The sequence below is a fragment of the Marinomonas sp. ef1 genome (assembly GCF_002806845.1).
Lineage (GTDB): Bacteria > Pseudomonadota > Gammaproteobacteria > Pseudomonadales > Marinomonadaceae > Marinomonas > Marinomonas polaris.
Map to the genome: position 1 here is coordinate 115,344 of NZ_NHTT01000005.1, position 204,594 is coordinate 319,937.

At 41.9% G+C, this 204,594-nt stretch carries 182 protein-coding genes, 7 tRNA genes and 2 pseudogenes (1 of these 191 cut by a window edge); 63 read left to right on the plus strand and 128 right to left on the minus strand.

Going from position 1 to position 204,594, the window contains the following annotated elements:
* A protein-coding gene (locus CCS02_RS08510) for an NAD(P)H-hydrate dehydratase (protein WP_100636343.1) crosses the window boundary here: on the minus strand, positions 1-1,192 show its 5' portion. The gene continues 359 nt to the left of window position 1, outside the view; 1,192 of the gene's 1,551 nt are visible here — the first part of the coding sequence; its start codon is at positions 1,190-1,192; the stop codon falls past the left edge of the window.
* A 227-nt stretch (positions 1,193-1,419) separates the two neighbouring features.
* Between CCS02_RS08510 and CCS02_RS08515 the strand changes: the two genes are divergently transcribed.
* The gene (locus CCS02_RS08515; RefSeq protein ID WP_100636344.1) at positions 1,420-1,836 is read left to right on the plus strand and encodes a VF530 family DNA-binding protein; all 417 of its coding nucleotides are present in this window, start codon (positions 1,420-1,422) and stop codon (positions 1,834-1,836) included.
* Between the two features lie 6 nt (positions 1,837-1,842).
* Here CCS02_RS08515 and CCS02_RS08520 read toward each other — a convergent pair whose 3' ends face one another.
* Positions 1,843-2,793, minus strand: coding sequence for a LysR family transcriptional regulator (locus CCS02_RS08520; RefSeq protein WP_100636345.1), 951 nt, complete (start codon positions 2,791-2,793; stop codon positions 1,843-1,845).
* Between the two features lie 111 nt (positions 2,794-2,904).
* Between CCS02_RS08520 and CCS02_RS08525 the strand changes: the two genes are divergently transcribed.
* Both CCS02_RS08525 and CCS02_RS08530 read left to right on the plus strand, forming a co-directional pair.
* The gene (locus CCS02_RS08525; protein WP_100636346.1) at positions 2,905-3,675 is read left to right on the plus strand and encodes a class II aldolase/adducin family protein; all 771 of its coding nucleotides are present in this window, start codon (positions 2,905-2,907) and stop codon (positions 3,673-3,675) included.
* A 148-nt stretch (positions 3,676-3,823) separates the two neighbouring features.
* Positions 3,824-6,100, plus strand: a complete 2,277-nt coding sequence (locus CCS02_RS08530) for a copper amine oxidase (protein WP_100636347.1) — start codon at positions 3,824-3,826, stop codon at positions 6,098-6,100.
* A gap of 293 nt (positions 6,101-6,393) precedes the next feature.
* Here the strand turns inward: CCS02_RS08530 and CCS02_RS08535 are convergent, their stop codons facing one another.
* From CCS02_RS08535 to paaF, 16 genes are all read right to left on the minus strand, one after another.
* Positions 6,394-7,224 (minus strand): helix-turn-helix domain-containing protein, encoded by an 831-nt coding sequence (locus CCS02_RS08535; protein WP_157807981.1) that lies wholly within the window; start codon positions 7,222-7,224, stop codon positions 6,394-6,396.
* Positions 7,225-7,328: 104 nt separating this feature from the next.
* Complete coding sequence (locus CCS02_RS08540; RefSeq protein WP_072838257.1) at positions 7,329-8,357, minus strand: TRAP transporter substrate-binding protein; 1,029 nt, start codon at positions 8,355-8,357, stop codon at positions 7,329-7,331.
* Positions 8,358-8,502: 145 nt separating this feature from the next.
* The gene (locus CCS02_RS08545; protein ID WP_100636349.1) at positions 8,503-9,831 is read right to left on the minus strand and encodes a TRAP transporter large permease; all 1,329 of its coding nucleotides are present in this window, start codon (positions 9,829-9,831) and stop codon (positions 8,503-8,505) included.
* Position 9,832: 1 nt separating this feature from the next.
* Positions 9,833-10,366 (minus strand): TRAP transporter small permease, encoded by a 534-nt coding sequence (locus CCS02_RS08550; protein WP_072838259.1) that lies wholly within the window; start codon positions 10,364-10,366, stop codon positions 9,833-9,835.
* An 85-nt stretch (positions 10,367-10,451) separates the two neighbouring features.
* Positions 10,452-12,521 carry a phenylacetic acid degradation bifunctional protein PaaZ gene (gene paaZ / locus CCS02_RS08555; protein WP_100636350.1) on the minus strand — a complete coding sequence of 690 codons (2,070 nt, stop codon included), beginning with the start codon at positions 12,519-12,521 and terminating at the stop codon, positions 10,452-10,454.
* Between the two features lie 126 nt (positions 12,522-12,647).
* Positions 12,648-13,721, minus strand: coding sequence for a 1,2-phenylacetyl-CoA epoxidase subunit PaaE (gene paaE / locus CCS02_RS08560; protein ID WP_100636351.1), 1,074 nt, complete (start codon positions 13,719-13,721; stop codon positions 12,648-12,650).
* Between the two features lie 36 nt (positions 13,722-13,757).
* Positions 13,758-14,291: a 1,2-phenylacetyl-CoA epoxidase subunit PaaD gene (paaD, locus tag CCS02_RS08565; protein WP_100636352.1), complete on the minus strand. Its 534-nt coding sequence runs from the start codon at positions 14,289-14,291 to the stop codon at positions 13,758-13,760.
* Complete coding sequence (gene paaC / locus CCS02_RS08570; protein WP_100636405.1) at positions 14,278-15,039, minus strand: 1,2-phenylacetyl-CoA epoxidase subunit PaaC; 762 nt, start codon at positions 15,037-15,039, stop codon at positions 14,278-14,280. The genes paaD and paaC overlap by 14 nt, the downstream gene beginning before the upstream one ends.
* Positions 15,040-15,046: 7 nt before the next feature.
* Positions 15,047-15,328 (minus strand): 1,2-phenylacetyl-CoA epoxidase subunit PaaB, encoded by a 282-nt coding sequence (gene paaB / locus CCS02_RS08575; protein ID WP_072838264.1) that lies wholly within the window; start codon positions 15,326-15,328, stop codon positions 15,047-15,049.
* Positions 15,329-15,348: 20 nt separating this feature from the next.
* A complete protein-coding gene (paaA, locus tag CCS02_RS08580) occupies positions 15,349-16,341 on the minus strand; it encodes a 1,2-phenylacetyl-CoA epoxidase subunit PaaA (protein ID WP_072838265.1) in 993 nt (330 codons plus the stop codon).
* A gap of 178 nt (positions 16,342-16,519) precedes the next feature.
* Positions 16,520-17,839: a phenylacetate--CoA ligase PaaK gene (gene paaK, locus CCS02_RS08585; RefSeq protein WP_072838266.1), complete on the minus strand. Its 1,320-nt coding sequence runs from the start codon at positions 17,837-17,839 to the stop codon at positions 16,520-16,522.
* 271 nt (positions 17,840-18,110) lie between these two features.
* On the minus strand, positions 18,111-19,325 hold the full coding sequence (gene pcaF / locus CCS02_RS08590) for a 3-oxoadipyl-CoA thiolase (protein ID WP_100186947.1): 1,215 nt from the start codon (positions 19,323-19,325) through the stop codon (positions 18,111-18,113).
* On the minus strand, positions 19,318-19,782 hold the full coding sequence (gene paaI, locus CCS02_RS08595; protein WP_100186948.1) for a hydroxyphenylacetyl-CoA thioesterase PaaI: 465 nt from the start codon (positions 19,780-19,782) through the stop codon (positions 19,318-19,320). The genes pcaF and paaI overlap by 8 nt, the downstream gene beginning before the upstream one ends.
* Positions 19,772-21,310 carry a 3-hydroxyacyl-CoA dehydrogenase PaaH gene (gene paaH, locus CCS02_RS08600; protein ID WP_100636353.1) on the minus strand — a complete coding sequence of 513 codons (1,539 nt, stop codon included), beginning with the start codon at positions 21,308-21,310 and terminating at the stop codon, positions 19,772-19,774. The genes paaI and paaH overlap by 11 nt, the downstream gene beginning before the upstream one ends.
* A 2-nt stretch (positions 21,311-21,312) precedes the next feature.
* Complete coding sequence (gene paaG / locus CCS02_RS08605; protein ID WP_100636354.1) at positions 21,313-22,104, minus strand: 2-(1,2-epoxy-1,2-dihydrophenyl)acetyl-CoA isomerase PaaG; 792 nt, start codon at positions 22,102-22,104, stop codon at positions 21,313-21,315.
* A gap of 42 nt (positions 22,105-22,146) precedes the next feature.
* Positions 22,147-22,932 carry a 2,3-dehydroadipyl-CoA hydratase PaaF gene (paaF, locus tag CCS02_RS08610; RefSeq protein WP_100636406.1) on the minus strand — a complete coding sequence of 262 codons (786 nt, stop codon included), beginning with the start codon at positions 22,930-22,932 and terminating at the stop codon, positions 22,147-22,149.
* 357 nt (positions 22,933-23,289) lie between these two features.
* On the opposite strand from paaF, the gene CCS02_RS08615 reads away from it, so the two are divergent.
* On the plus strand, positions 23,290-23,877 hold the full coding sequence (locus CCS02_RS08615; RefSeq protein WP_012070783.1) for a phenylacetic acid degradation protein PaaY: 588 nt from the start codon (positions 23,290-23,292) through the stop codon (positions 23,875-23,877).
* A gap of 115 nt (positions 23,878-23,992) precedes the next feature.
* Positions 23,993-24,916, plus strand: a complete 924-nt coding sequence (paaX, locus tag CCS02_RS08620; RefSeq protein ID WP_100636355.1) for a phenylacetic acid degradation operon negative regulatory protein PaaX — start codon at positions 23,993-23,995, stop codon at positions 24,914-24,916.
* 131 nt (positions 24,917-25,047) lie between these two features.
* Here paaX and CCS02_RS08625 read toward each other — a convergent pair whose 3' ends face one another.
* The 19 genes from CCS02_RS08625 to CCS02_RS08715 form a co-directional block, all read right to left on the minus strand.
* Entirely contained in the window at positions 25,048-26,070 is a 1,023-nt protein-coding gene (locus tag CCS02_RS08625; protein ID WP_157807982.1) for a LacI family DNA-binding transcriptional regulator, read from the minus strand.
* 41 nt (positions 26,071-26,111) lie between these two features.
* A complete protein-coding gene (locus CCS02_RS08630; RefSeq protein WP_100636357.1) occupies positions 26,112-27,401 on the minus strand; it encodes a D-tagatose-bisphosphate aldolase, class II, non-catalytic subunit in 1,290 nt (429 codons plus the stop codon).
* Positions 27,402-28,358, minus strand: coding sequence for a sugar kinase (locus CCS02_RS08635; RefSeq protein WP_157807983.1), 957 nt, complete (start codon positions 28,356-28,358; stop codon positions 27,402-27,404).
* Between the two features lie 171 nt (positions 28,359-28,529).
* Complete coding sequence (locus CCS02_RS08640; protein WP_072838281.1) at positions 28,530-29,471, minus strand: ABC transporter permease; 942 nt, start codon at positions 29,469-29,471, stop codon at positions 28,530-28,532.
* On the minus strand, positions 29,464-30,966 hold the full coding sequence (locus CCS02_RS08645) for a sugar ABC transporter ATP-binding protein (protein ID WP_100636359.1): 1,503 nt from the start codon (positions 30,964-30,966) through the stop codon (positions 29,464-29,466). The genes CCS02_RS08640 and CCS02_RS08645 overlap by 8 nt, the downstream gene beginning before the upstream one ends.
* Positions 30,967-31,023: 57 nt before the next feature.
* Complete coding sequence (locus CCS02_RS08650; protein ID WP_100636360.1) at positions 31,024-31,908, minus strand: substrate-binding domain-containing protein; 885 nt, start codon at positions 31,906-31,908, stop codon at positions 31,024-31,026.
* A 426-nt stretch (positions 31,909-32,334) separates the two neighbouring features.
* Entirely contained in the window at positions 32,335-33,171 is an 837-nt protein-coding gene (locus tag CCS02_RS08655; protein ID WP_198515349.1) for an inositol monophosphatase family protein, read from the minus strand.
* Positions 33,172-33,203: 32 nt separating this feature from the next.
* A complete protein-coding gene (gene derI / locus CCS02_RS08660) occupies positions 33,204-33,665 on the minus strand; it encodes a D-erythrulose-4-phosphate isomerase (RefSeq protein ID WP_072838284.1) in 462 nt (153 codons plus the stop codon).
* A gap of 16 nt (positions 33,666-33,681) precedes the next feature.
* Positions 33,682-34,464: a triose-phosphate isomerase gene (locus CCS02_RS08665; protein WP_100636361.1), complete on the minus strand. Its 783-nt coding sequence runs from the start codon at positions 34,462-34,464 to the stop codon at positions 33,682-33,684.
* Positions 34,461-35,237: a DeoR/GlpR family DNA-binding transcription regulator gene (locus tag CCS02_RS08670; RefSeq protein WP_072838286.1), complete on the minus strand. Its 777-nt coding sequence runs from the start codon at positions 35,235-35,237 to the stop codon at positions 34,461-34,463. Before CCS02_RS08670 ends, CCS02_RS08665 begins: the two co-directional genes overlap by 4 nt.
* 373 nt (positions 35,238-35,610) lie before the next feature.
* The gene (locus CCS02_RS08675) at positions 35,611-36,369 is read right to left on the minus strand and encodes a DeoR/GlpR family DNA-binding transcription regulator (protein ID WP_072838295.1); all 759 of its coding nucleotides are present in this window, start codon (positions 36,367-36,369) and stop codon (positions 35,611-35,613) included.
* 30 nt (positions 36,370-36,399) lie between these two features.
* The gene (locus CCS02_RS08680) at positions 36,400-37,668 is read right to left on the minus strand and encodes a TRAP transporter large permease (protein WP_072838296.1); all 1,269 of its coding nucleotides are present in this window, start codon (positions 37,666-37,668) and stop codon (positions 36,400-36,402) included.
* Between the two features lie 2 nt (positions 37,669-37,670).
* Entirely contained in the window at positions 37,671-38,189 is a 519-nt protein-coding gene (locus CCS02_RS08685) for a TRAP transporter small permease (protein WP_232728848.1), read from the minus strand.
* A 54-nt stretch (positions 38,190-38,243) separates the two neighbouring features.
* Positions 38,244-39,224: a DctP family TRAP transporter solute-binding subunit gene (locus CCS02_RS08690; protein WP_072838298.1), complete on the minus strand. Its 981-nt coding sequence runs from the start codon at positions 39,222-39,224 to the stop codon at positions 38,244-38,246.
* A 57-nt stretch (positions 39,225-39,281) separates the two neighbouring features.
* A complete protein-coding gene (locus CCS02_RS08695; protein WP_100636363.1) occupies positions 39,282-40,118 on the minus strand; it encodes a phosphogluconate dehydrogenase C-terminal domain-containing protein in 837 nt (278 codons plus the stop codon).
* A gap of 13 nt (positions 40,119-40,131) precedes the next feature.
* Positions 40,132-41,358, minus strand: a complete 1,227-nt coding sequence (locus CCS02_RS08700; RefSeq protein ID WP_100636364.1) for a ribulose-bisphosphate carboxylase large subunit family protein — start codon at positions 41,356-41,358, stop codon at positions 40,132-40,134.
* The gene (locus tag CCS02_RS08705) at positions 41,359-42,672 is read right to left on the minus strand and encodes a four-carbon acid sugar kinase family protein (RefSeq protein ID WP_100636365.1); all 1,314 of its coding nucleotides are present in this window, start codon (positions 42,670-42,672) and stop codon (positions 41,359-41,361) included. It abuts the gene before it with no gap.
* Between the two features lie 491 nt (positions 42,673-43,163).
* On the minus strand, positions 43,164-44,417 hold the full coding sequence (locus CCS02_RS08710; RefSeq protein ID WP_100636366.1) for a 2-oxo acid dehydrogenase subunit E2: 1,254 nt from the start codon (positions 44,415-44,417) through the stop codon (positions 43,164-43,166).
* Between the two features lie 10 nt (positions 44,418-44,427).
* Positions 44,428-46,533, minus strand: a complete 2,106-nt coding sequence (locus CCS02_RS08715) for an alpha-ketoacid dehydrogenase subunit alpha/beta (protein WP_100636367.1) — start codon at positions 46,531-46,533, stop codon at positions 44,428-44,430.
* Positions 46,534-46,692: 159 nt separating this feature from the next.
* On the opposite strand from CCS02_RS08715, the gene CCS02_RS08720 reads away from it, so the two are divergent.
* Complete coding sequence (locus CCS02_RS08720) at positions 46,693-47,175, plus strand: Lrp/AsnC family transcriptional regulator (protein WP_072838303.1); 483 nt, start codon at positions 46,693-46,695, stop codon at positions 47,173-47,175.
* Positions 47,176-47,235: 60 nt separating this feature from the next.
* Here CCS02_RS08720 and mdoH read toward each other — a convergent pair whose 3' ends face one another.
* On the minus strand, positions 47,236-49,386 hold the full coding sequence (gene mdoH, locus CCS02_RS08725; RefSeq protein ID WP_100186953.1) for a glucans biosynthesis glucosyltransferase MdoH: 2,151 nt from the start codon (positions 49,384-49,386) through the stop codon (positions 47,236-47,238).
* Positions 49,387-49,388: 2 nt separating this feature from the next.
* A complete protein-coding gene (locus CCS02_RS08730; protein ID WP_232617104.1) occupies positions 49,389-50,996 on the minus strand; it encodes a glucan biosynthesis protein G in 1,608 nt (535 codons plus the stop codon).
* A gap of 282 nt (positions 50,997-51,278) precedes the next feature.
* On the opposite strand from CCS02_RS08730, the gene CCS02_RS08735 reads away from it, so the two are divergent.
* The gene (locus tag CCS02_RS08735; RefSeq protein WP_100186954.1) at positions 51,279-52,049 is read left to right on the plus strand and encodes a zinc-dependent peptidase; all 771 of its coding nucleotides are present in this window, start codon (positions 51,279-51,281) and stop codon (positions 52,047-52,049) included.
* Between the two features lie 5 nt (positions 52,050-52,054).
* Here CCS02_RS08735 and CCS02_RS08740 read toward each other — a convergent pair whose 3' ends face one another.
* Positions 52,055-52,978 carry a LysR family transcriptional regulator gene (locus CCS02_RS08740; RefSeq protein WP_100186955.1) on the minus strand — a complete coding sequence of 308 codons (924 nt, stop codon included), beginning with the start codon at positions 52,976-52,978 and terminating at the stop codon, positions 52,055-52,057.
* A gap of 137 nt (positions 52,979-53,115) precedes the next feature.
* Between CCS02_RS08740 and CCS02_RS08745 the strand changes: the two genes are divergently transcribed.
* From CCS02_RS08745 to CCS02_RS08765, 5 genes are all read left to right on the plus strand, one after another.
* Complete coding sequence (locus tag CCS02_RS08745) at positions 53,116-55,032, plus strand: FAD-binding monooxygenase (RefSeq protein WP_100636368.1); 1,917 nt, start codon at positions 53,116-53,118, stop codon at positions 55,030-55,032.
* A gap of 281 nt (positions 55,033-55,313) precedes the next feature.
* Positions 55,314-56,234: a helix-turn-helix domain-containing protein gene (locus CCS02_RS08750; protein WP_100186957.1), complete on the plus strand. Its 921-nt coding sequence runs from the start codon at positions 55,314-55,316 to the stop codon at positions 56,232-56,234.
* Positions 56,235-56,353: 119 nt separating this feature from the next.
* Positions 56,354-57,745 carry an aldehyde dehydrogenase family protein gene (locus CCS02_RS08755; protein ID WP_100186958.1) on the plus strand — a complete coding sequence of 464 codons (1,392 nt, stop codon included), beginning with the start codon at positions 56,354-56,356 and terminating at the stop codon, positions 57,743-57,745.
* 159 nt (positions 57,746-57,904) lie between these two features.
* Positions 57,905-59,500, plus strand: a complete 1,596-nt coding sequence (locus CCS02_RS08760) for a GMC family oxidoreductase (protein ID WP_100187062.1) — start codon at positions 57,905-57,907, stop codon at positions 59,498-59,500.
* Between the two features lie 265 nt (positions 59,501-59,765).
* A complete protein-coding gene (locus tag CCS02_RS08765; protein ID WP_100186959.1) occupies positions 59,766-60,551 on the plus strand; it encodes a cyclase family protein in 786 nt (261 codons plus the stop codon).
* A 105-nt stretch (positions 60,552-60,656) separates the two neighbouring features.
* Here the strand turns inward: CCS02_RS08765 and CCS02_RS08770 are convergent, their stop codons facing one another.
* The 3 genes from CCS02_RS08770 to CCS02_RS08780 all read right to left on the minus strand — a co-directional run bounded on the left by CCS02_RS08770 (position 60,657) and on the right by CCS02_RS08780 (position 63,664).
* Positions 60,657-61,949 (minus strand): NAD(P)/FAD-dependent oxidoreductase, encoded by a 1,293-nt coding sequence (locus CCS02_RS08770; RefSeq protein ID WP_100186960.1) that lies wholly within the window; start codon positions 61,947-61,949, stop codon positions 60,657-60,659.
* A 60-nt stretch (positions 61,950-62,009) separates the two neighbouring features.
* The gene (locus CCS02_RS08775; protein WP_100186961.1) at positions 62,010-62,432 is read right to left on the minus strand and encodes a RidA family protein; all 423 of its coding nucleotides are present in this window, start codon (positions 62,430-62,432) and stop codon (positions 62,010-62,012) included.
* Positions 62,433-62,524: 92 nt separating this feature from the next.
* Entirely contained in the window at positions 62,525-63,664 is a 1,140-nt protein-coding gene (locus tag CCS02_RS08780; RefSeq protein WP_100636369.1) for a tyramine oxidase subunit B, read from the minus strand.
* Between the two features lie 623 nt (positions 63,665-64,287).
* On the opposite strand from CCS02_RS08780, the gene CCS02_RS08785 reads away from it, so the two are divergent.
* Complete coding sequence (locus CCS02_RS08785; RefSeq protein ID WP_100186963.1) at positions 64,288-65,058, plus strand: class II aldolase/adducin family protein; 771 nt, start codon at positions 64,288-64,290, stop codon at positions 65,056-65,058.
* Between the two features lie 273 nt (positions 65,059-65,331).
* Positions 65,332-66,321 (plus strand): 2-dehydropantoate 2-reductase, encoded by a 990-nt coding sequence (locus CCS02_RS08790; RefSeq protein ID WP_100636370.1) that lies wholly within the window; start codon positions 65,332-65,334, stop codon positions 66,319-66,321.
* Between the two features lie 113 nt (positions 66,322-66,434).
* On the opposite strand, the gene CCS02_RS08795 is transcribed toward CCS02_RS08790, so the two are convergent.
* The 7 genes from CCS02_RS08795 to hpaE form a co-directional block, all read right to left on the minus strand.
* On the minus strand, positions 66,435-67,463 hold the full coding sequence (locus CCS02_RS08795; RefSeq protein ID WP_100186965.1) for a TRAP transporter substrate-binding protein: 1,029 nt from the start codon (positions 67,461-67,463) through the stop codon (positions 66,435-66,437).
* Between the two features lie 85 nt (positions 67,464-67,548).
* Positions 67,549-68,877 (minus strand): TRAP transporter large permease, encoded by a 1,329-nt coding sequence (locus tag CCS02_RS08800; protein WP_072838316.1) that lies wholly within the window; start codon positions 68,875-68,877, stop codon positions 67,549-67,551.
* 1 nt (position 68,878) lies between these two features.
* Complete coding sequence (locus CCS02_RS08805) at positions 68,879-69,412, minus strand: TRAP transporter small permease (protein WP_072838317.1); 534 nt, start codon at positions 69,410-69,412, stop codon at positions 68,879-68,881.
* Between the two features lie 121 nt (positions 69,413-69,533).
* Complete coding sequence (locus CCS02_RS08810; protein ID WP_100186966.1) at positions 69,534-69,995, minus strand: DUF3237 domain-containing protein; 462 nt, start codon at positions 69,993-69,995, stop codon at positions 69,534-69,536.
* Positions 69,996-70,017: 22 nt separating this feature from the next.
* On the minus strand, positions 70,018-70,947 hold the full coding sequence (hpaD, locus tag CCS02_RS08815) for a 3,4-dihydroxyphenylacetate 2,3-dioxygenase (RefSeq protein ID WP_072838319.1): 930 nt from the start codon (positions 70,945-70,947) through the stop codon (positions 70,018-70,020).
* A 27-nt stretch (positions 70,948-70,974) separates the two neighbouring features.
* The gene (locus tag CCS02_RS08820) at positions 70,975-71,355 is read right to left on the minus strand and encodes a 5-carboxymethyl-2-hydroxymuconate Delta-isomerase (protein ID WP_072838320.1); all 381 of its coding nucleotides are present in this window, start codon (positions 71,353-71,355) and stop codon (positions 70,975-70,977) included.
* A gap of 50 nt (positions 71,356-71,405) precedes the next feature.
* The gene (hpaE, locus tag CCS02_RS08825; RefSeq protein ID WP_072838321.1) at positions 71,406-72,869 is read right to left on the minus strand and encodes a 5-carboxymethyl-2-hydroxymuconate semialdehyde dehydrogenase; all 1,464 of its coding nucleotides are present in this window, start codon (positions 72,867-72,869) and stop codon (positions 71,406-71,408) included.
* Positions 72,870-73,121: 252 nt separating this feature from the next.
* Between hpaE and CCS02_RS08830 the strand changes: the two genes are divergently transcribed.
* The 8 genes from CCS02_RS08830 (at position 73,122) to CCS02_RS08865 (ending at position 80,095) form a co-directional block, all read left to right on the plus strand.
* Positions 73,122-73,877 (plus strand): helix-turn-helix domain-containing protein, encoded by a 756-nt coding sequence (locus CCS02_RS08830; RefSeq protein ID WP_072838322.1) that lies wholly within the window; start codon positions 73,122-73,124, stop codon positions 73,875-73,877.
* A 92-nt stretch (positions 73,878-73,969) separates the two neighbouring features.
* Positions 73,970-74,707 (plus strand): fumarylacetoacetate hydrolase family protein, encoded by a 738-nt coding sequence (locus tag CCS02_RS08835; RefSeq protein ID WP_100186967.1) that lies wholly within the window; start codon positions 73,970-73,972, stop codon positions 74,705-74,707.
* A 9-nt stretch (positions 74,708-74,716) separates the two neighbouring features.
* Positions 74,717-75,484 carry a fumarylacetoacetate hydrolase family protein gene (locus CCS02_RS08840; protein WP_100186968.1) on the plus strand — a complete coding sequence of 256 codons (768 nt, stop codon included), beginning with the start codon at positions 74,717-74,719 and terminating at the stop codon, positions 75,482-75,484.
* Between the two features lie 9 nt (positions 75,485-75,493).
* Positions 75,494-76,297: a 2-oxo-hept-4-ene-1,7-dioate hydratase gene (hpaH, locus tag CCS02_RS08845; protein WP_072838324.1), complete on the plus strand. Its 804-nt coding sequence runs from the start codon at positions 75,494-75,496 to the stop codon at positions 76,295-76,297.
* A gap of 9 nt (positions 76,298-76,306) precedes the next feature.
* Positions 76,307-77,113 carry a 4-hydroxy-2-oxoheptanedioate aldolase gene (gene hpaI / locus CCS02_RS08850; RefSeq protein WP_100186969.1) on the plus strand — a complete coding sequence of 269 codons (807 nt, stop codon included), beginning with the start codon at positions 76,307-76,309 and terminating at the stop codon, positions 77,111-77,113.
* 166 nt (positions 77,114-77,279) lie between these two features.
* On the plus strand, positions 77,280-78,185 hold the full coding sequence (locus CCS02_RS08855) for a helix-turn-helix domain-containing protein (RefSeq protein WP_100186970.1): 906 nt from the start codon (positions 77,280-77,282) through the stop codon (positions 78,183-78,185).
* A 246-nt stretch (positions 78,186-78,431) separates the two neighbouring features.
* The gene (locus tag CCS02_RS08860; protein ID WP_100186971.1) at positions 78,432-78,854 is read left to right on the plus strand and encodes a GlcG/HbpS family heme-binding protein; all 423 of its coding nucleotides are present in this window, start codon (positions 78,432-78,434) and stop codon (positions 78,852-78,854) included.
* A gap of 56 nt (positions 78,855-78,910) precedes the next feature.
* Positions 78,911-80,095: a multidrug effflux MFS transporter gene (locus CCS02_RS08865; RefSeq protein WP_100186972.1), complete on the plus strand. Its 1,185-nt coding sequence runs from the start codon at positions 78,911-78,913 to the stop codon at positions 80,093-80,095.
* 220 nt (positions 80,096-80,315) lie between these two features.
* Here the strand turns inward: CCS02_RS08865 and CCS02_RS08870 are convergent, their stop codons facing one another.
* The 5 genes from CCS02_RS08870 to CCS02_RS08890 are packed head-to-tail and all read right to left on the minus strand — an operon-like array spanning position 80,316 to position 85,263.
* Positions 80,316-81,800 (minus strand): tripartite tricarboxylate transporter permease, encoded by a 1,485-nt coding sequence (locus CCS02_RS08870; protein ID WP_100186973.1) that lies wholly within the window; start codon positions 81,798-81,800, stop codon positions 80,316-80,318.
* A 9-nt stretch (positions 81,801-81,809) separates the two neighbouring features.
* A complete protein-coding gene (locus tag CCS02_RS08875) occupies positions 81,810-82,337 on the minus strand; it encodes a tripartite tricarboxylate transporter TctB family protein (protein WP_100186974.1) in 528 nt (175 codons plus the stop codon).
* The gene (locus CCS02_RS08880; protein ID WP_100186975.1) at positions 82,327-82,839 is read right to left on the minus strand and encodes a universal stress protein; all 513 of its coding nucleotides are present in this window, start codon (positions 82,837-82,839) and stop codon (positions 82,327-82,329) included. The genes CCS02_RS08875 and CCS02_RS08880 overlap by 11 nt, the downstream gene beginning before the upstream one ends.
* Before the next feature lie 56 nt (positions 82,840-82,895).
* On the minus strand, positions 82,896-84,254 hold the full coding sequence (locus CCS02_RS08885; RefSeq protein ID WP_100186976.1) for an aldehyde dehydrogenase family protein: 1,359 nt from the start codon (positions 84,252-84,254) through the stop codon (positions 82,896-82,898).
* 52 nt (positions 84,255-84,306) lie between these two features.
* On the minus strand, positions 84,307-85,263 hold the full coding sequence (locus CCS02_RS08890; RefSeq protein ID WP_100186977.1) for a tripartite tricarboxylate transporter substrate binding protein: 957 nt from the start codon (positions 85,261-85,263) through the stop codon (positions 84,307-84,309).
* 359 nt (positions 85,264-85,622) lie between these two features.
* Between CCS02_RS08890 and CCS02_RS08895 the strand changes: the two genes are divergently transcribed.
* The 3 genes from CCS02_RS08895 (at position 85,623) to hpaR (ending at position 88,655) form a co-directional block, all read left to right on the plus strand.
* Complete coding sequence (locus CCS02_RS08895) at positions 85,623-86,792, plus strand: p-hydroxyphenylacetate 3-hydroxylase oxygenase component (protein WP_100186978.1); 1,170 nt, start codon at positions 85,623-85,625, stop codon at positions 86,790-86,792.
* Positions 86,793-86,881: 89 nt separating this feature from the next.
* Positions 86,882-87,796: a p-hydroxyphenylacetate 3-hydroxylase reductase component gene (locus tag CCS02_RS08900; protein ID WP_100186979.1), complete on the plus strand. Its 915-nt coding sequence runs from the start codon at positions 86,882-86,884 to the stop codon at positions 87,794-87,796.
* A 436-nt stretch (positions 87,797-88,232) separates the two neighbouring features.
* The gene (gene hpaR, locus CCS02_RS08905; protein ID WP_072838336.1) at positions 88,233-88,655 is read left to right on the plus strand and encodes a homoprotocatechuate degradation operon regulator HpaR; all 423 of its coding nucleotides are present in this window, start codon (positions 88,233-88,235) and stop codon (positions 88,653-88,655) included.
* Between the two features lie 23 nt (positions 88,656-88,678).
* Here the strand turns inward: hpaR and CCS02_RS08910 are convergent, their stop codons facing one another.
* Positions 88,679-89,629 (minus strand): helix-turn-helix domain-containing protein, encoded by a 951-nt coding sequence (locus CCS02_RS08910; protein ID WP_100636371.1) that lies wholly within the window; start codon positions 89,627-89,629, stop codon positions 88,679-88,681.
* Between the two features lie 240 nt (positions 89,630-89,869).
* On the opposite strand from CCS02_RS08910, the gene CCS02_RS08915 reads away from it, so the two are divergent.
* Together CCS02_RS08915 and CCS02_RS08920 are read left to right on the plus strand one after the other, a co-directional pair.
* Positions 89,870-91,456, plus strand: coding sequence for a GMC family oxidoreductase (locus CCS02_RS08915; RefSeq protein WP_100186981.1), 1,587 nt, complete (start codon positions 89,870-89,872; stop codon positions 91,454-91,456).
* A gap of 27 nt (positions 91,457-91,483) precedes the next feature.
* Entirely contained in the window at positions 91,484-92,707 is a 1,224-nt protein-coding gene (locus CCS02_RS08920) for an MFS transporter (protein WP_100636372.1), read from the plus strand.
* Between the two features lie 86 nt (positions 92,708-92,793).
* On the opposite strand, the gene CCS02_RS08925 is transcribed toward CCS02_RS08920, so the two are convergent.
* Positions 92,794-93,801, minus strand: coding sequence for an MsnO8 family LLM class oxidoreductase (locus CCS02_RS08925; RefSeq protein WP_100186983.1), 1,008 nt, complete (start codon positions 93,799-93,801; stop codon positions 92,794-92,796).
* 132 nt (positions 93,802-93,933) lie between these two features.
* On the opposite strand from CCS02_RS08925, the gene CCS02_RS08930 reads away from it, so the two are divergent.
* Complete coding sequence (locus CCS02_RS08930; protein WP_198432071.1) at positions 93,934-95,376, plus strand: NAD-dependent succinate-semialdehyde dehydrogenase; 1,443 nt, start codon at positions 93,934-93,936, stop codon at positions 95,374-95,376.
* 265 nt (positions 95,377-95,641) lie between these two features.
* Here CCS02_RS08930 and CCS02_RS08935 read toward each other — a convergent pair whose 3' ends face one another.
* The 15 genes from CCS02_RS08935 to CCS02_RS09010 form a co-directional block, all read right to left on the minus strand.
* Entirely contained in the window at positions 95,642-96,388 is a 747-nt protein-coding gene (locus tag CCS02_RS08935; protein WP_100186984.1) for an SDR family NAD(P)-dependent oxidoreductase, read from the minus strand.
* Positions 96,385-97,353, minus strand: a complete 969-nt coding sequence (locus tag CCS02_RS08940) for an NAD-dependent epimerase/dehydratase family protein (RefSeq protein WP_100186985.1) — start codon at positions 97,351-97,353, stop codon at positions 96,385-96,387. Before CCS02_RS08940 ends, CCS02_RS08935 begins: the two co-directional genes overlap by 4 nt.
* A gap of 14 nt (positions 97,354-97,367) precedes the next feature.
* Positions 97,368-98,351: a fumarylacetoacetate hydrolase family protein gene (locus CCS02_RS08945; RefSeq protein ID WP_100186986.1), complete on the minus strand. Its 984-nt coding sequence runs from the start codon at positions 98,349-98,351 to the stop codon at positions 97,368-97,370.
* Between the two features lie 11 nt (positions 98,352-98,362).
* Positions 98,363-98,941, minus strand: a complete 579-nt coding sequence (locus CCS02_RS08950; RefSeq protein WP_100186987.1) for a cupin domain-containing protein — start codon at positions 98,939-98,941, stop codon at positions 98,363-98,365.
* Positions 98,942-99,030: 89 nt separating this feature from the next.
* Entirely contained in the window at positions 99,031-100,161 is a 1,131-nt protein-coding gene (locus CCS02_RS08955; RefSeq protein WP_100186988.1) for an FAD-dependent oxidoreductase, read from the minus strand.
* 32 nt (positions 100,162-100,193) lie between these two features.
* Positions 100,194-100,556, minus strand: a complete 363-nt coding sequence (locus CCS02_RS08960; RefSeq protein WP_100186989.1) for a Rieske (2Fe-2S) protein — start codon at positions 100,554-100,556, stop codon at positions 100,194-100,196.
* The gene (locus CCS02_RS08965) at positions 100,556-102,955 is read right to left on the minus strand and encodes an efflux RND transporter permease subunit (RefSeq protein WP_100636373.1); all 2,400 of its coding nucleotides are present in this window, start codon (positions 102,953-102,955) and stop codon (positions 100,556-100,558) included. The genes CCS02_RS08960 and CCS02_RS08965 overlap by 1 nt, the downstream gene beginning before the upstream one ends.
* Positions 102,952-104,037 (minus strand): WD40/YVTN/BNR-like repeat-containing protein, encoded by a 1,086-nt coding sequence (locus tag CCS02_RS08970; RefSeq protein WP_100636374.1) that lies wholly within the window; start codon positions 104,035-104,037, stop codon positions 102,952-102,954. Before CCS02_RS08970 ends, CCS02_RS08965 begins: the two co-directional genes overlap by 4 nt.
* Positions 104,038-104,045: 8 nt before the next feature.
* Positions 104,046-105,209, minus strand: a complete 1,164-nt coding sequence (locus CCS02_RS08975; RefSeq protein ID WP_100636375.1) for an MFS transporter — start codon at positions 105,207-105,209, stop codon at positions 104,046-104,048.
* 237 nt (positions 105,210-105,446) lie between these two features.
* On the minus strand, positions 105,447-106,400 hold the full coding sequence (locus CCS02_RS08985; RefSeq protein ID WP_100636377.1) for a VOC family protein: 954 nt from the start codon (positions 106,398-106,400) through the stop codon (positions 105,447-105,449).
* Positions 106,401-106,420: 20 nt separating this feature from the next.
* A complete protein-coding gene (locus tag CCS02_RS08990) occupies positions 106,421-107,578 on the minus strand; it encodes an alpha/beta hydrolase family protein (protein WP_100636378.1) in 1,158 nt (385 codons plus the stop codon).
* Between the two features lie 170 nt (positions 107,579-107,748).
* Entirely contained in the window at positions 107,749-109,110 is a 1,362-nt protein-coding gene (locus tag CCS02_RS08995) for a DUF1329 domain-containing protein (protein WP_100636379.1), read from the minus strand.
* A gap of 17 nt (positions 109,111-109,127) precedes the next feature.
* Positions 109,128-110,738 (minus strand): DUF1302 domain-containing protein, encoded by a 1,611-nt coding sequence (locus CCS02_RS09000; protein ID WP_100636380.1) that lies wholly within the window; start codon positions 110,736-110,738, stop codon positions 109,128-109,130.
* Between the two features lie 412 nt (positions 110,739-111,150).
* Entirely contained in the window at positions 111,151-111,552 is a 402-nt protein-coding gene (locus CCS02_RS09005) for a MoaF N-terminal domain-containing protein (RefSeq protein ID WP_157807984.1), read from the minus strand.
* Between the two features lie 460 nt (positions 111,553-112,012).
* Positions 112,013-112,924, minus strand: coding sequence for a LysR family transcriptional regulator (locus CCS02_RS09010; RefSeq protein WP_100186999.1), 912 nt, complete (start codon positions 112,922-112,924; stop codon positions 112,013-112,015).
* Positions 112,925-113,080: 156 nt separating this feature from the next.
* Here CCS02_RS09010 and CCS02_RS09015 point away from each other — a divergent pair, with 156 nt between their 5' ends.
* The 10 genes from CCS02_RS09015 to CCS02_RS09060 all read left to right on the plus strand — a co-directional run bounded on the left by CCS02_RS09015 (position 113,081) and on the right by CCS02_RS09060 (position 124,167).
* Positions 113,081-114,187, plus strand: a complete 1,107-nt coding sequence (locus CCS02_RS09015) for a hypothetical protein (RefSeq protein ID WP_100187000.1) — start codon at positions 113,081-113,083, stop codon at positions 114,185-114,187.
* 56 nt (positions 114,188-114,243) lie between these two features.
* Positions 114,244-115,449 (plus strand): MFS transporter, encoded by a 1,206-nt coding sequence (locus CCS02_RS09020; RefSeq protein WP_100187001.1) that lies wholly within the window; start codon positions 114,244-114,246, stop codon positions 115,447-115,449.
* 76 nt (positions 115,450-115,525) lie between these two features.
* Positions 115,526-116,986: a carotenoid oxygenase family protein gene (locus CCS02_RS09025; RefSeq protein WP_100187002.1), complete on the plus strand. Its 1,461-nt coding sequence runs from the start codon at positions 115,526-115,528 to the stop codon at positions 116,984-116,986.
* A 69-nt stretch (positions 116,987-117,055) separates the two neighbouring features.
* A complete protein-coding gene (locus tag CCS02_RS09030) occupies positions 117,056-117,715 on the plus strand; it encodes a glutathione S-transferase family protein (RefSeq protein WP_100636382.1) in 660 nt (219 codons plus the stop codon).
* 46 nt (positions 117,716-117,761) lie between these two features.
* Positions 117,762-118,202, plus strand: a complete 441-nt coding sequence (locus tag CCS02_RS09035; RefSeq protein WP_100636383.1) for a GlcG/HbpS family heme-binding protein — start codon at positions 117,762-117,764, stop codon at positions 118,200-118,202.
* Positions 118,203-118,219: 17 nt separating this feature from the next.
* Positions 118,220-119,665, plus strand: coding sequence for an aldehyde dehydrogenase (locus CCS02_RS09040; RefSeq protein WP_100636384.1), 1,446 nt, complete (start codon positions 118,220-118,222; stop codon positions 119,663-119,665).
* Between the two features lie 91 nt (positions 119,666-119,756).
* Positions 119,757-121,313 carry a bifunctional 3-(3-hydroxy-phenyl)propionate/3-hydroxycinnamic acid hydroxylase gene (locus tag CCS02_RS09045; RefSeq protein ID WP_100636385.1) on the plus strand — a complete coding sequence of 519 codons (1,557 nt, stop codon included), beginning with the start codon at positions 119,757-119,759 and terminating at the stop codon, positions 121,311-121,313.
* Entirely contained in the window at positions 121,310-122,221 is a 912-nt protein-coding gene (locus CCS02_RS09050) for a VOC family protein (RefSeq protein WP_100187007.1), read from the plus strand. Before CCS02_RS09045 ends, CCS02_RS09050 begins: the two co-directional genes overlap by 4 nt.
* A gap of 1 nt (position 122,222) precedes the next feature.
* Positions 122,223-123,053 (plus strand): fumarylacetoacetate hydrolase family protein, encoded by an 831-nt coding sequence (locus tag CCS02_RS09055; RefSeq protein WP_100187008.1) that lies wholly within the window; start codon positions 122,223-122,225, stop codon positions 123,051-123,053.
* Positions 123,054-123,249: 196 nt separating this feature from the next.
* Positions 123,250-124,167: a LysR family transcriptional regulator gene (locus CCS02_RS09060; RefSeq protein ID WP_100187009.1), complete on the plus strand. Its 918-nt coding sequence runs from the start codon at positions 123,250-123,252 to the stop codon at positions 124,165-124,167.
* A 186-nt stretch (positions 124,168-124,353) separates the two neighbouring features.
* Here the strand turns inward: CCS02_RS09060 and CCS02_RS09065 are convergent, their stop codons facing one another.
* From CCS02_RS09065 to CCS02_RS09085, 5 genes are all read right to left on the minus strand, one after another.
* Positions 124,354-125,133 carry a cyclase family protein gene (locus tag CCS02_RS09065; protein ID WP_100636386.1) on the minus strand — a complete coding sequence of 260 codons (780 nt, stop codon included), beginning with the start codon at positions 125,131-125,133 and terminating at the stop codon, positions 124,354-124,356.
* 7 nt (positions 125,134-125,140) lie between these two features.
* Entirely contained in the window at positions 125,141-126,301 is a 1,161-nt protein-coding gene (locus tag CCS02_RS09070) for an alpha/beta hydrolase family protein (RefSeq protein WP_100187011.1), read from the minus strand.
* Positions 126,302-126,722: 421 nt separating this feature from the next.
* Positions 126,723-127,961 carry an anaerobic sulfatase maturase gene (locus CCS02_RS09075; RefSeq protein WP_100187012.1) on the minus strand — a complete coding sequence of 413 codons (1,239 nt, stop codon included), beginning with the start codon at positions 127,959-127,961 and terminating at the stop codon, positions 126,723-126,725.
* A 22-nt stretch (positions 127,962-127,983) separates the two neighbouring features.
* The gene (locus tag CCS02_RS09080) at positions 127,984-129,819 is read right to left on the minus strand and encodes an arylsulfatase (RefSeq protein ID WP_100187013.1); all 1,836 of its coding nucleotides are present in this window, start codon (positions 129,817-129,819) and stop codon (positions 127,984-127,986) included.
* A gap of 250 nt (positions 129,820-130,069) precedes the next feature.
* Positions 130,070-130,342, minus strand: coding sequence for a hypothetical protein (locus CCS02_RS09085; RefSeq protein ID WP_100187014.1), 273 nt, complete (start codon positions 130,340-130,342; stop codon positions 130,070-130,072).
* Positions 130,343-130,482: 140 nt separating this feature from the next.
* On the opposite strand from CCS02_RS09085, the gene CCS02_RS09090 reads away from it, so the two are divergent.
* Positions 130,483-130,944, plus strand: a complete 462-nt coding sequence (locus CCS02_RS09090; protein ID WP_100636387.1) for an acyl-CoA thioesterase — start codon at positions 130,483-130,485, stop codon at positions 130,942-130,944.
* A 142-nt stretch (positions 130,945-131,086) separates the two neighbouring features.
* Here the strand turns inward: CCS02_RS09090 and CCS02_RS09095 are convergent, their stop codons facing one another.
* The 5 genes from CCS02_RS09095 to CCS02_RS09110 all read right to left on the minus strand — a co-directional run bounded on the left by CCS02_RS09095 (position 131,087) and on the right by CCS02_RS09110 (position 135,034).
* Positions 131,087-132,007 carry a LysR family transcriptional regulator gene (locus CCS02_RS09095; RefSeq protein ID WP_072838361.1) on the minus strand — a complete coding sequence of 307 codons (921 nt, stop codon included), beginning with the start codon at positions 132,005-132,007 and terminating at the stop codon, positions 131,087-131,089.
* 274 nt (positions 132,008-132,281) lie between these two features.
* Complete coding sequence (locus CCS02_RS09100) at positions 132,282-132,620, minus strand: RidA family protein (protein ID WP_100636388.1); 339 nt, start codon at positions 132,618-132,620, stop codon at positions 132,282-132,284.
* Between the two features lie 25 nt (positions 132,621-132,645).
* Complete coding sequence (locus CCS02_RS22250) at positions 132,646-133,293, minus strand: NAD(P)/FAD-dependent oxidoreductase (protein ID WP_198515350.1); 648 nt, start codon at positions 133,291-133,293, stop codon at positions 132,646-132,648.
* On the minus strand, positions 133,286-133,936 hold the full coding sequence (locus tag CCS02_RS22255; protein WP_198515351.1) for an NAD(P)/FAD-dependent oxidoreductase: 651 nt from the start codon (positions 133,934-133,936) through the stop codon (positions 133,286-133,288). The genes CCS02_RS22250 and CCS02_RS22255 overlap by 8 nt, the downstream gene beginning before the upstream one ends.
* Before the next feature lie 63 nt (positions 133,937-133,999).
* Positions 134,000-135,034 (minus strand): histone deacetylase family protein, encoded by a 1,035-nt coding sequence (locus CCS02_RS09110; protein ID WP_072838364.1) that lies wholly within the window; start codon positions 135,032-135,034, stop codon positions 134,000-134,002.
* 304 nt (positions 135,035-135,338) lie between these two features.
* On the opposite strand from CCS02_RS09110, the pseudogene CCS02_RS09115 reads away from it, so the two are divergent.
* The 6 genes and pseudogenes from CCS02_RS09115 to CCS02_RS09140 all read left to right on the plus strand — a co-directional run bounded on the left by CCS02_RS09115 (position 135,339) and on the right by CCS02_RS09140 (position 141,272).
* Positions 135,339-136,606 (plus strand): annotated as a pseudogene (locus CCS02_RS09115) (aminotransferase family protein).
* 162 nt (positions 136,607-136,768) lie between these two features.
* Positions 136,769-137,572 (plus strand): transporter substrate-binding domain-containing protein, encoded by an 804-nt coding sequence (locus CCS02_RS09120; RefSeq protein ID WP_072838366.1) that lies wholly within the window; start codon positions 136,769-136,771, stop codon positions 137,570-137,572.
* 115 nt (positions 137,573-137,687) lie between these two features.
* On the plus strand, positions 137,688-138,344 hold the full coding sequence (locus tag CCS02_RS09125; protein WP_072838367.1) for an amino acid ABC transporter permease: 657 nt from the start codon (positions 137,688-137,690) through the stop codon (positions 138,342-138,344).
* A gap of 12 nt (positions 138,345-138,356) precedes the next feature.
* Positions 138,357-139,010: an amino acid ABC transporter permease gene (locus CCS02_RS09130; RefSeq protein WP_100187017.1), complete on the plus strand. Its 654-nt coding sequence runs from the start codon at positions 138,357-138,359 to the stop codon at positions 139,008-139,010.
* Positions 139,011-139,045: 35 nt separating this feature from the next.
* Positions 139,046-139,825 (plus strand): amino acid ABC transporter ATP-binding protein, encoded by a 780-nt coding sequence (locus CCS02_RS09135; protein ID WP_072838369.1) that lies wholly within the window; start codon positions 139,046-139,048, stop codon positions 139,823-139,825.
* A 421-nt stretch (positions 139,826-140,246) separates the two neighbouring features.
* On the plus strand, positions 140,247-141,272 hold the full coding sequence (locus CCS02_RS09140) for a histone deacetylase family protein (RefSeq protein WP_100636389.1): 1,026 nt from the start codon (positions 140,247-140,249) through the stop codon (positions 141,270-141,272).
* A gap of 305 nt (positions 141,273-141,577) precedes the next feature.
* Here CCS02_RS09140 and CCS02_RS09145 read toward each other — a convergent pair whose 3' ends face one another.
* Positions 141,578-144,157, minus strand: coding sequence for an EAL domain-containing protein (locus tag CCS02_RS09145; protein WP_100636390.1), 2,580 nt, complete (start codon positions 144,155-144,157; stop codon positions 141,578-141,580).
* A 1,552-nt stretch (positions 144,158-145,709) separates the two neighbouring features.
* On the opposite strand from CCS02_RS09145, the gene CCS02_RS09150 reads away from it, so the two are divergent.
* On the plus strand, positions 145,710-146,624 hold the full coding sequence (locus CCS02_RS09150) for a LysR substrate-binding domain-containing protein (protein WP_100187020.1): 915 nt from the start codon (positions 145,710-145,712) through the stop codon (positions 146,622-146,624).
* 18 nt (positions 146,625-146,642) lie between these two features.
* On the opposite strand, the pseudogene CCS02_RS09155 reads toward CCS02_RS09150, so the two are convergent.
* The 7 genes and pseudogenes from CCS02_RS09155 to CCS02_RS09185 form a co-directional block, all read right to left on the minus strand.
* A pseudogene (locus CCS02_RS09155) lies at positions 146,643-146,987 on the minus strand (NAD(P)/FAD-dependent oxidoreductase); the annotation flags it as partial.
* A 33-nt stretch (positions 146,988-147,020) separates the two neighbouring features.
* Entirely contained in the window at positions 147,021-147,950 is a 930-nt protein-coding gene (locus CCS02_RS09160; protein ID WP_100187021.1) for an electron transfer flavoprotein subunit alpha/FixB family protein, read from the minus strand.
* A 10-nt stretch (positions 147,951-147,960) separates the two neighbouring features.
* The gene (locus CCS02_RS09165) at positions 147,961-148,710 is read right to left on the minus strand and encodes an electron transfer flavoprotein subunit beta/FixA family protein (protein ID WP_100187022.1); all 750 of its coding nucleotides are present in this window, start codon (positions 148,708-148,710) and stop codon (positions 147,961-147,963) included.
* 31 nt (positions 148,711-148,741) lie between these two features.
* Positions 148,742-150,133, minus strand: coding sequence for an FAD-binding oxidoreductase (locus tag CCS02_RS09170; RefSeq protein ID WP_100636391.1), 1,392 nt, complete (start codon positions 150,131-150,133; stop codon positions 148,742-148,744).
* A gap of 132 nt (positions 150,134-150,265) precedes the next feature.
* The gene (locus tag CCS02_RS09175) at positions 150,266-151,738 is read right to left on the minus strand and encodes a tripartite tricarboxylate transporter permease (protein WP_100187024.1); all 1,473 of its coding nucleotides are present in this window, start codon (positions 151,736-151,738) and stop codon (positions 150,266-150,268) included.
* 32 nt (positions 151,739-151,770) lie between these two features.
* Positions 151,771-152,262 (minus strand): tripartite tricarboxylate transporter TctB family protein, encoded by a 492-nt coding sequence (locus CCS02_RS09180; protein WP_100187025.1) that lies wholly within the window; start codon positions 152,260-152,262, stop codon positions 151,771-151,773.
* 74 nt (positions 152,263-152,336) lie between these two features.
* Entirely contained in the window at positions 152,337-153,323 is a 987-nt protein-coding gene (locus tag CCS02_RS09185; protein WP_012070843.1) for a Bug family tripartite tricarboxylate transporter substrate binding protein, read from the minus strand.
* A 443-nt stretch (positions 153,324-153,766) separates the two neighbouring features.
* Here CCS02_RS09185 and hglS point away from each other — a divergent pair, with 443 nt between their 5' ends.
* The 3 genes from hglS (at position 153,767) to CCS02_RS09200 (ending at position 157,750) form a co-directional block, all read left to right on the plus strand.
* Positions 153,767-155,173: a 2-oxoadipate dioxygenase/decarboxylase HglS gene (gene hglS / locus CCS02_RS09190; RefSeq protein ID WP_100636392.1), complete on the plus strand. Its 1,407-nt coding sequence runs from the start codon at positions 153,767-153,769 to the stop codon at positions 155,171-155,173.
* 992 nt (positions 155,174-156,165) lie between these two features.
* The gene (locus CCS02_RS09195) at positions 156,166-156,513 is read left to right on the plus strand and encodes a helix-turn-helix transcriptional regulator (RefSeq protein WP_100636408.1); all 348 of its coding nucleotides are present in this window, start codon (positions 156,166-156,168) and stop codon (positions 156,511-156,513) included.
* Entirely contained in the window at positions 156,497-157,750 is a 1,254-nt protein-coding gene (locus tag CCS02_RS09200) for a type II toxin-antitoxin system HipA family toxin (protein WP_100636393.1), read from the plus strand. Before CCS02_RS09195 ends, CCS02_RS09200 begins: the two co-directional genes overlap by 17 nt.
* Before the next feature lie 39 nt (positions 157,751-157,789).
* Here CCS02_RS09200 and CCS02_RS09205 read toward each other — a convergent pair whose 3' ends face one another.
* From CCS02_RS09205 to CCS02_RS09235, 7 genes are all read right to left on the minus strand, one after another.
* Positions 157,790-158,503 carry an HAD family hydrolase gene (locus CCS02_RS09205; protein WP_100187028.1) on the minus strand — a complete coding sequence of 238 codons (714 nt, stop codon included), beginning with the start codon at positions 158,501-158,503 and terminating at the stop codon, positions 157,790-157,792.
* Between the two features lie 2 nt (positions 158,504-158,505).
* Positions 158,506-160,140, minus strand: coding sequence for an FGGY-family carbohydrate kinase (locus tag CCS02_RS09210; protein WP_198515354.1), 1,635 nt, complete (start codon positions 160,138-160,140; stop codon positions 158,506-158,508).
* Positions 160,141-160,872, minus strand: a complete 732-nt coding sequence (locus tag CCS02_RS09215; RefSeq protein WP_100187029.1) for an SDR family oxidoreductase — start codon at positions 160,870-160,872, stop codon at positions 160,141-160,143.
* Between the two features lie 24 nt (positions 160,873-160,896).
* A complete protein-coding gene (locus CCS02_RS09220; protein WP_100187030.1) occupies positions 160,897-162,156 on the minus strand; it encodes a sugar ABC transporter permease in 1,260 nt (419 codons plus the stop codon).
* Complete coding sequence (locus CCS02_RS09225) at positions 162,153-162,971, minus strand: ATP-binding cassette domain-containing protein (RefSeq protein ID WP_100187031.1); 819 nt, start codon at positions 162,969-162,971, stop codon at positions 162,153-162,155. The genes CCS02_RS09220 and CCS02_RS09225 overlap by 4 nt, the downstream gene beginning before the upstream one ends.
* 81 nt (positions 162,972-163,052) lie before the next feature.
* A complete protein-coding gene (locus CCS02_RS09230; protein ID WP_100187032.1) occupies positions 163,053-164,108 on the minus strand; it encodes an ABC transporter substrate-binding protein in 1,056 nt (351 codons plus the stop codon).
* 340 nt (positions 164,109-164,448) lie between these two features.
* On the minus strand, positions 164,449-165,468 hold the full coding sequence (locus CCS02_RS09235; protein WP_100187033.1) for a LacI family DNA-binding transcriptional regulator: 1,020 nt from the start codon (positions 165,466-165,468) through the stop codon (positions 164,449-164,451).
* 685 nt (positions 165,469-166,153) lie between these two features.
* Between CCS02_RS09235 and CCS02_RS22535 the strand changes: the two genes are divergently transcribed.
* Complete coding sequence (locus CCS02_RS22535) at positions 166,154-166,264, plus strand: helix-turn-helix domain-containing protein (protein WP_442919209.1); 111 nt, start codon at positions 166,154-166,156, stop codon at positions 166,262-166,264.
* 24 nt (positions 166,265-166,288) lie between these two features.
* A complete protein-coding gene (locus tag CCS02_RS09245; RefSeq protein WP_100187035.1) occupies positions 166,289-166,474 on the plus strand; it encodes a hypothetical protein in 186 nt (61 codons plus the stop codon).
* 198 nt (positions 166,475-166,672) lie between these two features.
* On the opposite strand, the gene CCS02_RS09250 is transcribed toward CCS02_RS09245, so the two are convergent.
* The 3 genes from CCS02_RS09250 to uvrB all read right to left on the minus strand — a co-directional run bounded on the left by CCS02_RS09250 (position 166,673) and on the right by uvrB (position 169,067).
* A tRNA-Val gene (locus CCS02_RS09250) sits at positions 166,673-166,749 on the minus strand.
* An 82-nt stretch (positions 166,750-166,831) separates the two neighbouring features.
* Entirely contained in the window at positions 166,832-167,020 is a 189-nt protein-coding gene (locus tag CCS02_RS09255; RefSeq protein WP_072841210.1) for a hypothetical protein, read from the minus strand.
* A 19-nt stretch (positions 167,021-167,039) separates the two neighbouring features.
* Entirely contained in the window at positions 167,040-169,067 is a 2,028-nt protein-coding gene (gene uvrB / locus CCS02_RS09260) for an excinuclease ABC subunit UvrB (protein ID WP_072841209.1), read from the minus strand.
* Positions 169,068-169,353: 286 nt separating this feature from the next.
* Here uvrB and CCS02_RS09265 point away from each other — a divergent pair, with 286 nt between their 5' ends.
* Positions 169,354-171,078 (plus strand): SulP family inorganic anion transporter, encoded by a 1,725-nt coding sequence (locus CCS02_RS09265; protein WP_100187036.1) that lies wholly within the window; start codon positions 169,354-169,356, stop codon positions 171,076-171,078.
* Between the two features lie 29 nt (positions 171,079-171,107).
* Here the strand turns inward: CCS02_RS09265 and CCS02_RS09270 are convergent, their stop codons facing one another.
* The 5 genes from CCS02_RS09270 to ihfB form a co-directional block, all read right to left on the minus strand.
* Complete coding sequence (locus tag CCS02_RS09270) at positions 171,108-171,422, minus strand: ComEA family DNA-binding protein (protein ID WP_100187037.1); 315 nt, start codon at positions 171,420-171,422, stop codon at positions 171,108-171,110.
* 147 nt (positions 171,423-171,569) lie between these two features.
* The gene (gene pyrF, locus CCS02_RS09275) at positions 171,570-172,277 is read right to left on the minus strand and encodes an orotidine-5'-phosphate decarboxylase (protein WP_100187038.1); all 708 of its coding nucleotides are present in this window, start codon (positions 172,275-172,277) and stop codon (positions 171,570-171,572) included.
* Positions 172,278-172,336: 59 nt separating this feature from the next.
* Entirely contained in the window at positions 172,337-173,515 is a 1,179-nt protein-coding gene (lapB, locus tag CCS02_RS09280; protein WP_072841205.1) for a lipopolysaccharide assembly protein LapB, read from the minus strand.
* A gap of 5 nt (positions 173,516-173,520) precedes the next feature.
* The gene (locus CCS02_RS09285) at positions 173,521-173,844 is read right to left on the minus strand and encodes a lipopolysaccharide assembly protein LapA domain-containing protein (protein WP_072841204.1); all 324 of its coding nucleotides are present in this window, start codon (positions 173,842-173,844) and stop codon (positions 173,521-173,523) included.
* Positions 173,845-173,918: 74 nt separating this feature from the next.
* Entirely contained in the window at positions 173,919-174,227 is a 309-nt protein-coding gene (gene ihfB, locus CCS02_RS09290) for an integration host factor subunit beta (RefSeq protein WP_072841203.1), read from the minus strand.
* 208 nt (positions 174,228-174,435) lie between these two features.
* Between ihfB and ppa the strand changes: the two genes are divergently transcribed.
* Positions 174,436-174,966 (plus strand): inorganic diphosphatase, encoded by a 531-nt coding sequence (gene ppa, locus CCS02_RS09295; protein WP_072841202.1) that lies wholly within the window; start codon positions 174,436-174,438, stop codon positions 174,964-174,966.
* Between the two features lie 134 nt (positions 174,967-175,100).
* Here ppa and trxB read toward each other — a convergent pair whose 3' ends face one another.
* On the minus strand, positions 175,101-176,054 hold the full coding sequence (trxB, locus tag CCS02_RS09300; RefSeq protein WP_072841201.1) for a thioredoxin-disulfide reductase: 954 nt from the start codon (positions 176,052-176,054) through the stop codon (positions 175,101-175,103).
* Positions 176,055-176,181: 127 nt separating this feature from the next.
* Positions 176,182-176,970, minus strand: a complete 789-nt coding sequence (locus CCS02_RS09305) for a HesA/MoeB/ThiF family protein (RefSeq protein WP_100187039.1) — start codon at positions 176,968-176,970, stop codon at positions 176,182-176,184.
* Positions 176,971-177,057: 87 nt separating this feature from the next.
* Here CCS02_RS09305 and CCS02_RS09310 point away from each other — a divergent pair, with 87 nt between their 5' ends.
* Complete coding sequence (locus CCS02_RS09310) at positions 177,058-178,356, plus strand: inosine/guanosine kinase (protein ID WP_100187040.1); 1,299 nt, start codon at positions 177,058-177,060, stop codon at positions 178,354-178,356.
* Positions 178,357-178,471: 115 nt separating this feature from the next.
* Here the strand turns inward: CCS02_RS09310 and CCS02_RS09315 are convergent, their stop codons facing one another.
* The 10 genes from CCS02_RS09315 to CCS02_RS09360 form a co-directional block, all read right to left on the minus strand.
* The gene (locus tag CCS02_RS09315; protein ID WP_012070905.1) at positions 178,472-178,981 is read right to left on the minus strand and encodes a chemotaxis protein CheW; all 510 of its coding nucleotides are present in this window, start codon (positions 178,979-178,981) and stop codon (positions 178,472-178,474) included.
* Between the two features lie 105 nt (positions 178,982-179,086).
* Positions 179,087-179,956, minus strand: coding sequence for a Tim44 domain-containing protein (locus CCS02_RS09320; RefSeq protein ID WP_072841198.1), 870 nt, complete (start codon positions 179,954-179,956; stop codon positions 179,087-179,089).
* A gap of 11 nt (positions 179,957-179,967) precedes the next feature.
* Entirely contained in the window at positions 179,968-180,975 is a 1,008-nt protein-coding gene (locus CCS02_RS09325) for a tryptophan--tRNA ligase (RefSeq protein ID WP_072841197.1), read from the minus strand.
* Positions 180,976-181,152: 177 nt separating this feature from the next.
* Positions 181,153-183,087, minus strand: coding sequence for an exodeoxyribonuclease V subunit alpha (recD, locus tag CCS02_RS09330; protein ID WP_100636394.1), 1,935 nt, complete (start codon positions 183,085-183,087; stop codon positions 181,153-181,155).
* On the minus strand, positions 183,074-186,832 hold the full coding sequence (recB, locus tag CCS02_RS09335; protein WP_100636395.1) for an exodeoxyribonuclease V subunit beta: 3,759 nt from the start codon (positions 186,830-186,832) through the stop codon (positions 183,074-183,076). Before recB ends, recD begins: the two co-directional genes overlap by 14 nt.
* On the minus strand, positions 186,829-190,242 hold the full coding sequence (gene recC, locus CCS02_RS09340) for an exodeoxyribonuclease V subunit gamma (RefSeq protein ID WP_100636396.1): 3,414 nt from the start codon (positions 190,240-190,242) through the stop codon (positions 186,829-186,831). Before recC ends, recB begins: the two co-directional genes overlap by 4 nt.
* A gap of 274 nt (positions 190,243-190,516) precedes the next feature.
* On the minus strand, positions 190,517-190,819 hold the full coding sequence (locus CCS02_RS09345; protein ID WP_100636397.1) for a type II toxin-antitoxin system RelE/ParE family toxin: 303 nt from the start codon (positions 190,817-190,819) through the stop codon (positions 190,517-190,519).
* Entirely contained in the window at positions 190,819-191,052 is a 234-nt protein-coding gene (locus CCS02_RS09350; RefSeq protein WP_072841193.1) for a type II toxin-antitoxin system ParD family antitoxin, read from the minus strand. Before CCS02_RS09350 ends, CCS02_RS09345 begins: the two co-directional genes overlap by 1 nt.
* A 241-nt stretch (positions 191,053-191,293) precedes the next feature.
* Positions 191,294-191,369 (minus strand) — tRNA-Ala (locus tag CCS02_RS09355).
* Between the two features lie 74 nt (positions 191,370-191,443).
* Positions 191,444-191,519 (minus strand) — tRNA-Ala (locus tag CCS02_RS09360).
* Between the two features lie 190 nt (positions 191,520-191,709).
* On the opposite strand from CCS02_RS09360, the gene CCS02_RS09365 reads away from it, so the two are divergent.
* Both CCS02_RS09365 and CCS02_RS09370 read left to right on the plus strand, forming a co-directional pair.
* Entirely contained in the window at positions 191,710-192,936 is a 1,227-nt protein-coding gene (locus tag CCS02_RS09365) for an EAL and HDOD domain-containing protein (protein WP_072841192.1), read from the plus strand.
* Positions 192,937-193,011: 75 nt separating this feature from the next.
* Positions 193,012-193,096 (plus strand) — tRNA-Leu (locus CCS02_RS09370).
* A 180-nt stretch (positions 193,097-193,276) separates the two neighbouring features.
* Here CCS02_RS09370 and CCS02_RS09375 read toward each other — a convergent pair.
* Complete coding sequence (locus CCS02_RS09375) at positions 193,277-193,708, minus strand: acyl-CoA thioesterase (RefSeq protein WP_072841191.1); 432 nt, start codon at positions 193,706-193,708, stop codon at positions 193,277-193,279.
* Between the two features lie 127 nt (positions 193,709-193,835).
* Positions 193,836-194,273 carry a hypothetical protein gene (locus CCS02_RS09380; protein WP_100636398.1) on the minus strand — a complete coding sequence of 146 codons (438 nt, stop codon included), beginning with the start codon at positions 194,271-194,273 and terminating at the stop codon, positions 193,836-193,838.
* A 195-nt stretch (positions 194,274-194,468) separates the two neighbouring features.
* Here CCS02_RS09380 and CCS02_RS09385 point away from each other — a divergent pair, with 195 nt between their 5' ends.
* Positions 194,469-194,666, plus strand: coding sequence for a CPXCG motif-containing cysteine-rich protein (locus CCS02_RS09385; RefSeq protein WP_072841189.1), 198 nt, complete (start codon positions 194,469-194,471; stop codon positions 194,664-194,666).
* Between the two features lie 259 nt (positions 194,667-194,925).
* On the opposite strand, the gene CCS02_RS09390 is transcribed toward CCS02_RS09385, so the two are convergent.
* From CCS02_RS09390 to CCS02_RS09435, 9 genes are all read right to left on the minus strand, one after another.
* The gene (locus CCS02_RS09390; RefSeq protein ID WP_100636399.1) at positions 194,926-195,687 is read right to left on the minus strand and encodes a phosphoribosyltransferase; all 762 of its coding nucleotides are present in this window, start codon (positions 195,685-195,687) and stop codon (positions 194,926-194,928) included.
* Between the two features lie 435 nt (positions 195,688-196,122).
* A tRNA-Leu gene (locus CCS02_RS09400) sits at positions 196,123-196,209 on the minus strand.
* 11 nt (positions 196,210-196,220) lie between these two features.
* Positions 196,221-196,294, minus strand: a tRNA-Cys gene (locus CCS02_RS09405).
* A 23-nt stretch (positions 196,295-196,317) separates the two neighbouring features.
* Positions 196,318-196,392, minus strand: a tRNA-Gly gene (locus tag CCS02_RS09410).
* 96 nt (positions 196,393-196,488) lie between these two features.
* Positions 196,489-197,049, minus strand: coding sequence for a CDP-diacylglycerol--glycerol-3-phosphate 3-phosphatidyltransferase (gene pgsA, locus CCS02_RS09415; RefSeq protein ID WP_012070917.1), 561 nt, complete (start codon positions 197,047-197,049; stop codon positions 196,489-196,491).
* 45 nt (positions 197,050-197,094) lie between these two features.
* A complete protein-coding gene (uvrC, locus tag CCS02_RS09420) occupies positions 197,095-198,918 on the minus strand; it encodes an excinuclease ABC subunit UvrC (RefSeq protein WP_100636401.1) in 1,824 nt (607 codons plus the stop codon).
* An 18-nt stretch (positions 198,919-198,936) separates the two neighbouring features.
* Positions 198,937-199,578 (minus strand): response regulator, encoded by a 642-nt coding sequence (locus CCS02_RS09425; RefSeq protein WP_100187052.1) that lies wholly within the window; start codon positions 199,576-199,578, stop codon positions 198,937-198,939.
* Between the two features lie 121 nt (positions 199,579-199,699).
* Complete coding sequence (locus tag CCS02_RS09430; RefSeq protein WP_232617106.1) at positions 199,700-200,569, minus strand: replication protein P; 870 nt, start codon at positions 200,567-200,569, stop codon at positions 199,700-199,702.
* Positions 200,478-201,284 carry a DnaT-like ssDNA-binding domain-containing protein gene (locus CCS02_RS09435; RefSeq protein ID WP_100187054.1) on the minus strand — a complete coding sequence of 269 codons (807 nt, stop codon included), beginning with the start codon at positions 201,282-201,284 and terminating at the stop codon, positions 200,478-200,480. Before CCS02_RS09435 ends, CCS02_RS09430 begins: the two co-directional genes overlap by 92 nt.
* A 337-nt stretch (positions 201,285-201,621) precedes the next feature.
* Here CCS02_RS09435 and hpf point away from each other — a divergent pair, with 337 nt between their 5' ends.
* The 6 genes from hpf to CCS02_RS09465 all read left to right on the plus strand — a co-directional run bounded on the left by hpf (position 201,622) and on the right by CCS02_RS09465 (position 204,207).
* Entirely contained in the window at positions 201,622-201,939 is a 318-nt protein-coding gene (gene hpf, locus CCS02_RS09440; protein WP_100187055.1) for a ribosome hibernation-promoting factor, HPF/YfiA family, read from the plus strand.
* Positions 201,940-202,104: 165 nt separating this feature from the next.
* Positions 202,105-202,758 carry a Bax inhibitor-1/YccA family protein gene (locus CCS02_RS09445; RefSeq protein WP_100187056.1) on the plus strand — a complete coding sequence of 218 codons (654 nt, stop codon included), beginning with the start codon at positions 202,105-202,107 and terminating at the stop codon, positions 202,756-202,758.
* An 88-nt stretch (positions 202,759-202,846) separates the two neighbouring features.
* Entirely contained in the window at positions 202,847-203,239 is a 393-nt protein-coding gene (tusD, locus tag CCS02_RS09450; RefSeq protein ID WP_100187057.1) for a sulfurtransferase complex subunit TusD, read from the plus strand.
* A 4-nt stretch (positions 203,240-203,243) separates the two neighbouring features.
* Positions 203,244-203,591 carry a DsrE family protein gene (locus tag CCS02_RS09455; protein ID WP_100187058.1) on the plus strand — a complete coding sequence of 116 codons (348 nt, stop codon included), beginning with the start codon at positions 203,244-203,246 and terminating at the stop codon, positions 203,589-203,591.
* 2 nt (positions 203,592-203,593) lie between these two features.
* Positions 203,594-203,881, plus strand: coding sequence for a DsrH/TusB family sulfur metabolism protein (locus tag CCS02_RS09460; protein WP_072840971.1), 288 nt, complete (start codon positions 203,594-203,596; stop codon positions 203,879-203,881).
* Positions 203,882-203,886: 5 nt separating this feature from the next.
* Complete coding sequence (locus CCS02_RS09465; RefSeq protein WP_100187059.1) at positions 203,887-204,207, plus strand: TusE/DsrC/DsvC family sulfur relay protein; 321 nt, start codon at positions 203,887-203,889, stop codon at positions 204,205-204,207.
* The last annotated feature ends 387 nt before the right edge of the window (positions 204,208-204,594 follow it).

Below are 204,594 nucleotides of genomic sequence, written 5' to 3' on the forward strand. Positions count from 1 at the left end.
TAATTTCAGGGCTTTTATTAATCTTAGGAAATAACCGAGCAAACTCCCCTTCATGGGGCGTCATTACACAAGGGCCATTAATGGCATCAAAAAGCGTTTGTGGGTCATTGGCAAAAGCACTGAGTGCATCGGCATCCAACACAGTCGCACGACCGGTAATAAGCGCAGCAAGAACAATTTTGCGTGTCCGAATACTTTCGAAGCCTGCTAAACCAGCGCCCGGCCCCACCGCAATAGCATTATGACGCGGGTCTAATAACAATTCTTCAAAATCTTCCGCCTCTTGGCTCTGTTCTAACTTAGCCACCATCACACCAGTCAATGCCGTCGCATACACAGCCCACGCTTTAATTGGTGCTGCTAACGTGACTAAACCAGCGCCGATTCGCATAGCACCACGAGCAGTTAAACGACTCGCACCAGTGATGCTTTCACCACCAAACACCACCGCATGGCCACGATGAAATTTGTGCCCATCCAATCGTAGCAAAGGATAATCTCGATACCAAAGCTCTGGGCTATTTTCCCATGTTTGAAGGTTTAACTCGTCCAGCACCGTTACAGGAATACCGATATCAGCAACGACAAGTTCACCGCATAAACCTCGACCTGGAAACAATAAATGCCCTGGCTTTTTACGAAAGAAAGTCACGGTTAACTCTGCATGAGCGACTTTGCCAAGCGCAGCGCCCGTGGTGCCATCAACACCACTGGGGACATCTACCGCACAAATTGGTATCTCACGCTCAATCATGGCATCAACCATGTCGCGAGCTTTGCCTTCTAAAGAACGAGTCAAACCCGCACCAAACATGGCGTCGATAACCAGATCTGTTTGATCTAATAAATCGACCGAATACTCTTCAACTTCACCTTGCCAAGCATGAAAAAAACACGCAGCTTCTGGTGATAATTTTTCTACCGAACCCATAAATGCTAACCGCACAGGCCAGCCAGCAGCTTGCAAAAGTTTGGCGACAACAAATCCATCGCCGCCATTATTTCCCGGCCCACAAAGCACTAATACCGAACATGTAGACCAGCGCTCCAGCACAGCATCGGCTACCGCTTTTCCAGCTGCGGCCATCAGATCCATAGCGGGTACGCCAGCCACCACAGCGGATTTATCCGCCATACCCATTTCGCTTGCTGTTAAAAGTAATTGAGGATATTGCTTATGCATGTGAGCCATTGACTTCCACCTATTAATAACTGAACACATGATATCAGCCGATGTTAACCGCTACCTCATGAGATCTCGTTTACTCTAAACCCATCAGTAAGGCTCATCAAAATTATAATATATAGCGCATTTGAACAGCAGCTGAAACTAGGCTTTACTATATTGTCTAAGCCGTCACAGGTATGATGGCACATTCTTAACCTTTTAAACTTTTCGACTTATTACCGGACACTTTTATGAACGACGAGATCAACTACACAAACAATCCTCTACACGGTCTGGGGTTACAAGAATTGCTCACCCAGATAGTTGATCACTATGGTTTTGAGATTCTTTACGCCTATCTAAACATCAACTGCTTCAAGACTAACCCGAGCATTGAATCCAGTGTTAAATTCCTCAAGAAAACCGAGTGGGCACGGGAAAAAGTTGAAATTTTCTACCTTTATAAATTTAAAAACCTGCCACGAGTGTCATCTGAGCAATTTGAATTGCCACCTAGAAAGCGGATTATTCCAGAAGGCCAAACACCCCGCGAACCAGCAGAATTGAGTTTCGAAGATGCTGAACGCGTTAGAGAAAAACAGGCCCTGAAAGCCGCTGAACATGGCAAGACAAAAAGGTATGGCAAAGGCAAACCTGATAGATATTAGTAAGCATCAGCTGGTTAGCAACTCCCCTTGCCAGCGTCCTGACTCCCACTCGGCTTTTGTGACTTCCTTTATAAGAGGAATTACCGCATTTAATAAAGCCGTTTGTGGGCGATCTGCAGCAGTTGACACACAAACATCTCGCCATAACGTCGGCTCCACAATTTCTATTGCCTGTATCTGATTAGCCTGCTGTAAATGATAAAAAGCGGATGTGGGCGACAGCAATACCCCATGCCCATCCACCACATAGCGCAGTGTCGTCATTAATTGACCAAACGCAGCTTTATGAGGCAACTTAATACCCGTTTTCTCCTCATATTGATTCAAAACATATCCCAGCGAATCACGAGGGCCTGTGACAATCACTTCATGGTGGGACAGCTCTGAAAATGTAATCGTTTTTGCTCCACTCAGTTTTTTATATGATGCCACTTTGGGATCACAACCAACTGCAAGAAAAAGCTTTTCTCGAAACAGCTTTATTTGACGTATTTGACTTATATCTGACCCATCAGGCGATGAAATAGCTATATCTATTTCCCCTGATTGCAGTTGATTGGATAAGTTGTAAGACAGCCCAGCATGAAGATCTAACGTAATTTTAGGATAACGTTGCTCGACTAGTGCCAATAATGGCACCGAAATAATATTGCCAATTGGCTGTGTCATTCCAATTGATAAAACACCCGAGGGTTCATGTTCAAACTGATGCACATCGCATTTTGCTTGTTCCATTTGACGCATAATCGATTCTGCATGGGCGAGAAAAATCTGCCCACTCTGCGTCAACACCACACCACGAAAGCTACGATCAAATAAATTAGTACCAAGTTCATGCTCTAAGTTTTCAAGCTGCAAACTAATACTAGGTTGGGCAACATCTAATGCTCTTGCCGCTGCTGCGATGCTATTAAGCTCGGCTGTTTTTAGGAAAAAGGTGAGCTGCTTACTATTCATAATTATTATGGATACATAAAAAGTATTGAGCTATACCATATTTATTTTTGTTTTTTATAGCCAGTTTTTTATTTAGCCTATCAACAAAATAACAACACAAAGAGAGAAGTCATGTCTTCAACAAAGCGATATTTTGAAAAACCTAGTCGATTTAGTGATGCAGAATGGCAAGCTAGACTTGACCTAGCCGCCATGTATCGAATCTTTGCCTACCTAAAATGGGATGAATCCATTTATAACCATATTTCATTGCGCGTACCTAGCGAAGATGCACACTATTTGATTAACCCTTTTGGTTTACATTACAGCGAGGTCACCGCATCCAATTTGGTTAAGGTCGACCTAAAAGGCAATATCGTTGGTCATTCAGATTGGCCGATTAACCCTGCTGGCTTTACCTTTCACAGCGCTATTCATGACAAAGTAGAAGGCGCACATTGCGTTATGCACGTCCATACTACGCCTACTTTAGCTGTTTGCTGTTTAGAAGAAGGGATTTCTTACAGCAATTTCTACTCGGCGCAAATTTACAACAAAGTGGCTTACCATGACTTCGAAGGCATAACACTACACATGGATGAAGGCCAGCGCATTCTTGACAGTGCAGATGGCAAACCTATTTTAATGCTAAGAAACCACGGCCCTGTCGTCATGGGCGCAACATTAGCTCAAGCGTTTGCTCTAATGTGGTTAGTCAATCGAGCTTGCGAAGTACAAATGGCGACCATGTCGATGGGGAAAGTAAGAGAAATCCCTGAAGAAATCTGCAAAAAATGCACTGCGGACTCTCTACCATTAGACCCCAAATACGGTGCTGGTGAAGATGTATTTGCCGCGATGAAACGTATTATTGAAAAACAGGATCCTTCCTATAAACAGTAAATACCATTCCCACAACTAGTCTTATTATTTGATGTGCCAGTAAATTTAATAAATATCGATAGCGTTCCGTTTTTTACAATACTCATTTACATAATTCTCTTTGAATGAAGGGGGTTACAAATCTTGTAAAAACACACTGGAGCAATCGATGAATAATAAGAAAAATACTATCGTAGCCGCAGCAGTTGCGGCTCTTTCTCTCATTACTAGTAATACTGTAATGGCCCATGGAGGATCCCCCAACTATATAAAAATAGAGGACTCTCTCAAAAATTCTGGCGCCTCTTTTTTCTACGACAAAACAGCAAAAGAAGTGCATATTGCATTAGAAAAAGTGCATGCCTGTATTAAAGTTGGTGCAATGGAAGCCGAAGTAAATGGCAAAAAAATCCACCTTGATGCTCCTATCAAACTTGAGCATGGTAATCTTTTAGTAGAGAGTGGATTTGCTAATGATCTCTTTGAAGAATATGTTCCTCAAACTATTTCTATCAGTGATGCCAAACACCCTTTAGATCCCTTATCTCAAGCAGAAATCACCTTAACTCAGCAAACCGTCCAAGCTTCTAAATACTTCCGCAGCAATCTACGCTTTACTGAAATAAAATTAGCAGAGCCTGAAAAAAACAAAGTGTGGGCGTGGTCATTTGGACAGAAGGAAGACTTTCAGCGTCTGGCGAACTTTACGATTTTAGATGGTAAACAAGTCATTGAAGGCACCATCAATTTAGAAACAAAAATTGTCACTCGCTGGCAGCCAATCAAAGATGTTCACGGAATGGTGATCTTGGACGACTTTGTCGCTGCCCAAGAAATTATTGAAGGCAGTAAAGAGTATGCTGATGCACTTAAAAAACGAGGTATCAGTAATGTTAAGGAAGTCGTTGCAACACCTTTAACCGTCGGCTTTTTTGATGGGGAAGATGGGCTAAAAGAAGACGATCGCCTATTAAAAATAGTTTCTTATTTAGACATTGGTGATGGCAATTTTTGGGCCCATCCTATTGAAGGCCTAGTTGCTGTTGTTAACCTCGAAACCAAATCCATTGAAAAAATTGAAGACAGCGGCGTCATACCTGTTCCAATGAAGCCAAACCCTTATGATGGACGAGATCATAAAAATAAGGCATCCGTAAAACCAATTGCCATTTCAGAACCTAAAGGTACTAATTACAAAATTTCTGGCAACACTATCCATTGGCAAAACTGGGATTTCCACCTAAAACTTGATCCACGTGTTGGCCCTGTTCTCTCTACGATGACGTACAACGACCAAGGCACCAAACGTAAAATCATGTACGAAGGCTCCCTTGGCGGAATGATTGTCCCCTACGGTGACCCTGATATTGGTTGGTATTTTAAAGCGTACCTAGATTCAGGCGATTACGGTATGGGAGGACTTACTTCTCCTCTTGAGTTGGGTACTGACGTTCCACCTAATGCCAAATTATTACCAGCAACCTTAGCTGATAACAGCGGTGCACCTTATACGATCCCTAATGCCATCGCGATATTCGAGCGCTATGCTGGTCCAGAATACAAACATAATGAAATGCTAGGAAGCGGAGCAGGAAATCAAAGCCGTGCGCGCAGAGAGCTTGTGGTTCGCTGGGTAAGTACCATCGGCAACTACGACTACATGTTTGATTGGGTATTGCTAGCAAATGGTACGATCAAACTAGACGTTGGTGCATCGGGTATTGAAGCCGTGAAAGGTGTGAAAACCAAAACCATGCACGATGCTACCGCTAAAGATGACACTCGTTACGGCACTCTGATTGATCACAATATTGTGGGCACTACACACCAGCACATCTATAACTTCCGTTTAGATCTAGATGTTGACGGTGAGAAAAACTCCTTGGTAGAGCTTAACCCTGCGGTTGAAAAAAACACTTCTGGAGGTCCACGTAAAAGCGTTATGGTCGTGAATCAGCATACCGTGAAAGACGAGCAAGAAGCGTCTCAAAAGTTTGATCCATCCACTATTCGCTTGATGAGCAATCCAAACAAAGAAAACCGTATGGGCAACCCTGTTTCCTACCAAATCATTCCATTTGCTGGGGGAACTCATCCTATCGCCAAAGGTGCTCTCTTTAGCAAGGATGAATGGATATTCAAACGCGTAAATTTTATGGATAAGCAAATTTGGGTCACCAATTACAAACCTGAAGAACGTTTCCCAGAAGGTACTTACCCTAACCGTGCTAAAACAGATACCGGTCTGAAGGTGTTCATTGAAGACAATGAGTCTATTGAAAATAAAGATAACGTATTATGGATAACAACAGGGGCGACACACGTTGCTCGTGCAGAAGAGTGGCCAATAATGCCAACAGAGTACGTGCATGCCATGCTCAAACCATGGAACTTCTTTGATCAAACACCAACACTTAATCTGCCAGCAAAAACAATGGAAAAATAGAAATATATCAAAGTAGGGGCGAATAAGAGCGATTTAACAGCTTGTTTGCCTTTTCCTTCTTGATATTTGAGCAATGTTAAAAAAGTGACAGCTGAAATCACAAAGCTGATGGAGCGTAGAACTATATAAACTCACCATTCAAACTAACGTTCAAGTAGGATGTATTAAGTCATCTAGGTAAAGAGCTGGGGTTAGTAAAAAAGAATCATTATTATCTAGCGATCTTTTCTTGATGAGTCACTAGGAAAGGTATTGGCTGTTTGATACTCAGCCAATACCCTACTAATAAATAACTACTTAATAAGGTCAGAAGCATCGTTTCTAGTAAGATTAATATCAAGCATTTTCTCCAAAAAACAACTTGGCGTCATCTGAGTAAAAAATTTAAAATCTTTAATTAAATGAGAATCATCATAGTATGAAAAACCCATAAAATCTGTGTGATTATTTTTTTGAAAACTTTCACCATATAAAACATCACTAATAATATTTTGAAAGCGAACAATGCGACTATATTGCTTTGGCGACATACCAATACTTTTATTGAACTTCTTTCTAAGCAATCGCTCACTTATCCCTATATCATTTGAAATATCTGTAATTCTCTTTGTTCCGTGGCTGTTTATAATTTTATCTATACAATAATCAATCAAATCTACTTTGTAGCCATCTAGCGCACCAGATTCTTTCAGCCAATTTTCTAAAATTTTAATGCGAGAAGAAAAGCTAACAGCCAACGTTAAATCATCTAATAAACATGAATCGTCTTTAATAACCGCGCCCAATGGAATACCAAGACTTATTATTTCAGCATAAGGTATAAAAGATAATCTTCGGCTAACAGAAGTTGAAATACGAATGCCACAGTACATTTTTTCTTGCTGATAATTAATAGTCGTTGGTGTAATGACAGATCCCCAAAGGATGGCAGATTGGCACCCATCATCACAACAAAACTGAAAATCAGCACAACCGTCTGCAATAACAATAGTTTCGTTAAAAACAGAAGTGCTAAATTGATAGTAAAGAACTGAAATATTGGAGTAATGAACAATACGTTCATTATAATTATTAAAGTCTAGTGCAAAACAATATTGAGCAGGAATCGAATGGTGGGCTTTCATATAAACCTCTTTTTTTAATAGTAGACTCCTTTCTAATGTAGAATAAAAAGCCATTATCAATTTTGATAATGGCTTTTTGATATCATCCGCAAAACATCTAGGTATTACTGACTCAATTCACTTACATTTTTTCTAAAGTAAGCAAGTGCTGCTTTTGCATCCACTTTACGATCAGATACAGAGTCAATCCACGCCTGATCTATTCCCTCTTCTAATTTGTCCATATCTTTTACGATAGCATCATCTTTAGAAAGATAGACCACGTTCACACCGTTCGCTTTTGCCTCCAAGATGCCGTCTTGATCTTCTTTACCCCAAGCTGCGCCAGCGAGTCTTGAAAGCTTTTCACCTGATACACTCATGATAGCGTCTTGGTCTTTTTTGCTAAGACTGTCTAGCGTATCTGGGTTCATCACAATACTAAATGCGGTGGTATAAAGCCCTTTAGGGAACAAAATAAGGTCAGTCGTCACTTCATTTAATCGCAAGGTCTTTTGCTGCGAAGCCGGTAAAAATGTGCCATCTACCACACCTTGCTGCATCATTTCATAAGATTTAGGTGCAGGAGCAGAAACGGGTGTCACTTCTAAACGTTCAGCAAGAGTATTCACCAAACCACCACCAATACGCATTTTTTTACCTTTCAAATCGTCTAACGATTTGACTGGAAAGTTGGTATTCAACTGACCTGGACCATGTACAAACAAGGCAAGCAATTCAAGACCTCTGAATTCTTGGTCTGCTTTGAAGAATTTTTCATAGGTATGCCACAGCGCCACAGAACCAACTTCTGCATCGGTTATTTCACCTGGGATTTCAGCCACACTGGCTAACTTAAATCGACCTGGCAAATAAGCGTTAACACTAAAACCTACATCATATACACCATCTTCTACGGCATCGAAAATCGTTTTAGGATCACCGGTATAGTTTTCGATAACCACTTCAACACGGCCCTCAGTCGCCTTTTCAACCCACTGCTTCCAAGTTGGCCAAACAATTGAGTTTTGCGAACTAGTTGGCGGTAACCAAGTAGCAACATGTAAAGTCGTCTCTGCAGCTGAAGCCAGTCCGGATGCTAAAATTGATGTACCGCAAACTGCCCAAAGTAGATTTTTTTTAACACTAATCATATTTATTATTCCTATAGTTTATGATTTACATTGATAAAAAATTAGCTCTCTCATAACAATGACTTTATATAAAATCAGTAAAAAACTCATAATTATGTAAAGTCAAAAACACCCTAACCATCAATAAAACACATTTTAAAAATCATTAGTCATATAAAAAATTAGGCAAAAACATCGATACTGGAACGATAAACACAATGATCAAAAGTCGAACAATATCCACACACCAAAACGGTGTAACACCTTTAAAAATAGTGCCCGCTTTTACATCTTTTAATACCGCACTTAATACAAAGACATTCATCCCGACCGGCGGGGTTATTAAGCTAATCTCCGTCACGACGACAACAACAATGCCAAACCAAACAAGGTCGAAGCCCAAGCTAGACACAAGAGGATAAAAAACCGGCACTGTCAGTAGCAACATGGAAAGACTTTCGAACACCATTCCGAGAATGATATAAATGGCGAGGATAACCATAATCACCAGCATAGGACTTAATTCCAAGGCCGTGACAAAACTCAATAAGGCGTCAGGCAAACCAGCTCGGGTAATAAAGTCCGAAAAGATAAACGCCCCGATCACAACACAAAACAACATGGCAGACGTTCGCGCTGTATCCACTAAGGTCTCAACGATTCCTCCAAAGCTCAGACTATGCCGAGCCAAACCAATAATTAGTGCTCCACCCGCACCAATTCCTGCCGCTTCAGTCGGTGTAAATACACCTAAATAAATACCGCCCATCACAATAGTGAAAAGCAATAAAACGCCCCAAATACTCTTTAGAGCAACCATTCGTTCTTTAAAACCCATTCGCTCCCCAGCAGGGCCCGCCTTAGGGTTTCGCCATACAACGTAACGAACAGCACACATATAAAGAAAAATGCCCAACATGCCAGGAATAAAGCCAGCCGCAAATAACTCACGAATACTGGTTTGTGTTAGCAAGCCATAAATAACCAGAATAACGCTAGGAGGAATCAAGATGCCCAGTGTTCCACCTGCGGCGATAGATGCCGTTGCCAGACTATCCGCATAACCAAACTTACGCATTGGTGGCATAGCCACTTTTGCCATGGTTGCAGAAGTAGCCAAACTAGAACCACAGATAGCCGAAAAGCCACCACAAGCTAAGACTGTCGACATAGCCAGTCCGCCTTTTCGATGCCCTAAAAAAGCATAAGAGGCGTTATATAATTCCTGAGATAAACCAGAACGAGTCACTAAATTCCCCATCAGAATGAACAAGGGAATCACTGATAAATTGTAGTCTTGTACTGTACCTATCACCCGACTGGACGCCAGTGTCAGCGCTGAAGTCCAACGAAAAGACAGTACATTATCAAAACTTAGACCCTGCAAAATAGCAAAACCTAAAAAGCCAACCACTCCCATTGCAAAAGCGATCGGCATACGAATGATCAGAATTAAAAACAACAGAACGGCAAAGCCGATTAATACAACTGACATGCTACTCTCCAAACTGCTGTGATTCGTTATTGCCTTTCAGTACGCGATACGCACCGTAAGTCAACATACAAGCTGCCGTGATCCAGCTCATAATGGCGATATATTCGGTTAAATATCCAGTTGGTATTTTTAAATATTCGCTAACTTCTCCACGACGCAGAGAGCGCTCAGCCAGTTCATAAATACGAATGGCTAAGAAATAAAACGAAGAAGAGATAATAAATACTGAAAATATTCCAAGAACTTTAACGATACGACTGCCTAAAATATGATCCAGCAAATCCACAACCACATGACTACCACGCCATGTAATCAACGGCATTTGAGCAAAAACCATAATAGCCAAGCCCATTTGAGTCAGTTCAAAGGCACCATTAATAGAATTATTAAATAGATAACGGCCCACCACATCCACACAAGTAAGTGCCATCAACAAAAACAAAACCGTTGCAGAAATCCCTTCTAATACCAAACCAACCCAGCGATAGAGGTTTGGTTCTGGGTAATTTTTATCAATCCAGTCTCTTATCGACATAACAACTCCTAAATTCTTTTATTGTTTTAAACTAGGTAAAATGCGCAAGACTTGAAAAAGGGAGAATAACTCCCCCTTGTAATAATCAATCAAATTGCTTTTTAACTAAAGTTAAAATGTCGTAACTGGCAACTAATTCATCATGCTGGTTAGTGACTTGAACGTCCCAAACCACCACGCCCTGAGGCTCGCCTTTCGGACTTAACTTGCCTTGGTCAATTTTGCGTTTGCAGGTTAAACGCGCGCGAATGGTGTCGCCAATTGGAACTGGAGTGATAAAGCGCAAGGTATCCAAGCCATAATTTGCCAATACCGGACCTTCTCCAGGAGAAACAAATAAACCCGCGGCTGCCGATAAAACAAAATAGCCATGGGCAATACGCTGCTCGAACTGAGAATCGCGTGCGGCTATATCGTCGAAGTGCATATAGAAATGATCTCCGGACAAACAACCAAAGTTCACTATGTCGGTTTCCGTAACAGTACGTCGATGAGTAAGCAAAGACTCTCCAATGCGAAGATCTTCGAAATAACGACGGAATGGATGCACATCACTTTCATAGGTTTCGCCACCACGAACATATTCTCCGGTGACCGCCGACAACATCGTTGGAGAACCCTGAATAGCAGCACGTTGCATATAGTGTTTAACACCACGTATACCGCCTAATTCTTCACCACCACCAGCGCGTCCTGGACCACCATGCTTTAACATTGGCAGCGGAGAGCCATGTCCGGTAGATTCTTTTGAGGATGCTTCGTTCAAGATATGCACTCGGCCGTGCCATGCGGCTAAAGCAGGCACCACTTTTCTTGCAATCTCAGGGTCTTGAGTCACTAAAGTTGTTACCAAAGATCCCTTACCACGAGCTGCAAGCGCGATAGCATGGTCGATATCTTTATAAGGCATTAAAGTACTGATTGGACCGAACGCTTCTATGTCATGCGCTCCGCCTTCTGCATCTGGATCATTACTCAGCAGCAAGGTAGGTTGCACAAAAGCGCCTTTTTCAGAGCCTTTACCTAAAAGCTCAAAACTGTCTTCATGCCCATAAACTACGCTACTGCTTTTTAGCAGCTCTTCAAGCTGCCCTAAGACATCCTCTTTCTGTTCAAAAGAGGCCAATGCCCCCATGCGAACGGTATCTAAATGCGGATCGCCGATTGACACTTTAGCAAGGCGTGCACTTAAGTGTTCCGAAACTGCTTCTACTTGATTTTCAGGAATCAATACTCGACGAATAGCGGTACATTTCTGCCCTGCTTTCACTGTCATTTCCCGTGCGACTTCTTTAATGAAAAGCTCAAATTCTGGACTATCGACAGAGACATCTGGCGCTAGGATAGCGCAGTTCAATGAATCTGCTTCGGCATTAAAAGGAATAGAGTTATTGATGATATTTGGTGTGACTTTTAATTTGGCTGCGGTACTCGCAGAGCCCGTAAAAGTCACCACATCTTGACCATCCAAACGATCTAATAAGTCGCCAGTACGTCCAATGATTAACTGCAAACTGCCTTCTGGCAATAAACCAGACTCTTGCATCAAACGCACACAAGCCTCAGTCAAATAAGAGGTAGACGTCGCAGGCTTAACAATACAAGGCATGCCCGCCAAAAAGTTAGCTGCGAATTTTTCTAACATGCCCCAAATTGGGAAGTTAAACGCATTGATATGTACGGCAACACCTTGGCGAGGCACCAAAATATGCGTACCAAAAAACTGCCCATCACGACCCAAAGGAAAGGCATCATCTTCGTGAATCAGGTTGCCGGATGGCAACTCACGTCGGCCTACGCTCGCGTACGCAAATAAAGTACCTGCACCACCTTCTATGTCTACCCAACTGTCATTGCGAGTCGCTCCAGTCAACAGAGAAATGGCGTATAACGACTCTTTATATTCGAGTAAATGTTTGCCTAAGTCGCGTAAACAAGACGCGCGACTTTGAAAGTCCATTGCCATTAAAGAAGCACGACCTTTGGTGCGGGCAAATTCCAGTGAACGGCCAAAATCAATGGTTTCAGCGTGTGTGTGATAAATCGTTTCACCGTTGACAGGGCTAGCTAACGCTTGTCCAGCTTGATTACCTAACCACTCCCCAGCAATAAAGCTTTGTAGAACTGGGCTTTGTAAAATATGGCTTTGGCTCATAGTGCTCTCCATCAGTGGCATAAAGCCACCGTCATCTTTGTTGTTTTTATGATGTATCGATCGTATTTTTTATGCTTTAACTTTCTTTATGCTTTCTTTCATGATCAGGCGAGTGATCAAGCAGAATTAGACTTGGTCAAAATCCAATACAACCTTCTTCGACACAGGGTAAGACTGACAAGAAAGCACATAACCCGCTTCCACTTCGTAGTCTTCAAGACCAATACTGATGTCCATGTCCACTTCGCCTTCAACGACCTTGCATTTACAGGTAGAACACACGCCTGCTCGACACGAAAACGGCAGATCTGCACCATGCTCGTTACCCGCATTAAGCAAGTTTTCAGTATTCTGTTTCAGGTCAAAGCTCATTGCATGACCATCACGAATGACGGTAATTTCCGACATATCTGCATTGGCAGCAGCTTGTGCACGCTGCTCTCGTTTGCGCTCATTACCTGCCGCGGCAAACAGTTCAAAATGGATGTTTTCTTCTGGTGTACCAGACTCTTTTAATATGTCTCTAACCGTTTCCGTCATGGATTGAGGCCCGCAAATAAACGCCCCTGCCAATGTCTTCACATTCACCCAACGTTCAAACAAAGCGCGACATTTCTCTTCATCAATATGACCGTTGTACAAATCGATATCTTGCTGTTCACGACTCAAGACGAAAATCAGATTCAAACGATCCATATAAGTGTTTTTTAGATCGGCAAGTTGATCTCGGAACATGGTGGAAGAAGTAGAACGATTACCATATAAAAGCGTGACTTTACTGTACGGCTCAGTGGCTAAAGTCGTTTTTGCAATAGACAGAATTGGGGTAATCCCACTGCCTGCGGCAACCAATAAATAGTCACCATGACGGGAAGGATCAAGTTCTGAATAAAAGTGCCCTAGCGGTGGCATTACCTCAAGAACATCACCAACCTTAATCGAATCATTAGCAAAGGTAGAAAAAAGCCCATCAGGCACACGCTTTATTGCGACTCGCATTTCATTGTCTTGAACGCCACTGCAAATAGAATAAGAACGACGTACTTCTTGGCCATCAATTTGAGTACGCAGTGTCAAAAATTGACCTTGTTTGAATTGATAGCTCTGCGCTAAATCCTCTGGGATATCAAAAGCGAGCGAAATAGAATCACGAGTTTCACGACGTAAATCTGAAACGGTAAGTGAGTGAAATTGATTCATCTGTGTCTCCACGGCCACGTTATTTTTATCTATGGCTCAAATGCATTTAAAATAATCAAACGGTTCTAAACAGGACTTACACCGATACAAGGATTTGCAGGCTGTCGAGCCGAATTCACTTAATTGCTCAGTGTCTTCACTACCACAATTTGGACATTCAACTTGTGTAATTCCCGACAACAAAGAGCGCTTGCTTGAGCTACCAACTGGAGGCGCAATCCCGTAGGCTTTAAGGCGACTTCGACCCTGTTCGGTAATCCAATCGGTTGTCCAAGCTGGATCTAAACGCTGCGATACTTTAGGGTGTGAAAAACCTGCATCTTGCAGCGCATCACGTATCGACGTTTCGATATATTCTGTCGCAGGACAACCTGAATACGTTGGTGTCACCACTACATAAAGATGTCCATCCGCCCAACTGACGTCTCGAACAATACCAAGATCCATCACACTCACCACAGGTACTTCAGGGTCCATGACGTCTTCCAGCACGCTATATGCTTGCTGGATATCGGCCTCGCCCCCTGAACGACCTTGTTGGTCGGTGGTAATTAACTCACCAGCTTGCATCGGGATAAGCTCGTTGTAAGAACTGCATTTCTGCCAATAAAGTCCCCAAATGTTCTGAATGCATACCTGTTCGAGCACTCAAATAGAAAGTACTTGGCGCATCAGGAACCGTTAACGTCGCTTTAGCGAATACTTCGTTTACTGTCGCCAGCCATTGTTCCGGCAATTCGGTAAGCGCCGGAATATGTCCTGATTCAGACAGAGCCAATTCAGCGTCATTTTTTTCAACCAGTTCAAAGGTAAAACGCCAAACGATATCTACTGCTTTTTCCATGCGTTGATGGCTTTCTTCGGTACCGTCACCTAAACGTTCAACCCATTGAGATGAGCGACGCAAATGGTAAGTCACTTCTTTTAAAGACTTCGCTGCAATCGCCGCAATACGTTCATCCTTTGCACCTTTTAGCATCGTAAGCAGGTGAAACTGCCAAGCGTCATAGAAAAACTGCTTCGTCATAGTGACGGCAAAATCGCCATTAGGCTGTTCTACCAATAGCAAATTACGAAACGCACGCTCATCACGGCGAAATGCTAACGTATCGGCATCTGTACCATCGTTAATTCGCTCGGCGGCGTATTCATACCAATTGCGAGCCTGACCGACTAAGTCAAGACCGACGTTCATCATGCCCATTTCTTCTTCAAGAGCTGGAGCACGACCTGTCCACTCACAAAGGCGCTGAGCATGAATCAAGGCACTGTCGCCAAGACGCAATAAGAATTCGGTTAATTCATCGTATTTAGTCATAACCACCTCACATATGCCCTACTTCATCAGGCAGCTCATAAAAGCTGGCATGACGATAGACTTTGTCTTCTGATGGATCGAATAAAGGCTCTTTCTCATCACTCGCGGTTGCTGTGATTGATGCAGATGGCACAACCCAAATACTCACGCCTTCATTTCGACGCGTGTAAAGGTCTCTGGCATTTTCGATGGCCATTTCGGCATCCACTGCATGAACACTGCCAACATGCTTGTGATTTAGGCCGTGTTTACTACGGATAAATACTTCAAAAAGTGTCCATTCAGACATGGGAGATACCTCAAAATTAGTTAGGCAGCAGCCTGTTGTTTTTGTTTTTTGTTTGCATGGGCTACCGCCGCTTCACGTACCCAAGCTCCATCTTGAATCGCATTTCGACGCGTTTCCAAACGCTCTCGATTACAAGGGCCATTGCCTTTGAGAACCTCGTAGAATTCTTCCCACTGAATCTCACCAAAGTCGTAGTGACCACGTTCTTCATTCCATTTCAAATCAGGGTCTGGAACTGTGCAGCCTAATAGCTCTAGCTGCGGAATGGTTTGGTCAATAAAGCGTTGACGCAATTCGTCATTGGTATGGCGTTTGATTTTCCATGCCATAGATTGAGCCGAGTTAGGAGACTCTGCATCACTTGGGCCAAACATCATCAATGACGGCCACCACAAGCGATTGATGGCATCCTGCACCATGTCTTTTTGTGCTTGGATGCCATGGCGCATCATGTGCAAAAGAATTTCGTAGCCTTGGCGTTGATGAAAGCTTTCTTCTTTACAGACTCGGATCATGGCGCGGGAATAAGGACCGTAAGAGGTACGCTGAAGGGGTACCTGATTGACAATCGCAGCACCATCAACCAACCAACCAACAGCGCCCATATCGGCCCAATTAAGTGTTGGGTAGTTAAAGATACTCGAATACTTAGCACGGCCGGAATGAAGCTTTTCAATCTCTTCATCGCGATCGGCACCGAGCGTTTCCATCGCGCTATACAGATACAAACCATGGCCCGCTTCATCCTGAATTTTGGCCATAAGTTGCAACTTACGTTTCAAGGTTGGCGCGCGGGTCACCCAATTACCTTCTGGCAACATACCCACAATTTCAGAATGAGCATGCTGGGAAATTTGACGGATCAAGGTTTTGCGATAGTTATCTGGCATCCAGTTTTTAGCCTCGATTTTAATCTCGGCATCAATTTTTTCCTGAAATGCCCTTTCTTCTGGCCCCATTTCAGCTAGGGATTTTATTGCTTTCGTCCCTGTTTCAACCTGTTGTGCGTACATGAGAACATCTCCAATATCGTAGAAATAAGTCAGCTTCTTTATAAAAGAATAGACTAATGATACATAAATTCAAGTTAATTTTTAATTTTATGTATCATTTAATATTCTAATTTTTTGGCAACAGAAAATCCTAGCCCCTTAAAACAAGAGGCTACTCTTTATCAAATAGAAAGATTAATTAAACGGAAATTCGTTCGTCGTAGACGTGTTTAGCCTTGCCCTCTGAACGAGCTATGCTGCCTATTTCTCTGAGCTTAACGTTAATGCTGATCCCTATAGACGACTTCACATGATGACGCAATTCATTAATGGCACCATTGATTTTTTGCTCATCAAAACCAGCACAATCAGGACGCAGCTCAACATGCACATCCATACTATCCATATTACCTTTGCGATACAGATGTATTTCATAGTTTTCTGAAAAGTGATTTACTTTAATTACTTCTTCTTCAATCTGCGTTGGGAAAACGTTCACACCGCGAATAATCATCATGTCGTCGCTACGGCCAGTAATTTTATCGATGCGGCGCATACGGCGAGCGGTTCCCGGTAATAATCGAGTTAAATCCCGCGTACGGTAACGAATCATTGGCAAGGCTTCTTTACTTAGGCTGGTAAACACCAACTCTCCCATCTCACCATCTGGCAGCACATCACCAGTATTCGGATCGACAATTTCAGGATAGAAGTGATCTTCCCATACCGTAGGTCCATCCTGACTTTCTGCGCATTCCATCGCCACACCAGGCCCCATGATTTCAGACAAACCATAAATATCCATGGCACGAATACCTGCTCGCTCTTCTACTGAGCGACGTAATTCTTGTGTCCACGGCTCTGCACCAAAAATACCTAAACGCAACTTAAGCCCAAGCGGATCGATGCCTTGTTTTTCCATTTCATCTAACAAATTCAACATATAGGATGGCGTCACCATAATAATGTCAGGCTGAAAATCTTGAATCAGACGCACTTGCTTTTCAGTTTGCCCACCAGACATTGGAATAACCGTACAACCAAGACGTTCGGCGCCATAATGTGCACCCAAGCCGCCAGTAAACAGGCCGTAACCATAAGCATTATGTAGCATATCGCCTTTGCGCCCGCCCGCAGCACGGATCGAACGAGCCACGATGTTGGCCCAATTATCGATATCATTTTGGGTGTATCCAACGACCGTTGGCTTACCGGTCGTTCCACTTGATGCATGAAGGCGAACCACTTGATTCATCGGTGTCGCAAACATACCGTACGGATAGTTATCTCGTAGGTCCGATTTTGTAGTGAAAGGAAGTTTGGCAAGATCGTCCAACGTTTTAATATCATCTGGGTGCAACCCTAACTGATCAAAACGCTGCTTATACATAGGAACATTGCTATAAGCGTGATTGACTGTCCACTGCAAACGCTCTAATTGATGAGCTCGCAACTCATCAATACTGGCTGTTTCCATTGGGTCAAGTTGATCTGGATTAAACCGACTACGAATATCCATTGCTGCGCTCTCTCTTTTATTATTTTTAGAATTTAGTATTCATGGCTGTATTATTTTTTGGTAACACAACCTTATTATTTTGACTGCTAGGTAAATTGAAACCGTTTTACGACTACAACGCGACGCATGACGCCCCACAACGTCACGACAGCCCACGACGTTACGAGCGAAGCCAAGACAAGGCAAAAACAGACGAAAAAGCAGAGTTTATGGGTTATAAATGAGCATTTTGAGTCTGTTTTTAACACAGTATTGGCGAGCACAGTAGTCGTTAATCAAGTCGCTCAATCACCATTGCTATACCCTGACCCACACCAATACACATAGTGCACAAGGCATACCGCTTATTCTTAATTTCCAATTCATTTAACGCGGTGGTAATCAATCGTGCACCACTCATCCCTAATGGATGACCTAATGCAATGGCACCGCCATTTGGGTTAACTCGAGCATCGTCATCTGCTAAACCAAGCTCGCGCAATACCGCCAAACCTTGTGACGCAAAGGCTTCATTTAATTCAATAACATCCATATCCTCTAAGGTAAGACCCACTTGCTCAAGTACCTTTTTAGACGCTGGAGCAGGACCAATTCCCATAATACGCGGCTCAACACCTGCCGCCGCCATACCCAATACTCGCCCACGCGCTTTTAAACCATATGTCGCTGCAGCTTCTTCGCTTGCCAACAACAAGGCACAAGCGCCGTCGTTAACGCCAGACGCATTACCTGCTGTAACCGATCCTTTGCCATCGCGACGAAAAGGCGTAGCAAGATTCGACAACGTTTCCAAACTGGTGTCTGCACGAGGATGTTCATCCTGACTAACCACGACTGGATCGCCTTTACGTTGCGGAATCACAACTGGGATAATCTCTTTCGATAGACGTCCATTTTCTTGAGCAACAGCGGTTTTCTGCTGGCTACGCAAAGCGAATAGATCTTGATCTGCGCGGGAAATATTAAACTCTTCCGCCACATTTTCAGCGGTTTCGGGCATAGAATGTACGCCAAACTGATCTGCCATCAGTTTATTCACAAAACGCCAGCCGATCGTCGTGTCATACATATCCGCTTGGCGGGAAAAAGCCTGATCTGCTTTTCCCAATACGAATGGCGCTCGTGACATAGACTCAACACCACCCGCAATCATCAACCCCGCTTCACCAGCACGAATAGTTCTAGCTGCCAAGCCAACCGCATCCATACCAGAACCACACAAACGATTGATCGTCGAACCTGGCACACTATGAGGAAGCCCTGATAACAAAGAAGACATTCGAGCCACATTGCGATTATCTTCACCCGCTTGGTTCGCACAGCCATACAAGACATCATCTACTTTTGACCAATCAACCGTCGGGTTTCGATCCATTAGAGATTTAATTGGAATAGCACCCAAATCGTCTGCCCTGACTTTAGAAAGCGCGCCACCGTAACGTCCAATCGGCGTACGGATAGCATCAATAATAAGAGCATCAGTCATTTACGTTCTCCTGTGAAAGTATCTCGCCTTTAACGCGGTAAGATTTGCCGTGAAATATAGCGATCAATTGATCTTGTTGGTTATGAATCTCTACGTCGTAGTTTCCCGTACGTCCACCACGACTTTTCTCACGGCAACTTGCGGTCAGCACATCACCTTGATAAGCAGGTGCGACGTAATCAATAGAACAACCAAGCGCAACAGTCGGTTGGTTGTAGGTATTACAGGCAAACGCAAAAGCCGAATCGGCCAAGGTAAACATATAGCCGCCGTGGCAAGTTTTATGCCCTTGCAACATAAAGTCTTGCACTGTCATGCGAACTTGCGACTGACCCGGCGCAGAAAATAGCAACTCAATACCTAAATGCTGAGTGGCGACATCTCGCTCATACAAAGCTTGCGCGCAACGCTCAGCAAGCTGCACTTTCATCTGTTCTTCAGTAAAGTTATTGGACATGAAAGCTTCCTTCTAACATAGCGATACGACGAATTAACAAAGAAGGACGGTAACGGTCCTCACCATATGACAGCTGCAAGTTACGCAACACCATTTCCACATCAGCAACGCCAATAGAATCAGCCCACGCTAATGGACCTTTTGGGTAGTTCAGGCCAAAACACATGGCCGTATCGACACCTTCTGCCGTTGCGACGCCCTGCAAAACCGCATCAGCGGCCTCGTTCGCCAACATAGCGACCGTTCGCATCACAACCAAGGCCGGCGAATCCGCTACTTCACTTACCTTAATGCTAAGCAGATCAAGACACTGAACAACGTCATTAAACGCAGCTTCGGATGTCGATGCCGAACGACTCAATGCAAGATGAGCTGCACTCTGATAATCCAGCGCCAAGTCCACCAAAACAAGATCGCTTAACAGCTCATCTTTAGCGCGCTCACACGCCATACGTCCGTCGGTTAACGCCAGCAAGGCTCTGCCAATTTTTAGATAGCCTTTCGCCAATCCAGATACTTGTGTTACTTGAACACCAGCCTGAGACAAACGCTCAACCAATCCGGCTAGATGACCAACATCTTCAGATACTTCACACTTGATAGTATTCACATCACTAGAGGATAAGACAGAGACGACTTGAGCCTCAGGCTTTTCGGCACCCTCTTGATAAGAATAAAAACCTTGGCCGGTTTTCCGCCCTAAAAAGCCAGCATCTACTAAGTCTTTTTGAATCAAAGAAGGCTGAAAGCGAAAATCGCCATAATAAGCATCGAATACAGAACAGGTAACCGCATAATTCACGTCGTGACCAATCATGTCCGTCAGCTCGAACGCCCCCATTCGGAAGCCACCCGCCCCTTTCAACAAAGTATCCAAGGTCACACAATCCGCAACCTGCTCTTGTCTTAAACGAAAACTCTCAGCGTAAAAAGGACGTGCTACTCGATTAACAATAAAACCCGGAGTAGAAGCGGCATAAACAGGCTTTTTCCCCCAATTCAACGCGGTTTCATAAACACAGGTCGCCACATCAGAATCGGTTGCCAAACCAGACACCACTTCAACCAACTTCATAATCGGAGCCGGATTAAAGAAATGCATGCCAACCATACGTGCTGGATATTTCATTCCAGCCGCTAAACGAGTAACAGAAATAGAAGAGGTATTACTGGCTAAAATGCAGTCTGCGGCGCAAACCGATTCTAACGTATCAAAAATGACTTTCTTGACGTCGATGTTTTCAACGATGGCTTCCACTACCAACCCAGCATCAGACAAATCATCCAGCGAGTTTGCCACTGACAAGCGAGCTAATATTTGTTGCACTTGCTCAGAAGTAAACTTGTTGCGCTCTACCAATTTAGCCATCTGCTTCGCCATTGCATCGATAGCAGTTTGAGCAACACCTTCTCGATTGTCATAAAGCTTAACTTGATGACCCGCTTGGGCAGCTACCTGAGCAATCCCAGCTCCCATTGCGCCAGCACCAATCACCCCAACAACCGCACTTTGCTTCAAGGCTAGCATGATTATTCTCCCTTAAATTCTGGAGTACGTTTCTCCATAAAGGCTTTTACGCCTTCACGGTAATCCTGCGTCTGACCCGCCATTCGCTGTAAATCACGCTCAACATCTAGTTGAGTATTAAAATCGTGATCAAAACTTTGATTGAGTGCACGCTTAACAAAAGACAAACCTTTGGTTGGTTGAGTTGCCAGACGACGCGCCAACGACATCGCCTCTTCGCGCAAACTTTCATCGTCTACGACTTTATAAATCATCCCCCACTCTAGCGCTTTTTCCGCCATAAGTGGTTCTCCTAACAAGGCCAACTCTTTGGCTCTTGCCATACCGATCAAGCGTGGTAAAAACCAGGTTCCACCTGAGTCAGGTATTAAACCGATCTTACAAAAAGCCTGAATAAATTTGGCAGAACGCGCCGCAATAACCAGGTCGCACGCCAAAGGAATATTCGCCCCAGCACCTGCCGCCACACCATTAACAGCACATATCACTGGCATCGGAAAAGCCTGTAACTGTTTAATCAGTGGATTGTAAAAACGTTCTATTGAAATACCCAGATCAGGTGACGCGGCATTAGGATCAACATTACGATCAGACAAATCTTGCCCAGCACAGAAACCTCGCCCCTCAGCCGTTAAAACCAGCGCCCTAACCTGTTTATCTTTTAGAGCGGACTTTAGTGCTTGCTGTACTTCAAGGTGCATGACTTCATTAAAGCTATTAAGCGCCTTGGGGCGATTTAAGCTCAGTAATGCCACACCAGAATCAACCGAATATAGAATGTGTTCGAAGCTCATTTACTATTGCCTCTCTAAAAATTGAAAAATAACGCCAGAAAATTAGCGACCAGAAAAGTTGGGCTGACGTTTTTCTTTAAACGCCATAATCCCTTCTTTCCTATCTTCAGTACCTGCCAGCACAGTAAAAGCATGGCGTTCAAAACGCAGGCCTGTTGCTAAGTCAGTATCCATGCCTTTTAGAATGGATTCTTTTGCTAAGCGCACAGCAAGACTGCCTTTACTCGCAATGACTTTCGCCAAAGCCAAAGCTCTGGTAACAGTAAGTTCAGGTTGGGTTATTTCACTGATGAGACCAGCATCTTTTGCCTGCTGGGCATTGATAGGTTGACCGGTAAGCACCATTTGCATGGTGAGAGATTTACCAACAGCGCGTAACAGACGTTGGGTTCCGCCTGCTCCAGGCATGATACCTAGATTGATTTCAGGTTGACCAAATTGCGCATCACGACCAGCAATAAGAATATCCGCATGCATGGCCAACTCGCAACCGCCACCCAAACAGTAACCATTAATGGCTGCAATAACGGGTTTAGAGAAACGCGTTATACGCTGCCAATATTGCTGACGCGGATCATTCAGCATACCAACGAGATCACGTTCTGCCATCTCATTAATATCCGCTCCAGCGGCAAAAGCCTTCGAACTGCCAGTCAGCACCAAGACTCGAATATCACTCGATGCTTCAACGCCATCCATGACATCGCATAATTCCGCCAATAACTCTGTGGTTAGAGCGTTCAGTGCTTCGGGACGGTTCAACTGCACCAACTGAACCCCATCTTCGACCTGATGCACTACCAATGATTGGTAATTTTTAATTGTCATTTGATTCAAACACTCGATCTTATTGTTATTAGTTCGTTCCACTAAACACGCCACAGCAAGCTTAGTAGCACTTCTTTTAATATAAAGATGAATCATAATTAGATACAAAACAAGATAGAATTTATTTTTTTTTGTATCCTTTTAACTTACGACTCAACCGACAATCTAAAAATAGACAAAAAAATATAATAAATTCATACAGATAGTGACATTAAAAAGATTTTCGCATTCGATAAAACAAAAATAAATCTTGATAATTTTCGATTTTCACGTAAAAAAACGAAAGAATTTAAAACATATCGACACAAAATAATCTAAAATTGAAGAAATAAAGAACCAAATAAAAAAGGAAAAAACATGCCTTACTACAAAATTGATGGTGTCACCCCAGTGGTACATCCAAGCGCATACGTACACCCAACCGCGACGCTGATTGGCGACGTCATCATTGGAGAAGGCTGTTATGTTGGTCCAGGAGCCTGTTTAAGAGGGGATTTTGGGCGCATTACTATGGAAGAAGAGTCAAACATCCAAGACAACTGTGTTGTCCATGGCTTTTCCGACAGCCATACCATCATTCGCAAACATGGACACATTGGTCATGGTGCTGTTTTACATGGCTGTGTTGTTGGAGAAGATGCTCTGATTGGTATGAACAGCGTTGTCATGGATTACGCTGAAATCGGCGAAGGTTCAATCATTGCTGCATCCTCATTTATAAAGAATCGCTTTACTTGTCCACCTAGATCTCTGGTGATGGGCTCGCCAGGAAAAATCGTTCGATCCGTCACAGATGACGAATTAAAATGGAAGCAAACAGGCACACGAGAATACATAGAACTCTCGAAAAGATGCCTCACCTCTATGGTTGAATGCATTCCACTCAATGTCATAGAAGAAGATAGACCAACACTGCAAAGTCGGTCACATCAGCCAAAAGGCTAGTACATTCCATGTTGCAATGCACTTAGTCTACCCTTTTAAGACTATTCCACTTTACTAAGCCGGACAGGTTTAAGAGAATGACCTCTGGCTTAACTCACTGGATCACCAGTCACCAATGAACAGAATTAATACTTTAGATACTTTAATCACTCGTTTTCAACAGCAAAAACCCATTCGAGCATCATCTCTCGTCATCACTTTATACGGTGATACGATTGAACCTCATGGCGGAACCGTTTGGCTAGGCAGTTTAATCAAGCTGCTTGAACCAATGGGCATCAACGAACGATTAATGAGAACCACCATCTTTCGTTTGACTCAGGATGGCTGGCTGACCAGTGACAAGGTGGGAAGAAAAAGTTACTACAGCTTAACAGGTTCTGGTCGACGTAAGTTTGAACAAGCTTTCCGACGCGTGTACAGCGCCAACCAAACCGTATGGGATGGTTCTTGGTGTTTAATCATGACACAACAATTGTCTGCCGAGGAAAGAAAGCAGCTACTAGACGATCTCAACTGGCAAGGTTTTGGCGTACTAACTGGTCAGCTTATTGGTAGTCCAAACACCAATCTAAGTGACATAAATACCGTCTTAGCCTCATCTGGTTTACAAAGCAAAGTCATTATATTTAAAACACATCAACAAGAAGAGCTAGCAGGAAGACAGATTCGAATGCTAGTAAGAGACTGTTGGGAACTCGATAAACTTGGCGCTCACTACCAAGAATTCATCAACCTGTTTCGCCCTGTATGGCAAGAACTGGATGAAAAAGACAATCTCGACCCTGAATCCTGCTTCCTGACTCGCACTCTGTTAATCCATGAATACAGAAAGCTCTTGCTGCGAGATCCTCAGCTACCTGAAGAGCTCCTACCGGGAGACTGGGAAGGCAGAGCCGCAAGACAGCTATGTCGAAACATTTACCGCAAAGTCACCCCAGCTGCAGAACACTGGCTAGGGAAAAACCTAGAATCCGCAGATGGGCCACTTCCAGAAGCTTCACAAGCTTTTTATCAAAGATTTGGCGGATTGAACTAGTCATACAAGCTAACGCACGACGCTTTTGATCTAGGCAACAAGCTTTATAAATCATATGTAGTTTCTTCAAGAAGTCTCTATGAGTTATAAAGCTTATTTCACCACACAATGAACTCAAACCATATAGAAGATCAAGCAGACTCTCTAATAATCAATCGACCGTCCAGCTTGATATGACTCTCTATTTCATCTGAAATGATACCTATTAAGCTCATAATCATATCAATAGCACATTTACCTATGTTTTCTACATCCTGTTCAACCGTCGTTAATGGTGGACAAGTAAATTTACTCAAAGGCTGATTATCATGGCCTGATATTGAAATACTCAAGGAATTTTGATCCTTAAATGTTATCAAACCTTCTGAAAACATTGCTGAAATAACCCCAAATGCCACCCGATCATTGGCACATATAATGGCATCACCATCCAATTGATTAGATCTAATCATGCGTAAAGCTTCTTCTCGCGCCCACTCTTCAAAATCCCAGCGCAAACTTTGCCCAACAGGAAGGACGATAGGCGACTCATCACTTGCTTTCATCGTGTCGAGGTACACGTCCAAACGTTCCTGAGCATTACTATTTACATTCGGCATAGGGAAAAAAGCGGGATGTCGCCCCGCCCCAAGCATGTAATCTGTAATAAGACCAATTGTTTGCCTATTGTTATTTCTGACGCTGTAATTGGCTCCTTCAAAAACAGCATCAATAAACACCAAAGGCAACTCCATCTGGATTCTATGAAGCTTTTTTTCAACTTGTCGAATCCCGGATGGCGCATAGCAAATTCCAGCCACTTTCACCGAAAGAAAGTTTTCAATAGCCTTCGACTCAAGAGCAGGATCACCATAAGAACACTCAATCATCACTGAGTAGCCATAAACCAACGCGTTCATGGCAATCGAGCGTACAATAGAGGCATAAAAAGGATCCCCTAAAGAAGGAATTAACACCCCTATTATCTTCGAATCTTTACGCATTAAGCGCGACGCTAAAAGATTTGGACGGTAATCCACTTCTTTTAGCATTGCCTCAATTTTCATTCTTGATCGAGGACTAACGGCATCTTTTTTTTCAAAATATTTAGAGGCCGTAGGACGAGATACTCCAGCTAGCGCAGCAAACTCTTCCATTGTATTAACTTTTTTCAATCAAAAGTCCTCTCATAAAATAATACCCACAAAAACAACAACTAGATTACTGAAAATTGATTACATGCCTGAGCATACATTTTTATCTCAGAACGAATTCGTTCCCGCAAAAAAACGGCAGGATCATTAATTATCTCACCTTTTCTTAATGCAACATATTGCGCAGACATATACTGGCTAATCAGTGGGTACGGAGCAGGAGATGTCGTCAAGTTCTGAATCAACACCTTCAAGCTTGCCTCAATATCAGTGTGATTCCAGTAGTATCGAGAGCGATCACTAAAACTAAACTTGCGAGCAAACATTTTATCTTGCTCATTCCCATGATAGTAACCTTCCCAATACTTAGGATTATTTACCATGGTTTGCTCCAACACTTCTCGAATATTGGAGCGTTTTTCAGGTTCAATCCATTCATCTTCAATATAACTTAAGGCAAATACCGCTTCGCGAAATGCGAATGTTAATCCCGGACCCACTTTTAGAATCGCAAAATGATCTCTTACTAGATGGCTCAAACAAGATTGCGATTGATAATCCGTTGAATGAGCTTCAAAAACCATTCCGGAAAACTGATGAATAACAGACTTTAATTCTTTTGCTTTTACTGGGTCATATTCAATTACACTTGAGTGATCAAATTCCACTCCTGGCTGCACTACAACACCAATCACTCGATCAAAAGCATCGTCAATACCAAGATTAGAGAAAAGCACGCGGTGAGTATGAATGGTATCGGCCAAATCTATAGTAGAGGTCACCTGAAGTTCTTCTAAATCCTCTTGGGCACCGCCAGGAACAGGAACCTCGGTACCTATTACGTAATAAGGTTTCTGTTGCGCTAAAGAGACACGTTCAGCAGCCTGACACATAATAGCGGCACGCTTAGCAATCGTTTCCGACGACAACGGTACCTCATCATCAGCACAAGACATACTTGCATCTAAATGAATTTTAGTAAAACCAGCTTTAACATAGGCCTCTACAAGCACCATTGCCTTTTCCATAGCATCAGCTGAAGAAAGATGCTTCCAGGGATTTGGGCCCAAATGGTCTCCGCCAAGAATAAGCTGATTAGTATCATAATCAACGGACTTAGCAACCTCAGCAATATAAGCTTGAAAGTCAGCAGGGGTCATATTGGTATAACCACCATCTTGATTTACCTGATTACAAGTCGCCTCAATCAATAGTGGAGAATTATTTTCTTTCGCCTCTAACATAGCAGCTTCTAAAACAAAACGATTTGCTGAGCATACGGAATAAATACCTATCTGCTCACCTGAGCGATTTAGCTCGACGATATTTTTTAGTATTTCTGTTGAAGACATTTATATTTCCTCTAAAGATTCAGTGAAAGTATCGATAAACTTATTAAGCTCTTCTTCTGATGATGCTCCCTCCATTGGCCCCCAATGAGATACAGCCATGGCTCCACTTGCATTAGCAAGCCCAAGAGATTTTTCTGGTGAATAACCCAGTTCACGACATGCAATATAAGTAGCTCCGAAAGTATCTCCGGCACCAGTCGCATCAATTTCTTCAACAGAAAAAGATGGCATAAAGAAATAGTCATTATGACTATAAAAAGCACAACCATCAGATCCTTGTTTTAATACGATTTCACTAACACCCAATTCAAGTGCCGATTCGACCGCATCCTCTAAAATTTGTTTATTAGTTAGAGCAAATAGCTCTTCACCACTAGGCAAAAATATATCTGTTTTGGCTAAAACTTCTTTAAAAAATGCAAACAAGGCTGAATCACCCAACAATTCTTTACGTACATTAGGATCGAAAGATATTTTCCCACCATTATTTTTTACGATTTCAATCGCTGCTCGCATCATATGTATTACATCATGCGAAAAAATAGACGACCCCATAACATGTAAAACAGCACAAGTAGAAAGACGCTCTTTCGCAATATCAGTTAACTCAAAAGCAGCAGAGGCACTATGACGAATATTAAAAATAAAATCTCGGTTACCATTACTTTGATACCTAACAAATGCTGTTCCTGTTGGAAGCTCACTATTAACTCCAATTAGACTGGTATTAACACCATTATCTATAAGTCGCTTTAAACAAACCTTACCAAAATCATCATCTCCAACACTGCCAATTATCGAAGCTGGAACTTTCATTTTAGCTACTTGATTGATAAAAATAGCAGGTGCACCACTAGGATAAGGTCCAAGAAACTCACCAGCTTCAATGAATAACTGGTTCGTTTTTTTAGCCATTATTTCAACAAGAATTTCACCAAGAGTGATTACTTCTTTCATTACTTTACCTATGCAGGGATACATTACCGATAATATAAAACAGCAATATAAATTCTTTAAATTATAAAATATTCAAGGATGGTTATATTTTTAGAAATCTCTATTAGGTCTGTAGAAAAATATGACCATAAAAAATAATCATCATTTATAAAACCTAACCAAATAGTAATACTAAGCAGCTTTTCTCTTATTTTTATAAACATCGATGCCTACAGCGATCAATATCACGACACCTTTAACAATAAGAGAAACAAAGAAATCGACATTCATTAGGCTCATAACATTACTAAGCACAGCGATAATCAAAGCGCCAATTAAAGTGCCAATAATTGTTCCCCTACCACCGGTAAGAGAAGTTCCGCCGAGCACACAAGCTGCAATAGCATCTAGCTCCATACCATTTGCGGCTGTTGGCTGTGCAGAAAACATTCTTGAGGCCAACATAACACCACCCACACCAGCCATTAATCCTGTGATCATATATGAGTAAATAGTGGTTTTAGATACGTTGATACCTGAATAAGCGGCAGCTTCTGGATTACCACCGACAATATAAACTCGACGCCCAAAAGTTGTCTTTGATAAGACAAAATGATTCAGAGCTATCATCGACAACAAAATAATAATGGGAAAAGGGATACCAAAAAGGTAACCGTTAAAAATGTATTCAAAAGGAGCATTATCATAAAGAGAGACGGCTTGACCATCACTGGTTAACATTGCGACGCCACGCCAAATTCCCATAAAGCTCATGGTGACAATAAAAGGGTGAACACCTAACCAGGTGGTGATAAACCCGTTCGAAAAGCCACAAAAGACAGCGACTAAAAGCGCTATTGGAAGCATCAGGCCAAAAGGTAAACCATTTGTTAGCCCTATTACTAAAACCAGTCCAGTTAGTGCCACAATAGAACCAACTGATAAATCAATTCCTGCAAGTAAAATTGCATATGTCATACCAAAGGCAACAATAGCAACAATCGATGTTTGTAAAATAATATTTGTAACGTTATTTACTGACCAAAAATATTCGGATAAAAAAGAAGAAACCAAGCATAAAATTAATAACCCACCTAGTATTCCAGCATATTCGCGAAAAAAACTTTTAATCATTTGAATCAACTCCCGTTGCATAAACCATTACTTTATCCTGAGTTAACCCTTTCGTTTTAAACTCTTTAACCAATTTTTTTTCTCTCATAACAAATAATCGATCACTCATATTCATCACCTCAGGTAACTCAGATGAAACCAAAATAACAGCCGTTCCTTTTTCCGTCAGCTCGCGAATAATGCTATAGATTTCATATTTAGCACCAACATCTACACCACGGGTAGGCTCATCTAAGATCAAAATATCAGGTTGTCTTTCAAGCCACTTAGCTAGTACGATTTTTTGCTGATTCCCGCCACTCAGCGACCCCACACTTTGGTGTCTATTCTGTACTCGAATATTCATCCGCTTAATACTGTCTTCGGTTTGACTAACTTCTGCTTGCTCGTTAAGCAGACCACGAATTGCTATTCGTTCAAAACTCGCCAAATTACAGTTAATATGCACACTGTGATCTAGCACTAAGCCTTCTTCTTTCCGGTTCTCAGTAACAAATGCAATACCGTTTTCGATCGCTATAATGGGGGTTTCTATTGCTACTTTTTTACCTTTAATAATGATTTCACCTTCATATGGCAACATGCCAAATAAAGCATTCATCACATCTGATCGTCCTGCACCAACTAAACCAAAAAAACCGACCACTTCACCAGCATGAAGATCAAAGCTAACATTATGAAAGGCATTAGGATTAGTCAGAGATTTAACACTCAAGACGAGGTCACCAATTTCTGAAGTTGATTCATTTTTTGATGGATAAATATCATTCATCTCTCGACCCACCATCATAGTAATAAGGGGGTCAATTGATGTCTCTGCTTTATCTACTGTGTCTATATATTGCCCATCTCGCATAACGGTTATGTCATCAGAAATACGCATAATTTCAGCCATCTTATGGCTGACGTAAATAATGGCTTTATTTTCAGATTTCAGTTCGGAAATTATATTAAATAGAATTTCGACTTCAGAGTCAGATAATGAAGAAGTAGGCTCATCAAAAATAACAACATCAGACGGGTAACTTAAGCCTTTGGCAATTTCTACCAGCTGGCGCTGCGCCATTGACAAAGAACCCACTTTTATTTCTGCCGATATTGGTATGTGATATTTATTAAGAATTCCTTTAGCATCGGAAATAATTTTTTTAGAATCGATCACGCCAAAACGATGAGGCTCGTTATTTGCAAATATATTTTCTGCAACTGTGAGGTTATTACACAAAGAAAGCTCTTGAAAAATAATAGCTATACCATTGTCTCGAGAATCTCTAGGTGATTTAAACTCAACATTTTTACCATTGCGTAAAATACTGCCAAATGTAGGTGGATGAACGCCCGCCAGCATCTTAAGAGTGGTAGATTTACCACAACCATTTTCACCTAAAATAGTATGCACTTTTCCAGCTCGAAACCTTATGGATAGCCCATCTACAGCCTTGTTGTCGCCAAAATGCTTACACAACCCGACTGTTTCTAGTAATACTTTCGACATCAATAGCTCCAGAACAAAAAATAGGGCCTACATCAGCCCTATTTCTATCGCCGTTAATTACTTACCTGTATACAGCACAGGGACAATCGGATATTCAGACTTAACTTCTTTGCCATTCAAATAATCTGCAACGACTTTCATTGCCGTTTTACCCATAGCATCAGCATCTTGTTTCACAACACCGATAATATGATCATTTTCTTCGACAGCTTTAATGCCCTCTGGCATACCATCAAATCCAATAACAACCGCTTTGGATTTTTGTTTAGTAACCGCAAGACCAGCACCAATCATCATGTCATCACCAAACGCAAAGATCAGATCCGTATCAGGATTTGCTTGCAGCATGTTAATAGTTGATGTCATAGACTCTTCACGAGTTTTGCCTGGTTGAACCGCAACGATTTTGATATCAGTATCTGCTACAGCATCACGAAAACCTTGCAATCTGGCTTCTACGGAAGAAATACCAGGATAAGACAACATAACAACCTGCCCTTTTCCACCCAGCTGTTTCACTGCCAACTTACCTGCAACGACACCGCCACCGTAATTATCCGTCGCGATATGCGATACAATCTTGCTATTTTCAGCACCGATATCAACAGTAATGACAGGGATATTTGCACGTTCAGCTTTTTTCAGCGGCCCACGAATCCCCTTAGAGTCCACCGGAGATATGACAATGGCATCTACGTTTTTAGTAATGCAGTCCTCTATATCGTTAATTTGCTTAGCAAGATCTTGGTTTGCCACAGAAACTTTTAAGTTGATATGTTGCAACTTAGCACCTTCTTTGAGGCCATTACCTAAAGCGATATAAAACGGATGGGATTGAGTCAAAAGAGAAGCACAAACAACAGGCTCATCTTTCGCATAAAGATTGAAAGAAGCGGAAGCAATAGCGACAGCAATTGCAGTAAAACGTTTAAGGTTTTTCATTTTGATTTTCCTGTACATTTATTTTTATAAGTATTACGCCAACACAAACCAACTATTAATTATTAATAGTAGATATATGAAGAAAATTACCCCTTATATTTACTCGAGTCAATATTTTTTTTACTCGCGTACAAAAATGAAAAAGTTATCCTCTCCTACATAGCCACCCTAAAGGCATTGTGGGTCGATTCAACTTTTGCTTGTAATGTCTACATAATTGCATTCTATCTAAGACTCGCTACTGCAATGTCAAAGGTTAAGTAGCTGTGATAATTATTGGGGGAACTAGAAGGCAGGTAGTTGGAATGATGCTGACATCATTGAAAGATAACCCTAGATTGGAATTAGATATTAAAAAAACTCACTCCACTCTCAAGGAGCAGAATGAGTCAAAGCATTACAAGTATTGACCCTGTTTTACTCTTACTACATCACGTCGATAGACTGAAAATCTTTCATGATACGGTCTTGAATCGCCTCTGTTCGCCCAGCAACAATCACGCCTTTACGAACAGTAGGTTTATAAGAACTTCCATCAAGCATACAGACATAGCCACCCGACTCCTGATAGGCAAGAATTCCTGCGGCATGATCCCACACTTTTGGTTTAGGGCTAATAAAGAAATCAACACCGTTCTGCACCATTGTTCGATATTCATGGCAACAACAACGCAGATTGGAAGAACGGGCATAATTAACTTGCTGAATAGCAACACGCTCGCGCACAGCACTGTCCTCAAACAAAAAAGGCGAAAAAAATCCAACCAACTTAGAGTCAACAGGCTGATTACTTAACATTAAGCGTCGTGGCAATTGGTCCGGTCGAACAAACCAAGAGCCTTCACCTAAACTCGTTTCAATCCAATCGTCATTTAATGGGTCATACAACAAGCCATAAACGGTTTCACCTTGATAGATAGCTGCAATTAATACACCAAAGGTTGATAAGCCATGAGCGAAATTCCATGTCCCATCAATAGGATCAATGATAACAACCAGTTCGTTCGTATCAATTTGATCTAATAATGACTCATCTTCCGAAACCGCTTCTTCACCAATGATGACAGCGTGAGGCAACAGCGTTTGAAAGCGCTGTGTTAATGCTTTTTCAGAGGCAACATCCGCTTCAGTAACAAGGTCATCAAAACTTGTTTTGAACGACACAGCACCATCCGAGAGCCTTCTAAACCTAGGCAAAATTTCTGCCTTGGCAACGTCCCGAACAATTTCTATCATCTCTGATTTTTGCTTACGTGTTAACACAACACCTCCATTTTACAATCTAAACCTATGAATTACGGGCGAGCATGATATTTTTCATCAATAGAGTTTATTGCTTTAACATTATCTGCCGAGCGACCATTTTCATCGAATACTTGAACCAAAAACGCATCGGCAATGGACTTCGCTAACTCTTGCCCAATTACACGTGCACCCATAGTAATAATTTGTGCATTGTTAGAAAGTGCGGCGCGCTCTGCAGAATAAGTGTCATGAGTGAGAGCAGCTCGAATACCCGGCACTTTACTTGCTGCAATACACACTCCAATTCCTGTACCACAGCATAAAATGGCACGATCGTATTTTCCTTCTAAAACTGCATTAGCGACACGATCAGACAAATTGGCATAAAACGGCTCAACTTCTCCAGAGTCAGTTCGAGAAACCTCCTCTACATCGTAACGATCTTTAAGATGGTCAGCTAAAATTTTTGCTAGCCCTTCGCCAGCACTATCTCCAGCAATTGCAATTCTCATGATGCTATCCTCGGCTTTATATTTGCGTTTGAACGGCTGCGGCACATTTATTTAAAATATCGATATATCCACTAACACTCCAAGCGGATCGACCAATAAATAAACCATCAATGTGTTCGCAGGCTATAAGTTCTTCACAGTTATTAGGGTTCACCGAGCCGCCATATAAACAAGGCACTTTGCGTCCCAATACTTTTTTGGAAACATCCAGAATTTCAGCTTGTCTTGCGTCGGCATACTCAGCAGAAGCTGGAATCCCTCGCTCACCTATTGCCCAAACAGGCTCATAAGCAAACAAAATAGGCGCATCTTTCTGGTCATCACTCAGAAATTGCAACGCACCTCGCACTTCTTTTGCTAAGACATGAGCTGCCTGACCACTTTCTTTATCTGCCAATGTTTCGCCAACACAGATAAGCGGAATTAAACCATGACGAATAGCAGACTCGACCTTACGGCCAACAGTCTCATTGGTTTCACCAAAATACTCTCGTCGTTCTGAGTGACCCAGTTCAACGATATCAAGGTGACAGTCATTCAGCATTAGAGGAGACACTTCTCCTGTCCAAGCTCCATGTTCTGCCCAATGCATATTTTGGGCCCCTACTTTTACGGATGTATCACGAAGTATTTCTTTTACTTCACGTACACATGTAAATGCAGGGATAACAAATCTCTGAATATGGGCATCTGCATTAGCATCATCAACCTGTAAAGCGACTGAAAACGCTTGTGCCTCTGCCAGTGTCTTATTCATTTTCCAACTTGTACCAACCCAAAATTGCTTTTTATCCGTCATGTATTTTCCAGTGGTCTCGCAATAGTTAACTGAATGCCAGCGTCCACCAACTGCTGTTGGACGTTTGGCTCTGGAACTTGGTCGGTGATGACCCAGTCAAAATCATCAAGATTTGCCAGTACATGAAGTGCAACACGATCAAAGCGTGTGTGATTAACCAACAAGCAAGTCTTAACCGCCGCATTAATCATGGCTTTTTTTACTCTAATCACATCAGCATCCATATGAAACACTTGGTTTCCAGATACCGCAGGACTCGATAAAAAAGCAAGATCCGCTCGCAAACTAGTTAAATTTTGCTCTGCCAACACGCCGAAGTAACCATTAAACTTAGAAGAATACATTCCACCAAGTGCAATAAGATCAATCCCCTTTTCAAACTTTAATGCCTCCAAAATGGAAGCATTATTGGTAATAACTGTCAGTGGCTTTTTACGAGGAAGCATGCTCCCCAGCATTGCAGCCATAGATCCATCGTTGACCATCACTGTCATCCCAGGCTCAACTAGCTCCAATGCTTCTAACGCCATAAGTTCTTTACCTTCACTACCCTGACGTTCACGCAGTCTAAAATCACTTTCGAATTGCATGCCCGCTTCAATAGTCGCACCGCCTCGCACTTTACGCAGCAAGCCGCCGGCTTCAAGTTCGTCTAAATCACGGTGAATTGTCATCTTCGAAACAGCAAAACGTTTCGCTAACTCCTCTAGATCAACAACACCATTTTCGACAAGAAGATCGATAATTTGCTGTCTACGTTCATCACGCTTCATAAACACTCACTTCGATAGCAAACCTCTTGAGTATGTTATAAACCCAAAAATAACATTTTAAAAGTTATATTTAACAAAAATATTTTTATTTTGTTAAGATTAATGTTATTTAAGACACAAAACCAAGAAATTCCAGATTGAAATCACAAAAAAACGTGAAAACAGCCAGTTTTCACGCAACTTAGTGAGTAGAATAACATTTATAAAATCGAATTTAGATAGGAAACCATCAAAATAACAGGGGAAACTGCGTGAAACATGATTAGTAGATGTTAAAAATCACATTTTTTTGTTTAGTACTGATATTTCCTCTGAGTATCTAGGAAATACCAGTGTTGTATTTTTTGACATATTCAAATATATGAATAAAACATCACAAAATATGCAATTTACCATTAAAACTCATCAGCTTTTCTCTGGCCTCTTGGCTGAGTTCACTGTCTGTATATATTTCTGAAAACTGATCAAGTTCTGCCACTTTAAACAAAGAAAAGCTATTATATTTACTACTATCAGCCACTAGAATACTTTCTTCAGCACACTTCATCATATCGGCTTTAAGCGCTGTTTTTGCTTCTTTTGGCGTAGTTACACCATGCTCAAAGCTCCAAAAGTTACTACTTATAAAAGCAATATCCGTATGAATAGACTGAAGTAGCCTTCTTGCATGCTCTCCAACGCAAGACTGGCTGGCATTATCAATCTCCCCACCAAACATGGTTACTTCAATCTGTTTGAATTCACTTAAAAACAGCGCAATTCTTAAATCAGGGGTGATAACCCTAAGAGGAAGATGTGTGATATTTTTCGCAATTTCCATTGTCGTCGTGCCGGCATCTAAAATAATAGAATTCCCAGACTCAACTCGCTCAGCTGCTGCTTTAGATATCCTTTCCTTTTCAGCCTTAAATAATTGGTTTTTTTCTTGAACAGAAAGCTGTGTCGCAACAAAATTATTTAAAGTGACACCACCATGAGTCCTTCTAACAACACCCTGATTTTCTAGATCGATTAAATCTCTCCTTACTGTTGCAGGAGAAACATTTAGAGTCTGAACAAGCTCATCAACAGTCGTTAAATTAGTATCTTTTAAGTAATCAACTATATCTTTATAGCGGTGCTGTTTTTTCATCAACTTTGGTCACCCTAGTTAAGTAAATAATCACGAATTCACCCAAAATAGTGTAATCGAAGGAAATATTGTAATAAGAACCAAGCAGCAGAGCAAAGTTCCTAAAGGCACCAACGTCGCTAATATGACTTTTTCAACCTGGATTTCAGCCACTTGGCTCGCAGCAAACAAGGTTACCCCAAGTGGAGGGGTAAACATACCTATGGCCAAGTTTACAACCATCACCACACCAAAATGAACAGGATCAATACCATAAATAATAGCAATGGGGGCAAGTATAGGTGCAAGTAGTAAAATCGAAGCAGATGTTTCAACAAACATACCAACAACTAAAAGCAACAAATTAACCGCTAAGAAAAACTGTAACTTAGTCGAAAAGTTATCCGTAGCAAAAGTAGAAAGTAGCTGAGGCAAATCGGACCGACTCACAAGAAAACTTAACAATGAAGCTGCCGCAATAATTAGCATCACAGAAGACGTTGATACCACAGAACCTTTAAGTATCCTTGGTATATCTTTAAACGAGATTTCTTTATAGACAAAAACGCCCAGTATCAGACCATAAATAACAGCGATAGCTGAAGCTTCAGTTGGAGTGAAAACACCACCATAAATTCCACCAAGAATCATGGTAGGCATTAGCAAAGCCAGTAAGGCATCTTTTGATGAAGCAAGTAAACTCTGTTGATCATTTGCATCATTTTTGCCATGTCCAGTCACAATACACCAAACAATAACCATGATAATAAGAGCGACGCCCATAAGCAGCCCTGGGCCTATTGCAGCAAGAAAGAGCTTACCTATGGATGTATTGGTACTAACACCATACATAATTAATGGCACAGATGGAGGAATAACAATTCCCAAATTCGCAGAAGACGCCTGAATCGCCGTCGCCATAGGTTTAGGATAACCATGTGCTATCATCGCTGGAAGCAAGATCGCTCCGACAGCATATGCTGTCGCAACACTCGACCCAGACACGGCAGCAAAAATCATACTGGTGATAACACAAGAAATCGCTAAACCACCCTGAAGGTTACCCACAAGAGATTTTGCAAAAGTTACCAAACGTTTTGAAACGCCCCCTTGCCCCATAATATTTCCGGCTAAGATAAATAAAGGAACAGCCATTAATGGAAAGCTATCTAGACCAATAAACATTCGCTGTGGAATGATTATTAATGGGAGGTTACTGAAAAAATAAAGCCCTACTGCTGACGCAATAACAATAGCGACGGCAATAGGTACAGACAAAGAAATGAATGTAAGTAATAACGAAACAATGGCTGTTGGCATGACTAGACCTCTGCGGTTTTAGTTATTTTAAGATCGGCAGGTTCAGATTTATTTTCGACATTTAATATATGCCATTCAAGTAAGGACGGAATGCTTAGAACAGCGCCAATAGGGATACTGATATAAAGCCAAAACGCTGAAATATTTAACATAGCGACATTCTGATTTTTTACCCTTACCGCAATATCCCAGCCATACCATATCAACACACCAAAAAAAATCAGCACAATGATGGTAACCGCTCGTTTTACCCATAAACCAAAGATATCTGGCAGTACTTCCACAAAAAAAGTAATACTGATCATACTTCCACGGCTAAATACACAGCTCATAGAAATATAAACCATCCATACCATCATCACCCTAGCCGAGATTTCAGACCAAGCTGATGGAGCACCAAATACAAACCGAGTGATGACTTGATAAAACACTAATAAAGCCATGAGCCCCATAAGAACCGCAGAAACATTTAAAGCAGAATTATTAAGGAATCGACTAAATTTAATAATGAATTTTGCCATTTTCGTATCCTCAAATAAGAAGGCTGATACTTTCATACCAGCCTTCTTAACCTATTATTTCATGCTTTTTATTTCAGCTAGTTTCTCAGTAAACTCCATTTCCTTGGCGATCTTATTACGAACACCCTCGGTAGCTTTTACAAAAGGTGCTATATCCACTTTATGAATAGTCATACCTTTTTGAGTCAGCTGATCAGAAGCTTCATTTTCAAGTTTCTCGCGCGACTGACGCATCACTTTAGCTGCAACATCGGCCGCTTGCTGAACCCACTTTTGCTCATTTGAGTTAAGTCCATCCCAATATCCCTGAGACATAGCAATAACAGCTGGACTATATAGGTGCTGAGTCATAGAGGCTTGTTTTTGAACTTCATAAAGCTTTGATGTTACCGCAAGATTGATCGGATTTTCTTGCCCATCAATCGTTCCTTGTTGAAGCGCAGTGAATACTTCCGTCCAAGACATTGGGATTGGCGAAGCACCTAATGCATTAAATGTCGCTAAATGAACCCAGTTTTCCATCGTTCTGATCTTTTTACCTTTAAGATCTTCAGGCTTCAAGATCGGGTCACCATTATAAGTAAGCTGGCGGAATCCATTTTCCCCCCAAGCCAAACCTTTAATCTGATGCTCTGACATTCCGTTAAGAATATCCTTCCCTATATGACTATCTAGTACGCGATGCGCATGATCATAACTTTCGAATACATAAGGAAAATCAAACAGATAAACATCTTTATCAAAGTTTCCTAAAGGCCCCGTTGAAGAAATAGTCATTTCAATAATGCCTAACTGCAGACTCTCAACCACTTCACGTTCACCACCCAAAGCACCCGCAGGTTTCAAATCGACTTCAATTTTATGGTCACTTAGCTTTTCCAATTCTGATTTAAAAGCATTACCGGCCGCACCATATTGTGAATCCATCGTTTGGGTAAAAGCGAGGTTAATGGTTTTAGCCTCTAGAGCCAACGGAGAAAGGGCGAGAGTAGTTAAAGCAGCACATTGAATTATTTTTGTCTTTATTATATTCATTGGGGTTTCCTTTAATTTACGTTATTGCTTATGATCATTTTATAAATTGAGATTTACTTAAGTGATTAACTGAATACTGTGAGCGAGTTCATCTTTATTGAAGACTTTCTTCCAATCTGGGTAGAGCAACTTATCCAAACCATTATCGATTGCTTTATTGCAAGCATCAGAAAATTGACCATCAATTTCATCAAAAATAACTGCTGACAGAATGTTCATATGGCCCAAAAGGAAATCACGAGCACATTCATACGGAACACCACCATCAACCACTTCATCCATAGCTTGACGCATTGCAGTCAACAAAGTTGCGCAAACAGTTTCAGACAAACCTGGCTCTAACATTGCCATTTGATGCAAAGTAACACGGTACGAATTTTTGATCGGTGCATAGATAGTCTTCGCAATATCTTCCCCAAGCTCCCATGCAGAATCAGGACCTTGCAGTAAAGTTGAGACAACGCTTTGCTTTGCATGTAAACCACCAAAGTGGTCATTTAAAGCATCTTGATTAAGTTCTTTATTAAAAATGACTGGATGGCAAGGATGAGTCACAAAGTACACAAGATCATCACGCTTAGGGAGATGACCAGCAAACGGTGCAGCAGCATCAAGAACCACAACCATAGTCCCCGGTTTCAAATGCTCACAAACCTGACTACTGATTTTTCCAATGAGAGTATCCGGCACAGCCAAAATAACAGCATCAGATGCTTCTAAAGCCGAATTTTGCTGATCAGGGCCAATCGCATCAATATTAAGCTGCTCTTTTAGGTTCTTACGACCTTGCTCGCTTATTTCAACGTGATTAACCTTATAATCTGAATTTTGCAGGTTTTTAGACAAACGCATGCCCATTTTTCCGCCTGCACCGATTAAAGATATAGTTGTCATACTTACTCCACTTTTATTGTTTTGCTTTATGAGAAAAATACGATAATGCCTGCGATAACTCAGGATGAGTCACGGCATAATCATATATATTTTGATCTGAGATACAGGAATCCCAAGCTTGTCTAATGGCTTTTACTCCACCCTGAGCACCCAATGGGTGACCATGTATACCACCGCCGCCGAGATACATTAGTTCTGTAGATTTACCTGTTCGATTGTAGGTTTCTGGCACCTGACCACCCCACTGACCGGAGCAAAAAACAGGTAAAGTTGCAGATAAATGGCCAAGAGGTTGAGTCATTGCATAATAAGCCTCCATCACGGAATCATTACCTTGCCAATACTTCCCATCAATACCATTAATTTGAAGATGATCTATGCCTAATAGACGCCAAACTTTTTGCCAAACATTGAAAGAAATCCCCCAATCGCTGCGCTCATTAAAAGCCAGCCCATTAGTATGAGCATGCAAAATAACGTCACTAAACTTATTAATTGAATCTAAACCGCAAATACCTATTTGATTGACGTTTATAACAGCAGCATCACCGCCTTTGCTTTTCAAATACTCATGATTACGTTCAATTTCACCAATATCTGAATGACAAATGTTAAATGCATAAATAACTTTTTTACCGCTTTTCTGCTGCCAATCATCAATAACAGGCATAATAGCGTCGATGCGATCTTTTACATGTGAATATGGAGGACTTTGTAGTTTTTCATCGTCTTTGATGAAATCAATGTCAGCAGCCACCAATTGCGCAACCAGATTCGCACTGTCTGCAGGGGTGATACCAATATTCGGTTTTAAAATCCCACCGATCACTGGCCCCTCTGACATTCCCAATTTGCGATAAGTACCTTCAATACCAAATTTTGGACCTTGAAAGTGAGCAACAAATTGATCGGTGAATTGAATGTCTGCTATTTTTAAACGCTCAATCACCTTAATAGATGAGACCCCACCACAAGCAATTGTGAAAATAGCAGACAAGTCATATCCGCATAAATCAATAGGGTAAGAGATAATCACACGACCACGATATTGCTTTAATGATGAAACAAAGCTTTCTTCTATAGAAATAACTTCAGCCGAAAAGCATCCCACATTACGACTTGAGATATCTGGAATTTTCGTAAAAGTTCCAGTTGTTTGATCATTGCAAATTTTCTCAGCAACTTGAGCTAAACTGATGAAACTATGAATTAAGTACGTAACCTCAAATCTATCCATCATTTACTCTCCTCCTGAGCATAATCGAACAAAGAAATCTTCAGATCCCATTTGCCCACCTTTAAGAGCAAGCTCTAACCCATCTATATCACTGTCTTGAGCATGCGCTCGGCATAGAGGAACACCTGGGCAAAGTGGTGCAATAAACGTCAAAGCATCTAAGTTTAAACTTTGAATACAGTAACCTGAGGTATCACCACCTGCGACAGCAAGTCGCTCAATAAGACCCGTCTTTGTAACGGCTAAAGCAATAGCACCAAGGAAACTACCAAGCATTTCATCAAAATGTAGATCTCCGTCTTGAGAAGTGGTCGTTGAACCGCTTTTCTGAGGACCCAAAGCGGAATACACCAAAGGCGATTTATTACTACTAAGTAAATCAATACAAGTTTGAACGATCTCATCTAAATATTGAGACCTGTTTTCAAGTATCAATAATCTGGCGATATCAAGTTCAACGGGAATAAAATCATGGCTCAACGCATAATCAATTTGACTACTTGTAATAGAAGAACAACTACCGGATAGCACCAAAATCCTAGACTTAGGCGTGATATTGATATTCTCGACAAGTTTATTTTGGCTATAAACAGCATCTTCGAAGCCAGATGAAGAAACAGAAAAATGCAGACCCTCTTGGCAATGCTCATTAATCAGCGCCCCAACTTTGGATTGAGAGGAATGATCAACAGAATCAAAGATAACCACTTTATTCTCAGCAATAAATTGCTCTAATTTAGTCGCCGCAGAGTCGTCGGAGTACATACTCAAATTAACTGAGGCGCAATCAACCTCACCCAACTGACGCATATGCTTAACCAGGTTAGCTTCTGTCATTGGTGTTGCAGGATGACAGCTCATCACTGGGTGTCGGTCTATGCGATAAGTCTCCCCTTTTGAATCAGCGAACAACTCACCAAAGCAAACATAGCGCTTAATTTTTGGCGTTCCCACCACAATAGAAGTCCAGCGAGGAGACAAAACATCAATGCCAACTTGAGTCGCAACAGCCAAGTTGCCTTTATGAAGGTTAGAATCGAAAGTTGAACAGACTTTATAATGTATATACTTAGGGTCGAAAGAATTTAGATAACGATATACTTTCGGTAATTCAGCTCTCATCCACGCAGGATCTTTACTTCGACTTATCCCTGCCACTCCGACACAGTCGTAATCAGAAAAGTTAACCGTATCATTTCCCTCTGGCACACGAAGCAATAGAATCGTTTTCTTGCCACGTAAACTTAGACTTTCAAGTACATCAGTGGAGCCGGTGAAATCGTCTCCGTAAAATGCCAATTCTACTGTTGAGTTCAAAACCAATTCCTTATTCTTATTTTTTGACAATTCCACTAAGAGATGAAGAACAAACCTTAAGCACAATGTCATTGTTATGATTTAAAATACTCAAAAAATCATATCTATTCAATCATTATTTTGATTATTTACCTTCATATAAACAAAAATAAATCAAAAAAATCTTTTTTACAATCATAAAATTCACATGAGATTTGCATAAAAAATATAGAAAAACCAACTATAGCAATGCAATAGGACTCTAAACACCATCAAAAATAGCAAGAAAGCTTAAATACGAACGTGGTTAAAGAAGAGAAGAGAAGAGAAGAGAAGAGAAGAGAAGAGAAAATGCTAGAAAGAATGTAAAAATGATTTTAAATCCTCAAAATATACCCATGTATTTTATGAGAAAAGGAAACACCTCTTACTACATAGAGTTGAAATTCAGCTCATCAGAAGACGATAGAATGACATGGGGATCACTACACAACGCCCCATGTCATAGGTCATTATTTCCCCCAGTTTTCTATCACCTCGACAAAATGACTCAGAAATAAGTTAGTCTGATATGCATCCAAGGCTCGATGATCGATACTAAGAGACACATAGCATTTTGGTCGGATGACAATAATGTCTTCACCATCCACCTCTTCCACCACGGCTCTTTTTTCAAGTTTCCCGATCCCCAAAATAGCAACCTGAGGCTGGTTGATAATAATCGGCGTAGCAAATAGGCTTCCGCTCACGCCATGATTTGAGATGGTAAATGTACCATCTCTCATGTCTGCGGCAGCCAGTTTACCTTGTCTGGCTTTGTCTGTTTGTTGCTGTAGGGCTGAGGCGATTTCAAACAAGTTCTTCTCTTGAACCTGTTTAACGACTGGGACAATCAATCCATCATCGCCTAACGCGGTGCCAACACCTATGTTAATGTCTTCAAATATTTCCAAGCAATCATCATGAAAACGCGAATTAACGACAGGAACTTTTTGCATTGCCTTCGCGCTGGCCGCCAAGAAATAAGCGGTAAAAGTCAGTTTTACACCCGCTTCTTCAAAGCCCATTTTGCACATTTTTCTGTGCTCTATGATTCGTCCCATATCCATCTCAAAAACACTCGTTACGTGTGGCGATGTATGAAGCAAACTATCAACCATATGATTGGCGATTTTCTTGCGCATGGCAGTATGAGGAACCAGCTTACTTTTTAAACCATGCGATTTTTCAGCTGAAGTAGAAACATTTAAGTTGCTTTGCTCCTTGCTAGCTTGGGTATCAATAAAGGCTAAAATATCATCTCGCGTAACACGTCCACCTTTACCGGTACCATCAATAGAGGACAAGTTCAGATTATGCTTTCTCAATAGTTTTCTGACCGCAGGTCCGATTAAATGGCGTTTTGAGCCACCGTCAGCCAAGTCGCATTTAGCAACTTCTACAACTGCTACATTTTTCGAAGCGTCATTAGCAACAGGAGATGATGATTTATCTACCGAAACTTTATCTAACTCTGATTGTTCACCACAATTTAAGTAGCCAAGGATGGTCTTTTCATCAACATTATCACCCGATGTCGCCAAGATTTTTCTAATGAAGCCATCATTTTCAGCACACACTTCCATCGATACTTTGTCTGTTTCCAGCTCTAATATGGGATCGCCTTTTCGAACATGATCACCCTCTTCTACCAGCCAAGTAGAAAATACCGCCGCGGTTCCCTCTAAAGCACCCACTGGAAGCGTAATAGTCATTGATTCGTTCATCGTTTCCCCCTCACACTTCAATCAGTTTTTTCATGGCGAGAGCGATCTTTTGCTCACTCGGCACGGCTTTTTCTAACAAGAGAAAATTGTGAGGATTAGGAATGTCAGGCATAGTCAATCGTTGAATCGGCGCATCAAGACTAAAGAACAATTCATCGGCTAACGTCGCCGCGATTTCAGCCCCAAACCCAGCGGTTTTATTATCTTCATGAACAATCAAACAACGTCCGGTTTTCTCGACAGAGGCAAGTATCGCTTCTTTATCCCAAGGCTGAATGGTTCGAAGATCAATCACCTCAATACTCATATCAAGACTCGTTGCTGCATTTTGACAACGCTCCACCATCGCGCCCCAACAAACTACCGTTAATGCGGTGCCAGTAAGGATCGTTTTTGCTTTCCCAAATGGGATAACATAGTCATCACCAGGATATGGACGACGCGACCAGCTATTATCCAATAAAGATCTATGCTCAAAGAAAATAGTCGGATTATTGTCTCTTAGGGCAAAACGCAGCAAACCAACAGCGTCTTCAGCGTTTGAAGGCATAGCCAATTGCCAACCGACTTTATGCGCCCACTCCACTTCGTCACTCATGGAATGCCATGGATCACCTCGACGGGCAAACCCGCCCGGAATTCTTACAACCATGGGCGCAGCAAATTGGTTATTAGTGCGCCAGCGCATAATGCCGGTATCAGAAAGTTGTTCAGCTGCAGGCTCAGCATATTTGCGGAACTGTATTTCTGGCACTGGCATCAAGCCACTCAACGCCATCCCCACAGAACGACCAATAATCCCTTCTTCAGATAAGCTAGTATCAAATACTCGATTACCGCCAAACTTTTCATTTAGCCCAAGCGTTGCTCCGTGAACACCGCCTTTCGGTCCAACATCTTCGCCGAATACAACCACTTTAGGGTTCGTTTCTAGTTCGTAATCAAGTGTCTTGCGGATCGCCGTTAGCATGTTAAGACGAGAACCTTCAGGCTTAGGCTGATCGCTTTGAGCTGGAAATACATGACCACTTGCCGCTAATCCACCCCGAAGCTGAACCTGATCTTTTTCGGCATAAACAAAGCGTGTAAGATTTTCTGGATCGGGTTGCTGACGCTCCTTCGCTTTATCAACCGCATTACGGATATTACGATAACTTTCGTCTTCCAAATCTTGCCATTCATCTGCGGTCATTAAGCCATTATTTAATAGATAGCTTTTTAGCTTAGGAAGCGGATCTCTGGATTGCTCATCGGCAATAAAGTCAGCATCTTTGTAAGTTTGAGTGTCTTGGAATGTGTGACCACATAAACGCGGGACTTTTAGTCGAAGTAAACAAGTACCTTGCCCAGATCGGACATAGTCGACAGCCTCTTGTATAAGTGCTGGAGTCAATTCCGGGTCGGTTCCGTCGCCATCAATAATCTTCAGATTTTTATAGGCTTTAAGATTCGCCACCTGGTCACCGCCAGGCGTTTGCACTTCCTGAGGTACTGAAATGCCATAACCATTATCTTCAATGTAAAATAAATGCGGTAAGTTGTTGGTCGTGGAAATGTTTAATGCCGCCCAAAAACCACTTGTAGACATGGAGGAATCGCCACCCATTGAAACAGCAATAGCGCCCGTATAGCTTGAGTCGTTCAACTGATTTTTGTGATAAAGAATGGATTGCGCCCAACCAGAAATAGGCGAATATTGTGCGCCAACACCGCCACACATAGGGAATAACATAGCGCCCTTTCTATCAACATTTGGATAGTTGCACACCACGCCGATGTCTCTACCATCACTGTAGCCGCCCGCTTTCGCCATAGGCGATGCAACCACTTCATCCAAATCGATTCCAAGACTCATGACAAAAGGTCTAGAGCGATAATAACCACTTGCAGCATCGTGAGGATGTGTCAGCAAAGAACCTAAAATAATCTGAGCAAAGTCATGTCCACGAGCAGAAAACTGGTTAAACACTAACTTTTCTGGCACTAACTCTTTTTCTTCTATCTGATCCAGAGCACGAGATAAAAGCATTAATTGACTAACTTGAAGCCAATTAAATTCAGGCTTTTGACGTATGAAATTTGTGACGTGATTACTTTTTTCTAGCAATTGATTCATAGAGGTACACCATCTTCAGCTGCTTTTCAGCTTTATTGTTATAAGTATGATGTAGTTAATCTTATCTATGATTCAGCGAAATTATCTTTCTTAATTGCCGAGTCTTTGACAGACTGAGCAACAAAGTTTCTTCAAATAACAAAAAATGGAAACACTTTCATGCTCGACAAATTTGACATCAGTATTCTTGCCGCCTTACAAAAAGACGGTCGTTTAAGTAATAGAGATTTAGCAGATAAGATTGGCCTTTCAACCGCACCTTGCTGGCGACGCTTAAAACGCCTAGAAGAAGAAGGCTATATCAATTGCTATACAGCAGAGTTGAATCCGAAGAAGGTGAACTTAAATGTGATCGCCTTCGCGCAAGTCTCAATGGATAACCATCACCCAGAAACACTGGAACCTTTCCTTTCCATCGTACGCAACTGCCCTGAAATACAGGAATGTCATTCTGTCAGTGGTGATTGTGACTACCTACTAAAGATCATCACCAGAGACCTAGATAGTTATGATGAGCTTTTGAGCAAACAACTTTTACAAGCAAAAGGCGTTCGCTCGGTAAACACCATGTTTTCAATGAGACAGCCAAAAATAACAAGGGAATTCCCGTTAAGTGAATTCCCTCTAAGCGACTACTCGTAATATAAAAAAACGGCGCAAAGAGAAACATTTATTAGCCTCTCTTTGCGCCTCAGTCTAGTCTTAAGCCAACACAAACTCTTCTGTCTGTTTGCTCACACGCTTATCTTCTGGCAAGTATTTCTCCATTGCTACCATAAGTTCACGGTGTTGCAAAATAGCGAGACACTCTTTTTCACTGAGATGATCTAACAGGCTTTGAATATTGTTACTGTTAAGGATTTGCCATTCGGCACAAATCCACGCGCGACAAAATTCTTTGTTTGGTTCATCTATTGGCATTTGAGCAAGGTGCCAATAAAAAAGTGTCGCATCAGATGACAAACGTTTTAAAGAAGACAAAGCACCATCAAAATCTAGCTCGCTTTGCGCTTCATCATAGCGACTTTGCATGTTAATAATTGGGTGCGGACGCTTTTCTTCTGGTGCGCGCATAAGGCCCAAGTAATGAATCACATTGCCACGTTTTGCACCGCCACTGATCCAAGATAATGGAATAGACAAAATCAAACCAAAGCTAATTGGTAAAGACCAATAAAACAACTCGATACTTAAAAATAGCGCCCCACTCGCCAATCCTAAGCCCAATAAAGTATGACTACAGTGCGCACGAGCAGCGACTTTCCACGACGTTGCGCCATCGTCACGAGATTGAGGTTTCCAGCCGCTGTCGCGGCCCTTGAAGACATCATAGACAACTTGGAATTGAGACAACATCAGAATCGGCGCGTACAAAGCCGATAGCACGGTCTCTACCAAGGTACTTAAGGTTAGTAATATCGGACCGCCAAATTGCATGCAACGACGGAAGTTCAACATAGCCGACAACCAACCATACACTTTAGGTGCTAATACCAACGCCATAGACAGGATGAATAAAGAACGCGCTTTTTCGAAATCAAACACTGGCCATGTTGGAAACAACGATGGATTAGCAAAATATTCCGGACGAACAAAATACGCCTGAACTGCCAAGGCGAAACCCACCACGATCAGCATCAACCAAAAAACCGCGCTTAGGTAAGACATGATGCCAGATATCAAGTGCAAGCGAGTCGCAAAATGAAAACCTCTAGCAAATACAAAGGCTTTGTGCTGCAAGTTGCCCTGACACCAACGACGATCACGTACAATCACATCCACCAGCGACGGTGGCGCTTCTTCGTAAGACGCTTTCAGATCCGTATCAAAACGCACACCCCAACCTGAACGACGCAATAACGCGGCCTCCATAAAGTCGTGGCTCATCACATGACCACCGAAAGGTGCTTTACCTTCTAAAACTGGCAAGCCACAAGCATCGGCAAATGCTTTGGTACGAATAATGGCATTATGTCCCCAAAAGTTAGAAGAATAACCATGCCACGCCGCCAAACCAGAAGCATAAATAGGACCAAAACAATGGTTGGCAAACTGCTGAATACGGCTATATAAAGTGTTCGCACGAATGATAGTTGGCAAAGTTTGAATCAATCCTAAACCCGGTTCGGCTGCCATACGACGAGTCAGAGAAATAAGGCAATCCGCCCCCATCAAACTGTCGGCATCCAACACAATCATGCATTCATAATCGCCGCCGTAACCCGTTACCCATTCTGCAATGTTGCCAGCTTTACGCTCGGCATTATTGTAACGACGACGGTAATAAATAGGACAAGCCGCAGCGTCATCATTAAGCAAAGGACGAAACGCTTGTTCCTCGGCAATCCATGCATCCGCTCTGTTGGTATCACTTAAAATGAAGAATGCAAACTTGCCCGGAGCTTGTTTCATTAGGTCTTCATGCATGGCTTGGATATTGGCACGAATACGCAGAGGATCTTCATTATAAACAGGTAACAAAATAGCCGTAACGCCTCCTACGTCTTGTTCTTTTCGAGTGCGAGAAAATGGCCACAGCTGGAAAATCAAGCCAAGCGTTGCCTGGGAAAACGCAAAAGAAATCCACGTAAAGTTAATACAAAATAAAACCAAGAACGCCCACTGCAAGCCTGCAATCGCATTGGTATTCAGCACACTGTACATTTCAGTCGCACCGTACCAAGACAACCCAGCAGTGCAAAATAAAACAAACAAACGCGAAAGAAATGTCGTAACGGCAAAACCTTGTAATCTTTTCTTACGAGCTTGGGGAGCTTCATCAACGGTATGACGCGGCATATCCAAAGGCGAAGCTTGCGGCAATGCTAGTTTTGTTGCGCTATCCTTTAACATGATTATTCCTTCATCCAACGATACAGCCAAGTAGGAGCAACGGCGGTATCTCCTTGTTTAAGTTGCACTCTTAACTCTGCCAAGTTGACATCCTCAGGATCAAAAGAAACGTAAACACGGACACCATTTTTATGGGGATTCTTGACGGCTATCGCTTCGAGTATTTTTCCTTTGCTAATGCTGGCGTCAATCGTCAGATCATCAACATTTACATCCGGCATTTTATTGAAATCAATCACTACTTCTGGGTTTGTCTTAAATAGCTTTACGCCTTTTGCACTGCGCACAACACGAGGGTAATCCAATGAAACAGGCGTGTCGTTAGACCAAGTCATCAAATATTGATAAGTATATGATTGGTCTTTTTTAAGCCCATCTTTAGGCTGCCAATACGCAACGATGTTGTCATTGGTCTCAGAATTTGATGGAATCTCTACTAGTTCAACGTGCCCAGCCCCCCAATCATTCATCGGTTTAATCCAAGCAGAAGGACGAGTGTGATAGCTGGCTTCTAAATCCTGATAGTCTTCAAACTTACGATGACGTTGGATTAGGCCAAAGCCTTTTGGCGAGGTATCACTAAAGGCGCTAACTTGCAGTGATTTTGGGTTATTCAGAGGTCGCCAAAGCATCTCGTCTTTACCGGTTAAAATCTGTAAACCATCAGAGTCGTGAACAGCAGTACGGTAATCAGGCACATCCGAAACATCCAGTGAGCTGTTGTACATGAACATCGATGTCAACGGAGCAATACCCACATTTTTCAAATCAACTCGTGGAAACAACGTCGCTTTTACATCGATACGAGTCGGCTTTCCTGGATAGATGCCGAAACGATAAGCTCCAGTAACACTCTTACTGTCCAATAAAGCATGAACAACAATCGCATCTTGGCTTGATGATGGACGTTCAATCCAAAACTGCTTGAACATTGGGAACTCTTCACCCTTTGGCTGGGCAACATCTACAGCAAGGCCTCGGGCTGACAAGCCATAAGACTGACCTTTAGAAACTGCACGAAAATAACTAGCGCCTTGAAAAACAGCAAATTCATCATTCGTGTTCGCATCATTAATTGGGTAATGCAAACGTAATCCGGCATATTTTCCAACCTGAGAAATCAGCTTACTAATCTCTGCATTCGGTGTGGTAAAAGAATCTGACGATACATTCAAGGGAAAAGCACGGCCATTTTCCACGACATCAATAGAGACTAAATCTTTAAATATAAAACCAGGAGCAAAAAGCTGAACTGAAAATTTTGTTAGCGTGTTTCCCCAAACCGCTTGGTTTTGCTGGAAATTAATTTGTCGATAGGTAGGATAATCCATCTCAGTCAGCGCTTGCGGTGCTTTCTCCGCAGGCTTCATTGGAGATTGAGCCAACTCTTTCGCCAAATCGATAACCGTTTGATTTGAAAAAGCATACCCTTTTGACTCTTGCTCTAATTGAACGCTTTCAGCCACAGGAACAGAATCCACCTTAATATCAGACTCTTCAGCTTGTGCATGACCTATTAAGTTAATTAATAAGGATGTTAATAAAGATCTTTTTATAAGCCAAAACGAATTGGCGCGCATGTGAGATAAAGAAGTAAAAAATAATTTCAAAAGAAGCTCTCTCGTTGCTTAATTGGACTTAACCAATCCTCAACATAAGGATGACGTCATAAATTTGACACTCATGATATAAGTAAACTCGCGCGAGATTAAGGCAGCAAAGTCGGAGGAATTCATAAGAATTAAGGAGAGATTGTGCTTAAGGAAGTTTAATGATGCTTATTATCATTAAACTACATCTCTCAACCGACTAATGCGCACAACTAATTCACTTACTCGACTGATATTGAACAATATATTAAACAAGCCTTCGTATTCAATAGAGATAAAATAATGTTCAAACAACTCAATAATTGGCTGGAAAAACGGCGAATCAAAGCAATGGGATTTACCATAGAACAATGGGAATCCGCCATTGCTGATTGGCCCGTTATGAACCGTTACCAAGGCGCTGAACGTGACACACTTCGTGATATGAGCTTTCATTTCCTTGCTCGTAAAGGTGTTACTCCTGGTGCCGAATTTCAATTCACTGAAGCGATGTGCCTAAAACTTGCCACTATGGCGTGTGTGCCTATTTTGCATCTCGGTTTAGATTGGTACGACCACTGCAAAACCATCATTTTGTACGAAGGAGACTTTATCACCAACCACCCTTATCAAAGTGAAGATGGTGTCGTACACGCGGAAGGTCGAGGGTTAAGCGGCGAAGCATGGCAGAGAGGCCCCTTGATTCTTTCGTGGGAATCCATCCTAGAAACGGGCGCTCATGCACGTCATGGCAAAGCCAGTAATGTGGTCATTCATGAATTCGCACATAAATTAGACATGCTTCGTGATGGCGCTAATGGCGCACCGCCGATGCACCCGGATATGAAGCCCGGGGAATGGCATGACATATTCACCGCTGCCTTCCAACGCCTACAAAATGACTGGCAGCATCACAAACACTTACCACTGGATGAATATGCACTAACCAACCCTGCCGAGTTCTTCGCGGTGTGCAGTGAAACCTTTTTTGAAGATCCTAAAATGATGAAAAAAGAGATGCCTGATGTTTACCGACTACTGTGCCAATTTTATCGTCAGCAGCCGGCGCCCTGACTAGGTCATAGGTCCAATTCAAATGTCGATACAGTGTCGTCCAGTGTTTGCATAAAACCACGAATCAATTCATGAACTTTCATGCACTCAGGGCGCTCCAAATTATCAACTCTTGACCAAAGCGCGATGTCTCGCCTTGGTCCTTTTGGTCCTGGCACCTTGATCAATTGATCGATTTCAACCGCTCCAGTCATTAAGGCTAAACGAGCAGGTAGACGAACCAATACATCGGACGTATTTAAAAGGTGTAAAACCGAGCGAATACTTCCCGTAAACGCCATGCTGGCAGCTTTGAGCCCGATAATCTCACTAGGCCGATCAAGAAAGCCGGCATTTGCTCCTGCCGCTATCCAATGTTGCTTCTCCAAAATCTCTTGAGAAATAACGGTATCCCTTCCTCTCAGAGCCGATTTTTTCCCAACAAAAACACCGGAGCGATCTCGAAACAACAACTGTCTATCGAGCGCCCCTTGCTTAACTGTAAGGTGCGCAGGCGCCAATAAAAAATCGAGTTCACCCTTTTGTAATAACTCAATCTGCGCGGCCGCGGAGCCCGTCCTAAAGTGAAAGACATAACGCTTTTCTTGCATAAAATAGGCGGTCATTTGCTCTACCGTGGCAAATTCCCAAAGCGGATCAATACCAATCACAAATTCATTATGATAGCCGCTATGAAACTGTCGAATGACCTCTTCACCTTGTTCTGTTTCAGCCAAAATCCTTTCGCCAATTTGCGCTAATCTTGCACCAATTTCGGTAGGCTGTACGCCATAACGCGTTCGAACAAGCACTGGTGCACCGACTCTCATTTCCAACTGCTGAATACTACGCGTCAATGTTGGCTGAGTTATATACAGCTGCTCACAAGCTCGACTAAGAGAGCCCTGCTTCACAACGATGGCTAATTGCTTCAATAAGTTAGGATTCATCTATGCGTTTTCTATTAGTCTTGAGATAAAAATCTATTTTTACTTATACCTTGAATACATTAAAGTCATTTCTATTCCAGACAGCAAATATTTTAATTTCTAATAGCCAGCCACAGACAATAATAAGAGGACAATCCATGCAATTTTATCAACAAGGCTTTCACCCAGGCGATCCTAAAATTACAGATCCTGCAGATCGAGTCATCGCTCCGCCTTTAAAACATCCACTGCCATCAGAAGTAGATGTAATGATCGTGGGTTGTGGTCCTGCAGGGCTCAATCTCGCCGCGCAGTTGTCCAAATTTGCCTCTATTTCTACCTGTATTGTCGAACAAAAAGACGATCGTTTATTAGTAGGTCAAGCTGATGGTATTGCTTGTCGTACCATGGAAATGTTTGAAGCCTATGACTTCGCAAATCAAATTAAGCAAGAAGCCTACTGGGTAAACGAAACCGCTTTTTGGAAACCTAATACTGAACAACCAAAGCAAATTGCACGCAGTAGCAAAATTCAAGACGTGGAAGATGACTTATCTGAAATGCCTCATGTCATCATCAACCAAGCCAGAGTGCATGATGCCTTTCTTGATGTGATGCGCCACGGGCCAGGAAAAGTCGTTCCTCATTACTCCCGCCAACTACTCAATCTTGAAGTCGATTCAACAGTCACAGACTACCCGGTGACACTGACGTTTGAACGCTTAGACTCTCAACATCTTGGCATGATCGAGACGGTTAAAGCCAAATACGTGGTTGGGTGTGACGGTGCTCGGAGCACAGTACGTAAATCCATTGGCCGTGAATTGGTCGGCGACTCTATCAATCAAGGATGGGGCGTTATGGATGTATTGGCAGTAACCGACTTTCCTGATATTCGCCTAAAATCAGCGATTCATTCCAGTAATGAAGGCAACATGCTGATCATTCCGCGCGAAGGCGGTTACATGGTGCGCTTGTATATTGAGCTGGACAAACTAAAAAATAATGAACGACTCAGCAAGCAATCAATCACAACCGATTACCTTATTGCTGCAGCAAACCGCATCATGCATCCGTACACCATTGAAGTGAAAGAAATCGCTTGGTGGAGCGTGTATGAAATCGGCCAGCGGCTTACTACCGCATTTGATGACGCCGAAGATGGTCGATTACCTCATGTATTTTTAGCTGGCGACGCTTGTCACACTCACAGCCCAAAAGCGGGGCAAGGACTGAATACTTCAGTCAATGACACATGGAATTTGGGCTGGAAACTTGCCCATGTGCTAACAGGAAGAGCAAATGCAGAATTACTGCAGTCTTATTCTTTCGAAAGACAAACTGTGGCTCAGCAATTAATCGATTTCGATCGCGAGTTTTCGAAAATGTTCAGCGCCAAACCTAAATCTGCGACCAATCCGGATGGTGTTGATCCAACCGCCTTTCAGCAATACTTTGTTCAATTTGGTCGCTTCACCGCTGGTACAGCCATTCACTATCCGCAGTCAGACTTGGTATCGTCTGGACAACATCAAGGTTTAGCAACAGGACAAACCATTGGTATGCGTTTTCATTCTGCCAAAGTAACTCGCCATGCTGATGCGAAACCAGTACACCTTGGTCACAGCATGAAAGCTGATGGTCGTTGGCACATTCTCGCCTTTGCAGGAGAGCAAAACTTCATGAGCGATACTTGCAAAGTTAAAGCGCTATGCGAGTTTTTACAAAACAATCCGTCATCCCCTATCCAGCGTTTTACACCAAAAGATGCAGATATCGATGCCATAATCAATGTGCAAGCTGTCTTCCAAGTACCTCATCGGGAAATAGAAGTAGCCGATATTCATTCGCTTTTACAGCCATCAAAAGGCTGCCTCGGATTAAAAGATTATGAAAAAGTCTACAGCGCTCTTTGTGAAGAGAACTCGTTCTATGACAAACGAGGAATCGACAAGAAAAACGGCTGCATAATCATCGTTCGACCTGACCAATATGTGGCAGACGTTCTGCCATTAGACGATCATGATGGTTTAACAAGCTTCTTTGAGAAGGTATTACTTAACATAGCTTCCTAGTCTAGGAATTTAAGCAGAAACAAAAAGCCGGACAATAGTTCGGCTTTCTTGATTTACACTCTGTTTAAGGAAAGCAGTAAGCATAAACAATGGTAGGCCTATACATTAATATTATGTAGACAAAATATTTCTCATGCTGATACCAGTATAAACAACAGCCAATAGGATACGATAAAATACTAATAGTTTCATTTTATGTATCTTATTGTGCTACATTTTTGTAAGTGGAGTTCAAAAATAAATTTCTAAAAATAAAAATATATGAATTCAATGAGGTCTAGATGGAACCACTTATTCAATCTCATCATAACCTGTTACCAGTAGAAATTTTCACCTCAGAAATCCGTAAAGTGTGCGGACAATTCGATGTCGAACCCAAGTCAAGAACAGGTATGATTGATGGAGGAGTAACTACCAAACGCTTCGGGGCTTTTGATACAGCAATTGTAGACATTAATTCTGTTCAAATAAAAAGGGATAAAAAAGCCATACGCCAAGACCCTGGAGAATACTTTTTCCTTTTAGTGCAAGACTTAGGGTGCAGCCATGTCCAACAAGAAGAAAATATAACAAAATTGCGACCAGGCGATATGTTTCTTGTCGATTCAGTGAAACCATCATCATTCCGATATGACAATAACAGATCTCGCCAAATATCCTTTCACATCCCTCGAGATGAAGCGATGCATCGCTTTGGCAATATTGGCTATGGTGGCATTAGCATATCGCGAGATGACCCCCTCTGGTTAGCAATACATTCTGTCTTGAGAAAAATGATTACATCTGACGATACGCACCAACAGTCTTTAGGTGATGCTTTTCTTAGTTTAATCAGTGCATACCTTCACACCACATATAATGTTAGCCATATAGAGCCAAGCGAACAGCTACTTTCAAGAGCGTTAGCGCTTATCGATAAACACTGTTTAAACTCAAGCTTTTCTCCACGTGATGTTGCATATCATTTAAATATTTCTGAACGAACCCTACAAAGGCACTTTCAAATTTTAGGCGAAACACCAAGACATAGGATTATTAATACGAGACTTGAACACGCTCACACTAGACTATGTTTACGAAAAGAAGGGGTATTAAATGAAAGTGTGACCGATATTGCACTTAGCTCAGGATTCAACGATTTATCTTATTTTTATCGCGAATTCAGAAAAAAATACCATATAACACCGGGGTCAACGCAATAGTGACGTAATTGTCCAATAGCGTTGTCGGATAAGTCCAAGTCCCCACGGTTAAAATTTTTTTATCATCCTTGTTACTCGCTATTTGTTAACGCACCGAGCAACTATGGAGAATAAAAATAATGAACAGTTCCATTTCAAATAGAGCAGATGATGCAAGTTTCGATGTCCTAAACCCTTCTACAGGCCAAATTGTTGGTCATACAGCAAATATGGGAAATGAAGAATTAAATATAGCGGTGGAATCCGCTAAAACCGCTTTCCTATCTTGGTCTTCGCTGGCTGATGACGAACTTAAAAAGAGATGCCTTGCAATAACTAAGAAAATAGAAGATCACTCCGAAGAACTGGCAAAACTAATAACCCTTGAACAAGGAAAACCATTAAATGGTTTAGGTTCTCGCTGGGAGATAGGAGCCGCTGTAGCTTGGGCTGGATATACATCTAATCTATCTATTCCCGTCAAAGTATTACAAGACACCGAAGATGGAAAAGTGGAACTACACCGAAAACCACTTGGCGTTATCGGCTCGATCACACCATGGAACTTTCCTGTATTAATCGCAATTTGGCATGTAATACCGGCACTAAGAACAGGTAATACTGTTGTGATTAAACCCTCACCAAATACCCCTCTATCTACAATTCGTCTAATAGAAATAATGCAGGAAGTATTACCTCCCGGTGTTGTTAATGTCGTAACAGGTGACGATAAAGAATTCAACTTAGGCGCAGCAATGTCTGCACACCCTGATATAAGAAAAATTGTTTTCACTGGCTCATGTGCAACAGGTAAAAAAGTAATGAAGTCCGCTGCCGACAGCATGAAAAGACTCACCTTAGAGCTAGGTGGTAATGATGCTGGCATTGTTTTACCGGATGTCGATCCTAATGCCATTGCAGAAGGCTTATTCTGGGGGGCGTTCATTAACAATGGACAAACCTGTGCTGCAATGAAGCGACTATATGTTCATGAGTCAGTGTATGACGCTGTATGTGAATCACTTGTTGAATTTGCTAAAAAAATACCCGTTGGTGACGGTATGAATGAATCAAGCATATTAGGCCCAATCCAAAATAAAGCACAGTTTGATAAAGTTTCACGCTTGATTTCAGAAGCCAAAGAGCAAGGAAAGGTGCTATTAGGAGGCGAGCCTGGAAAAGGTCTTTTCTACCCTCCAACAATTATTTCCGATTTGAAAAATGGAGATTCCTTGGTTGATGAGGAACAATTCGGACCAGTATTACCTATTGTAAAGTATTCCAATCTAGATGAAGCGATTCGTCTTGCCAATGACTCACCTAATGGCTTAGGTGGGTCTATTTGGTCATCAAATATCGAAGCGGCGAAAAGCATTGCTAACCGATTAGAATGCGGCTCAGTTTGGATTAATAAGCATGGTGCTATTCAACCGAATGCCCCCTTCGGAGGCGTTAAATCATCTGGTATCGGTGTAGAGTTTTCAGATGAAGGCTTAATGGAATATACCGATATTCAGGTTATTTTTAGCTAATTCTTACTAGTCAATGCTCAAAATTGGAATGGCCTCAGTCATAACACTATATGAGAACCATTCCCCTGAAATAGTCTACTAAATAATAGTGAGTTAATTATGACGGATAAAAAAACAAAAAAAATCGATTTATCTCGACGCAGCTTTATTGGGCATACTATGGTGGCATCTGGAGTATTAGCTCTAGGTGGTGGCCTTTTAGGAGCTAGTATTAATTTGGCTAATGCTGCTGAGAATTCATATGATTACATCATTTGTGGAGCAGGCTCCGCAGGATGCGTACTTGCAAATAGATTAACAGAAAACGGCGCTAGCGTGCTCCTTATTGAAGCTGGCGGACCTGACAATAGTGAAAAAATATCTACTCCTATGCGTTTAATAGAACTATGGGGGACAGCGTACGATTGGGGTTATTCAACGGTGCCACAAGAACATGCCCATGGTCGTTCACTTTATTGGCCAAGGGGTAAAGTACTCGGTGGCTCATCTTCTCTAAATGGCATGATTTATGTAAGAGGTAACGCCTCAGATTATAACCAGTGGGCAAGCGAATTCGGTTGTACCGGTTGGGACTACGACTCGATTTTGCCCTACTTTAAAAAATCAGAAGATTTTTCTGGTGGAGAAAACCACTACCATGGTGTAGGTGGTCTACTTCATGTTACTAGCGAATTCACACCCCACCCTGTTACAAAAGCAATTGTAGAAGCCGCTCAACAAGCAGGACTAGCATATAACAATGATACCAATGGAGCTTCTCAAGAAGGGGTTGCATTTACCGACCTTAATACTAGGAATGGGAAACGTGATTCAACGGCAGTCGCTTTTTTACGCCCTGCTCTTGAACGTCAAAACTTGGCACTAATAACCAATGCTCGAGTTCATAAAGTAGAGATAGAGAAAGGCAGAGCGACAGGTGTAACATATATGCAAGAAGGTAAGAAACAAACCGTCTCTGCTAAAAAAGAAGTCATAGTATGTGGTGGGGCAATTGAGAGTCCACGTATTTTAATGCTCTCAGGAATAGGTCCAAAGCAAGAACTTGAAAAGCTTGGGATTGCAGTAAAAGTTGACCTACCAGGTGTAGGTAAAAATTTACACGATCACACCCTATGCCCTGTAATTTATGAAGGAGCAAAAGAAATACCGCCACCAACAGACATGTCAATCCAGATTCTTCATGGACATTGCTTCGTAAAATCAAAAGAAAGCTTACCTGGACCTGATATGCAACCACTATTTTTTCATGTTCCCTACTACGCACCAGAACAAGAAAAACCAACAATGAACGCATATTCTTTGTGTGCCGCAGGAGTTCGACCAACAGCTCGTGGCAGCATCACTCTGCGTTCGTCAAACCCAGAAGATGAAATGAACATCGATCCTCAGGTTCTACAAACGAAGAATGATGTTGATATTCTAGTCCAATCAATTAAACAAATGCGGGAAATCAACTCACAGCCTGCACTAGATGAATGGAGAGGACGAGAAATTTATCCTGGACCATCCGTTCAAACGGACGAGCAGCTGGCTGAATATGCGCGTTCGGCAGTATTATCTTACCACCACCAAAATGGCTCTTGTAAAATGGGTATTGATGCAATGTCGGTTGTAGATCCTCAATTAAGAGTAAAAGGCATCAAAGGACTAAGAGTAGCAGACGCCTCTATATTCCCTTATGTCATGGCTGGCAATACAAATGCACCTGTCATCATGGTCGCAGAGAAAGCGGCCGACATGATTAAAGCGAGCTAAACTCATTTAAGCTATCACCAATATAAGTCGTCGAACCACCCCAAAGCCGTATTTAGAGCATAAATCTAAATACGGCTTTTAAGTCAAAATCAAACTAGAATCTGATCAAATCCATAAAAACATCTAAAAGTCAAGTTGATAATATCGACAGATAACATCGCTATTATCAACTTAATGATACTACCTTTTTTCCTTACTATTGAATGATAAAAATTGAATAGCTGTCATTTGGCTACGACACAATAATAAAAAGAGGTATAGATACATGAAACCATCCAGCACCCGACGTATTGTCGACTTATCCGTCACTTTGGATAACAATCCTTATACCGATCCACCACCGCTATTACCTAAAATTGATTACACCGATCACCAACAAGGCTGGCCTGAAATGGCGGGTATGTTCCCAGGTCTTAAAAAAGAAGACATGCCAGGTAACGAGGCTTGGGCCGTCGAAAAAATGGTGATGAGCGCCCATAATGGCACTCATATGGACGCTCCTTGGCATTATGCGTCCACAACCGATGGCGGAAAACCCGCTTATGGCATTGACAGGTTACCTTTAGATTGGTGCTTACAAGCTGGGGTAAAATTGGATTTTCGCAATTTCCCTGATGGCCATATCATTACTGCCGCAGAAGTAGAAGCAGAGCTAAAGCGCATTAAACACGAGCTACAACCACTCGATATCGTATTGGTAAATACTCGTGCTGGCGCTATTTACGGTGAAGCGGGCTATTTAGAGGCTGGCATAGGGATGGGACGTGAAGCCACCATGTATTTATTAGAGCGTGGCGTTCGTGTGGTCGGGACCGACGCATGGAGCTGGGATGCGCCATTCAAATACACTCGTGAAAAGTTCGCTGAATCGGGTGATGCATCCATCATTTGGGAAGGCCATAAAGCTGGTCGAGATATTGGCTATGGCCAAATGGAAAAACTGTCTAACCTAGAAAGCTTACCTGCCAACGGTTTTATAGTGTCTTGCTTCCCTTACAAGATCAAAAATGGTTCCGCCGGTTTCATCCGTGCTGTCGCTATTTTTGATTAACTAGAAATTAGATTTAATCATACTAAAATAGAATGCTCAGTTTAGAGCATTCTATTTTTCTTTAATAACGGTCCATAAAAGAGACTTGTTCTTTTCGTATCTTTCCTAAAGTCGTTCAAACCGATAAGGAGTTGGGTCAATAATAGGCTCCATGTTTGAGATTAGGTCTGCCGCTAATTGTCCTGCCGCTGGCCCTGTTCCAAAACCATGCCCTGAAAAACCTGTTGCGACAGTCAAACCCGGTATGGATTTAACATGATCAATCACCGGATTTGAGTCAGGTGTGACGTCAATAATTCCTGCCCATGCTTCAGCAATTTCTGCTTTTTCAAAAATAGGCCAAGCCTGTCTAAGATTGTTTAAAGCCTGCTGATTCAAGTCTGCATTAAATTGGGGGTCATTCGTTCTGATTTTTTCGAAAGGCGTACAACTTTTTCCATTCCAGCGGCGAGATAACCCTAAATCCTTGAAGAAATAACTTCCCATTGAGACATTCAGAAAACTACGCTGAGTACGAAGCTGATCAAGATATTTATGACCAATCAACATATGATCAAGTGTAATCGGAGCATCCAATTTCCCCCGTTGCGTAATGATATAGCCGCCATCTTGATGTTTACGGAAAGAGAAGTCTGGGCCACCAATGGCAATATTGGTAGGGCCTTCCATTGGTTTGGTACGCAGAACGGAACAAATTAAAGGAAGTGTTGGGAATGAAATACCAAGGTTACCTAAGAAGCGTCTTGACCAAGCGCCACCCGCTAGCAAAACTTGTTCGCAGCGAATTTCGCCTTTTTCAGTAACGACTCCGCTGATTTTTCCACCTTCGGTCGACAAAGTTCGAACAGCACACTGCTGAACGATAACAGCACCCTTTTCAATCGCGGCATTAGCAATGGCTGAAGCGGCAATTGAAGGTTCGGCATTACCATCTGAAGGGGTATAAATACCGCCAAGCCAGTTACCTTTTCCGCCCGGAGCCAATTCATCAATCTCTTGAGGAGTCACCATTCTAGAATCCAATGAAAGCGATTCTACAGACTTCAACCAGCTCTTATGCATCTCAAGTTGTGGTTCTGTTTTCGCTAGAAACATAATGCCAGCTTGTTTATAACCGACATCACGCCCGACTCGACTTGGCATCTCAGCCCAGAGTTTATCAGCAGCTTGCGCCAAGGGAACATCATGTAAGTGACGGTTAGTTTTACGAATCCAGCCTAAATTGCGTGAAGATTGTTCGCCAGCAATATGACCTTTTTCCAAAAGCACAACAGGTATATTTCGTTCAGCTAAAGCAAGAGCGGCAGTCACTCCAACAATGCCACCTCCAATGATAACAACGCGGGTTGAATCAGGAAGTTGATCTGGAGTCTCAACCTTTTCGAGTGTTTTTGTCATAACTTTTTTCCTGAAGGCATAGAAAGGTTAAAGTTCGTTCTAACCTCCCTTAATAAGCTGTTATTGGCCGATGATAATTTCTTCAACATTCGCGGTAGATGCACCACGATACGCAGTAACTTCGATCTCAACTTTGTAGACAGTTGAACCTAATGGAGGGCAAGTCGCTGTCGACGCAGGGTTAATCCCTTTGAATTTGGTGCCAATAAAGCCCATCACATCATGAATGTGTGCTGGGTCTTGAATAAACACGCGAGACATAACCACGTCTGCTAAAGTTGCGCCAACAGAAGCAAGAGCACGTTCGATGTTTTTAAATACTTGTTCTGTTTGCTCAATTACATCTTCAGGTATTTCTTGTGTATCAGGATTACGGCCAGCAGTATTGGAAACATAAATCCAATTATCTACTGCAACCAAACGTGAGTAGCTTGCACTTTCTTCGAATTTTGAGCCTGTTTTAACTTTTACGATCTTAGTCATATGCTTTACCTAACATTAAATCTAAATAATATGGTTTGGGAAAATGAGGGTATCTGGTGAATCAGCAACAGAGCCCAATAAACTTAAACGGCTTAACGCAATACAGGGACATCCCATAAGTTCAGCTTCACACCAATGCCTTTTTCAAGGGCATTACGGTAGACAACCGTTGCCCATGCCACGTCTTCAACTGGCATGCCGCCCACAGAAAGAATGATAATTTCCTCCTCGTTCTCACGAGCAGGCGAGTCACCTGAAACAATTTTGCCAAGGTCTTCGATATCGTCATGGGTTAACTTGCCTTCTGCAATCATGTCCATGCAGCGAACACCCACAAGCGGAATCACACAATGAGCAGGTTTAGGCACTTCCTCGTACCAAGCCTCATACAAACCAGTGTTATCAAGGACTTTACGAACGTCTTTTTGCTCCATGCCATCATCTAAACTACAGCTCGCAGGCATAGCTAAGAACGCACCGGGTTTCACCCACTCACGCTTAACAATTGGGTAAGTAGTTGGATCGCCAACCTCTCCAGAATTACAGTAGGAAACTAAATCTGAATCACGAACAACTGCCTCAACACTATCGACGATTTCAATAGTCGTTACTTGCGGAAAGGTTTCTTTAACCCAATCAATAAAGCTGTCTAGGTTCTTTTGGCCACGACCTTTAACTTTAATCGTATCGACTTTAGGACAGGCCGCAATGAAGGCCGCTACGGTCGTCTTACCCATTACACCGGGACCAAGAAGACCAATGACTTTTGAGTCTTTACGAGCAAGATAACGTGCACCAACACCGGGAATAGCACCGGTTCGGTAAGCGGACAGCAAATTAGCTGACATATAAGCCAAAGGTGCTCCGGTATCGATGTCATTCAAAATCATCATCAAGATAGAACGAGGTAAACCTTTCTCTCGGTTGGCGATGTTTGAGCCATACCATTTCACCCCAGAGGTTTGGAAATTCCCGCCAAGATAAGCTGGCATCGCCATCAAACGACGATCTGCGGTTGGTTTTGGCATGGTAGGAAAAGGAGATTCATCAGGAAAGGTAATCATGGCACCATGAGAATCATTATTGGGGCCTGCCATACGGTAATCGCCTGTATACAAAAGCCCAAACATCTCTTCCATGGTATCCACACAACTCGGCATATCCGTTACACCAGCTTTGATCATGTCTGGCTCAGAAAGGTAAATAAAATCGATTTTCGTATTCTCGGTCATGTGTATACCTATTAAAATTTAGTTTATATTTTTATATTAATAATTATTTTTTCGAATAATAAATAAACACACAATTAAAATATTAATATTAAATTTTTCTGACATATTTATTATGTATGACGTAAATTATTTTTAACTCTCTTACTAATAAAAGAAATTAAAATGAAAGACCCCTCATCCTATATATAAAAAAACACCATTAACATATCCCTTTAGGGACATTTATAGCGCGTCATAGACAAGCTAAGCACTTTTCTAAGATCAACTTTGATCTAGGGACAGGCATGAGATGGATACTTGTAGTAAGAACAAATAAACGACCGTATAAAAAAGATTGGAGATTCAATAGACATTTGGAGTTGAGAAACAACACTTCCACTATCTATAGCCATCAAGGGCAATAAATATAACTCCCCCGCGCTAATCAACTAACGCAACATGGAGCTAAATCTACAGTACGTGTAGACACCACAACGCAATGACTTGAACGGTTGAATAAGTCAGCAGTTTGCTTGCTAAAACAGCTATATAAAAAATATGGAGTGCCACCATAGTTATTTTAGTTTTTTGTATTAGGATATTTATTTAACATGTTAATAATATCGATAATAAAAGGTAACTATATGACTTTCGCTCCTCGCAACTATGAACATCCTGCTCGCTTCAATAACGCTGAATGGAAAACTCGTGTCGACTTAGCGGCTATGTATCGCATTTTTGCCTACTTAAAATGGGATGAGTCTATCTATAACCATATTTCATTGCGCGTACCCGGTGAAGACAACCACTTTTTGATCAACCCATTTGGCCTTCACTATAGCGAAGTCAACGCTTCAAACTTGGTAAAAGTAGATCTACAAGGCAACGTTATTGGCCATTCAGACTGGCCCATTAACCCTGCTGGTTTCACTTTTCACAGTGCGATACATGACAAAGTAGATAATGCTCATTGTGTTATGCATGTTCATACAACAGCAACACTTGCGGTATGTTGCTTAGAAGAAGGGCTTTCTTACAGTAATTTCTACTCAGCGCAACTATGGGATAAAGTCGCCTATCATGATTTTGAAGGCATCACTCTGCATATGGATGAAGGTCAGCGTATTTTGGACAGTGCTGGCGGCAAACCCTTATTAATGCTTCGTAATCATGGTCCTGTTGTAATGGGCTCAACATTGGCTCAAGCCTTTTCATTAATGTGGTTAGTAAACCGTGCCTGTGAAGTTCAAATGGCGTCGATGTCGATGGGGACAGTTCGTGAAATCCCTGAAGATATTTGTAAAAAATGCACCGCTCAATCGCTTAACTTTGATCCTAAATTTGGCGCAGGAGAAGACGTATTCGCAGCAATGAAGCGCATTGTTGAAAAACAGGATCCGTCATTCAAAAACTAAACGTTCGCTTATTGTCTGAATTTAGGCATAACAATTAAAAAATAGCCCCAAGGATATTCCAAGGGCTATTTTTACTTCTATCAGAATCAAAGTCACGACCAGTCTTTCAATAAAAATCTATGAGCAGCAATATAATATTTTTAGTGTTTTGTTATAGCTGAAAATTAATTAGCATGTTAACAATAATATAAAGATCATTATACGAAGTAGCGAGGACAGTAGTCGTATAAAGGTCGTCTTTTAGAGAATGCATAGACCAAAAAGGAATACAAAATGAACATATGTATCGTAGGTGTCGGCGCTATTGGTGGTTTCATTGGTGCTCGCCTTGCAACAAACCACAACTTTATCGTAAACGCATTAGCGCGAGGTAAAAGTTTAGCGGCTCTAAATAAACATGGCTGGCGCTTAGAACAAGAAGGAGAGCTGATTCAACGCCCATGTGTTGCCGTAGAATCTGCTAGCGATCTAGGCGTCCAAGATATAGTAGTCATTGCTTTAAAGACGCCTTCATTATCACAAGTCTTGCCAACTTTAGCGCCACTCATTGATGAGAATACACTGGTTATTTCAGCGATGAATGGTATTCCTTGGTGGTTTTTCCGAGACCTTGAAACACAATCTAATCACCCATTTCAATCAGTCAATCCTAAAGGAGCCAATGGACGGGCTATTCCTTACAAAAATATTATTGGCCTAGTAGTACATGCAGCAGCAGTTCGTTCTGAGCCTGGTATAATTCAACATAAAGCAGGAAACAGACTGCTTATTGGAGAACCTGAGGGCGGAAAATCAGACAGAGTTCAGGCACTAACAGACATTCTTAATAAAGTAGGTTTTGACTGTAATCACTCTTCTAGTATTCGTTCCGAAATCTGGTACAAGCTATGGGGAAACATGACAATGAACCCTATCAGTGCTATCACAGGTGCGACTGTAGATAACATTCTTCAAGACCCACTTGTTAGAAAATATTGCTCTGCCGTTATGAATGAAGCCGCTATATTAGGCGAAAAAATCGGCTGTCAGATAACTGAAGACCCTGAAAGTCGACACAAAGTAACTGAAAAGCTAGGTGCTATCAAAACATCTATGTTACAAGACGTCGAAAACGGAAATGCTATAGAATTGGATTCCATCTTAGGTATTATCTACGAACTCACCCAAAGACTTGAAATAGAGTCACCTAATATTGAATCTTTGTTTGGGCTGACAAGATTATTTGCCACTACGAAAGGTTTATATGGAAGAAAAGAAACATAATTCATATCTAATAATCTTTTAAAAAAAGCGCTCAATGCATATACATCGAGCGCTTTTTAATGGAATATCAAAAAATATAAATCAAATAAAATAAAATATTATATTTTTTACGATTACTTTTTACTATTTATCGTATTTACATATTTTCTAAAATCAGCCAAAGCCGCTTTAGCATCAATACCACGATCAGAAACTGAGTTAACCCAAAGTTGATCAATACCTTCAGACAATTTGTTTAAATCTTTTACACGCTGATCACTCTCAGAAAGGAAAACCACGTTCACGCCTTTTTCTTTCGCTTCTAGAATTCCGTCGTCATCAGCTTTCCCCCAAGCAGCACCAGCGAGTTGCGACAATCTTTCACCTGAAACGCTCATAATAGCCTCTTGATCTTTCTTACTAAGGCTTTCAAATACATCTTGGTTCATTACTATGCTAAACGCTGTGGTATATAAGCCTTTAGGAAACAAAGTAAGATCAGAACTAACTTCGCTTAAACGGAAGAATCTCTGCTCTTGCGCTGGTAAGAAAGTGCCATCAACAACGCCCTGCTGCATCATTTCATAAGACTTAGGTGATGGTGCAGAAACAGGGGTTACTTCAAGACGTTCAGCAAGGTCGTTAATCAATCCACCGCCAACCCGCATTTTCTTGCCTTTTAAGTCATCCAACGAATTCACTGGAAACTTAGTATGGAGCTGCCCTGGGCCATGCACAAATAAACCTAACAACTGAAAACCGTTATATTCGTCTGCTGGCTCAAAGTAGTCTTTATAGGTTCTCCACAAAGCTACAGACCCTGTCTCTGCATCTGTAATTTCACCCGGAATTTCAGCGACGCCTGATAATTTGAAACGACCAGGTAAATAAGCCTCAACACTAAAGCCAACATCATATATACCATCTTCAACCGCATCATAGATTGTTTTTGGATGTCCTGTGTAGTTTTCAACAACCACTTCAACACGACCTTCTGTGGCTTCCTCTACCCATTTTTTCCAAGTTGGCCACACAGTGGCATTTTGTGGATTTGTAGGTGGTAACCAAGTCGCTATACGTAAGGTTGTTTCAGCCGCAGCAGCTGAAAGAGAAAGTGCAGCGCCAGTTGTAACACAAAGTAGGCTTTTCTTAAAATTCATCATTTTTATTATTCCTATTATTTATGAATTATATTTTCGTCACCACCGTTCGAAGTGAGGTTAGTGACAACTCTTGCTAAAACATACGTTATCTATAAAGCAGCTCGGGTAAAAACATCGACACTTGAAAGACAAAGACAATGATCAGAAGTCGAATAATATCAACACACCAAAATGGCGTTACTCCCTTAAATATTGTTCCCGCTTTAACATCTTTTAACACCGCGCTAAGTACAAAGACATTCATCCCCACTGGTGGCGTAATTAAACTAATCTCAGTTACCACCACCACAACAATACCGAACCAGACAAGGTCAAAACCTAAACTTGCTACCAAAGGATAGAAAACAGGCACAGTAAGTAACAGCATCGAAAGGCTTTCGAAAACCATGCCCAAAACGATGTAAATACATAAAATAATGAGGATTACCACAATCGGCGCGACATCTAATGACGTGACAAAATTTAATAACGCATCAGGTAAGCCTGCGCGATTAATAAAATCTGAGAAAATAAGCGCACCAATTACCACACTAAACAGCATAGCCGAGGTCCTTACTGTATCTATCAGAGTTTCGTATAGACCTGAAAAGCTTAAGCTACGACGTGCAAATCCAATCAATAACGCGCCTCCCGCACCGATACCCGCCGCTTCTGTTGGCGTAAAAATACCTAAATAAATACCGCCCATGACGATGGTAAACAGCATCAAGACACCCCAAATTCCTCTTAGGGCAATCATGCGTTCTTTAAAAGTCATGCGTTCACCTGCAGGACCTTCAGCTGGATTACGCCAAACTACATAACGCACTGCGGCCATATACAGCAAAATGCCTAACATGCCAGGTATAAAGCCTGCCGCAAACAACTCTCGAATACTGGACTCTGTTAGTAAGCCGTAAATAACTAAGATGACGCTCGGTGGAATCAAAATACCTAAAGTTCCGCCCGCCGCTATAGACGCTGTCGCTAAGCTATCGGAATAGCCAAACTTGCGCATCGGTGGCATTGCCACTTTTGCCATGGTTGCGGATGTTGCCAAACTAGAACCACAAATAGCGGAAAAACCACCACAAGCCAGGACAGTAGACATAGCAAGACCACCTTTGCGATGACCTAAAAAAGCATAAGATGCGTTATACAATTCTTGCGAAAGGCCGGATCGAGTGACTATATTGCCCATCAAAATAAACAAAGGTATTACTGATAGGCTATATTCCTGCACGGTTTCAACAACTCTACTGGACGCCAAAGTAAGAGACGCGGTCCAGCGAAACGAAAATAAATTGTCAAAACCAAGCCCTTGCAACATAGCGAAACCGAAGAAACCAACGATTCCCATCGCAAAGGCAATTGGCATACGTAAAATTAAAATCAAAAAGAGCAGTACGGCAAAACCAATAAATACAACTGACACGTTATTCTCCAACCGACTGTGAAACGTTTTTATCTTTCAATACGCAATAAGCACCATAGGTCAGCATGCATGCAGCCGTCACCCAACTCATTAGCGCAATATATTGAGCGATATAACCTGCTGGTAATCCAAGATACTCAGTAAGCTCGCCGCGACTAAGAGAGCGTTCGGCTAACTGATAAATGCGAACAGCTAGAAAATAAAACGAAGTAGAAATAATAAAAACGGAGAAAATAGCGAGAATTTTGATTATACGATTTCCTAAGACTTGATCCAAAAGATCAACAACAACATGACTACCTCGCCAAGTAATAATAGGCATTTGAGCAAATACCATAATAGCTAAACCAATTTGCGTCAGCTCGACAGCGCCATCAATAGAATTATTAAAAAGATAGCGGCCAACCACATCAAAACAAGTCAGCAGTACGAGCAATAACAATACCGTTGCAGCAACTCCTTCTAATGTTAAACCAATCCATCGGTAGACATTGGGTTCCGGATATTGCTTCTTCATCCATCCACTTAATTGCATGGAAACTCCTAATTGATACTCTAATTATTATTTTTATTTAGTTATCATGTTAACTAAATGATCGTAAAAATAAAATCGCTTTTGATTAAAAAATTAATCTACACAGCGATAATTAAATCACCTATAAAACTTCAAAGATTTGCAGCTCAACCAAGTTCGGTCGACGTATTCCAGTACCGACAAAAACACGTTCAGTTATCCATTGCATCGATGGCGAACTTGTTTCAAAAACAGGATGGCAACGAAAATAAATCAACTCTGGGGCTACCGGCTCACCAATTTTTATCTTTTGCGTTATTTCCGCAGATGCCACACGAATGGCTTTATTATGAATATAAATCAATTCACCGTTATCTAACTCGATGGCATATTGCGCATCGAGATGAGTTAATCTAGGAGTCAATATTAATTGATAGTCTGCCCCACCTCGCAGCACTTTTCCTTGCCAACCATTACCTTGTACCGTTCCTCCAGTAATAGGAATGATTCGGCGTTCACCATGAACTGAAACACCCACTTCCTGAGGCGCATCAATCTCCACTTTTAACGTCGCAAAATATTTTAACTCTGGGGCATGTATCATGAATGTCTCCTAACCTCTCAAATTACAAACGGCTTTTACCATAGGTAAAAGTGCCATTCTCGACCGATGCTTGAGGCTTAGGAACAGCAGCACCAGTTTGTGGCGAAACAGGGAAGATTGCATTGATTTGTCCAGTACCGGATGCACCAAAGTAAGGAGTCAGCACTTCCACTTTCTCATCATATTCAGACCACCCTAGCGCACCAAGCAACATAGCGGTATCGTGCATAAAACCTTCACCGTGACCTTTGGCTGCGTATTCAGGCAACATCTCGCAGAAAGTATTCCACTCAGCGTTTTCCCACATTCTCACCACAGATTCATCTAAAGACTCTAAGAAAGGGCTCCAAATTTTATGGGCAAAATCGGGGGCACTGCCATTTTGAGCAAATCGATGAGACAAAGAACCACTTGCTAAAATAGCAACATTGCCATCGTAATGTTTTTCAATAGCTTCACGCAGCGCCCAACCAAAACGAGCGGAATCGTTAAGATAATGTACGGTTAATAAGGCAGAAACAGAAATAACTTTGAAATGCAGGTCTTGGTTCATATAGCGCATTGGCACTAGTGTGCCGTATTCTGGTGCAAGCGTGGTGTCATCATGAGCGAGAGTTTCAACACCTTGCTCATTACAAACTTGAGCAATAATTTTACCCAGCTCAGGGTTTCCATTCACTTCATAAGGCATATTCTTAATAAAATGCGGTAACTCGTTACTAGTGTAAGTGCCTTTAAAATGCGGCGCACAATTGATGTGGTAATTGGCATTTACCAACCAGTGCGTATCAAAAACAATAATAGTATCGACATTTAATTCTTTGCAACGGCGTGCAATTTCATAATGTCCATCAATAGCAGACTGTCGAGTCCCTTTACGAGGGCCGTCTAGTTCTGAAAGATACATGGAAGGAACATGTGTAATTTTTGCGGCTAATGCTAACTTACCCATTGGTAAAACCTCTTTACTTCTCACACTCTACTTAAAAAGAGCGTGGATATTATTTTTATTGAATTTAAGAACTGGATCCAACTCTGTCAGTTCAAAAGAAATCTGACAATAGCTGTTATCTGTGATCGGCTTCATCCATTCGCAAAAGATAGAAAATACCTTTTCTGCAACCTCTTGACGCACTTCCATACTGCGTCCGTGACCTATTTTTAGGTTCAAATTTATCAACGCGAAATCATCGCGCCCATCCGCCACACGAAAATGATCACAACAAATCGCTCGGCTACGCACACCACCAAGAGGAAAGTGCCCTGTTGAGACAATGTATTCATGCAGTGCTTTAAACACTGGCTGAAAATCTAATCGATCTTCTAAATTTGCAGAATATTCAAAAACAAAATGAGGCATATAAATGCTCCAACAAGAACGAGGGAATAACTCCCTCGCCAATATTTAAACTACACACCCCATTTAGGGATGTGATGAGAGCCTAGGCTAATACATACATTTTTAGGCTCACAAAACACTTCAAAGCTATAATCACCGCCTTCACGGCCAGTTCCAGACCCTTTCACACCACCAAAAGGTGTACGAAGATCTCGAACGTTTTGGCTATTTACAAACAACATGCCCGCTTCGATATTACGACCAATGCGGTGTACCTTACTGACATCTTGAGTCCATAGGTAAGAAGCAAGACCGTAGTCGTTGTCATTTGCCATGCGAACCACATCAGCTTCATCTTTAAAAGGAATCAATACTGCAACCGGGCCAAAGATTTCTTCACGAGCAATACGCATATTATTAGTAACATCACGGAAAACCGTTGGACGAACAAAATGGCCATTTTTAAGGTGAGCAGGGAGCTCATTAACCGGTTTATCTGGACCACCAGCAATTAATTTAGCGCCTTCTTCCATGCCGATGCGGATGTAACCCGTCACTTTTTCCCAATGCTGCTGACTGATCAAAGCCCCTACTTGAGTGTTCATATCAGATGGATCACCCACCTTGATAGCATCAGCACGTTTCGCAAAGTCTTCACAGAATCGATCGTAGATAGACTCTTGAACGAAGATACGAGAGCCCGCAGTACAACGCTCGCCATTGATAGAGAAGATGCCAAATACAGCGGCATCCAAAGCACGATCGTAATCGCAATCATCAAAAATCATCACTGGAGATTTGCCGCCAAGTTCCATGGAGAATTTCTTAAGACCGGCACTAGCGATGATGTGTTTACCAGTAGACGTACCACCAGTGAAGGAAATTGCACTCACATCATCATTGGTAATTAATGCGTTACCCGTTGTTGAACCAAAGCCATGCACAATATTAAATACACCGGCAGGAATGCCCGCTTCTAGTGCGAGTCTGCCAAGAAAGTCTGTCGTCAAAGGCGACAATTCAGATTGTTTCATCACGGCAGTATTACCTAACGCTAAACAAGGTGCCGTTTTCCACGTACCAGTCATGAAAGGTACGTTCCAAGGCGAAATAAGCGCGCAAACACCTGTTGGAGAATACAAGGTGTAGTTAAGCATTTGGTCATCTACTGGATAAGTATGACCATTCATTTGCTTCGCTTTTTCTGCAAAGAAATAAAAATTATTAGACGAGCGTGGTACCAAGGCATTTTGCGTTTGATAAATAGGCAAACCTGTGTCGGCAGTTTCTAATTGCGCAATTTCTTCAACGTTTTGAGCAATCAAATCGCCTAGTTTTTCAATAATTTTAGAACGTTTAGCAACCGGCATGTTTGCCCAAGCTGGAAAAGCATCTTTAGCTGCCTGAACCGCAGCAGCAACTTGTTCTGGTGACGCATGAGCGACTTCCGCCAACACTTCGCCGGTGGCCGGATTAAAAGTTTGAAAGGTCTCTTTACTTTCAACCCATTTACCGTTTATCAAGTTCTTAATCATTTTTCTTTACTCTCCTGACAAGGAACCGAACGAGAATGCCTCGACATCGATTTAGTTAACATGTTAAATAAATTAAACTTAACATGTATAGTATGTCAAGCACACTTATCATCAATGGAATGCATTTATTTAAAAGGTATGGATATAGAAAAAATTGGAATATTTATTGCATAAATTGACATTTGTCATAGATGTGAAATTATCACGGACGTGCCCTATCAAATAACCGACAATAAACGGGAGCGCATTAAAATGGTAAACACTAGCCTGAATAAAATTTTGCCGTCGCTTATTAATAGCATTGGTCAGCGTCATTTCTATGACCAAGTTGTTTACTCAATAAAAGCCTTAGACCCTATATCCAATATAAGAATTGTTAGCTATTCAAAAACAGATCACCCCGTTTTCCTAGGTGACTATCCGATGTCAGAAATTGACAAAGTGTACTGCGAATCAGCGTACTTACTGGATCCTATCTATGACACAATTTACGGCAAAAACCAGAAAGAACTCGTTACCTTAGATAGTCTCGTCAATGATGATTTTCGTAATTCCATTTACTATGACACTTTTTATCAACGCCTTGATTGGTGCAATGAAACTAACATTGTTATTGGCACTAACGACGACACTAAAATCTGTATCGCTTACTCGACTAAGGACAATGATTTATCCCTAAAAGCTGTCCATAAAGAACTCACGCCTTGTATAAACTCTATCAAAGCGGCCATCTTGACCCATGAACGTGTTGGAAGTCTGCTACAGCAAAGCCAACCTATAGAACATGAAAGCCTCACTCATAAAAGTCGTCACTCTCATCTTGATGAACTCAATCTGACCAAACGAGAGAAAGAGATTGTTGGGTTAATTTTGGAAGGCATGTCTTCCGTTTCGATTGCAGAAAAATGTTTTGTTTCAGAAGGAACAGTCAAAAACCACCGCAAAAATATCTATCGAAAGCTGAATATCAAATCACAAGCGGAACTATTTCGTAACTTCATCCAATAAATCAACACCCACATTGCAAAGCTATGTATTGACAAGAAGCGTTTTTTACGAAAGTATAGTTAACATGTTAACTATACTTGGTGAAAATAAACATGTTTCATTACAGACAAAAAGAATCAAATGACGTGGTATCAAAAACAGCAGATGCCAGCTATGAAATCAGGTTAGACGACACCATGCTTCCACCAACATCTGGAAGTGTAATTGGCGTAGCTCTAAATAATAAAGCCTTAGCTAAATCTTTAGAGCAAGTCTTCAACGAAAAGCCACACGTTCAACCACCCAAAACCCCTGTTTTACATATTAAAACAGACAATACTCACATTGGTTATGCTAACAGCATCAAGGTACCAAGCGATAAAGGTGCGATTTATGCGGGCCCATCATTAGGTATCGTTATTGGTAAAAAAGCCACTCGTGTTGATGCCAGCAACGCCTTAGATTTCGTTGCAGGTTTTACTGTTGTAAACGAAGTAAGCCTAGCTGAAACATCTTTCTACCGACCAGCAGTAAAAGCAAAATGCCGCGACACTTTCTGCCCTATTGGCCCATGGACAGTAGACAAAGAAACCGTCAGAAAACCTAATAATTTGAGCATCAAGACATTTGTTAATGACGCTTTAGTGCACAAGACAAATACTGATCAATTGATTTACTCAGTTGAAGAAGTAATAAGCTACATCAGCAGTTTCATGACGCTAGAAGCTGGAGACATCATCATCGCAGGCACGCCTGAACGCACACCAGATTTAGAAATTAAACCAGGTGATAGTGTCATGATCGACATCGAAGGCGTCGGCCGCCTAGTCAACCCAGTAGAACAAGAATAGGAAGCAGTCATGAAAAGCGCTCGTATACTTTTTAAGAATGAAACATTAGCAGTCACGGTTAACGAACAAGATCAAGCGGTTACTCAGCAAGGTAAGATTCTAGAAGAAGGGTCTTTCACTTGGTTACCACCTTGCGAAGGCAAAATGTTTGTATTAGCCATCAATTATGCCGATCATGCTGCTGAACTTTCTTTCGCAGCACCAGAAGAACCATTGGTATTTTTGAAAAGCAAAAATTCACTCATTGGTCACGATCAAAAAACCTACCGCCCCGACAATATTGATTACATGCACTATGAATGTGAGCTCGTTGTGGTCATCGGCAAAGAAGCAAAAAATGTCTCTAAAGAAGACGCAATGGACTATGTAGGCGGCTATACCGTTGGTAATGACTACGCCATTCGTGACTACTTAGAAAACTATTACCGCCCTAACCTACGCGTAAAAAGCCGTGATACTTGTACTCCAATTGGCCCATACATTATTGACGCAAAAGATATCAAAGACCCTCATAACCTAATGCTACGCACCTATATCAACGGTGAGCTAAAGCAAGAAGGTAATACTAAAGATTTGGTGTTCAACATCCCTCATTTGATCGCCTATTTAAGTGACATTATGACGTTAACACCTGGCGATATGATCTTTACAGGTACACCAGAAGGACTAGCCGATGTTAAACCTGGAGATGTGGTAATAACGGAAGTAGAAGGCGTTGGTATCCTCAAAAACACCATTATTACTGAATCAGAATACCTAAACAATTTAAATAATTAAGGGTGCGATATGCTTTCAAACGACATTATTACTTCTTGTGCGAACAGACTTAATCAGGCAGAAAAAGAACGTGTTCAAATTCGTCAAATTTCACTGGATTACCCAGATATCACGATTGACGATGCCTATGCCATCCAACGCGAATGGGTACAAATGAAGCTGAATGAAGGCCGTAAAGTTATTGGTCATAAAATTGGCCTAACCTCACGAGCGATGCAAATGAGTTCACAAATAGATGAGCCAGATTACGGCACCTTGCTTGATGACATGCTGTACTACGATGGCTGTGAAATCGAAACAGACAAGTTCATTGTTCCGCGTATCGAGGTCGAACTGGCGTTCGTTTTAAAAAAACCGTTGAGAGGGCCAAACTGTACAATTTTCGATGTTTATAACGCAACGGATTACGTTATTCCTGCACTTGAGCTAATTGACGCCCGCAGCCAATCGATAGACCCTGAAAGCAAACGTCCCCGCAAAGTCTTTGATACCATCGCAGACAACGCGGCCAATGCGGCTATCATTTTAGGTGGACGTCCAATAAAAATCAGTGAAATGGATTTACGTTGGGTATCAGCCATTATGCAACGCAACGGCATTATTGAAGAAACAGGTGTTGCTGCAGGCGTATTAAACCATCCTGCCAACGGTGTTTCATGGCTTGCTAATAAACTTGCGCCCTTTGATATTGAGCTTGAGCCGGGACAAATTATTCTTGGTGGTTCTTTTACTCGCCCAATAGCTGCCCGCAAAGGCGATACGTTCAACGTGGACTATGGCCCACTTGGTTCAGTATCTTGTCATTTTGCTTAGGAGATAGACATGTCTGCGCCTAAAAATATTTTCAAATTAGCGCTCAAAAACCGTCAGCCACAGATTGGTCTGTGGCTAGGTTTGGCCAACAACTATACCGCTGAGCTAATTGCGAGTGCAGGATTTGATTGGCTATTAATCGACGGTGAACACGCACCAAACACCCTGCAAACCATGATAGGACAGCTGCAAGCCATCGCGCCTTTTGCTAGCCACCCAATTGTGCGCCCAGCTTGGGCCGATCATGTTGCGCTTAAGCAAATACTTGATCTTGGCGTGCAAACGGTATTGGCTCCTATGGTCGACAACGCAGCGCAAGCGGCTCAAATAGTCAAAGCAACTCGCTATCCACCAGCGGGAATTCGTGGGGTTGGTAGTGCTTTAGCACGTGCTTCTCAGTTCAATCGAACCCCTGACTACTTGACTACCGCCAATGATGAAATTTGTGTGTTGGTTCAAATCGAATCTCTTCAAGCAGTCAAAGAACTGGATAACATTCTTGCTGTAGATGGTGTTGATGGTGTCTTTATTGGACCAGCTGACCTAAGCGCATCGCTTGGATACATTGGACAGCCTAACCATCCAGAGGTCGTCAAAGTGATTGAGCAAAGTATTGCTAAAATCATTGCGGCTGGAAAAGCGCCTGGCATTCTCATGGCAGACAAAACACAAGCGAAACATTACTTGTCGCTTGGCGCATTATTTGTCGCTGTAGGCAGTGATACAGGCTTGCTGATGAACAGCACTAAGGCTTTGGTGAATGAGTTCAAACCTGAACAAAATTCCCAAGAAAAAACAACAGCATCCGTCTACTAAAGTGCTGATTGTAATCTGAGTATGTCTGCCTCCCAGTTAACCTACTCAGATATTTGATCTTTTGATCACCCTTACTTTCCCCAGTGTCACGTTTATTCGTGCGCTGGGATTTTTTTGACACTACTGTGATAATCTCTAAAAAAATAAAACCAACAAAGAACATAGCATGATGAAAAAAGAATGGATCCCCAACATTACCATTGGACAAGACTATGATGTCGCTTACAAGGACGCCACTATCCATTTTGACGTACTTGGCAAAATGGCCGATTTTTTTGGTCGTGATATGCCAATGCATCTGCATGCAGAATATTGCCAAATCCACCTTATCCTATCCGGCAAAACCTTGTTTAATATTGACCAAAATATTTATGAAACCCAAGATTGCGCCGCATTTTATACGCCACCGGCAACGCCACACGCTTTTTTAACCGAGCCAACGGCACCAGGTTATGTGATTACTATCCATAACACACATTTACAAAAAATCATGGCCGAATTAAATGCGTACAGCAATCACAACTCGTTGCTGATGCCCTTTCATATAGACAAGCAAAAAGACACCAAGCCAGACCAGCAACACTGGGAACAACTATTAAACCTATTTAAAATGCTCAAGCTAGAATGGAACCAATCTGCACTTTATCAACGAGACAGTATTGAGGCCATTGTTAAACTTATCCTAATAAACATGCTAAGACTCTCCGGATCTGAGCAACCCAAAAAACAGCATAATCAGACGGAAATCCTTTGTTTTAGAGAGTTTAGTACCCTACTTGAGCGTCATTTTCTAACAGAAAAACAAATTCAATTTTATTGCGATTCCTTACACATCAATGAAAGCAGATTGAACTATTTGTGCAATAAGATAACCAAACTAAGTCCCAAGAAAATGATAAATGGCCGAATTTTGCTCGAAGCTAAACGCCTGCTATCTCATACCAATAAGAATCTCACCGAGATTGCTTACACTTTAGGCTATATTGATCCTTCTTATTTCTCTCGGTTTTTCATCAAAAATACTGGCATGAGCCCTTCGGATTTTCGCAAACACCACAGAGCCGATGAATAGCCCACTAAGGCTACTCTATAAATAAAACGTTAAAATTTATTACTTTAAAATGTCTCATAAAAACAGGCGGAAAAACATTCAAAATAAAACTTAACATGTTAATCAAATTACTATAAGTTATCTTTATAAAAAAACAGTGCCCAGAAGTTATGCCATTCAGTGTAATTAAAGAGAAAATCATTATCGATTACTTCCCAAGCTCCGGTATAAAACTGGCAAATGCAATATTCCCATATAGGCTGATAAATGCTCATTAACACGATTACCAGACAGGATTTAACCACACAGACAGCACTGCATCTTTGTCGTGTTGCTATTGATAAAGCAGAACAGCTTGGTATCAATATCTGTATAACTATTGTCTGCTCTTCAGGTCGCAGCCTAGCCAGCGTGGCAATGAACAACGCACCACTTTTATCTCAAGCCATTTCCCATAAAAAAGCCTTTACTGCCGTGTCATTTGGCATACCGACCAAAGAATGGCAAACAAGACTCGCAGAAAGAAATAACACCTTACTCGCCTTACAGAGTGAACCTGACTTTACCTTTCTAGGTGGTGGGATTCCTATTTCGCATCAAGGCTCTGTTGTTGGGGCAATAGGTGTCTCTGGTGGCAGTGAGCAACAGGACATTGATTGTGCAACAACCGCCATAAACAGCCTTAGCTAATTAACTAAAAAATTACAAAAAATAAACGCCACAATATTTTTAAATCAGGAGCCTCCATGTCCTCTGCTTTGAGCAAATTAACCATCCCCTTGCTTGGATATTTGGTCGCTTTTGGACCACTTTCTATCGATATGTATTTGCCAAGTTTGCCTACCATAGCCAATAATTTGGGCACCTCGGATCAGCTGATACAAACAACGATTACTGTTTTTTTGCTTGGAATGGCAATAGGAATGCTCATTTTCGGCCCTCTATCCGATATGTTAGGTAGGAAGCGTTTACTGTTAATTGGTATTGGGTTTTATTTTTTTAGCAGCATTGGTTGCGCAATGGCATCGACTGGTGAAAATTTAATTCTGTTTCGTTTCCTACAGTCATTAGGTGGCGCTGCAGCAGCGGTTCTTGGTAGAGCCTTAGTTCGTGATTTGTATGAACTAAAAAGAGCTGCCAATATCCTGTCACACATGCACATCATATCAATGATGGTTATGCTGATATCTCCAATATTAGGCGCTTATATTGTTAGCTATTTTGAATGGCGCTGGATCTTTTACTTCTTAGCACTATTTTCAATGGTGGCTTTTATTGGTAGTGCTCTGTTATTGCCAGACGTAAAACAAAATATGATCGCAAAGCCTAGTGCTAGCCATTACTGTAAAAACTATATTGAATGTTTACGGGCGCCGTTGCTGATCCAATATGTGTTAACGAATGCTTTTTCATTTGCTGGCATGTTTGCCTTTATAGCGACATCAGCATTTGTCTATATCGAGCACTTTCAGCTTTCAGAAACCTATTATGCGGTTCTATTTTCTGCGAATATTTTCGCCATTATTATCGCAACTTTACTCAACTCGTATTTAAGCAAACGCTATAGCGTAAGTGCCGCATTAAGTACGGCTGTCGCTATTTCCTTTGCTGCGACGTTAATCATTTGGGGAATGATTGGCTTCAATAAAACGCCACTCGCCTTATTTGTCGTAGCCACAATGCTTTACATCAGCGTTACTGGTGCAATTGGTGCCAATAGCTTAGCGACGTTATTTGCACAACTACCAGAAAAAGCAGGCACGGTTTCAGGTTTACTAGTGGCAACTCAATTTGCAATGGGGAGCTTCATCAGTTATGTGGCGAGTTTACTGTTTGATGGCACTCCAGCAAGCCTCTTAATCATGATGGCATGCTGCGGCACTCTTTGCTCAATTCTCTATCTGAGCACACGCATAAATAAAGTCATTTAGCTTTCAAAACAATAAATGCAATTTAGAAGGTATTTTTACAGAGCCACAAAATCGGCTTCAATCTCTCTAATTATATTGTTCATATTATCAATGAAAAATTGCACAGCAGCGTACTCATGACTAAGCATTTCATTAAGCAACATTCCAGCGAATTCAAATAAAGCAAGATGTGGCGTGTGAATAGAAGGGCCTCTAATGAGGCCCTTCTATTATGTCTAAATCAAGCTACGCGGTGCTTTTCTCTCATTTTGCTAAAAATAAACACAAGGATGGATAAGATTGTTACGGTAAGCAGGGTCAATGCGATAGGACGCTCGATAAAAATACCAAACTCCCCGTTAGAAACACCCAATGCTTGACGCATACGGTTTAGAAATACTGGCCCTAGCACCAAACCTAAAATAATAGGCACAGCAGGAACATTATTTCGTTTCATAACGTAGCCAATCACAGAGAAACCTAGCGCAATGAAGGCATCACTAAATTGGTAATTCTGACTATAAGCACCCAAGAATCCGAGAACAAAAATCAATGCACCAATAAAACGACCACGAATTCGCGTGATATTAACGATAAATCTAGTCGCAAAAGTCAGATACAAGAAAATAAAGATATTCATCACGAACAGAGCAACATACAAACCAGAAATAAACTCAGGATGTTCAGTAAACAGTCGTGGCCCAGGCGTATAGTTATGAACCATAAATACAGACAACAACATCGCCATCAAGGCATCAGCAGGAATACCAAATGCGAGCAAAGGCACTAATACCGAAGCGGTTACCGCGTTGTTTGAAGTTTCTGACGCCACTATGCCGGCCTCTGCACCTTTACCAAACTCTTCTGGATTTTTAGAAAACTTCTGTGCCAAGGTATAAGAAAAGAATTGTGAGCCGAATTCACCAACCCCAGGTAACAACCCCATTACAACGCCTAATAAAGCTGAGCGAATTGCCGTTACCTTATTACGCAATAGCACTGTAATACCTTCAAAACGGCCAGAGCCTTCTAACTTGGTTTTGAAAGAGTCACCGCTTTTCGTAGAAATCAGCACATAGGCTTGAGACATGGCAAAAAGGCCAATAACAGCAGGCACTAATGGCACACCAGCTAACAACCAGGATTGATCAAAGGTATAAACTTGAGAGTTAAAAGACCGATCAATCCCAATCGAACCTAAAAACATCCCTAAGCCAATCATGGCTGCAGCTTCGAGAGCATACTTATTATGGGCAAGCACCACAAAAACCATCCCAAGTAGTGCCAACATAGCGAATTCAGCGCTGCCAAATAAGGTCGCCACCTGAGACAAGGTTGGCGCAAAAAACACCAAAGAGAGCACACTGACCATACCGCCAAAAAACGAAGAGGTATAAGCGATCGACAATGCCTTTTTCCCTTGTCCTTTTTGCGCCATGGGGTAGCCATCATAAGTCGTGAGTACCGCCACTGGGGTTCCGGGAGTATTCATTAAAATGGCTGGAATAGCGCCACCATACCAAGCACCACCATAGACACCTAGTAATAAAGTCACACCAAAAAGTGGCTCCATTGTGAAGGTCAAAGGCAACAAGATGGCCATAACACCAGCAGGTTCCAGCCCCGGAATGGAACCGATCGTGACACCAATAAGAGCACCTATTATAACGGCCCAAATGACACCGTTACCAAATACTTCGTGGATACCTAATGCAATTAAATCCATACAAAATCTCTAAAAATATTTGTTCATGAACCAAAGGGATTGATCGCTAAATAGCTTTTCATACAAGACCACATCTGGAATCCAGATATTCACCCCGACCCTAAAGATCAGAATAATGAGTGCGACCGCAACGAGGGTATTCAACACCCAGATTGGCGACAATAAACGACTTAACCAGACAATAGATAAGACAAATAGCGTCGTGGATATAGTAAAGCCTACTATCGTAATGATATTGACATACGCAAAAAATAGAGCAGCTGTAATAGCCACCATGCGATAGTCACTTAAGCTATCCACGAAACTATCTAACAAGCCCTTTTCTCCCTCTATTGGCCTAATTACCAACATAAGTTTGATAAAAGAAAAGAACGCCAATAAGCCCAATCCAAACAAAGGCGCAACATAAGGTTGAGTAAACCAACCATGGTCACGCTTAATGTCTACGGTATGGCTTTGATAGGAGAACATTAAATAGCAACTAACGAGGGTCATTACTAAGAAAAACAGCTTGGACTTACGGTTTTCATATTCCATTTTTATCCCCCGCTTTGCTGCTCGCAACAGTATTAGAAATGGGCACGATCAAAACAGGAACTGTGATATTGTGAATGACTTTTTGCGCTGTTGAGCCTAAAAACATTCGTGACAGAGCATTAACACGGCGGTCACCCATCACCACCATACTGGCTTCAACATCTTTAACTGTATCAACAATTTTCTTGGCTGGGTCACCAAAACGAACAACCACTTCAATGCTGTCTTCGTTAAACTCAACATCATTTAATTCTTCAGCAACGAAATTGTGGATTCGTTGTTTCATGTAAGTTCTCAGTTCCTCTTTCAATGACTCTAAGTGCGCATCGTGCGCCTTCTTTAATTTAAAGCCTACGAAAGAGTCATCATTACCACGATGAAACTGATCAGAAACATGTAGGAAAAAGATCTTTCCATTGGACATAGCAGCCTGCTCTAAAGCAGCTCGTAATACGACTCGACTACCCTGCTCTAAATCAGACGCGTATAAAATATTTCGCATTTATGGACTCCAAAAATACAGCCATCTATGAGATGACTGTATTTCAGTATTAGAACTTACTTCGCGCGGTTAATAACCTTACGAACAGTGTTCTCTAACAAGCCTTCCATACCAAACTCAACGCCTAATCCAGAAGACTTATTGCCTCCAAATGGCACGTGAGGTAGCACTTCTGCATGGTTATTAACCCATACTGTTCCTGAATCAAGTTGATCGACAACCCAATCAAGCTCAGCACAAGGCTCGCCCCAAACAGAACCGCCTAAAGCAAATTCTTCATGAATGGCTTTTGACATGACATCGTTAAGATCATCGTAAGGAATAACAGGAAGCACCGGACCAAATTGTTCATGACAAACAACATCAATATTATGCTGTGGGTTTTTGATAATAGTTGGAGCAATAAAGTAACCATCTAAACCAGACGGTAAATCTGCAGCAATCACTTCCGCACCAGATTCGCGAGCATCAATAATCATCGCTTTTACTTTTTCATACTGATTCACGTTTTGTACTGGACCGAACGTCACGCCCTCTTGCATTCCATTACCAACGACCTGCGCAGCTGCTATTTTCACAAGAGCATCGCATAGCGCTTCATATTTAGAACGGTGGACATAGAGACGTTTCAAACAAGCACAGGTTTGACCCATATTGACAAAAGACGTCATAAAAATCTTTTCGGCAATTTTGTCAATATTGGCATTTTCCAAAACGATCCCAGCGTCATTACCACCCAATTCCAAAGTCACTTTTTTAAGATCACCAGCTACCAAAGAAGCAATACGCTTACCAACAGGTGTTGAGCCAGTAAAGACAACTTTCTTAACATCAGGGTGTGACACCAATGGCTCACCTACTTCTCTTTCACCGATAACCGCTTGCACCAAATTCGGTACCGTATGTTCATTAATAATATCGACCAAACGAAGTGTATTAATTGGTGTTAAAGAAGAAGGTTTAATCACGACACTGTTACCAGCACGAAGCGCTGGCATAATGTGCCAAATGGCAATCATTAAAGGCCAGTTCCAAGGTGTGATTGAAGCAACGACACCCACTGGCATACGATGCACTTCAACACGACGCTCTGCGCTATCTTCAAGAACCTCAGGCTCCAGTTTCAAATCGGCATTGTAGTGGGTCCAACCCACCGCCCCGCCCACTTCAAATTGAGCAAGAAACAGGGGTTTCCCCTGTTCAGCAGTAACGATTTCAGCCAATTCTGGACCAGCCTTTTCTATGGCATTAGCCACATTATGTAAAGCCGCTGAGCGCTCTTCATGAGATTTTGCACTCCACTCTTTAAAAGCAACTTTAGCCCTTTCAACAGCGTTATTTACATCATCTAGAGTTGAAACTTGAATCGTTTTATAGGTTTTCTTAGTCGCTGGATTAATAATGTCTAAAGCCATGTTTCCACCATTTATTTTTATTTTGAGCTATACGATTCGCCAAAAAGAATGATTATTTAATTTCTTTCATTAGTTTTTTAGCGTTCTCGAAATCAAGCTCAACCAATTTTTGTGCGTCTTGTGAATTTGTCCAATACACTCCTGCACCTGTTGTCTCTTGCAGTTTCAACACTTCAGGTGCCTGTAGTGCTTGCTCTGCAATAGAAGCAATTTTGTCGATAACAGCTTGAGGTGTCCCTTTTTTAACAAACAAGCCATTCCAAAGCGTTTGGGAAATGCCTGTTTCTTCGTTCAAGGTTGGTACATCGGGATTTGTTACCAAACGTTTGTAAGTGAAAGAAGTTAACAATTTCGCATCTTTTGAATCTAAACAAGGAAGAATTTGTTGAGTAGTCGTATTGATAACTTCAGCATCGCCATTGGCTAAAACAGAACAATCTAAAGCATCAAAGGCAGAATCGGAGGCGAATTTAAAACCTAATTTTTTTGCAGCTTGAAAAGTAATTGCCGTTGGTGTTGCTTGATAACCAAAGTGACCTAGAGAAACATCGTGAGTTTTAGCGTATTCAGCTAACTCTGGGAGTGTGTTGTATGGCGTATCAGATTTAACGGCCAATACAAATGGATAATCGAGAAAAATCCCGACCGGAACAAAGGCATCTTCTGCATATGGCGCATTACCACCAACCACCTGACTTGTTACCAAATCCACAACAAATGAACCAATAACACTGCCATCAGGGCGAGATTGCGCAACCGTTGTTGCTCCTAATACGCCACCTCCGCCAGGTTTATTCACTACAGTGGCAGGTACGCCGGTTTCTTTTGACATTTCTTCAGCAATAACGCGAGTCAAAACATCTTCCAGATCACCAGGAGGCCATGGGACGATGAATTTAACCGGGCGATTTGGGTAGTCAGCTGCGATTGAAGCGGTACTTGCAAACGTAGTAATTAGTAAGGTAGAAGCCGCTAGGACTTTCAAGGTATGAGATATTTGTTTTTTCATTATTATAGCTCCTTTTGAATAATACAGATCAAAATTACACTCTCAAATAGACTCGTTCTATGTCCCTATAGGGATATTTTTCTATCCCTACGAACCGTCTATGTAACGCATCTCATACCTAAAATTTACGATTTACCCTTTTCGACGATCATTTTATTAGCCACTAAATTAGTGAACATGTTAACTAATTTCAAGCATTTTTTATTGCTTAATGTGCTTTTTTAAAATCATTCAAATATCAATCCTTTTAATAATTTCTAGAAAAGTCCTAAGGTTTGCCTGAAAAACACATTCATTAAAGATCACCAAATACCAATACTGTGTGGACTAGATACAAAAAAAATAAGAGGACAGAACACATGAAACGTCAAAACCCATTATTAGAAGAGCTAAAAAAAGTACTTCCTGAAATCGCTAAAAATGCAGACAAAGCGGAAGATCTTAGAAAAGTACCTACTGAAAATATTGAACTGCTTAAAAAAGTGGGATTACACAAAGCCTTTCTACCAAAAGCCTATGGCGGTTACGAAAACTCTCTACCTGAATTCGGTGACTGTATCGCGGCACTAGCTGGAGCCTGCGCAAGTACCGCTTGGGCATTTAGTTTACTTTGTACTCACAGCCATCAAATCGCTTTATTCCCTAAACAAGCACAGGACGATATTTGGCAAGACAATCCGAATATGTTGGCCAGCAGCAGTATTGCCCCTTTCGGTAAATATCAAGAAACCGATGGCGGTGTCATTTTTACGGGGGATATGCGCTGGAGCAGCGGCTGTGATCATGCCCAATGGGCACTTTGTGGTTTTCTAAGAGAAAATAAAGAAGGCAAAAAGGACCATTGTTTTGCACTGATTCCTGCGACGGATTACAGCATCGATGACGACTGGCATGCCGCCGCAATGAAAGGCAGCGGCACGAAGACCTTAGTGATTCGTGACAAATTTGTACCAGAGCACAGAATTCAAAAAGCCAAAGATATGATGGAAGGTAAATCTGGCGGCTTTGGCTTATACCCAGACAGTAAAATTTTTTACGCTCCTTACCGCCCTTACTTTGCTTCAGGTTTCTCTGCGATCAGCTTAGGCATAGCAGAGCGTATGTTGGCAGTATTTAAAGAAGCGACTCAAGGTCGAATTCGTGCCTATACCGGAGCCAAAGTTGGTACTGCCACACCAGCGTTATTACGTATTGCAGAATCAACTCATCAAGTAATGGCGGCTCGAGCTTTTCTAGAGAAAACGTGGGATGAACACGCGGAATACGCCGAAGCTCATCGCTATCCTGATCAAGCAAAGTTGGCCGAATGGCGAACCAATCAAGCTTATGTGGTGAAAATGTGTATTGATGCGGTAGATCGTTTATTCAGTAGCATGGGAGCAAGCCACTGGTATTTGGATAAAGAAGCGCAACGCTTATTCCGTGATAGCCATGTCACAGGCGCTCACGCTTACACAGATTACGACGTTTGCGCACAAATATTTGGACGCGAATTAATGGGCTTAGAACCAGACCCATCTCTACTTTAATAAAAGCGATACGAATATCTAGATACAAGTGTCTAGCCATGGCGATTCATGGCTAGAACAGAATACACATAAGAATAAGAGAGAATACTATGAACTTCGACCCTAAAGAATTCCGCCGTTGCCTTGGCAACTTTGCGACAGGTGTTACTGTTATTACCGCAAAGTCCTCTGATGGAACACAAGTTGGCGTAACGGCTAATAGCTTTAACTCCGTATCTCTTGATCCGCCACTTGTACTGTGGAGCATTGTTAAAACATCAAGCAGTTATACCGTATTTGAAAATTCAGACCATTTTGCTGTCAATATTTTAGCGGCGGATCAAATTGATTTATCCAACAATTTCGCGAAGCCAAGCGACGATAAATTTGCTAATATTGAGAAACTGTCGGGTGTCGGTGGCGCGCCGCTACTCACCAATACCGCAGCCAATTTCCAATGTGAAAAATATCAAATCGTTGATGGTGGCGACCACTGGATCATGATTGGTAAAGTCGTTGAGTTTGCAAACTATGGCCGCTCACCTTTGCTTTATGTACAAGGCAGCTATGCAGGTGCGATCCCTTTTACTGGCGCAAAAACACCTGCTCAAAACGTTGCATCGGACAAAACGCTTGCTCGCTTACATGACAGCGCCATTTACCTTATGCATAAAGTTCTGCAAAAAATTCAAGAGAACTATTTACCAAAACAGTCTTCAACTGGCCTTAGCACCAGTGAAGCTCGCTTATTGCTTGTATTAAGTGACACGACTGGAATAACCATTGAAGATTTAGCCAATCTAGTGACCATCCCATCTGTTGATGTAGTAAGCGGTGTCGAAAGTCTGAAAAGTTTTGGGTTAATTAATAACGATCTAGCCCTAACAGAAAAAGGCCATGACATGGCGGAACGTTTATGGGCAATATCAGACCAGCAGCAGGAAGATATCTTTTCTAATTTAAAAGAAGAAGAGCTGACCAACTTCAAGCAACAGCTACATCGGTTATTGACTCAACTGACTTAGCTCTTAGATAGCAAGAATAACTGCTATTCATTGGCATTTTTGATAAAAGCATAAAAAATCCCCTCGTGGGATTTTTTTATGCATGTATAATAGCCTTTTATTTAACAAGTTAAGTTGTTAATTGTACCTATGAGCCCCATTCTCTACTCTATAAAGTGCTGCGATAGGCACTGCGGATGAATTAGCAGATACCGCTGTAGGGCTGCTTGGCTTTCTTCTGTTCAGTTTCGGCGGGATCTTTACTCAAGCCGTTCCTTTAATAATTGAGCTACGCCTCCATATGATTGCCTTTGCCATCTTAGCCTGTACACTTTTAGCAAATATCACTCACAGAACCATCCTAGCAAAAGATAACAACAGGCCTATACGCTAATATTTCTTTAGAAGGCGTATTTGATATTATCAAAATCATACTTTAAGGAATTATCGAGATTACATGAAAAGACTAGAAGACTCCCTGACACTGCAATTATTAAGAGCCCGTGAATCATCAATGACTTTTTTTAGGCCTGTACTACAAAAAGCAGGCTTTACAGAACAGCAATGGCGAGTCTTACGCGTTTTAAATGATCATAAAGAGTTAGAGGCTAAACAACTGGCTCATCTATGTTGCATTCTTAGCCCAAGTTTGACGCGCATTATTACGCGTTTTGAAGAAGATGGCTTCTTGATACGCAAAAAATCGCCTACAGATCAGCGTATTTCCCTGCTTTCATTAACGCCAAAGGCCAATAAAATTGTTAAAGAATTCCGTCCAGAAGTGGATGCTGCATACCAACGAATCATCGAAAAGCTAGGTGAAGATAAGCTTAAAGAACTGAGCCGACTATTGAGCGATATTATTGCATTAGAAAGCTAAACAAGCTCAATAATAGGCAGCTCTTACACAAGATTCTGCCTTTTTTGTTTTCTAGTTGCTTGAGGCGACTCATTAAAATACTGTTTATAAGCACGACTAAAATGCGAAGAGTGACTGAATCCCCACTTATAAGCGATATCCGTAATACTCAAATTATCTAAATTTAGAATGTCTTCACGACTTTTATTCAATCTTGATTGCCAAACATATCGGCTCATAGTCATACCATGAGCTTCAAATGCTCTGGCTATTTGGCGGCACGACACAAATAAATGACTACTTATCATTTCTGCATTTAAATCTGCTGACGTTAAATGCTGTTCAATGAACGCCTTACATTTAAAAAATAATAAATTCCGATTTTTTTGATTAAATTTTGCGCCATGTAATCCAGACAGTACCTGAATATGGTGTATCACCTCTTCTGCTTTTAGCTGAAAAGTATGATGACTATCGATACTACTCTCTAATAATTTAAAAATCGCACTCGTTGATGAAGTACCACATTGCAAATTACGGTCTATTTTAATGAGGTTATCAACAACCCCTAACTCTCTTTCGGCAATGGATCGAGGAACATCTAAAACATACATTCCCATATTATTAGGAAAGCCATGTCCATAGGGTTTAGCGGTGTCATAAATGACCATGTCTCCTGACATATGACTCGCGCAATCCATACCTTGATATGAATAACCATTTCCCTTTGTCATTAGACAAATAAAAAAACCATCACGACCGTCTTCATCAATATCAATACGGCTACGCTGCACAGAGTGCCTATTCGCCTCTATATGATTCACGCTAATAATATCGCCGTGAGAATGTCGAAGTTCCGCCTCTAACGGTGAATCCGAGGCGATTGGACAATCAATATGAATCACATATTGATTAACCGCCTCTTCCCAATAATGCCGTCGAGACATAAGGTCTATATCTCGAGTTGATACTCGAACTTGTCCTGAAAATGACATAAATCCCTCAATATAGTTTTTGTTTTTTTAAGGATGAATATCTAAACGATCTAAGTTTGATCATACCCCTCGCCAAATAATTAGTAAACATGTTAACTATATTCGAAGTTATGATCTCTTTTCAAAATGTCCGGCAGAGTAAAACTGCCAGTCCGATCAAGTCAATTTTCCCTCTCAATAAACCTCTATGCTCATCCATATAAACACCCAAACACAATAATAAGATCGAGAGGTTTACTCATGAAGTCCATTGATTTCATCGTGGTGGGCGGTGGCTCATCAGGTTGCACTGTGACACATAGACTTGTAAAAGCAGGTTTTCACGTAGTTTTACTGGAAGATGGTCCAAAAGACGATTCTATATTCGTTCAAATGCCAGCCACTTTCATTCGTGTTATTGGGTCGAAGCGATCTGTAATTTATGAAAGCGAACCTCAACCAGACGCTGGCGGCCGAAAAACCTACGTGCCGCAAGGTCGGACCCTAGGTGGAGGTAGCTCAATCAATGCTATGCTTTACATCCGTGGCCAGAAAGAAGATTACGATGAATGGGAACGCAATGGCTGCGATGGTTGGGGATGGGACAACGTATTAACTGCTTTTAAACGCTCAGAAAACCATATGCGTCTAAGCGAACCATTTCACGGTACAAATGGCCCTCTGCGTGTCAGCGACACTCGTTTTCGCCACCCCCTCAGCCAAGCTTTTTTAAAAGCCGCGCAACAAACGGGCATCCCTTATAACGACGACTTTAATGGCGACAAACAAGATGGCATTGGCTTCTATCACACAACTACTTTTGATGGTCGTCGTGGTAGTACCGCTGCAACTTATCTCAAAGAAGTAGAGAACGCACCAAATCTAGAAATTCGAACAGGGTGCTACGTTAACAAGATTATATTTGATGGTAATAACAATGCGACAGGTATTGAGTTGCGTAATGAGTCAGGCAAAATAGAAATACTTTCTGTGAAGAAAGAAATCATCTTAACCGCTGGTGCATTATCAACCCCCAAAATATTAATGTTGTCTGGTATTGGTCCAAAAGAGCAATTATCCAAACATGGCATATCAACGCTTTACGATTCTCCAGAAGTGGGTGAAAACTATCAGGATCATCTAGAAGTCAGTATCTATGGTCGTGCGAAACAGCCAATCAGCTTACTAGGCAGTGATAAAGGCCTCAAAGCACTGTCTTATGGTTTCCAGTGGACTTGTTTTAAAACGGGTTTATTGACTTCTAACGTTGTTGAATCAGGTGGCTTTGTTGATACCAGCAATTGTGGTCGCCCTGACATTCAATTCCATGTACTACCTACTTTAGTTGGTGACGTAGACCGCGAGCCTATCGAAGGTCACGGCATTTCCATAAACCCTTGTTTCTTACGACCTAAATCTCGAGGATTCGCTCGCCTACGCAGCGCCGACCCAACAGACTCGATGATTTTCGAAAGCGGTGCGTTATCACACCGTGACGACGTAGATACGCTTATCCGTGGCGTCAAACTAGCCCGCAAGATTATACGGGCACCTGCCATGGCAGAACTGATCAGCGAAGAACTTCGTCCATCCGCAAAAGAAGATATTTCAGATGCTGAAATAGAAGCGCATATCCGCAGCCACGCTAAGACCGTTTACCACCCGGTTGGCACTTGCCGCATGGGCTCTGATGAACAAGCCGTTGTCGACACTAAGCTCCGTGTTAATGGAGTAAAAGGTGTGCGCATCTGCGATGCCTCTATTATGCCTACCATTGTGTCAGGTAATACCAATGCTCCGACCATCATGATCGCAGAGCGTTGTGCTGAATTTATTCTCAACGACTAATAACAATAACGAACGAGAGATCTAATAATGAAAATAAACTCTTATGAAAATCGCCTACTCGTCATTCTCTTTATAGGGTTTGGCTTTGTCTTTTTTGACCGCTTAGCGCTGTCTTTTTTGTTTCCTTTTATCGCAAAGGATTTGGGCCTAAACAATAGCCATTTAGGAATGCTATCTTCTGCCCTATCTTTAATGTGGGCCTTATCTGGTATGACATTAGGTGCCTATGCAGACCGCAAGGAATCAAAAAAATACATTTTAGTACTGTCTGTTATTGCTTTTACTCTTTGTTCTGCGTTGTCAGGCATGGTAACCAGCTTCATTAGCCTACTAATATTCCGTGGACTAATGGGCGTTGCAGAAGGACCTGTACTCCCCATTTCACAATCTTTATTGGCTTCAGCCTCATCACCAAAACGCCGTGGCTTAAATATGGGCTTGGTCAATGCGTCTGCTCCAGGATTAATTGGAGCGGTTATTGCGCCTCCGATACTTATCTGGATTGCAACAGATTACGGCTGGCGCAGTGCATTTTACGCAACAATTATTCCAGGCTTGGTAATTGCTGCATTAATGATGTTTTTTGTGCGAAATAAACATGTGCATCAAGACTTGCAAAGAAGTCATGCAATTAGCAACAAAGCAGACATCAAAACCTTATTGAAAAACAAAAATATCCTACTGTGCATTTTAATCTCTTGTTTCTACATTTCTTGGTTCATCACCTTAGTGTCTTTTACACCGACTTATCTAATGCAAGTAAAAGGTTTCAGTCCAGAAGTCATGGGAGGCATCATGGGTAGCCTTGGCTTTGCTTGGATGGTATGGGGATTCATTGTTTCCGCTTTATCTGACCGATTTGGCCGCAAACCTATGTTAATTTTATTCACCATGATTGCCACTCTGTGCCCAATGGTTTTACTGTTTGTTGATGACGCTAGCACTATGCTTCCGCTAATTTTCCTAACCTATACTGGACTTGGCTGTTTTACTTTGTTTATGGCGACCATTCCGGCTGAAACCGTTCCAGCTACACAAGTGGCAACGGCGCTAGGTTTGATTATGGGAATTGGCGAACTATTCGGTGGCTTCATTACGCCGGTAGTAGCAGGTTTTGCTGCCGATGCTTATGGCCTTCAAATCGTCATGTGGATTGCCGCTGCAGGATCATTAATTGCTCTACTGCTAGCTTTCTTCCTAACAGAAACGGCGCCAATTAAAGTAAACAAAGCTCAATTAAGTGCCGCATAATCCTTAATTTATAGAGTAATTATGAGTTCAAACAGGCTGATGAATCAGCCTGTTTTTTATTTTGGCACATTATGAAATGCCACTTCCTATAAGTTTTTTGCCAACAAACGATAACTATCTAAACGATCCGATTGGCTATGTGTCACAGTAACAAGAGAAATTTCATCAGTGTTAAATGCCTCAGCCAGAGATTCCATTTCAGCCCAACATTGCTCTGGTGTGCCAATCGTATAACTGGCTTCAATACGATCAAACAAAGCTTGATGAGATGCTGGCATCGCATGATATCTATCGCGAACTTGAGCTGGTGTTAAAAAGTCTTCCCGCTCTCCTATATGAGTAGCAAACTTACGATACACTGCGGTTCCTGCTCGAAGTTTCGCTTCACCTTCCGTATCTGCACAAATACAAGCAATCGCCAACATGCGCTGTAATGGGTGCTCATGCCCTGCCTGTTGCCAAGCTTTTTGGTGAGCATCAAAGATACGTGGATGGCAATTTTCAGAATCAATAAATCGCGCTAAAGCCAAATGATAACCTAACTGCCCAGCCAGCTCAGCACTACCACCACTTGATCCAAGCATCCATAAATCCGGTACATCACGTACTTCTGGCATCACATGGATCGAGCTAAAGGGATGGTTGTCTTTAAATGACCCGTGAATAAAGCTTGCTAGCAAATCCGCCTGTTCAGCATAAAACTGACCGTTCGAGGCTTTATTAGGAAAGGCTAAAGCGGCAGATGTCATAGCAGAACCACCAGGAGCACGCCCTACACCAAGATCAATACGTCCAGGAAAGAGTGATGCCAACATAGAAAAGCACTCTGCCACTTTTAATGGACTATAGTTAGACAGCATCACACCGCCACTGCCAACTTTGATACGTTGCGTAATACTGGCCAAATGCGCGACTAAGATCTCAGGGCAAGGATTAGCGAAATGCACGCTGTCATGATGTTCTGCAACCCAATAACGATGGTAATTCCATTCATCACAATGTTTAGCTAATTCAACCGTTAACAAAGGCGCATCTTTTTTACTATGCGATCCATGTACTGGACTTTGGTCAACAACTGATAATTTTATATTCATACGACAGTCTCTTTATCAAAGAAAATTAGTTAACATGTTAACCTATTTACTTTGATCGATGAAGATTTGATAATAGAGATGTGATTAGTACAAGAATAACTTACTTTATTTACCAACAAATAGGTGATACTCATGTTAAAGGATATGTCCCTTCTTAAGTCTCGTTGTTTAGTCAATGGCGAGTGGGTTGAAGCAAAGGCAAAAACCACACACCCTGTTACTAATCCAGCAACAGGTGAAACTATTATAGAGATTCCTCACCTTTCTCCTGAAGAAATCCCTGCGGTGATCGAAGCATCTAAAATCGCACAAAAAAAATGGGCAGCTTTACCCGCGAAAGAACGCTCTGCTATTTTGCGCCGCTGGTTTGAGCTAATGCTTGAGAACTCTGATGACTTAGCCTTACTGATGACGTCTGAGCAAGGTAAACCGTTAGCTGAAGCGAAAGGCGAAATTGCTTATGCTGCTTCTTTTATCGAATGGTTCGCGGAAGAAGCCAAACGCATTTACGGCGACACTATTCCTGCACCACGAGCAGACCAACGACTTACAGTTATTCGTCAACCTATCGGTGTTACCGCGGCGATTACACCTTGGAATTTTCCTGCAGCCATGATCACGCGTAAAGCCGCTCCTGCTTTGGCAGCAGGTTGTTCGATGATTGTTCGCCCTGCCGATTTAACCCCACTTACCGCTCTAGCCATTGCAGAATTAGCCCAACGTGCGGGTATTCCAGCGGGCGTATTCCAAGTTGTAACAGGCTCTGCAAGCAAAATAGGTAAAGTGCTAACTGACAGCCATGTTGTAAGCAAACTGTCTTTTACAGGTTCCACTGAAGTGGGTCGTTTATTGATGGCACAATGTGCAGACACCATCAAAAAAGTGTCCCTTGAATTAGGCGGTAACGCGCCATTCATCGTCTTTGACGATGCTGACCTTGATAAAGCAGTTGAAGGAGCAATGGCCTCTAAATACCGTAATGCCGGTCAGACTTGTGTATGCGCAAACCGAATTCTGGTTCAACGTGGCGTTTACGATGCGTTTGCCGCCAAGCTAACGGAAAAAGTCAAAGCCCTAAAAGTGGGTAATGGCGCCGAAGCAGGCACAGATATTGGCCCTATGATCGAAGAAAAAGCTATTCTAAAAGTAGAAGAACACATCAAGGATGCTGTTAGCAAAGGCGCGACTTTGATTCATGGAGGCGATCGTTTGGGTGGATTATTTATCACGCCAGCGATCCTAACGGGTGTAACTCCTGAAATGAATGTGGCTCAAGAAGAGACCTTTGGCCCTCTCGCTCCTCTTTTCTCATTCGATACGGAAGAAGAAGCCATCGCGATGGCCAATGACACTATTTTTGGTCTAGCAGCGTACTTCTTTACTCGTGATCATGCTCGCATGATTCGTGTATCAGAGGCCTTAGAATATGGCATGGTTGGTCATAATACTGGCTTAATTTCAAATGAAGTCGCGCCTTTTGGCGGTGTTAAACAATCGGGCCTTGGTCGCGAAGGCTCTAAGTACGGAATCGAAGATTATTTAGAAATGAAATACATCTGTAGTTCCATTGCTTAATATCTCAATACCAGTAGAGCATAGGCATTTCATGACGAAGCGCTTATGCTCTACTTAACACTATTTGTAGAGAAAACATCAAAATCAATCAGACACACTTTGTTATTTTCTCCCATGAGACTCTCTAGAACAAAGTCAGCATGGATCAAAATATAAGCTTTGACGTGATTAACTAATATTCCTTACGGATTTCTGCCGCTATTGTGTGAATTTCTTCTAACTTTCAAGCAACCCGCCTACTCTTATAAAAACATGACAATATCTACTAATTGCCATCGCTGATAATAGTACCGCCATCAACAACGATATTTTGTCCAGAAATAAAGCCACCCGCCCTACTTGCCAGCATCACCGCCACGCTGGCGATTTCTTCTGGTTCACCGACTCGACGAAGTGGTGTGGCGAGTAATCGGCGTTGCATAAATTGCTCGTTTTCAAGTAATTCAGTCGCCAAAGGCGTTCGGATCAAACCGGGAGAAATGGCGTTCACTCGAACCCCTCTAGGTCCCCACTCAACAGCTAAGTTCCGCGCTAGCTGCGCCAACCCGGCCTTAGATAAACCATAGAGACCAATGGCTTTATTACCTCTTAATCCGGCAATACTAGACATTAAAATTACGGACCCTTGCCCTCGTTCAGCCATATCAGGAATCAACGCAGAGCAAAGTCGTAATGCACTTTTTAGATTGATCGACATGACCAAATCCCAGTCGTCATCGCTGATTAACTCTATTGGCCCAGCCGGTCCTTGTACGCCAGCATTCGACACAAAAACATCAATACGGCCGTAAACCGCCTTGGCTTGTTCAACCAGTTTATCGATGCCCTCGTTACGACTTAGATCACAAGCAATAAAAACCACGCCATTTTTCGCGACATACTGATTTGTCCGATCGGAAGCAATAACCTTAGCACCATAAGCGGCCATGGTATCAACAATGGCTGAACCCAATCCACCGGATGCGCCAGTAACCAATACCACCTTATCTTGTAGTGAAAATAGTGTGTTCATTTTAATAAAGCCCGTTCTACTAGCTTATTAAGATCGCCATCATGCTTAAAACCCACTTCATCGGCAGAAGGGGTTTCTAGCGATGGAAAGCACCCAAACAAGTCTTCAATCATTGGATTTGGCTCATAGCTAACGAGTTCTTTCGTGTTCTGCTTATAAACCAAGCCAATAGCATCGACCATTTCTGCCATGCTGAAACAGAGAGTGGGCAAGGTAAAGGTTCTAGTCACCTTTAGTTTGCTTTCTTCTACTGCTGCACCATGGATAAGGTTTTCAATAATGTTTGGCAAAGACGATGCCCATGTTTTTGCTTGTGCCGACATAGGGCAAACGAAAGCATAGCCTTGGGATAACTCACGAATAATATCACTTAAAAAAGCCGAAAGTTGACCCGTTTCTGCTGGCGGACGAGCCAACACACCGGGTAAACGCAATGAGCGGCCATCGACCCAGCCACGGCGACTAAAGTCATTAATCATCACCTCACCAACGATTTTATGGGCGCCATAACTCATCTGAGGTTTCAGCGGAGTATCATCGTTGACCAAATCTGGCATGATGCCAAAGACCGCAATGCTACTAGCGAACACCAATACAGGTTTGTGCCCTATCGATTCCGTTTGAGTTTTGCAGAGATCCAGTAAGGCCATCGTGGCATCAATATTCACACTGCGGCCGAGCTGATCATTTTTTTCCGCCATGCCACCGGGAATACTGGCCAGATGGTAAATAACATCCATGGGGAAACGCCCCAGTGTGTCTTTCAGCCATTGATCGTCTGCAAGGTCACCACTATGTTGCTCAACCACTAAACCAAGTGACGAGCTATCAACAGCATTATCAAACTGACGATCTAACAAGGTCAAACGCAAGACCTTGCTTTCTCCAACACAGCCTTGGGACAGGATATGGTTTGCCAGCGCTTGTCCAACAAAGCCATTTGCGCCCGTAATTAATACATGCATCTGACAGCCCTTATTTATTTGTTCGCTATGATTTTTTGCTCGATCACGCCAAATGGGCCATCGCGACCATCATCAAATTTCGCCTGCATACGGACACTGTCACCAAAACGCATATACTGAGTTTTAATCTCACCTAGATCGATTTTTTCGATCACTCGTCGCTCGGCAATACACGCCGATCCAGCATCTCGAGATTTATTAGAAACGGTACCCGATCCTATGATACAGCCTGCATTTAATTTGCGAGTTCGTGCCGCATGAGCGATCAATTCAGGGAAAGAAAAATTCATTTCACTGCCATGAGGTTCACCAAAACGCTCACCATTCCATGTGATGTTAAGATGCAAATTAAAACGTCCATTTTTCCAAGCATCACCCATTTCATCAGGAGTAACCGCAACTGGTGCAAAACTTGATGAAGGCTTGGCTTGTATAAAACCAAATCCCGTTGCCATTTCACGAGGCCCAAACGATCGCAGACTCCAATCGTTTATTTGTACCAACAAACAAATCGCTTGAGCTGCTTCGTCCAGAGTTGCCGCCATAGGTACTGGCCCTGTAATCACACCAAACTCACCTTCAAAGTCGATACCATCCTCTTCATTTGGCATCAGAATATCTGCAGTTGGACCTTGAAAATCATCGCTCGCGCCTTGGTACATCACCGGAATGGTGTCAAAGTCAGGAATAGGCTTAGTATTAAACGCCTCTTCCATCAATTTACCATGATTGATGAACGCAGAGCCGTCTAACCACTGCGGGCTTCTTGGCAATGGCGCAAGACAAGCCGATGGGTCAAAATCAAAGGTATAATCTGCTTTTCCTGCGTTTAATAAGTCGTACAAAGCCTGAAGATCGGCGGCTTTTTCTTGCCAATTTTGTACTACTGATAATAAGTTAGGCGCAATAACTGTGGCGTCGACAGCTTTGGTTAAATCTTTTGAAACAACGACTAGACGACCATCTAAGGTGCCATTCGGTAGAGTTGCGAATTTCATTTTATGACTCCTTATTTAGTTAAGGCATTAGCCAATTGATCGTCGTACTGTCCACCGATTAGGATGAATAAAATACGGCACATTTTTCCTGAGCGATTCGCCCACGCATGGTTAGTACCACGCTGAATAACGACACTACCAGGCTTTAAAATAGCTTCGCCATTATCAACAATCAAGGTCAACTCACCTTCAATAACAATGCCGTAATCCACTGATTCAGTGCGATGCATCAAAGGATGAGGGGAATCTTCTTTTACTGTGGAGGCATCTTCATCACCAACTTTTGAAAACATTTCCTTCATATTGCCTTTACCATGAGTCAAAAACTCCTCAGTGTCTGGCGGAATATCAACAAAGCGAATTCGGGTGCCCGCTTTCATCGGTGGTAAAACCACAGGCCCTATAGTTGGATCGGTTTGAGCATTGGTGATGGGGGCCGGTGTATCGCTGGTATTCCATACTTCATGAAACTTAGTACCTGGAACGGCTTCAAGATCCATCACAGTATTAAGTGGACCGTTTTCTAAAATAATCGCGTTACCATTTTCATCATGGCCCGTCACAACACGGTAAATATCGGGAAAACTCATGGAGTAACCTCTCTAATGTTAAAAAGCACACATATCGGTAAATAAAAAATGGCAGTGAACACAAACGTGTCACACTGCCCAAGGGAGTTTTAAATCGGCTGACTTAACGCTATTAGTGACTGTCCCATAATTTTTGAGTGTTCGGCTTTATCGCCACCATTAATCTCGATATGGCACAAGCGAGCGGAGTTTTCGACCACCATGCGACAACGATCCCAACGACGATCATGAAACTTATCAAGCGCCACTTGGACATCATCATTAGCCGCCAACTCATCCGCTAATACGATTCCACTTTCGATACCAATTCCTGCGCCAGACGCAAGATGAGGCGTCGTCGCCGCTACTGTGTCGCCTATCATCACTAGACGACCTTTGTTCCAAGGCGTTTTGACTAACAAATTAGCAAGCGGACGGTAGTCAATGTTTGCCTCTTCTTTTAATGCATGTGGAATCAACGCTTTTATGGTTGGATTAGGAAAATGTTCCATCAATCCTGCGAAAATTTGCGGCCAAGTTTCTTTATCAATGTGTTCTTTCGTTGGACGGTCTTCTGTAATAAACATATACATATGAGTATCAGATACTGGGTTTACACCAAGTTTAAGGTGATCTCCCATCCACATGGTCACACGATTGATCTCAGCGGTACGTGGCATAATCGCACGCCACACGCCCTGACCTATGTATTCAGGATCAGCCACTTCAGGGAAGAATTCTTTGCGTATTTTTGAGTGCACACCGTCTGCACCAACAACAAGGTCATAGTCGTGCGTACTTCCATCTGTAAAAGTCACAACTGCGCCAGATTCAGTCTGTTGAATGTCTGTATAGGTGCAGCCCAAGCGGACATTGACACCAGACTCAAGTGTCGCAGTAGACATAATGCGAGCGAGAGTAGGACGAAAAATACCGCCACTGCCTCCCACAGAGGAACCAACTGGGCTTGGTGTTGGCAGCTCCATAATTAAAGGACCATGAGCTAAGTGAATAGCGACGCCATCAGTAACACAACCTTGTTCAACAACTTGCTGATAAAGCCCAAGGTTTTCTAATGCACGCATAGATGCGCCATTGATACTGATACCAGCTCCCAATTCACACCATTCAGGATCAATCTCAACAAGATCAACTTGAATGCCATGACTGCGCATTTTAATTGCTGTGGCCATACCGGAGAAACCACCACCAATGACCAATACTTTATTTACTGCAGCCATTTAATGACTCCTTATTTTTGTTGTTAGTAGAATTAATTAATGTCTGTTAATAAAATTGAGACCATGCCCATCGAATTAACATAAACAGGTACTTTTTCTAGCGTCTTGCCAAGGCAAGGCCCCTGAATACACAACCCAGAATCAGGCTCAAATAAGGCACCATGGGCATGACAAGCAACATGTTGCTTTTTAGCATCCATATAAGCATCTTTACGCCATGCCATCGGTGCATCATTTACATGAGGACAAGCATTTCGCCAGCCATAAAATTCGTCGTTAAATTTCACCACGAACAGCAGGTCCTGCCCGGCCTCATTTTCTAAAAAGCCTTTCGTGTCGCCTTCTTTAAGATCATCAATGTGACAAAGCACAACGCTGTTTTCTGTCAACATCATCACAACACCTCACTTTTGGAGTCGCCACCATTAGCGTATTTTGGCTTAAGCAGAAAATGCGCAAGAGCAGGTAATAAAATCAGTGCACCTAACATGTTCCAAATGAACATAAACGCCAGTAATAACCCCATGTCAGCTTGGAACTTAATCGGGCTAGCAATCCAAGTTATCACCCCAACAGACAAGGTTACACCGGTTAACATCACGACTTTGCCGGTGAAATTAAGCGCTCTTAAATAAGACTGAGATAAACTAGTACCTTGACGTAATCCAACCAAAGTTATGGACAAAATATACAAGGCGTAATCGATACCAATACCGACCCCCAAGGCGATAACTGGCAAAGTGGCGACTTTCACGCCCATGCCTAATTGCACCATCAAAGCTTCGACCATAATGGAGGTCAGCATCAAAGGAAGCAGCGCCACAATAACGGCTTTAAAGGAACGGAAAGTAATAAGAGACAGTAAAGCTACAGCACCATAAACCAGGAACAACATCTGATACCAAGCGGCTTTTACGGAGATATTGGTCGCCGCTTGAATCCCTGCACTACCCGCAGCCAATAGGAACTGCACATCATCGGTATTATTGTCTTTAGCAAAAGCTTCCACATGATTAACAATGTTACTCAAGGTGTCTGCTTTGTGATCTTGCAGATAAACATAAACCGTCAATAGATTACAGCTGCTGTTGTACAGACCTCGTGGCGCACCCGCAGTGATGTAATTCAACATACTTTGGTTTGGTAGAAACTCGTACCATTTAGGATTGCCTTCATTTAAACCAGACAACACACGACGAGATAATAGAGCCAAAGAGTTCGTTGATTCCACGCTAGGAAGCTGACGTAATTGCCACTCAAGCGTGTCTATTTTTTTCAGGGTATCGTATTGAGAACATTGACCATCAGGGGTTTTGACCATGATCGCCACCACATCACTGGAAGCGCCATAATACTGATTCATAAAGGCGATATCTTGATTGTAACGGCTGTCTTGACGTAACTCAGGAGCCCCTTGATCGAGATCGCCTATCTTCAATTGAGTACTTAACGAGAAGGCTCCAACTGCCAACAATACACCTGCTATCAAGGCCCCAGTTGCCCATTTTCGCTGGGTAAACTTATCTAAGAACACCCATAATGCAGGCATCTTTTTCGCACTGGTTTGATCAATGTCATTTATCACGCTGCGTTGTGCTGCTTTTTCACCAACACCAACATAAGAAAGCATGATGGGCAAAAGAATAAGGTTAGTGAAGATCAGTACAGCAACCCCGATAGAAGCAGCAATAGCTAACTCTTGAATCACCTTAATATCGATCACTAACAGCACAGCAAAACCAACGGCGTCTGCCAACAATGCGGTTAAACCAGCCATGAACAAACGTCTAAAGGTAAAACGTGCCGCGACCAGTTTGTCAAAACCACGGCCAACATCCTGCATAATGCCATTCATTTTCTGTGCGCCATGGCTCATGCCAATAGCGAACACTAGAAAAGGTACTAGGATAGAATACGGGTCTAATACATAACCTAGCGTAGGCAAAATACCCAATTGCCATACCACAGCTAACATAGAAGCGAATACCACTAAGAAGGTTGAACGCACACAACGGGTATACCAAAACACCATAATGGTCGCGATCACAACCGCCAATGCGAAAAACCACAAAACTGCTTGAACACCTTCGATCAAGTCACCCATTACCTTGGTAAAACCGGTAATATGGATTTCCAAACCTTCTGCTTGATACTTAGTCCGTAGGTCTTCAAGCACCTTGGAATACTTTGCGTAATCTAAGGTTTCCCCAGTTGCATCTTGATTTAGCAATGGCATGTAGATAATAGTGGATTCTTCATCTGCCGCGATCAATTGACCAATTTGCCCAGAACGCGCCACGTTGGCTTTCAATGTTAGCAAACTAGTAGGAGAGCCATCGTAACCTTCTGGAATGACTGGACCGCCATCTAAACCTTCTTCGGTTACCCCAATCCAGCGAGTTGAAGGCGTCCAAAGTGATGTCATTTGCACTCGGTCTACACCAGGCAATAAAAACACTTCATCACTGAGTTGACGCAATAACTCTAGATAATGAGCATCATAAATACTGCCATTAGGATTCACTACGGCAATCCGTAACGCATTGCCTAAACCGGTTAACTCGTTTTCATATTTCAAATAGTTTTGAATATAAACTTGATGCGTTGGTAAGGTTTTTTCGAAACTTGCATTAATCGTTAACTTAGTCGCTTGCCAACCTAATAACCCCGTCACCAAAGCACAAATGATAATAACGACTAAACGATGATTGAATAACGCTCGCTCGATAAAGGAGCCCGAATTCGGGTCAAACTTATCCTCGGGTAAAGCGGCAATAGACGTATGATGTTTCATTTGAAATCTCCTACATCAATAGAGACAGGCCCATTGATGCTTAAAGCAAGTACACTACCGTTTGCTTTTTCTAGAATATTGGTTAAAGGTGGAAGGCGCTTACGGGTAAGTGGAACCAGTCGGTTTTCTCTCAGACCAAGCAAGGTTCCCGCTTGATTCGCCATGATTACTTGGCCGTCAGAGTGGACAAAAGAGGCCATAATCGACGAACTAACAGGATTTTTAATGTCTTTCCAGTGCTGACCATTATCATCGGATAGCAAGGTATTACCTCGTAAACCAGCCAGCACTATTTCATCGTGACCCAGCAACTGAGCAGTAAAAAAACTGCCTTCATAAGGTGTTTCGATGGTTTCAAACGACTGACCATCATCCATTGAAAGTGCGACAAAACCTTGTTCACCAGCCACCAGAATACGCTCTCCTTGTTTGCGGATACTGTATAAGTGCAACCCAAATGGATTATCAATTCGGTCCATCCAAGATGCCCAAGACTGGCCACCATCGATACTTTCAAAGGCAAAGCCATATGCACCTACAACCACAAGGTGATCACGCCCAAGTACCAATAAATCTAAAAAAGGTTTGTCTGGGCCGTCCGCAATAAGCAATTTTGCCTGACGAATCAATTCTTCGTCTTTAGACTCTTCAGCTTGTTGTAATAGCTTTTCAGCTAGCTGGTGACCATTCAGCTGTACTTTCCAATCATTGCCACCATTTGTAGTGCGCAGCACAATGCCGCCATGACCAATGGCATAGACATTTTCATCATCAAAGAAGCTTACTCCAGTCAAAGTGACACTGACTGGAGAAGGTAGCTGACGCCAACTTTTACCGTCGTCATCCGAGCGAAGAATCAAACCGCGCTCACCAACAGTAATAAAATGATCACCGACGGATGTCACCGACATCAAAACAGATTGCGCGCCTAAATTAGACTCAATAGCTGGACGATCGATAGCATCAGCCACCGCTGCAATAACCCCTTCAACTCGACAAAGTAAAAAGGCCATCAGAGTGAACACAGCAAGCTTACGTAACAAGCTCGCTGGATGCGTTGTCGCTTTCTTCTGGTTAGACATTATCCACCTCACGCCACAGACTCAGATTGAATAACATCTGAGCTGCGCTGAAAGACACGTATAAAACACACAAGTGAAATCGTACCGAACACCAAAGCGGCTATACCAATACCTTGATAACCAACAAATTTAATGATGGTTCCACCCAAAATTGGGCCAACCGCCGCCCCAATCATTAGCATCGCAGGGGTTGCTGCCAGGGCACGACCAGACTCATCTAAACGAGCCAATAAGCCAAAAACAAAGGTATGAGTGAATATCATCAGAGACACAAAACAGGATGCTGAAGCGGCATAAAAAGCGAAGCTACTTGCATTCATCATAATATTGGACAAGATAATTTGTAGAACAGGGCCGGTGCATAAAACAACACGGACAGAAAAGCGCTTTTCAAAAATACCAGCGGATGCCGCTGCGACAATATTAATCACAGTGAGCACTATTAAAACTAACGTCACAGAATCGGCGGAAAAACCTCGGTCGTTCCCAACTCGTTCCATAAAGCTAAACGTCATGGCTTGAGTCACTGCCATTAAGCTAATGCCCACAATACCGTACCAAACACTAGACGGGATTTTCGTTACAACCTGTTTGGCATTCTCACTGTCTTCTTCATCTAGAACCAAAGAAGGAAAGGCAACAGCACAAACAAAAGCAGCAAACGTCATAATGCCACCAAAGATAATGAACAATGAATGTCCACCCACTGCCTTGGTAATATTTGGTGTTGCGCCCATAAAGACGAACGCCATGATACCCAAGGTAAGCCCAGCAATGGCGAACAATCTGTGCGGATTTTCCCCTCGAGCGAACGTGCCATGAGCCATGCTTAGCGCCGCGCTTGAACTGATACCCGCCACAAGATGCAAGAGAGCTAATTGAACATAGTCATTGGTTTGAGAAGCAGCAAAGAAACATAAACCTGAAGCAAAAAAACCAACGCTGGCAACCACACGTCGATTTAGCTTTTTGAAGCGCGGGGCAATTAATATGCTGGAGCCTACCGCACCAATTAAAAATAAGGTAACTAGACCACCCGCTTGCTGGCTATCAAAGTGATATGTGGCCACTAAAACCCCAACCCATAAAGGTAGCGCCACTAGATCTAACATACCGGCACTATGGGAAACCATCAAAGCAAGATTGCCTTTAAATCCAAAACGATGGCTCATCGTACACCTCCCATCAGAAAGGTCGGCTCTCTTCGATCCGTAAAGCAAAAAATCCCGTATCTCACAGATATCATCAACATACTCTTACCATCCACTTTGTTTATTGTTATTTCGTGGTAGCGACGTATCGTCGCTTTCAGTTTTTTATGGGGCAGTAATAAATTATCACTGCTCCTCCCCATAAAAACTTTTCTTTTATATCAAATACTTGATCAACTTTCTTTTACTTAAATAAATCTACTCATAATCACCATTATGTGAGGTATCTTTTCCTGGTGACCATTTACTTCGGTAACGCATAAGAAACGCTTGCGAGTTATCGGCGCCCATTGGGAAAGCACGAGGACTCCAATTTTGATCATGCAAATCCATGTCCGCATCCATCTCGATATGACATGCAAGAGGGCTATTGAAATACCAGAACCAGTTCGATCCCATAATATGTCGCCCAGGCCCCCAAAAAGCCTGATAGCCTTTTTCTATAAACTGAGAACCGTTTTGCATCACTTCAGTAGGACCACCGAAATGGAACGTGAAATGTTCGACGCCTTGCATAAACGGTGGCGCGCCAATCAAGAAATGTGTGTGGTGATCTAACGTTCCTGCTGGTTGTAAAAACGGGCCAGCACCTTCAAATCTATCTGTGCAGCGGAAGCCCAAACGCTCAACATAAAACGCTTCAGCTTTAACAGGATCAGGTACAAAATACACAATATGAGACAAGGTTCTAGGACGAATTGGACCCGCATCTAGCTGCACCGCTCGATGATTAACAGGTCGTTGAAATGGAGAACCTGGAACATTGGAGATTTCACCTGCCAAGTTCAACTCTTTACGAGTAGTCACCTGAAAGCCAATCACAAAACCGGAATCATCTGTAGACTCAATAGAGCCATCCGCTAATTGACGTACTTCTCGGTCTTTACTCAGCTCTTCGGTAATCGCCTGAATGGTTGCGGTATCAGCAACACCCATGACTGTTTTACGCATCATGCAGCCATTACCAATGCTTGCAGGAATGCTTTCATCTGAGGCATGAGCCAAAACCACGGCAGTGCCATCTAATGCTTCAAAACGTCCGCCTGTTTCAGTTACATTAACAGGAAACAAACCGTAATCTTTTAAAAAGGTTGCACAAGAGGCAACATCCTCAACACCAAAAATGATGGTTTCTAAACCGACTATCTTCATTATTTATTACCTCTTTACGATTAGGCCGTATGACCATTCAATGTCTCTGCAACCCAATCGGCGATATAAGCCCCAGCATTGGCAGAATTATCAAAACTAGAGTGCTGAACGCCCCCTTCACGATCAGTGAAAACCTTAAGCTCTTTTTTAGGGCTATTAGTCAACTGCTCGTAGGTTCGATGAGCCCATTTCAACGGAATTTGAGAGTCTTTTTCTCCGTGAGTGACAAGGAATGGCACCTTAATGCGATCTAATACGCCATCTAGATGAACTTTTTCCGCAATCTCCATGAACTCATCCATGTCTTTTGCTCCCCATACCCAACGCACGTGTTCCCAATAATGTGGAACAGGAAAACTGCCCTCTTTTTCTAAGCGACGTTTTTGTACATCTCGCCAATCATGATTCGCTCCCCATACCACACCACAAGCAAATCTAGGCTCAAACGCCACCGCACGAGGACAGTAATAACCGCCCAGAGAAACGCCTTCCATGCCAATGCGTTTGGCATCAATTTCTTCACGAGTTTCCAACCAATCAACAATACGGCTTGCCCAATGTTCGCTATCAAAACGAGCCGTAAAGCCTTGTAAACGAAGCGCCTCACCGGTGCCCGGCTGATCAACAATAAGAGAAGAAACACCTCGTTTAGCTAACCAAGCAGGTAAACCAACGCGATACTTCATTTCTTTTGTAGAGTCCAAGCCGTTAACTTGAACCAAAATTGGCGCTTTACCTTCCTCACCTTCGGCACGTACATAAAGGGCAGAAAGATGCTTGCCTTCATATGGAATCTCGACTCGTTCACAATTTTCTTTTGCTAGCTCTAATCCACGAGCAAATATTTCTTGAAAACGCTGGTACAAGGCTTCTCTACCTTGTGATCCATGTGCCTGTAAACGTTCAGCTGTGAGGTAATACGTCGCCGCGCGGCCATATTTGTCACCGGCAGAAATCAAACGACCACGCTCTTCATCCTCTTTAGCCAATTCACACAACTTATCTGCCATGCGCTCCCAGCTGTCACGAAAAGCCTTGGAGCCAGCAGCGTCTTTTGCTTTAGCAGCTTCCTGAAGAGGCGCACACATTTCTTCAATCTCACCAATACGCGCGCCCATTTCCAAGGCAAGATTGATAGAAAGATCCCATGGATAATTAGTGGGAAAATAACGAAACATAAATACTCCAACGTCTTTTATTTGAAAGCTTACAAACTATTTGGTTTGTAAAACAAAGCCCTCTCAAGCAAACCAAAACCTGTATCAAAGGACGAGCGAAGCCAAAAGGGGTAAGGCTACGCCCTCCCTTTGATACAAAGGTAATCGGATTAACTGAGTATTAAATAAAGCTATCGTGTGCCTTGACGCGCTAAGCCTTGACCAGTAAAAGTACTGGTAGGAAAACGCTCTACAGGCCTATTTTGGGAAGGCTTATCATTCATGACATTGGCCACATAAGCCTCACTTGACAGCAAGTTATAAAAACCAAAGGTTTGCGGAATCGTTCCTGGGAACTCAGGCATGATGTAGTTAAACTGCCATAGTGTTTTCCATAACTCACCATTCGAGTCCCAACGATCAGCCAAAGATGCCTGCCAAGTATCTTCATCTAGATAGTATTTACTGCGTACTGCTTGATGGCGTTTGCCCTCTGCAAGCGTTGCTTCAACAACCCAAACGCGATGTAATTCCCAACGTACAGCATCTGGATTCAAGTGATTTCCAGTAATGGCTTGTGCATCGCTGTATTGTAAAAAGCGGTTTTCGTTATAAGGAATGAGTATTTCTTTTTTACCTAACAATTTCCAATCAAACACTTCAGTAGTACCAGAAAATACGCTCAACTCATCGAAAGACATTAAACCAGCCGTCGCAGGAGTTGGCGTGTCACAGCAAGCATTTGGAAGTTTACGTACACGACGCTGACCCGTTAAATACACATAAGATTGAGTTTTATCTTCATCGACGTTGTTTCTCCCAGCAATACGTTCTCCGGCACGAATTGGCGGTCCGTAGTTTTCAAGGTTTACTTCCCAGAAATAGCCATCAAATTCTTCGCTTGAGCCTTCCTGAAAGTAATAAGGCATTTGGTTCTTCAATAGACCATCCGTTGTCAAAACAACTTTGCCACTTGATGTAATTTGATACTGGTTGATATCCGCTTCCCAGCTCACACCACGCCAAGACAAACGGTGGTTGTTAATAGCTTCTAGACCATTTTGAGGAATCGGAAATGGGATACCTGCATAAGCACCACTAATCTTGTGACCATCCATTTTTGCCTTCAAAGCATTTTGTACTGTGTAGTTGTATACCCACTCTGGTGCTGTCGCCGTTCTATGAGTTTGGTAAACATCTAGACGATAAGTATCTGGATACTTTTGTAGCATCGCCTTTACACCATCGGTTAACTTATCAGCATATTTATCCATATTCGCTGCAGTCACTGTGTATAAAGGTTTCTCATTAGCAAAAGGATCTAAGCGCTTACCACCCAATATTTCACCCTTTATTGGATCATTAAAACCGCCGGTCCAAGCAGGGATAGAGCCATCACTGTTGCCTGCTTTTTCACCACCAAAAGGGGTCAAATCTGCACCCAATCGAGCGGCTTGCTCTGGGCTAACAGCGGCATAAGAAGCCAGTGAAAAACAACCTAGTACTGCAGAGGTAACTAAAATACTAAGAGAGTGTTTTTTATTGTTATACATCATCATTCTCCAAAAAATTAAAAGGTGGTGCTTACAGAAGCAGAGATAAAATCTCGATCTTTTTGCGACTGCTTGTACGTTGCGTTATTTGAACTATCATTGAATAGCCCTTCATCTCCTAAATATTTGATATAGCTCAAAGAGGCATTCCAACGATTTAAATAAACAGCATTAACGCCAACGTTAATATCACCACCATCATCAACACCAAAAGACGAACCTAACGCTGAAGATTTACCCCAAGTATGGCCAATACCAATAGAAGGACTTAGATCAACTCCGTCGAAAGCTTGACGATACATCGGCGAATAAACCATTTTTATGCCAACAGCAGATTTGTCAGCGTTAGGGTTTAACTTGTCTTCATTTTGAGTAGTTTTTACGCGAGTGTTCCAAGCAATTTCACCAACAAAACTGGACTCTTTAGATAGGAAATTCGACCCTAAACTCGCCAACCAAGAGAATTGAGCATGAGCTGTCTCACCGATGGCATATCCAGGATTTTTATCGTTGTCGTATTGCACACCTGACGTTGTTATCGATGTAGAAGCACTCGCAAGAGGTGCATTTACACGATATGAAATTTCACCGGCCAAGCTCCAAATCCCAACGGTTTTTGCCATACTGGCACCATAGGCTTCAATGCCTTTGGCATAAGCCCATTTGTATTGACTAGGATGGAAAGAAGCATCCAAAATGGTGTACATATTACTTGGGGAGCTAGAATCAAAACGAATTGCGTACAAACCAAAGTCCGCATCAAGGTCATAATCACTCCATTTAAGTTGTAGACCGTATTGACCGGAGTCAGAACCTTCATCATCAGAGGTGTGTGTTGCTGTGTATGGTCCAGCAAGTAGTTTTTCACCTTCTAATGTATCTCCAGTAGAAAGATAAGAACCTGCGGGAAGGAAGCGAGATTTCTCCCACTCATAACCAACATAAGCCCCTAAAGAAGCCGTTTCAGAAATAGGAATATCGATAGAGACTTTGCCTGTCGGTCTCATTGTTTCTTTAAAAGTAGAGTTAGGCACAGATGATAACTTCACCACATCAACAGGCCCTTGACCTCCGGCAATACCGTTAGAGCCAAAAAACAAACTTTCGCCCCACAACAAGCTATGGCGCCCAACACGAATCGTGCCTTCCATTCCATTCATCACAGGGAATCGTGAATAAACAAAAGCATCAAGGATTTCGGCATCTCCACCCATGGTTTTTTTGGTGGTGTCTGAGAATTCACTGGCAGGGGTGTGGTTTGAACTTGTGCTGGTATTGTCCGTATCTTGATGATAAACATCGTCGTACCAAGCAGCACCACTAATACGAACACCGGCATTTTTATAAGACAGGTCAAATTCGGAAAATAGATCTAAACGACTTGAAACCAACCCTTTATCAAAGTTGTTATCACCATCGTTATAATTAGCTGCACCACTTCCTTGAGTTAAACCTGAAGAGGCATCCTTGGTACGAAAAGCGGTACTGTATTTGACGGTATTACCTAGACTGACCCTTAAGTCAGAATTATCTGTTTCTATTTCAAATCCATAGGCAGTAGAAGTACTAGAAACAATGGCAATAGCCAATGCTTTTAGCCGAAATGGCGTCGAGTTGATTATTTTCACTTGTTCTTCCTCTCAAATTTTATTTTTATGTTTTTAAGAACAAACTAAATGTAAATCACCACAACCTTTCGGAAAAACCCTTTAAACAGAATCAATCATTCGACGCCATCGAATGATTAATAAGACAATAAAAAACATTCAATAGAAGCATCATAAAAGACACAAAGAAGCTCAATATAAATGACCTATCAGATGCAACTCACAATCGAGACTTGGACATTATTTTGAAGAGGATTTTCTGACGTAAGTAGAGATGAGAATGGCGACAAAACCACTCGAAGTATTTTTTAAACAGAAAAGTAAACTGACCTTTTCAGGCCAGTATTACAGGAGATATGGCTAATTTATGGTAGTAAAAATGATAACGCCTACCGAGCGTTTGTTACTCGTTTGGCCTATTTCTAGCCATTTTCTATTGCGTATATTTACCTTGTTTCACATCAACAATAGGACCTTCATCAAAGAGCTCCATTTGCCCAGGCATAAGTGCTGATGCATGGATAACCTTATTACCTAAATCCAAAATTAGAGTAACGTGACCAACTCTTCCGGGTACAAGCCAATGGACTAAAAACATATCCTTACCAATTTTTCTAGCTCGATACGGTACTGTCAGAGTAGGAATATGACCTGCATCAAGTTGAGTAAAAGAAACTCGATCATCATAAAATTTTAACTTATAAGCTCGACCTGAACTGTAAGTATACTGAACTTCTAACTCGTCTAAGTTAACGGTATTGGATACATTGACCTCATCTGGAATAACGCCGGGAGGAATATTTGGCGCCTCGGTCGAAATAGTAGGTTTATTCATATTCATCTCCGTATTTTTTGATGACTGAGGATCAACAGCATTAGAACTTGCACAACCCGCTATCATAGTTAAAGCTAGAGCAACGCCTGATATTTTAAGTTTATTCATAAATCTACTCCCAACTAGTGGTCACATTGCCACTAACAATATCGATCTTTTTATTCGTGTCGTCTTTTTAGCATGGCGACTAATCTGAGAATAAGGGAAAACACACTTTCGATTAAGTTGATAATAATCAATCCACACCTTGATACTATCAACTTGATTTTGTATCTATTTTGTTAACAAGTGTGTCTTCACGCTCACAACCATTCTAAGAAACACTTCAAATAGCTTTAATCATTCGATATAACCGAATGATTATAAAAACATAGCCACCATTCATGCTCGATTAGCACATAAAATGGCCAAAGTATGGCCACTTAAAATATTTCTATCGCTGCTAGACCTTAATACCTCGCTATTTACCAAGAATACTTTTCGCTTGTGCTAAAACCGTATTTCTTAACCACATATGTGCTGGATCGTCGTTGAGGTAACGTGGCCATATCATAATTTCAGTCACAGGTTCCATTTCAAATGGCGCTGGCAGCAATTTAACCGGGAAGCGTTGAGCCATCTCTTCCGCAATAAGTCTATGTAAGGTGACAATGCGATTTGTTCCTACTACTAATAAAGGAACGGAACTAAAATGGTCTACCGTACATTCGATTCTGCGTTGTTTACCATAACGTGGTAAAAACCATTCTTCATGGGTAATACTGTGTTCATCACCTAAACGAATGGCAACATGCCCCATATCCAAATATTGTTCCATGCTAAGTTCATTGAGTTCACTGTGTTCACACACCATGCATGTTTGAATATCGGTTAATACCTCTGTTTGAGGGTGTTGAAATCGATCTGAATACTGCTTTGGTAAAAATAATAAATCAATTCCACCTCGCTCAAATGCATCAAATACATCCTTTGGTGGGATAATCATATCTAGTCGCATACTAGGCGCACTTTTAGCAAGTTCTCTAGAAGACTGAGCGATCAATATATCGATCATGTAGTCTGATGCAGCAACGGTAAAATTACGCACAATGTTTTCTGGTTCGAAAACGGGACGTAAAGAAATGGTTGCTCGCGCCCTCATCAAGGTATCTCTAACCGGTCCTACCAAGCTTTTTGCTAGTGGTGTGAGTTCCATCGTGCGTCCAACGGGCACCAGTAAGCTGTCATCAAAATACTCTCGTAATCGCCCCAATGCGGCACTCGTAGCAGACTGCCCAATATGCAAGTGCTCGCTTGCTCTCGTGACATTGCGCTTCTCAAGCAATACATCAAGCACAATCAATAAATTCAAATCAAATTTATCTAGACGCATAGGGGCTCCTTAACTTCCAACTATAGGTATTAATAATATCAATGGAAATCATTAATACAATCTGTTTTATAACTTTAATTCAAACGCATTATAGTGATGCGGTGATTAATAACTAATCACAACTCAAATAATAAAAATAAAAATGCAGGTGAAATTATGAAAGTAAAACAGACGTTGCTCGCTCATTACATGGCCGCTACTGCCGCACTATTTTTCATGCCCTATGCGGTCGCTGATGAGGCAGAAACATCCCTAGGTATTAATCCGCTACCCCTTTCGATACAGGCTCAAATGAACCTTGGGCAGGCTGGTTTGATGAGTTCCTTTAGTAGTGGCGATACCTTTGGTGGCGTGCAGTGGCGTATAGGACAAGCGAGAACAACTATAGGCAAAGCCAAATCCACTTCATCTAGTGCAGACTATAAAGATGATACCTCTGACATTGTTGCGCCTCTTACCGTTCAACACATGTTGTCGGATGGAAGATCTCTTCTGCGTTTAAATGTTACCGGCACTTTATCCAATGGTGGCGATAATGAAGTGCAACTAGATGGTGATATTGGAAGGATGGATGCTCAGTACATACGCTTTCTTGATGTCAATACCATGTTGAGCTTTGGTGTATTTGGTGAACAAACGGATTTAGATATTGTGGACGCAGGAACCATCAAGCGACATGGTGCTGGTTTACGTTTTGACGTGATAAATAAGTTCAGCGATCACTGGGGAGCCACCTTACGTACAGAATATTCGTGGGGGAAACAAGAACTGAAGGTGGCCGCTGGCCCATTCATACGGACACATAAACCTGGCGATGATCACTTTTATCTACAGTCGGAACTCGTTGGTAATTACCACAATAATGATTTCGACAAAATCCCAGAAGGCTGGGTATTACATCCTGTTTTAGGCATGCAATTCCAACGCAATTTCCTTGAAGCAACAGCGGACAGTTTTGGCACGGTCTCTTCCGGTGAAGTGGGTAGTACTGAAAATTATGGCACGGTTTGGGGGCATTTACGTTTTGAAAAAGAAGCTCGACCAAACACCTTATCGCCAAGTGTTGTTATCGGCATAGAGCAAGAATACGTCAACGACTTAGACGAATACGTTGATGAGCCAACTTATGCTGTCTTCGGTGGTGGGATATCCATCATGCAACAATCTGGCAATCGATATGAATTGTCTTATTTACGTCATCAAGGTCTTAAACAAAACCGCTCAATTGAAGCCGTTGTCTTAACAGCCACTTGGAATTTATAAGCTAGGTGCGGCAACGATTTTAACATTTCAAATAACAATAATAAGAGAGAATAAAAATGATCAAATTAAATAGTACACAAAGCAAAATAGTACTGGGGATAGGGCATATGGCTGGTATGGTGGATTTAGCCGCGCTCCCCCTTTGGATAAGTGTGTTAATGCAAGATTACCACCTACTTCCACAGCAAGCTGGGCTTACTGTGACTTTGTTTCTTGTCGGTATCGTGATCTCAAGTATTATTTTGTCGCCTAAATATACTCGGCTCAACCATCGCTATGTTGCCGCCTTTGGTTTTGCAGTTGCATCGGCTTCATTCTTTACGGCATCAAAACTGTCTGTAGTTTCAGAAAGCTTTTCGATGCTCATAATATTACATGTCATTGCGGGGTTGGGGGCGGGGGCAGCCCTTTCATCCGTTCATGGAACCATAGGAAAAACAGAGAATCCTCATCGCTTATTTGGCTTAGTAAATGTTGCTTTAGGGGTTTTAGCCATTGTGCTATTTGCACTGCTTCCTCAGGCAACAAAACAAATTGGTGGCATAGCTATTTTTATTGCCTTTTTTGCCCTAATGGCATGCGCTGCGATCGTTATGTTTTTCTTCTTCCCCAAGGTTTCTGACGAAACAACAAAGCATAATAAAGACGAAAATCAGGCGAATAAAGTCACCGCGAAAATTTTATCCAAACCCGCAGTATGGATGTTTATTTGTGTTGTTAGCTGTCTAACATTGAATCAAGCAATGGTGTTTTCATTTGTTGACAGGATTGGCGACTTGCACAATTTTGATAGAAAGCAAGTGGAAACCGTTTTAATTGTCATGAGTTTCATCAACTTAACCCCTGGGATAGTTGCCTCATTACTGCAAAAGAGGTTATCACCTATCAAGGTTGCTATTGCTGGCCCTTGTTTACAAGCCTTGTTTGCCTTGTCTATTACGCATGCATCATCCAATTTTTTGTTGTATGCCATTCCCGTCGCGTTTTACGTCACGCTCGTAATTTTTACCCACACTTTTGTGTTTGGCCTATTGGCCAAAATAGACCCGACAGGCCGTGCCGTGGCGGCCACTCCAGCCATGATGATGATTGGGTCCGCAATAGGGCCTCTACTGGGTGGCGTTATCGTTGCGACGGTTGGCTATCAGGGACTAGCTTGGGCAACTGTCATCATTAGCTGTATCGCAGTGGCTTTGGTAATAAAAGCGCAAAGTTTATTAAAAAAGAAGGACGTAAACGTAAGCGAGCCAAGAATGGCTTGACACTTAAAACATTAGATTTTCACTGATTGGTAAAAAGTCATGGGTCACTGTGACATTTAAAGTAGGAAGAAAAATAATGAATAATAATAGAGTAGGAATGCAATTTCCTAATGAATTGACCTTCAAAGGTTACGCAGCACCTGTTCGTATTGAAGGACATGTGCATGACCTTGAAATCATAGGCAGTATCCCTCCAGAGTTGGAAGGAACCTATTACAGAAACAGCGCTGATCACACATATAGCCCTCTTCATCCTAATGATATTTTTTTAAATGGGGATGGAATGGTACATATGGTGAGATTTGAGCAAGGCCATGCAGACCTAACCACTCGCTTTGTGCGCACTAAAAAGTTTGAGCTTGAAAGACAGGCTCGCCGTGCGCTTTTTGGTTCATATCGTAACCCTTTTACCAGTTCAGAAGCGGTTAGAGAAGAAGACCACAACACGGCTAACACGTCAGTGATGTTGCTCAACAAAAAATTGTACGCACTGAAAGAGTCGGGTCGTCCTTATGAAATTCATCCAGATGATTTAACCACTCTTGGTGAAACCGATTTTGATGGGCAGCTAACTAGCCAGACCTTCACAGCGCACCCAAAATTTGATCCAAAAACAGGCGAATGTATTGCCTTTGCTTATAACTGCGAAGGGGTAGCGAGTGATGAAATAGAAGTTTACATCATCAACAAAGAAGGCAAATTTACCCGCTCTGAAAGGTTCAAAGCGCCTTACTGTTCCATGGTGCACGACTTTTTAGTCTCAGAAAACTACATCGCTTTCGTCATTTGTCCGATGGTGTGTGATTGGGACAGAGTCAAACAAGGTGAACCTTACTGGCATTGGGACAGCTCCAAAACAACCCATGTCGGAGTGATACCTCGAGATCGTGGTGTAAAAGCAATTCGCTGGTTTAATGTCAATAAATCTGTCATGCAAACTCATACATTTAATGCTTGGGAAGACGGTTCTAAACTGATACTGGACCAATTTGTCACCGAGTCCGGCTGGTTAAGCCAATTTCCTGACATTCATAATCCCGATGCTCATGAATTACCCCCTTTCGGTGAACGCTGGATTGTAGACCTCAGTAGTGATAGCGATTCCGTTGAAATCAAACGCTTCATTAATCACATTGGCGAAATGCCCGTTATCGATGCCCGTTTTGCCATGCGCAGAACACGTCATTTTTGGTTTGGCACCAGTAACAAAGAATTAGGACCAATGTTAGAACCTGGTCCAAAGGGACCTCCATTTACATGCCTTGGGCATTTCGATGAGCAAGAAAACAAACTCGATTTCTACTATGCCGGGCCAAACTCTGCACCAGAAGAGCCCTGTTTCGTACCACGCAGCCTAGATGCAGAAGAAGGCGATGGTTGGCTGTTATCCATGGTCGGCCGACGCGATGAGAACCGTACTGATTTGGTGATTTTAGACGCTCGAAATCTTAGCCAAGGCCCCGTTGCCATCGTGAAATTTCCCTGTCGTGTTCATGAAGGTTTCCATGGTATTTGGGTGCCTTCCTCATATAAGTAAATATAACAATTAACGGCGTTATTGCTTCTATTTTAAGGACGCAATAACGCCATTTTAGCGGAGTTTCTTATGATAACGTTATATGGATCCATGCATTCTAGAGCCAACCGTTGTGCTTGGATGTTAAAAGAGTTAGGCATCGACTTTCATCATGAACCAACCAATTTTTTAGATGGCAGTACCCATAGTCCTGAATTTTTGCAAATAAACCCAAATGGTCGTATTCCTGCGCTTGAAGATCAGGGTTTTACCCTGTTCGAATCGCTGGCTATCAATTTATATTTGGCCAAAAAAGCCGGCGGTGAGCTAGCGCCCCAAAACTTGCAAGAAGACGCATTCATGATGCAGTGGACCATTTGGGCCATCACTGAAATTGAAGAACCTTTGTTACTGGCGTCGGCCAATAATTTACTGTTTGCGCCAGAATCACGCAATGTTGAAGAGTTTAACCTAGCCGTGAAAAAACTCTCGCGTCCATGGGATGTATTAAACAACCACCTAGAAAATAAAGAATACATACTAGGCGATCGCTTTAGTGCAGCGGATTTAAATGTCGCTGCAGTGATGACATTGGTTCCTACGGCCAATATTGATATTTCTGCTTGGCCTAATATGCAAGCTTGGCTACACAAATGCCTAGAACGTCCCGCCGCAGATGACTGGAAACACGTTAATTTTACCATCTCACGACCTGACTCCCACTTAGGCATGCTTGCCATGTTTGTTTAACTTGAGTTTTAAACGCTCTCCTGTTTATTAAATAGAGGACCAAGAAATGACTTCACTGACACTAATTAATGCTTCAAACATCATAGATTCCGCTTTAAAAGCAGCGAGAAGAAACAACTTTTCCCCACTCGCTGTAGCCGTCTTAGACACAGGTGGACATTTAATTGCTTTTAAACGCGAAGATGGTGCCGGGATTGCGAGATTTGATATTGCCTTTGGTAAAGCATGGGGATCCCTCGGAATGGGGTTCGGCTCTAGTGAACTAACCAGACGCAGTCAGAAGAACCCACAGTTTATTAATACATTAACAACCATTAGTGGTGGGCGAATGGTGCCTTCACCTGGTGGGGTTTTAATTCTGGATCATGAAAAAGTCATTATCGGTGCTATTGGCATTTCCGGTGATATCGGTGAAAACGACGAAATATGCGCCATCTGTGGTATTGAAGAAAACGGATTTATCGCTGTAAACGGCGTAATTGAATAACCAATTTGGAGACAACAATGATCACTCAGTTAATGATTAATGGCGATTTGAGAGCCTCTGCTGACGGTAAGACCTACGAAAGAATTGACCCAGTAACAGAAAAAGTTGCCACCATTGCGGCAGCGGCAACAATAGAAGATTGTTATACAGCCCTTGAATCTGCAGAGAATGCATATAAAACTTGGTCAAAAGTAGGTCCTGATGCGCGCCGCAAATTATTAATGAAAGCGGCTGATATTATGGAGAGTAAAATAGCCGAATTTACGGAGGCCATTATTTCCGAAACTGGCTCCACGGCCAATTGGGCAGGGTTTAATGTCCATTTGGCTGCTGGTGTTATCCGTGAAGCCGCAGCAATGACAACTCAAATAGGCGGAGAAGTCATTCCATCCAACAAACCCAACACCTTGGCAATGGGAGTATACAAACCTAAAGGAGTTTGTTTGGGCATTGCCCCATGGAATGCTCCCGTTATTTTAGGCACCAGAGCAGTAGCAATGCCAATTGCCTGCGGAAACAGTGTCATATTAAAAGCATCAGAAATGTGCCCCGCAACACACCTACTGATTGGCAAATGCTTTCTTGAAGCAGGATTTCCAAAGGGCGTCTTAAATGTACTCACCAACGCCCCAGAAAACGCAGCGGCCATTGTCGAGTCTCTTGTTAAGAGTCCCATTGTTAAGCATGTTAATTTCACTGGCTCATCTCAAGTAGGACGCATTATTGGTCATTTGGCTGGTGAAAATTTAAAACCAGCGTTACTTGAGTTAGGTGGCAAAGCCCCTTTAGTTATTCTTGCTGATGCTGACATTGATGCTGCCGTTAATGCCGCAATTTTTGGCGCTTTTATGAACCAAGGACAAATATGTATGTCGACCGAACGCCTAATTGTCGATGACCAAATTGCCGATGAGTTTGTGTCAAAGTTAGCAAAACGAGCCGCAAACTTACCCATTGGCAATCCACGTGAACAAGTTGCACTAGGCAGCTTAATCACACGACAAGCCGCAGAAAAGATGGATCGTATTATTGCCGATGCCATCGAAAAAGGTGCCAATATTATAGCGGGTGGCCAACGAGAAGGTTCCATTGTTCAAGCGACACTCATTGATCATGTAAAACCCAATATGGTTATTTACCAAGAAGAATCTTTTGGCCCAGTCAAACCGATAATCCGCGTAAACGGTATAGAAGAAGCAATTCGTGTAGCGAATGATACAGAATACGGCTTATCTTCCGCTGTATTTAGTCGCGACATTAAGCTGGCAATGAACGTAGCGGAACAAATCCAATCTGGCATTTGCCACATTAATGGCCCAACGGTTAGTGACGAACCCCAAATGCCATTTGGTGGTGTAAAAGCATCAGGTTATGGCCGCTTTGGCGGAAAGGCAGCGATAGCTGAATTTACTGATCTACGTTGGATCACAATTGAAGACCCAAATCAACATTATCCATTTTAGAGAAAACAAAGACATTAACTAGGCACAGCTATCTTTAATCAATAAAAAGACATGCAAATGTGCCCTTTTTTATTTTTCAAAAGGTTCTTTTATGTTCGATGTAGCGATTATTGGTTGTGGACCAGTAGGTGCTTTGGCTGCCAATTTACTCGGTAAGTCTGGATTAAAAGTATTGGTGTTGGAAAAAGAAATTAATCCATTTCCCTTGCCTCGAGCCGTGCACCTTGACCATGAAATGATGCGCTTGTTTCAGTCCGCTGACGTGATCAACGATGTGCTAAATGACATGCGTGATACTCAGGGTCATTTGCATATAGGTGCAGACTACGGCGTCATGCGTTATATGGGAACGGTGGGGAAACCTCGTCCGTATGGCTGGTCTAATGATTATTTTTTCTACCAGCCAGAGCTTGAAAATCATTTACGTCAAGCGCTTAAGCAATACCCTAATGTTGAGTTACGTTTAGGCTCTGAATTTGACAGCCTGACACAGACAGATTCAAGCGTAATGCTAAATATAAGAACATCAAGCGGAGTTACAATCGAAAAAGCGCGCTGGGTGATTGCCTGTGATGGAGCAAGCAGTAAAGTGCGCAAATCGTTAGGCATCAAACTTGAGGATTTACAATTCGAAGAACCTTGGTTAGTGGTGGATGCGCAAGTAGACGGAGACGTGCAGTTTCCCAATTTTACTGGCGTGCCAGACGAAGCAGATTTACAACAACTTTCAGTCATGTTGTGTGATCCCAAACGCCCTACCACGATTGTCCCAGGTCGTGGTAACCATCGCCGCTGGGAAATGATGCTGCTGCCTGGGGAAAATGATCAATCAATGATGCAACCAGATAAAGTTCTAGAGCTCGTAGGACCGTATTTAAACGCTGTACCACATAAGATTGTTCGTGCTGCAACCTACCGTTTTCATGGTCTGATTGCAGAACAATGGAGGCTTGGTCAGGTATTTTTGGCGGGTGACGCAGCCCATCAAACTCCGCCTTTCTTCGGTCAAGGAATGTGCCATGGATTGCGAGATGTCGCTAATCTGGCCTGGAAAATGTCAGCGATTAAACAGGGGGTAAGTGACGAAGCCTTATTGGATACTTACCAAATAGAGCGGGATCCCCACGTTCGATCCGTTATCTCCTCTGCCATAGAGGCTGGCAAATATATCTGCATTTTAGATCCCCAAAAAGCGGCTGAACGTGACGCGACAGTGCGAAGAAAAGTAGCGCAAAACGAACTACCTAATACTGCGGCAGAGCTAATACCAGCGATTCAGTCAGGGGTAATTGCAACAGAAACGACGAAAGCCGGAGTGCGTTTTATCCAGCCTCACATTAATGGGGATTTAATGGACAACGTGATCAAAGAAAAATGGCGATTATTTATGACAGGCAAAAAAGCAGTAAAGGCCGCCAAGCACTTCATAGACCAAAACATGCCCAGTTATGACATTAGCATTACTGACGTCACCACACTGGACGACAAGGGCGCCATTTTAAATTGGCTGAAAGAAGCAGAAGTCGATAGCGTACTTATTCGCCCTGATTTCTATGTTTACGGAACGGCACTGAATGATGTATCGGGTTTGCTCACTTCTTTATTAGACCATATGCAGATGAATGTTAACTTGGAGAAAAGTGCATGAAATTACGCAGTGTTGAACTCGTTTTACCCAAAGCCAAAGAGGCCCATGACTTTCTAATAGACATCTGGGGAGCTGCTTCTGGAGGCCAAAAAGGCAACACCTATTATATTCGGGGCGCTGGCACCTTCCCGTACTTGGTCGCCTTAGAAGAAGATGAAGATCGCTTTGTACGCTCAACGACCTTTGTTTGTAATGAAGAAGAACTGCAGCACATTGTGACAAAGTCTCATGAGCGTGGTTTGAAAACAAAGCGTGAAGTATCAACTGACTTAGGTGGCGGTGAAGGCGTCATTGTCGAGCTGCCAGAAGGGGAATTATTTCGCTTTCTCGTTGGGGCAACGGATGTTCCAGCCATGCAAGGGCAGGATCTTCCCGTTAAATTAACCCATGTCGTATTCAATTCAACAGATGCAGAAAAAACCGCAGACATTGCAGAGGAAGTACTTAACTTCCGTGTTTCAGATCGTACCAAAGGCATGGTGTTTGTACGCTGTAACGACTCACATCACAGCACCGCTTTTGCTCGAGCAGGCTTTAGCTCGCTAAACCATATTGCTTTTGAAATGGCTGACCTAGATGGCGTAATGCGCGGCATAGGCCGACTCAGAGATCATCAAATGACACCTGCTTGGGGTCCAGGTCGCCACGGCCCTGGTGCCAATGTATTCGCTTATTTTATTGCGCCATTTGGCGCTGTCATTGAGTTTTCCACTGCCGTGGAAAAAATAACCGAAGACTACCCTGTGGGAGCGCCTGAAGATTGGACCTGGCCGGCAAACCGAATCGACCAATGGGGAACATCTGACAAAGACTTCCAAGGCTTGAGACAAGCAGAAGAGAACTTCAGATTTCGCCGCCAATGGGAACCCGAACAACGTATTAACAACACAAATAAAGAGAGCCAATAATATGAAATATCTTAGCTTTTTACGCCCAAATGGCACCGCGAGTTACGGTCGTTTAGAAAACGATATCGTATACGACCTAAAAACAGCAGACGCTCCCAGGGATCTGAAAACAGCGATAGCCAACAATGCACTGACAACGCTAGAAGTGCACGAAACGTTTGCCTATTCACAAGTCACCTTACTTCCTGTGATTCCCAATCCGAATAAAATATTTTGCGTTGGCCATAATTATGAATCACATCGCAAAGAAACCGGACGCGATGAAGTGGCTAATCCATCTATATTTATACGCTTTGCCGACAGCCTAACGGCACACAAGTCAGAAATATTGATACCTAACGTATCCACAAGCTTAGACTATGAAGGAGAACTTGCCGTGATCATTGGCAAAGGTGGCCGTGCGATTGCCGAAGCGGAAGCAATGAATCATGTGGCAGGATATGCCTGTTTTAACGATGCCTCTATACGAGATTGGCAATGGCACACAAGACAGTTCACACCGGGAAAAAACTTCCCAACAACTGGGCCATTTGGCCCTTACATGGTGACTCCAGATGAGGCAGGCAACCTAGAACACGTCCATGTTATTACACGCTTAAACGGTGAAGTCATGCAAGATCAACCGATTGGCGACATGATTTTCCCTATTGCTGAGATTATTGCTTATGTCTCAGCCTTTACTCCGTTATCCCCTGGAGATGTCATCGTCAGTGGCACACCCGGCGGCGTTGGCGCCAAACGTACTCCTCCCGTCTGGATGAAACCCGGAGATATTGTTGAGGTTGAAATTGGTCCAATGGGTACTCTCACCAATACGATTGGCCAAGAATAATCAGCAAAATAAAAATACTGATTAAGGTGACTGATAAAAATATCTCCCCCCTAATCAGTAAATTTATAACAACTTCTAAATACTCACCACCCTGACCGATAAAAATCGCCATAACCATTCGAAAAAAAACTTCAAATAGACACAATCATTCGATATTATCGAAAGATCATAAAAACAAGAACTAACGAGAATACCTATGCGATTTAAAAAACTCGACCTCAATCTATTGGTAGCTTTGGATACTCTGCTCACTGAACAAAGCATCACCAAAGGCGCAGAAAAGCTCAACATGAGCCCCTCAGCCTTAAGTAATTCCCTGTCCAGATTACGAGATTATTTTGAAGACGACCTGTTAACACAAATCGGTCGAAGAATGGTTATTACTCCTTTAGGAGAAAACCTAAAAGTCAGTGTTCGTAACGCCTTAAACAACATCGAAAGCACTATTCTTGTACAACCTAGTTTTGAGCCTCAAACTACGGATCGGATCTTTAGCATTTTCTGCTCAGATTACACACAGACAGTACTTGTACCTCACGCGTTAGAAATAGTGGGCAAACAAAAAAGCACGGCTCGCTTTCAGCTTTTAGCACAAGTAGCAAATAACCCACATGAGCAGCTTGAACAAGGTAAAGCCGATTTACTCATCATTCCATCCGACTTCATGTCCACTGAGCATCCCTGTGACATACTCTATGAAGAAGAATTTGTTTGTGTCGTATGGGAACACAGCAAGATTGCATCAGGGGAATTGACCGCAGAAAAATACGCAGCAGCAGGCCACGTCCTAATGCGACCAGAGGCAACTAAAAAAGATTTTTTTGGGACCTCATTCGCCCAAAAATACGGCATTAAACGAAACGTAATCGCCACTACCTTTAGTTTTGCTTCTTTACCAGCCTTGGTCATAGGTTCAGAAAATATCGCCACTATTCATGCGAGATTGGCAACAAAAATGGCCAAAGTATGGCCACTCAAAATACTGCCTTTACCTTTTGATATTCCCCCAATGAAGCAATGCGTTCAGTGGCATCAATACAGAAATAATGATGAAGGGCTTATTTGGTTACGAAATACATTAAAAGAAGCGGCGATCAACATGGATGTAGAATAAACAAAGCTCTGTCATTCGAAAGAGTTCGTTTATAGAAAGGTTTTATTCACTATTCGCATAAACTACTAAACAGCAGTGCGTTTCATTTTATTCTAGGGCAAGGGAGCAAAACATGCGCTTTACTCCCTATCTAGAGTGTTGGACACTTTTCATAGTTTTATTGATGAAAAATGCCATGCCGTGCACTCAGTTATCGATAATAGCAACAGCGCGAGTCCAGCCAGCGGAACCACCACGCACTTTATGAGGAAAACAGGATACGGTATAACCAAAAGCAGGCAAAGCTTCGAGGTTATGCAGTTTTTCCAAATGACAATAGCCTATGTCTCTACCAGCTTTATGCCCTTCCCAGATAAGAGAGTTATCACCAGTTTCCGCAACTCGTTTAGCAGTATGGCTAAAAGGTGCATCCCAAGACCAAGCATCAGTACCAGTTACTCGTACACCGCGCTCTAATAAATACATAGTGGCTTCATAGCCCATACCACAACCGATATTACAAAAATCTGGATCTCCTACAGCACTTCCTGCCGCAGTATTGATCAATACGATATCCATAGGTTGCAGCTCATATCCAATGCGTTTCAGTTCCGCCTCGACATCAGCAGCGGTTACTACATAACCGTTTTCAAAATGACGAAAATCCAGTTTTACTCCCGGACGAAAGCACCAATCCAATGGCACTTCATCAATGGTAATCGCCCTTTCACCGTTGTTCATTGTAGGATGAAAGTGCCAAGGAGCATCCAAATGTGTGCCATTATGTGTCGTGAGTTTCACTGTTTCAGCAGCAGCAAACCCGTGACCACCTGGGAATTCATCTGCCGCCACACCAGGAAAAAAGTGATTCGCTTCAGGGACTGTTTCTGCGTGCGTCTGATATGTGATCTCTGGGCGCATAAACGGTGGATCTGTAATAACATCGTTTTCAAGATAGATAGATAGATCAATAAATTGACGTGACATAGCTCTCTTACCCCTGTTTTCCACCCAATGTTTTAGCGAACCAATCTGCAATATAATCGCAGCCAAAACTCATATTATCTGCGCCAACATGCTCGACACCGCCTTCACGCTCGGTAAAGATTTTAAATTCACGATTTGGTGAGTTGACGAGCTGGTCGTAACTTTGATAAGCGTAGTCAAGATTGATCTGACGATCTTTTTCACCATGAGTAACTAGGAAAGGAACCTTTATTTTTTCCATAACGCCATTCAGATTCATACCTTCCGCTTTGGCAAAAAAATCTTCCATATCCGTCGCGCCAAATACCCACATAACATGTGCCCAGTAATGCGGAACTGGGTTTTCACCCTCGCGCTTTAGACGTTTTTGCTGTACTTCTGCCCAGTTGTGGTTAGCTCCCCACACTGCACCCGCAGCAAATCTAGGTTCGAAAGCAACAGCTCGCGGCGCAAAATGACCACCTAGCGATATCCCCGTCATGCCGATACGAGCTGTATCAACATCATCTTGCTGTTCTAACCAATCAATTGCCTTCGACGCCCAGACTTCGCTATTAGCAACAGCAGGCAGCCCATACGTACGCAAGGTTTCACCAGTGCCAGGCTGATCAACACAAAGGGTTGATATGCCTCGCTTAGCCAATGCTTGTGGTAGGTTTGACCAATAGAGCATCTCTTTACAGCTATCCAAACCGTTACAATAAACCACGGTAGGATGAGGACCATCACCAGGAGCTCGAACATACAGAGCTGGCATCGTGCCACCATTTTCCAGCGGAACCTCTACGTATTCACAATTGTCTTTACTAAATTGGATGCTTTTTCGGAAAGTAGCCTGCGCCTTGTCCCATGTTGCCATGCGATTGGGATGACCCTGCCCCTGCATTCTTTCGGCAACCATGAGGTACAGTGCGGCTCTTTTTAATTTACTACCCGCAGAAAAATAACAACCTTTCGCTTCATCTTCATCGGCTAGACCAATCAGTTTGTCCGCCATTTTCACCCACTGCAGGAGAAACTCATCAGTACCTGCGTCGTCTCCTTTCTCTGCAGCTTCGCGAAGTGGCTTGCACATATCGATGATTTCGCCAATTCTAGCTCCGCTTTCTACTGCAATAGAAACAGATAAGTTCCATACATAATTTGGAAAATATTCAAATAACGCCATGCTTACACCTCTAATTTTTATAATAGTGCCAGATCATTTATCGAACAAAAAAAATACTTATAATTTATAAATGGTAATTTTATAATTAATAAATTTTCATCTGAATTTAATTAAAAAATATTAAAGCCAAAATCAAATTAGATAGCCCCATAAAAACCATTTTATATTTATTTATATTTAATCAATGAACTAACATAAGTAACAAAATAAACAATCTATTAACATTTAAAAAAACACATTAAATATAGACCACTACAGCTTTTCATAAAAAACCTTTAAACAGAATCAACCATTCGATCTGATCGAAAGGTCTTAAAAAAATTTTATGAATCTTTAGACAACGTAAGAAACCAGATCTCAATTTGTAAGTACTATTTGGCACGCTACTAACTGAAAAAAGCATCTTTAGTAACGCCTTACGCTATGAATAAAACCTTCGCTTTATCTCTTGCTTTACCTTTTTCATTGGCAACTGGTGGCTCAACAAGCTTATGGTTTCAGACATTTTCGGTACGGCATGAGAAAAATGCGATTTAAAGCCATCACAAAGATAATTACGATTAAATAGTCCATCACTAGAAGACTCAAATCGGTGTTTTGGACAGCCACCATGACACACGGAACGTACTTCACATTGATGACAATCGACACTGATACTACTGAGTTTATCTTGACCAAATTTAAGGTTTTTCGGCAAATTAACCAGTTCAATCAACGATGTTTCATTAACGTTACCTAACTTATGCTCAGGGTAAACATAGTGATCGCATGAATACACATCTCCGTTAGACTCCATTGCTAAGCCATTACCGCACGTTTCACTAAACACACAAGCCCCCGGACGACCAACAAGCTGACTCATGGTTTGCTCAAAGTTCATCACGAAGACTTCGCCCAAATCGTTTTGTATCCAATGATCAAAAATCGTATTCAAAAACTTGCCATACGCTTTAGCTGGGACAGACCATTCAGCAAGATTTGATTCGCCAGCAAATGTCGGTTGAATCAAGGTTAAGCCATGGCTATCTGGGACAATGGCTTTACGCTCAACCAAGGGAATGAATTGCATATATCGACTACCAATACGTTTTAGAAACGCATATACATTCAATGGCCGCTTAACGTTTTCTGCATTCACGACCGTTAGCGTATTAAAATCCACATTATGTTTTTTAAGTAACGCAAGGCCGTTCAGCGTTTCGTCAAAGGTGCTTTTACCTTTACGGGAAAGACGATAGGTATCGTTACTAATTCGATCACCATCGATAGAAACACCAATTAAAAAATGGTGTTCTTTGAAAAATAAAGCCCACTCCTTATCAAGCAAAGTCGCATTGGTTTGCAAGGAATTAGTCACTGTTTTATAACCGCGATATTGCTCTTGAAAAGCTATTGCCTGGCGAAAGAAGTCCACCCCTAACAACGTGGGCTCGCCTCCCTGCCATACAAAGTCAATAACATCTCCTTGCTGAGACTGAATTTGCTCACGTATGTAATTTTCTAGCGTGGTATTGTTCATACGCCACTGTTTTTTTCTATCCGGATAAAGGTGCTCTTTCTCTAGATAGAAACAGTAGGTACAGTCAATATTGCAGACCGAACTACTCGGCTTTGCCATGACACCGAAGTTACTTATTCGCTCTATTACCTTGTGATTCATAGTATCTCCAACAACGAATATGTTATCTACCATTGTAGGAAGCAGCATGCTCCACGACGTTATTTTGGCGAATGTATTCGCGGAACTCTTCTTTCATATCAGCCAACACATCAGGATATTCAGCTGACAAGTCTTTCGTCTCCCCACGATCTTTAGAGATATCATACAAGGCAAAAGGAACATCCTTTGTGAACACTGGCGTACTACTTAAAGGCGCTTGCTGACTCAACTTCCAGTTATCACGAACCAGATAACTGGCTCCCATCAACTCATCTGCCAACACACTTCCTTTCGGATGAACGTCAGTAAAACTTCCTGATTTTTGTAAGGCAGATAAAAATGACACGCCTTTAGGTGGGTAAATCTCTTTATCCTTATAGCGTGTACTCGGTAGATCGACGCCAGCAACATCTAATACGGTAGGTAAAATATCTACAACCTGCAGGCGAGCATTCGAATTGGGTCTATGCTCATTTTGACCGTTTAACTTCACAATAAAAGGTGAGGCTGTCGCCCCTTCTGCACCAGTAAAACCTTTAAATAAACGAAATGGTGCAGCACTCACTTCAGCCCAACGAGGCCCATACGCCACAACGGAACCTTGCTTACCCATATTATCTAATGAGTTATCTACCTTGGTACCAGGAATTGGCAACATGAAAGCTGGCGCGCCTTCTGCCCCATTGTCAGACATAAATAGGATCAAGGTATTATCGTATTCATTAATGTCTTTCAGATGAGCGACTAGCTTTCCTATATGGCGGTCTAGATTGCTTACCATAGCCGCATAAATTTCCATGTTTTTGGCTTCTTTAAGCTTCTCTTCTTCCGTTAGTTCTTTCCAACGTTTTGGACCAATAGACTCTGCGGCAACTTGGTTAACATCCTTAATTAAACCTAAGGCCTTCATTCTGGAAATCCGCTTTTCTCTGATGGCATCATAGCCTTCATCATATCGACCTTTTTGAGCATCAATATCCACTTGCGGCGCTTGTAATGGCCAATGAGGAGCCGTATAGGCTGCGTAGGCAAAGAAAGGTTTACCATCGCCACGACTCGAATCAATATAATCAATTAGCTTATTGGTATAGAACTCAGTGGAATAAAAGTCTTTTGGTAATTGCGTGGCAGGAAATAAACGATCATTTTCAGCATACATGGTTAGATCAAGCGGAGTAGGCACGGCTGGTGGAGCAAAATGTGACCCGCCACCATCCACTAAGGTATAGCTTTTCTCAAACCCTCTCACGTAAGGCAGTGCACTTTTATTAACACGATACCAGCGTTTGTGATCTTTATCGGGGGCTTTCACGTCGTAAGCTAAATGCCATTTCCCTACCATATAAGTATGATAACCAGCATCAGAGAGCAACTCTGGCATAGTGGCTGTTTTTTCACTTATATGACCATGATAGCCTTCAGGAATATTATCAAAATCATAGCTATTCGATGCTCCCCAAGGCGCATTGATTGGCTTATTCTGAACAATATTCAGCCCTACAACCTCACCCATATTACCGATACCCGCTAGATGATGATCAACCCCTGTCATCAGACTTGCCCGAGTAGGCGAACACACAGCTGCGGTGTGAAAATTAGTTAGAATACGACCATGTGCTGCCAAAGCATCAATATTTGGGGTGTTTATTTCACTACCAAAAGCACTCAGATCTGAATAGCCCAAATCATCTGCCATAATCAACAATATATTAGGGCGACTAAGGCTGGAGGATACAGTTTCAGCCTGAATAGCAACCGACGTGGTCAATAAAGAAACGGCAACAAGACCAAGACGTAAGTGAGGAATTTTGAATTTCAACAAGGCACTCATGCCATTGTCATGAAAGCGATCAATCATAGATACATCCACTAACTAGCTGTGTTTTATTTTTATTAGAAACAAAGCTATCAGTAACTAGCCTTTGATCAAGCCCTTAAAAGTGAACCCATGTATTGATGAAATCGAATGATGATGGCGCGACAAGCAATAAAGAGGTACCAAACAATATCTACTCTTCATCTTCAGTGGCAGAATAATAAAAAGACCAAACGTTATGTTCGGTCTTTTTGTGCATTCATATCGATTGAATATCGTTCATATATTAGCCTTACTCAATAACACCCGATTGTTTCTCAATTTCATGTAACTCATCGGAAACAACTTTTTCTTGAGTAGGAATATATTTTTTCAGAGTCTCATGATAAGGACAGCCGGAGAACTTTGGATCCCCTTTGTATAGTGACGCGAAATGCTCAGGGAATGCCTTATCAAGCTTGCGAATTTCTTCGCGAACTTCGGCTTTTTCTTCCCCAGTCATTTTATCTCTAGCATCAATATAGGCTTCCGTAGGATCATCCTCGTAGTTAAGAAAAACACACATAGAGTTAAACCTAGTGTAGCAGCGTAGTTAATTTGGCTATCTAATGAGAGATGTTAATATGCACAAATAGGCGAACACTAAAAATTTTTACTCTAAAATGAATTTATTGCAACTAACGCTTTACCCTACAGAGATCAACTATGTTTCATACTACAATAATAAAACCTAGATTTTCTGAAACAGATAAATTAGGACATATAAGCAATACCGTTTTTCCTGTTTGGATGGCCGAATCACGCTCCGATTTCTGCCGATCAGCCCTTGAAATAATACAGCCTTGGGTGGTTGCTAATATTTCTATCGATTTCAAAAAAGAAGTACTTCATGGTGATGATGTCATCGTCAATACTTATGTGGAACGCACTGGCAGCAAGTCGATTACTTTTTATCAAGAAATGTTTCAATACGAGAAACTTTGCGTAGTAGGACGTACAACAGTTGTATGTATAGACAAAGCCACAAAACAATCTTGTTCATTAAATAGCAATGACAAGGAAAAGCTCCAACCATATCTAGTAATACTTGAAAGTGATGGTAACAACACATCCTTACAGTACAAGCAGCCGAACAGTTTCGATGAGCAAAAAAAATCACCGGCTTAATGTAAGCAACCCTGCTTTTAGCTTACCCACGTATTCAAGTTCTCCGCATGCAGACAAAGTAATATCAGAGCAATGGGACACAACAGACGCCTATATCAATACATTAACAAGAACGTTATAAGGTTAAATTGGCGTTTGTAGATCAAGAGCCATAAAACGCTACTATTTCTTCAATAAACTTAGACTCTATAAGTGACAAGGCTCGGGTTTTATGCCAATAAATATGAACAGGGATATCAGCCACGCCGTCTTCAGGAGGTAAGCGTCTAAGCTTGGATTCTAGATGGGTCGCTTCAATAAATTGATCAGGCAATGCTCCAATACCATATCCAGTATAAATGAGGCGGACAGCTTCATCTAGATTATTAGTATAAGCACTAATACGACCATTTAAACCATGGGCTTCCTTGAATAAAGTAATTGGTGAAAGAACATCGCCAATATCTTCACACAATAAAGCAATAAACTCTTCTTTTAATAAACTATCTAGACTCAAATCAATAGCATCAAATAGAGGATGATGATACCCACAATACAAATAATATCGCTGTTCAAACAATAGTTTATGGTTAATTACTTCAGGGGTATATCTTCCTAAACAAATACCAATTGCAGGATTTTTTTGCTCAATATCACTTAAAATATCCAGACTAGATTTAACGTTCATATTCAACGTTATATTAGGATACTTTCTTTTAAAATAGACTAAAAAATTATTATATTTTGGATTGTGAATTCGACTAGCCACCAAAATCTTAATCTCACCTTCTAATAAATGTGAGTTAATTCCTTTCATCGCCTCAATGGAAGTAATTTCTGTGAAAATTGTTTGAGCAACTTTCAAACAATAGTGACCCATTGGAGTAAGCTTTAAAGGTTTGGTATTGCGGATAACAAGTTGACTGTCAATTTTCTCTTCAAGCTTCTTTAAGCTTTGACTGACAGCCGATTGAGTGATGTTCAAACGATTAGCAGCAGCACTAACACTCCCTTCTTCATATATAACAATAAGCACATGAAGTAGTGTCCAATTCAAATTATCTGCTAATTTCTGTTGTATCATAATAATCAAAGCACTTATATTATCGTGTTTTTATAACTGAAAAATGCAAATCGAAGGCTATGGTTTTTACACCGACAATCACACAGCACGATACATTTTTTCACCCTATTGTAACGGATACTACAATATAGTTAGATACTACACAGATTTTTATTTTATTATTTATACTATTCTTTAAAATTTAAGAAATTTGTCTTCTTTTCAAGTAGAAATGCATGATCATTAGCAGACTGTTTGTCATCAGCCAATGATCATACAGCGTATACGCAACTTCTTATTCAGCAGCAATCACTGTGATTTCTACCAACAAATCAGGATGGGCTAGAACCGACTCGCCACATGCTCTAGCTGGCGGTAAAGTACCATCAAACCACTTGTCCCAAACTGCATTCATTGCTTTAAAATCGGTCATACTTTTCAACCATACCGTTGCTGACAATATTTTCGATTTGTCACTACCCATTTCTTCTAATAGCGCTTGTATTTTTTTCAAACAAGTTAATGTTTGTTCTGACACATCCTCATCAATAGCACCAACTTGACCTGATAAATATATCGTATGATTATGGGTCACTATTTGGCTCATACGCTGATTGCTATGAAACTTTTGCATTATTCTTCCTCTAGGTAGTAAAAAATCATTCTATTTTAGAAAATCGCTGAGCATTAAATGGACTAACGTCAACTATTGTCGGTTTATTATGAATTAACTCTTCAATAATACGACCTGTAATCGGCCCTAATGTGAAGCCTTGGTGGCCATGTCCAAATGCGAGCCATAAATTAGCATGCTTACCAGCAGCACCAATTACAGGTTTCATATCTGGCATACAAGGTCTAGAGCCACACCATGGTTCATTTTCAACGCTATTATTTAAAGGTAAGATTTTTTTTGCGAAAGCCACTACATCAGACAGTTGTCCTACATTTTTTTTCGCGTCTATTAAGGTCATCTCAGCCCCAGTAGTAATACGAATGCCTTGTTGCATAGGCCCCATAACAAATCCTTTGTCGACTTCGACCAAGCTGTGATTAATTGTGTTTTCGTTTTGAACTTTAAAGTGTTGGTGATAACCACGCATTGGAAATAAAGGAAAATCATACCCTAAAGGCTTTATCAGCTGATTCGACCAAGGCCCGGCAGCAACAACTATGTGATTACAGTAAAAAATACCGTCATCCGTTATTATCTGCCACCCATCGCCATCTGGAAGAATTTTTTTAACATCACTATCTCTTATCTCTCCTCCCATGTTTTGGAAGCTTTTAGCATAGGCTTTAACCAATGCTCCAGGGTTTGAAACCTGCCAAGAATTTAACCAATGCTCCAGGGTTTGAAACCTGCCAAGAATTTAACCAATGTATTGCTCCAACTACCCCTTTAAAGTTGCAATGAGGCTCTAATTTTTGCAATTCTTTCAAAGAAAGAATCTGATGATTAACACCTTGATCACAACTTTTTTTAGCAACTTCAACAGCCGCTTTAAATTTAGTCTCGGTTCTATGGATCTCAATCCAACCATCACGCCGAATGAGGTTTTCAACATTGGCGGCTGTAATCATCTTTTGATGTTCACATGTGCAATGCTCAATTAGAGTCTGCCATTCTTTTTCTATTTTTTGGATTAAATGTTGAGATGAAAATTGCCAGTACTGGAGTAGAGCTTGTCGATAATGTAGAAGTGCAGGCCAACGATAACGAATACTGGTATTGTTGTTAGGCACTATTTTCAACAGTTCAAATAGCTGTCTTGGAAAAGGATGTATGTGGATCGCCTCTCGCTGAATCAGACCGGCGTTACCATATGATGTTTCTGATCCTGGTGACTTTCTATCTATTAATAGAACCTTAGTTTTTTTTTCCTGAAGGTGCCAAGCTATAGACGTTCCAACCATACCTGCACCAACAACAATAACCTCATAGCGCATAACATATCCTTTTCCCAATCTGTGTATAAATTCACATATACCTAGACATAAAAATGCAAAGTGTTATTCATCTAAGGTGAAACCAGATATAAATGCTTGAAGGTTTTCATTCAGCTTTTCAATACAGTAACCACCTTCTACCAAAATAATAATGGGCTTATTAAGTGCCTTTAGTTTTTTTGACAATCTAAAAAAACCATTTGTACTAACATTACATTTAGCTTGCGGATCATCTTTATAAACATCAAAACCTAGAACGTGAATAACAACGTCTGGATTAAATAATTTTACTTTATCAATTGCTTTATCAACATAGTTGAAAAATCCGTCTTCATCTGTTCCATGAGGCATTGGAAAGTTATTGTTATACCCATAACCCTCTCCTTCTCCTTTTTCGTGCTCATGCCCAGAAACTATCGGATAAAAATTGATAGGGCTACCATGTACTGAAGCATATAAAACGTCTTTACGGTTATAAAAAATCTCCTGTATTCCCTGTCCATGGTGCATATCTGTATCTATGATGGCAATTTTTTTAAATTTTGGTTTTAAATACTCAGCAATAATTGCAGCATTATTCAAATAACAAAAACCACCTGCTGCACTTTTTCGCGCATGATGTCCAGCAGGCCTTGTTAGACATATCTGTACTTTATTTGACGGCTCTCCCTCTTTTAATAATGCATCAGCTGCATTTAATGCAGTTTGAGCAGACCAATAAATAGATGTCCATGTGTATTTTCCTATAGGAGCACTACCATCCGCTTGATATTTAGCCGCTTTAGCTAAAATACCAAGCCCAAAGTTATTATGTGGCATATAGATTGATGTCTGAACCTCTTCTCCTACCTCATCCTCTAAAGCAATCCATTCATCATAGCCATTTTTTAGAAACTCCACATAACCAAAGTCATGTACTGCTAGAATTGGATCAATGCCAATTTCTTTAGCATCTATTACGTTTAAACCCATGGCTTCAGGAGCTCTTAATAAAGCAGTTAATCTCTCTGGCTTTTCTTGAGGTTGATGTATTTTACCCCGAGAATAAAAGCTTTTAGGCTTATGTAACTTTTGATTTTCATGACTGTATATTTTCATATTACGCACTCTTATTTAACGCTTAAATTCTCGGTTAAAGACATTTTTACATTTGATCGATCAAATGTATTTCCCACAGAATGAAAGGTCAAATTATATAAAATAATATAAGGTATAAGTACAGCTAATATATTTTCAGATAAATGGCAAAATAATCCAAAATCAAACAAATTAACTAATATATTTCATTGAAATAAATTTTTACTTGTACATATAATGAATTCAGTCGAAAAACACCGTCATGCACCTGACAATAGGAAATGTAATGACTAATAACGCTTTATTCTACTTGACCAATAACGATATGCCGGTTGTCAGTCATGCAAATGGTATTTATATCTGGGATACACAAGGACATCGCTACATAGATGGTTGCTCAGGTGCTATTACTTGTAATATTGGACACAACCATCCGACCGTAATACAGGCAATGTCTGAACAACTAAATAAAATTGCTTTTAGCTATCGAACTCAATTCGAAAGTCAAGTTGCTGTAGATTTAGCAGATCAACTTGTCAATATAACTGAAGGTGACTTGGATAAAGTTTTCTTTGTTGGTAGTGGTTCAGAAGCTGTCGAAAGCGCAATAAAGCTAGCAGTACAGTATTTTGTCGCTAGTAGCCAACCAAAACGCTGCAAGTTTATATCCTTAAGTCCTTCGTATCACGGTAGCACTCTTGGAGCCTTAGGTTTAACTGGGTACGAACCATTAGAGGCACCATATCGCTCAATTTCTATTAGTTCTATAAAAGTGCCCTCTCCAGATTTATACCGCTACAAAGAAGCCAACATTGAAGAACACATCACAACAGTACTGATACAGACTGAGAACGCTATTTTAACAGCAGGTGCAGACACAATAGCTGGCATTGTCTTAGAGCCAGTACTGGTGGACGCATGGTCACCAAACGTTATATGGAAGGGTTGCGTGCTTTGTGTGATCGATATGGTTGTCTATTAATTATGGACGAAGTACTCAGTGGTATGGGACGCACAGGAAAATGGTTTGCTTATCAACATTTCGGCATAGCACCTGATATTTTAACATTGGCCAAAGGCTTAGGTTCTGGTTATTACCCTATAGCGGCTATGATGGCGCGAAAAGAGTTAGTCGATGTTGTAGACCTTAGTGGTGGTTTCATGCATGGTCATACATACGCAGGAAACCCTCTAGCATGCGCCACCGGCCTTGCTGTTATTGATGTAATGAATACTGAACAACTGATCAGTAATTCTTCAAAACAAGGCACCTATCTTCATCAGCAACTTGAACTACTGGCCCTTAAGCATAATTGTATTGGTGATATACGTGGCATTGGCTTGCTTCAAGGTCTAGAACTCGTACAAAACAAGATAACCAAAGAACCTTATCCACCATCGTTTAATGCCTTTGAAAAAATCACAACTCTAGCCAAGAAACGCGGCTTACTTATTTACCCAAGACGTTGTTTAAATGGTTTAGCAGGAGACCATGTATTAATTACACCGCCACTAACCGTAACCAGTGAAGATATTGATGAAATAATTACCTTATTGGACGAAAGTTTTACTGCTTTCGAGCAAATAAAATAGAATAAATAATACTCCATATAAGAGCAGGTATTGATATTAGAAATATTAAAAACGAATAAAAAGAGAGTTAAAAGATAAAATAATAATAAATCAGTATAAAAATTGCGATGCACAATAATGTGCGCCGTCTATCATAATAAACTGAAAAGAAAGGAACAAAATATGAAAAAATTCACAAAAAAAATATCACAAACTTTTATGCTTGCAGCCGTCATCTCTGGTGCTACCGCTATGGTTTCCACGTCAACATACGCACGTGACCTAGATGAAATCCGTGGTGATGTACTTCAAGTGGTCAATTCAGGTGCTTATCCTCCGTTTAGTTTTGTCAATACTCAAGGTGAGTTAGTCGGCTTTGATGTAGATATTGCCGAGGCTCTAGCTGAAAAGATGGGAGTTAAAGTTAATGTTCAGTCATCTCCTTGGAATGGCATTATTGCAGCTCTAGCCGGTGGTCGTTTTGACGCCTGTATTTGTAGTATGAGTGATACCGAAGAACGTAGAAAAGCCGTCGCTTTCACAGACTCTTACTATAGTGCTGGCTTAGCAGTCTGGGTAAAAAGTAATACTAATGATGTGAGTAGTCTTGCAGATTTTTCTGGTAAGCGTGTTGGCTCTACTTTAGGTGAAACAGGTAACCAGTGGGCAGTAGAAAAAGCCGATGGTAAATGGCGTAACCAAACCTTTCAAGGCTTACCTGACATGATGAATGCTCTTAATACAGGCCGCATTGATATAATGATTGCTGATGACGTACCTGTCATGGTGGCCATTAGAGAAAACAAAAGCGATATTAAAATAGTCGATGTAGGTCCTTTACCTCGCTTTCCAGCCGCAATTTCTATTCAAAAAAATAAGCCTCAGTTACTTGCTGCTTTAAATTCTGCTTTAAAAGAGATCAAGTCCGATGGTACTTACCAGGCAATTGTAGATCAATGGATTGGTAAAGGTGCCAATATCCAGTAAAGACCATGGGAAAGATCATCGCATTTAATGCGCTGATCTTTTTTCACGCTAATACTTCTCATTAAGAAGTTACATTGTACGTAGCAGCTTAATAACGAAAAACAAAGGTAAGCTCATGGATTTCAATTTGATGATCGAGGTTACTCCGTTGCTAGTCAAAGCAGCGTGGATCACGATCGATATTTCTATCCGCTCATTATTTTTTGGCTTCTTTATTGCGTGCGGACTGGTTTTTTTACAGTCTTTTCAATTTGCACCTATACGCTGGTTTGCTCGTGGCTATATTAGTGTCATCCGAGGAACGCCATATTTCGTGCAGCTATTATTAGTGTTTTATGGTGGACCAAGTATTGGCTTAAGGCTTGACCCCATTACGTGCGGAGTTGTCGTCGGTGCATTCAATATTGCGGCCTATATGAGCGAAGCTATTAGGGGCTCTATTGAGTCTGTTGATAGCGGCCAAGTAGAAGCCTCAAGGTCTCTAGGTTTTGGGAAAGTTCAAACTTTAGTATCTATTATACTACCGCAATCAGCTGCACTGATGATCCGCTCTATCGGGATATTAGCCATCGTGTTGATCAAAAACTCTTCATTGGTTTCTATAATATCGGTGGTTGAATTAACTTATCAAGCACAACGTTTGATTGGTTCTACCTATAAACCCTTAGAGATATTTACGCTTAGTGCGTTTATGTATGTCATCATAATTTATGCGGTAATGGGAATTATTGAATTAGCCTATCGTCGTGCAATGCGTTATACAACCCTATAGGAGGTTCCAGAAATGGAATTTGATTTCACTCCGGTAATAACTTATTTTCCTACCTTATTAAAAGGGGTTGGAGTGGGTTCTCTTGTTGCTGTTATCGTTGCTTTTATGTCAATTGTAGGTGGTTTATTAGTAGCGGTGATATCTATTTATATTAATAAAATAGTGAGTTGGCCCCTACGCTTTTTTATCTGGCTATTCATGACAACGCCCTTATTACTCCAGCTCTATTTTTTATATTTTGGTCTTGGCGAATGGATTCTGATTCCCGCCATATTAGTTGGCATACTCGGACTAGGTTTTCATTATATGGCATATAATGCTGACATCTTCGTAGCGACTATAAAGTCAGTATCAAATGGACAATATGAAGCATCACGATCTCTCGGATTCGGACATGCAGCTACTATTTTTTATATTATCGTCCCACAAGCTTTTATTCGCTCTATCCCTCAATTAGGAAACAATATGATCTTGATGGTAAAAGACACGTCGGTTTTATCAGCAATTGGGGTTGCTGAATTAGTGTATGCCTCTCAGTATGCAATAAGTGTGTCTTTCAGACCATTTGAATTCTTTATTGTCATCGCTGCAATGTATTATCTAATCAATATATTTATGGAACTAGGACAAGTTTGGCTTGAACGTGAAACAGCGTATCGTCGTTAAAACTTCACCAATTTTATAATTAAGGTAGAACGGAAATGAATACAGAACGAAATAAAGACGAACCGATGATTGAAATTCGTGATGTTCACAAAAGTTTTGGCGACTTGGAAGTTCTAAAAGGCATCAACTTAACGGTTAATAGAGGAAAAATAGTCTCTATTATTGGCCCTTCTGGATCTGGTAAAAGTACATTATTGCGCTCTGTGAATCACCTTGAAGTAATTGATCAAGGTAATATTCTTCTTGATGGAGTGCAAGTTAATCGGCCCGATATGAAAGGTTTGCAATTTGAGCGGCATATTAACCATATACGCCAGAATATGGGTATGGTTTTCCAACACTTTAACCTTTTCCCCCATTTATCTACAATTGATAACATCACTTTAGCACCTAGAAAACTTAAAAAAATGCCCCCAAAAATAGCTAGAGAACTTGGTATGGAGTTGCTTAATAGAGTAGGTCTTGCCAGTAAAGCTGATGTATTTCCAAATTGGTTATCAGGTGGTCAAAAGCAACGAGTCGCTATTGCTCGAGCTTTAGCAATGGAGCCTAAAGTAATGCTATTTGATGAAGCGACTTCTGCTTTAGACCCAGAGCTTGTTGAAGAAGTTAATCAGGTAATGCAAAGCCTAGCTGAAGAGCAAATGACCATGTTGATCGTGACACACGAAATGGGATTTGCACGTGATGTTTCAGATTGGGCTATGTTCATGGATGGTGGTGTCGTTGTTGAAGAATGCGCTCCTCAGAAGTTATTTAGTAACCCTGATCAGGAACGGACTCAAAATTTTCTGCGTAAGCATCTTAACTCCTGATTATCCTAAAACATTTTTTAAAGTTTTTATTAATAAAGAAACCGTATAAAAAATACGTTTTTCTATTTTATTAGATATGCAAAGGATATGAAAATATGAGAACTAAAAAAATATGGCGCAGATCAAATTTAGAGAAACCTTAGAGGCTTATTGTTTTTCGACTGATTTTTTTTCTGTCATGATGGCCATGTGAGTACCACATTAGGTGTTACACTTAGTTTAACATAAAGACCTAAAATACGCATAAAGACCTAAAATGGTCGTGCCATTTTGTTATTTTAATCGGCAGGAAAAACTGGTTTTGGTGCTGAATTACTGTTAGAAATAATTGATTAAACACTTGTTCATCATATTAAATAGTAAAGCTTTTAAATAATGTCATCTGCCCTATTATCAATAATAAACTTTATGGAGAAATACTTTGAAAGCCTTCTATCATAAAAACCAAAATAAACACAGCCCTAAATTTTATATTAAACATGGCAAACCAACACCTGCAAAAGAAATCCCAGAGCGAGAAGACGTTTTTATAAAGGTAATAAATGAGCTTAATATCCCCTTGGAAGAAGCTAATGATTTTGGCATGTCATTTATCTCTGCAGTTCATACACCAAATTATTTATTTTTTTTAAAAACTATCTATCCTAAATGGGCTTTATTATCTGAGCCTAGCTCCGAGATTTTTCCTGAAAGTCACCCAGTAAAACACACTCCTTCATATCCCAAAGATACTATTGGTCAAATCGGATGGCATATTATGGATTTATCTTGTCCAATTGGGGAAGAAAGCTGGTTGGGAGCTTACGCATCAGCACAAACAGCCATTAGTGCTGCAGACTGCATAGCAACAGGAAAATCCAGTACTGCGTATGCTGCTTGCCGCCCACCTGGCCATCATGCCCATTCGGATGCTGCCGCAGGTTTTTGCATATTAAACAATTCTGCTATTGCCGCTGAAAGATTATTAAAAGACTTTGATAGAGTTGCTATATTAGATGTGGATCTACATCACGGAAATGGAACCCAGGCAATATTTTGGAATCGTCGCGATGTTATGACAATCTCAATACATGCTGACCCTGCTATTTGCTATCCACATTTTTGGGGATATGAACATGAAAAGGGTGAAGGCCAAGGTTATGGTTTTAATATCAACTATCCGATTCCCGAAGGTACATCTGATAATGATTATATGTCTGTCCTTGAGAAAGCAATTGACCAACTTAAAGCCTACTCTCCAGATGTCATCATCCTAGCCTTAGGCCTCGATGCCTCTGAACAAGATCCAATTGACATGTTAGGTTTAACAACCGCAGGCTTTTCAGAAATTGGACAGCGCGTGAAAGCACTTAATCTACCAATATTAATCGTACAAGAAGGTGGTTATATTTCTCCAATTCTAGGAGATAATTTAGCGGCTTTATTGAAGGCTTTTATTAATGAATAATTTAATCTGAACAATAAGTATAGGCACCTATTTGGTGCCTGACTCTAACGGTAGTAAATGTCTGGAAAAACATGCTGCATTGCCCAATAAAACTACCTTCCTAACGTTTCGAAAAATAAGAGAGTTTTAAGAAGCAGTATAAAAATTTTATACTTTACAGATCGTTTTAAATCACAAAAAGCCCCGGCTCTTTGAATGATTACTAACAGTAAAGGCTTTTTATTTTTACTTTGGATAAGTAAAAAATATCGACTATTTTTAATCATATTCCCCCTAACTAAATAATCCAACTTTATAATTACTTACTAAGAAACGACATGTATTTTTTCATTAGATATGACTTCTATCTGAGAGTTATTCAGCCATGTTTCAATTTCAATTGAATTAAGCGCCTTAGAAAACAAAAAACCTTGTGCAATACCGTAGCCTAGCTCTTTTAAAATGCTACATTGCTCTTGACTTTCAACACCTTCGGCCACGACATCTAACTTTAAGCTATACCCTATATGCAGCACTGCCAGGCTTAAGGCTCGACTAATATCATCTGTTTCAAGTTCAGAAACAAAACTCTTGTCTAATTTTAACTCTTTAAAAGGGATTTTTCTTAAGTAGCTAAGACTAGAGTATCCTGTTCCAAAATCATCAATTGAAAGACTAATACCTTTATTATGAATATCATTTAGAACTTGGATTGTTCTTGGATTTGTATCAAGTAAGACACTTTCTGTTATCTCTAGAGTAAGATCTAATACTTTTAGGTTATGATATTCCAATTCACTTATTATTAAATTACAAAGATCAACGTCATGAAAATTAAGTGGGGATAAATTCACAGATATAGTAGGAATAAATATACCTTTTTTTCGCCAAACTGACATTTGACGGCATGCCTCTCTCAATACCCAACGACTAAGATCAGTAATCAATCCGCATTCTTCTGCAATTTTTATAAAACGTGTAGGTGGAACAGCACCAAACTTAGGATGATTCCATCTAGCCAGCGCTTCAACTCCATACAAACTGCCTGTATTCATTTTAATTTGAGGCTGATAATTTAGCTCTAACTGGTTATTTGATATTGCTTTTTGAAGTTCAACTTCGAGCTCTTGCCTTTCGATTGCCAATTGATTTAATTCATGACTAAAAAAAGAAAATCGTCCTTTCCCCTGTTTTTTAGCTTGATACATTGCCATATCTGCACGATGAATTAGAGTACTAATATCATGACCATCTTCAGGAAAAATGCTTATACCAATGCTAGCAGAGGGTATGATTTTAGAACCATTAATCTCTATTGGATGAGAAAATGACAACCTTAAATCTTCAATAAAATAATTTAGATCACTGGAGCTTTTCCCCAAAACAACTAATAAAAATTCATCTCCTGCTAAACGTCCACAAATATCTGAGTTTAAACATTTTTTATTTATTCTTGCAGCGATCTCAATAAGTAATTTATCGCCTACATGATGCCCAAAAGAATCATTAACTAACTTAAAACGATCTAAATCTATAAAGAGCACAGCAAGAACATCATTATTTTTTTCAACATTCTTTAGAGCCTGTTCTGCACGAGCATGCAAAACACTTCTATTTGGCAACTTTGTTAAACTATCATAATAGGCAAGATGTCTTATATTTTCACGCTGTTTCTCCCTATCGAAAGCTAAAGAACATAACGGAGCAAGTACCTTTACTAGTTGCCGTTCAAATAATGATGGAGGATGATTGTCTTTTCTATAAAAAGCAATTACACCTACAGATTCATCTTGACTACCTATAATGGGAGAGGACCAACAACCTTTATAACCGCAAGGTAAGGGTAAGATAGGTCCCCTAAAATTATCCCATAATGGAGCGCTTTCACTATCAGTAACAAGTACTGGCAGACTGAGATATGCCTCAGTGCCTGAAGAAGCAACATCACTACCCAATGGAGTTTTTTGTAAAAACTTCTTGTATTCACTCGGTAATTTTGGAGAGGATAAAAGTTGCAGATAATTACCATTGACTAATAAAATTGCAGGAGTAATGTCGTCGACTAACCGACTAATTTCATGACAAACAGATTCCATAATCATCTCTAAAGGCTCATCTCTAGCTAGAGAGCCAACAATTTTGGAGTGCAATACTTCATGAATTTTTGTTTGAGTAATATCGGATAAAATTGCGACAATGTTAGTGAGCTCTCCAGCTTCATTAAAAGCAGGATCAATCATCACAGAACACCAGATTTTTTTTCCACATTTACTCTTAATAAGTTCATCAATCTTAACCTCAACGCCGTTTACCAATGTCTCTCTTAATTCTATAATTCGGTCTTCACTAAAGTGCGGAGCAATAACAGAAGTGGGCGTATGACCCAAAAGATCGTCATTTTCATATCCTAAAAGAGTCGAAAAGCCCTCATTAATGTAAACAACTTTCCAAGAAGCGTCAGTAATCAATATTGCGTTACCAGTTTTATCCGTTACTAAAGAAAGCATTTCAACACGCTTACGTTCAATAACAGAAGATGTTACATCTTGAATAAAAGCAGTGTACAAAAAAACACCGTCAACATTAACTTTTGATATGGACATTGATCCCCATTTTTTCGAACCATCTTTGCAAACTATCTCAACATCTCGGTTGGTACCGACAATTTTATTCGCACCGGCATTTCGATTAGCATTAACATAATTATCATGATTAGGTTTAATGCTATCAGGGACAAGAATTTTTACATTTTTTCCGATGACTTCTTTTCTTTTGTACCCCCAAAATTTTTCTGCTGAATAATTGTAAAAAACGATATCATTTTCAGGATTAATTACAACCACACTATCTATTGCTTGCTCAAGTGTTTCTACAAACAAATCAGATAACAAATTTTTAGCCGGCATCAAAAAAATCCTTAAAAACTATAAATTTAAATAATATATAGACTTACAATCATCTATAAATACTTCAAAATAAATATTGTTTAACATTAAAACAATAAAATATAAATAAGAAAACGAAATTTCAAAATAATTACATAAATACACCATAAAAAATACATAAATACACCATAAAAAATACATAAATACACAATTATAAATAGATTTTATATTTAACAAATAATTAAATATAAACATTAAAACTTACATTTAAAATACATACAAATTTATAAATATAATTTATTTTTTAACACCTTCCTTAATATAAAAAACACATATTCAACTCTATTTAAATCATCTCAACCGGAAATTTAAGACTAATTAAAATAACTGACTTACATGGTGATATTACCTATAAAAATTATAATTTTGTTAAAACCCTTGGCTAAAAAAATATAATTTAATGGGTCAAAATAACAATCTTATTTGAATTTTAGATATAAAAAAACAGGCGTTTGATAATTTATTGTAAAAGAAAAAATATGGAAAACTTTGAAGAGGAATGGTCAAAAAATGTAAGGGTGGTTCATTTTATTTGGTTGATTTCTACATAACTCTAATTTTTTATCACAGTGGAAAAATGATTGAGCACTAATCCGTTTATAGCTTACCTTAGGTCGAATAAAAAACGAAAAAGACCACAATGCGAGCTAAAAAACCATTAGTTTCGCGAGAAAATCTTCTTTTTATTCCAATAGATTTTTACAGCTCGAATCTAGCAAGTGACGGAGTATTTAAAACCTGTCTGACATTTAGTATGGTTAGTATTATTTAAGCAAAGGCATGCTCATCACCTTTAAGAAAGCTAATAATAGAAAATAATTCAAAATCTAGATATTTAATTTCAACTTATCTTTTAACAGGAAGGAATGATGAGTTGGGTAAAATAGATACGATGTTAACTAGTCAACAAGCTGAAGTGCAAGCAATTATAGCGAGGTTAGATAACACTTGCCTTTATATAAGGGGAGCTAAAAATCGCTCTAATTCTTGTGTTAGCGATGCAAATTTAGCGGTGTAACGTCAAAGTAGAAACGTCACTAACAGTGAAAAAATGACTGATACCCAGTAAACTCTGGGAGAATCCACGCAGCGTTTACTTCATATATATTTTCAGAGATCTTTACGAATTCAATTCGATCACCAAGCTCAAAATACAAATCATTTCGTACACTGTCATGAATTACAGTTTAGTGTTTAAACAACACTTTCCTCCTAGCCTTGCGAAGACAAAAGCATGGTACGATGTCTCATATAAACACTTTGAGTAATGGACAACTATAACTAACATTTCATCGCAAGCAATAAAACCGCATTTGGATGATATTATGAAAAAAGCCGAAGGTTTTTCGGTCTGATATCTTTGGCCACTCTCCAATGAATGAAGAGTATAAGCACCAACCGAGAGAACATTGACTAAGGCTTAGAAGTGTCTAGAAAAGTCCAGTTAAGTCACTACATTCGAACTTACCCAAAATTCGATCCAAAATGGAATAGAGGTCTATAGAGTAAATATATGACTAATAAATCAACAAACCCACGCCGACTTACTCCATCTATGCCTTGGCTATTAGCTTTTGAATCTGCAGCAAGAAATCTTAGCTTTACATTAGCAGCTAAAGAGCTTTCTCTCACACAAAGCGTTATAAGCAGACACATACAATCTTTGGAAGACTTACTGGAAGTTGAACTCTTTCACCGAAATGGCAAGCAGTTACAATTGAACGAAGCTGGCGCGATGTACATGAGAGAAGTAAGCAGCGGACTTCAACGAATACGTAATGCATCACAAAATTTAAACACATATAAATCCACAGCAACATCAATTAACCTCGCCTGCTTACCAACTTTCGCAGCAAAATGGTTAATGCCGCGTTTGGCAGATTTCTATGTTAAACATCCCAACATTCTTGTACACATACATGCAAAAATCCGCCAATTTAATATGGAATTAGAGGGAATGGACTGCGCTATAAGTGGTGGTGGACGAGCTTGGCCTGGAATGGCATCCTATCCTCTAGTCAAGGGCTATCTAGTTCCAGTAATTAGCCCAGCATTGCATGAAAGAGTTCCTTTCAACACGCCATCTGATGCCGGATTACATACGCTTTTACAAGTATCTACAAGGCCTGACGATTGGTTCCAATGGTTTTCTGTCCATGATCTTTCAACAACTAATATACGTCTTGGCCCTCAATTCGAAATGACTTCTCATGTACTCCAAGCCGCTATCGCTGGAATTGGAATTGCATTGGTGCCTTCTTGTCTCGTTGAAGATGAACTTACAAACGGATCATTAATTATGCCTTTCAGTCCGTCAAAAGTAGATGCACTGAAATATGACTACTCTCTACACATCACTCCTCATCAAGACCAATCTCCTACTGTTTCGGCTTTACGGGAGTGGCTTCTAGAACTGTCAACCCAATAATTAATCCCATCAGTTGTACTGGCCAACAAAATTAAAAGCGCCTCCGAGAATCGGTCCGAATTTATGCATCGATGCTCCAAAATTGCGGGAGCGAAACAGTTCATCATAAGCCCAACTAGACTTAAATTTGTCACTGAAGCTATTCAGTACAGAGCCGCCTTCATTCCCCTCAGCGATTGCTTCAAACATAGCTTCACCAGCCAACATGCCCGATTTCATGGCTGTGTGAGTCTCTTTAATCTTACTGAAATTGAGAATGCCGGCGTTGCAACCGATCAATACCCCACCAGGAAATGTCATCTTTGGCAGAGAATTAAACCCATCCCTAGTAATAGCTCGAGCACCGTATGCCACATTTGATCCTAAAGCGTGTGATTAGAAATTCTGACGGCAGTTTTAGAGCTTTGCTTCCAGTTCAGGTAGAATCTCAAACAAATCACCTACCAAGCCATAATCAGCCACTTGGAAAATTGGCGCTTCTCCATCCTTATTGATAGCTACAATCACTTTAGATTCTTTCATTCCAGCTAAATGCTGAATCGCACCAGAAATCCCCACTGCAATATATAACTCTGGTGCCACAATTTTTCCGGTCTGACCAACTTGCAGATCATTGCTTACAAAACCCGCATCCACCGCTGCACGGGACGCACCGACCGCGGCTCCTAGTTTGTCAGCAACCTTTTCAAGCAAGCTAAAGTTCTCAGCAGAGCCCAGCCCCCTTCCACCGGAAATTACTGCACTTGCTGCGGTCAACTCTGGGCGGCCTGATTTAACCAACTCTTCACTAACGAAACGCGAGCCCCCTATATCGAAGACAACATCTACAACCTCAGTATTTGCATTTCCACCTTCCGCCTTAGCCTTCTCAAAAGCTGAAGCCCGAACGGTTATAACCTTGACCGCATCTAGAGATTGCACTGTTGCGATAGCATTACCAGCGTAAATCGGGCGCTTAAATGTATCTGCAGATTCCACAGCAACAATCTCTGAGAGCTGACCAACATCAAGTAGGGCTGCAACGCGTGGCATCGTATCCTTAATGGTACTGCTCGCTGCTGCAATAATATGGTTATAGTCAGCCGCCAGCTCAACAATCAAGACACTTAGATTTTCAGCTAGCCCCTTCTCATAACAAGCATTATCAGCCAACAAAACCTTACTAATACCCATAACTTTTGCAGCTTCATCAGCAACACTCTGGCAACCGCTACCTGCGACCAGTATTGAAATATCACAGCCAAGCTGACTCGCGGCCGTCACAGCACTAAGAGTTGCTGGATTGAGTGTGCTATTATCGTGTTCAGCAATAAGTAAAATACTCATCCCATTCTCCTTAAATGACTTTGGCTTCGTTTTTCAACTTGTCGATCAACGCGTCTACACTGTCCAGCATAATACCTGCTTGTCGCTGAGCTGGCGTTTCCACTTTTAATTGTGAAATATGCTGCTTGAGCTCCACACCATAATCGGCTGGAGTCTTTAATTCTAGAGGCTTTCGCTTAGCTTTCATGATGTCTGGTAATTTGGCATAACGTGGTTCATTCAGACGCAGGTCTGTCGTAACAATCGCTGGTAGTGTCAATGATAAGGTACGTAAACCACCATCAACTTCTCGAGTAACCAGAACATCGCCTCCTTCAACCGTTACTTTCGAGGCAAAAGTGCCCTGAGGACGACGAGTTAAAGCGGCAAGCATCTGGCCAACTTGATTATTATCGGAATCGATCGATTGCTTGCCTAGTATCACCAATCCTGGCGCCTCAACTTCCATTACTTTGGCAAGCAGCTTAGCGACATTTAATGGCTCAGGTTGGCTGTCAGTTTCGATATGAATAGCGCGATCCGCACCAAGCGCCATGGCAGTACGTAGCTGTTCCTGAACGGCATTAGGACCAATTGAAACCACCACTATTTCAGAAGCTATGCCAGCTTCTTTTAGACGTATTGCCTCTTCAACGGCAATTTCACAAAAGGGATTAAGAGCCATTTTTACATTGCTCAAATCTACGTCTGAATTATCAGACTTCACGCGTACTTTTACGTTGTAATCAATAACGCGCTTGACGCTAACAATTATTTTCATAAATAGGTCTCGATATTATTTATTAAGTAATTTAGTTTTTATTCGGCAAAACTTTTCCACGATTCAATAAACCTTTTGGGTCCATCGCTTCTTTTAGCCTCATCATTAGTGCTATTTCACCAGGGTTTCTAGATATGCTTAGGTGATCTTTTTTCTTTAATCCTATTCCATGTTCAGCTGAAATGGATCCACCTATTTCCTGCAGTGGCTTATAAACTAAACTCTCAATTTTAATACGCGTTTCTTCATTGGAATCCCCTGTCGAAATTGAGACATGCAAATTACCATCACCTAAATGCCCAAATACAACGACTTTGGCATCTGGCCAGATTTCTCTCACTGACACCTCTAGTTCATTAACATAAGTATCCATGTCTACAATCGGTAGGCTAATATCAAAAACAAAGCGTGGAGCAATTAATTCAGAAAGCCCTTCGATATCCTCCCGAATAGCCCAAAGACGGTCACGTTGTGTATCGGAGTTTGCAACTACGGCGTCGCTTAAAAGCTCTTTTTCAAAAGCCAATGTAATAGCCTGCTCAAATCGTTGAGCTGTCTCAGATTGGTCATTCCCCAAACTCTCTATCAACACATAAAAAGGCGCATCCGTATCTAGAGGGGCATTATGACGACCGCTTTCTTTCGTCAATAATGCATAATAACTGCGCCACATCACTTCAAATGCACCGAGCTCTCCTCCTAATGTTTGTCTCATGTGCTGCAGTAACCCAACAAGACTTTCAAAGCTGTCGCAAGCGACTAGCGCCGTTTGTGACGCAGACTGTTGTGGTTGCAATTTGAGAACCGCACGGGTAACAATTCCAAGTGTTCCCTCACTTCCGATGAACATATGTTTTAAGTCATAACCAGCGTTATTCTTCAGCATGTTGTTCATTGAACTGACCACTGAACCGTCAGCCAGTACCACTTCAAGACCTAGCACTTGATCACGCATCATGCCGTAACGAATAACTCTTATACCACCTGCATTCGTCGCAATATTGCCACCGATAGTACAAGACCCTCGTGCCCCTAAATCCAAAGCAAATTGCATCCCGATTTGCTCCGCAGCCTCTTGAACGATTTGAAGTGGCACCCCAGCCTGAACGGTCAAAGTGCCGCCCACAGGGTCGACCGATTCAATTTCAGTCATACGCTCAAGCGAGATAACTAACTCATTCGATGCAGCTACAGCACCGCGCACCAACCCAGTCAAACCACCATGTGTTACAACTGGCTGATCCGCTTCGTAACACAAAGCCATTACTTGCGATAACTGTTCAGCATTAGCGGGTCTAACAAGCGCTAACGCCAAACACGGCTCTTTTGTAATCCAATCTGCAGGTCGAGCACGGACATCCTCACCACGAAGGATATTTTTTGCTCCCACCACTTTTTCTATGAAATCCAACAAAGTATCCATACGAACCCTCAACCTTATAATAAGTTTGAATATAAAAATCTTTATAAACAGGCAGGGTTAACCCTTACCTAAAAAAGGAAATAAATAATTTTTCAATTTAGAATTAAGTCTTTAAATAAGAATAATGGCTTTCTATTTATTCCTATAAGCAAGCCATCGTTTAAAAGAAAAGAAAATTGACCCAAGTGTCAGCACGATAAAGAACCATGTAATCGGTCCTCTAAAGAAAATAGACATATCATAGTTACCAATTAACAATGATCTCCTAAGGTTATCTTCGAACATGGGGCCTAATATGAATCCAATTAAAAAAGGTGCAGAAGCAATCCCTGTTTTATTGAATATATAACCTAGAACACCAAAGCCCATCATTAACCAAATATCAAACGTATTGTTATTGACGGCATAAGCACCATAGACACAAAACATCACAATGATTGGGAATAATATTTCCTTTGGAACATCTGCGATTTTTGAGAAATATTTTATAGCGCCAAGCCCAACTACTAATAAAAATAAGGAACTGACCATGATTCCTATGAAGAGCGCGTAGATGAGCGAGAGATTATCTTGGAACATTAAAGGACCCGGCGTCAGTCCATGAATCATGAATGCCCCCAGAATAATAGCCGTCACCACATCGCCAGGAATACCAAGAGAAAGCAAAGGAATCATAGTCGCCCCTGCTACACCGTTGTTTCCAGCTTCGGCTGCTGCAACGCCCTCTATTTCACCTTTACCAAAATTTTCTCTATTAGGAGATTTTCTTCTCGCCTCACTGTAAGAAATAAAGGCTGCTGCGGTCGCACCACTACCTGGAATAGCACCAATGATGACGCCAATGAAACTGCCTCGAACAATCGTTTTAAGACATCTTTTGAACTCACTCCAAGAAACCTCTTTGCCATTTGCATTGATAACAATTTTTGATGCGACTTTTCGTTGGTAAAAACCAATCACCTCAGGGATAGCGAAAAGGCCAATTAGCAAGGGAATAAACGAAATCCCATCCATCAAATTGTAGTCATCAAAAGTAAGTCGTTGAGATCCATAAACAGGGTCTAAACCTACTAAGGAAATCATGAGCCCTAATGCAGCCGCTAAAAAGCCTTTGAGAACGGAAGCCCCTGATAAAGACACGATGATGGTCAGGGAGAAACAGATAAGCCAAAAGAATTCCGGAGCACCAAAATTTAAAGCTATTTTCGCAAGGTACGCAGCAAAAAATATCAGTGAAATATTAGATATGATATCGGCTATCACTGAAGAATATAGGGACATTTTTAGTGCTTTCTTCGCCTCGCCATTTTGCGCCATAGGATAGCCATCCAATAGCGTACAAGCTGAAGCAGGTGTGCCTGGTGTACGGATCAATATTGCTGTTATCGACCCACCATACATACCACCTTTATATATCCCCACTAGTAGAAGTATCGCTGAGACAGGCTCCATAGAGAATGTAAAAGGCAATGCTAACGCCACAGCCATGGTTGTTGTAAGCCCAGGAATAGCACCAATTACAACACCTAAAAAGACACCGATAGCAATTGCAATGAAGTTATCCCACACAAAAAAGAGCGATAAAACTTCTGAAAAATTTTCCATAAAACAATCCTAAATATACTCAAGAATCTTATTTAATAAGGCATTACAGGTAATGGCACACCTAGAACCTTGGTAAACAATAAAGTGATAACAACAGGAATAATAAATGCGAGGCTATATACCCATTTTTTTCGAATTGGGTGAGCAGCAAAGAGTATAAGAGTGGCTAGGACGCCACTAAATATGGCGCCAATTAACTCAAAAAAAGACAAATAGACTACCAACGCCAGAGCCATTAACAAAAACCGTAAAACGGGGCCTCGTTCAGAACCAGCGGATTCCTTATTGTCTTTATCATTACGGAATAAACCTTGGATAATGAGCAAAATCGCTATTAGAAAAATCAACCACCCCATATAACGAGGTAGCCAGCTTGGAGACATCATAGGATTCTGAACCAGTGCAGGCTCAGTCACATATTGAGGGATAAGATAAAACAATAACAGGCAAGCGAAGGCCAGCATCACACCGCCAACCAAGACTGTCGAAATATCAGCAGATGATTGCTTAAAACCTTTGAACATTTTAGGTACCTTATTAAGCTTACTAGTATTGAGAGAGGTAAGAAAAAACCTACCTCTCTCGCTCGGTAACCACATTAGTTCTGACGAACACCAGCTTCTTCAGCAACCATTTTCCAACGCTCAACTTCTGAGGCAATAAACGACTTAAAGTCCTCACCAGAAACAGAGCTCTTCTCAGCGCCCATTTTGTCGATGAATTCAGTAAACTCTTTTCTTTCTTTCACACGTTGCAATGCTGCTTGTAATACCTCAACGCCTTCATCCGGGAAGCCATTTCCTGCAATTACGCCATTCCACACGGTTGTCACAAATCCACCCAAATCATAACCTTCAGTTTCTATAACCGTTGGCACATTAGGTAATGCCTTGAAACGAGTTTTTGAAGTGACGGCAAGAGCTTTCAACCCACCAGACTGAATATGAGGAAGAACGGTAGAAGCGTTTTCAAATGAAACATCAACATCACCACTTAAAAGAGCAGGAAGTGCTGCACCACTACCAGGGAATGGAACAGCAGTGAGTTTTGTTTTAGTCAGTGTTTTAAATAACTCCCCAGACATATGTATGGAGCTGCCAACGCCTGGATGACTGAAGGTCATAGGCTTAGATTTAGCCGCTGTAATAAATTCAGCAACGGTGTTGTACGGACTACTAGAAGGCACAACCATAATATTTGGAGCATCAAGCAGCTTTTCTATAAATTTAAAATCGTTTACAGCGTCATAAGGAAGGTTAGGATAGATGGAGGCTCCAATTACATGCCCAGGTGATGCCATCAAAATAGTGTGATCAGCATCGCGACCACCACGAGCAAGTCGCCCCGTCGCTACTGTTGAACCGGCACCAGGTCGGTTCTCTACTATGATGTTTACGTCCAGTTCTTTTTGCAGTAAATCCGCCACTTGACGCGACAGTACATCCGTATTGCCGCCCGCAGAATACGGCACTACTAAGTGGATGTCCTTGGTTGGCCAATCAGCATAAGCAGAACTTGCCCCCAATCCCATCACAACACTTGAAGTAACAAGAGAAATCGCGATAACTGCATTTTTAATCTTCATTTTTTGCCTCTTTTATTTTTATTTCGGCTTTGGGTTTTTATTTGTATGTTCAATACGCATACACATACTCTTAAAAAGAAAAGCACAAGACAACATCAAAATATGAACACCTTTCATTCATTTTATGAATGCATAATTTTTTATGCTTTACTCTCCTCTAAAAAAATACATTTAGAAAAATTAAAAAAAACCAACCAAAACAAAAACCTCATCAAAAAATCCCCTTCCCAAACCTTAAACAACTTCAGGATCAATGCCCTTATCGTGCTAAAAAATTTTGAACTCCAAGTCTTCCATTCAAATTTGGAATGATGTTATGCATATAAATCGCTTTATGTTTTAAGCTAACCTAAACCAAACTGATTCGTGTTAAAGGTATAAATGAGCGTACTAGTCCGCAGATTAAAAAAATCCAATTAAATAATTCCAAAAGGTTTTTAACCATGCAGCCAAAGAATGAGAATTTTGTTAACCCATCTGAAATCCGCGCGCAGTTTTCTAAGCACATGTCTGATATGTATCGAGAAGAAGTACCTCTTTATGGTGACCTACTCTCTTTGGTGGAGGACATCAATCAAGAAGTACTAGAAAAATCACCAAATACTAAAGCTCATTTAGAACGAACTGGCGAGTTGAAACGCCTATCCATGGAACGTCATGGAGCTATTCGTGTAGGCACACCATCTGAGCTTTCAACGATTCGTCGTCTTTTTGCCGTCATGGGAATGGAACCAGTTGGATACTACGATTTAACACCAGCGGGTGTACCAGTGCACTCCACAGCGTTTCGCGCAATACATGAGGAAGACTTACAAATCAGTCCTTTTCGAGTGTTCACATCGTTACTTAGACTCGAATTGATAGATAACGGAGAGACACAAAAATTCGCAGCAAACACGTTGGCTAAACGACAAATATTCACTCCGAGAGTATTAGAACTAATCGAACAGTGTGAACTCAACGGTGGACTGAGCCAAGTTGATTCTGAGACTTTCATTAATGAAGCGTTAGAAACGTTTCGCTGGCACAAGACTGCAACCGTCACAAGTGATGAATATATAAAACTGCATGATCAGCACAGATTAATTGCGGATGTGGTTGCCTTCAAGGGACCTCACATCAACCACCTGACTCCCCGCACACTAGATATCGACCAAGTTCAAACTCAAATGCCAACTCGAAACATTACGCCAAAAGCCGTTGTTGAAGGCCCACCACGTCGTAATTGTCCTATTTTACTACGTCAAACTAGCTTCAAAGCCTTACAAGAAAAAGTGGCGTTCAGCGATCAAGACAGTGAAGCAGGCAGTCACACTGCTCGTTTCGGTGAGATTGAACAACGCGGTGCGGCTTTAACTCCAAAGGGTAGAACGCTATATGATGAATTGCTGAATGCTAGTCGGTCTGAATTGAAAGAGTTTCCTAATGAGGAAAACGCACAACGCTACACAGAAATACTAGAAAAACACTTCTCTCAGTTCCCCGATAATCATAAGGAAATGCACGATCAGAACCTCGCCTACTTCCGCTATTTTGTAACGGATAAAGGCTATGAAGCATTAAACAATACGACTATTCCAACTAACTTAAAGGACTTAATTGATGCCGGCTACATCGAGTATGAACCGTTAGTATATGAAGACTTCTTACCAGTTAGTGCTGCCGGAATCTTCCAGTCAAATCTCGGAGATAACGCTCAAACAGACTACAAAATTTCATCCAATCAGACAGAATTTCAAAATTTTCTTGGAGCAGAAGTACTTAACGAGCTAGCTCTTTACGCTAATACGCAAAAGCGATCAATAATCAAATGTGGCGAAGCACTCAATATTGCACAGCTTAAAGCTTAATATCAAATAGTGAAGCCAACTCCAAACAAGCTGTTTGCAATGCGCTTGTGAACATTGCAAACAGTCTAACGGCATGTAAGTACACCACTAACTAAGTGATATATTTCGCTCATTGGCGATAAAAATTGGCTAGAAAATCTGACTAAAAAAGTATCTTTAGGATTAATCGCAACTCAGCACTAATCGACGAAGAAGAGAGCTAACTGCTCTCTTTTTTATGCCTGCACGAAAATGACAGCAATATAGGCAACTTTTCAATTACACCAAACAAGCCAAACAGCCCGTAAACACCAAGAAAAAACAGAGATGTTTGGAAAATTTAAGGAAAATAGACCTCTACCATGTCAAGGTTACTCTGAACATTCCCTTACATGACAATGAACTACTTTATATAACGTATTCAACGCCTTAGTAAACACACATCCTTTGAATCAAAGCAATATAAGGCAATAAAGCTCTATATCAGGGGATTTTGGCCCATTTTGGCTCATGACCTCTACCCTTCGAATCAAAGCATCTCAAATTACCCCATACTTTAAAGGCAAAAATACCCATAAATGCATGGTTTAAATTGCTTTGAATCAAAGCATAATTTTGGACATATTTGTTACTTTGATTCGTAATAAAATTGAATTTCAGTGGGATTAAAGCCTTCTCAGCACTATAAAAGGTCTACAAAAAATAACCTATAACGTATTATTTTGTAGACCAATTCATAAAATAATTTGCTCAAGACCACCCTGCTTTCACGCTCAATTTTCCTCTATAGCAACTTTCACCAACTTAGTCTTCATAAAGGTGATGATGAGATTATCCGCAATATTCAAATCACACCATGATTTGAATAGGTAGGCTATTTGAATTATCAACGGCTATCTCTATGCCACTTACACTAATCATTAAGCCCGAAAAAAGAAACTCTTTAGTTGCCTTAAACCAAAATAGCAACTAATATGTTTCTATACATTAAAAAGCAACTTATTAGTTTCCTTATGATAAATCTACTACAGCAAATCAAAAATCGCCGTTTAGCACTGAAACTCAAGCAGAATGACATGCTAATGCGTATTGGTATTTCTAGGCAGCAATACCAGCGGCTTGAAGCAAAAGGCAACCCAAGACTCGATACGCTTGAACTGATTGCTAAGGGCCTAAATAGCGACGTCATGCTGATTCCAAAAGAAAAGCTGAATGCTGTTTTAGCTGTTCTTGAAAGTGATGGTAACAACACATCTTTACCGCACAAACAGTCTGATCATTCTGATGAACAAAAAAAACTATCGGATGATCCATGGAAAGGGTTATTAGAAGATGGAGACGAATATGACAACGGAAATTAGTGTTCTTAAGTTGACGTTACATGGCCATCTAGTGGGGTATTTGGCAGGGGCAAAGAATGGACGTAATGTTTTACATTTTGCTGAAAGCTTTCAATCTAATATAGCGCGCCCCACTTTTAGCTTAACCACCCATCCAAATTTTCCACGTGCCGATAAAATGCTATCTGAGCCATGGGCGACAAACCAACGTCTGCACCCTATTTTGTCCAATCTATTGCCTGAAGGTTCTTTGCGAGAACTGATCGCTCAAGGGCTCAAAACTCATGTTGATAATGAGTTCCATATTTTGTCTTATCTGGGTATGGATTTACCGGGTGCATTAGTCGCTGAACCGATGGAGCCTGAAGATGTTCCTGTCCATTTATTCTCATCTCATGGTCAAGTAAAAGCGGTTAAATTCGACAAACTCAGCCAAGAGAACAAGTTCTCCTTGGCAGGCGTTCAGATGAAGTTTTCCATGAAAGAAAAAGACGGTCGATATAATCTTTCGAAAGACAATGTGCTTGGCGATTGGATTGTGAAAACACCCTCTACTAAACACAAAGAAGTGCCCGCAAACGAGTTCACAGCCATGACTCTCGCCTCTCTCATTGGCGTTGATATTCCTGAAATAAAATTGGTCGAGATAGACCAATTAGACAACCTTCCTCAAATCAATCTTCCTGATGAAAAATTAGCTTTCGCCATAAAACGATTTGATCGACGTGACGATCAACGCATTCATATGGAAGACTTTGCTCAAGTTCTTGTGAAGTACCCACATGAAAAATACAGTTCAGGCAACTACGAACAAATAGCAAAAATCTTGTATCAGTTTTCTGGTGATGGTCTAAATGACGCCCAACAACTTGCCCGTCGTTTACTCGCCAACATCCTATTAGCAAACGGCGACGCCCATTTGAAAAACTGGAGCTTACTGTATTTAGATCAAGTAACTCCCAGACTCTCGCCTGCTTACGACATAGTCACCACCAGTGTTTATATTGAAAACGAACAACACTTCGCTCTTAACCTTGCAAAGACGAAGGCTTGGTATGATGTCTCATATAAACACTTTGAACATTGGGCAATTAAATCAGATATTCCATGGCGAGCGATCAAACCACATTTAGACGATACGATGGAAAAAGCCAGAAGCCTTTGGCCTGAGGCTTTAAAAAACCTACCGATGAATGAAGAGCATAAAAAACGACTGAAAGAACATTTGCAGAGACTTCATGAGGATTTTCGAGTTTGATGGTGTCTAGTAAAGTCTGATAAGTCCATTGCTCTTAGGTTAGTTGATCTCTGATAGCTTCTCAACCACTTCAGCAACCTCTTCATAGCTACTTACAACCCAATGGGCTCCAGCCTCAATAAGTCGTTGTTTGTGATTTGGATGCTTTGCATGAGAGCCAGCAGTCAGGCCTATACAAAGCATCCCGGCACGTCGAGCGGCTTCGACACCAGCAGGACTGTCTTCAATAACTAGAGCACAGTCCGCAGGAACAGACATATTTTTTGCTGCAAATAAAAACAAATCCGGTGCTGGCTTGCCACTTTGAACCATAGTGGAAGAGAAAATATTGCCAGCAAAATACGACTTAAGCTTTGTAGCAGTTAGACTCACATCAATTCGTTCTGGATGAGAGGATGAAGCAACGCAAACAGGCAAATCGAGTGATTCAATGAAGCTCCTTACACCTTGAACGGGCTGTAGCTCTTCTTTAAAACACGTAAACAACTGTTTGTTCATTTCATCCAACGATTCCTGCGATAGCATTACGCCTTGTTTAGCAAACAATTCATCCCGTGCCGATTTCATACTGCGACCTTGGAATTGTTGAATTACCTCTTCTTCACTCAGTATTCCACCTTGTTTAAGAATCACATCATGCAAAGCCGCAATAGACAAATTTTCACTGTCAACTAACACGCCATCGCAATCAAAGATAATTAACTTGAGCTTTCCAAGTTCAGATGCCACTGCTATTTCAGTATCGAATGTCACGGTTACAACTCCCTAGCAACAGATTGAAGTCTACAAAACGCTAAGAATCGAGCATCATGCTGTTTGCAGATATCAGTCTCGGCCGGTAAATACTTTTTCCCAAAAGAAGACATGGCTTTCATCGCACTTTCTAAGTTGGAATATCTGCCAGCAGCAACCGCGGCTAGCATAGCGGTTCCAAGCATGACGGGTTCATCCGAGCTTGGCGCAATAACCTCTTTACCAGTTGCGTCAGAAATGAGCTGACGCACCAATGGGTCTTGTCCAGCACCGCCACTGATAATAACCCTTGAGATGGTCAACCCTTGTTCTGCCTGAGCTTCGATAATTTGTCGCAACCCATAAGCAAGTCCGCAAATACCAGCGATATAAAGTGTTACTAGGCTATCAATAGATTTATCCATATTTAGCCCCGCTATGATTGCTCTGGCTTTTGGATCAGCAAAAGGTGCCCTATTACCCAAAAACTCAGGGACAACGTGAACACCCTTGGCTAGATTGATCGCTTCACTCAAATTATGAATGTTTGATTTAGCACGATTAGACAGCCATACACTCAAAGGAAGTTTGGCTTCCTTTGCTAACTGCTGCGCTTCGGCCGAAGAAGGATGCATCATTACCAAGTGATCAATTGCTGCCCCTGCCGCAGACTGGCCAGCTTCGTTAAGCCACATTTCTGGGAGCATTGCTGAGAAATAAGGCCCCCAAACACCGGGAACTTTTATCTCAATTGATGAGGTCGTTAAGGTACAAGCCGAGGTGCCAAAAACATAAGCCATACATTCAGAGGGCGCAGAAATTCCGTCTTCTGTTAGCGCTCCAACAGATCCAATAGCGCCAGCATGAGCGTCAATTAACCCAGCCGCCACAGCGGTTCCTGCGTTTAACCCAAGTTGCATTGCAGCACTATCCGTTAAGCCTTGAGCTAACGATATTCCTGGAGAAACAACCTCAGAGCCGATTTTTGAAAACTGAGTATGAGATAAATCTTCTAACCCAATGGCTTCGAAATAAGAGGCGTCCCAACGGCTTTCATGGGCAAGATAAGTCCATTTGCACACAAGCGTACAAATAGACCGTGCCAATGAACCTGAAGCCCTAAAGGTAAGGTAATCCGTTAGATCAAAGAAATGCGCAGCTTTGTGATAAGTCTCTGGCAAGTATTTTTTAAGCCACAATAATTTCGGTGTTTGCATCTCTGGTGAGATGCGATTCCCAACGTAGTTTAAAACACTATGACCGAGTGCATTAATATCATGAGCTTGGTCCGTTGCTCGTTGATCCATCCAAACAATAACATTGCGTTCCGCAATGTTATGCTCGCCAACGGGTAAAGGGGCAAAGCTCTCATCTACGACCACTAAAGAGCAGGTGGCGTCGAATGATAAGCCAACAATAGCATCAGCAGACAATTTCGATGCACTGACGACGGACTTCACACAGGCACAGATGACTTGCCAAATATTGTCGGACGATTGTTCGTATCGAGCATCGACATCTTGAAACGTTGTGATCTCATGCTTCGCAACATGTAGCATATTACCTTGTAGATCAAATAAGCCAGCTCTAGCGCTTCCTGTTCCAACATCGACCCCAATCACATAAGACTTGGAGGTTTTATTCATTAAGCTGTTCATTTATAAATCCACACTATTGGGTAAAATCACGAGGTCACGAATCGTAATATTGGCAGGTCTTGTGAGCATAAAGACAACACCATCAGCGACTGCCTCTGGTTGCATTAAGCTACCATTAGCAAGCGCCTCTTCCATTTTGGCTTTTGGCCAATCGTCTAATAAAGCAGTTACTACAGGGCCTGGAGCGATAGCGCCAACACGAATGGAATGCACGCTTAGCTGGCGACGTAGTGTGTGAACAAACGCCTGAATCGCATGCTTAGATGCAGTATAAATTGGCTCCCAAACCACAGGAACAATCCCCGCGATAGAGCTAGTAACAATAATGTCGCCACTTTTTTGAGCGATCATATGTGGCAAGACAGCATGAACGGACCTAAAGACAGAATTAATGTTTAAATTCAGCATACGGTCCCACTCATTAGGGTTCCCTTCAGCAAAAACACCACCGACATAGCCCCCCGCGTTTGCATGGAAAGCATCTAAACGACCATCTGTTAAAGACAAAATACCTTCTAACATATGATCCACTTCTTCGTTTTTCAAAAGATCGATAACTAAAGGCAGCGCTTTACTGCCAAGCTCCTTACACGCTTTTTCTAGTGCGGTTGCGGAACGGTCAATTAACACAACGCTAGCACCTTGTTCTATAAAGGCTTTTGTACACGCCAAACCAATACCGGATGCCGCGCCAGTTATCGCAATTACTTTTCCATTTAAATTTGTAGTCATACACTTTACTCCTTAACGATAGCGTTACGCTTTACCATGAGAAACACGACTTTGACGGGCTAAACTGTCTACAATTACGGCAATGGCTAATACTGCGCCAGTAATCATGTAACGATGAGAAGAAGACAGGTTTAGAAGAGTTAATCCATTTGCAATGGACTGGATAACAATAATTCCTAACAGTGCAGACCACGCGGAACCTCGGCCACCGAATAGACTTGTACCACCAATAACGGCAGCGGCAATTGCATTCAAGTTTACATCGCCTGTGCCTGCTTGCTGACTTGCTGAGGCCAAACGAGAGGCAGCTAATACGCCTCCTAAGGTCGCTAACGAAGAGCACAGTACAAAGGCACTGATATAAATTGCTTTAACATTAATACCGGCACGGCGAGCGGCTTCAGCGTTGCCGCCAACAGCAAACATGGAACGTCCCCATTTAGTTCGAGTTAACGCATAGTCCATACTGATAACCAATAAAACAAACAGGGCAAACATCCATGGCACGCCACGGGATTGATTTAAGTACATTACTACTGCTTCTAGGGCAAAAGTAACGATCAGCGCTTTGAAGACAATACTGTTCACACTCTTGGCAGATAGGTTTACAGCCTGACGTTTAATGCGAACACGCAACCCCATAACCACAATTACAACCCCTGGAATAAAGGCAAAAGTATAGGCCGCCCAAGCAGGCATAATCATCAATTGTCCAAAGTCCACCATTGACGAACCATACGGAAGGTTAATGGAGCCTGTAGAGCCCAATACGAAAAGTTGGAACCCCAGTAGCGCTAACAATCCAGCCAACGTAGAAACAAAGCTTGGCATGCCGAATTTAGTGCGTAGGAAGGCGTACCCAAAGCCCATCATGGCACCCATACAAAGACTTGCACCAATAGCCAAAGGCAGTGGCCATCCTTGATTTATCCACAACATGCCCAACAGCGCAGAACCAACACCACTCATAGAACCAACGGATAAATCAATTTCCCCAAGCATCAAGACGCAGACAATCCCCAGTGCGATAACGCCCACCGTTGAACAATCAAACAGCAGATTTACAAGGTTGTTTGCAGACAAGAAAATAGGATTAATCGCAGTAAAAATACCCCAAATTAGCACAAGCCCGATGACAACAGGCAAAGACCCTAAATCACCTGATTTAACACGATCAATAAAGGCGCTAAGGCCGCCGGAAAAATCATTTGCATGGGTTACTCGTTCATCGCTGCGATCTAGAAGACCTACGTTGTTAATGTTTTCTTTTGTTTGATCACTCATAGTACTTCTCCAACGTTTTTATCCGCTTCAGCTAAACGTTTTGCTCTTCGAGAAACGGCATTGTCTGTTGCTCCAGTGATGGCACCTATTAGCTCTTCGTTGGAGGCATCAGCGCTAAACACTCCGTTATTTTTACCTAATCGTAATACCACCACACGATCAGCAACCGCTCGTACATCTTGCATATTGTGGGAAATCATAATGACGCCAAGACCTTTTGCTTTGACGCGTTCGACTAGGTTCAATACCTCAGCGGTTTGAGCCACACCAAGTGCAGCAGTAGGCTCATCAAGCATGATTATTTTTGGATTGGTTAATAGCGAACGTGCAATCGCCACTGTTTGTCGCTGTCCGCCCGAAAGTGATGCCACAACATCACGAACGCTAGGAATACGGGCAGCAAGCTCGTTTAATAATTTCCAAGACGTCACCTCCATTTGCGTTTCATCAAGGTGCAAAGGGTTTTGTTCTTGCCCAAGGAAAATGTTCGCAACAACATCTAGGTTTTCACACAATGCTAAATCTTGAAAAACTGTGGCAATGCCAAGACTCAAAGCATCGCTTGGCCCATCCATTACCACTTCTTTGCCTTCAAAATGAATCGTTCCAGACGAAGGTGAATGCGCGCCTGCTAAGGTTTTAATGAGTGTTGATTTGCCTGCGCCATTGTCTCCAACTAAAGCAACCACTTCGCCAGGATAGACATCAAGATCGATGTCAGTAAGGGCTGCTACGGCACCGAAATTTTTAGACACTTTGCGCAAACTCAGGATAGGCTGAAGCCCTTCCGAGCGTGCAGAAGTATTGGAAGACATGGTCTGCTCCACTAAATATAAGTTAGGAAAGACGCCACTCAGAGGAGCTGAGTGGCGGAGCGTATAATAATCAATGCTAAATTAGCGCCAGATACCAAGCTCAATACAGCCAGCCAAATATCGGCCAGTACACACATCACCAGCGAAGGTAACGCCACTATCAAAGACAATTTCTTTGATATTTTCACGAGTCACAACCTCTGGAACAAACAACTCAGATGGTGTGTTATACAGCGTTGTTTTTGCCATTGGCTTAACACCATTTAACATTTGCACGGCCACGTTCGCCGCAGCGGCAGCAACGATTTCAGAAGGCTTCGAAATAGTATTATATTGGTCGCCCGCAATAATCAGCTGTAATGCTGCGATAGTGGCATCATTCCCAGTAACAGGAGGAAGAGGGTTCACACCTGCCGCCTTCAATGCGGCAATAGCACCACCGCCAGTACCGTCATTAGCAGCAACAACACCTAAAATATTCGAACCAAATCGTGCGATTTGTCCATTTGCCCATGTTTGAGCCTTTGGTGGCGCCCAATCTGGCGTATCGTATTCTGCTATTGTGGTGTATCCGCTATTATCCAAACCTTCGTCAATACCATCTCGGATCAAACCAGCTGCTGCATCAGTCGGAGAGCCATTAATCTGTAGAATGCCACCTTTATCCTTTGGCACCCCCATCTTCTCTAAATGCTTAACTAGGCTTTCTGCAATGGCTTTGCCTATACCTTTGTTGTCAAAAGACACATAAAAATCAGCAGCTTTACCTGGAATAGGACGGTCATAGGCAATGACTTTCACGCCTTGGCTTTGTGCTAAATTCACTAGAGAAGCAGCTGCACTGGAATCTACTGGGTCCAACACAATAACTTTTGCGCCTTGTGTAATGACTGAGTTAAATTGTTGCTGTTGCAAAGACACGTCACCATTTGCATTTTGATAGATCAATTTACAATCAGCACATAGCTTATTCATTGCGGCCTTAAAGCCCGGGAAGTCATGTTCTTCGTATCGAGTAGATGCCTGATCTGGCATCAAAAACGCTACTGTCGATGCCGCTTGAGATTGCGCTGCAAACGTTCCGAAAGTAACGGCAAGCGTAGTAAAACCGATTATTTTTGTTGCTATAGATTTCATTACTTACACTCCGATCAATAATTTTAGGCGAAAATCACCCACATCAGCCAAATAGTGGCTAATGCTTTGCTCCTCACTCTTACTCTATTGGTTAAACAAACTCAGATGTAATACACTAAACCCGTCTTGCATCACTGCTCCAACAGTCATGTAAGTCGGTTAGACATCGTAATTGATCGCTAACCTTAGCTAAGATGTAGGGTTAATTTGTTTTGGTAAAACGTCAGTATTACCGGCTCTATTTCTCTCAGATTAATTCTGCATCTTGGCCTCCTCATTCAAGTTTCAGTGGTTATATTTAAAATGATCGGAACCCGATCACTCTCTTTCTTTAGATATCTTAAATCTGCTTCATAATGCTTTTTACTGAATGACGCTCAATCAGGGTTGCATCAAGAACAGTAGCATTTGGATCAATGTTTTTTCTGTCCGAATCAATGCGCTCGAGTAATTTACTCCAAGCACTTGCAGCGACTTCTTCTACAGGCTGACGTATTGCCGTAAGGCTAGTGCTTCGTGCAGACATCCAAGCGTAATCATCGAAAGCCACCAACGATATGTCTTGACCTACTTTAATATTGCATTCAGCAAGGGCTGTGAGCGTGCTAAGCGTGGTCACGTTGGTTAATGCAAATATTGCGGTAGGTTGAGGATTATGTTTTAACCAATTGGTAATCTTTACTGCTCCTTCTTCTAATTCAGACCCTAATTCAATCACGTTAGGCTTTGTTAGCTGGGATCTTCCCATTGCTAAAAAAGCGCCTTCGACACGTTCACGGATCGGCGGAAAGGATAAATTGGAAGCAGCAATAAGGATGTTTTCATGTCCAGCATTTGCCAAATGTTGACAAGCTAGATCGCCAGCGGCTCGATTATCAATCGTTACTGTATCGAAAGGCGTGGCATGGACAGAAACACGGTCAATTAATACGGTTGGACAAATATTCTTTAGGTTTAGTAGTGATTCGGACAACTGCCCAGAACATGGAATAGCGATCATGCCAGCAGGCCGCCAGCTCATCAGCGCTTTAATGCGTGATGTTTCTACATCGATACGGTCGTGGGAACTCGCAACAATAACGTCGTAACCATGTTCAAAAGCAAGGTTTTCAAGGTGGGAGACAATGGTAGCAAAAAACGTATCTGTGATATTTGGCACCAAAACCGTTACAACTTTATTTCGTTGTGAACGTAATTGGGAAGCAGCGCGGTCGACTTCATAGCCAAGCTGAGTCGCGGCTAAGCGCACTCTCTTTTTAAGGTCGTCATTAACTGGTTTCTTGCCTGAAAAGACATTAGAAACGGTAGCTGTCGACACTTCAGCTAATTTAGCGACTTCACGGATGGAAGGCTTTCTCATTGCAAACGTACCTTTTTTGTATTTATAGTTAAACGTTTAACAGCAATAAGACTAGCAAAGAAATATAATAATAGGCAAGTATTTTGTTAAACGTTTAACAGTGGAAAATTTTATCCATATTAAACAAGATAAAACCAAGTTTTTACGGGGATTTTTTGTGTTCGAAATACAGTTGAAAATTGCTTTCTGACATTTTTAACAGAAAAATCTCAATGATTAGTTTGCTCTGAGCATACGAGATAAAATTATTCTAACCTGTCGATTGGGGCTAAGCGTGAGACGACTGTTGATAAAAGATGAAGAAAAATATAAAACGCACATTAAAGGCATTAGGGTTTAACGTAGAGGTTACTGCAGTTGCTCTAGATGAGCTATGTAATGGATAAAAGCTATGTTGAAATAGTCAAAACCATTATAGATAAAAGAAATTCTGCGAGTAAGCTTTCTAGTGCTAAGATTGCAGAATGGGCGAAAACATCTAACGTTGAATGCCATGAACACATTCGGGCATAGGGACTACCGAGCGATAAAAAAAGATTGGTTTATCAAACACGTCACCAATAGGTATTGCCAACCTATCTATGAAAGCCTCGACTTAAATAGAAAGTCTAAGCTGTTTAAATAATGATCGAGGTGCATTCTTATGGATCGTAAAGCTCAACAAGATATTTTAGTGGAATTAAAAATGCTAAATTATACAGAAGAAACTGGCAATATATCGAAGACATGTCGTCATTTTGGGATTTGCAGAGAAACCGTTTATACATGGCGAAGAGCGTATATAGTTCTACTTTAAATCCGGTTATCCAAAAAATACATCATGGCACTGGCTGGCCATGCTACCGAAGACATGACAAACCACTACATAGACGGCCACGAACAAAAAGAAGCCCTACAAGTGGCCGCAGGGTTAGATGTGACTAAAATAGACATGACAAACATCAACTGGAAAGACCAACGAATACCGCGAGAACTCGCCAAACTAATCGACGAAGAAGAGAGCTAACCGCTCTCTTTTTTTATGCCTGCACGAAAATGACAGCAATAACGACAACTTTTCAAGCACACAAAACAAGCCAAAAGCCCCATAAAAGCCAAGAAAAAAAGAAAGGTTTAGAAAATTTAAGGAAAATATACGGAAAAAGAATACAAAAAAAGGGCTTACGAATTAACGTAAGCCCTTGATTTTTTTTACTAAATTAGGTGGTAGGACTAAGCAGATTCGAACTGCTGACCTCTACCATGTCAAGGTAGCGCTCTAACCAACTGAGCTATAGTCCTAAAAAGTGTTGGCTATTATACGCAGAGGTTTGCTTTTGACAAGCCCTCGTTGGTATTTTTTGAAGTCTTTGTTTTAAAACTATTATTCACTGACAGGAACAAGCAGTTCGTGGCCAATCACTTCGTCAATTAAGCCATACGGCACTTTGTATTTTTTGTCTTTAAATCGCACAAGCGCATAGTCGTAGCACATCTCAATTACGGTGCAGTTGACTATGACGCCGTTGTCGATAACGCGGATAATATTGTAATTTCTAAGAGTTATGGCCATTTAAGACTCCTCTGTTATTTTATGATTCGCCAACGTCTTTTAATTTTCGTTGAAGCTGGCGAATCTGATCCCGGTAACCCGCCGCTAATTCGAATTTCAACTCTTCCGAAGCTAGCATCATTTCTTTTTGCAGTTGGATCATAGCTTTACGCACTTGTGCCACGTCTTCCATGCTTTCCACTTGATAATCTTTTGCTGTCTCAGCCACTTTCTTGGTTTTGTTGCCACGTTTACCAGCACCAGGGTTATAAGCACCTTCCATGATGTCTTCCACGGATTTGGTAATACCTACAGGCGTAATGCCATGCTCTTCGTTATGGGCTTTTTGCTTTTCACGGCGACGATCCGTTTCGCTGATCGCCCTCTCCATGGATCCAGTAATACGATCGGCGTACAAAATCGCTTTGCCATTAACGTTACGAGCAGCACGACCAATAGTTTGAATAAGCGATTTTTCCGAGCGCAAGAAGCCTTCTTTATCGGCGTCAAGAATCGCCACAAGGCTAACTTCTGGAATGTCCAAACCTTCTCGCAGCAAGTTGATCCCAACTAACACATCAAACTCACCCAAACGTAAATCTCGAATGATCTCTACTCGTTCGACGGTGTCGATATCAGAATGCAGATAACGCACACGGACACCATGATCACTTAAATAGTCACTTAAATCTTCCGCCATCCGCTTGGTTAAAGTGGTTACCAAAATACGCTCACCAATCGGCGTTCTTAGATTAATTTCAGACAACAAATCGTCCACCTGAGTTGCCACAGGTCGAACTTCTAGAATAGGGTCTATCAAGCCTGTAGGGCGAACAATTTGCTCTACCACCCAGTCTTGATGCTCTGCTTCGTATTTTCCCGGTGTTGCTGACACAAAAATAGTCTGCGGTTTAATCTGTTCCCATTCTTCAAATCTCATAGGACGATTATCAAGAGCAGAAGGCAAACGGAAGCCATACTCGACAAGGTTCTCTTTACGAGACCTATCGCCTTTGTACATGGCGCCGATCTGCGACACTGTAACGTGAGATTCGTCGATAACTAACAAAGCATTGGCTGGCAGGTAATCGAATAAAGTTGGCGGTGGTGAGCCCTCTTCACGACCAGACAAATAACGCGAGTAGTTTTCTATGCCGTTGCAGTAGCCCAGCTCCTGCATCATTTCTAAATCATATCGCGTACGCTGATCAAGGCGTTGCATTTCTACCAACTTATTAAGCGATTTAAGCTGCTCAAGACGCTGATCCAATTCCACTTTAATACGTTCAATTGCTGCTTGTACGGTTTCTTTTGGTGTCACATAGTGAGTTTTCGGATAAATCGTCACACGGGGAACTTTGCGAATGGTTTTGTTAGTTAACGGGTCAATCATCGATAAGGTTTCGACTTCGTCATCAAATAGTTCGATGCGAATCGCGGTGTCTTCAGAGTCCGCAGGAAACACTTCGATAACATCGCCACGAACACGGAAATTACCGCGCTCTAATACCAAATCGTTGCGGCTATATTGCAGCTCAGCCAAACGACGCAACACATCACGCTGATCAATGCGATCACCACGATCAAGGTGCAACATCATTTTTAAATAAGATTGCGGATCGCCCAGACCATATATCGCCGAAACCGTAGCAACAATAATAACGTCTTCACGCTCTAGCAAGGCTTTAGTCGCCGACAGTCGCATTTGCTCTATGTGTTCGTTGACTGATGCGTCTTTCTCAATAAAGGTATCAGACGCAGCCACATACGCTTCTGGCTGGTAATAATCGTAGTAAGAAACAAAATATTCAACGGCGTTATTGGGAAAGAATTCTTTGAATTCGCCGTAAAGCTGTGCCGCCAAGGTCTTGTTGTGAGCCATGACAATGGTTGGGCGTTTCACTTGTGAGATGACATTGGCAATAGTGTACGTTTTACCTGAGCCTGTTACCCCAAGTAATGTTTGGTGAGCCAAGCCCGCTTCGACACCACGAACAAGTTTCTCTATGGCTTTTGGCTGATCGCCTGCGGGTGAATAAGATGAAACAACCTGAAACTCTTGCGACACGGATATTTTCCCTTAGCTTTACAATCGACTTAATAGATTACCAAATTTTGCTAGAGACGTCTGGTATTTCAATCACTCATAACAGTTTGATTCCAGCAATATCTATCTCAAAGAAGAAAACTATCAAGATTAGACTTTACCAATTTCGCCACCATATATAACATAATGAAATATTCTTATAACCTAAACCAATTCATTCAAAAATATTAGCACTAGGGAATTAGGCATGCATTTTTATGTGTCATGATTACAAAGCACTCAACCAAAATATTTTTAAGCGAGTAAAATGACTAAATTGGAAAAATACTTTCCAGCAATGGCTTGGCTTAAAGGCTATTCACGAGAAGACATGCAAACAGATGCGATGGCCAGTTTGATAGCCACCATTTTGTTAATTCCACAAAGCATGGGTTACGCCTTGCTTGCAGGGCTACCCGCCGTGGTTGGCCTCTACGCAGGAATCATTCCTGCTATTTTGTACTCCCTTTTTGGAACTAGCCGCACACTTGCTGTTGGCCCAGTCGCCATTACCTCAATGATGACCGCGACCATCGCAATGCCATTCGCACTACCTGGAAGTGAAAATTATGCAGCTATCGCAATGATGTTGGCGTTTCTATCCGGTGTTTTTTTGATTTTGATGAGCCTGTTAAAAATGGGCTTTCTATCTAACTTATTAAGTCATCCGGTTATTTCCGGTTTTATTAGTGCTTCTGCAATTTTAATTGCTGTTGGCCAGTTCAAGCACTTAATTGGTGTTCAAGCCCATGGCAACAATCTAATCGAGCTAGCGAAAAGTATGATGCTGCATAGCAAAGACATCAATCTACCCACTGTCATTTTAAGTGCGATTTCCATCACTCTTTTAATACTACTAAAACGCTATTTAACACCTGTTCTTAGCAAACTTGGGTTAGCGAAAAATACCGCTAGCATGTTGGGCAAAGCAGGCCCTGTAATCGTTGTCCTTGCAACAACAAGCTGCGTTGCAGTATTTTCTCTAGACTCAATCGGTATCAAAATCGTTGGCGATATAAGCAATAGTTTACCCACGATACCTTTTGAAAATTTTACTTTAGATACCATGATTGATCTGTTACCGGGGGCTTTTCTAATCAGCATTGTGGGCTTCGTTGGGTCTGTTTCTGTTGCTCAATCTTTTGCGGCAAAGCGTAAACAAGATATTAATCCAAACCAAGAGCTGGTCGGATTGGGGTTGGCGAACTTAGCCGCAGCATTTAGTGCCTCTTTCCCAGTAACAGGTGGGTTTTCAAGGTCGGTGGTCAATGTCAGTGCCGGAGCGAAAACCCCAATGACAGGCATATTAACCGGATTATTAATGCTTATAACTTTGCTATTTTTTACACCGCTTTTTTACTATCTTCCAACAGCGGTATTAGCAAGCAGCATTACTATCTCTATTTTGCAGCTTATCGATTTTAAAGACTTCTTAAGACTCTATCGTTTCTCTAAACAAGAAGCACTCGGCTTGTTAGCAACCTTCTTTGTCGTACTATTTATTGGTATGGAAACAGGAATAATCGTTGGGGTTTCGTTATCACTCTTGTTCTTTCTTTGGCACACTAGCCATCCACATATTGCCGTGGTTGGTCGCCTTCCAGGAACAGAACACTTTCGTAATGTGAATCGCTTTGATGTCGAAACAGACCCAGAAATAGTCACCATTCGAATTGATGAAAACCTCTTCTTTGCCAACGCCCGAGTGCTAGAAGATTACGTGTTGACGCTAATATCAAGACATAAAGACACCAAACATCTCATTCTGATGTGCAACGCAGTCAATATGATAGATGCCAGTGCATTAGATAGTTTAGAAACCATTGACGATAGATTGAAATCCGCTGGCGTCATGCTGCATTTTTCAGAAATTAAAGGCCCCGTAATGGATAAGCTAACGGACTCTAGCCTAATAGAAAACCTGAGTGGACAAGTCTTTTTAACCCAACATCAAGCCATTAAAGCCTTAACAATAAAACAAGCGGACGCATAATCCGCTTGTTTTCAGTTATCTAAATAAAGCTAATTTTTCGAATTTTCACCGGTTGCCACGACTTGAAGTAAATCCCTATTGCGGGCCAAAAGCGCATCACCAATACCTTTAACCTGAGCTAATTGATCAACGGAATCAAAGCCGCCATTAGCCTCACGATAAGCAATAATTGCCTCCGCTTTTTTAATCCCAACACCAGACATCACCGCAGAAAACTGGGTAGCAGTTGCGGTATTTATATCCAAAGGGGTTGCAGCGAAAAGCGAGAAAGGCATAAAAGCCAGAGAGATAACAAGAAGTGAGCGAGCAGCACAAACACACAAAATACGTTTGAAATTCGTCATAGAAAAATCCTTTTCAAATTCTTTTAAAAACAGAAGATGGCATCTTGCCAATAAAAAACCACTTACTGCGTCAACAAGAGCTGAAACAAGTAAGTGGTTTTAGAGTAAAAGGTTTTTAACCAGACTTCAAGGCTCAAGGCGAGCAATTTATGTCATCAAGCCCAAATCAGCATTTGCCTGAGTTAATACCGCAATAGGATCATTCGCCTGTGTAATAGGACGCCCCATTACAAGGTAATGACTACCAGCTGCCATTGCTTCAGCTGGTGTCATGATGCGTTTCTGATCGCCTTGATCAGAACCAGCAGGACGAATACCTGGAGTTACTAAAACAAAGTCTTTACCTAGATCTGCTGACAACATACTGGATTCTTGTGCAGAGCAAACCACACCATCCATTCCTGATGATTTTGCTAATGCAGCAAGACGTTTTACATGTTGCTCAGGGGTTGCATCTATACCTATTTCTATAAGGTCGCTTTGATCCATACTGGTCAGTACCGTCACCGCGATCAGCAAGGTTTTATTATCAGGCAGTTGTTGTAACGCATTAGCAGAGGCCTCCATCATTCGGCGACCACCAGAGGCATGTACGTTTACCATCCAAACACCAGCCCTTGCCGCCACACTAACAGCATTGGCAACCGTATTGGGAATATCATGAAATTTAAGATCTAGAAAAATCTCGAATCCTAATTTATGCAGTTCATCCAAAATCACAGGACCAGCTGTTGTAAATAGCTCTTTGCCGACTTTAACTCGACATTGTTCAGGGTCAAGTCGTTTGGCCATCTCAATAGATTGCGCCATGGTTGGATAATCTAGGGCAACCACTATAGGGGATTGGCAGCTCATTCAGTGTCCTCTTTCTTTCAGTTTCTATCGTTTATAAGTGTCACAATGCTCTGGTGGTTTTATTCGCCTTCCAATCCATGAATCGGCTTCACCACACCCCAATTTTTACAACTTGGACACTGCCAATGCAATTGATGGCCTGGAAAGCCGCACTGACGGCATTGATATTTGTGTTTCGCTTGAACCAGCTGATCAATAAGCTCAAATAGAACCACCAGATGTTGCTGGTTGTATCCTTGAGAATCAGCAAGCTGCAAGCTAATTAGCTCTTTGAAGCCTTTAATTGTTGGGTGCTGCCTTAACTGCTCAACCAAAAACATTTCGGCGTAGTCTTTATCGGTTTCCATATAATGCTGAACAAGTGCCATAATTAACGCTGTAGAAGGTTTTTTCTGGTTCTGTTCTTGTAGAAATTTAATATATCCACCACTACCCCATACCTTTTGATAACACTCTTTTAACTTGGGGATAATGATTGAAATGAATTCTGGATCTTGCTCCGCAGCATGCTTTAGCTCTTTAATCGCATCACGATAACGGCCCTGACTATTTAATACATCGGCAGCGCCAATACTCGCTCGAACACAACTAGAATCTACATCTAAAGCATCTTTATAATGCTGGAAGGCCTGCTTCCATTGCTCTTTCTTTTGGAGTTCTTGCGCCATTTCACAATGAAAATGTGCCAAGCGCTTAATCTCTTTTTTGGTTGGCGTTTCTTTTATCAATTCAGAACCGATTTGAATAGCCTTATCCCAGCTTTGCTCAAATTCATAAAGATCCACGAGCAAGGTAAGTATTTTAGGTTGAAACTCACTTTTTCGTGATGTGGACGCCATATTTAATAACAGGCGACCCGCTCTATCCAACAAACCTGCCGACATAAAGTCACTGGCCAATTCCAATTGCACCATACGCATTTCACGCTGGGATATTTCGGGGCGAGCGAGTAAGTTTTGATGGATGTTAATCGCTTTTTGTATTTCGCCTTTTTTACGAAATAAATTGCCTAGTGTGAGATGAATATCAAAAGTATCAGAGTTAACTTCTAAGGAATCAACAAAAGCATCAATAGCCTCTGAGTGTTGATCGTTAAGTAAATGATTGAGGCCACGAAAATAATCCGTCGGAATATTTTTCTTAACCTGCTTATTTTTCTTGGTCGGATTTTTACGCCCCATTGCCCAGCCAACGAAGAGCGCGACAAAAAGAACCAAAAACAACCCAATTTCGGTCAACTCAATTACTCCTTCCCAACAGAAAGCTCTTTAGCAATAGAGGCTTTACGCAAGGCATCCACTTCATCTCGTGCTTTTTCGTATTTACGAGTCAACACCCTAATCTGGCGTTCACTACGCAAATACGCAATAGAGCTGACTAAAAGAGCCACACAAGCTCCTACGGTAAAAGATAAAATGACATAAAGAGCGACGCTTAGTTCGGGACCTTGCCAAAAAACAAGATCAAGGGGAATAAGTTGTGGATTACGGATGGCAAAAAACACACCCACGGCGAGAAAGAAAACAATGAGTACTGTATAAGTAACTCTTTTCAGCCATTTAAGCATAAAACAACCTACCAAAAATAGAATGGCGTTATTATGCCGTGATAGCTCATAGATTTCGAGGCATAAGACGTAAATTAGTTAAGTTCGTTGATCTCATTGTCTTCAGGTAGGTTGACTAACTCTCTCAACTCTTTACCTGGTTTAAAATGAGGTACATATTTCGCGCTTAACTCAACAGACTCCCCAGTTTTAGGGTTTCGGCCTATTCTAGGTGCTCGATAATGTAGAGAAAAACTACCAAAGCCTCGTATCTCAATGCGCTCACCATTTGCCAAAGAATCAGACATATGTTCAAGCATTGCTTTGATTGCTTGCTCAACATCTTTTACTGGTAAATGGGATTGCTGATCGATTAGCAGCTCTATCAGCTCAGATTTTGTCATTACTGTCCTCGCGACTATAATTTGATCACTGTGTAAGACTAGCTAAATTCAGAAAGAAAGCAATAAGTTAACGCATTTTAAGGCTATTTTTACTCATTTAATTCGATCTGAATAGCGAATATTACGAAAGGATGCGTTCCACAACTAGCATAGAAGCTGTCTAGCTTTTATAATATCGCCCATATTTAATACATTGGAAGAAATAATAATGAGCTATAGCAAAATACCTGCCGGCAAAGATGCACCAAACGACATCAACGTTATCATCGAAATTCCAGCACAAGCGAACCCAGTAAAATACGAAGTTGATAAAGACATGGACGCGCTTGTTGTTGACCGCTTCATGACGGCTCCTATGTTTTACCCTGCAAACTACGGTTACGTAAACAACACTTTAGCTGATGACGGTGACCCAGTTGACGTATTGGTTATTACGCCTTACCCAGTTGTACCAGGTTCTGTTATTCGCTGCCGTCCGGTTGGCGTACTGAACATGTCTGACGAAGCGGGTATGGACGCTAAATTGGTTGCCGTTCCTCACGAAAAACTAAGTAAAGAATACGGTCATATCCAAGATGTGAACGACATTCCACAATTGCTACGTGATCAAATCGAACATTTCTTCGAAAACTACAAAACTCTTGAAAAAGGTAAGTGGGTAAAAGTAGAAGGCTGGGCGAACGCAGAAGAAGCGAAAAAAGCCATCGTTGAAGGCATCGAAGCTTACAACGCTCAGTAATTCGTTTAACACGAATTACCATAGGCATAAAAAAACCGATCCTAGAATCGGTTTTTTTTGTTTATGACACTAATTCAACAAAGTTTAAGGCTTATGTACAACGTATTGAACATACCACCTCATTCCTAACTTGCTCACTCTTGAGAATCAAGAAAACGTTCCGCATCCAACGCCGCCATACAACCAGTACCCGCTGATGTGATTGCTTGACGGTAAATATGGTCAGACACATCACCCGCAGCAAAAACACCTTCAACGCTAGTTTGCGTCGCGTTACCGTGCGTACCAGATTGCACTTTTAAGTAGCCATCTTTCATTTCAAGCTGACCTTGGAAGATATCTGTATTTGGCTTATGACCAATCGCAACAAACAAACCAGCAACAGCCAATTCTTTTGTCTCGCCTGTTTGACTATTTTTGATACGAACACCAGTTACACCTGCACTATCGCCTAGCACTTCGTCTAGCTCAGAATGCCATTCGATTTTCACATTGCCGTTTTTCGCTTTTTCCATCAATTTGTCCGCTAGAATTTTTTCAGAGCGGAACTTGTCACGACGGTGAATAACGGTAACCGTTTTTGCAATGTTAGAAAGGTAAAGCGCTTCTTCAACAGCTGTATTACCACCACCGATTACAGCAACATCTTGGTTGCGGTAGAAGAAACCATCACAAGTTGCGCAAGCAGATACGCCTTGGCCCATGAATTTCGTTTCGCTCTCTAGACCCAAGTACTGAGCACTCGCACCAGTTGAAATAATCAACGCATCGCAAGTGTAAACACCACTGTCACCTTCCAAACGAAATGGACGGTTTTTTAAATCTACTTTATTGACATGGTCAAAAATGATTTCTGTTTCAAAACGCTCTGCATGCTTACGCATACGCTCCATCAATTCTGGACCTTGTACGCCTTGATCATCACCTGGCCAGTTATCAACTTCGGTAGTCGTCGTCAACTGACCACCCATTTGCATACCTGTAATCATCACAGGATTAAGGTTCGCACGAGCCGCATAAACAGCCGCGGTATAACCCGCTGGGCCAGAACCTAAAATCATTAATTTAGCGTGTTTAACATCGCTCATGTTATTGCTCCTGTAAATGAATGCTTGCCTGACACAAAAATGGTCGGCGAAAAAGTCTGTGGTGGATTCTAACGAAAATCAGCTGAAATTCTTAGAGAAAAATATTAATTACTAAAATAGGGACTATCTATGAGTTTTCAAGCGTAGGGCTAATTTTAACCATCACACCAGCTTCCTGCGAACAAGCCAAACACTCTGGATCTTGAGTTAAACGCATCTCACGCCACTCCCCTTCAAAACCATCGAACAGCCTTAATACACCATGTTTGACCTTTCCGCAGCCACTTGCCAGCTTTAAGGCTTCAAGTGCCTGATAGACGCCTAACAAGCCAACAACAGGTGCGACAATTCCACTCTCATTACAACTTAACTGCTGATCCGACAAAGACGGATATAAACATTCGTAACAAGGTGCTGAGTGCTGATGATATAAAAAGCTCACCAACTGCCCTTCCCAACGAATTGCTGCCGCACTAACTAATGGTTTTTTTAATGACAAACAAGCTCGGTTGATGGCTTGTCTAGCAGTAAAGTTGTCGGTACAGTCCAACACCACATCCGCTTGCTCTACGGCGTTTAATAGAGAATCGCCGGATAATTTTTGCGCGATAACCTCCACTTTGACAGCTTGATTTTTAAGAGCGATTTGTTTCGCCGCTGCATCAACCTTGTTTAAACCAATCTGACTTTCATCATAAAGCACTTGGCGAGGCAAATTACTGCTTTCTAATTGATCGCCGTCAGCCAAAATCAAATAGCCAACTCCGGAAGTTGCCAAATACGTGGCAGCAATATTTCCCAATCCACCCAAGCCAATGACCAAGACTTTCGCTTGAGCAAGGTTGAGTTGCCCTTGAATATCAAAATTGGTTAATAATAACTGACGACTATAACGATCTAACTCTGATTCGTTCATTTTCACCTTACTTTCTTACAACTCATCCTGCCCGACCGGTCAATTCTTTGCTAAACTCGCTTAATTATTTTACCCACGAGCACCAATATGAAGTTTCCCGGCAGACGCAAACTTAAACATTACTTTCCTGTTTCACAACCAAAGCCCGTTTTGCCGACATCGGAAGTTCGACCCGATAAAGACACCTACATTGTTGGTTTGGATGAAACTATTGTCGACGTAGTCGCTAATGTCTCTGATCAATTTTTAGAGACCTTTAAAATCCAAAAAGGCTTATCTAATCTTGTAGATGCTGATACAGCCTCCGCTATTTACAGCGAATTAACAGCACAAAATAGTATCTCTGATCATTTTGCCGGTGGCACCATTGGCAACACCATTCATAACTATTCTGTATTAGCCGATGACAAATCTGTACTACTTGGTGTTATGTCAGCCAACATCACTTTAGGGTCACCAGCTTACCATTATATCTGCCATACCAGCAGCAAAGTCGATATGAATCACTTACAAGGCGTACCTGGTGATATTGGCCGAGGTATTACCTTGATCACACCGGATGGTGAACGCACTTTTGCTATCGCCCCCGGTGACATGGATGAACTAGACGTCGATCACATACCCGAACATATCATCGCAGGAAGTGCAGCATTGGTAACATGCGCCTATCCATTGCGCCACCAAGGCAAACCGATTAAACAAGCTATGTTAAAAGCCTTGGAATACGCTCGCCTGCACCATGTTCCAACCGTATTAACATTAGGCACCAAGCACCTTGTAGAAGATAATCGCGAAGAGTTACTCGAACTGATTAAAAAATACGTCAACGTACTAGCGATGAATGAACTAGAAGCCGAAGCATTAACGGGCTTCTCAGATCCATTACAAGCCGCCAGTGCAATTCTAGACCATGTAGACATTGTGCTGCTTACCGCTGGCCCTGATGGCATGTATTTATGCGGACATACTGATGATGAACTAAGACGTGAAACCACACACCCAATAAAATCTGGTAGTTTGGCAGATTTTAACCGCTGGGAATTTAGTCGCCCAATGTTGCGCAAAGCGTGCAAACAACCGGTGAAAGTTTTTTCTCATATAGACCCGTATATGGGTGGTCCAGAGAAAATCCGCAACACCAATGGCGCTGGTGATGGCGCGCTATCGGCTTTACTGCATGATATTTCTGCCAATCATTTTCACAAAGAAGTTATTCCAAATTCCAGCAAACACTTAGCGCCATTTCTAGCCTATTCTTCTTTCGCACAGATCTGCAAATATTCAAACCGCGTGAGTTATGAAATACTCGCCCAAAACGCGTCTCGTTTATCCAGAGGGTTACCGGAACGAGAAGACAGCTTAGAGGAAGCTTATTGGGAAAGATAAGCTTCAAGACCACTGCCTATAAAATATAATTTTAGGCATAAAAAAACCATGCTCGGCGGCATGGTTTTTTCTATATTCACTCAATAAAAGAGCAGCTCAAAAAGAATCTGTTGGTTTAATTCATCGCTTCGATGCCAAGTGCATCATTGCGTTCAAACATACGGTTAAGCTCAAGTAAAATAACCAACTCTTCTTCTTTCTGATAAACACCTTGAATGAACTTCAATGCTTCATCATTACCAACGCTAGGACTTTGCTCAATCTCACCCTGGTATAAATAGAATACTTCTTGGACTGCATCAACAAGCAAACCAACTTGCTCGCCATCGTGTTCGATAATAATGATCCGAGTATCATCAGTAATAGTGCACTCTGGCAAACTAAAACGTACTCGAGTATCCACTACCGTCACGACATTACCACGTAAATTAACAATGCCTAATACATAAGAAGGCGCACCTGGAACTGGGGCGATTTCACTATACCGTAGCACTTCTTTAATCTGCATGACGTTAATACCATAGGTCTCGTCAATCAGCTTAAAAGTTAGATACTGTAACAACTCGCCTTTTTTCGATTCAGATAAGGCTTTCCCATTTTCTTTAATAGGCGCTAATTCAGACATGGCTCACATCCATATTCAGTTTAATAAGAGTAATGTAGAACTCATCACAAGCTTTGTCTAGTTTAAACAAATCATGATGAGTCTACGAGCAAAGTTAAGTAACAATTAGTTGTCTTGTTGTATCCCAACTATTGTCCAATTTCCATTTGCATCAGACATATTCTTTTCCAAATGCCAAATTTCATTTGTATCGGAAGTCTGATCACCTTCTTTGATCCAGCCTGAAAACTGCAAAGAGATAGAAGCTATTGAACCAATATATTCACCACGAACAAGCTCAGCCATCAAAGAGATAACTTCGGTACGCGGTTTGTTATCACCATGAGTCGCACGTTCTGCAACCAAAAGGTTGTAAAGCTCAGGGCTAACATAATCAAGAATTTCATCAAAATTATTGTCATCCCACGCTTTTTGCAGCGTGATGTAATGATTTTTTGCTTCGGCAACAAACGCCTGCTCATTAAATCCTGGTGGAAGCTTAATCTCTGGTTGTGCACCAAAGCCACTTATTCCAGACATTGGAGAAGGCTGAACATTATCGCGAGTTGAGTTTGGCACTTCGCGGAACATACCATTCGTACCTGCACCACTGGCTTGAGCCTGAGCAGCACGGCGTTTTGGTGCGATAAAGAACTTGTAGATCAAGAAACCGATCACAGCAAATAGCAAAATATCACCGAAAGAAATGCCATCAAAAGCACCACTTCCTAGCAAGGCAGCAAAAATACCACCAGCTAACAAACCACCTAACAAACCGCCGCCTAAACCACCCAAAAATCCAGGTTTTTTAGCGCCAGCTGCAGCGTTCGTCGTACTGCTTGTATTAGCTGCAGTGCTTTTAGGTTTAGAAACAGAAAAGCTTTTACCAAAACTTTTACCACCACCAAACTTTTTAGCCTGAACATCCGCACTATAACCGCCAGCGCCGATTGCCAAAACAAACGCCATTAACATGGCAAATACTGTTGTTTTCACAAAACTCTCCTTTATTTAAAGTTGACCAAACCAACGGCATTGCGTAAGTCTGAAATCATTCCACGTGCACGAGCTCGCGCTTTCTCTGCCCCTGCTTGTAACACTTCTTCTACATGAGCAGGATTGGCAATTAACTCAAGGTACTTTTCACGCGGCTCAGATAGTTGACCATTAACCAAAGTAAAAAGTTCCTTCTTCGCTTCGCCCCATGCAATACCTTCTGCATAATTCTGACGCATTTGTGCTGTTTGCTCAGGTGTTGCGAACGCTTTATAAATATCAAACACGGTAGAGTCTTCAGGGTCTTTAGCTTCACCTGGCTCTAACAAATTTGTTTTAATTTTATTGATACCTTTTTGTAGCTTTTTCTCAGTATCAAATAATGGAATCGTATTATTGTAGCTCTTACTCATCTTACGACCGTCTAGGCCTTTAAGTATTGAACCCTCTTCGCCAACAACGGCTTCAGGTAATACAAAATGCTCACCAAATAAATGATTAAAACGACCTGCAATGTCTCGCGCCATTTCTATATGCTGTATTTGGTCACGACCAACAGGCACTTTATGCGCGTTAAACGCCAAAATATCTGCAGCCATCAACACTGGATAGCAGAACAAGCCCATGGTAATACCAAAATCTGGGTCTTGGCCGTTCGCAAGATTTTCATCGACAGCGCCTTTATAAGCATGCGCGCGGTTCATCAAACCTTTAGCGGTCACACAAGTCAGTAGCCAATTCAATTCGGCAATTTCAGGAATATCAGACTGACGGTAAAAAGTTGCTTTATCAGTATCTAAGCCACACGCTAGCCAGGTCGCCGCGATTTCTAAACGAGACTGTTTCACGCGCTCTGGATCCTGACATTTGATCAACGCATGATAGTCTGCAAGGAAGAAGTAAGATTCCGTGTTTTCTTGACGGCTCGCTTCGATCGCAGGACGAATTGCACCCACATAGTTGCCTAGGTGTGGAGTGCCTGTGGTGGTAACACCGGTTAAAACAATTTCTTTTGCCATTGTTGCTACTCTTTCCTACTTTACATAATGTCGAAATTTTAAATTTTTACAGTGTTGAAATGCCGCTTACCCTAACATAAAAAAATCACATCAAGAATCGCGTAACAAGATTATTTAGCTTGAGCTTTTATTCGCTTTTTAAAGGTTTTAAGAATAATGGAGTCGAATACCTCAATATCAATGCCAAAGCTCGCCAATAAGTCCAGAATAACGCTGAATACGAGTAGTGGTCGCTGCCCGAATCAATCCGCCTGATCCCCACAAAGCAAACACCTTCTTTGCACGAGTGATGCCCGTATAAAGCAATTCTTTAGTTAACACTGGGGAAGGTGTCATAGGCAATAACAAGGCAACCTGATCGAATTCAGAGCCTTGGGATTTATGTACCGTCATCGCAAAGACCACTTCAAACTCACTCAAACGACTCGGTAACAAGCCGGTAAAGGAGCCATCCGGCTGCATAAACCACACGCGAAGACGCTGAAACTCATCTGGCATACAAAGGCCAATATCACCGTTAAACAAGCCCAATGCTGCATCATTTCGGGTTAGCATTACGGCTTTTCCGGGATACCAAACATGGGGGTCTTTTACTCGTCCTCGCTGATAAAAATACTGTTCCAGCTGGGCATTCACCTTCTCGACACCAAACTCACCTTGGCGAACCGCTGTCAAAATTTGATAACGTGAAAACACTTCGTACAACTTGGCAATATCTAGATTCTGACGCACCGCTTCCCAATAATCGTCATAACCTTTAGCCAATGTCGCGATATCGGCTTTGGTTTGCCCTTCTTCTGGTGCTCGCCACTCAACATCAGCGTAATTAGACTGCAGACAACGCAAAACAGCCTGACTGTCGCCTGCGTTCATGGCTTTTGCCAAGTGTCCGATGCCACTATTAGCGTCAAAGCGATAACTGGTGCGTAACAAAGTAAGCGCTCGGCTAATTGGCGGAGCCGATGGATTACCAAACGGAGCAAGATTTTCCCCAGTAAGATTACCAAGGCGTTCAGCCCATTCTGGTTGGAAGTAAACCTCTTCGATGCCATAGGAAAAATCTCCTAACACACTGCCCGCTTCTACCGAGGCAAGCTGGTCTTTGTCTCCAAGTAAGATCAATCGCGCATGGGTTGGCATCGCATCGATCAATTTCGCCATCATTGGCAAATCCACCATGGACACTTCGTCCACCAGCAACACATCCAAATGCAGAGGGTTTTCTTTATTGTGCTTAAAACGGCTGCGTCCAAATTCGCTGCCTAATAAACGATGCAAGGTACTGGCTTGTTCTGGAATAGCAAGTTTAACCTCATCACTTAATGGCAAATCTGCTTTGGCTTTTGAAATAGACTCTGTCAAACGTGCTGCAGCCTTACCTGTTGGTGCAGCCAACTCAATACGCAACAACTTACCTTCAGCAAGCGACTGAGCCACCAGCAACGCCAACAAGCGTGTCACAGTTGTTGTCTTTCCAGTTCCGGGGCCACCGCTAATAACAGAGAAAGGCAAACTAGCCGCATTGGCAACCGCCACTTTTTGCCAATCTACAACGTCCGCTTTGTTAGGAAAAAGTTGCGCTAATAAACCCGCATTCACAGTAAAAGGCGCAACAGAAAATTGCCCTTTGAGATAGTTAAGTACCTGTTGCTCATATTGGAAATAACGATACAAATACAAACGCGTGCCTGCCAATACCATCGGACGTTCAGTGACACTCTCTGCTAACGAAACCAAACGACTCGCCTGCAATGCTTCACACCAAGCAGCAACACTATTCACGCCGCTACTTCCTAACGCCGTTCGTAACTCGTCTAGGTCAATGCCTTCTGGCGGCATTTGCCAAATGGCCGCCAGATCAATACAAATATGACCTGCACCAAGATAAGCGCTGCACAAAGCACCGGCGATATGAACAGCATTATTACCTTGGTCTGGATTGCCTTCGTTGGCGTGTTGAGCCAATTGTTCAATCCACTGACAATCAATCGCTCGCAATATGCCTTTGGCCTGCCAATCCAACAAACTGAATGATGTTACTACCTGAGAATTTTCCTCAAGCGTTTTTTCATTAAGAGAGTCAAGCAAACCTAGCTGGTTAGAAAAGTCCATATTGCACGGCTCCTTCATTTGATGAGTCATTCTGCGCTTTATCTAAGTTGTCGCCGCTAAACAAGGCATCCAGTGCATTAACATGCTCAAGTGTTAAACGACTTTGGAAAATACCCGTTTGCTGTTCTGGCTGCATACCGCGGAGGAATAAATACACCACGCCGCCAACATGTTTGTCGTAATCATAATTTGGCAAACGCTGCTTCAATAAGCGATGCAGAGCCAAGGTATAAAGTTGATATTGCAAGTCGTATCTGTGCTCGGCGATGGCATGAACCAGCTTGTCTGGCTCGTAATCGGCAAAGTCGTCACCCAAATAATTAGACTTATAATCCAACACGTAATAACGACCTTGATATTCGAACAGTAAATCGATAAAACCTTTTAACATGCCTTTTAAGGGGCGATCCTGAATCATCGGTGCGACTCGCGACACGTCATCGTACTCACGAGAAATCCGATCCAGCTGCAAGGCGTTCATGCCAGTCACAGGAATAAAAAACTCCATTTCTTTGCGACAGGCCGATGGCGCCAAACTCCCCAGACTCATTCCCGCAATTAACTCGGTATTAACGATATCGGGCAGCCATTCGCTCAATACATCTTGCCATTCATCAAAACCCTGACGTTCGTAAAAATCAGCCATCAGCTTATGGTGACTGGTTTTTAATAAGTCTTTAAAGCTCGGATTAGCTGACACATCATGCAATGCTTTACCTTCCAGCGTGTCATGCAAGAACGTTCCAGGCTTTGCGCCTTTGGGAAAGGTAAAACGATTCTTTTCCGGTTCCTTTTGCTGTAGCTCCAATGGCGACTCAGGCACTTCCATATTGTCCAGCAAAGGATCGACGAAACGCGTCATTTCATCCAAACCGGGTACACTTTCATCGTGATACTCTTTATCTTCCACCACCAGCGAGGAATAACTGCCGACCCACCAATCTCGTTCCACACGTCCGGTAAAGTCTCGTGCATGAGGTTCGATCAATTCGTCCTGCACCTTATTAAAAGCCGCCATTTTGAATCGTGGTAAACGCTGTGGTTCTTCAGGCAAATCCAATAACTGCATTTGACCATCTTGATAACGCTCACAAAGGCGTTTAATACTTGGATACAAATCGCCAGCCTCAAGCGACTCGCCTTCACCAATCAAAGCACCAACACCACTAAGATGAACATCCGATACGGCGCCACGCGTCTTATTAGACTTTTTGCCCACTTCCATTGAACCAATAAAACACGCCTCTTTGGAACGAGTTAACGCCACATAAGCCAAACGAATTTCCGCCGCGTACAGTTCCTCTTTGTGCAACTCGGTTTGCGCTTCATCAGGATCAATAGCGATCCACAATTGCTGCTGAGCATCGTGATACAAAGCGGAACTGTCCTGATCGCGATACGGCGTAAGCGCGAAAGGCAAATAGACTATTGGATATTCCAAGCCCTTACTTTTATGAATGGTGACGATTCGAACCAGTTCCGCGTCGGTTTCAAGGCGAATCTTTTGCTCGTCACTGTTGCCGTTTGGATTTTGAATCGCCAATCTGAGATAACGTAAAACACCTTCTTTAGAGTCCAACTCAAGAGACTTCTGCTGGAGCTTTTCGGTCAAATGCAAAAAATCAGTTAAGCGACGTTCGCCACCAGTATGACTGAGCATATTCGCCGCCAAGGCAACGTCCTGCATAAACTCGCGCAACATAGGCAACAAGCCTTGCTTGTCCCAGAGCTCTAAATAATCTCGGAACGCTTGTCCCCATTTCTCATACACCACGTCGTCGTGATTTAACGTGTCCAAGTCTTCCAATGACCAATCAACCAGGCTGGTTGCCAACGCCGAACGCAGTTTGCTTTCTTGCCCATTGGATAAAATCGCCGTCAGCACGATCAATAATTCTCGCGCTTCGACGGTTTCGAACACGGAACCTTTATCGCTCAAATACACACTGGCGATGCCACGCTGGCGCAATGCATCTTTCAAGGCATTGGCCTGGCTAAAGTTGGTTACCAATAAGGCAACATCTTTTGGTCGCACGCCTTTGCCATCAATGAGAGCTTCGCCTTGCTGTCCTTCCAACAACAACTCATGAAGATGCGCTGCGCACGACTCCGCCATAGTTTGACGATATTCTTTGACAGAAACTGGCTCGTCACTGCGTTGATACAAAAATTGCAACGCGGCTTGCGTTTGACCTTGTCGAGAAAAACCACCTACAACGCCCCGATCTTGCACTTCAACAAAGGGAATCCCGGTGACGCGAAAGGGTTCAGCTTGCGTAGTAAAAAGTCCATTCACCGACTGGATCATTGCCGCAGAAGAACGATAATTGGTTGCCAAAGAATACACACTGTCGACACGTTTCTTTGCTGCCAAATAGGTGTAAATGTCCGCGCCACGAAAGGCATAAATTGCCTGTTTTGGATCACCAATCATGATCAAACCAAGCGTATTTTGATCCACTTGCGCTGGCGCATAAATGGTGGAGAAAATTCGATATTGCACCGCATCTGTGTCTTGGAATTCGTCGATCAGAGCAATGGGATAAAGGTGACGAATACGTTCGGCTAATTTGCCCGCTTCGTCTTTCGTTAACGCCACATCGAGAGAGGTTAGCAAATCGGTAAAGGTCAGCGATTGCGTACTGCGCTTCCAGCGTTTCATGCGTTCTTGCGTTTGCTGCCAAAGCTGAGTTAGCAATACGGCTTTTAATCGCCCTGCATCAGGAAAGCTTTCACGCAGCGCTTGCACCAAGCCAAAGAATTCGTGAGCCGGCAGGTCGCCACCTTTGCTCAATCGGCTGGCGTGCTCATTGGTATCAAATTTCTCGAGACTTTTGTCTAGTTCAAAACGCGTCGAGTTCGCCCATTGCGTGATGGCTTGAATGTCTTTCGACGGATCTTTACGCCAAAAGGTACGTTTAATACCGCTGCGCTCAAGGGCGTCAATGATGTCTTGCGATTGATCAAGCCACATAGCACGAACCGTTGCCATGGTTTGTTGAGCCTGACTTAACGCGCTTTCCCAATCGTAATCAGGTACAGCAATTTTGGCGTCAGGCTGGTTATTCAATAAATATAAGTCTTTCAGCAAAGCATCTGGGTTCGACCAAATAGGTTGAATCAAAGCGGCCTTGGTGTCGTCCATCGGATAAAACACACTGCGCCAAACGTCTTTCACCGCCATAGACAATGGCGCGAGCTCGTCGGTCTCAATGGTTTGTTGAAATAGCATGCGACTTTCAAAGGCGTTCTGGCTCAACATGCGCTGACAAAAACCATGAATGGTAAATACTGCAGCTTCGTCCATTTGCTTTTCGGCATACAGTAGCTTTTCAATGGCGCCAGCGCGTTGTTCGTCTGACATTTGCGCTAGCCAATCAGCCAGAAACACATCACTACTTTCGCCTTGCAACAAGGCTTTTCGCGCTGTCCGTATGCGTCCACGAATCCGCGCTTTTAGCTCGGCGGTAGCGACTTCGGTAAAGGTCACCACCAAGATTTGATCCACTGTCAGCGGTTTATCTAAATCTCCGTTATTTCCAGATAAAGACTGCCCAGTCGGCACCAGCAAGCGCAAATACAAGTTGGCTATCGTGTAGGTTTTCCCTGTGCCCGCGCTGGCTTCAATTAAGCGTTTGCCAAATAATGGAAAGGTTAAGGCATCGAGCGGCTCAGGTATCATATTTAAGGTTTCTGCATTGGCTGAAGACTCATTAGCAAAAGCTAGGTCGTTAGAAAGACTCATTCCATCACCTCCAAATGACGATGCATGGGCAACCAAATTTGCTCACACAAGGCGACAAACTGCGCTTTTTGGCGATTTAAATCAGGGAAATAACGCTGCCAATAAGCATCGTCCACTTCACTGCGAGTAAAGGCGCTGCTGTTGTCTTGATACAGTTTCAACGCCTGCTCCCAAGCGATATCCGCGTCTTCTTGCGTTTTACTCGAACAATAGCTTTTGCACCATGCATCGGCGCTTTTGGCTGGCAAAGCAATCGGCTGACATAAGCCTTGCTGCAACAAAGCCAGCATATTATTCAAATGTTCTTGGGCATCGTTTGGCGGAATGATAATAAAACTGTGCTGAAGCAACTTGCCGGTTTTGGTCAGATTAATAAGATGATGCTGTTTTGGCGTTCCTTGGGCGCATAAGGCCAAATGCTCGATCCACGCCTGCATTTTTTGATGAGCGGATAAATCACCGATGCGATAAGACAAACGCGTGGTCGCCGTCGGTAAATCCAACCACGCTTGCAGTACAATACTGCCAAGCGCCAAATTGACTTCAATCGGTTCACACTCTTCCAACGCATAACCTTGCAATACAGACAACAACTGACGGCATTGTCCACGGCTCTGCTGCAAAGACAAACGCCCTAACGCGCCATAAGGCAATGCGCCCATCAAAGACAAACGCTCGACGAATTGATCTTCATCGCCTTTTAGCATGGCTTGCAGCAAGCCTTCGCGTAATTGATAGCCCGTTAAACCATCCAAAGCGAACGGCTCGTCTTCTTTTTCTTCCTCTTCTTGCAGGCTCAAATAGGCTTTTAATCGACGCTGAGTAAAGTAACGCGTCGGATGCCCAATAAAGCGCGACAGCTCATCAAGGGCAAGATCTAACCTTGGTTGCTCTAAGCCATCGAGTGGTGAGAACTCATGGTATTCGTCGTCCACAGGAACACTTAGCAAGGCTGGCAGCCATTGCTCGTCATAACTGTATAAGCGTTTATCAAACTGAGTAGTAGATTCTTGCAACGTGCCCTGTTCTTGAAAACCGCTTTGAGGTTGAAAGTAATAAGCCGCGTTGAAAGGCTGCAACGGATGCTCGACAATCAGTCGTTCTAGTAAAGCTTTCTGCGCTTCGTCTGGCGCTAATGCTTGATCGCCTTCAAACACACAACTCTGGCCGATGTATTCCAACAACTCGCTTACTAAGATCGACGGATTCTTTTCGCTGTTGTCTTGAATGCTGCGACCGACATAACTGATATAGAAACAATCTCGGGCTGACATTAAGGCTTCAAGGAACAAGTATTTATCGTCTTCACGTCGGCTTCGGTCGCCGCTGCGATATTGTCCGACCATCAGGTCAAAACCCATCGGTGCAACGCTACGTGGATAATCGCCCTCGTTTAAACCCAACACACAAATAACTTTAAAAGGCACCGAGCGCATTGGCATCAAGGTACAAAAGTTCACTCGTCCCGCTAGGAATCGTTGACCACCTTGGGATTCTTGCAATAACGGCGACAGCAACTGACGTAACACTTGCTGATCCAATGGTGCATCAAAATGCGCTTGCTGCCATTGCAGCGTTAACGCGTCTAGCTGCTTACTCAACAAGGCAGGAAACGCATCGTCTTCGTCGACCAAAAAAAATCGTTCCGCCAAATAATACAAGGTTGAAATCCATTCTTTCGGGGCGAGAGATTCCATCAATTTCGCTTGAGTATCATTAATGGCGACCAAAAACTCAGCGAGTTTACCGGCCACAGACGCTTCTAAACCTTCCACATCGCCGTAACTTAACGTGCCTTCCCAAATATGGTCATGTCCCATGGCGTAACCCAATAACATGCGGCGCACGCCATTCAGCCAAGTATGAGACTCTTGCATCGGTAAATCGTGCTGTTGAGCGGTTTTGCCATCCAACCCCCAGCGAATACCCACTTCTGTTGACCACTGGCGAATACGTTCTAATTCATCGGCGGTTAACTCAAAACGCGCCAACACGGCGGGAACTTCTAATACGCTGATCAATTCTGACAAGGTAAAACGGCTTTCACCCAAACCAAGCAAATACAAATAGGCATCAACAATTGGGTTTTCCATGCCACCAGATTGGTCGATCAAAGCAAATGGAATGTGTTTTCTGCCCTGTGCGCCACCTTTAATATTACCGAAGACGGCTTTAACAAACGGGCTGTAGGTGTTTACGTCGGGCAACATGACGATAACGTCTTTTGGCGTCAAGCTCGGATCGCTCTCGAACATTTGCAAAAGTTGGTCGTGTAACACTTCCACTTCCCGCAATGGACTATGACAGAGGTGTACACGAATACTTTGATCATCAACAGCAATGGGATGTCGATAATCGGCATTGGCGATGCTGGCGTCTCTTTCTTGTTTAGAGCCGTGATTTTCTAAAGTCAGTACATCTTGCTGAATCCATTGCAACAAGCCACTTGAATGCTCACTCAGATAGTCTTCAAAGACTTCTAACTCGTTGTCAGCCATCTCTTGCAGCTGAGCAATATAATCTCGACCTAAGCGCCCCCAGCTTGCCAACAGAGGATTAGCATCAAGATGCAAGGTATCGGTACTCAATCCAGGCTTTAGGGTTTGGCGTTTTATCTCACGACCTAAGTAATGTTTATCAACCACATCACCCCAATAAAAACGACAAGGATTCTGTAAAAACAAGTGCACATCAATCCAGCCAGAAGCGGCCAATACACGAAGAGATTCGAGAGTATTTGGCGGCAAGGAAGACACGCCAAAAATAAAGATTCGTTCAGGCACACCAATAGGTCGCATAGAGGATTGAGTCTTGTCATACAAGGCTTCAATAAGATTGCCGCGATGATAAAGCGACGTGCCCTGCTGGCTGACATCAGCGACCAGATCTCGCCACAAAATGGCTTGCCAAGGTTGCTGCTCAAAGATAGCTTTCAACTTGGGGTCTTGTGCTTCGCCACCTTCCCAAGATTTGATCCAATCAGGGCGATACACCAGATATTGGTCATAAATATCGGCAATGCTACTACATAACTGGAAGCGGCGGATTTGGGTATCGTCTTCTTCAAGATACCAACTCAACGCCTGAAATTCTGGGTCACCAAGACGAGAGTTCAGCAAACGCATTAAGCGCCATACTAAGAAAGGCTTGTTAAATTCACTTTGCGCCGGAATATCGTCTAGGCTTTGCGCAAAAGTTTGCCAAACAAAGGTAGAAGGCAAAGGAAACACCAAACCCGCAGCAATAGAATGAGACTCGGCCAGAAACATCTTCAGCCATTGCGCCATACCGGGGTTCTGCACCAAGATAGATTCATCATCAAACGGATTTTCTGGCGGTGAAATAGCCAAAATCTTCGCAAGCAACACGGCCAAATCCTCTAGACGGTTACTTGTGTAAAGTTGAAACATGCACGAATCCTAGGCTTCAGAAAAAGAATCAATAAAGTTAAAAGACAAAGTGAAATAAACCTCAACCAATAGTTTAAGCTGTCTTGTAATCAGCTTTTTAAGCTGGGAATAAGCCTAACCTTGGAAGCCGTAAAAAAGAAGAACTGAATGGTTTAAAAAGTACAGAGACGACAAATTAGGTGTTAGAAGTGACCAAAAAGAAGAATACTAATTTCTCCAAGCTTTAACACATTAAGATAAAGAGACTAAAGGATACTTTACTGAAAATTTCTATTCAAAAATGCCTAGGCAAATCACGGCTACCATGCAGAACGCGAACAACTCTTAAGCGATCATTGAGAATACGATAAAACACCACATGGGATTGGCTGACAAAGCTATAAAGCGCTTCACGGATTTCGGTACGTTCACGCCCGATATTGGGATTGTTACAGAGCTGGATAAAGCAGCGTTCTAGATATTTTAAATACTGAACCGCCTGATCGAGGCCAAACTCAATTTCTGTATAATCAAAAATGTCACTCAAGTCTTGTTCCGCTTCTGGAGACAGCTCATAGTTTGAAATAGAAGAAGCCATTAAGAGCGTCTTTCTTCCAGCTTGGAATTAATAATATCCTGCACTTTATTCGGGCTAGCTTCACCGTCCCAACCTTTGGCTATTTCTGCGCGTAGTTCTTCTATTATGCGATGACGGTAGATTTGATGCAGGCGCAATGCATCGCGCACCACTTCGCTGGCATTTTGAAAATCACCACCTTTTACTTGGGCAACAATGTAAGCTTCTTGTTTGTCGGTAAAACTGATATTCATACTATTAAACCTCATAACCTTCTCATTTAAAGCTACCACCCTATGTCTATATTTGTCAAATATAGACATTACCGCTAATATTTTGTCGCTGTTTAGTATTAGTAGCCCCAAAAATATAGATTTAATTATGAGCTGTATATCAGTAGAGATCTCGTGAAGGGCGATTTTTTAATTGTGATCAATGGCTAATGCCTAGCAAGATGCATTTATAACTTAAAAATAAAGCAGAAATGAAGGGAGTTGGTGGAGCTAAGCGGGATCGAACCGCTGACCTCTTGCATGCCATGCAAGCGCTCTCCCAGCTGAGCTATAGCCCCACAAAACGCTTAGCGTAAGTGGACAGAATGTCCTAGGAATGTTGTTTTCCAATTACTCATGAGTTAACGGTAATTGGTGGAGCTATGCGGGATCGAACCGCAGACCTCTTGCATGCCATGCAAGCGCTCTCCCAGCTGAGCTATAGCCCCAAAAACAGGCGTGAATTTTATGGGCGCTTCTACATGCTGTCAACCTTTTTGCAAAGCACTAGCAGAATATTTAAGTAGTAAAAACAACAAAACCTAACACGTAGAACATTGTTATGATCAACATACTTATGTTCTGATAGGCCTTTATTTTATCAATATTAAAAAAGCCTTATTAAATAAGAGAAGCTCAATGATCGAATTTCCAACGGTATTAGATGATCTAATGATGGCTCAGCAACCAATACTCAAAAAGACAAAAGAGATTTTTGGTTATGAACTTTTATTCCGTGGAAAAGATTCCTTGAACGCTAACATTGCAGATGGTGAAACTGCCACCAGCCAAGTATTAGTTAATTTATGCATTGGCATTACCAAGCTAGAATCCCAATTAAGAAAACCTTTTTTTATTAATATGACAACCGACCTTATGTTGTCAGATGCTTTTTTTCCCATTGATCCAGACACTGTCTATATCGAAATTCTCGAAAAGCAAAAGCTGACGCCGGAGTTTTTTGCTGCATTAAAAAAATGGCGTTCCGCTGGTTACCGATTTGCCCTAGACGATTATCAATTTGATATCGATTACCAAGCCCTTTTACCTTGGGTATCTATCGTGAAAATAGATGTTCTGGCGACACCACCAGAACAACATCTAGCACAAATAGCAGAACTTAAGTCTAGAGGCTTGATCTTACTCGCAGAAAAAGTCGAAGACTTAGCCATGTTTGAGCTATGCAAAAAACTCGGCTTCGATTTATTTCAAGGCTATTTTTTGCAGCGCCCCGAACTCATCAAGGGCAAAAGAATCGACTCAGCAATACATGGCGCCATTGAACTAGTTAATGCTTTGCAGAATAAAGACATTAGTATTGAAGCAATCGCGGACTTAGTGACCAAAAACCCTAAACTTTCTTATCAATTACTACGAATACTAAATAGTCCAATATGCGGAGTTTATAAAACCGTTGTATCTATCAAAGAAGCAGTCATCTTTTTGGGATTGGTACAATTAAAGAAATGGGCGTTACTCATCACCCTCACTTCATCAACAAACCAACCTAAAGCACTACTTAAAGTGCTATTGACTCGTGCACGCTGTTGTCAACTACTTGCCGAGAGCAAAAAATCGCCTCTCGCAGACTCTGCATTTATGGTTGGACTGATGTCTGGCATAGATGCAGTTTTCAATGTCGAAAAGACAGTCGCATTAGAACAAATTGCTCTAGATAAAAATGCCTTAGACGCCATTATGAACCAGACAGGGGAACTGGGATCTTACCTAACGCAAACATTAAGCTGTGAAGAGCAGGACTGGGATAATATTCATTCCTTGAGTCCTGCGGAAAGAACGATTCTAAATAGAGCATTTTTAGACGCTATGTTGTGGTCTGAAGAGGTCATGCAGTCGATTAATTAAATTAAATGTATTTTTTTTCGTTAAACGATTGACACCTATACAAAAAAATATAGAATGCGTTTCACCTTTTTCAAGGCCAGTGTGGTGGAATTGGTAGACACGACGGATTCAAAATCCGTTGCCTTCGGGTGTGGCGGTTCGAGTCCGCCTACTGGTACCAACAATAAAAAAGCGCTTACTTCGGTAAGCGCTTTTTTTTGCTCTCAACTTTTAGCCAACGGATTACATTTAGTCAATCAAGTACCTTCAATCAATTAAGGTAACTCATTCCGAACTAAACCAATGCTCACTAAAAATCTATTTTTAATAAGCACAGGCAAGTCGAGCAATGGGACGACGATCAATGATCGTCAAAACCATGCAATACATAATCTGGTAAATCTTCTTCTTTAGGTATTGGCGTCGATGATCCTGATTCATCAATCGCAACAAACTTAAACATACCTTCTGTTACTTTTTCGCGCTGACCAATACGGCCACGACGAACCCAGGCTTCCACTAGAATATTCATTGAAGTACGGCCAACCGACTCAACCCTAGTATAAACACCTAAAATATCACCGACTTTTACTGGTCGAATAAAACTCATACCATCCAAAGCAACCGTCACCACACGAGATTGAGCACGCTGACCCGCACATATACCAGCCGCGATGTCCATTTGCGATACAACCCAACCACCAAAAATATCGCCTGCTGGATTAGTATCTCCCGGCATAGCAACCGTCCTAGTCGTAAGACGACCTTTTGCCTTTTCTTCAAACTCTGACATAACTTTCTCTCAATCAATTTGCTCTGTTCACTAAGAGCAAGTGTATCTGTTTATATAGACTGAGAGTAACAACAAAATACTATCTCAAGCATTTAAAAAATTATAACAACACTTTTAAACAAGAGACTTATTTCACCGAGTCAGTCTCATAAAAAATAGCCGTTCCTTTCGCTTCTGTTGTCGGGAACGAGAAGCTCGAACCAATAGACGTTCCTATCCCGCCACCGCTACCAGCACTAATACCAACGCCGGTTCCTAAACGTCTAAAAGACAGCTGCGTGACTTCATCTAAAATCACCCCATTCGCGCCTATTTTAGCCGCCTGTTCTTTTAACTCTTTAGTGGCCTTCTCTTTTCTAGAATCTTCCGTGAAACCATTGTCACTAGATGCTCTCACTGTGCCAATCACTTTATAATCAAAGGCTGGCGCCTCTTCAAATATCGTCACTTGCTCCACTTCAAGTTCAGGCATTTGCTGCCCAGTCACAACATGCGACCCAGACGAACAACCAAACAACAAAGCAGGCAACGCTAAAACGGATAAATATTTAATAGAATTGATCATGACAGCACCTCACCTTAGAAGCTCAAATCATAACAGTGTTGCACAAAGAGCGTGAAAGCAGATCGATAAAAGTGTGGATTTTCAGGCAAAAGGTATACAAATAAGAGGATCAACCCGCAAGCTAGCAGACTAATTATCACCTATGATTAAATTATAGGTAATTTTGAAACGCTTAAAGTGAGATGAGAGGTGTAAATGAGCGAACTACTAGAAACAGACATTTCATGCCCTTACTGCGGCGAAAGCATCGAAGTCGTAATCGAAGTGCTAGATGAAAGCCAAGAATACATAGAAGATTGTCAAGTCTGCTGCCGCCCGATCACCTTCAACATCGACACCGCCTTTGATGGCTCAACCTCCGTTTCCGTTCACTCGGAAAATGAGACGTATTGATTGGCAGGAAAGTCACTGGTATTGAGGAGCAGTGACACAATGCCTAGGTTCAGTTCAGGAAAGGGTATATTAAGTTGTTTATATATCCTTTGTTACCATAAATAACTGAAAAGCATTACATTAAATTTTTTAAAATTAAAAGCCAATATATTTTACATCTCATACGCTAGTCGAACCAAACGGCAGGCACAAAAAACCGCCTAGAGGGCGGTTAATTTTTCTTTAATTTGCCAAAGTTTGGCGTGACATCAAAGAAGCATTACGTTTCAGACTGGCTTTCAGCGATTCTTTCTCTGATTGACTCAATGTCTGGCGCTTTTTTAAGATGTCCTGCTTCACCTTGAGTGAGTTTGTCCAAACCAAACCCAACGAAGGATTTCCACCATTCATCTAATCTCTCCCCGTGCTTATCTAGTAAAGCACTGTACATTTTCATACTGACATTAATACTAGTTTGTTCTTGGAAGCAGGTCAAGACAACAGCGCCTATCACTATACCGCCATTATTTTCTATAAAACCCCTTAGCGAAGCAATAGTACCTCCCATAGTAAGCGTATCATCAACAATTAAATATTTTTTATTCGGTACTACATCCCCATAAAACTCGGGAAAATTTACTAAGCGATAAAAAGCCGCTTTATTCGTTCTAAACGCTCTACTAGACTGGATGATATCAACACAAAGCTCGACCCCAATCCTTGATGAGATAGTATGAGCCAAAGCCAACGGAATTTGATTAACCCCTCCTTCTTCTACTGCATAAACTGGCACCACCTCAAAATCCCTTGATCCTCCTATCCATTCTAAAAATCTTTCAAAAGCCACACTGCTTATTACATCATCCACCAATGGAATAGCTGCACTGACATCTAAACCATTTTTTGATGCTTCATAATTTGGATGGTTTGATGCAGATTTAAGCGTAGCGAAAGAAAATACAGGAGGAAAATCATTCCAAGGAGTCCTAGTTTCAATAAAAGGCTGCTTATAGTCACTAATAGATACTACTTTCTTAGTCATCCAAGCAGTCCTGAACTATCGCTTATATTTGGTACGCAATATTCACAGCACAAAACCCTTAGGCTGATTTTCTCTAAGTTAGGCAAAATCAGATGAGAAGAACGGCACGAAGCCTTTGGAAAAGCACTTTCTTTTGTTAGACGCTCTTCATTTACAGCCCATGCCATGACATCCCGCTTAGTGGAGAAACCAGCTTTGCTTTTTCTTTTCCCGTTAACCCGAGCTTGCGCCCGCAATCCACCTCCATGCTTGTAAGCTTTTACCAATGTGAAACTCCAATTCGTATTGTTAAAGTGTGTGAAAAATTTCAGAAAAGATAGCATATAAGCGGAAAAGCTTACAATTTGAAGCAACACTAAGAAAATGCTGGAGAGTAGATATTTAAAGGGATTGAGCAAGATAAGAAAGTGCAGGCATAAAAAAAGGCACCATAAATGGTGCCCGGGACCGGAATCGAACCGGTACGCTCGTTAAAGCGCAAGATTTTAAGTCTTGTGTGTCTACCAATTTCACCACCCGGGCATATCTGATTTTGGAGGCCGGAGTCGGAATCGAACCGGCGTTCACGGAGTTGCAGTCCGCTGCATGACCACTCTGCCATCCGGCCTTCTATCAGATACATCTTTTGATTGGAGCGGGAAACGAGGCTCGAACTCGCGACCCCAACCTTGGCAAGGTTGTGCTCTACCACTGAGCTATTCCCGCGTCTCAAAAGACGGTGCCTATTCTATGTATTTGAGCTTTCACGTCAAGGGAAAAATCCAAATAAATAACTAACTTAGGCACTTTTTTTAAATCTGATTAGTTTTTGTTCGACTCTTTGGACTTTAGCTCAGGCCAAGCCGCTTTTAAGTAAATATACATAGACCAAAGGGTTAACAAGGCTGCTGCAATGAGTACCATCTCTCCCACATGGGCAGCCATGGTATCTGGTCGACTTCCTAGCAAGATGAAAATAGCCAACATCTGCATGGTGGTTTTCAGTTTGCCAATATAGGAAACGGCCACGCTGGCGCGCTTGCCCATTTCTGCCATCCATTCACGTAATGCTGAAATAACGATCTCACGGCCGACAATGACGGCGCTAGCTAACGTTAGCAATGGATTAGAGTAGCTAGCCACTAACAAGACTAAGGCAATCGAAACCATAAGCTTGTCAGCTACTGGGTCAAAAAAAGCCCCAAACGGAGTCGTTTGGTTAAGCTTTCTTGCCAAATAACCATCTAACCAATCAGTAATGGCAGCCAAGGCAAAAATAATCGCGCAGGTGTAATAGCGCCCTTCCCACGGCAAGTAGTAAATAACCACCAAAATAGGGATCATAAAGATCCGTACGGAAGTTAATATATTTGGTATGTTCATCTTATTCCTAATTATTACGCTAAATGCACCAACACTCAGCCAAACTTAACTTTTATGAAGGTAGAGATAAATTTCTTCCGCTTTTTTGGCGCTAATCCCTTTCACCTTTGAAATATCTTCCTGGCTCGCTGAGAGTAGCTCTTGGTATCCACCAAAGGCCGTCAGCAACTCTTTACGTCGATTTGGCCCGATACCTGGAATATCTTCCAATACCGAGTGCCGACGTTTCTTGTCTCGTCTACGACGGTGAGTCTTTATCGCAAATCTGTGTGCTTCATCGCGAATATGTTGAATCAAGTGCAATGCAGCCGAATCTGGAGGCAACACAACTTCATCTTCTTTGGAGCCGATATATAAGGTTTCAAGACCCGGCTTACGAGTATCGCCTTTTGCGACCCCCAATAAGAAGATATTCACCAATCCCAATTCTTTTAATACAGTTTCAGCTTGAGTTAACTGACCTTTACCACCATCAATAAGCAACACATCTGGCGCTTCTAGCTCACCACTTTTGACGCGTTTATAGCGTCGAGTGAGTGCTTGCTTCATGGCACCGTAATCATCACCCGGTTCAACACCTTCGATGTTAAAGGAGCGATAGCGCTTTTTATCCGGTCCGTCAGGCCCAAACACCACACAAGACGCTACAGTTGCTTCGCCACTAGAATGACTAATATCAAAACATTCCATGTGCATTGGAGGTTCAGAGAAGCCTAACAACTTTTGCAATGCGGTTATACGGCTAAAATGATTACGCTTATCCGATAATCGCGCCTGTAAGCCTTGTTCTGCGTTGAGTTTCGCCAGCTCAAGCCAACGCGCACGCTGACCTCTTACATTGCTCAGGACTTCAATTTTTTTCTGGGTGGTTTCGAAAATACCTTCCACCAGCGCATCACCATCTTCTAGCTCGTGACTAATGATAAGCGTCTTAGGTAACTCTTGAATACCACCAAGATAAAATTGAGCGATAAAAGACGATAATAATTCGCCTTCTGTGATTTCGATGGGCATTTTTGGGTAGTAGCTTTTGCTGCCAACAACTTTGCCTTTGCGCACCATCATCACATGAACACACAAACCACCAGGCTGAATAATAGAGGCAATAACATCTGCTTCGCCCGTTTGCCCATAAACATGCTGTTGCTCTTGGATGTGCTTGAGCTGAATGATTTGATCGCGTAACTCGGCGGCTCGTTCAAATTCCATATCCGCAGCAGCAGCGCTCATTTGCGTGGTAATTTCAGCTGTGAGCTCTTGATCTTTGCCTTGTAAAAACATGCGTGCGTGACGAACATCTAGCTCGTACTCTTCATCACTAATCAAGTTCACACAAGGCCCAGAACAACGCTTAATTTGATATTGCAAACAAGGCCGAGATCGATTCGAGTACGTACTGTCTTCGCACTGGCGCACCTTGAAGACCTTTTGCATGGTATTCAAACTTTCTTTTACAGCGTTGCCACTTGGAAAGGGACCGAACAAGGTACCTTTATCGGTTTTATCACCGCGACGAAACAGCAAAGCTGGATGAGGGTGATTCGATAATAAAATATAAGGATAAGATTTATCGTCCCGTAGCAAAATATTGTACGGTGGACGATGTTGTTTAATAAGCGTTTGTTCGAGAAGTAAAGCTTCCGTTTCGCTTTTAGTAACAGCAATTTCAATGGTGTGAATACGACTAACCAAGGCCATGGTTTTAGTCGTTAATCCGGTCACACGGAAATAGCTCGCGACACGATTTTTTAGATTTTTTGCTTTTCCAACATAAAGTAACTCACCTTTCACGTCGTACATGCGATAAACGCCCGGACGTGTGGTTAAGTTGCTGACAAAATGCTTCGGATCAAATTCTGAATGGCTCAAACAAACCTCGTTTTTCGCCTAGCCCATACCAAGCACATTGTAACGTACCGCTAAGTGAATCAGCTCGACATCGCTTTCAATGTTCAATTTTGTAAAAATACGAGTACGGTAAGTACTCACGGTTTTAGGACTCACACATAGGTGCTCTGCAATTTCGTTGGATTTTTTGCAATCCACGATCATTTGAGCCACTTGCAATTCTCTGTCTGATAATTGCCCCAATGGCGAACCTTGTCCATCGATAGAAAACTTAGACAGCGCCATTTTCTGAGCAATGCTTTTAGAAATATAATGCTCGCCTTTAGACACCATTTGAATAGCTTCTAATAGCTCTGACGTATTGGTGCCTTTAGTAAGATAACCGGATGCACCCGCTTCTAATAACTTCACTGGGTATAAATTATCATCAAGCGCAGACAAAGCAATGATCTTGGTTTTCGGCAAAATCCGCTTTATTTCTTTCGTTGCACCTAAACCGCCAATTCCCGGCATATGCACGTCCATCAAAATGATATCAGGCAATAATATCTTGGACTGAATAATGGCCTCTTCACCGCTATGCACAACACCTACTACCTCAACACCTTTTACATCCTGTAATACACGACTAATACCTTGGCTAACCACGTCATGGTCGTCAACAATCAATACTTTTAACATAACAACCTCACCAAAACTTTCCTACGCCTCGTGTCGATTTCTGCCTTACCTAGCATGAAATCGCCTATAGCATCCTGCTAATAAAAAATTATGTTATATAACAAATAGAAAAAGCGCACCGTTATTCAGGCAGCTTTTCTTTATATCCCATTTCTAAGAGCTTTTTTTGACTAATTTCGCGATAACGAGCTCGCACGCCAGACCCGTGTGTTTTTTGGGTGTAATAAAGTAAAGGCGCGATCTGTTCTTCATCAACCGATAAGTCACTAGCAATTTTACTAGATAAATCTTTCACGCTTAGTGTTTGCTTATCTTCGATCATAATCACTTTTGGAATCACTAAGCGTTCACCAGCAATCACTCGATCGACGATTTTTAAATAACTTTGCTCAAATAAAGGCCAGGTCACTCGCTCTTCTTCAGACTTTAATTTGTACCAACCAGCCTGAGACCCAGCAAAGAATACCGCATTATGACTCCATTTATATTGCAAAGGATCCGTTCGACAAGTACAAGCTTCAAGATATGCTGCACGCGGATCAGGCAAACCATAAGCTTTATAAGCGGTATTAATTAGTTTCAAAAAGTCTGCAATAGTTGGCGGCCATGTATGCTCTTCTTTTGTACGCTCTACTGCGTATGCCAACAACGGCTCTTGGAAACCTTTCAATGCAATCGCCCATTCACGCTTGGCTAGCTTAACTTCATCCGTTGTACTGTAAGCCGAGGCAAATTTATGGGTATAAATGGCTTTAAAACGCGCGAACAACATATTAACCAAAATACGTGTTTGCTGCTCAGCCTCTGTCGGACCCGATTCACGACTAGCATTACCAGCATTAGCATATCCTGAGTTATTGTACCCTGAATTATTGTACCCTGGATTGCCAGAGCCATACTCACCAGTCTGTGTCGTGGATGTTGTTGAGGGCGTCGCTAACCTGCTCTCTAGAGGTTTTAGTAAATTTTGTACTGCCTGAGGTTCCTTCATATGAAGACCTATCCGATTGTTTGTATTGCCACTGACGTTTTACGTATTTAAAAAATTCGCTGTTCCAAGTTCTGACATTTTTTCGCTGCTCTTTAATTCTCAGCAAAAACTCAGTTTGCAAAGACAAGGCAAAATCACGGGCGATGCCAGCTTGGCCAATTTGCTCTAACGTCGCTTCTTCAGGTTGCCACTGATCAGGTTGTCGAGCACGCTCTTTTTGCTCCAAATACAAGTCAAAATCAGTGATGCCTCGACGGTCATTCACCACTGGCGGAGATGGCGCTTGGTATTGTCGAACGGGCTGCTTCGCAGGATAGCTTTTAGGCTGCGGCGTAAATTCCTCAGTTTTCTCCCGAGACGCTTTGTGCAACCGATCCATTTTGCTCATCAAGGAATCGTCTTTAGCAGACGCTTCAGCAGCTGGTTTAATGGTTTGTGCCGCTTTTTGGGATGACACTAAATGAATCTCGAGTATTTCTTCTTGCCGCTGAAAGCTCAATAGTTGGCTAATTTGTAAGTTCGCCAACAATCGCATCAACATAGGCACAGTCCAAAATGGTAGCTGAACACTAAGTCGACTCATTTCAACTCGTAAAGCATTGGAGCCAATAAGATAAGCCTGCTGCTTCAAAAAGGTCAATAATACGGTTTCTTCTAACCCGATCTGGGCTGCCATTGAAAATGATATCGGTAATGAATAGTCGTTATCCAACATAAATCTCGCTTCGCATATTTAGCACCACAGTCTATCAAAAGCCGTTCCTATTAGCACGAGAACCTTAAAGTAACCTTGCTATCGATACAGAATGACGCTTGCCATTTTCATTGACCATTAGACTTTAGCAATAGAAGGATTTTATTCACTAACAAAACAACTGCTAAGCAATTTTGACAGCACTCAAAAACACTCCTATGCTCAAGTTGCGGCAATGCTTTTTATTCAACTCTCTCTAATACAGAACAACAGGGTAACGATAGATTTATAAAAGACAAATTAATAGAGAGTGTTTGGCATTGCCAGTTCCAAAAACATCATTCAGGAGGAAAGTAGTATGCACACTACCAAAATTTCTGGTCACCATATCGATGTAACCCCAGCCATAAAAGATCATATCAATGAAAAACTCAGCAAAATTTCGAAGCTTACAGACCAAATAACCTCGGTAAATGTCACTTTACTTAAGGACAACAAAAGTCAAAAAGCGGAAGCGATCGTACATATTCCAGGCAAAGAAATATTTGCCGCGGCCTCCTCTGAAGATAGATTATTTCACGCGATTGATGACATGGTTGACAAGTTAGCCAAGCAAATAGACAAATATAAAACCAAACAATCCAGTGCGCATCACAAACCTGTGACGACCCACTAGTTACCTAAAACCACTTAACTCTTCCTTCATTATTTTGAAAAAACACCGCGATTCTGCGGTGTTTTTCTGTATTTATACTTTAGATAAACAATCAAGCTTGAAGTTTGGAACTTTCAGCCGCATATTAAGTCTATTGATAGTCTTAAACCCTAAAGGAGTAATCTCATGCGTTACACAGAAGCCCTTTCGACACATTCGTCACAAGCGGCAAACAAAACGCTCCGCAATACTTACGGACTGTTGTCGCTTACCCTATTGTTCAGCGCCTTCACTGCGGGCATGAGCATGGCTTTCAACTTACCCCATCCTGGCCTAATTATTACTCTAGTAGGCTTTTATGGTTTGCTTTTCCTAACACACAAATTTAAGAACAGCTCTGCGGGTCTTCTTTGTGTGTTTGCGTTAACTGGATTTATGGGCATTACCCTTGGGCCTATATTAAGCATGTACATGAATATGCCTGGCGGCGGCAGCTTGATCATGAGTGCATTAGGCATCACAGGCCTATCCTTCCTAGGCTTATCTGCTTATGCACTTATTTCGAAGAAAGACTTCAGCTTCCTTAACGGATTCATCACTGTTGGTTTCTTTGTTTTATTGTTCGCGGTGATTGCTGGTATTTTCATTAAAATGCCTGCGCTACAAATTTTCATCTCTGCTGGTTTTGCGCTTTTCTCTGCGGCGGTTATTTTGTTGCAAACAAGCCAAATCGTACGTGGCGGTGAAACCAACTACATAGTTGCAACAGTGACTCTGTATGTTTCCATATATAACATGTTCCTAAGCGTATTGTCCCTTCTTGGTATGGCTCGCGATTAATAATCCGTCACACCAATACGAAAAGGCCGCTGACTGCGGCCTTTTTTATGTGTAAAATTTACTGCATCTCATACCAAGGTCATTTTTGATGCAATACACTCTGCTCATCACTGGTTCCCCATATCAAAGCAAGGCTTGCCACACAGCGCTTCGCTTTATCCATGCAGCTCTAAATAAATACCCTGACAGTATAAAAGGCGTATTTTTTTATGAAGACGCCGTGCTTATTGGCAACCAGACAGCACAGCCACCAAGAGATGAAATCAACCTAACCAAAGCTTGGCAAGAAATAGCAGAACAACACAAAGTCCCTTTGTATTTGTGCATTGCTGCTGCGGTAAGACGCGGCATCATTAACGAAAGTGAAAGCCGTCGTTATGAGTTAGAGCAACACACTCTTGCAGAGCACTTCCAGCTAGAAGGCTTGGGCACACTCGTTGATTTAATGAATACCACGAATAAAATCATTCAGTTTAGGTAACCTTATGAAACACACATTAATTCACCTAAACTCCAGCCCTTATTCCAGCTTAGCTTGCAAAGAAGGCTTAGATCTTGCTCTGGTTCTGGCCACCTTTGAACAGCCTGTCGATTTGTGTCTGTCTGGCGCCGCTCTCGCGATTTTGACGGATAATCAAGATCCAACAGCAGAGCAAGGTAAAAACCTACATAAGCTGCTAGCTGGGCTAGAATTTTATGATATTGAAAACATCTATATAGAAAAAGCTAATACATGGATTGAAGACAATCCAACGTGGCAAGGTGTTCAGTCTCTTGATGGTGCCGAATGGCAAACATTGTTCTCACAATACCAACAGGTTTTCCGGTTTTAATTATGCGACTTCACCAAATAAATCAACTCGATTACCCAGCAACGTTAGAAACAACTTGGCAAAATAGCGTGCAGGCTGGCGACCAAATATTGCTGATTGAAGAAGGCTTTTTAAGACTGATTCAGCACGCCAACACAATGCAAACGCTGGCCGAAGAAAAACACGCCGAAATCTACTATCTACAAAGCGATGCAACGGCTTATGGCTTATCACCACAATTAGGCACCGCTCTCTCAGAAGAAGAATGGGTCGATTTAACCTTTACTGCCGAAGCGAACATTAGTTGGTAATCAATATGACAAACAATACAGTAGTTCTAGACGAAGAAGGTTACTTGCTCAATCTACAAGACTGGACACCAGAGCTTGCCAATCAACTGGCGCAAGATGTTGACGTTGAACTAAGCGATGCTCATTGGGAAATTATTCATTTGTTGCGCGACTTCTATGAAGAGTTTGAAGTATCTCCTGCCATGCGACCACTGGTAAAAGCGGTATCAAAAAAACTAGGCGCAGAAAAAGGACGAAGCATTTATCTAATGACACTATTCCCCGGCAGCCCGCCTAAGTTAGCAGCAAAGATTGCTGGCCTTCCCAAACCAGCAAATTGCTTGTAGATCAGACAAAAAAACATGTAGGTCAGCCTTCAGGCCGTCAAAAGCCGGATCACACCAAACCAAAAACCTTGACGTGCTAAAGCACGACCTTGTATCTCTTCTTGATGAGTGTTTAGCTAGCACTTATCGCATCGGGAAATCGGTGAGCTCGTGCGCGACCTTAGCACAAAAATGCTGTTTTGTAGATTGAGCCCTGATTTCCTAACCTCCATTAAACTGAATGGTATCCTAGCACCCCAGGTAAGGGTGATGCTGCATGTACAAGGGGAGTAGATAGAGATGAAGGCTTTTATTGGCATTGATGTTGGTAAAGAAAAGTTAGATGTTAGTTGGTTACGCGACGTGGTCAAAAATAAGCAGAAAACCAAGGTCTTAAAGAACACAAAA

Excerpts from the sequence above, each read along its gene's own strand:
- CCS02_RS08515 (WP_100636344.1), top strand. The coding sequence starts at position 1,420 with ATGAACGACGAGATCAACTACACAAACAATCCTCTACACGGTCTGGGG.
- CCS02_RS08520 (WP_100636345.1), bottom strand. The coding sequence starts at position 2,793 with ATGAATAGTAAGCAGCTCACCTTTTTCCTAAAAACAGCCGAGCTTAAT.
- CCS02_RS08525 (WP_100636346.1), top strand. The coding sequence starts at position 2,905 with ATGTCTTCAACAAAGCGATATTTTGAAAAACCTAGTCGATTTAGTGAT.
- CCS02_RS08530 (WP_100636347.1), top strand. The coding sequence starts at position 3,824 with ATGAATAATAAGAAAAATACTATCGTAGCCGCAGCAGTTGCGGCTCTT.
- CCS02_RS08535 (WP_157807981.1), bottom strand. The coding sequence starts at position 7,224 with ATGAAAGCCCACCATTCGATTCCTGCTCAATATTGTTTTGCACTAGAC.
- CCS02_RS08540 (WP_072838257.1), bottom strand. The coding sequence starts at position 8,357 with ATGATTAGTGTTAAAAAAAATCTACTTTGGGCAGTTTGCGGTACATCA.
- CCS02_RS08545 (WP_100636349.1), bottom strand. The coding sequence starts at position 9,831 with ATGTCAGTTGTATTAATCGGCTTTGCCGTTCTGTTGTTTTTAATTCTG.
- CCS02_RS08550 (WP_072838259.1), bottom strand. The coding sequence starts at position 10,366 with ATGTCGATAAGAGACTGGATTGATAAAAATTACCCAGAACCAAACCTC.
- paaZ (WP_100636350.1), bottom strand. The coding sequence starts at position 12,521 with ATGAGCCAAAGCCATATTTTACAAAGCCCAGTTCTACAAAGCTTTATT.
- paaE (WP_100636351.1), bottom strand. The coding sequence starts at position 13,721 with ATGAATCAATTTCACTCACTTACCGTTTCAGATTTACGTCGTGAAACT.
- paaD (WP_100636352.1), bottom strand. The coding sequence starts at position 14,291 with ATGCAAGCTGGTGAGTTAATTACCACCGACCAACAAGGTCGTTCAGGG.
- paaC (WP_100636405.1), bottom strand. The coding sequence starts at position 15,039 with ATGACTAAATACGATGAATTAACCGAATTCTTATTGCGTCTTGGCGAC.
- paaB (WP_072838264.1), bottom strand. The coding sequence starts at position 15,328 with ATGTCTGAATGGACACTTTTTGAAGTATTTATCCGTAGTAAACACGGC.
- paaA (WP_072838265.1), bottom strand. The coding sequence starts at position 16,341 with ATGTACGCACAACAGGTTGAAACAGGGACGAAAGCAATAAAATCCCTA.
- paaK (WP_072838266.1), bottom strand. The coding sequence starts at position 17,839 with ATGGATATTCGTAGTCGGTTTAATCCAGATCAACTTGACCCAATGGAA.
- pcaF (WP_100186947.1), bottom strand. The coding sequence starts at position 19,325 with ATGACTGATGCTCTTATTATTGATGCTATCCGTACGCCGATTGGACGT.
- paaI (WP_100186948.1), bottom strand. The coding sequence starts at position 19,782 with ATGTCCAATAACTTTACTGAAGAACAGATGAAAGTGCAGCTTGCTGAG.
- paaH (WP_100636353.1), bottom strand. The coding sequence starts at position 21,310 with ATGCTAGCCTTGAAGCAAAGTGCGGTTGTTGGGGTGATTGGTGCTGGC.
- paaG (WP_100636354.1), bottom strand. The coding sequence starts at position 22,104 with ATGAGCTTCGAACACATTCTATATTCGGTTGATTCTGGTGTGGCATTA.
- paaF (WP_100636406.1), bottom strand. The coding sequence starts at position 22,932 with ATGACAATTAAAAATTACCAATCATTGGTAGTGCATCAGGTCGAAGAT.
- CCS02_RS08615 (WP_012070783.1), top strand. The coding sequence starts at position 23,290 with ATGCCTTACTACAAAATTGATGGTGTCACCCCAGTGGTACATCCAAGC.
- paaX (WP_100636355.1), top strand. The coding sequence starts at position 23,993 with ATGAACAGAATTAATACTTTAGATACTTTAATCACTCGTTTTCAACAG.
- CCS02_RS08630 (WP_100636357.1), bottom strand. The coding sequence starts at position 27,401 with ATGTCTTCAACAGAAATACTAAAAAATATCGTCGAGCTAAATCGCTCA.
- CCS02_RS08635 (WP_157807983.1), bottom strand. The coding sequence starts at position 28,358 with ATGAAAGAAGTAATCACTCTTGGTGAAATTCTTGTTGAAATAATGGCT.
- CCS02_RS08640 (WP_072838281.1), bottom strand. The coding sequence starts at position 29,471 with ATGATTAAAAGTTTTTTTCGCGAATATGCTGGAATACTAGGTGGGTTA.
- CCS02_RS08645 (WP_100636359.1), bottom strand. The coding sequence starts at position 30,966 with ATGTCGAAAGTATTACTAGAAACAGTCGGGTTGTGTAAGCATTTTGGC.
- CCS02_RS08650 (WP_100636360.1), bottom strand. The coding sequence starts at position 31,908 with ATGAAAAACCTTAAACGTTTTACTGCAATTGCTGTCGCTATTGCTTCC.
- derI (WP_072838284.1), bottom strand. The coding sequence starts at position 33,665 with ATGAGAATTGCAATTGCTGGAGATAGTGCTGGCGAAGGGCTAGCAAAA.
- CCS02_RS08665 (WP_100636361.1), bottom strand. The coding sequence starts at position 34,464 with ATGACGGATAAAAAGCAATTTTGGGTTGGTACAAGTTGGAAAATGAAT.
- CCS02_RS08670 (WP_072838286.1), bottom strand. The coding sequence starts at position 35,237 with ATGAAGCGTGATGAACGTAGACAGCAAATTATCGATCTTCTTGTCGAA.
- CCS02_RS08675 (WP_072838295.1), bottom strand. The coding sequence starts at position 36,369 with ATGAAAAAACAGCACCGCTATAAAGATATAGTTGATTACTTAAAAGAT.
- CCS02_RS08680 (WP_072838296.1), bottom strand. The coding sequence starts at position 37,668 with ATGCCAACAGCCATTGTTTCGTTATTACTTACATTCATTTCTTTGTCT.
- CCS02_RS08685 (WP_232728848.1), bottom strand. The coding sequence starts at position 38,189 with ATGGCAAAATTCATTATTAAATTTAGTCGATTCCTTAATAATTCTGCT.
- CCS02_RS08690 (WP_072838298.1), bottom strand. The coding sequence starts at position 39,224 with ATGAATATAATAAAGACAAAAATAATTCAATGTGCTGCTTTAACTACT.
- CCS02_RS08695 (WP_100636363.1), bottom strand. The coding sequence starts at position 40,118 with ATGACAACTATATCTTTAATCGGTGCAGGCGGAAAAATGGGCATGCGT.
- CCS02_RS08700 (WP_100636364.1), bottom strand. The coding sequence starts at position 41,358 with ATGATGGATAGATTTGAGGTTACGTACTTAATTCATAGTTTCATCAGT.
- CCS02_RS08710 (WP_100636366.1), bottom strand. The coding sequence starts at position 44,417 with ATGAACGAATCAATGACTATTACGCTTCCAGTGGGTGCTTTAGAGGGA.
- CCS02_RS08715 (WP_100636367.1), bottom strand. The coding sequence starts at position 46,533 with ATGAATCAATTGCTAGAAAAAAGTAATCACGTCACAAATTTCATACGT.
- CCS02_RS08720 (WP_072838303.1), top strand. The coding sequence starts at position 46,693 with ATGCTCGACAAATTTGACATCAGTATTCTTGCCGCCTTACAAAAAGAC.
- mdoH (WP_100186953.1), bottom strand. The coding sequence starts at position 49,386 with ATGTTAAAGGATAGCGCAACAAAACTAGCATTGCCGCAAGCTTCGCCT.
- CCS02_RS08735 (WP_100186954.1), top strand. The coding sequence starts at position 51,279 with ATGTTCAAACAACTCAATAATTGGCTGGAAAAACGGCGAATCAAAGCA.
- CCS02_RS08740 (WP_100186955.1), bottom strand. The coding sequence starts at position 52,978 with ATGAATCCTAACTTATTGAAGCAATTAGCCATCGTTGTGAAGCAGGGC.
- CCS02_RS08745 (WP_100636368.1), top strand. The coding sequence starts at position 53,116 with ATGCAATTTTATCAACAAGGCTTTCACCCAGGCGATCCTAAAATTACA.
- CCS02_RS08750 (WP_100186957.1), top strand. The coding sequence starts at position 55,314 with ATGGAACCACTTATTCAATCTCATCATAACCTGTTACCAGTAGAAATT.
- CCS02_RS08755 (WP_100186958.1), top strand. The coding sequence starts at position 56,354 with ATGAACAGTTCCATTTCAAATAGAGCAGATGATGCAAGTTTCGATGTC.
- CCS02_RS08760 (WP_100187062.1), top strand. The coding sequence starts at position 57,905 with ATGGTGGCATCTGGAGTATTAGCTCTAGGTGGTGGCCTTTTAGGAGCT.
- CCS02_RS08765 (WP_100186959.1), top strand. The coding sequence starts at position 59,766 with ATGAAACCATCCAGCACCCGACGTATTGTCGACTTATCCGTCACTTTG.
- CCS02_RS08770 (WP_100186960.1), bottom strand. The coding sequence starts at position 61,949 with ATGACAAAAACACTCGAAAAGGTTGAGACTCCAGATCAACTTCCTGAT.
- CCS02_RS08775 (WP_100186961.1), bottom strand. The coding sequence starts at position 62,432 with ATGACTAAGATCGTAAAAGTTAAAACAGGCTCAAAATTCGAAGAAAGT.
- CCS02_RS08780 (WP_100636369.1), bottom strand. The coding sequence starts at position 63,664 with ATGACCGAGAATACGAAAATCGATTTTATTTACCTTTCTGAGCCAGAC.
- CCS02_RS08785 (WP_100186963.1), top strand. The coding sequence starts at position 64,288 with ATGACTTTCGCTCCTCGCAACTATGAACATCCTGCTCGCTTCAATAAC.
- CCS02_RS08790 (WP_100636370.1), top strand. The coding sequence starts at position 65,332 with ATGAACATATGTATCGTAGGTGTCGGCGCTATTGGTGGTTTCATTGGT.
- CCS02_RS08795 (WP_100186965.1), bottom strand. The coding sequence starts at position 67,463 with ATGATGAATTTTAAGAAAAGCCTACTTTGTGTTACAACTGGCGCTGCA.
- CCS02_RS08805 (WP_072838317.1), bottom strand. The coding sequence starts at position 69,412 with ATGCAATTAAGTGGATGGATGAAGAAGCAATATCCGGAACCCAATGTC.
- CCS02_RS08810 (WP_100186966.1), bottom strand. The coding sequence starts at position 69,995 with ATGATACATGCCCCAGAGTTAAAATATTTTGCGACGTTAAAAGTGGAG.
- hpaD (WP_072838319.1), bottom strand. The coding sequence starts at position 70,947 with ATGGGTAAGTTAGCATTAGCCGCAAAAATTACACATGTTCCTTCCATG.
- CCS02_RS08820 (WP_072838320.1), bottom strand. The coding sequence starts at position 71,355 with ATGCCTCATTTTGTTTTTGAATATTCTGCAAATTTAGAAGATCGATTA.
- hpaE (WP_072838321.1), bottom strand. The coding sequence starts at position 72,869 with ATGATTAAGAACTTGATAAACGGTAAATGGGTTGAAAGTAAAGAGACC.
- CCS02_RS08830 (WP_072838322.1), top strand. The coding sequence starts at position 73,122 with ATGGTAAACACTAGCCTGAATAAAATTTTGCCGTCGCTTATTAATAGC.
- CCS02_RS08835 (WP_100186967.1), top strand. The coding sequence starts at position 73,970 with ATGTTTCATTACAGACAAAAAGAATCAAATGACGTGGTATCAAAAACA.
- CCS02_RS08840 (WP_100186968.1), top strand. The coding sequence starts at position 74,717 with ATGAAAAGCGCTCGTATACTTTTTAAGAATGAAACATTAGCAGTCACG.
- hpaH (WP_072838324.1), top strand. The coding sequence starts at position 75,494 with ATGCTTTCAAACGACATTATTACTTCTTGTGCGAACAGACTTAATCAG.
- hpaI (WP_100186969.1), top strand. The coding sequence starts at position 76,307 with ATGTCTGCGCCTAAAAATATTTTCAAATTAGCGCTCAAAAACCGTCAG.
- CCS02_RS08855 (WP_100186970.1), top strand. The coding sequence starts at position 77,280 with ATGATGAAAAAAGAATGGATCCCCAACATTACCATTGGACAAGACTAT.
- CCS02_RS08860 (WP_100186971.1), top strand. The coding sequence starts at position 78,432 with ATGCTCATTAACACGATTACCAGACAGGATTTAACCACACAGACAGCA.
- CCS02_RS08865 (WP_100186972.1), top strand. The coding sequence starts at position 78,911 with ATGTCCTCTGCTTTGAGCAAATTAACCATCCCCTTGCTTGGATATTTG.
- CCS02_RS08870 (WP_100186973.1), bottom strand. The coding sequence starts at position 81,800 with ATGGATTTAATTGCATTAGGTATCCACGAAGTATTTGGTAACGGTGTC.
- CCS02_RS08875 (WP_100186974.1), bottom strand. The coding sequence starts at position 82,337 with ATGGAATATGAAAACCGTAAGTCCAAGCTGTTTTTCTTAGTAATGACC.
- CCS02_RS08880 (WP_100186975.1), bottom strand. The coding sequence starts at position 82,839 with ATGCGAAATATTTTATACGCGTCTGATTTAGAGCAGGGTAGTCGAGTC.
- CCS02_RS08885 (WP_100186976.1), bottom strand. The coding sequence starts at position 84,254 with ATGGCTTTAGACATTATTAATCCAGCGACTAAGAAAACCTATAAAACG.
- CCS02_RS08890 (WP_100186977.1), bottom strand. The coding sequence starts at position 85,263 with ATGAAAAAACAAATATCTCATACCTTGAAAGTCCTAGCGGCTTCTACC.
- CCS02_RS08895 (WP_100186978.1), top strand. The coding sequence starts at position 85,623 with ATGAAACGTCAAAACCCATTATTAGAAGAGCTAAAAAAAGTACTTCCT.
- CCS02_RS08900 (WP_100186979.1), top strand. The coding sequence starts at position 86,882 with ATGAACTTCGACCCTAAAGAATTCCGCCGTTGCCTTGGCAACTTTGCG.
- hpaR (WP_072838336.1), top strand. The coding sequence starts at position 88,233 with ATGAAAAGACTAGAAGACTCCCTGACACTGCAATTATTAAGAGCCCGT.
- CCS02_RS08910 (WP_100636371.1), bottom strand. The coding sequence starts at position 89,629 with ATGTCATTTTCAGGACAAGTTCGAGTATCAACTCGAGATATAGACCTT.
- CCS02_RS08915 (WP_100186981.1), top strand. The coding sequence starts at position 89,870 with ATGAAGTCCATTGATTTCATCGTGGTGGGCGGTGGCTCATCAGGTTGC.
- CCS02_RS08920 (WP_100636372.1), top strand. The coding sequence starts at position 91,484 with ATGAAAATAAACTCTTATGAAAATCGCCTACTCGTCATTCTCTTTATA.
- CCS02_RS08925 (WP_100186983.1), bottom strand. The coding sequence starts at position 93,801 with ATGAATATAAAATTATCAGTTGTTGACCAAAGTCCAGTACATGGATCG.
- CCS02_RS08930 (WP_198432071.1), top strand. The coding sequence starts at position 93,934 with ATGTTAAAGGATATGTCCCTTCTTAAGTCTCGTTGTTTAGTCAATGGC.
- CCS02_RS08935 (WP_100186984.1), bottom strand. The coding sequence starts at position 96,388 with ATGAACACACTATTTTCACTACAAGATAAGGTGGTATTGGTTACTGGC.
- CCS02_RS08940 (WP_100186985.1), bottom strand. The coding sequence starts at position 97,353 with ATGCATGTATTAATTACGGGCGCAAATGGCTTTGTTGGACAAGCGCTG.
- CCS02_RS08945 (WP_100186986.1), bottom strand. The coding sequence starts at position 98,351 with ATGAAATTCGCAACTCTACCGAATGGCACCTTAGATGGTCGTCTAGTC.
- CCS02_RS08950 (WP_100186987.1), bottom strand. The coding sequence starts at position 98,941 with ATGAGTTTTCCCGATATTTACCGTGTTGTGACGGGCCATGATGAAAAT.
- CCS02_RS08955 (WP_100186988.1), bottom strand. The coding sequence starts at position 100,161 with ATGGCTGCAGTAAATAAAGTATTGGTCATTGGTGGTGGTTTCTCCGGT.
- CCS02_RS08960 (WP_100186989.1), bottom strand. The coding sequence starts at position 100,556 with ATGATGTTGACAGAAAACAGCGTTGTGCTTTGTCACATTGATGATCTT.
- CCS02_RS08965 (WP_100636373.1), bottom strand. The coding sequence starts at position 102,955 with ATGAAACATCATACGTCTATTGCCGCTTTACCCGAGGATAAGTTTGAC.
- CCS02_RS08970 (WP_100636374.1), bottom strand. The coding sequence starts at position 104,037 with ATGTCTAACCAGAAGAAAGCGACAACGCATCCAGCGAGCTTGTTACGT.
- CCS02_RS08975 (WP_100636375.1), bottom strand. The coding sequence starts at position 105,209 with ATGAGCCATCGTTTTGGATTTAAAGGCAATCTTGCTTTGATGGTTTCC.
- CCS02_RS08985 (WP_100636377.1), bottom strand. The coding sequence starts at position 106,400 with ATGAAGATAGTCGGTTTAGAAACCATCATTTTTGGTGTTGAGGATGTT.
- CCS02_RS08990 (WP_100636378.1), bottom strand. The coding sequence starts at position 107,578 with ATGTTTCGTTATTTTCCCACTAATTATCCATGGGATCTTTCTATCAAT.
- CCS02_RS08995 (WP_100636379.1), bottom strand. The coding sequence starts at position 109,110 with ATGTATAACAATAAAAAACACTCTCTTAGTATTTTAGTTACCTCTGCA.
- CCS02_RS09005 (WP_157807984.1), bottom strand. The coding sequence starts at position 111,552 with ATGAATAAACCTACTATTTCGACCGAGGCGCCAAATATTCCTCCCGGC.
- CCS02_RS09010 (WP_100186999.1), bottom strand. The coding sequence starts at position 112,924 with ATGCGTCTAGATAAATTTGATTTGAATTTATTGATTGTGCTTGATGTA.
- CCS02_RS09015 (WP_100187000.1), top strand. The coding sequence starts at position 113,081 with ATGAAAGTAAAACAGACGTTGCTCGCTCATTACATGGCCGCTACTGCC.
- CCS02_RS09020 (WP_100187001.1), top strand. The coding sequence starts at position 114,244 with ATGATCAAATTAAATAGTACACAAAGCAAAATAGTACTGGGGATAGGG.
- CCS02_RS09025 (WP_100187002.1), top strand. The coding sequence starts at position 115,526 with ATGAATAATAATAGAGTAGGAATGCAATTTCCTAATGAATTGACCTTC.
- CCS02_RS09030 (WP_100636382.1), top strand. The coding sequence starts at position 117,056 with ATGATAACGTTATATGGATCCATGCATTCTAGAGCCAACCGTTGTGCT.
- CCS02_RS09035 (WP_100636383.1), top strand. The coding sequence starts at position 117,762 with ATGACTTCACTGACACTAATTAATGCTTCAAACATCATAGATTCCGCT.
- CCS02_RS09040 (WP_100636384.1), top strand. The coding sequence starts at position 118,220 with ATGATCACTCAGTTAATGATTAATGGCGATTTGAGAGCCTCTGCTGAC.
- CCS02_RS09045 (WP_100636385.1), top strand. The coding sequence starts at position 119,757 with ATGTTCGATGTAGCGATTATTGGTTGTGGACCAGTAGGTGCTTTGGCT.
- CCS02_RS09050 (WP_100187007.1), top strand. The coding sequence starts at position 121,310 with ATGAAATTACGCAGTGTTGAACTCGTTTTACCCAAAGCCAAAGAGGCC.
- CCS02_RS09055 (WP_100187008.1), top strand. The coding sequence starts at position 122,223 with ATGAAATATCTTAGCTTTTTACGCCCAAATGGCACCGCGAGTTACGGT.
- CCS02_RS09060 (WP_100187009.1), top strand. The coding sequence starts at position 123,250 with ATGCGATTTAAAAAACTCGACCTCAATCTATTGGTAGCTTTGGATACT.
- CCS02_RS09065 (WP_100636386.1), bottom strand. The coding sequence starts at position 125,133 with ATGTCACGTCAATTTATTGATCTATCTATCTATCTTGAAAACGATGTT.
- CCS02_RS09070 (WP_100187011.1), bottom strand. The coding sequence starts at position 126,301 with ATGGCGTTATTTGAATATTTTCCAAATTATGTATGGAACTTATCTGTT.
- CCS02_RS09075 (WP_100187012.1), bottom strand. The coding sequence starts at position 127,961 with ATGAATCACAAGGTAATAGAGCGAATAAGTAACTTCGGTGTCATGGCA.
- CCS02_RS09080 (WP_100187013.1), bottom strand. The coding sequence starts at position 129,819 with ATGATTGATCGCTTTCATGACAATGGCATGAGTGCCTTGTTGAAATTC.
- CCS02_RS09085 (WP_100187014.1), bottom strand. The coding sequence starts at position 130,342 with ATGTGTGTTTTTCTTAACTACGAGGATGATCCTACGGAAGCCTATATT.
- CCS02_RS09090 (WP_100636387.1), top strand. The coding sequence starts at position 130,483 with ATGTTTCATACTACAATAATAAAACCTAGATTTTCTGAAACAGATAAA.
- CCS02_RS09095 (WP_072838361.1), bottom strand. The coding sequence starts at position 132,007 with ATGATACAACAGAAATTAGCAGATAATTTGAATTGGACACTACTTCAT.
- CCS02_RS09100 (WP_100636388.1), bottom strand. The coding sequence starts at position 132,620 with ATGCAAAAGTTTCATAGCAATCAGCGTATGAGCCAAATAGTGACCCAT.
- CCS02_RS22255 (WP_198515351.1), bottom strand. The coding sequence starts at position 133,936 with ATGCGCTATGAGGTTATTGTTGTTGGTGCAGGTATGGTTGGAACGTCT.
- CCS02_RS09110 (WP_072838364.1), bottom strand. The coding sequence starts at position 135,034 with ATGAAAATATACAGTCATGAAAATCAAAAGTTACATAAGCCTAAAAGC.
- CCS02_RS09120 (WP_072838366.1), top strand. The coding sequence starts at position 136,769 with ATGAAAAAATTCACAAAAAAAATATCACAAACTTTTATGCTTGCAGCC.
- CCS02_RS09125 (WP_072838367.1), top strand. The coding sequence starts at position 137,688 with ATGGATTTCAATTTGATGATCGAGGTTACTCCGTTGCTAGTCAAAGCA.
- CCS02_RS09130 (WP_100187017.1), top strand. The coding sequence starts at position 138,357 with ATGGAATTTGATTTCACTCCGGTAATAACTTATTTTCCTACCTTATTA.
- CCS02_RS09135 (WP_072838369.1), top strand. The coding sequence starts at position 139,046 with ATGAATACAGAACGAAATAAAGACGAACCGATGATTGAAATTCGTGAT.
- CCS02_RS09145 (WP_100636390.1), bottom strand. The coding sequence starts at position 144,157 with ATGCCGGCTAAAAATTTGTTATCTGATTTGTTTGTAGAAACACTTGAG.
- CCS02_RS09150 (WP_100187020.1), top strand. The coding sequence starts at position 145,710 with ATGACTAATAAATCAACAAACCCACGCCGACTTACTCCATCTATGCCT.
- CCS02_RS09160 (WP_100187021.1), bottom strand. The coding sequence starts at position 147,950 with ATGAGTATTTTACTTATTGCTGAACACGATAATAGCACACTCAATCCA.
- CCS02_RS09165 (WP_100187022.1), bottom strand. The coding sequence starts at position 148,710 with ATGAAAATAATTGTTAGCGTCAAGCGCGTTATTGATTACAACGTAAAA.
- CCS02_RS09170 (WP_100636391.1), bottom strand. The coding sequence starts at position 150,133 with ATGGATACTTTGTTGGATTTCATAGAAAAAGTGGTGGGAGCAAAAAAT.
- CCS02_RS09175 (WP_100187024.1), bottom strand. The coding sequence starts at position 151,738 with ATGGAAAATTTTTCAGAAGTTTTATCGCTCTTTTTTGTGTGGGATAAC.
- CCS02_RS09180 (WP_100187025.1), bottom strand. The coding sequence starts at position 152,262 with ATGTTCAAAGGTTTTAAGCAATCATCTGCTGATATTTCGACAGTCTTG.
- CCS02_RS09185 (WP_012070843.1), bottom strand. The coding sequence starts at position 153,323 with ATGAAGATTAAAAATGCAGTTATCGCGATTTCTCTTGTTACTTCAAGT.
- hglS (WP_100636392.1), top strand. The coding sequence starts at position 153,767 with ATGCAGCCAAAGAATGAGAATTTTGTTAACCCATCTGAAATCCGCGCG.
- CCS02_RS09195 (WP_100636408.1), top strand. The coding sequence starts at position 156,166 with ATGATAAATCTACTACAGCAAATCAAAAATCGCCGTTTAGCACTGAAA.
- CCS02_RS09200 (WP_100636393.1), top strand. The coding sequence starts at position 156,497 with ATGACAACGGAAATTAGTGTTCTTAAGTTGACGTTACATGGCCATCTA.
- CCS02_RS09210 (WP_198515354.1), bottom strand. The coding sequence starts at position 160,140 with ATGAACAGCTTAATGAATAAAACCTCCAAGTCTTATGTGATTGGGGTC.
- CCS02_RS09215 (WP_100187029.1), bottom strand. The coding sequence starts at position 160,872 with ATGACTACAAATTTAAATGGAAAAGTAATTGCGATAACTGGCGCGGCA.
- CCS02_RS09220 (WP_100187030.1), bottom strand. The coding sequence starts at position 162,156 with ATGAGTGATCAAACAAAAGAAAACATTAACAACGTAGGTCTTCTAGAT.
- CCS02_RS09225 (WP_100187031.1), bottom strand. The coding sequence starts at position 162,971 with ATGTCTTCCAATACTTCTGCACGCTCGGAAGGGCTTCAGCCTATCCTG.
- CCS02_RS09230 (WP_100187032.1), bottom strand. The coding sequence starts at position 164,108 with ATGAAATCTATAGCAACAAAAATAATCGGTTTTACTACGCTTGCCGTT.
- CCS02_RS09235 (WP_100187033.1), bottom strand. The coding sequence starts at position 165,468 with ATGAGAAAGCCTTCCATCCGTGAAGTCGCTAAATTAGCTGAAGTGTCG.
- CCS02_RS22535 (WP_442919209.1), top strand. The coding sequence starts at position 166,154 with ATGCTAAATTATACAGAAGAAACTGGCAATATATCGAAGACATGTCGT.
- CCS02_RS09245 (WP_100187035.1), top strand. The coding sequence starts at position 166,289 with ATGGCACTGGCTGGCCATGCTACCGAAGACATGACAAACCACTACATA.
- CCS02_RS09255 (WP_072841210.1), bottom strand. The coding sequence starts at position 167,020 with ATGGCCATAACTCTTAGAAATTACAATATTATCCGCGTTATCGACAAC.
- CCS02_RS09265 (WP_100187036.1), top strand. The coding sequence starts at position 169,354 with ATGACTAAATTGGAAAAATACTTTCCAGCAATGGCTTGGCTTAAAGGC.
- CCS02_RS09270 (WP_100187037.1), bottom strand. The coding sequence starts at position 171,422 with ATGACGAATTTCAAACGTATTTTGTGTGTTTGTGCTGCTCGCTCACTT.
- pyrF (WP_100187038.1), bottom strand. The coding sequence starts at position 172,277 with ATGAGCTGCCAATCCCCTATAGTGGTTGCCCTAGATTATCCAACCATG.
- CCS02_RS09285 (WP_072841204.1), bottom strand. The coding sequence starts at position 173,844 with ATGCTTAAATGGCTGAAAAGAGTTACTTATACAGTACTCATTGTTTTC.
- ihfB (WP_072841203.1), bottom strand. The coding sequence starts at position 174,227 with ATGACAAAATCTGAGCTGATAGAGCTGCTAATCGATCAGCAATCCCAT.
- ppa (WP_072841202.1), top strand. The coding sequence starts at position 174,436 with ATGAGCTATAGCAAAATACCTGCCGGCAAAGATGCACCAAACGACATC.
- trxB (WP_072841201.1), bottom strand. The coding sequence starts at position 176,054 with ATGAGCGATGTTAAACACGCTAAATTAATGATTTTAGGTTCTGGCCCA.
- CCS02_RS09305 (WP_100187039.1), bottom strand. The coding sequence starts at position 176,970 with ATGAACGAATCAGAGTTAGATCGTTATAGTCGTCAGTTATTATTAACC.
- CCS02_RS09310 (WP_100187040.1), top strand. The coding sequence starts at position 177,058 with ATGAAGTTTCCCGGCAGACGCAAACTTAAACATTACTTTCCTGTTTCA.
- CCS02_RS09315 (WP_012070905.1), bottom strand. The coding sequence starts at position 178,981 with ATGTCTGAATTAGCGCCTATTAAAGAAAATGGGAAAGCCTTATCTGAA.
- CCS02_RS09325 (WP_072841197.1), bottom strand. The coding sequence starts at position 180,975 with ATGGCAAAAGAAATTGTTTTAACCGGTGTTACCACCACAGGCACTCCA.
- recD (WP_100636394.1), bottom strand. The coding sequence starts at position 183,087 with ATGGACTTTTCTAACCAGCTAGGTTTGCTTGACTCTCTTAATGAAAAA.
- recB (WP_100636395.1), bottom strand. The coding sequence starts at position 186,832 with ATGAGTCTTTCTAACGACCTAGCTTTTGCTAATGAGTCTTCAGCCAAT.
- recC (WP_100636396.1), bottom strand. The coding sequence starts at position 190,242 with ATGTTTCAACTTTACACAAGTAACCGTCTAGAGGATTTGGCCGTGTTG.
- CCS02_RS09345 (WP_100636397.1), bottom strand. The coding sequence starts at position 190,819 with ATGGCTTCTTCTATTTCAAACTATGAGCTGTCTCCAGAAGCGGAACAA.
- CCS02_RS09350 (WP_072841193.1), bottom strand. The coding sequence starts at position 191,052 with ATGAATATCAGTTTTACCGACAAACAAGAAGCTTACATTGTTGCCCAA.
- CCS02_RS09365 (WP_072841192.1), top strand. The coding sequence starts at position 191,710 with ATGATCGAATTTCCAACGGTATTAGATGATCTAATGATGGCTCAGCAA.
- CCS02_RS09375 (WP_072841191.1), bottom strand. The coding sequence starts at position 193,708 with ATGTCAGAGTTTGAAGAAAAGGCAAAAGGTCGTCTTACGACTAGGACG.
- CCS02_RS09380 (WP_100636398.1), bottom strand. The coding sequence starts at position 194,273 with ATGATCAATTCTATTAAATATTTATCCGTTTTAGCGTTGCCTGCTTTG.
- CCS02_RS09385 (WP_072841189.1), top strand. The coding sequence starts at position 194,469 with ATGAGCGAACTACTAGAAACAGACATTTCATGCCCTTACTGCGGCGAA.
- CCS02_RS09390 (WP_100636399.1), bottom strand. The coding sequence starts at position 195,687 with ATGACTAAGAAAGTAGTATCTATTAGTGACTATAAGCAGCCTTTTATT.
- pgsA (WP_012070917.1), bottom strand. The coding sequence starts at position 197,049 with ATGAACATACCAAATATATTAACTTCCGTACGGATCTTTATGATCCCT.
- CCS02_RS09425 (WP_100187052.1), bottom strand. The coding sequence starts at position 199,578 with ATGTTAAAAGTATTGATTGTTGACGACCATGACGTGGTTAGCCAAGGT.
- CCS02_RS09430 (WP_232617106.1), bottom strand. The coding sequence starts at position 200,569 with ATGAAGGAACCTCAGGCAGTACAAAATTTACTAAAACCTCTAGAGAGC.
- CCS02_RS09435 (WP_100187054.1), bottom strand. The coding sequence starts at position 201,284 with ATGTTGGATAACGACTATTCATTACCGATATCATTTTCAATGGCAGCC.
- hpf (WP_100187055.1), top strand. The coding sequence starts at position 201,622 with ATGCACACTACCAAAATTTCTGGTCACCATATCGATGTAACCCCAGCC.
- CCS02_RS09445 (WP_100187056.1), top strand. The coding sequence starts at position 202,105 with ATGCGTTACACAGAAGCCCTTTCGACACATTCGTCACAAGCGGCAAAC.
- tusD (WP_100187057.1), top strand. The coding sequence starts at position 202,847 with ATGCAATACACTCTGCTCATCACTGGTTCCCCATATCAAAGCAAGGCT.
- CCS02_RS09455 (WP_100187058.1), top strand. The coding sequence starts at position 203,244 with ATGAAACACACATTAATTCACCTAAACTCCAGCCCTTATTCCAGCTTA.
- CCS02_RS09460 (WP_072840971.1), top strand. The coding sequence starts at position 203,594 with ATGCGACTTCACCAAATAAATCAACTCGATTACCCAGCAACGTTAGAA.
- CCS02_RS09465 (WP_100187059.1), top strand. The coding sequence starts at position 203,887 with ATGACAAACAATACAGTAGTTCTAGACGAAGAAGGTTACTTGCTCAAT.